Here is a 183,458-nt window from a genome sequence, read left to right on the forward strand (position 1 = left end):
CGATGCTTGTAATGAGCACATCACGGTCCGGACCGTCCAGATAATGGGCTTGGTTCAGTTTGACGGTGATCGCTTCCAATACGGTATTTACCGGTTTTCCCCGGTAGGGAACTCCGTTCAAAATCACCTTGGCCTCATCATTGAGCGGGAGCAGCTTCCGCACCGCATCATGCTTGTCGATTCCAATTTCAAAGCTCGGGTTGACGTCAACCGTCAAATAAGCCACAACAGGATGGGCCATAATCGTTTGCTTGCCGAGCAGCGGAACAATGAACAAAAGCAAAGCTGCGGCTGCGGCAACAATTTTGAACCGGATCGTACGTGTAGTAGGCATGGCTGACGACAGACTGATCTCTTCGCCGATTCGTTCCCCGCCTTTACTGGGAACTTGCTTGAACTGTCCGTCTGGCGTCAGCACAATGACTTTTCGTTTATTGATTTCCACGACTACTCCCCGGTTCATGATCCCACTCCTTCCACACCTTGCTCATGCTGCTCGTCCAACTGAATGTATCGTTTCAAAAACGGGTAATCCCCTTCGATAATCAACGCGATTGCAATAATATATTTACGGTTTCTTTCCACCGTTTTGCGGGAAACTCCGGACATTTCCGCAAGTTCCTTAACCGGAAGCCGTTTCTTCTGCATCAGCATTCCGACCAGCTTCAGATCTGCTGTCAAATTCATCGCAATTCCGATCAGCATCCGCCTTGAGTCCGCATGTTTTGGGGACGTTTCCGCCAATTCGGTAAATGCGATTCCAAATTCCCGGAGCTTAAGCGAATATTCGGCAATGTCCAAACCGCGGTTTTCGGCATCACGGTCGATTTCATACTGAGCCACAGCTTGAACCGTCTCGATCCGGTTATACAGCTGTTGATCCTCGTCCTCGGTATCGAAAGAGCTGTAGGGCACCGTATTCGCCTGCCGCTGCTCTTTGCGCACATGGTCGATCAGACGCCGCCGGATAACCGTTTCCGCAAAACCTAGAAAGGACTTTCCCGCCTCGTGGGAAAACTGATCGATTGCCTCATTAAACGCAATAATGGCAATGCTGAACTCATCGTCTGTTTCAGGATCAATATATCGTTTACAGAAGCGGCTTGTCACTTTTGCAATATAAGGCCTGTAATTGCCGATCAGTTCTTCGCGCAGCGCGCTCTCGCCCTCCCTGATGCGGGCAATGATTTCTTCGGGTGATCTTGGTGTCTTGCCCTTGCTTGTATGCCCGAATTCGGCTTCCTTCTTGCCAAACCACTTTCTGAGTACAATAAGCAGCAACCTTCCACCTCACAATCAGAGCATTCGTTATTTTGTTGCGTCTTTGGGGGGTAGAATCGAATATTATGACGAAAATAAAAAAAGCCTCCACTGGGGGAGGCGTGGTTGTAGTGATTAACAGTAGCCTTCGGAAGTCCGGCGCTGCTTCAGCTTATTGCGCCGCGAATTGAGAACACCCAGACGCTTCTTCAGCTCGGCTTCCCATTCGGGATCTTGAAGCTGTTTGGCGAAACTGAGCAGGTCAAGGGCCATATCAATCTGGCTTGAGACGACATCCATGGGATCTTCATTCTCATGATTGACGCAATTCTCATACATTGACTTGCCTTCCTGCTCCACATATTCCTGGAAGTCGACTTCCGATGCACCGTCCCCGTGCGCATACTCGGCCAAAATTTCATACTCGCTCTCTATCATATAATGAATGTCTATACGATGGCAAACCGGGCAAAACAAAATAGGTACATTATGGATATGAGTCCGGTAATGTTTCAACGTTCCCTTTGTGCCGATCATACTTGCTCCGCAGCAAAAGCTCATGGAAATCTCCCTCCCTTATATGCAAAGATTTAAATAAAACCTGGTTACCATTACCAAAAATTACCCATGGTCCGGAACCGTCAAACCTACCCCTACTTTATTCGCCTTTAGTCCCGGTAATTCCTGCTCCTGCAATTGACCAATTTCTGTTAGGTTAATGGACAAAACCGGACTGTACGACGCCAAAAAACGGCATAAAAAAAGAGCCCGAAGGCTCTTTTTCCGAACACGGGCTTCAATACCCGTCATATGGCGTTTTGCCGGTATTAGGCCAAAACGAGGTTTTTGTCGCCCGGTTTCCAGTTCATCGGGCACAGACCGCCGGATTGCAGTGCTTGCAGCACGCGGAGCGTTTCATCAACGCTGCGGCCTACGTCGTTATGGTTAACGACTTGGTATTTCAGTTCGCCTTCCGGATCGATGATGAACAGGCCGCGCAGCGCGATGCCTTCCTCTTCGATCAGAATGCCGTAGTCTTTAGCGACTTTCTTCGTAAGGTCAGCGGCCAGCGGAAAGTTCAGCTTGCCAAGACCGTTGCTGTCTTGCGGAGTGTTGATCCAAGCTTTGTGGCTGTGGATGCTATCTGTGCTGACGCCAAGAACTTCGGTGTTGAGTTTCGCGAACTCTCCGGCAGCGGCGCTCAAACCGGTAATTTCCGTCGGGCATACAAATGTGAAGTCCAGCGGATAGAAGAACAGTACGAGCCATTTGCCACGGTAATCGGAAAGGGAAACTTTACCAAAGTTTTTGCCTTCCCCGTCGACTGTTTCCATGGTGAAATCCGGTGCCGTACGGCCTACCAAACGTTCTGCCATAATGAAAAAACCTCCTTGACGCATAAGCGTTATTTTATATTGTTCGGGTGTGACCCTTCGAAATAAATGGTAACACTAGACTAGAATAAAGTCAAGATTAAAATTATTATCTATTTATAATTATTATAATAAAATGCAAAAGGAGCGGCACTTTGCCGCTCCCCATCGTGGATTACTTTTTCATTGCCGCGATGATCAGATCTCCCATTTGCGTCGTGCTGACCGCTTTGGACTTGTCTACGGCGATATCGCTCGTGCGGTGTCCGGCGTCAAGAACTTCTTTGACCGCTTTTTCGATCGAATCTGCCGCTTCGGCATAGCCGAATGTCAAACGGAACATAAGCGCAACGGACAAAATCGTTGCAATCGGATTGGAAATGCCTTGACCGGCAATATCCGGAGCGGATCCGTGAACCGGCTCGTACAGGCCGAAGCTGCCCTCGCCCAGCGAAGCGGATGAGAGCATGCCGATGGAGCCGGTCAGCATCGCCGCCTCGTCGCTCAAAATGTCGCCGAACATATTTTCCGTCACGATAACGTCAAAGCTGGACGGACGGCGGAGCAGCTGCATCGCGCAGTTGTCGACCAGAACATGCTCAAGCTCCACTTCCGGATACTCGGGAGCAATCCGGTTTACAACTTCACGCCACAGGCGGGACGTTTCCAGAACGTTCGCTTTGTCCACCGATGCAAGACGTTTGCTGCGGGTCATCGCGATTTCGAATGCTTGGCGAACGATGCGCTCCACTTCCTGCACATTGTACACACAAGTATCGACCGCCTCTTGACCGTTAGCTCCTTCGCGGCGGAATTTCTCGCCGAAGTAGATGCCGCCGGTCAGCTCGCGCACAACGATCAAATCGGTTCCTTCCAGCACCTCCGGTTTCAGCGTGGAAGCTTCCTTCAGGCAGTCAAATACCGTCGCAGGGCGGATATTGGAGAACAGTCCAAGCGCTTTGCGGATTCCGAGCAGACCTGTTTCCGGGCGCAGCTCTTTCGGGTTGTTGTCCCATTTCGGACCGCCTACAGCGCCGAGCAGTACGGCGTCAGCGCTTTTACAAATATCGAGCGTTTCCTGCGGCAGCGGCGTCCCTTTCTCGTCGATGGCGATCCCGCCGAACAGGCCGTGCTCCGTTTCAAATTGATAACCGAACAGTTCCTCGGTTTTCTTGAGTACTTTTAACGCTTCGCCCACAACCTCGGGCCCGATGCCGTCACCGGCGATGACGGCAATTTTTTTCACTTCCGACATGTCCACTAACACTCCTTAGTCCGTTAAATAAAGTTAAATGATCACGGTTCTCAATCAATATCAGTTGTACCATAACCCGGCGCCAAAAACAAAGATATAAAATCTATCATTTCAATAAGATTTGCCTATAACGGCCCATGCTGCAGCCGGCGGCCGGGAAATATCCGGCCGCCGGCTGCTCTTCCCCTTACCCCCGTAAAAGACGGGGTTAAATGAGCGAAGCGGCTTTAACACTCGTCTTTTTATATCAGACTCATTTTATCCCGCCGTCTAGGGGACTTGCGCTTCTCGATCAGGCTGTTGAGCGCATCCACATACGCGCGCGCGCTCGCTTCGAGAATGTCCGTGCTCAGGCCGCGTCCTTGGGCGGACACGTCGTTTTGTTTCAATACGACATGGACCTCGCCGAGCGCGTCTTTGCCATGGGTAACCGATTTAATGGAGTAGTCCTCCAGCTCAACCGTCTCGTCCGTCACTTTGTCGATCGCGTTATAGATCGCATCGACGGAACCGTTTCCTTCCGCCACGCCTTCAACCGTGCCCTTTTCCGCGATGCGGATCGTGACCGTAGCGCTCGGGGTAGACTGGTTGCCGTAATGAACCTCGATCGTTTCAAGCGTAAATACTTCCGGAGTCTCGATCAGCTTCTCTTCGAGCATCGCGCGGATGTCCTCGTCGCTGACGTTCTTTTTGCGGTCGGCCAAGTTTTTGAACTTCGCGAAAGCCGCATTCACCGATTCTTCGTCCAGCTCGTAGCCGAGGTCAATCAGCTTCTCGCGGAACGCATGGCGGCCGGAATGCTTGCCGAGCACAAGCGTCGATTCCTTCAGACCGATCGTTTCGGGAGAGATGATTTCATACGTCGACTTTTCCTTCAGCATGCCGTCCTGATGAATGCCAGACTCATGCGCGAAAGCGTTCGCTCCTACAATCGCTTTATTGCCCGGCACGACCATGCCCGTAAGCTTGCTGACAAGTCGGCTCGTCCTGGCAATTTCTTTCAAGTTAAAGCCCGTCTTCGCTCCGTAAAATTCGGCGCGCGTCTCGAGCGCGAGCGCCACTTCTTCAAGCGCGGTATTGCCGGCTCGTTCGCCGATGCCGTTAATCGTGCCTTCGATCTGATCCGCCCCGTTCAAAATCGCCGCCAGCGCGTTTGCCGTCGCCATGCCGAGGTCGTCATGGCAGTGGGCGCTAAGCTGGATCGTCTCGATACCCGGCACGTTTTCTTTCAGCGTCTTGAAAATATTGCCGTATTCCGAAGGCGTCATGTAACCGACCGTATCCGGAATATTCACGACCGTAGCCCCGGCCTTAATCGCCATTTCCGTCACTTCGCACAGGAAGTCAAGCTCCGTCCGTCCGGCATCCTCAGGCGAAAATTCGATTTTGTTGAAAAACTGCTTCGCATAACGAATCGCCTTTTCCGCTCTCGCCAGCACTTCCTCTTTCTCCATCTTCAGCTTATGCTTGCGGTGGATAGGAGACGTTGCGAGAAACAGGTGTATGCACGGATCGGCCGCATCTTTAAGCGCTTCATAGGCGGCATCGATATCTTTCTCGACGGAGCGGGACAAGCCGACCACTGTCGCATGTTTGACCGCTTTGGCGACGGCATTGACGGCAGCGAGGTCGCCCGGCGAAGCTGCGGGGAACCCGGCTTCAATCCGGTCGACGCCCAGCTTTTCCAGCTGCAATGCGATTTCCACTTTTTCTTTGGTGTTCAGGTTGACGCCCGGGGACTGCTCCCCGTCACGGAGCGTGGTGTCAAAAATATAAATTTTACGCAAGCGCTAGCACCTCCAGGAACAGAATGATCCCGAAAGCACGGACGCCACCGGTGCCCTTCCCAAATCGGGAAAAAGGCGCAGGTGGCCGTGTCGTTCTCGGGATATCGGTACTTATCGTTTATTGATATGCGCAGGCGGTCACGATGCCGCAAGTGCAAAGGTTGTCCGCCTGCCGGGCAAAAGTCTCTTACTTCTTGATCCAGTGCATCAGTTCGCGCAGCTTGGAACCGACTTGCTCGATTCCGTGCTCAGCTTCGCGGCGGCGTGTAGCCGTCATCATTGCAAAGTTGGATTTGTTCTCGAGGATGAAGTCGCGTGCGAAACGGCCCGATTGGATGTCGTCCAGTACCGCTTTCATCGCTTTTTTCGTTTCGTCCGTTACAACGCGCGGGCCAGTTACGTAGTCACCGTATTCAGCCGTATTGGAGATGGAGTCGCGCATCGAAGCCATTCCGCCTTCATACATCATGTCAACGATCAGCTTCAGCTCATGCAGACATTCGAAGTATGCCATTTCAGGAGCGTAGCCCGCTTCAACGAGCGTTTCAAAACCGGCTTTAACGAGTGCAGTCGTACCGCCGCACAGTACAGCTTGTTCGCCGAACAGGTCGGTTTCGGTTTCTTCGCGGAACGACGTTTCGAATACGCCGGCACGCGTACAGCCGATACCTTTGGCATACGCAAGACCGATTGCCGTTGCGTTGCCGGTTGCATCCTGCTCAACTGCGATCAGACCCGGAACGCCGAAGCCTTCAACATATGTGCGGCGAACCATGTGGCCCGGGGATTTCGGAGCGACAAGAAGAACGTCGTTATCTTTGCTCGGCACGATTTGGCCGAAGTGTACGTTGAAGCCGTGGGAGAACATCAGCGCTGCGCCTTTTTTCAGGTTCGGTGCGATTTCTTCGTTATATACGCGAGCCTGCGTTTCGTCCGGCATCAGAATTTGCACAACGTCGGCAGCGCGGGTAGCGTCCGCCACGTTCAGTACTTCGAAGCCGTCGTTGCGGGCTTTATCTGCGGATTTGCCTTCGCGAAGACCGATAATTACTTTCACGCCGCTGTCGCGCAGGTTTTGCGCTTGTGCGTGGCCTTGGCTGCCGTAACCGATAACTGCTACTGTTTTGCCTTGCAGAACGCTGAGGTCTGCATCGTTTTCATAATACAATTTAACTGCCATTTGGAAAAATGCCTCCTTTAAATTAACCCTTTTGAGCGGGTGTTTAGGAACGCAACTTATGAAAGCGGGCAACCGGCTTCCGGTCGTTGCAAGCCTAAACTCCCGCTCAAAGCGGGAATAACTCCATCGTTAACCATGATGACTTCGAACTGCTGATCTTCGGAAGTTTAACCCGCCCGCAAGGCGGGTATATCGTCTTGTTCTACGTTACGCGCGCAAGCTGCTGCGGTTCATCGCAGTCAGCCCCGTCCGTGTCAGCTCCCGGATGCCGTAAGGCTTCAGAAGCTCGATCATCGCGTCGATTTTATCGGAATCGCCGACAACTTGTACAATCATGTTGGCCGGTCCGATATCGACGACAGCTGCGCGGAACGTATCCACGACGCCAAGAATTTCCGGGCGGACCGAAGGGTCCGCGCTCACTTTGATAAGACCGAGCTCGCGCGCCACCATCGGGCTCGAGCTGACATCCACCACTTTAATGACGTCGATCAGCTTGTAGAGCTGCTTCGATACTTGCTCGAGCAGCTTCTCGTCGCCGGTCGTCACGATGACCATCCGCGAAAGTCCGGCTTCCTCGCTGGCGCCGACCGTAATGCTTTCAATATTGAAGCCGCGGCGGCCGAACAAGCCGGACACGCGCTGCAGGACGCCGGGCTGATCGTTTACAAGAACGGCAATTGTGTGCTTAATCATTCCGCATCCCCCATGATCATTACATCAATCGTGTTCCCCTGCGTTACCATCGGGTACACGTTCTCGCCTTTGCGAACGACGAACTCGACAACGGCCGGTCCGGGATGGCGCATCGCTTCTTCCCAAGCCGCCTTCGCCTCTTCCTTGTTCGTGGCGCGGAACCCTTTCACCCCGTAAGCTTCCGCAAGCTTGACGAAGTCGGGGCTTCCCGCCAGGTCGATATGGCTGTAGCGGTTGTCGTAAATGATTTCCTGCCATTGGCGAACCATTCCGAGAACCTGGTTGTTAATAATGGCCACCTTGACCGGAATGTTGTTGATGGCGCAAATCGCCAGCTCCTGCGCGCACATCTGCATGCCGCCGTCGCCGTTGATGGACACGACAAGCCTGTCGGGGTTGGCCATTTGGGCGCCGATTGCCGACGGGAATCCGAAGCCCATCGTCCCTAAGCCGCCGGAGGTGACCCAGGAGCGCGGCTTGTTGAACCGGTAATACTGCGCCGCCCACATCTGATGCTGTCCGACGTCCGTCGTCACGATTGCGTCGCCGCCGGTCGCCTCGTGGATCATGCTGATGACCCATTGCGGCTTCAGCTCGACATCGGAGTCGGTGTAGCGCAGCGGGAACTGCTCTTTCCACTGCTGCGTTTGCTTGCGCCATTCGTCCGCCTTGACGGTGCGCGCCACTTCTTTGTTGATCAGGGCGAGCGTCGTCTTAATGTCGCCTACGATCGGAATGTCCGTCGGCACGTTCTTGCCGATTTCCGCCGGATCGATATCGATATGGACGATTTTCGCGTGCGGCGCGAAGCCTTCCAGCTTCATCGTCACGCGGTCGTCGAAACGGGCGCCGATATTGATCAGAAGGTCGCAGTTCTGAATGGCGATGTTGGATGCGTACGTTCCGTGCATGCCCGGCATGCCGAGCCACAGCTCGTTGCCGCTCGGAAACGCGCCCAAACCGAGCAGCGTCGTCGTCACCGGAATCTCCGTCTTCGTAATAAACTCCAGCAGCTCCTCGTGTCCGCCGGAATAAACGACTCCGCCGCCGGCGAGAACAAGCGGCTTCTCCGCTTCATCAATCGCTCTGACCAGCTTGTCAAGCTGCGGCTTGCGCGGCGTAACCGTCGGATTATACCCGCGGATGCTCACCTCGTTAACCGGCTGGAAGAGCGCTTTAGCTGCCGAAACGTCTTTCGGGATATCGATCAATACGGGGCCTTTACGGCCGGTATTGGCAATATGGAACGCTTCGTGAATGATGCGCGGCAAATCTTCAACGTTCCGGACCAAATAGCTGTGCTTCGTGATCGGCATCGTAATGCCGCAAATGTCCGCTTCCTGGAATGCGTCGGTCCCGATCGCGCTCGTGGCGACGTTGCCCGTTATAACGACAAGCGGTACCGAATCCATATAAGCGGTCGCGATGCCCGTCACCAGGTTCGTCGCTCCCGGACCGGACGTTGCGATACAAACCCCAACCTTGCCGCTCGCTCTTGCATAGCCGTCCGCCGCATGGATCGCCCCTTGCTCATGACGGGTCAGCAGATGGTGGAAATCCGAGAATCCGTGCATCGCATCGTAAATGTAAAGCACGGCGCCGCCGGGATAGCCGAATACGCATTCGACGCCTTCCAGAACCAAGCTGCGCAGCAGCATCTCCGAACCGGTAATGACTTCGGGTTTTTTCAATCTATCCATAATTTCTTGTTTCGACCTTACGGCCGTTTCTTGTGTAGCCATTCCATTTCCTCCTTTCAAAACAACAAAGACAACAAAGACAACAAAAAAACCTTCCGCCCCCAGTCGCTAGAAGCAACCCGGGACGAAAGGTATAACTTTCGTGGTACCACCCAATTTTGTTACGCATCTCGCAATGCATAACCTCAACAGGTAAGAACGGCGTGCACGCAAAACGTTCCTACCTTTGGCACATTAACGCGTGCCTTGCGATTTCCCCTAATAACCGAACTACGCTTTTCAGGGAAACAGCTCCGAGGTGAGCTCGTTGGAAAGGGATTTTGGCGACGGTTGCAGCAGATCCGTCCGCTCTCTGAGCAAAAGAGCCCTTAACACTTCGTCCTCATCATTGCCGATGTCGTATTAGCTTATCACTTATTATATGCTTCGTACATACCGTTCGTCAAGAGTTAGCTTGCTTCTCGTTCTGAAAAGATATGTAAGCTTTTTGACCACATCGGAAAGCTTAAGTTCAAAGTATTAAAGCAAAGTGTACTTCTTTCCGATTGGCGATAAAAACCTCCCCTAAACGCGGTCGCTCATCTTCGAGTGACTCCGATAGGAGTTTTTCTCATAAACAATCTGAGCGGATTCAGCATACATTGGATGCAACCGTCATATACGGAATTATAAACCGGTAAGGAACGATGAGCTTGAACCGAATCCTGATCCGCCTCAGGGCTCCGCGAACGGATGACGGCGCCATCATCTCCTTGATCCGCAAAGAGCTGATTCCGCTCTCCCAAACGGTCCATCCCAGAGACGCCCAGACGCTCCGCACGTTGAAAAAAAGGCTCCGAAACGGCAGTACCATTGTCGCCGCGAAGTCCAAAACGGCCGCCCCCATCGGGTTCATTCATTACGAAATCGTCTCCGGCATCATCCATATCGATCTGCTTGCCGTTCATCCGGATTACCGGGGCTTCTCGATCGGCAGAAGTCTGCTTGCAGCCGCTGAAAACGATGGAAGGCGGAGCGGATGCGTCTTGTCCCGGCTGTTTGTGGATGAAGGAAATGAAAAAGCGCACCGTTTCTATAAACGGTGCGGTTATACGGCAGCAGGCTATCATGCCGGCTTAAAATGTACCGAAATGATCAAGCCTTTTTAGAAGGCAGCGACAGGGGCGCACGGTTCAGTAGAAACCTTTGGGACCGTAACCCGGGTATCCGCCATAGTTGGAATATCCGCCGGCGGGACCCGGTCCGTAAGGTCCGGGCCCGTATGGTCCCGGCTTGCCATAAGGTCCCGGTCCGCATGGACCCGGGTAGGGCCCCGGACAGCCATATCCCCCTCCAAAACCTGCGTAAGGCAGCGTGCCGATCGCAAGCAGATCAAATAAAACGAGCGGCAAAATAAAAGCGCGAGTATGAACTTTTTTGCCGCCGCTTTGCGCGGACACCCGCATATATAACCGGTCCCCTTGCAGCCGCTCCAGCTTGCCCGCGACAACGGAGCCGTCTTTGCGCTGTACGTATACATTCCGTCCGATTAGTTTTTGGACCTGCTCCTTGGAAACATGACGCATCAAACTTTCCTCCTTCCGAATATGCACCATTGTATGCCGGAAAAGAGGATTCGCTTGTATGTATGTCCCTCCCCGTCTCAGATTTTGGGGAGGATCATTCAGCCGTTAAAACCGTCTGTCATCGTGAGTCAGCATCCGCAGCTCCAGCCAGTTTCCTGATCGGGTTTTCACATATAACGATTTTCCAATCCGTTTGCCGTGAACGAACATACTGTCCGCCTCCTTGCCGCTCGGCAGCAAATTGAGATACATGTCATTACCCCGACAACGGATAAAATAACCAAATTTTATGCAATAATAGCCCCAATTGCAAAGGGTTGCGGCAATTCAGGAAGCTCCGGGCGCGAGAGATGAACGCAATAAAGAAGCCCTTCCGCTGCGGAAGGGCTTCTTGCATAAACGCCATTAATTAAGCGTTAATTTTTTGTTTGGCAACGTCGGCCAGCGAGTTGAACGAGTTGATGTCGTTAACCGCCAGATCGGCGAGAACTTTGCGGTTCACTTCAACGCCGGCTTGTTTCAAGCCGAACATGAACTTGCTGTAGGACAGGCCGTTTTGACGGGCAGCCGCGTTGATGCGAACGATCCACAATTTGCGGAAATCGCGCTTCCGTTGACGACGGTCGCGGTATGCGTACAGCAGCGATTTGTATACCTGCTCCTTAGCGGTTTTAAATAAACGGTGTTTGGAACCGAAGTAACCTTTCGCGAGTTTCAAAATCCGTTTACGACGACGAGCGCGGACAAATCCGCCTTTCACTCTTGCCATGTGTGGAAACCTCCTGTGGGTTGAATTTTCTTAAACGTAATGGATAAAACTATTTTTTCAGTTGTGCAAGACCTTGAGCCAGACGGCGAACGTCGCCGGCAGCCATGTTCGGCTGGGTAGCCAGAACGCGTTTTTGACGGTTCGATTTGCCGGAAAGCAGGTGGTTGCGGTAAGCTTTGTAGCGTTTTACTTTGCCGGTACCTGTAATCTTGAAGCGGTCTTTAAGACTGCTGTGCGTTTTCATCTTAGGCATGTCTGAATGTCCTCCTAGGTAATTAATTGTTTTTTGGCGCCAAAATCATGATCATGCTGCGGCCTTCCAGCTTTGGCACACGCTCGACGTTGCACAGATCGGCCACATCTTTGGAAAGCCGGTCCAAAATGCGCTGTCCGATCGACGCATGGGTGATTTCCCGGCCGCGGAAACGGACGGAAGCCTTCACCTTGTCGCCTTCGCCGAGAAACTTCACCACATTGCGGAGCTTCGTCTGATAGTCGTGCTCCTCAATGTTGGCGCGGAACCAAACTTCCTTCAAATCGACGATCTTCTGATTTTTGCGCGCTTCCTTTTCCTTCTTCTGCTGCTCGTAACGGAACTTGCCGTAATCCATGATCCGGCAAACGGGCGGTTTCGCCTGAGGAGCCACGTTGACCAGATCCATGTTCAGATCGGTCGCCATCTGCAACGCTTCCCGCAGCGGCTTAATCCCAATCTGCTCGCCTTCCGCACCGACCAGGCGCACTTCCCTTGCCCGGATTTCGTCATTGATTTGATGTTCTCTGCTAATAATGTTCCACCTCCGAATATTCGTTCCAATTCAAAAAAAATAATGCGAGCCCAAGTGGACCCGCATACGGTTGACGTTACTGAAAACGAGATTGCCGGCATCATCCGGACTAATCCGTTTAGGCGTATCGCTTACCAGCCGACTGGAGTCGGAAACAGGTGAGAAGCGGGTGCTTCTGCTTGTGTGCGAAAATATTCAAAACAACACTTCTAAGACTATATCATACCAGAAAATCGGCTGTCAACTTAAACTTGCTTGCTTTGCACTTCTTCCAAACGAATGACGCGCGTATGCTGCGTATGGCTCCACTGCTTATTGTTCTGCGTGAAGAACGCATAAAACGTAATCGGAAGCCAGGACAGCTGGAATACGATCATCATGATAAGCTGCGCATACAGCTTGGGCGACTTAACCCCTTCCAGCATCATCGCCAGCGGGAACATAACGAGTGAGGCGAAGATGACGACAGCCGATACCCAAAGCGGCATGTAGCCGTAAATGGATACGAACACGTTGTCCGCGGGAATGATATTGTCGATCCAGATTGCCGCCGTGGCCAGAAAGCCGATCAGCGTGCTGTATACCGAAATGGAATAAATGGCCGCATCGAACTTCACAAAGCTGCGTTCCTTAATTCCGCTCCAGAGCAGCGGGAAAAAGTACTGTCTTGCGACCGTAAAGTGTCCCTGCATCCAGCGCAGACGCTGGCGGGCCGACGCCCGGAAGCTGACCGGTTTCTCGTCGTACACCTTTGCATCATAATTCAGCACGGGATAAATGCCGCGCTGCACGCAGCGCATGGAAAACTCCAAATCCTCGACCAGGCTTGTCGCGCCCCAGCCCATTTCCTTCAGCAGCTCCGAATTAAAGCACATGCCGGTACCGCCGAGGTAATTGGCCATGTTCAAGTTTTTGCGGGAGAGCTGCCACAGCCGGTTGCAGTACCAGTAGGTGATGCCGTACGAAGCGGTAACCCAGGAATCGTGCGGATTCTTCGTATCGAGATAACCTTGGATCACCTGATGGCCGTCGCACAGATCGTTATTCATGTGACGCAGAAAATCGGTGTTGACCAGATTGTCCGCATCGAACATGACGATCGCGTCATACTGCCGGGGCATCCCCCACAGCTCCTTCAGCATCCACTCAATGGCATAACCCTTGCCTCTGAGCTGGTTGTTGTGACGTTCGCAGGCGTGAACCCCGAGACTGCGGGCGATCTCCGCCGTTCCGTCCGTACAATTGTCGCAAATGACAAAGATGTCATAGAGCTCCTTCGGATAATCCATCCGTTTCAGATTATCGATGAGCGCCCCGACCACCTTTTCCTCGTTGTGGGCTGCGACGAGAACGGCAAACGATTTTTGCGGAGCATAAGTAACGCGCGTTTTATTTCTGACAAGACCGAAGAGCGCCAAACCGAACTGATAGAAACCGACCAACGCCAAAAAAACCTGCAGTGCAATCATAACTGTATTGACTAACATTGGATACTGCCCCCTTGAGACCCCAATTTTAATATTCTCTCTGTAAATTCTCTATATTGGCGACCATACTGATTTTCCACGGTTCAGGCTTCTTTGTCAAAAGCTCTATCGGTTGTCTATTCGCCTTGTCACTTTGGAAAACCGCATGTAAGCCGGTTTATCGGGTATGATACCCGTTATTACAGCGATTAACCCCCCATTTCACGCTTTTGCAACGTTTTTAATGCTTTCGTCCTTACGTACGAAACCGGAGGAAAAAAAGTTGCTGAAACATGTAAATTGACTTCCACTACATCTTAACCATCCTGTCCGTGTCGTAAAACGCGCCCGAAAATAATTTTGTTGCCGACAAAATTTGCTTTTTTGATCATCCGTTAACGCAAGTGTGATAGGATGTAAAAACAGAAGATCAGCTGCCAGGGAGGGAATTGAAGTGGGACGCATCATTGGCTGGCTACGAATGAAAGAAAGAAGAATACTTCTCTGGGCCAACAGTAAACCGCTTAACAAAACGATAAACCGGTGGGTCTGCAGATGGCTGTCCACCATAACGCATATGGGGGGAGCGACATTTACGCTGTCCACTGCCGCGCTGACGGCGCTGGCCGCGCCAGCGCCCTGGCGTACGACAGGCGTGCAATGCCTCGTCGCCGTCATCGTAAGCCATCTGCCCGTCGCTTTTGTCAAACGCACGATTAAAAGACTGCGCCCTTATCAGGCGCTGCAGGGCGTCCGCACGTACAAAAGCCCGCTGGTGGACTCATCCTTTCCTTCCGGTCATACAACCGCCGTCTTTGCATGGCTGCTGCCGATTTTGCTGACGACCATCCGCGAAGCGCCCGCCGCCCTTCCGGTCGTCGTGCCGGCTTGTCTGGTGATCGGGTTGTCCGTCGCATGGTCCCGAATGTTTCTCGGACTGCACTATCCATCCGACGTGGCTGCAGGAGCGGTGCTCGGATCGCTGACGGCGCTGGCGGCCTGCACGTTCATGCCCCTGCCTTCTTCGTAGAGGGCGGGCAAGGTGAACAAAAGCCGCAATAAAAACCGAATCGGAATGGGACGTTGTCGCAGTCATCGATTCAAAAGACAAAAAAACCGGTGAATCGGGCGCTTTTGCCGCCGATCAACCGGTTTTTCTCATTTTTCACCACAACACTTCAGCCTTCGCCTCCGGGACTCGCGTCCTGCGAACCGGAATCTTCCGATCCGGAACGCTTGCCGGCCGCCGCAATACGCGCCGCTCCTTCCGCTTGCTCAGCCGAAGCTTCGCGCCGCTTGCGCTCCTGCTTCTCGGCGCGGTAGGCGGCGAGCGCCTTTTCGCCGACGATAACCTCGCAGCGGTGAATATTGCCGCCGCGTTCGACAAATTTATGTTCATACTCGGTCATGACCAAATCTTCGCGCATCCCGTCTTTATGAAGGTCGAGTGAGATGCTGCGCATCTGCAGCTCGCAGTCGGCGTAGCTGTTCAGCGAAAATTCAAACAGCAGCCGCGAATCGGTCTTCTGGTGAATTTCGCCCCACTCGTTCAGAATGGTCCGATATTTTTCCAGAAAACGGGGATGGGTCAATCTGCGGCGGTGATGCTTGCTCTTCGGCCAAGGATCGCTGAAGTTCAAATAAATGCGCTCCACCTCGCCGGGCGCAAACATGTCCTCGATGCCTTCGATGTTCGCCCGCAGCAGCGCCAAATTCCGGGGCTCTCCCCCATTGATGTCGGCCCATGCGGCCCGCGCCTTCTCGCTCGCCCGGCGGATCAGCTCGTCGTACATATCAACGCCGATGAAATTAATATCCGGATTGCGCACGCTCATTCCGCTGATGAAGCGTCCTTTGCCCATGCCGAGCTCGACATGAATCGGCCGGTCGTTGCCGAAAAATTCGCGCCAACGCCCTTTCAGCGGCGCCGCATCCAGGACGACCAGCTCAGGCTGAGCTTCCAAATTTTCGCGTATTCCTTTTCTTCCTCTTAAACGCATATCGATAACGTCCTCCACAATCGCCCGCCTGCACAAGTTGATTTGCCGGCCCGGGCTGTAAGCTAGTCCTTATTGTGCCTAAGAACGGACGGATTGTAAAGGGCAACCGTTGCAAATGCTGCGGAATGTTTATCCAATCAAAAAAAAGCCCCGGTTTTCACACCGGAGCGTTCGATAGGCCTAACGACTTTCAGCTCAACAACTGATAAGGAACGGCCGGCTCAATCTCGAACGTTTCCTCCAGTATGTTATTCAGCTTCTTGCGCGCGATTACTTCCAGACGATGGTTTCCGTGGAAGCGAACCCCTGTAAGCGCCATCAATTCTTTTACCGTCAATTCAACCGTGACTTTGTCGTCCCCATGCGGAATTTTAATTGAAGCGTTCATGCACATCACCTCATTAAAAATTTTACATTTCTGCCAACCGGTAACTGCTCTGCGATTCACGGTTACAAGGAAACGTGCGACGTATTTATCGGCTGTTTCCTTGATATTTCGCACTTTTAATTTAACACATGATGTAAGGTATATCAAGCCCAAATTCACTTTTTTCACCTTAATATTTCCAGATAAATTGTGCGAAAAAAAGACGTGATTCGCCTTTCCCGGACACAAGGTTCTTTTGGTCCCTAAACTTACCCTTGCGGTTGTGGTAAAATAGGAACGGCCGGCTGAACGTTTTTCAGGCCTATTAATGAAGCAAAGAAGGAATCGCAAATGGAACGAACAATGAACGGCCCGTTGGCTCCGCAGCCACTTATGTGGGGAGACAAACGGTTTCATACATGGAATTCTGAAATGCGCCGCCAGTTCGGCGGCAAGGTATTTAAAGTTATGCTTGATGCGGGCTTTACATGCCCGAACCGCGACGGAACGATCGCCAAAGGCGGCTGCACCTTTTGCAGCGCGCGCGGTTCCGGCGACTTCGCGGGCAGACGTCGTGACGATCTCGTGACGCAGTTCAACAGCATCCGCGACCGCCAGCATCAGAAGTGGCCGGAAGCCAAATATATCGGCTACTTTCAGGCATACACGAATACGTACGCTCCGGTCGAGGAACTGCGGGAATATTACGAAGTGATTTTGCAGCAGCCCGGCGTCGTCGGCCTATCCATCGCCACGCGCCCGGACTGCCTTCCGGACGATGTCGTGGACTATTTGGCGGAGCTTAACGAGCGCACCTACCTGTGGGTCGAAATGGGGCTGCAGACGGTGCATGAATCCACGTCAGAGCTGATCAACCGCGCCCACGACACGGCCTGCTATCTGGACGCCGTGCGCCGTTTGCGCGAGCGGGGTATCCGGGTATGCGCGCATATCATATACGGCCTGCCGCAGGAAACGCATGAGATGATGCTGGAGACCGGGCGCGCCGTCGCAGCCATGGACGTGCAGGGGATCAAAATTCATCTGCTGCATCTGATGCGCAAGACGCCGATGGTCAAGCAGTACGAGGCCGGCCTGCTCCGGTTTCTGGAGATGGACGAATATGTGAAGCTTGTCGTCGACACGCTTGAATTTTTGCCGCCCGAGATGATCGTCCATCGTTTGACCGGCGACGCGCCGCGCGACCTGCTGATCGGCCCCACCTGGTCACTGCGCAAGTGGGAAGTGCTGAACGCCTTCGATGACGAGCTTGAGCGGCGGGGAACGTGGCAGGGCAAGCTGTGGCGGCCGGAGACCAGCGCAGCAAAGGCATGCCAGCCAAATCATCCATGCAGCGATGCGGCCGTCTCCGGAAGTCCCGAACCCGGCTTGGAACGGACGGCGGCAGCCGGAGCGGGCGGTTCAGAGCAGTTGAGTGCTGCAGCAGCCGGCGGCACTCGGCCGGGCAGCAAGGCGGACGCCGAAGCTGCCGAAGCGCTGCCGGGGCGCAGTTAATGGGCTTCCTGTCGGTGCTCAGCACCGCTCACCGCTGGATTGCCGAGCGCGTCCAGCCCGGCAGCGCCGTCATCGACGCTACGGTCGGTGGCGGCGTGGATGCGCGCTTCCTGGCGGAAACCGTCGGCCCCAAAGGGGTGCTGTACGGTTTCGATATCCAGGCCGAAGCGCTGCTCAGAACCGAGGCGCGTCTTGCTCCGCTGCGGGAACAAAACCTGCTTCCGGAAGTGCACCTGCTGCAAAGCAGCCATTCGGAGATGGAGCGTTCGATTCCCCGGGAGCTGCACGGAACGATTGCCGCGATCATGTTCAATCTCGGGTACTTGCCGGGCGCCGATACGACGCTCGTTACGCTGCCTGAAACGACGCTCGCGGCATTGGACGCTTCCATGCGCCTGCTTGCCCCGGGCGGCATCCTCACCTGCGTGCTCTATCCCGGCCATCCCGGAGGCAGGGAAGAAGCCGACGCCGTGGAAGGATGGGCGGCGGCGCTTCCGTCCGCGCTCGGGCAAGCAGCGCTTTACCGGATGATCCAAAAACCCGCGGCTCCTTACCTCGTAGCCATCGAGAAACGGACATCCATATCTCTCTAGCAGCGCGGCGATTCATTCGCCTCGTTACTATAAATCACTTCAGGAGGAAGGAGGAATCGTTATGCCCGCACGCAAAATCGAACATATCGGCATTATGGCGAAAGACCTGGAAGCATCCATCGAATTTTATTGCCGGGTTATCGGCCTGGAGCACCGTTCCACGCTGACGCACACGGGCGGCGTCATTCAGATGGCATTCCTCTCATTTCCCGGCTCGAATGAAACGGACATCGAACTGATCTCCGGCTACAACGCTTCGCTGCCCGCCGAAGGCAAGGTGCATCACGCCGCCTTCACGGTCGACGATATCGAAGCGGAATTTGACCGCATGAAGCGTTTGAACGTGCCGCTGCTGGAGCAGGAAATTACGACGCTGCCGAACGGAGCGCGTTACTTCTTCTTTTTCGGCCCGGACGGCGAGCACCTGGAAATGTTCCAACCCGGTCAGGCGCCCGCTTGACACTATCACCCCCAGGAGGATGATGCGAGATGATGAGCCAAGTACAACCTTATCCGCTGCAATTCAAACCGGAAATGAAAGAACGAATCTGGGGAGGCCGCGCGCTGGAGCAGTTCGGGCTCGAGCTTCCGGAAGGGTCCATCGGCGAAGGCTGGATGATCGGCGATCACCCCAACGGCACAACGAAGGTCATAAGCGGTCCGCTTGCGGGCCTGGGGCTTGATGAAATTCGCGAGCAGTACGGCAAGGAATGGTTCGGGGCGAAAGGATTTTCCGAGAAAAATGGCCGTTTCCCGCTGCTGATCAAGCTGCTCGACTGCAACGACGATCTCTCGATTCAAGTACATCCCAGCGACGACTATGAAGCGCTGCCCGCCGGTGAGCTGGGGAAAACGGAAATGTGGTACATACTCGACGCCAAGCCGGGCGCCAAAATTATATACGGCCTGAAAGAAGGGGTCGACCGCGCAGCATTGGAGCAAGCGATCAACGAAGGCCGCATTATGGACGGCCTGCAGGAGGTTCCCGTTGAAGCCGGCGATGCGTTCTACATTCCGGCCGGAACGGTTCACGCCCTCTGCGCAGGCGTCGTTGTGGCGGAAATTCAGCAAAACTCCGATACGACTTACCGGCTGTACGATTATAACCGTCCCGGTTTGGACGGCAAGCTGCGCGAGCTGCATATCGAGGATTCGCTAAACGTTATCGCCTATGAAGGCGCAGGAGCTACGCGGATGAAAACATCGGCTGCCTCTCCGGGACAGTGGCTGACGATCGCAGAGTCGCCCTACTTCGTCGTCGATAAAGGCGTCGTCCGTGAGCGCTGGCAGCTGGAGACGAATCCCGCAAGCTTTGTCATTCTCGTGATCGCCGAAGGATCGGGTGAGCTGAAATGGAGCGGAAGCTCGCAAACCGTCAAAGCGGGAGAATGCTTTCTGCTGCCAGCGACGCTCGGGCAGTACGAGCTGGACGGCAGCATGACCGTCATCCGCAGCCTGGTGGCTTAAGACGGTTACGGCAGTTGCTAAAAGCGCGGGCAGTCCTGCTCCTGCAATCATCCCTTCCATCCGCAAGCGCGCAGACTACGGTCCGCGCGCTTGCGTTCGTTATTCGTCCCCGAACTGTGTGAGGTTGGTCTTTTCTCGTGATGTTTTCCCGATTATGAACAGACTTGCCGCATTTCATTCTCCAATCGGATCGGCCCAGGCGTCAACGTATGGTGCCGGGTTTGGGTCCTTTTGGACACTATCCCTTTGGCTCAGGCGAGAATCCGTCGAATACTTTTCTCACAGCCCTGCATAGAAGCCGCTTAAAGCCGCCGTGTTGTCCGTATACCTTTCTGAGTTGATGGGATAGTGCCGTAAAGCAGTCTTAAAGCTGCGAAGTAGCCCGTCGTACCTCTTTCTGAGCGAATGGGATAGTGCCCTAAAAGCCGCTTAAAGCCGCCGTGTTGCCCGTGTACCTTTCTGAGTTGATGGGATAGTGGCGCAAAGCCGCCTGAAGCTGCGAAGTAGCCCGCTCTTTGACTTGCGCTGAAACAGTATGGTTCAAAACGCGTGTGAATCGTTAAGAACACAATAGGCAACCGTATAGCATATGGACTTTAAACGACTACAGATTTGCGGGAGGACACCACCTATGTACAGTGATCTGGAGAACAAAACGGTCGTTATTACCGGCGCCGCTACCGGCATCGGCAAAGCAATCGCCGTCCGTTTCGGGCGCGAGAAGGCCAATGTCGTCCTAAACTATTTCGATGAAAAACAGGAGCCCCAGCGAATTGTAGACGAAATACGCGAAGCCGGCGGAAGAGCGGTGGCCATTCAGGGGGACGTGACAAAAGAAGAAGACGTCAAAGCTCTCATTGAGGGAGGCGTCAAGCACTTTGGTTCCGTCGACGTGATGATCAACAACGCGGGCATCGAAAATGAAGTGCCTTCCCATGAATTGTCGCTGGAGGACTGGAACCGGGTCATCTCCACCAACCTGACCGGTGCATTTCTCGGTTCCCGGGAAGCGATTAAACATATGCTCGAGACGGGAAAGAAAGGGTCCGTTATTAACATGTCCAGCGTCCATGAAGTGATTCCGTGGCCTCATTTCGTTCATTACGCATCAAGCAAGGGCGGCATCAAAATGCTGACCCAAACGTTGGCGCTCGAATATGCCCCGAAAGGGATCCGGGTCAACTCTATCGGTCCCGGCGCGATCGATACGCCGATCAATGCTGAAAAATTTGCGGATCCGGTGCTGAAAAAAGGCGTCACCGATCTCGTTCCGATGGGATATATCGGCAAACCGGAGGAAGTGGCGGCATGCGCCGTATGGCTCGCTTCGTCGGAAGCGTCCTACGTGACCGGCATTACGCTGTTCGTGGACGGAGGCATGACAAAATACCCCGAATTTCAAGCCGGACGGGGGTAATCGCGAAAGCGGTCGCTGCGCGGGCCGAAATCATTCTTCCGATTGCTGTTGTCCCCGGATTCTAAAATAGGATTTCTTAGAGGAAAGAATCCGGGGACAAAGGCGAACGCTAACGCTTCTCCAGAACGATTCGGCCGCTCCGCGACCTTTTTCACCAAATTGGGAAAAAAACAAATTCATCTGGGCAACCTTTCATCATTGGTTCACTGAAAATAGCTCGTAAACAAACGAATGGGCCTATCGGTTGAGCGTGAAGGAATTTAATTCGGCAAGGGTTTGGAGCACATGGTCAATTAAATTGGTGATGTCTCCCATTTGGTCCTCGTTGATTTTACGGTTGAACTTGAGCTCGATCGTGTCCGTGTAAACGGCCGGATCTTGATCGTACACAAAGCTTAACGTTTGAACTGGCGGCAGGTCAGGCTGCCAAATACGGCGCACTATGTCTTCAATTTGCCGGCATTGCGCACAGACATCGTTCCCGATTTGCAGGTAAAAGCGCAAGAGCAGCGCGCAGCCCGGCGTTTCGCCCGACATTTCCAGAATCTCCGCCGCCAAATCGTTCAGGGTGGCCTCTAGCCGAATTTCCGCCGTTACCTCAGTTTGCTCGGCCAAAGTAAATTGAAGCGCGAACTCCCTCGACAGGACGGACATTTCCAGGCGATCGATCCGATTGGTGATGCGGATTCGCGCTGCCAAATTGTCCAAATCGTAAAGCTGATTTTCAAACGCTACTTTTAAGTTTTCGAATACGGTAGGATCAAACATCACTCATTTCCTCGCTTCTTTCTGCTCTGTTTAAACCCGCTTCCGGATGAACCTGTCGCGATTCTTCATCAATTGCCCGCACGACCGCCTCATGTATCTTAACGTCCGCCGTAACCGTTCCAGGCGTTGTCGGGATGATAAGGGTCATAGTCCTAGGGTTCTGGAATTGTACTTTATGCATACCTTTAAAAAACTAGCGGAGAGTCGCCGCGCCGCTTGGCTCGGGAGCAAGCAGCAATGTGAACGGACGGACGCTGCGGCCGCCGGCTGCATCGTCGCCATACACCATAATAAGCAGCGTGCCTGCCGTTTTGTCGATCTCGCCCCGCTCGAGGTAAGCGCCAAGGTCAAACGGAAGCTTTTCGATGACGGCGTGCTTCGTCAGCTCTCTTTCCCCATACCCCAGGGCGGCGAATGCTTCCGATACTTCCGCGGGGTTATCCGCAATGCGGCGCATCCAGCCGCTCCATTCCGCCTTGTCCATCGCAAACTCCCACCATACTTTGCGCGGTTTGTAGTTGTGATTCATGAAATAGTCGTATTTCATCAACCCGAGCGCAACGTCGGTGTCCAGCGTACGATCGGCGGTTGCAGCGGGCACCCTTAACGTATCGTACGTTTCGCCTGCAGTCGGAAGCGATCCCGTGTCTCCCATTCTGCCTGCAGCCGGCTGCGATACCAAGTCGCCCGTTCTTCCTGCAGTCGGCAGCGATAACGTGTCGGCAGTTTCAGCTGTATCAGGGGCCTGCAATTCCGCTTTGCCGAATACTGCGGTTCCCGATGAAAGGAACGCCCACAAACGCGAGAACAGGTCCTCCAGCTGATGGCCGATTTTTTGCCAGCCGCGGCTTTCCCAGAAATCGCCGAACTGCTGGAAAAAATCGAACGGAGACGGGAAGACGCGCTCCACCAAATAAAGCAGCGTCCGGTCCATCCGGTGCGCATTCCAATATTTTTCGAGCACATCCTCGACCCGCTTAATGCGGACGATGTCCGAGAACGACAGCAAGTCGTTGCTGAGCATTTCGTAAGGCGCATGATCCATATAAATGTACCCGTACTTCTCGGCATCCAGCCTGAGTCCGGTTCCGCGCAGCATTTTCAGAAAGCCGAGCTGCAGCTCCTCCGGACGCAGCGCAAACACGTCGTTGAACGTCTTGCGGAACGTATTGTAATCCTCGTGGGGCAGGCCGGCAATCAGGTCCAGATGCTGATCGATCTTGCCGGATTCCCGCACCTTGGTGACCGTGCGCGTCAGCTTGGCAAAATTTTGCCGCCGCTGCACCGCCTCGTTTGTCGGATCGTTCGTCGATTGGACGCCGATTTCAAAGCGGAAGATGCCCGGCGGCGCATGCTCCGCCAAATAATCGAGCACTTCGGGACGCATAATGTCCGCCGTAATTTCGAACTGGAAAACGCAGCCGCGATGATTTTCGATCAAAAACTTAAACATTTCCAGCGCATAGTCCCGTTTAATATTAAACGTCCGGTCGACGAATTTGATCAGCTTCGCTCCGGAATCGATCAAATAAAGGATATCCGCCTTCGTCCGTTCAATGTCGAAGTAGCGGACGCCAACCTCGATGCTGGATAGACAAAATTGGCAGCTGAACGGACAGCCGCGGCTCGTCTCGAAATAGACGACCCGGCTCCCCAGACTCGCCACGTCTTCGGGGAAACGGTACGGCGACGGAAGCTTTGCCAAATTCAGCTTCGGCCGCGGCGGATTGATGCGGATCTCGGTTCCGCTGCCGTCCGCGGCCGGTTTGCGGTAAGCGAGGCCGAACACAAAGTGGAACTTGCCCTCGCCTTCCAGCTCCTGCAGCAGATGGTGGAACGTTTCCTCGCCCTCGCCCACAACGATGAAATCGACGTCCGGCAGCCGTTCCATCCAATATTCGGTGTCGTAGCTGACTTCGGGACCGCCGAGCACGATTTTCAAGGACGGCTTGATTTTGCGCAGCATGTTGACGACGGTTATCGTTTCTTCGATATTCCAAATGTAGCAGGAAAAGCCGACGACATCGGGGTTGCGGCTGAACAGGTCCGACACGATGTTCATGACCGGGTCCTTGATCGTATACTCTGCGATATCGATATGGAAATCGTCCCCGCTGTACGCTTTCAGGCAGCGCAGCGCCAGCGAGGTGTGAATATATTTGGCATTCAGCGTGGCAAGCACGACATTCATGATAGAGCCCTCATTTGTTTGTTCAAAGTTGTCTTCTATTGTAGCGAAAATAAACGCAAAAAAGAAGAGGCCTTGCCGCAGCCAATATCCGGCTCCTCCAGCCTCTTTCAATATAAGAGCGATAAGTTCATGCCGATTCGTGATGGGATGATGTTCTAGTTATGCATCCTTATCAAAATATCGTCCTTCACCTGCACGTCGGCCGCGGCGTAACGAATCCGCCATTTGCCGTCCGGCGTTGCGGTCGCTTCTCCTTCCGCATAACCGCGGGGCTCGAAGCCGACCGTCTTGTCGTAATAAATCGCGAGCTGGATCGTTTCGTCCGGAAGCATCCCGGACAGCTCAGAAGCGGTGTTATACGCCCACATCCAGAAATCTTCTTTCACGGTCGTCTCATAGTAATCGTAAAAATCCGCGTTCAGGTTGGCGTTGAAAACGAGCCACCCTTTCGCGTCGCGCGTCACCGTCCAATCGCTGAACGTCAAGCTACCGTACGACGTCTGCAGCGCGCCGAACTGCTCTTTCATCAGCTTGACGATATCCTCGTTCGAGGCGCCCTTCAAACTTGCGGGCAAGGAAGGCGCCAGAAAAGCAACCTTGCTTTCATCGAACTCTTCGCCAAGCAAAGACATGATATTCGCCACCGATACCGCATAGTTCAAATCGGCGCTCGTGTCGTCTACTCCCGAGGAAGTAATGCCGATCAGTTCCCCGTACTCGTTAAACAACCCGCCGCCGGAGCTGCCATGATCGATCGGGGCGCTTATTTGAAAATACTCCACGCCTTCCTCGGTTCCGATATTGCTGATCAAGCCTTCCGAAACGGTGTTTTGCATGCCGAGCGGGCTCCCGATCGTTACCACCGGATCCCCCTTCTCTACCTCGTAGGACGTGCCCAGCGTGACGGACGGCTCGCTCATCGGCTGTTTCGTCTTGATTAGGACAAGGTCGGAATTGTCGTCATAGACGGCAACCCCTTGAATATCCAGTTTCGTCCCGTTATCGGTTATGACCGTTCCCGACGTTGCATCCTGCATGACGTGAAGGTTCGTCAGCACATAGCTGTCTCCGATCACAACGCCGCTGCCTTGCGAGTTATCCGTCATAATCATGACGACGCTGTCGTCGTTTTGCTGGACGATCTCCCGCGTTGACAGCTTGGCGCTTTCCCGCTCCTTCAAGGCGGCGGCCGCTTCCGCAGTGGCAATGGCGTCCGCCGAGGTGATGCGAACGACCCGCGCAGCGGCGTCCCATTTGACGCTTGCCTCCAGCGCCTCCGCCACAAACCGGACCGGCACCATCGTCACGCCTGACGGCGCCTCCGCCGGAACGTCCAGCTTGACGGATTCGCCGTCCACAACGGCCTTCGACGATCCGATTTGAAGCGTAACGGTGCTGTAACCGTCCGTCGCGGTAATTGTCTTTGTCTTCGCTGCGTAGATCAATTCCGCATTAAGAGCGGCAAAAATATCTTTCATCGGCACCAAAATCGAGCCTTTGCGGATAACAGGCGCTCGCCGGAGCGTCACGTTCATTCCGTCGACCGCAACGCTGATTTCACGTTGAACCGTCTGTTTGCCGATTGCCGGCGAAGCTGCAGCCGCCGCCGGCTGAATCATGCCGGGCAGCGTGAATAATACGGCCCAGGCTACAAAAAAAGTACCGAACAGCAAATAAAACGGTTTGCGTTTATCAATCGTCAAAATTATGTATCCCCCAAGCATCTCCTATTTTTTGTCTCCTGATGATCGTATCATTCGTCTACTTGCTTGTCTATGAAAATAAATTCATAGAGAAATAGTTTCCTTCGACCGTTTCATCAACGAAGATTAAGATTGCTGTGGGGGAACGTCAGCTGTCATGCAAACCGGTAGATTGTTCCGCCTCCCCATGCGGCAACGTACAGCGCCCCTTCTTTATCGAACATCAATCCGACAGGACTGCTTACGTTCTCGATAATATTCACCGCTTGTCCGTCATTGCCGATTTGTTTGACGGAACCGTCTCCATAATCGACAACAAACACTTCATCTTTGCTATTGACCGCAATACCGACTCCGGGCGTTGAGAAAGTCTCGGAAACCGTCTTCGCTTTTCCATCTGCGGAAATAAAGGAGATCCCGCCGGAGTAATTGGAGACATACAGGTTGCCTTTGGAATCCTGTACGACACCGACCGGGGTTTGAAGCCCATTTGCGACTGTCGTTATCTCTCCTTTCGAAGACACCTTTACGATTTCGTCGCTGCTGCGGTTCGCAACAAGCAGCTCCCCCTCTTTCGTCATCGTTAATCCGGTAGGGGTGTGAAGCCCTCTGGCAAACAACGATTTCTGCCCGTTATTCACTTTATAGATCACGTCCTGGGAATAATCGGCAACATACAAATTATTTTGACTGTCCAAAGCCAAACCTGCAGGGGAGCCCATTCCGTCGACATAGGTGCTTTTTTCACCTTTCGGAGTGATTTTCGTCACATTGCCGCCGCTCCAATTCGCAACGTATAAATTCCCTTCGTTGTCGTACACCATGCCGACCGGTGAGCTAAATCCGGAATAGAGGGCCACAAGCTTTCCCTTCTTTTGTTCTCCCGTCTTTTGTTATCCCAACTTTAGACCTCCATTGTCCTGCTGTTGACCGGCTTGCGGTTCCGCCCGTTGAATGTGCCCTGCAGAACAGCCTGTCGAAACGAGCAGCGCTGCGGCCAATAAACCATGAATGAGTCCCATTTGTGTCCCCTCCTGAAATTGGTTTGAAATTTGCTTCCAAGCAGAAGAGTACACTTTAGAGCGCACTCTAAAGCAAGGGGCGGCAGGATAAAGTTTGAAAATCGCCCAAAGCTTGTTGTTTCGGCCGATTATACGAATTATACTTAGGCGTAAGAAACAAGCGCGTACAAGTCACCCGGGAAGGAGAATAAATCCATGATCAGCCCGTTGCAACCTTTCCTGCATTTGGCGGATGCGGTCATCATTACGGACGAGGAGCATTACATACTGGCGGTAAACGAAACTTACGAAAAAATTACAGGGTACTCCTCGCATCAAATCATCGGGAAAAAAGCAAGCGTACTGCGCTCCACCTATACTCCCGAAGAAACCTACATCCATATGAAAAAAGCGCTGCGGTCCGGATCTCCCTGGTCGGGGGTATTTACAAACCGGAGGCAGACGAAACAATTGTGGCACTCTTCCATTACGATTACTCCTTTTACGGTGGAGGGAGCGACGTACTTCATCGGCGTATTCCGGGAGCTGGAGCAGTTAGACCGCGGATATTATTTGGACGAATACCGGGTCGGACGCATTCAGGAATCGTTATTGAAAGTACTTGCCATTTCGTGTGAAATTCGCGATCCCGGAATCGAATCGCACCTGCTGAGAGTGCAGCAAATGACGGAAATGCTCGTAGTCCGCCATAACGAAAGGCTTGACCTGCGTTTGCCGCCGCAAAATCTGTCTCTCATCACTCATTCCAGCATTTTACACGATATCGGAAAATCGTCCATTCCGGAAGGAATTTTGTATAAGCCGGGACCGCTAGCGGATTATGAACGCACCATCATTGAGATGCACACACTGATCGGGGTCGACATCGTCGACAAAATTTACGCCGAATTGGATGATGAGCTGTTTGAAAATGAACTGTCCACTGCGAAAAACATCATTCTGTATCATCACGAGCGATGGGACGGCTTGGGATATCCGCACCGGCTGCAGGGACCGCGCATTCCGCTGGAGGCGCGCATTGTGAGCGTTGTCGATGTGTTTGATGCGTTGACTACCAAAAGGCCGTATAAAGAGAAATGGGACGTTAAGACTGCCGTTCAATATTTGCAGGAACATAAAAATAAGCAGTTTGACCCGGATATCGTCGATTCCTTTGTCTCTCTTTATGAGGATGGAACGCTCGCCGTATCATGCTAATAAGTGCTTATGGGATAATCATTTGTTTTTTCATCGCTGGTTACGGGTACATAAATAGTTGAAATATGCGGTTGTCATTTTTTTGGAATGGAAGTGGAAAAATTAGGGGATATTAGCTCTTGAACTTCTAACCATAAGGGGAAATGACGAATGAAACTTTCACCTGAACAGCGGATCACTTTGCACGGGTTCAATAACTTGACCAAATCGCTCAGCTTCAATATGTACGACATTTGTTACACGAAAACGAAAGAAGAACGCGAAGCGTATTTGCAGTATATCGACGATCAGTACAATGCGGACCGGTTAACGAGCATTTTGCAGACCGTAGCCGAAATAATCGGCGCGCATGTTCTGAACATCGCCAAGCAGGATTATGTCCCGGAAGGCGCAAGCGTTACGGTGCTCGTGTCCGAAGGCCCGGTCGTCGAGGTGCCCACGGAGTCGTATGATGAATCCCCCGGCCCGCTTCCAAGCTCGGCCGTGATCCAGCTGGACAAAAGCCACATTACGGTCCATACGTACCCCGAGTACCACCCCGACGAAGGCATCAGCACGTTCCGGGCGGACATCGATGTGTCCACCTGCGGGGAAATTTCGCCGCTTAAAGCGCTGAACTATTTGATCCACTCGTTCGATACCGATATTATGACCATTGATTACCGGGTCCGCGGCTTCACGAGAGATATTAACGGCCACAAGTTATTTATCGACCACGAGATCAGCTCGATCCAAAACTACATCCCGGATCAGATCAAATCGCTCTTCGATATGATCGATGTCAATGTGTATCAGGAAAATATTTTTCATACGAAATGCAAGCTCAAGCAGTTCGATCTCGACAACTATTTGTTCGGGTATACGAAAGAAAAGCTGGGCGCCGCCGAACAAGTGAAAATAACCGAGCGGTTGAAGATCGAAATGGACGAGATCTATTACGGCAAAAACATGGTACGCGTATAGTCCGGGTCCCGGTCGTTTATGGCCGGGCTTTTTTTGCCTGTATGCGATTCGCTGCATGATCTTTCCCGGTGCGCTTTTTCGCAACCCCGTTTTATAGTAAAATCAGGTGAAACGATAATCTCGCAAAATGAGAGCAAATAGGAGAGAAACTGCGATGGAACAAAAACAATCCCCGCTTGTCAAAGCTTTGGCCATGGAGCCGCATGTGGAAGGCGGCTGGTATAAGGAAACGTGGAAAGCATCTTACACGATTCCCCACGATGTACTCGGAACCCGTTATTCAGGCGCAAGGGCGGCGGCCAGCGCGACGTACTTCCTGCTTCATCCGGGAGAGACGTCCGCATGGCACGTCGTCTTGTCCGACGAGCTGTGGCTCTACCATTCCGGCGGTCCGCTGAAGCTGACGCTGGGCGGAAGCGGCGAGCAGCCGGAAGAAGGAGAATCGTTCATTCTCGGCATGGACGTTGCAAACGGACAAGTTCCGCAGGCGCTCGTTCCCGCAAACGTATGGCAGACGGCTACGCCTCTTGGCGATGAACCGGTATTCGTCACCTGCGTCGTAGCCCCGGCATTCCATTACGATGATTTCAAGCTGGTCGATAAATAGGATAGCTGTCGAACAAAAAGCCCGGCGGAACGATACGGTTCCGCCGGGCTATTTTTCCATCATAACTATTTGAGCTTGTAAACGATCACTCCGACGGCCATGACGCCGATCCCGATCAGCCTGTTTGCGGACAGCGGAATTTTTTCCGTACCGAACAGGCCGAAGCTCTCAAACAGCAGCATGATGACCAGTTGCGAAATGAGCACAATGGCGACCGAGTATGCCGGACCGAGCGACGTAATCGCCTTCATGATCGAAAATACGATAATCACGCCGCAGACGCCGCCCAGCAAATACATTTTGTTGACCGTCTGCAGCTTGTGCGCGCTGCCGTCGCGGATCAGCCAGAAAATGATCAGCGACAGCAAAAAACCGGACCCGTGCACGAATGTATTGGTCAGCCAAAAGCCGGCTTTTTCGCTTACCCGCGTATTAAACACACTTTGTAAACAGATGAAAACTCCGGCCATCACGGAGTACAGCACCCCAAGCATCCCTTCATCTCCCTAAGCGCTAGCTGTACAAGTTGCCGCTAGCCAGTTGTTCAAGCCGGTCCCTCTCTTTAATGACGATCCTCCCCCGCTGCCGCTCTAAAATTCCGGCCGACGCGAGGCCCGTTACCACCCGGTTCAGATGCCTGTAGCTCGTGCCGAGCAGCTCGGCGACTTCCGTCAGCTTCGCCGTTTTCAGTTCCTCGGTTGCCGATTTGTTCCCGGCATCCGCCGTGACGGAAAGCAAATAACTTGCGAATCTCGTCTCAACGGGATATAGAAGATTTAAGCTGGACGCATTGGAAACGGTATACAGCTTATGAGACAGATGCTTCATCATAAACCGCAGAAATACGGGGTCGTCATAAGCCGATTCGCGAAGCGTTTCGTATTTGAGGGTAAGGACAAAGCTTTCAAGTACCGATTCCACGTTGCTTCTAACGGGATATTCCGTCAAAAATTCAATATCTCCCACGACGGCCAGCGGATTATTGAAGCGCAGCAGCACCGATTTCCCGTTCGGCAGCACGGTGTAAATCTTCATTTTGCCGCTGACGAGCAAATAGAGCTGGGACAGAGAGTCGCCCGCCGAGCAGATCGGCTCCCCTTTGTCATAAGCAAACAGCTCCATGGCCGCAATCGTTTGCTCGTCAAAAATACCGCTCAGCCGATGTTCGTTAACATAACGAGCGATCGCTGCCGGATCGTTAATTTTTTTCATCGTAACCTCGCTTATGGAAATGCGCATGCTTTCGGCGCGGTCTCGCCCACTTTATTGTAGTATGAATCGTCGCGGCGCCAAAAGGACATATGTCCTATTAATGGGGTGAAAAAAGAGCGGCTGCAAGGTCGATTCGCTACACCTCTGAACCGGCGGGCATGCAAAAAGCGGCGGTCCGGAACGCGAACGAAGCTCCGGACTGCCGCATTGCATAAAACGATCGATCCTGAGTTGCCAGCTCCCGCCGACGTCAGGCGGGCATGAGCGCGACCAGCCGGCCTTCCCGGACGACGACGTCGTACGGGGCCAATTCTTTGGACGGCACGTTGAGGCAGGCCCCGGTTTGCGTGTCGAACGACCAGCCGTGAAGAGGACAAACAAGCTCGCCGTCCTCCACTTCAACCGTATATCCGGCATGCGGGCAAATGCTCGATACAAGCCGGTACTCCTCCTCTTTTTTCAATAAAAAGTACAGACGGTTTCCAAGCTGAACCTCGGCCGGAAAAGCGGTGAAGGCATCAACGGCTCCGAGCGTAATTTCTTCCATATTTCCACCCCTTTACCCAATTTAAGATGGTTGCCGCTATCCGTTTATCCGTTTGCGGTTATGATGCGCGAGCGAGATCAGGGCGGAATAGAGCGGCTGAAGATTGAATTTTTTGCCGAACTCGAACTTGTAGGCAGCGACCTGAACATTGTTTGCTTTGTAATAGGGCGACGTGATGTAGTGAATCGTCAGTTCGCTGTCGTCGAATCCCGTTCCTCCGGTTTCCATCGTAACCTCGTAGATCGAATCGAGATGAATGGAAGCAACTCTCGTTTTTTTGCCGGTGACCCCTTGGTGGTCAATTAATATCAACCGCTCTTCCGTCAAGATAAACGTATCGCGCACAAGTTTAAAGCCCATTTGGATCTTCTCATCAGGCATGAGATAGCCCCCGTATTGCTGCTTCAGTTCCTCAGCCGTCACTTCCGAATAATTCCCGAACAGACCGCCGAATAAGTTCGCGATAGAAATCCCTCCCGTTGTTTGGTTAAGCGAAAAATAGCGGATGAATTCCGGATTACAGCCGTCGCAGCTCGCGCGGGAAGCTTGTCAGCACCTGCGCCCGGCCGCCCTCGCCGATGTAGATGTCGTCCTCGATCCGGACGCCGCCGATCTCCGGCACGTACACGCCCGGCTCGATGGTGAACAGCATGCCCGGCTCGATCAGCGATTCATTGCCGCCGTGAACGGACGGCTGCTCGTGGATGTCGATGCCCATGCCGTGACCGACGCGGTGATTGAAATAATGGGCGAAGCCGTACTCCGCAATCGTCTCGCGCGCGGCGCGGTCGACGTCGGCAAGCGGTCTGCCGGCTACCGCGGCGGCAACGGCGTTCCGGTTCGCTTTCAGGACGGCCTCGTACACCTTCGCCTGCGCCCCCGATCCTTCCCCGATCAGAAACGTACGCGTAATGTCCGAGCAATAGCCGTCCTTGTAGACGCCCATGTCGATCAGCAAAAAATCGTCCTCCTGCAGCCGGTATTCCCCGGACCGGCCGTGCGGCAGCGCCGAACGCGTTCCGCCGAGCACGCTCGTTTCGAAGGCGGGCTTGTCGCCGCCAAGCACCCGCAGCCGGTATTCGATCTCCGCGTTCAGCTCCAGCTCCGTGACGCCGACGGCCGCTTTGGCCACCGCTTCCTCCAGCACGCGCTCCGCCAGCGTGATCGCAACCCGGACGCGGGCAATCTCCTCCGGCGTCTTGCGCAGCCGCAGCTGCATGACGATCGGATGCGCATCGCGATAGTCCGCCTTCGGAAACAGCGCCGCCAGCCGTTCGTAATCGGCGAACCGCAGATGATTTTTCTCGACTCCGATCACCGACGCCTCGTGCCCCGTTTCCTTGCCCAGCAGCTCCCACGGATCGGCCGTATCGGGAACGGGAACGAGCTTGTTAACGCACGCGCCTTTGCGCGCCGCTTCTTCGTCAAGCGACGGCACAAACAGCGTATAGCCCGATTCGCCCGGTTTGGCGATCAACGCCATAAACCGCTCGTGCGGATCGCTGTAAAATCCGGTCAAATAAAAAATGCTGCCCGGGGACGTAATCATCGCAAAATCGATTCCGGCAGCATCCGTCATTTCGAGAACATGACGCATCCTTGCTTCATAGTGCGCTGACATAACCGACGCCTCCTCATTGCTTCCGTCCTTGCCTGCCTATCAAGAGCCCGCATAACAAATTATTCACATATCATTATTGTATCGGGTGCCTGCAGGAGAAGCAATGAAAAGGCTGTCATCGCGTTAGCGCCCGTTATTTCGAGGCGGCAAAGCCCGGCACGTCGCCGCGCTCCTGGAACACCTTTTTCGCCGCCATTACGGCATTCAGCACGCGCGGAAAACCGGTATACGGGATGCACTGCATGATCGCTTCGACGATCTCATCCGGGGACAAGCCTACATTCAGCGCCGCGTTCAGATGAACGTGAAGCTGCGGCTCGCATCCACCTTGAGTCGTAAGAGAGGCGATTGTGATGAGCTCCCGCTGTTTCAAATCAAGCGCTTCCCGCATATAAATATCGCCGAACGCAAATTCGATGACGTACCTCCCCCAATCGGGAGCGATATCCCCGAGCGATTCGACGACGCGCGATCCGCCTTCCCCGTCGACCTCCATCAGTCTTTTCCAGCCGCGTTCATAACGTTCTTGATCCATCTTGCATCCTCCTTCGAAATTCGGAATTCGTATCTCCGGTTTATATGCTACCGTTTAGAGCGCGCTCTAAAGCAACTCTCAGCCCCGATTTGGTCGACTTTGGTTTAAACCGATTTCGGCATTGAAGGAGCGGCTTCATTCCGGCTACACTTTACCTATCGAACTAACCTAATAATGGAAAATGCAGCATGCGAAGCTTGAATTGATCGAGTTCGAGTGCAGTTAGAGAGCTAAAGGAGGTGCTTCCTTTTATGATACGAACAGAACGGACGGCAGACTACGAACAGGTTTACAGCCTTCATTATGAAGCGTTTGGCAAACGGGAAGACGAGTCCAAACTGGTGGAGCGCATCAGGCAGTCGGATCAGTTTGTGACGGAGCTGTCAATCGTGGCCGATATGGACGGCTCCATTGCCGGCCATATCTTACTAAGCAAAGCTGCAATATTCGGTCACGGTTCCACGGTTGAAGTGATCGTTCTTGCACCGCTTGCCGTTCAGCCCGCCCTGCAAAAGAAAGGCATTGGTAGCGCGCTTATGCAGGAAGGACTGCGCCGGACGAGAGAGCTTGGCTATGGATTGGTTGCCTTAATCGGCCATCCCGGCTACTATCCAAGGTTTGGGTTCGAACCTGCACGACGGCACGGCCTGGAACTGACGCAATATGACGTTCCCGACGACGTGTTTATGATTAACGAACTGATTCAAGGAAGTTTAGACGGAGCAACAGGAGAATTGAAATATCCCCAAGCTTTTTTGCACGTGTGACAAGCAGAAACGGCTATCGCCGTCCGTTATTGGACCGATACGATTCGCAGAGCGCGAAGGCCCGTTTTTCGCCGGGCTAGATTTAACCCGCATACGAGCAGCTTATGGAGCTTTTCTCCCCCCTCCTCTTTGCTTTCCTGTTCAGGAACAAGAATATGGGGGTAACATAGATCATGAGAAAACGATTATTCAGTCGCATGAATTGGCAGTGGAAGCGGAAATCCGCCCGCCTGGAGCATTGGAAAGCGCAAAAATCCGAGTTCGATACGCTTATAACGCAAAATCAGTTTGACTACGTTCAACTATGGATCGATCCGTATTACAGCATCAGCAGCCGCGATCTTCCGCGTTAATGATGGCTTGATGCAAAAAAACTCTCTTTGGAACGCCCGGCGTTGGGCCTGCAAAGAGAGTTTTTCGTTTTCGTTACCTGCTGCTTCTGTATTCCTCGGCCAGTATGCTCATCTTGATGACATCCCAATATTTCCCCGACCGGAAGAGCCTCTGGCGCATCCGGCCTTCTTCCTTGAAGCCGCAGCCGACATAACAGCGGTATGCCCGCTCATTGAACTCGTATACATCCAGCTCGAGCCGGTTCAAGTTCAGCGAATCGAATACGAACCCGGTCAGCAGACCGATGGCCTCGCGGCCGTATCCTTGTCCGAGCAAATCTTTGCGTCCGATAACGATTCCCATACTGGCGAAACGGTTTTTCCAGTCCAGCTTGTGCAGATCGATCTGGCCGATATATTCGAGGGAATCTTTGAAAGCGATAATATACCCTTTGTTGTCCGGATCGCCCTCCACCATCATTTTCAAATAGGATTCGGTATCGTGGGTCGTCTGCGGATACAGAAAAATATCGCTGAGCATGCCGGTAATTTCCGCGTCGTTCGCCCACTTCCGGATATAAGGCAAATCCTCCATTCTGTAATCCCGCAGCACGATTCGCTCCCCGGTTAAATAGGACATGACCGCCGCCTCCCGCCTTCCAGTTGATGGAACTCAATTGAATAATTAGGTAAGATATATCATAGAAGGAGCTGCCGGGCAAGCTGTTTTTAAGCCTGGACCGGCAGTCGGTCATCTGCGGAGGTTCACTTCAGGATTGCTAATGCTGCGTCCGGTTCAGTGTGAACAAATAATTGTATTTGCTCGCATGCTTCAGCTCGTCAAGAATGATACCGTACACGGTATCGCGGTAGACGCCGGCGGGAAGGCCGAACCAGATGCTGCGGTATTTCTCTACGGCGGACAGTTCGCCCATGAGCGCCTTTTGGATCCCACTGTCGTAAGATTCCACGACCTCATAAGGTTCGCTGTCGCCACCTGACACTTCTTGCCCGGTAATCGCTTTGTACATTTGCCTAAACATGCGGTTATGGCTTCGCTCATCGTCACGGATCGAAGCGATGATATCAGCCTGCTCTTTTGACGGCGCCAGCCGAATCAGCTCATCATAAAACAACTCATCGCTGCGTTCGCCTTGTACGGCCTCTTTGATGCGCAGCAAAGCTGTCGGCAAATTCGAGGCCCAAACGGGCTGAAAGCCAGCCCGAATCCACCATGCCGGATAATAATAGGCATACATAACAAATCCCCCATTCCATTACGTGTCGATAAATATGTATATGCCCAAGTGCCCGATCAAGTTACGCTTATAATACGCCTCAGATGTAAATGTAATAGAAAGAATCGATTTGGGGATGTACTGACAGGGTGGCATTACAACCCAAAATGCGGCGAGAGGATTAAATTGCTATGAAAACGAAATTCGGCTCTTTGTTCTGCTTCACGGCGGTCGTCCTTACGTTCTTTGTCTCATTGTCCGCGGAAGCCAATACCTTCCCTGCAGACGAGACTCTCCCAGTTCAGCACCTGATTCAGAAAGGGGGATACACGCTTTATATCCGTCATGGAGAAGCTACCATCGGTCAGGATCGGCCGGACATTTCGTTTATGGACTGCACTACTCAGCGAAATCTCAGCGATGATGGACGAAGACAAGCCCGAGCGGTCGGCGATTTTTTGAGAAAAAATAACATCCCGATCGAATATCCCGTAGGGGCGAGCCCTTACTGCCGGACGATGGAAACGGCTGCAATCGCAGTCGGCAAGGAGAATGTCATTCCCGTGCCGGTACTGGCCAAAGCTGTCCGACTAAACGATGCCGCAACGCCGGCCGAAGAGCGCCGTCAAATCATTTCGGATATTACCAGGCTGTTGGAAGCTATGCCGGTAGCCGGTTCCTCCCTTACTCAAACGTCCTCACCAACAAATATTCATCGGTGTATACGCCGTCCACGATCATGGCATTTTTCTTGATCCCTTCAATAACAAAACCCATTTTTCGATACAGGGCGATTGCCCGTTTGTTATGAACCATAACCGTTAGCTCGAACCGGGTAACCGTATCGGGCCGCCAACGTTCCAGAGCCTCGAACAAACGACGGCCGATGCCTTGCCCGGTGTAAGCCTGGCGGATGCCGGCCACAAGATAAGCGCTGTGACGGATTCTGCGGGCGCTCCCGCCGACGGCCATTACATATCCGATCATTCCTGTTCCGTTTCCGCAATGAGGATCATGGAGTTGTCCGATTCGAGCAGCTTTTGAATGGCAGCTCGCTGCTGTTCCCCGGTTTCCTGCCGTTCATCGGGCTCAAAAAGCATAAACGACGTTTCCTGGTCCAACTGAAGCTTTAACCGGTGCAGCCGGCCGCCGTCTTCTTCCTTTATTTACCTGACGGTGATCATCTAAGATCCCCATTTTCCCCAACTCAGTACTTGGAAATTCGAATCTGCATCGTAATGGGCATGGCCCGGCTTTGGCGCATTTTTGACGCATTTGACGCATCATCGATTAAATCGCCGCCAGCACATCGAGCAGCATTCGTTTGAAGGAGTCCCGGTCCACAGCTTCGCATACGCGCACGTTCGCTTCCCGATCAAGACGGCCGTTCAAATCGACGACACTGTAGCCTCGCGTAAGCTCGCCGGCAGTCTCGACATCAACATAATACAGTCCCGATTTCGTCATGATCGATTCGTCTGCAGCAACGGCCATCAGCAGCGTGTCCGGATGCGTCGTTCCTTTCAATTTATGGACCGTTTTGTTGAACTGCATCACCACCCGGTTGACAGCGGTAAAAAAACGCGATCCCGCCGTGTGCAGAGCAGCGATTTCCTCATGGTCGCCATCGTCCATGACCGAATACTGCGTGCACATTTCCCAGCCGACCATCGTCATCGGAATGCCGGAATGAAGGACGATTTTGGCCGCCTCCGGATCGACGTAGAAATTATACTCGGCCGCAGGGGTAATGTTGCCAAGCGCATTGTTGGTTCCGCCCATGATGTACAGGTGTGCGATTTCGGGAATGATCGTCGGGTCCTTCCGGATCGCCATCGCGATATTCGTGAGCGGAGCGATCGCGAGCAGGCTGATTTCACCCGGATGCGCATGCACCGTTTCAATAATGAAATCGACGGCATGCTTCGTTTCGGGACGCTGCTCTGCCTTCGGGAATCGGGCCCCGCCCATGCCGTCGTCGCCGTGCACATCCTCTACGGTGCGGTGCTGTTTATGCCCAACCGCCATTACCGGTGCTTCATAGCCTTTGAATACCGGCACTCGACCGCCGTGACCCGCCACCTGAACGGTATATAAAGCATTTTCCACCTGCTGGTCGAACTGCACATTTCCGCCTGTAATCGTAATTCCTTCGACTTGAAAATAATGCAAAGCGGTCAAGATGGCGATTGTATCGTCTCCTGCCGTATCGGTATCAATGATGACCCTTTTCAATGGTATAATTCCCCCTTCTTTCATATCGATTGCACCTTTCTGCCCATTAATACCGATGCTTATTCTACTAATTCTAGAAAAAAAAGAGAGACCTGACAACACTGTCGTCAGCTCTCTTTTGCGATTCGAAACGATGCCGGCCATTCAGCCGAAACGTCCGCTAATATAATCTTCCGTCCGTTGATCCACCGCGTTGCAGAACAACCGCTCCGTATCGTCATACTCCACAACTTCCCCGCTTAGGAAAAATGCCGTTTTCTTCGATACCCGCGCCGCTTGGTGCATATTGTGCGTCACCATGACGATCGTATACCTGTCCTTCAGCTCCTGAACGAGCTCCTCGATCTTGAGCGTCGAGAGCGGATCCAGCGCGGACGTCGCTTCGTCCATCAGCAAAATATCCGGATTGACCGACAGCGCCCGGGCAATACAGAGCCGCTGCTGCTGCCCGCCGGACAGGCTGGCGGCCGGTCGCTTCAGGTGATCCTTCACTTCATCCCATACCGCGGCCGCTTTCAGGCTCGTTTCCACAATTTCATCCAGCTGCCGCTTGTTTTTGATGCCGTGAATACGGGGGCCGTACGCGATATTGTCGTAGATCGATTTCGGCAGCGGATTCGGCTGCTGAAACACCATCCCGACTCTCGTCCGCAGCGACTCCACATCGATCCCGCCCTCATAAATATCGGTGCCGGCAATTTCGATGACACCCTCGATCTGCACGCCCGGTATTTGATCGTTCATCCGGTTGAGCGTCCGCAGCAGCGTGGACTTTCCGCAGCCGGAAGGTCCGATGAAAGCGGTTATTTCGTTCGCCGGAATGTCCAGCGATACGTTCTTTAATGCCTGGTAATCGTTATAATACAGATTCAGCTTACGGATATGAATGAGTGCGTTCATCATTGAAAACTCCTTCGAGTATTCATCTCGGACTTTCGGCAGTGCGCCCTATGCAGTGCGTTCTATTCGTTTATCTGCCGGCTTTGCGCCCGTGAAACCAAAGCGGCACGCGGAATAAAAGGTTGATGAGAAGCACGACAATAACGAGCACGGCTGCCGCTTTGTCGGCGATATCGGCCGCATCCGGCACGATCGCCTCCGACTGCACATACCAGAGGTGAACGGCAAGCGTCGCACCCGGGGAAAATAAGCTGAAATCCCACATCTCGCCGGATGTGGAGACGCCGGCCGTCAGAATGATAACGGCGCTCTCGCCGAACGCCCGCCCCGCTACAAGGCAAATGCCGGTAACGATGCCGCTGAGCGCGGCAGGGATGAGCGTGCGCATAATGGTTTGCAGATGCGTCGCCCCAAGCGATAACGATGCGTTTTTATACTCCTTGGGCACCGCCTGCAGCGCTTCCTCCGTCACCCGCGTCAGGACGGGCAGATTCAAGAAAGCGAGACTGACCGCGCCGCCGATAATGGTGAGCCCGATCCCCATCGCTTCGACGAACAAGGCAATACCGAACAGGCCGAAGATAATCGACGGAACGGAAGCGAGCCCTTCGACGCAAGTGCGGATAAACCGGACCCACTTGCGGTCGGGAGCGAATTCGGCCAAATAGATGCCGGCTGCAAGGCCAAGCGGAATCGAAATGATGAGCGAAAGGATCAATACATAGAAAGAGTTGAACAAAGCGGGACCGATGCCGCCGCCCTCCTCGATTTCACTTGGAAGTCCGTACAGAAAGCCCCACGACAGCTTCGGAATCCCTTTTTCCAAAATAAGAAACAGCAGCGCGAAAATAAATAAGATAGAGCAGACGCCAACGATCCACGCCAGCACGGTAAAGCTGCGGTCGAGGATGCGGTTCACGCCTCTGCTCTTGCGAAACGGCGAGCTTGCCGCCTTGGTGTTGATCATGCTCCCCTCGCCCCTTTCCGCTCCAAAAACCGAATCGCGACGATCATCAGAAGCGAGATGAGAAGCAAAATGAAGCCCATCAAATAAAGCGCATTGTTCCAGGTGGAATCGAACTCCACGTTCGGGATTTGCATGACGATGTTGCTTGTGAGCACCGATGTCGGCGTCAGCAGGCTGCTGGCCAGCTGTGGCGTATTGCCGATCACCATGACGACGGCCATCGTTTCTCCGATGGCGCGCGCCATTCCGAGAATGACGGCATACATAATGCCGCTTCTCGCCGCCGGCAGCGTAACTTTGAATATTGTTTGAAACCGGGTCGCTCCAAGCGCGTAGGAAGCCTGAATATATTTGTGCGGGACAGCGGTAATCGCATCGTCGCTCAGCCTGCTGATCGTCGGCAGCACCATAATCGCCAGCACGAGCGCTGCCGCCAGCAGACCGTCGCCCATACTCGTTCCGGTCACCGATCGAATGGCCGGAATGAGCAAAGTGAAGCCTAAATATCCGTATACGACGGACGGAATTCCGACCAGCAGGTCGATGACCGGGCGAAGCATATTTTTGAGCCATTTCGGCGTCAGCTCAGCCAAAAAGATGGCGATGAATATCGAGACCGGCACCGCAATGAGCAGCGTCAGCGCTGTTAACGCGAACGTCCCGAAAATAAAGACAAGCGCGCCAAAGCGGTCTTCTTCCGGCGTCCAGTCCGCCGAAAAGAAAAATTCGAGCGGGGAGACGTCCAGAAACGTCAGCACGCCGGTGCGGAACATAAAGAACAAGATCAGAAACAGCACCAAACAAACAAAGACGGCGCACGCGATACAAAACATTTTGAACGTTTTGTTCGCCCATCTCAGCCTCGCTCTGCGGTCAAATCCCCTGCCGGTGCCGGATTTCAGGGAATGAGTCATTTCGCCTTGTGCGGCCGTTGCACCCGTTGACGAAGTTTCAAGCATACCGTTCGTTTCCTCCAATAAGAAAAGCTTCTGTTCGAAGCTCTCTCCACGTTGAATGAACCTGCGTGATAAAGACAAGCCAGCCTGACGCAGGTGCGCTCCAAGCTGGCCGCTCTTCTTCCGTTATTTCATCGCCGACAGCGGGATGAATTTAAGCTTTTTCAGGGAACCGTTCTGGAACTCCTTACTTTGCACATACTCGATGAACGCTTTGACCGCCCCGGTTGCGGGACCTTTCGTCATGTAGTAGCCGTAGCCCCATACTTTATATTTACCGTTGACCACATTCTCAGTCGTAGCGGCAATGCCGTTGATTTTCAGCGCCGTCATTTTGCTCGTGACGTAAGGGAGGTCGATGTAACCGATCGCGTTCGGCGTCGTTTCTACCGCTGTCTTCATGTCGCCGCTCGACTTCACTTCTTTGTAGTTGTTGCCTTTGGTCATGAAGTCCGTACCCATCAGTGCTTTCATTTGAAAATTGACGCGCGTGCCCGATCCGAAGGCGCGGTTGACGACCACGATATCGGCATTGTCGCCGCCTACGTCTTTCCAGTTCGTCACTTTACCCGAGAAAATGTCCTGCAGCTGCTTCGTTGTCAGGTCGTCCACTTTCACGTTTTTGTTCACGATCGCAGCAAACGGTGTAACCGCCACTTTATGCGCCACCTGGCCGTCAAACTTTTTGAAGCCCGGCACGTCCTGCGTCGCATCCCAGTCAACGGCGCCGATATCGGCAATGCCTTTGCGCACCGATTGCGGACCCGTGATGGAGCCTGCAGCGGAAGCGGAAATTTTTACTTTCGGATTGAGCTTCTTGAATTCGTTGGCTGCCTGCAGCGTCAGCGGCAGCAGCGCGGAGGAACCGTTGATGACGATTTTGCCGCTCAGCTTTTTGCTTGCCGCCTCTGCGGTATTGGAAGCGGAGAAAGAACCGAATACCAGGGTAAGAGCCATCGTTGCAAGTGCAGCGCCTTTAAACCATTTCATTTGTATATAACTCCTCTCGAATAGTTGAATTAGCGGGTTACGGCTTTCCATTTGCCGTTATGATCGACGTAAAGCTTTCCGTCCTGAACGAGCGCAAGCTGCGAATTTGCGGAAACAACAAGATCTGTTACGCTGTCGGACACGGTGAAGAGCTTTTGTTTGCTGCCGTTAGCCGGGTCGATTTCGTAAATATCGTTCGTATCCGTCGCTCCGGATGCGAGCACGTACAGCTTGCCGCTGCTGTATACAGCTTGAAGCACATCCTGTTCCGAGAAAAGCGTGCTTTCCTGCGCGTTTGCCTGAACGGAGATGAGAACGGAGTTGGTGTTCTCGTCACCCGGCTTGATGTAGAACGCTTGCGAAGCGTCAGCCGCCGCGCCGACATACAGCTTGTCTTCCGCGCCGGAGGTGAGCTGCACCGGTTTGGCACCCGCTGCCGAAGAATCGAACGCGTACAGCTGCGGCTCCGTACCTGTCATATCGATTGCCACATCGTCAAGCGAAACGTCCTTGCTGCTGTCGGCCGTTACTTTGCCGCTTTTGCTGACCGTGTAGACGAACTTTTTGCCGCCCTCGGATACGGTCAAATTCGCTTTGTAATCGACCTTGTCGTCGAGAACCGCTGCAATCTTTCCGTCAACCGGGTTCATTTTCGCAATAACCGATCCTCTGTCGCCTTGCAGGAAATAAAGCGTCGAGCCGTCGGCGGACCATTGCAGCTCATTTTTTACGGATGTGTCTTCGCTGATTTTCTTCATTTTATTCGTCCCGAGAACGAGAACATAAACGTTGCCGTTCGAATCGGTGTAAGCGGCTTTCGTGCCGCCGGGTGCCACTGCCAGGTCGGAAGCATCGGCCGCCGCGAACAGCTCCGCATGTTCGCCGGAAACTGCGTTGACAACATTGTCCGCACGCCCCTGATCGGTCAGGCTGGAGACGAGCAGCTGACCCGCCCCAATCCACTTCGCTTGGTCTATGCCCTCGAGAAGCTGGACGGTATCGACCGATACGGCGCCCGATGCGTCTTTCGTATACGTGCCGCCCAGCGCTTCTACGAAACTAGCGGGTTCGATGTAGTTCGCGTGTTTTACGTTCACGACCGCGTGGCTCAGCATTTTCACGGAACCGTCTACGAACGCGCGGTTCGACGATGCTTTCAAAGCGATCGAATGGCCGTTTGCGGCCGCCTTTACCGTACCGTCCTGCGTCAATTCAAGATTGGCCAGCAAAGCAGCCGCCAAATCCCGAACCGAGACAAGCGTAACGCCGTCCGCTACAATCGAACGGATCGTAACGTCGCTGCCGTTTACGACATAAGAAGCCGGCTTCACTTGAAGTACATTTACAGGAGCAGCAGCATACGCGCCGCTAACAGCAGCCGTGCTGATTATTGCAGCCGCCAAAGAAGCGGCCAGCGTTTTTTTCATCGACATTGGCATACGACACCTTTCCTCGTCATGATCTATATGTAGAAGATTTTGAAGCCTGTTGCCGACGGCCCACCCGGCCTTGATGAATAGGCCCGATCCCCCCTTAATAACTGCGTAAGACCGCTTGATGTTGAGGAAACGCTTGTACCAATATTTACATTTGCAATCCTAACAGCATTTTGTTATCGAAATGTTTTGCATTTATGGATTATTTGTAAATGTTGGATATTATCCTGTTATTGGTTATTCAAAACGCGACCTTTGGGGTAAATATAAAAAGGAGTCTGCCATATCAACTTTTCATAGATTTTGCTGCCGTATTCGCTTGACTTCTTCCTGAATTCATATTATTATATGATTCTGTGATACGCGATCTGTTAGCTCAGCTGGGAGAGCACCATCTTGACAGGGTGGGGGTCAGTGGTTCGAGCCCACTACAGATCATACAAAAAAACCCTTGCGCCGCAAGGGTTTTTGCTTGTTCATTTATAGGATGCTTTCGATCCGCAGACGACCGAAATCAAGTTGTCTTTACCTTTATATATAGAACTTCCAAGAAACGCACCAAACGATGAGTCCCGGCTGCCGAACCTACGGTTGACGTTTTTTTCAAAAACCTCCCTCAGCCTTCCGGACGATATCGAGTCAGGCTGATCTCTCGGCTTCATTCACTTTCTCCCGTACCTGATAGTACTTAATAATCAATTCGTCCAATTCCTGGCTCAAATGCAATACTTTACCTGACGTCAATGTTTCAGGGGAACTGCCGGCAAGGTCATTGAGCAGCGCTCGATACAGTTCGATGTTAAACCTGATCATTTCCAGCTCGGTCATAATCTGCATCTCCAATTGATAAGTCATTTACGCTAGCTGCGATGTTCCTCATCAAGTGAAAATTGATCAGCGGTCAGACCTAAAAGGTTGGATTCGTACGTTTTCCTGCTCATGTCCAGATTTCCCGACTTCCATTCCATAAACCGGTCGGCCGCGATCCCCATTTCCTTTACAACCGTTTCAATTTCAATAAAGATCAACTAATCCCACCTCCTAATAACATAAGAATAGCCGATCCCGATTGAAAATAAAGTCGAAAACAGGCGCCTTTCCGAAAAACTGCCGATAAATTCAAACGGTTGAATTTCGATTGACTTTTCCAGCTGTTTTGAGTAAAATATTAACTTTTTTCTGTGAGCTGCTGATCGAGAGCATATCGGCGGTATGGCTACTCGACGCTCGTTAGCCAGTACTCCGCCCCGCTTGCCGATGAAAGATCGACGGTGCTATAGTGGTAGTTAACCATGATTTGGAACTCATTGATTAATATCCGTTAAGATGGAGGGATTTGTGATGAATTTAGGATTGCAGGGCAAAACGGCGCTCATTACGGGCGGAAGCAAAGGAATCGGCTTACATACGGCCATTGTGCTTGCTGAAGAGGGAGCAAACGTCGTCATTTTTGCGCGCGGAGAAGATGAGCTGGGCTGTGCGGCTGTGCAAATCAAAGAGCAGACCGGCAAAGAAGCGCTTGTTGTTATTGGAGACGTTACTTCTGCCGAGGATGTGGAACGCGCCGTTCGCCAAACTGTCGAAACGTTCGGTCGGCTGGACATTCTCGTCAACAACGCGGGAACTTCGGCAGCAGCCCCGTTCCAAAGCGTGGAGCTGGACAAATGGCAGCAGGATCTCGATTTGAAATTGTTCGGCGCGATCCGCTTTTCCCGGGCCGCTCTTCCGTATTTGCGCCAGAGAGGCGGAGCCATCGTCAACGTAACGGCATCGGGCGCCAAGACGCCGGGCGCCTCTTCGCTTCCGACCTCCGTCAGCCGCGCCGCCGGAATGGCCTTAACGAAAGCGATGAGCCGCGACCTGGCCGCGGACGGCATTCGCGTGAATACGGTAGGCATCGGCCTCATCCGCAGTCATCAAATTGAAGCGAAGTGGAAGCAATCGGCGCCGGACAGCAGTTGGGAAACGTTTGCCCGCGACCCCGGGCACCGCATTCCGCTCGGGCGGATCGGCGATGCCGACGAGGCCGCGCGGGTCATCGCGTTTCTCGTTTCCGACGCCGCTTCTTACGTGACCGGCACATCGGTCAATATTGACGGCGGTCTTGCCGCCTCATTGTAGCATTTTCCAGGAATAAACTTTGGTTAACGCAAGCAAATCGGCTGACCGGTACGCGGTTGGCCTGGGCGGTAAGCGCCGAACAACTCGGTGTCCCGCCCCTCCCCACTCGTTATCGATCCGCTCAATCGCCGCTTGTCCGATCATCGTTCACGTTCAAAAAATAATGAATGAACTGCTCGTCTTTAACATAGCCGCTGCGCTCATAAAGACGCTGAGCCCGCTCGTTATCGGCTGCGGTAGACAGCTCCAGCCCTTTTAGCTGTGCATATTTGCGGGCTTCATCGAGCAGAAGCTGGCCGACCCCCGTCTTGCGGTGTTCTTCCAGCACATAGAGATCATTCAAGATCAGCGATCTTTTCATGGAGATCGACGAGAAGACGGGATACAGCTGTGTAAAGCCGACCATACGCTTCATATTCAGGTCCCGAACGTTGAATATAATCGATTCCCGATGTACCATCCGTTCAAACAGAAATTGCCGTGCTTGGTCCAATGCCGAACGCTGTCCGTAAAAAATGCGGTTTGAACCTCCCACCGCCTACGCATTCGCTAAGAGGCGGGGGATTCCTGGGTAATCCCTTCTATCGAAAGGAAATTGACCAGGCGATCCCTGCTGTCCCGGCAGTTCAACTTAATTCATTCCAACAAATGAAGTCCTTCCCGTTCGATGTTGATCGCCGCATTATGGTCACGGTCATGCTGCGCGCCGCACATCGGACACGTCCATTCGCGTACCTTTAAATCTTTCACATCCGGGTTTCGCTGGCCGCATGCCGAGCAGATCTGGCTTGACGGGAAGCTCTTGTTTACCGTGATGACGTTTCTCCCATGCCACGCTGCTTTGTAGGCGATCATTTCGCCGAACCTGGACCATGACGCGTCCGCGATGGACCGCGCCAGCTTATGATTCTTGAGCATGTTTTCCACTTGTAGGTCTTCCAGGCAGATGGTTTGGTTTTCACGAATCAGCCGGGTCGACAGTTTGTGCAGATAATCCTCACGGCAGTTTGCGACTTTCTCATGCAGCCGGGCGATTTTCATTCGGGCCTTGGCACGGTTTTGACCGTCCTTTTGCCGGCGGGATAATCTTCGTTGCCAAAAGGCCAATTTCGTCTCATACTTACGTAAATATTTCGGATTGTAAATCGTTTCACCCGTAGAAAGGATGGCGAAGTGCTTAAGGCCCAGATCGATGCCTACGCTTTTCGTCTTGTCCACCCGCACATAGGGGCAGTACAGCATTTCGCATAACACCGAGACAAAGTATTTACCGCTCGGGTTCCGGCGAACGGTGGCGGATAAGATGCGCCCTTCGATCTCGCGGCTTTTTGCAAATCGCACGAGTCCGAGCTTAGGCAGCTGAATCCGGTTTCCTTCCACGCGAATGGCGTCGTTGTTGTTCTTAGTCGTATAACTCTGCCCGGACGCACGCTTTCGCTTGAACTGCGGATAATCGTTTTGTTTGGTGAAAAAGCGCTTAAACGCATCATCGAGTGACTTTATAGCGCTTTGCAGGGCGGTGGCATCCACTTTCCGCAGCCAGTCGAATCCCGATTCGCGCTTAAGCAGCGTAAGCTTTCGGGAACAAGCTTTGTAGGTTAATGTTTTCCGCTCGTTCTCATACACTTGGGTACGAAGGGCGAGAAAACGGTTATAGATGAACCGGCAGCATCCGAGAGTTTGGTGAATGAGCGTTTGTTGTTCTCGATCGGGATAGATCCGAAACCGGAATGCTTTGTGCAAGAAGAGTCACCACCTTTCACTGGTAGTCACTTCCATTATAGCACATATGTTCGTGTTTGTCGCGGGTTCGGGGCAGCAAATGTCGGGTACACCCGAAGCGGATTCATCCCGCCACCTACGCTTCGCTTAAAGTTGGGGGTCTTCTCCGTTAGAAACAACATGACTTAACAGTCACCACCAAGAATGAAAATGGAAGTATGTTTCAAGACAAAACAAGAAACCCATGCTGTAGATGACAGGTCAGAGGTCGATAAAATTTTGGTGCTCTAGCCCGGGTTAGAAACCGATCAATTGCAGTGACGAGAACCGCCGATTGTGAACACCAAACACGTGTATAAATTTACCTTTTGCTCCACTGCATGACCTGTACAATCAAGTAATGAGGGATCGTTTTATGGATGCAATCTTAGAACGGTGTGCGGGGTTGGACGTACACCAAGAAACCGTTGTCGCTTGCGTATTGTCGGGTCCTCTAGACAGGAAGCCCAGCAAAGAAATCCGCACCTTTGGCACAACGACCAAAGAGTTGCTGAATCTACTGGATTGGTTAACCGAATCCGCATGCACGCACGTTGCCATGGAAAGTACCGGGGTGTATTGGAAAGCGATATGGAACATCCTGGAAGGTCACTTTACACTGCTTTTGGGCAACCCCAGGAAGATCCGAAACCTTCCAGGAAGAAAAACGGACGTGAAAGACGCCGCGTGGATCGCAAGCTTATTGCGATGCGGTCTCGTTGAGCCGAGTTTTGTACCGCCCGTGGATATTCGTGACCTGAGGGATTTGACCCGGTATCGGCGAAAACTTCCAGGACACATGACATCCGAGAAAAACCGGATACACAAAATCCTGCAAGATGCGAATATCAAGCTCACCACGTTTATCTCCGATATCTTTGGCGTATCTGGCATAACGCTGTTGGAAGCACTCGTAAACGGCGAGGTACTGGATAGCCAAAGCGTGATGGGGATGGTTCATCATTCCGTGAGGAAGAAAGTTCCTAGTTTAATTGAAGCCTTGAATGGTCGTGTGCGAGCCCACCATCGATTCATGATCAGGAGGCACTTAGAACACATCGAGCAATTAAAGGAGCATATCGAGACGGTTCAAGTCGAAATCGATCGCCTGCTCCAGCCCTATCGCGAGGAAGTAGAACTCCTGAAAACCATTCCCGGTATTCAAGAAGATGCAGCGGCGAGCATCCTATCGGAGATTGGTACCAATATGTCGGAGTTCCAAACGGAGAAGCACATCGCTTCCTGGGCGTCCGTATGTCCGGGGAATAACGAAAGCGCAGGTAAAAAGAGGAGTTCCAAGAAGAATAAAGGGAACAAGAACTTGAAAGCCGTCTTATGCCAAGTAGCCTGGGCAGCTTCTATGAGCAAAAATACCCGACTTGCCGCCTTTCACGCACGTGTCGTGAAGCGACGAGGACCTAAGAAGGCAGCGATGGCGACAGCACACCTCATATTAAAGATTTGCTATTTCGTCTTAAAGGACAAAAAACCATACGAAGAATTAGGATGGGATTACTTACCCCAAAAAGAAAAAGGACTCGACTATTGGAAGAGAAAGATCGAGTCCATGGGATATTTCATCCAAATACAGGATAACCAATCCGCCTAACTTTTAAAAAATTCTGAAAAGAAATTTTGGGGTAGTGGTTTTTTTGCGCCAAAACGAGGAAACCCGCATTTTCGTATAAAATGATAAATTAAACAGACTGGCCAGCTCGTCCAAATCTTCAAGCGTAGATTGTCCGACGATATAGGCGCTCATCAAGCGATTCACCCTTTCGTTCATTAAGAAGCGATTATTGATCCGCTGCGCGGGATATGAGTTCAAACTCTTAGCTGAACTCAGTTTATGCGCCAGCCGCGGGGCTAAGGAAGTGCTGCTCGGTGTATTCGACGGACTGCCGGGTCTGGACGAGGCATTTCGAGAAACATACCCGAAAGCCGATGTACAGCACTGTATCGTTCACAAAGTGCGCGCCACCTTCCCTAAGATCCGGGTGGAGCATAAGACAGACGTCATCAACGACCTAAAAACAATCTACAACGCGGTCGACCATGACACGGCGCTTGCCGCCTTCGATACGGTCAAAGCGAAGTGGGGCAAGCTCTATCCGAAAGAAATGAAGTCTTGGGAAAGCCAGCTGTCGACCCTGCTTACGTTCTACAAGTATCCAGCCATGATTAAGAAAGCGATCCACACTTCTAATGCAATTGAGCGCATGAATAAGGAATTTCGCAAGCGACTCAAGCCAATGAACAGTTTGACGAACATGGATGCTGCCGAGAAGGTCGTGTACCTCCAAAGTATCGAGTACAACGAGATGTATGCGGAACGTGTCATACCGGGATTCGGTGTTCAGGAGGTCAAAAAGGCACTAAACGAGATGTTCGATGCACGCTATCCGTCGTGTGCCGATTAACCAATAATTTCCGACCCGGATGGGAGGAACCCCCATCCGCAACATCGTCAGAACATTCAAACAGAAATGCTGTCCACTTTCCCAGATGGTATATCCTACCGCCTTACACAAACTTCTTGACGCTACCGGGTTCCACATACTATTCATGAATAATATGTGGAACCTTTTATGTTTAACTATCGTTCGTAGCCGAAAGTATATAAATTTTAGTTCTTGAGCCAAAATTGCACTTCATGATTACTGAATTCATTCATTATCAAAGTAGAAAATATCTGCTCATTTTTAACCTCAAGAATGTACTCCTTATACACATAATCTCTACCGCCATTTTTTTCATACCATTTATTTATTCGATCGATGTGTTCACTGTCTCCCCTAACCATCGTTTCTATTTCCTTGTACTTCTCATAACTGTCGTACTCCCAAATAGCGAATATTTCAGTCGTCGATTTATTACTCGGTATCATCCATCTTCCAACTAATCGAGCTCCATGTTTAATTTGGTTAGGCAAATTAGTTTCATTAAAATGTGCATTAAAAATATCAACAAACTCATTTTTTACGATGTAAAACTTCCTTCTATAAAACAAAATCGCCACATCCTTTCTAAAGTCTAAAAAATAATTACTTTGTGTTTTTCAGTCATTTTCCCTCTAGCTGAGCCACGATCACCTTTACGCCAAGTGCTTGAATTCGGTCGATTGCCTCTGGGTCTGCATCCTCATCTGTAATTAACAGATCTAAATCTTCAATCCGGCCAGCTTTCGCAAATCCTTCGTTGCCAAGGGAATGGTGCGTGGCAATTCCGATGCGGCGGCGAGATGCAGCAGATACGGCCCGACCGAATGCCCCTACTTCAGGAGTGGCCACAAAAATCCCTTCCTCCGAGATGCCGCCCCCAGTGACGAAGCTGACATCAAACTTAAACAGGCGGATGAATTCTGTCGCTAGTACGTCGGTAATATTTCCTGACGGCTTTACCCGACCACCAATTAGGAAGGTTTCAATCCACTGTCGTTCCCTTAAAGCATCGGCTACCCGCATGCTGTTTGTAACGATTGTAATTGGCAGTTGTTCAGGCAGATGCTTCAATAGCACATAAGATAAAGATCCGCTGCCAATAAATACAGTATCGCTTTCCCGAATATACGATACAGCTAGTTTAGCAATCGCATTACCTTGCGGAGTTCCTTCACCGTATCGTATTTCTGGTGGGGGTGGGGCTTGTCGAACCTTCGTGGATGGAATCGCACCGCCGTGGGTTTTCTTGAGCAATCCCTGATCCTCCATAATGGAGAGGTCACGCCTGATTGAATCGATGGAAACCTTGAACTTTTCCGCCAAGTCTTTGACCATTACGCGTTTTTCTTCATTCAATAATGCTAGGATTTTTTCCCGACGCTCTTCAGCAAACATCCCCGCGTCTTCCTTTTGCACGCATTATTCCTCCTTAATATTCACTTTCACTCCTACAATAACTCGATTATATTCGTTAATATGCTGTTTTGTAAATATTTTCTGCAATATTCATCTTTAAAATACTGTTTTATGCATCTTTTTCGGCTTACAGTTCTGCTGTGCAATCAACTACTCTGCTGCCCGTTATAGCTTAATGAGTGAGTTAAAATTTATCGTAAACCTGAGCATAAGCCTTTTTCATTTGCTCTCGCAGCACTTTGTTTTCATTCTCCAATGCCTTGATTTTGCGTTTTTTGGCATCATTCGTTTCACGCTTTACTTGCTTTGGTGTAAGGGCCTGGGATTGTTGATTCATGTTGGGCACCAATCAACTTGAAACAATAGAGCATTAAAAATGTGGTGAAAAAGTATTCGAATTCGCAGTACCAAGTCCCAATCCATGGAAAACTAATAGGAACAAATCCAAGCTGTAAATTTTAGACAATATGAGTCTCACAATTCCCGATGTTCCATTTACATAAAAAAATTCGGAACTTCTTATTTTATTAAAGAGGTATCAAGCTACCCCGAAAATTACTATTAGCTCAGACCCAAAAATGGCAGCACGAAACTAAGCCCAGCTTTTATGGTTTTTAAAAACTGTGCTTCTTCGCAATTTTGAGACATTGAAACGCTAAGAGGCCTCCGAATTAAAGAGGGCTACCTGAAAACCAAGATTCTCAAGCTTTCGTACGGCTTGTCTCACGATCGCTTCTTGTTGTCGCTGTTCAAAATAATGACTTCCTAAATCTTTGTAATCTTCTTTTCGTGTAAGAACGTAATAAACAATGGTCATGATGGAGTGCGCGACGGCTACGGCTGCTCGGTGTCTGCCTTTTCGGGCGGCAATGCGTCTGTACTGTGCTCCTAGGTAGTTGTCGGATCTGCATACGGAATGGGCGACTTCAATCAGTGCCGCTCGGAGATATTTGTTGCCTTTGCGAGTTTTTGAGGATTTTCGTTTTCCGGCACTTTCATTCTGCCCTGGAACTAGGCCCGCCCATGAACAGAGATTAGGGGCGGATGGGAAGCGCGAACCGACATCAGTCCCAACTTCGGCAAGGATTTGTTCTGCGGTTCGTCGGCCGATCCCTGGAATGGTATCTAGACGTTCAATGTCTTGCTGAAAAGGGTCGAGCCGTTTGGCTACCTCCGTATCCAGTTCGAGAATCTGCTCATTCAGAAAATCGACGTGTGTGAGCATCGTTTTCAGCATGATCCGTTGGTGGGCACTCATGTTGCCGCGTAAGGCCAATTCCAACTCTTCCTTCTTTTTCTTCAGTGTTCGTCGCGCGAAAGCTGCCAGCTTTTCGGGATCTTCTTCTCCCTCGATCATGGCCCCCATCATATCGCGGCTGCTCACGCCCATAATGTCGGAGACAACAGCAGCGAGCTTAATGTTGGCGCCTTCAAGGACCTTCTGAACCCGGTTATGTTCACGAGAGCGTTCCTGAATCAGGCTGCGACGGTAACGGACTAATTCGCGGAGTTCGCGTTGGTTACGGTCCGGAATGTAGCTGGGTTTGAGCAGTCCATGACGCAGAAGGTTACAGATCCACTCGGCATCTTTTACATCCGTCTTCCTGCCGGGAACAGCTTTAATGTGCTGTGCGTTTACGACGAGGAATTGAATCTCCTCGGCTTCAAGCAGGTTGACGATTGGTTTCCAGTAAACACCGGTACTCTCCATGTCCACGTGCGTACAGCGATGCTGCTTGATCCAGTCGATTAAATCCAGCAGGAACACCGTATGCGTACGAAAGGTCTTAATCTCCTTTCCTTCGGGAGTCATGACGCAAGCGGTAATGGACTTCTTGTGAACATCCAAACCGCAAGCGCGCTCGATGAGGACATCCATAACATTCACCTTTCTACGGCAATTGAAATTGAGGACTGGTGCAACAACCAGAAAGGATTACTCTACCCCGCGTGCTTCCCAAAAGGAGCGACATACCGTGGTGCACCGTGATCGTCGTAGTCAGACTAACGGATGGGTTCGCGACACCATAGCTTAACGACCTTCCTCACCAGCCGTAAGAATAGTATAGAACGCCGCACCAAAATTTTCATTACTCTGTGGTGCCCCGAGAGGGGCATGGATGGCTAACGGGCAGGATAGTGAAAATGTAAAATCCGTGTCAGAGCAAACACTATTGACAAAACCATCTACTGCGTGATACTTTATAGCTGTAGTAAGTAATACTCCATACCAGTCATACAGAATAGCTAGGAGTGATTGTGCTGGAAAACCTAACGGAAATGCTCAAAGGCGTGCTTGAGGGCTGCGTCCTTGACATTATAAGCCGCAAAGAAACCTACGGCTACGAAATCACGCGGCGGCTGAACGCTCTCGGCTTCACAGATGTTGTGGAGGGTACCGTATACACCATCCTGATCAGACTTGAAAAAAACAAGTTGGTGGAGATCACCAAGAAGCCCTCCGACATGGGACCGCCGCGAAAGTTTTTCACGATCAACGACGCGGGGCGTGAGGAGCTGCGGAGGTTCTGGGAAAAATGGGAGTTCGTCTCATCAAAAATTAACGATTTAAAGGAGAAAAAACAATGAATTTTTGGGAAAAAATCACCGGCAGCGACATGACTAAAGAATTGAAAACTTTTGAATCGCGAGCCAAAAAGCTGCCGGCTGATTATCAAGCGGCATGGGAAAAAATTAATGCCAATCTTTGGCCGCACTCAGATTTCACCGGTCGCAACCTCATGCCAATTCTTGACGGTGTGCTTGGCCTGCTCGAAGAAACGGCGGCGGACGGTCAGAGTGTCCAAGAGGTTTTGGGTGACGATATCAAAGGCTTCTGTTCAGCGCTGGCCGGCGAAGCAGGGGCAAAGTCTTTTCGCGACAAGTGGCGCGAGCAACTCAACAATAATATCGCTAAAAAATTAGGTAAATAGGAGGATAAAATGAGAATACGAGATATCATCGAAGGCAAAAAAGAGTGGCGAGCGCACGTGGCGCGTGTCAAAGCGCTCCCGCAGGATTATCAGATTGTTTATAAAGAGATTCAAAAATATCTCTTTAAGGTCGGCCCTGTTGAGCTAACCGACGGGACGGGTTTGCTCTCGGGGATTATCGATCTTTTTGAAGAGGGCGCGGCCTTGGGGAAAGGCGTGCTCGAAGTGACAGGCAGTGACGTAGCGGCTTTCTGCGACGATCTAATCAAAGATTCAAAAACTTACGCTGACATCTATCAAGAATCTGTTGACCAAGAAGTTAACAAGGCCATGAAAAAGGTTACGGATAAAACAAAGTAAAAGGGGATATCGGGATGGAAAAAGTAATTGAAGTGAAAGGTCTGCGAAAGTCTTTCAAGGACACAGAAGTCCTAAAGGGCATCGATTTTGAAGTGAAGCGAGGTGAGATTTTCGCCCTGCTCGGCTCCAACGGCGCGGGCAAGACGACGTTTGTCAGAATCCTCACCACGCTGCTCAAACAGGACGGAGGCACCGCCACCGTAAACGGATTTGACGTCGCTTCAAAACCCGAGAATGTGCGGCATGCGATCAGTCTGACCGGGCAATTTGCCGCCGTGGACGAGATATTGACCGGGCGGGAAAATCTTATCATGATCGCCAAACTGCGACACCTTAAACATCCGCGCCATGTCGCGGATGATTTACTGAATCGCTTCGGCTTGAACGACGCCGCCGACCGCAGGGTGTCCACCTATTCGGGCGGTATGCGCCGCAGGCTCGACATTGCCATGAGCCTGATCGGAAAACCGCAGCTCATTTTCCTCGACGAGCCGACCACAGGTCTTGACCCCGAGGCACGCATTGAGGCTTGGAAGATTGTCAAGGAGCTTGCCGACGATGGCACAACGGTATTCCTGACCACTCAGTATTTGGATGAGGCTGAACAACTTGCCGATAGAATTGCCATTTTGCATAAGGGGAGGATTATTGCCAATGGCACGCTTGAGGAACTGAAAAAGCTGTTCCCGCCCACAAAGACGGAGTACGTGGAAAAACAACCTTCATTGGAGGAGATATTCCTCGCAATCATTGGTAAAAAGGAGGGAGAGTAACAATGAATGAGCATTTTTTCAGCGACATGAGCGTGATGCTTGGACGTTCCATGCGCCATATTTTGCGAAGCATGGACACCATCTTCACGGTTTGCATCACTCCGATTGCAATGATGCTACTGTTCGTCTATGTGTTTGGCGGCGCAATCCAAAGCGGTATGGATAACTATGTGAACTACCTGTTGCCCGGTATCCTGCTGATTGCGATTGCAAGTGGTATATCCTATACGGCTTACCGCCTGTTTTTGGATAAGCAACGGGGGATAATTGAGCGGTTCCACTCCATGCCGATTTCGCGTTCCGCCGTGCTGTGGGGGCACGTGCTGACCTCGTTGGTATCCAACGCCATATCGGTTGTCGTCATCATTCTCGTAGCACTCATTATGGGCTTTCGCTCGTCGGCGGGGGGACTGTCTTGGCTTGCCGTAGCCGGCATACTCGTGCTGTTTACGCTGGCTTTGACTTGGGTCGCGGCGATTGCAGGACTGTCCGCGAAATCGGTGGAAGGTGCTAGCGTGTTTTCCTATCCGCTTATCTTTCTGCCGTTTATCAGTTCGGCCTTTGTGCCGACCGAAACGATGCCGTCAGTCGTACGCGCCTTTGCCGAAAACCAGCCGGTGACCTCTATCGTAGAAACCATCCGTGCATTATTGTCAAGTCAACCGGTAGGCAATGATATCTGGGTCGCTCTTGCGTGGTGCTTAGGGATACTGATCGTCGCATATTTATTTGCGGTGCGCGCATACAAACGGAAAGCTGCTTAATGTTTGCAGGCAATAAAATAATGATAGTGGTCAACAAAAACATCAAGTAAACGCCCCACCACCAGCGACGGCGTTACTTATTTGTCAAAGCGCTCGCTTCACCAGTTTTGCTCGTTGAGATTGATGCCGTCGCAGCGAAGTGATGTTCTATTACTCCTTTTATGTCAAGTAATGGGGAATAAAGATAACCAGGGAGCAGAATGCCACGGATGCCTGTTCCCTTTTTTTATTGAAGTAGGCGTCAAATCGTGGATGCCGTTAAGCTAACGGATAACGATAGCACAAAGCAGCGGCAGTCTAAGGCCTTATTTTCGAGTCCTAGTCCGCCGCTGTTTCTTTTTTTAGTGTCTGTCTAATACTCATTTTTAGAGGGTTACCGATTTACGTTTAATAACCGCATTAAATCAAGAATTCTAGTCAAAAAATTTATTTTCACTGGACAGCAGCACGTTGCAGGTCATCTCCGGACAAGCGGTTTGGAAACATAAGTTCAATACAGCCGGGCGGCAGATGAACTGCCGGCCTTCAACAACTACGTTCGGAAAATGATACGTTTTATGCCTCGTCCGATAAACTTGCCTTATAGTTGGTCCCGATCACTTCCGTAATCATTTCATGAAGCTTGACTACCGCATAATCGATAAATTCGCGGCCTTTCGCAGCACTTGCGAGTGTCGGCGCTCCGATGACGCCGTGTTTGGAAACGTCCTGCGTTTTCCACCCCGGCACGATCGGTCCTTTAATTGAAACGTGGCGGTTGTCGGTGAGCTGCGGCGACGGAAATTCGTCGGCCGCTTTCGCCATATCGACCAGGTCCGGGCGGAAAACAAGCATCAATGACGTTTCCAGCTCGCACGCGTGGAACACCCCATACTCGCCCGATTGCTGCACTTTAGCGAGAATGTCGCTCCAGAACGAGGTGAACCACCAGTCGAACACATACACTTCCATATCGTGCTTGATCCGCAGATCGCGGCTGAGCACATTCAGCAGATCGGTGTTGCCGCCGTGGCTGTTCATGAGCAGCACTTTGCCGAATCCGTGCGCGCGGATCGATCCGCACAAGTCGTCCACCATATTGTACATCGTCGTCGTCGAGAAGGTCAGCGTGCCCGGGAAATCGAGATGTTCGTTGCTTTTGCCGACAGGAATAAGGGGCGTAAGCAGCACTTCATGACTTGGAAACGTTACCCGCTGCTCCAATTCGCCGAGCAGGCTTCCCAAAATGATGGAATCCGTTCCGACCGGAAGATGCGCCCCGTGCTGTTCGGTGGCGCCAATCGGGACGATGACGAGCGAGCGCTCTTTGTCAATCGCAGCAATTTCCTTTGTCGTACAGTTGCTCCATTGGCGGATCATGCCATCAGCTCCTTTAAGTGGATTGAATGTCGGCGCCGGAATGACGCCCATGCTTTCATACCGTGCGAGCTCACTTGCCCGCCTTTACATTACCCGCTTTTCCTTCTTGGACAGCTTGCCTGCCTTACGAGATACATTATAAGAGTAAATGACCAAGCCGAGAACCGTTGCCACGTAAGGAACGGTGGAAATAAGCTCCGCCGGTATTTTCAGCAGCTGCAGCGCATTGGAGAGCGCTTCGGCGAAGCCGAACAGGAACGAGGTGATCGTCGTTCCGACCGTCGTGCTTCTGCCCATCGATTCCGCGGCAAGCGCGATCCAACCCCTGCCGGCCGTCATGTTCCGGGTGAACAGCGAAAGGTAACCCATCGACATATAAGCACCGCCAAGACTTGCGAACAGGCCGCTGAGCAGCAGCGCGATATATTGAATCTTCTTCACTTTAATGCCGACCGATTCGGCCGCGTGCCGGTTTTCGCCGACGGCCCTTATTTGCAGGCCGAGCGGCGTGCGGCTCAGCATATAATAGACAGCTGCGGCCAGCAGAATCGAGACGTAAGTGAGCACATGATGTCCCGACACGATCGGTCCGATGACGGGAATTTTTTCAACGAGCGGAATATGAATGGATGGGAGCACCTTGCTTGCCAGCGAGGAGGAAGTTCCTTTGTCCCCGGTCAGCATGAACAGCACGAATACCGTTCCCCCGATGCAAACGCGTTAATCGCAATCCCGCCCAGGATGAGGTGCGTCTTGAACTGGAGCGTGAAAAAAGCGAGAATGCCCGCCAGCAGCACGCCCGAGACCGCTGCGCACAGCAGCCCGAGCCACGCGCTTCCCGTATAAGCGCTTAAGAGCACTCCCGTCAGCGCGGATGTGAGCATGATGCCTTCCAATCCGATATTCACAATGCCCGCCCGGCTGGAAATGAGCGCCCCCAAAGCCGCAAGCAGAATCGGCGTCGTAACCCGGAGAACGGAAAAAGCAAAGTCGGTCGTCAGGATGACCGCGAGAAAATCATGCATGCTTTTGCGCCTCCTTGAGCAGCATTCTGTTTTTCCAGAACTTGAGGAACTGATCGGCTGAGACGAGCAGCAGAATGACTGCCTGCACGATCGAGATCATTTCGGCGGGAACGTCGGAGTACCGGGACATCATGTCCGCTCCGACCCGTATGTACGCAAGAAAAAGCGCCGATCCGATGACGCCGAGCGGATTGTTCTTCGCCAGCATGGCGACGAGCGCTCCGTCCAGGCCGTAACCCGGCAGCGCATTCCATTGAAACCGGTTGTACATCCCGAGCACTTCAACCGATCCTCCAATACCGGCAGCGAGGCCCGCAAGCAGATGCACAAAGATGATCACTTTGGCGGTTTTGATTCCCGAGTATTCGGCGAACTCCCGGTTCGCTCCGGTCATGCGCAGTTCATAACCCCACCGGGTTTTGTACATAAAGTAATGACCCGCGACGATGCAGCCGAGCGCGATAATAAGGCCGGTATGAATCCGGGTTCCGGGGACGATCCTGCTCAGCAGCGCGGTCGGATCGAACTTGAATGAAGCGGTCTGAAACGCGGCCGCATCCCGAAGCTTGTAATTGAGCAAATATTGGCCGACGCCGTAAAGAATGCTGTTGAACATGAGCGACGTAACCAGCTCGTTCGCATTCCATTTTGCTTTCAGAAAACCGGTAACCGCCGATATTAAAGCCCCGACGATTCCTCCCAGCACGATCGCGGCGACCGGATGAAGGAAGCCGCCCAGACTGAAATGAATGGCAACGGCGGCCGCCGTCAATCCCGAGAAGTAAAAGATGCCTTCCGCGCCCAGGTTGAACATGTTCATCTTAAACAGCAGCGACAGAGCAAGGCCCGTAAACATGAGCGGAATGGCCATCTCGACGATGTTTCCCGCATGCGACATGGAAGACAGAGGTTCATATAAAAAAATAAAAATGGTTTCCAGTGGCTTGCTGCTCACAAAGGAAATCATAATAAACGTAAGAAGCAGCGCAATCAATACGACTGCGGCAGTCCGTACGAATTCGAAATGTTTGGACTTAATCATTGACGGCCCCCCTGACCTCGTCCTGTCTCTTGATGCCGAGCATATAAAGTCCCAGCTCCTGTTCCGTTATTTCGGACGGTTTGTCGAAATGGGCAACGATCTCGCCTTCATACATCACGAGCAAGCTGTCGCTCAGCTCCAAAATTTCATTCAAATCGGCGGAAATGAGCAAAATCGCACATCCGCTGCTCCTCAGCTCCAGCAGCTTGCGGTGAATGAGCTGCGCCGCCCCGACATCGACGCCCCGCGTCGGCTGCTCGGCGATGAGCAGCTGCGGGTCGGTCGAGCTTTCCCTGGCGACGACGACTTTCTGCATGTTGCCGCCGGACAGCATGCCGATTTCCTGGGTTGGACCCGACGTTTTAATTTGGAAATCGGCAATTTGCGATTCCGTCAGCCTCATCATCTTCGTCCGTTTCAGCCAGCCGAATCGGCTCCATTCTTTATGCTTGTACCGGGTCGAAATCAGATTGTCGAGTATGCTCGCCTCGCGTGCCGTTCCCTGCCTCATCCGGTCTTCGGGAATGTACGAGACGCCAAGGCCGCGGATCGCTTCAATATCGAGCTTGCCGACCGCAGTCCCGTTCACCTCAACGGTGCCGCTGTCGCCCTCAAGCCGGCCCGTAACGGCTTCCACCAGCTGTGATTGTCCGTTGCCTTCGACGCCGGCAATGCCGACGATTTCTCCTTTGCGGATCGACAGCCGGATGCGGCTTAAGATCGGCTTGCCCTGTTTGGTGCTGCAGGTGAAGTCGTCGATCTGCAGCACTTTTTCTCCCGGCTGCCGGCTGGTCTTCTCGTATTTCAGCACGACGTCGCGTCCGACCATCAACCTGGAAATCTCCTGCTCGGACACTTCACTGATGTCGAATATGCCTTCCGTTCTGCCGCTGCGCATAATCGTGATGCGATCGCAAATCGCCTTCACTTCTTTCAGCTTGTGGGAAATAAATACAACCGTATGGCCGCTTTCCTTCAGCAGCTTCAGCTGTCCGAACAGCTCCTCGGTTTCCTGGGGAGTGAGCACGGCCGTCGGCTCGTCGAGAATAAGAATGCGGGCGCCTCTTACGAGCGCCTTCAAAATTTCAACCTTTTGCTTCATCCCGACCGACAGATTTTCCACCTTCTCCGCAGGATCGACCTGCAGGTTGTACTTGGCGGAATACTCCTTGGTCAGCCTGACGGCTTCGCGATAATCGATCGCAATCCCTTTCTTCGGCTCCATCCCCAGCACCATGTTCTCCGCAACGGTAAACGAGTTGACAAGCATGAAATGCTGATGCACCATGCCGATGCCGAGCGCGATCGCATCCTGCGGGGTGTGCAGCTTGACTTTATTGCCTCTGAGATAAATGTCGCCCTCGCTCGGCTCTTCCATGCCGAACATCATCTTCATCAAGGTCGATTTGCCGGCGCCGTTCTCCCCGGCAACGGCATGAATTTCCCCGTCGTACAACGAAAAATGAACATTCTGGTTCGCAACGACTCCATTCGGGTACACCTTCGTAATATTCCGCATTTCAAGCAAAGCGTCTGCCATTGTGAAGCCATCCCCCCCTTATGCCGGTACCAAACGGAAAGATTTGACGGAAAAAAGGAAATTCCGAAGAATCTCCTCTTTTCGTCAAATCTTGCGGACGTTACGGTTTAACGGAATTGCGGATTTGCTCGATCGCGGAAGTTTCCATGCTGTTCGCATCGTCGACGGTAATTTCTTTGTTCAGCAGCTTTTGCTTAATTTCGTCGATTTTTCCTTTCATTTCCGGCGTCATCAGCTTGTTGTAAATGTCATTCTCCGCGATGCCCGTACCGCCTTCGGCAAAGCCGAGAACTTCACGTTTGCCATACGTGAGCGTTCCATCCTGGAAGCTCTTGACCGCTTTTAGAATCGACTGGTCGATATTTTTCATGGAAGAGGTAAGAATCAGGTTCGCCTTGTCGCTGTCCGTATCCTTGAACAGCAGCGCCTGGTCGGAATCGACGCCGACCGCGTACTTCTTCTGCTCTTTCGCCGCGTCGAAGATGCCGAGCCCCGTTCCGCCCGCAGCGCCGAAAATAACGTCCGCGCCGGATTTGTATTGCACGAGCGAAAGCTCTTTGCCCTTCGCCGGGTTGCTGAAATCGCCCGCATAGGAAGTCACCACTTTAATGTCGGGGTCGATGTACTTGGCTCCTTCGATGTAACCGACAAGGAAGGCGTTGATGCCGGGTACGTCCAAGCCTCCGAGGAAGCCGATTTTTTTGTCCGGATTCATGCCCGGCAGGCTGGATGAGGTGGCTAGTGCCGCTACGGCGCCGGCGAGGAAAGAAGCGTCGTTCACTTTGTAGCTCATGGCGTACATGTTGTCCGGAATATCGTCGAAATCGGTGTCGAAGTCGAGGAATTTTTTGTCCGGATGCTCTGCCGCTACGGCATGGTAAATTTCCGATGCCGTCGAGTTGCCGGAAATGATGAGGTCCCAATCCTGGTTTGCGATATCTTCATAGATCGGCTGCCATTTCGTCTGGTCCGTCCCCATCTCGATCACTTTCGTCTCCGCTCCGAGTTCGCTGCGAACGAGATCGAGGCCGCGGTTAGCCGAGTCGTGGAAGGACTTGTCGCCCAGGTTGCCGGCAATAAGCAGCACAACCTTCAGCTTTTTGCCGTCTGCTCCGGCGCCGGATGAGCTGCTTGCCGAACCGCTTGCCGTTTCGGAAGCCGTGCCGGCTGCCTGGTTTGCGTTATTGCCGGGTTTCGAACATGCGGACAGAACAAGCACAAGAGCTGCAAGCAGAACGAGTACCTTTTTCATTTCACTCATCACATTCCTTCTATTTAAATTTTTGGTGCTGCCCCCTGAAGGATTTCACTTTCTCCATAAAAGCTTTCACACGGACAGGATCGACCAGATTGTCGAATTTGCCGTCGACCTTAAAGGTCGTGCCGACAACCGCTCCGTCGGCAATCGAAAGCTGCCGCTCGATCGTCTCCAGCCTGCAGCCGGTATTGCAGAACACCGCCGTTTCGGGAACGGCCTGCTTCACTCGGGTCAGAACGCCGCTGTCCGTCTCGGCCCCGGCCGTGAGTCCCGAGACGCACAGTGCATCCGGCCGGTTGTTGAACACGGTCGATTTGGCGATGTCGACAATATCCCGGTCCGCCAAATATTTCGAAGCCTCCGGCACGATGTTGAACAGCATCTTCAAATCCTTGGCGCCAAGTTCCATTTTGTGCCGGACCGTCTCGCCGACGTTTGTGTTCCACAGCCCGAAATCGCTGGCGTACACGCCGGTCATAATTTCACGGATAAACTTCGCTCCCGTCGCGACGGCCAAATCGATGGAAGCGATCGGATCCCAAAGCACATTGACGCCGAACGGAATTTTGATTTCGCTCCTCAGCTCGCCGATGACTCTGGCCATCGATGCGACCGTTTCGGGTCTCACCTTCGTCAAGTAAGGCAAACTGAATTCGTTGGAGAACATCACCGCATCCACTCCGCCGTCCTGCAGCCCGTGAAGGTCCTGCCTCGCCAACTCGACAACCTTGTCCATCCCTCCGCCTAGGTCAAAATACGGATCGCCGGGCAACGCGCGAAGATGGCACATCGCGATAATCGGTTTGTACGACCCAAACGTTTCTTTAATCCACTGCATGGCTGCTGCCTCCAACATCTGATGTTTTCATATTCCGGCATCGTGAAAGTGCCGGCACTTATTTTCTTGATTGTTTATGATAGATTATATAACGCAATCTATCATGTAATTTAACATGATTATAGCGGCGCTTGCGCAAAACCGTCAAGATCATTTATGATTTTTTATTTTCTTTTTATTTATTATTTGATCAATTCCGATTGGGAAACAGAAAAAAGCCTTGCGGCATCCAGACTGCCTCAAGCTGCGCATCCGCGAGCTCATGGTTGTCTGCATACCGCAAGACCTCTTTACATACCGATTCATTGCAGGCGCCTTATTCGGCTACGAGCACTTCCACCCCTTTTTTCTCCAGCTCTCTCTTATACGTATCGTCGATCTCATTAATAATCAGCTTGTCGATTTCGGAAATATCGCATAGGTGACAAAATACTTTTTTGTTCAGCTTGCTGCTGTCCGTGACCATGATCACTTCTTCGGCCGCTTCGATCATCGCTTTCTTTGTTTCGACTTCCTGCATCGTCCGGTTCGAAATGCCGAAGTTCAAATCGATCGCGTCGCAGCCCAGAAACGTCTTGTTGACGTGAACCTTTTTGAAAAAATCGACGGTTTGATCGCCTGCGAGCGTGTACACGGATTCGTTCAGAATCCCGCCGGATACCATCAGCTTGACGTTGCGCTTATGCGCCATTTCCATCGATATTTTGATATCGTTGGTCAGCACGGTCAGTTTCTGCTGCTTGATGTTTTTGGACACTTCCAGCGTCGTGGAGCCGGAATCGAAAATGACGATATCGCCGTCCTCGATCATGCCGGCAGCCATGGCGCCGATTTTTCGTTTCGCTTCCATATTCGCTTCCAATTTGCTCGCCGAAGGGATCTCGTACGAAAATTTGTTCATAATCGACATGACCCCGCCGTGGATTTTCACGACAAGCCCTTTCTCCGCAAGCTCGTCGAGATCCCGCCGGATCGTAACCTTCGACACGTCAAAGGCCGTGCTTAATTCATTTATGTTTGCCTTCTTTTTTTTGTTAATGTATTGCAGTATTTTCTCCTGGCGTTCGATCTGGAACACGTTACCACAACCTCTGCATTCGAATAACTTAGCTTAGACATTTTAATTCCTTGCAGCAGCGCCAATTCCTGCTTTACCCTATTATGAACGATTGTAAGCGCGAACAAAACATGCTTTCACAAAGTCTAAATAACCGGAGCCAAGAAAGGGCCCGGCCTGGGGCCGAGCCTCCATTCTCTGCTTCCGAGCTCTTACCGTTTCGATCAAGCGCTTCAATCAAGTATATCGATCAGGCGTTCAAATAGACATCTGTCGTTTCGTGCATCCAATCTTTGAAATTCGGATAAATTTTGCGGTACTGGCCGAAAATTTGCCGGTACTTCAGATGATTGCCGTAATCGGGTTTGATCACTTTATCGAACCTCACCATCGCCCTGACCGCTTCTTCCAGACTCGGGTAGATCCCGGCCGCAGCGGCCGCGCTGATCGCGGCGCCCAGACACGGAGCTTGCGGCTCCGAAGGGACGTTGACGACGACATTGCTGACGTCGGCATGAATTTGCAGGAACAAATCGGACTGGGTCGTACCGCCGGCGATATTGATCTCATGAACCGGGAATCCGTTCTCGCGGAATTGGGCGAGCAGATTTTCCGTGCCGAACGCGATGCCTTCCATCAGCGCGCGGTACATATGCGCTCTCGTATGATGGAGCGACAGCCCGTAAAACATGCCCCTCACTTTCGAATCGAGATAAGGGTGCCGGTTGCCCTGCCAATAATCGAGCACGACCAAACCGTCCGAACCGATCGGCAGCTCTTTCGCTTCGCGGTTCAGAATATCGTAGGCGCTTTCCTCGCCGCCTTCCAAATCTTTGCATAGCTCCCGTTTGAACCAGCTCAAAATTGAACCGGAAGAAACCTGTCCCCGGTATGCCGTATAGTAGCCTTTGATCAAATTGTCCGGTCCGGTGTTGATGCCGCCTTCGTTAAACATCGCTTCCTCCGTCAGCGCCATCGCGAGGTTGGAGGAGCCGGTAATAAGCGCGATTTTCCCCGGTTCGTACACCCCCATGCCGAGAACGCCGATCGAAGCATCGATTCCGCCCTGCGCCACCAGTGTGTCATATCCGAGACCAAGCTCGTCGGCCGCTTCCTTCGTAATCGTCCCGATCGCATCTCCGACCGCGAACACGCGCTGCTTCGGGAATTTCGCGACCGCTTCCTCCATCTCCAGCCGCCGGTAAAAATCTTCCGCGAAGCCGCCCTCCCGAGCATTGTATCCCCAGTTGCAGGAATTGTTGATGTTGATCGACCACATTCCCGTCAGCCGATAGGTCAGCCAATCCTGGTATTCGCAAAATATTTCCGCTTTGTCGTAATGCTCCCGCTCGTTTCTCTTCAGCCACAACAGCTTGCCCGGCATCCATTCGGCCGACAGCCTCGAGCCGGTCAGCTCGGCAATATCGATCACTTCCTGCGCGGCCCGCACGTCCATCCAGATCAGACTGTCCCGCACCGGGGTGCCGTCTTCTATGCACAGCACGACGCTGCAGCTGGTCGTCGCCGAGCTGATCGCGGCGATTCTCTCCTTGGCGATTCCCGTCGCCGCAAGGCCCTTCCTTACACTCTCCTTCAGCGCCGCCCACCAATCGTCCGGCGACTGCTCCGCCCAGCCGGGATGCAAATGCTTCGTTTCGTATTCGGTGGCGGAGAAGCCAAGCGGATTGCCCTGCAGATCGTAGAAGCCGACCCTTACGCTTCCGGTGCCGCCGTCGATTCCCATCAGCACGTCCCGTTCCAATCCCATCCTCCCTTTCTGTCGCGTTATCCGCCCGGTTTAATACCGGTTCAAATTAAAATTCCGGTCGACGGAGGCAAGAAATCCGGCAACCAGCAGCCCGACCTGCTCCAAATCCCGCAAATCGCACGTTTCCATCGGGGAATGGCTGTAACGGTCCGGCATGCCCATATCGAGACAAGGGATTCCGTCATTTTCCAGCTGCAAATAAGCCGTATCCGTCAGCGCCCCGCGCGCCGCGCTTCGCTGCAGCGGAATGTCCAGCTCCTGCGCCGTCTTTTTGAGCAATTGGTACATGCCCTGGTGCGCAATGTTGCCGTTCAACGTTCCTTTCCCATGAAAATTGAACATCGTCACCGCAGGACCTCCGCCCAGGACGACATTGTTCACGCCCCGCTGATCCGGCGTATCGCCGGCGCCCGGCCCGAGCAAACAGATCGCCATATCCGTCTTCACCGATCTTGCCGCCATCATCGCCCCTCTTGCGTTAAACTCCTCCATCACCGTTCCGACGAGATGAACCGTACAACGCGGCCGTTGATCCGAGATGATTGACGCGATCTGAACGAGATTGGTCAATCCGGCGGCATCGTCGATATAGGCCCCTGCCACGCGGCTGTCCAGCATCTCGACATAATGAGGGGCAAACGTAACCGGACAGCCGACGTAAATGCCCAGCTCGTTCACCTGCTTCTCGCTCTTGGCGCCGATATCGACAAATAGCGAGGAGAACGGGTCGACTTTCGCTTTGTCCTCCGGCGATTGAATGTGATACGCTTTCGCCCCGATCATGCCCGGAAAATATTGTCCGTTCTCGCTGCCGACCATAACGGCGATTCCTTGCACGATCTTCTCGGAGATGCCCCCGACCCGCTCGATGCGCAGAAACCCGTCCGGCTCGATCCGGCTAATAACGAACCCGATCACATCCATATGCGCAAACACCATCACATTCGGAGCCTCCGGATCGGTCCCTTCGATGGTGCCGATGACATTGCCTATTTTATCGATCTTCACCCGGTCCGCGTACCGGGACAAATCCTCTTTGAACTTGTAAGCCATACGCGATTCGTAGCCGGAAAGGCGGATTGTGCCCATGTAATCTTTCAACGTCGATTTCAGTTCGTCTGGCTGCAGCAACGGCAAAAGCTCCTTCCGCGAAAAGAAACAGTTTTGCGTCTTTTCGTGATTCTTTTTGTTCTAAAATGATCCTTTATGATTATATTTTTCTTTTTATTATATAAAACAACTCAATCTCTTGTAAAGTTTACTTACATGTAGTCATTGAATTACAGCCAAGTCCCCGATCATTTTAACTAAAGAAACGACCCCAAACACGATCAAAACGATTCCCGATAACCGGTTTATCCATCGCATCGCGTTTGCGTTTAGCATTTGTCTGACGGTTCCGGTAACAATGCTTAAAAATAACCACCATATCATGGAGCCGATAAATATCCCGATTACCATCTGAAATGAACTTAATGTCATCGTTCCGCTCGTTCCGATCCCGGCAAAAACGCCGAGAAAAGATAAAATGGTCAACGGATTGGTCATCGTCAAAAAGAACGTCGTCACATAGGCCGCCGTTAAACGATCCATCCTTTTTACGTCACCGCTGTCATTCGTCTTCGTATTCGTCTTCATCGCTTGATAGCCCAAATAACAGAGAAAAAGTCCGCCGAACAGTCGAATCCACATCTGCTGTCCGATCAATAGTTCCGTAATGACATTAAAACCGACAGCGGCAATCAAGCCGTAAAGAGCGTCTGCCGAAGCGGCGCCTAACCCGGAAACGAATCCGAATAGTCTCCCCTGGTTTAACGTCCTTTTGATGCACAAAACACCAATGGGTCCGACAGGCGCGGCAATCGATAATCCGATCAGAATCCCCTTCAATAAGATCAGCATCGTCGTCGTGTCCTTTCGCGAACAACCTTTCCGTTATCATAGCACCCCTATCCGTTTTCTGGAAACAAAATGTTCATTTTTCGCCAATAAAGTCCGAGTTTTTTTTGCTTTTTTGGATAAATTAATGATGTTGTTCGACAAAAATGGCGGCTTAAAGCGTTAACACCGGCTGTTTCAGGGTAAGAACCGGATAAGAGGTGATGACATAATGGATATACTTCGGCGTTTTTTTCTGTTTATCGGCGGTTTTATGTATCCGGCCATTCTGCTGACGGTTGTCCTGCTCGTGCTGCTGATTCTTTGGGCGAGAAAAAAAGACAGAACGCACAAAAGCTTTCTTTACCGCGATACGTCGGACAAACTGGATGCTGCACAGCCGGAGGACGAAAGCGGAAAACACCGCAAGTCTCCTCATAAAGTATAATGAGGATGCCGGATGAAGCTGCGGCCTCGACACCAGGCTCGTTCCCCGTTCCCCGCATGTAATCGGTATTTGGAGTTACCCATACCCGGGTTATTGGAGAATTCGGTCGTTCACGCCGAAATGTCTCCAGCAGCCCGGGTTTTCATGTTTTTTGCTTACATATATCAATGTTGATTTCAACGGAAGGTTGGAGTAACGTAATTTTTAAGATGATTTGAAGAATGCTGATTGTGCAAAGTCATTTTAAATATTGAGATGGAGGACACAACGAATGATTCGCTTAAAAACACCTGAGCAGATCGAACGGATGCGTCTCGCCGGAAGCATCGTTGCCGGCTGCCACCGCGAGATCGCAGGCATGATCAAACCGGGGATTACGACTCTTGAAATTGACGCATTCGTAGAGGATATGATTCGCAAGCAGGGCGCGATTCCCTATACGGTCGGCTACAATGGTTATCCTTTCGCCACTTGCGCTTCCGTCAACGATGTTATTGCGCACGGCTTTCCAAACGCCACCCCGCTTCAAGAAGGGGATATCGTGACAATCGATATTGTAGTCGAGGCGGGCGGTTATTTGGGCGATTCGGCATGGACCTATGCGGTCGGCGAAATCTCCGAATCGTCGCGCAAGCTGATGAACGTCACCCGCGAATGTCTCGACATCGGAATCGAAAAAGCGGTCGCAGGCAACCGGATCGGCGATGTCATGCACGCTTTGCAGCAGCATGCCGAGAGCAGCGGATTTTCCGTCGTGCGCGATTTGCTTGGACACGGCATCGGCACGGAGCTGCACGAGGAACCGAACATCTCCCATGTCGGCAAGCCGGGCAAAGGCTTCCGTTTAAAAGAAGGGATGGTGTTTACAATCGAGCCGATGATTAACGAAGGCACCTTTTATATGCAAATCGATCGCGACGGATGGACCTGCCGCACGGCGGACGGCAAGCGCTCGGCCCAATATGAGCACACCATCGCCATAACCGCAGACGGACCGCTCATATTGACCGATCAGAACGGATAGGCCGGCAGTATTCCGAGAAATCTTCCAAAACCTGCATGCGGCCGGATGGCGGATCGCGCGGATGCAGCCCAACTCTACCGGTTCCGCAGCAGCTTGAGTCCGGCGGCCTGCTGCGGGTCCTCCTCCGCCAGCTTGGAGCGCAGACGCTCCATTAAACGGTAAGCCGTTTTGTCGGTAAGCTCGCCGTCTACGGTCAATCCTTCGGCTTGCTGAAAATGCTGCAATGCCGTTACGGTTGATTCATTGAAAATTCCGGGCGAATCCCCGGTCTTGTAGCCGAGCGCTACCAGCATGGACTGCAGTGTTTTGACGTTATCTCCGTAATCGTTCCTTTTCAGATGAATTCCGGTCGGAATTGCCGGCAGCGATGCGTAAGAGGGAGGCTCAACTTTTTCGTCCGGATCGACACCCCTCTTATGGATCCATTCGCCGTTCGGCGTTTTCCACTGCGCTTCCGTCAGCTTCAAAACGGAGCGATCGCGGAATTGGCCGAACGTTTGCACAATCCCTTTCCCGAACGTCGTCGTCCCGACAACCGTCGCCCCCGCCGATTCCTTCAGCGCGGCGGTCAGCACTTCGGCTGCGCTTGCCGTCTGGCCGTCAACCAGTACGACGATTGGCAGCTGAATCGGTTTTTGCTGCTTGGAACGGTAGGTTTGGACTTTCTTCTTGTCTTTATGGTCTACCTCCAGAACGAGCTTGCCCTTCGGCACGAGCCGGTTGGCGATTTCGATCGTCGGTACGAGCAGACCGCCCGGGTTGGAGCGCATGTCCAGCAGCAGCGATTTCATCCCTTTCTTCTGAAGCGAATCAAACGCTTTGTTGAATTCATCGGCCGTTGACTGCGCAAAGCGGGAAATCGTTATTTTTCCGATTCCGTCATTTTTCATCTCCGAGGATACGGTCGTAACCGGAATTTGCGCACGGGTCAATTCCGTCACGATCTGCTTGCCCGTTCCCGGACGCAACAGCGTCACCTTAACCTTCGTCCCTTCTTTTCCGCGCAGCAGGCCGACTAGCTCGGCCATCGATTTGCCGCTGACAGCCGTACCGTCCACCTTCGCCAGCAGATCGCCCGCCATCAGACCGTTCTTCTCGGCCGGCGTTCCTTTAATGACGGAGTCAATGATATAGTTTCCGTCCTCAATCCTTACCTCGACTCCGATTCCGACAAACTCAGGCTGGTAGCTCTTCATATAATCTTCGCCTTGTTCGCCGGGCAAATAGACGGAATACGGGTCTTCCAATGAGGCGACCATCCCTTTCACGGCACCGTTTATAAGCTGACCGGGCTTTACCCCGAATAAATAATCGTTCTTGATTTCCTGATACGATTTGCTCAAATTGCCGAACGCTTTCTCCGAAAGAATCGGATACTGCAGCGTCATCGACAACCGTCCGATCATAAACCCGACCAGCAAAAATATAAACGCCGCCAAAATGCCGAAAGTCGAATAACGCCTTCTTCCGTCCCTGTTTTTGACCCATTGCATCTTCATCGCTCCGTTCCAAATAACTGTATCTTTTACTTTATCCTATTCCGGCATTCGGTTCAAACCGCCGTATCTTCAGGGGGGTTCAGCAAGCCGCCATCAGCACCGCAACGCCGGCCCGGAGTGAAAGCCCGATTAGGATCCCCAATCAGTGTTACCACAGAGAAAGGCCGATGCTTCTTGAACGAACCTGAAATTTGGGCTACAATCAACCTAGCTTACCGAGTGATGAGAGGAGCAGGAGAGAAAAATGTACAAATTAATAGCCATTGATGTGGACGATACACTGCTGACCGACGATCTGCAAGTGACGGACGCCACTCTCCAGGCGCTGGAGCAGGCGATCGCGCAAGGCGTCACCGTAACGCTGGCAACGGGCAGAATGTTTGCTTCCGCCCGAAAAATTGCCGATCAAATCCGGTTAAACGTGCCGATCATTACGTACCAAGGGTCGATGGTCAAGACGCTGCTGGACGGAAAAGTGCTCTATGAACGCAGTGTTCCGGAAGACGCGGCCAAACAGCTGTACGATTTCTGCGAGGAGAAAGGGCTGCACCTCCAGCTGTATATCGACGATGTGCTCTATGTCAAAGAAGAAAATGAAAAGGCGCGTCTTTATTCCCAGCTGTCAAAAATCCCTTATGTCGTCGAACCCGATTACGACACTCTCCTTACGAAGCCTTCTACCAAAATGCTGATCATCGATGATCCCGACGTGCTGGACGAAATCGCCCTCCAGCTGCAGCCGATCATTGGAGACCGTGTTCACATTACGAAGTCAAAAGCGCATTACTTGGAGTTTTTGCATAAAGAAGGAACGAAAGGCCATGCTCTGCGTTTTATGGCCGAGCATATCGGCTGCACCATGGAGGAAACGATCGCGATCGGCGATTCCTGGAACGACCGTGAAATGCTGATGGAAGCGGGGCTTGGCGTGGCCATGGACAACGCCCTTCCCGCGCTCAAAGAAATCGCCGGCTTCGTCACGAAGTCCAACAACGATGAAGGGGTCAAGCACGTTATCGATACGTTTATTTTGAATGCTGCGAAGTAAATTTTTTTCTGCTTTGTAAACCAGCTGAAAAAACCGTTTCTTCCAAAATGAATGGAATTCCATTCATTTGAAGAAACGGTTTTTTCTTTACTCCCCACAAAAGACTGGCGGAGATGTTTTTAGCCGGAAAAGCGGGCGAGTGATTAGCATGGAAGCGAGATACGCAGCCGACGCTTGTCCCGGGTTCATAGAGTGAAAAGCAAGCGGAGCGGCTGACTCGTGACTGGAGAAGCGAAGCGTTCGCCTTTGTAGACGGATCGTAACCCTGCTAGGGTTATATTCAATACGATCCGGCTACAAGAGCGATCGGAAGCACGAGTCAGCCGCGCAGCGGCCGTTTTTCACCTACGAACCTGGGGATGCGCGCGATCGCAGCCCCATCCCAACCGACCGAAGGCTTTTTCGTCTATATCCCCGCCAGTACCTGATACCAAATTCCGCGCTTCGAATAAAGCGTCTTCTTCACTTCATCCCATCCGCCCAAATATTCAATATCGAACAGTCCTTGCGGTACGGTGAACCGGTCCTTGTAAGCGGCCTCCACCTCCGCATTTACCGGGCGGAAGCCGTTCTCCGCTAATGCGGTCTGCGCTTCCTTGCCGCGCAGAAAGTCCATGAACGCTTCCGCTACCTCGCGGGTTCCGTGCTTGTCCGCGTTGCGGTCGACGACGGTGCCGGGATTCTCAATCAGCATCGTATCGCGCGGAATGACGATATCGTAGGGCACTCCTTTTTGGATGCGGGCGATCAACTCATTCTCATACGTGACGATGGCATCCCCGACGCCGTATTCAAAAGCTGCCATCGAAGCCCGGCCGCTTTTGTCCAGCGACTCGATATTGGCATGGATCCGCTCCAGGTACGCTTTGCCGTACGCCGGGTCTTTTTTGCCCGTTTCCGCCTCGGACTTCTTGAGGCCCGCTCCGTACATCGCGTTGATGTCCCACTGGGCGCCGCCGGACGTCTGCGGGTTCGGATAAAGCACTTTGACCCTGCTCCCCATCAGATCTTCCCAGCCGGCAATATGAAGCGGATTGCCCTTGCGGACGCCGATGACGGCGATCGAACGGGTAATCATCCCGCCGTCCGGCTCCTTGGACCAATCATGCGTAATCAGTCCCGCATCCTTGATCTTCTGCAGGTCGCCGTCCAGCGACAGCAGCGCCACATCGGCTTCGAAGCCGCCGACAATGGCGCGCGCCTGCGTTCCGGAAGCTTCGTACGACTCCTGAAACGTCACGGTCTGACCCGTTTTCTGTTTCCAGTACGTCTGAAATTCAGGCAAAATCGTTTGCATCACATCGCGCAGAGTCGAATATGCGCCGATGACGAGCGTGACGTCGCCTTTTGCAGGGGCTGCCGTCTTGCTTTCGCCGTCCGCCGTTTGCCCGCCGCTTCCTGCGCAGCCGGAGACGAGCACGGATAGAGCTAATAGGATAAGGGCCCCCCAACGCAGGGAAGGCCTCATTAGATGAGCTTTATCGATCATAATGTTTCACACAACGCTTTCTGCGATTTAAATAATGACCGGCATCGGATCTTCCTTCAGCTTGTTTTCCATAATCCAGCTGTCGTCGTTATTGAAAAGGTACGCGCGGTGCACAAGCACGTCAACGGCCTCACCGGGTTGCAGCACTTCTTTTTCCAAAGACCGGTAAGTGATGAGCTTGGTTCCTCCGATCTCGATTTCCACCATCCACTCGCTTCCGCGGAAATGCAGATGCTTCACCGTACCGCGAATGGCGGCCGATGCCAGCGTAATTTCTCCCGGCTTGCCGATCTCGATATACTCGGGGCGAATAAGCCCCTTCGTACCCGGCCAAACGGCAGCATCGCTGAAGCCCTTGATTTGCGCAATATCTTCCACAAAAGTGGATTCGCCGATGAAGCTGGCCACGAATTGCGTTTCCGGCTTTTTATAAATATCCCACGGGGTCCCTTTTTGCTCCAGACGCCCCTTGTTGATGATCATAATTTCGTCCGCCACTTCGATCGCTTCGTCCTGGTCGTGCGTAACGAAGATCGAGGTGATGCCGACGCGCTCGATCATTTCCTTAAGCCAAGTGCGCAGCTCGGTGCGGATTTTGGCGTCGATCGCCGCGAACGGCTCGTCGAGCAGCAGCAGCTGCGGTTCGGGCGCAAGCGCCCGGGCAAACGCGACACGCTGGCGCTGGCCGCCGGACAGCTGCTGCGGATAGCGGTGCTCGAAGCCTTTAAGACCCGTAAGTTCCACAAGCGACATGACACGTTCGCGAATTTGCTCTTTCTTCTGCTTTTTCACCTTCAGACCGAAAGCGATATTGTCAAACACTGTCATATGCTTGAACAGAGCGTAGTTTTGAAAAACGAAGCCGATGCCCCGCTCCTGCGGAGGCAGGTCGTTCACCCGCTTGCCGTGAAAAATAATATCGCCGGAGGTTGGGGATTCCAGACCGGCCAGCATGCGCAGAATCGACGTCTTGCCGCCGCCGCTCGGTCCGAGCAGGCCGATCAGATGACCCTTCTCGATTTCGAAGCTAACGTCTCTGACCGCATGAAAATCGCCGAATTGTTTGTTTAATCCCTTAACCTCGATATGCATGTCAATGCACTTCCTTTCGCTTTTTGGCCCATTCCATTATAAGAAGCAGTCCGACCGAGAAGGCGGCAAGGACAAGCGCTACCACATTCGCGGCTGTGACATTAAAATTTTCAACATCCTGGTAAACAAGCGTCGTGGCGGTTTGCGTCAGGTTGATGATGTTGCCCGATACGACGAGCACCGCGCCGAATTCGCCGAGCGTCCGCGCCACGGTGAGCACGATGCCGTAAATGACGCCCCAGCGGATCGACGGCCACGTCACCTTCCAGAAGGTGTACCATGAATATGCGCCGAGCGTCGAAGCCGCCTCTTCCTGCTGCGCGCCGATTTCCTGCAATACCGGCATAATCTCGCGCACCATCAGCGGAAACGTAACGAACAGCGTCGCAATGATCATCCCCGGCAAAGCGTAGACGATTTTGACGCCGGCATCTTCGAGCAGCGCGCCTGCCGCACTTTCCGGTCCGAGCAGCAGCACGATCATGAGACCGCCGATAACCGGCGATACCGCATAAGGCAAATCGACGATGCTGTTCAAAAGCCCTTTAAGGCGCGGACCGAGCCACGAAGCGCGAACGAGATAAAGCGCAAGCATGACGCCGAACAACGTGTTAATTGCCGTAACCGTAACGACGAGTATGCCGGTCATCATCAGCGCATGTCCCGCTTCCGGACGGGCAAGCGCGGATACGAAGCCGCTCCAGCCTTGATCGAACGAGCCGGTAAAAATCTTTATGAGCGGGATAATAATGAGTACGATAAATACGAGATAGGTAAGCGTGATCCACAGCCGTCTCATCAGCTCTGCCTCCTTGTCTGGACGATGTTGATGCCCCAAAGGATCAGAAACGAAAGCGTCAGCAGCAGCACTGAAACCGCCGCAGCCCCTTGCGGATCGTCGCTTTCGATTTCGCCGAATATATAGACGGATGCGATCAATGTTTTGCCGGGAATGTTGCCGGCAACGAGCACGACAGCGCCGAATTCCGCAAGCGCCCTGGAAAAGGCAAGCATCGCGCCGCTTACGATTCCCGGCAGCATCGTCGGCAGAATCACTTTGAAGAAGGTCAGCTGTTTGGAAGCGCCCATCGTATAGGCCGCCTCCTCTTCCGACGGCTCCATCTCCTCCAGCAGCGGCTGCACGGCCCGGATCACGAACGGAAAGGTGACGAATACCATCGCAATGACGATCGCGGGCGAATGATAAACGATGTCATAGCCGAGCTTGGCCGCCGCCGCCCCGACCCAGCTGCGCGGGCCGAGCAGCAGCAAAATCATCAGCCCGCCGACTGCGGTCGGCAGCGCAAAGGGCAAATCGACGAAGCTGTTGAGCAGCCGTCTGCCCGGAAAGCGGTAGCGGATCAGCACCCAGCCGATCATCGTGCCCAGCAGTACGTTTATAAGCGTGGATATTACAGCGAGCCGTATCGTAAGCAGCACTGCTTTCCAGGCAAGCGGATCGGCAATGCTTTCCCAGAACGGCCCCCATCCATCGGAAAATGACTGGATATAAATGCCCGCAATGGGCAGAACAATTAAGAGTACAAAATAGAGCATGACGGTGCTTCGAAATCCGAAGCTCCACCAGCGGCTGCGCATCATGGTGTTCACTTTCCCGATTACCCTCCTAAGCTCGAGCTCTTGAAGCGGTCTGATAGCATCATTAGTTCATTTTATTGTCAATTCCTATTAATTTACTAGGTATTAATAATGTAGCAGAACGAGACCCGTCCCGTCAATGCTTATATTTAGAAAACTGATAAGAATGATGAGGTTCCCTAATATATGATCCCACATCCATCCCAAAAAAAATCCCGGCCGCTGAATACGGCCGGGATTATTATTGCTTGCCCCTCACAGGGCAAAGTCGAACTTCGTGCTTTAGGGAGCGGAAAGGGCGGAATCGTTCTGGAGAAGCGCCAGCGTTCGCCTAAAGGCTTTCTGCAAGAAAGCCACTTCGGAAGCATACGCTTTGTCCCCGGATTTCGACCGCAGTCGCGGTTTAAATCAAAGAAATCTGGGGACAACAGCGATCGGAAGAATGATCCGCCCGTGCAGCGGGCATTAAATCACCGCCAGTAGACATTGCCTTTACTCCACCGGTTCGTCGATATAAAGCGGCTCGCCCATCGTCACAACGGACTGTCCTTGGGTGAAATCGGTCATCCAGGCGATAAAGCGGTCCGCCTCTTCATCAAGCGGCAGGCAGGCAACCGTTACCTTGTCGGTAAAATCGGCCCCCTGCACCTTATAGCCGCGGGCATGCAGCTCGTTTTCCAGCTTGCCGTACCACGTATAGTCAACCTCAACCTTCACTTCGCGGTACAGCACCTTCATGACGGGCTGCCCGGCCTCGATAGCGGCTACCGCTCCGTCCGTATAAGCCCGGATCAGTCCGCCGGCGCCGAGCAAAATGCCGCCGAAGTAACGGGTCACGACGATTGCGACATTTTTCAGCTGCTGGTGCTTGATGACTTCCAGGATCGGCTTGCCGGCCGTGCCGCTTGGCTCCCCGTCGTCCGACTGCCGCTGGCATTCGTCGCGCTCGCCGACCACATACGCGGAACAGTTGTGCGTTGCGTTCCAGTGAAGCTTCTTGATCTCCTCGATGAAGGCGATCGCCTCTTCCTCCGATTCGACCGGCTTCGCGTGCCCGATGAAACGCGATTTGCGGATGACGATTTCTTTGCTGTCCTGACGGGTCAGCGTTTTATAGCGGGACAACATAAAACTTGTCCCCCTTAAATGCCATATTTATTTTACAAGCGCGCTTCGAGAGCGGCTTTTTCTTCTTCGAAGCCCGGTTTGCCCAGCAAAGCGAACATGTTCTTTTTGTACGCTTCAACACCCGGCTGGTCGAACGGATTGACGCCGGACAGATATCCGCTGACGCCGCACGCGATTTCGAAGAAATAAACAAGGTAGCCGAACGTGTACGGGGTCATGTCGGCGATGTTCACGATCAAGTTCGGAACTTGGCCGTCCGTATGGGCAAGCAGCGTTCCTTCGAACGCTTTTTTGTTGACAAAATCCATCGTTTTGCCGCTCAGAAAGTTCAGGCCGTCCAGATCGTCCGGGTCGCTGCCGATCGTAATTTGCTCCGGCGCTTCGCCGACTTGAATGACGGTTTCGAACAGGTTGCGGTTGCCTTCCTGGATAAATTGGCCCATGGAGTGCAGGTCCGTGGAGAAATCGACCGATGCCGGGTAGATGCCTTTATGGTCTTTCCCTTCGCTCTCGCCGTACAGCTGCTTCCACCACTCCGACACGAAGTGCAGGGACGGCTCATAGTTGACGAGAATTTCCGTTACTTTGCCTTTGCGGTACAGGGCGTTGCGGGCAGCCGCGTATTGATACGCTTCGTTCTCCGCTACGTTAGGATTGTTGTATTCTTTGGACGCGTCAGCCGCGCCTTTCATGATCGATTCGATGTCGATGCCGGCAGCGGCGATCGGCAGCAGGCCTACAGCCGTCAGTACGGAGTAGCGTCCGCCTACGTCGTCCGGAATGATGAAAGACTCGTAGCCTTCTTCGGTCGCCAGTTTTTTGAGCGCGCCTCTTGCTTTGTCGGTTGTGGCATAAATCCGTTTACGCGCTTCTTCTTTGCCGTATTTTTTCTCCAGTTCTTCGCGGAAAATGCGGAATGCGAGCGCAGGCTCGGTCGTCGTGCCGGATTTGGAGATGACGTTGATCGACCAGTTGCGGCCTTCCAGCACTTGCAGCAGATGCGTTACATAAGTGGAGCTGATGTTGTTGCCGGCAAAAAAGATTTGCGGCGTTTTGCGTTGTCCATCCGGAAGAATGTTATAGAACGAATGCGAGAGCATTTCGATTGCGGCGCGGGCGCCCAAATACGAACCGCCGATGCCGATAACGACGAGCGCGTCCGAATCGGATTGAATTTTCTTTGCCGCGCTTTGGATGCGGGCGAATTCTTCTTTGTCGTATGCCGTCGGGAGGTCGATCCAACCGAGGTAATCGGAGCCCGCACCCGTACCGTTGTGCAGCTGCTCGTGGGCGAGGCGGATCGGTTCCGCGAAATTGTCGATTTCATTCTGACCGACAAAAGTCAGCGCTTTGCTGTAGTCGAATTGAATGGTCTTGCTCATGAAAATCGTTCCCTCCTTAGGTTTTAACCGCATGTTCACCGGTGCTTGTCCGGACTTATCGCCTATTGGCCTTAATTTAGCATACTGGATTTGGGAATTGAAAACAAGCAATCAAACGGGACCTTCATGGAAGCTTCACGTTATTTCGACATCTTGCGGCGGTGCGTTAGCGAATACTGTCCAATAGTCCGCACGCCCAACCTTGTGATAAAATGGAATTGACAGGGTTAAAATTCGTCAGAAAGGCCGGTGGAGAATATGAGTTCAATCGCATTTATCGGACTTGGCGCGATGGGCGCCCCCATGACGGAGAATCTGCTGAAAAAAGGATTTTCCGTTACCGTCTACAACCGCACGCGCAGCAAAGCGGAGGAGTTGGCTGCATTTGGAGCAAAAGTAGCTTCCACCCCTGCCGAGGCGGCTGCGGAAGCCGATACGGTTATTACGATGCTGAGCAACGACGATGTTGTCCGTGAAATCTATGAAGGCGAAGACGGCGTGTTCAGCGTCGTACGCCCGGGGATGATCTTGATGGACAGCAGCACGATCTCGCCCTCGCTTGCGCGCGAGCTGGCGGTTAAGGCCGGCAAGCTGGGCGCTTCGTTTCTGGATGCGCCCGTAACCGGAAGCAAGCCGGGAGCGGTAAACGGCACCTTGCTCTTCATGATCGGCGGCGAAGCCGACGTATTGAAGCGGGCGGAGCCGGTCATCAGCGCGATGGGCACGAAAATCATCCATATGGGCCCGAGCGGAAGCGGAGCTGTCGCCAAACTGTCCCACAACGCGATTGTCGGCATCAGCAATGTCGCTCTGGCGGAAGGGCTGATTATCGCGGCGAGCGGCGGGCTCGATTTGAACAAGTTCACGCAAATCGTCAACGGCGGAGTGGCCGGAAGCAAAACATCCGAGCTGAAGACACCGAAGCTGCTCGGCGCCGATTACAGCGTGCAGTTCGGATTGTCGCTCATGCTGAAAGATCTGCGTCTCGCTTCGGTCCTCTCGGACGGTCTGAAGGTGCCGACGCCGATGCTCGAAGCGGCCAAAACGCTGTTTCAGGCCGCTGAGGCGGACGGTCACGGCGAACTGGATCTTTGCGCGGTTGCCAAAGTATACGAGCAGTGGGCCGGTACGAAGCTGAACAGCGGCGAGCCGGTTTACAAGTAAACAGACAGAAACCTTTGATCGCCATCTTTATAGGCGATCAAAGGTTTCGCGATGAAAGATAAGATAAATATCACGCATTCGATTACTTTTTCGCAACCGGTATCCATATTTCGCTTCTAAACGTTGGCGAGGTTACATCTTTATTCTCATTCCACAGGATTTCCGGACCTTCTATTTGCTCATAGTTCGAGGAAGGAAACCATTCGGAATAAATGCGTCCCCATACATCTTGCAGCGTATCGGGAAAAGGTCCGATTGCTTCGAATACAGCCCATATTGAGGCAGGAACTTCAAGTTGTACCAGATTATCCGGACACTCCATTGTTGTTGCCACGCCAATAAAGTGATCAAGCTCCCCTTTTTCCTCCATTCTGCCTTCTGAAAAGTTCGTGGATGCACTAAGCAGTCCCAAAGGCTCGACATTAGAAAGCTTTTTAAGTTTATTGATCGTTTCACCGTCTAAACTTTCCCACATCGAGGCAATCTCCGGATTAACACCGTTGAAAATGATCGGAACTCTTTTCTTAATGCCAATAATGCGAAAAGCCCCTTTTTCTTCAAAACGATAGTTCATTTCACTTCCTCCTTTAATCGATAACTGGAAGGTCATTCGAGGGTACGCTTTAAGTGATTGACCATTATTTCTTGCTTCTGACGGCGTTATACCATGCAGATTTTGAAAAGCCCTTGCAAAAGAATCCGGTGAGTTGTACCCGTATTTTATCGCAATGTCAATGACCTTTACGCTGCTGTCTTGAAGCTCAAATGCTGCAAGAGTTAGGCGTCTGCGACGGATATATTCCGATAGCGAAATGCCGGCAAGGAAGGAAAACATCCTCTTAAAATGGTATTCGGAGCAAAATGCGAGCCTAGCCGCTGCTTTGAAGTCAATATCGTTCGTAAGGTTATCTTCAATATACTTAATCGCTCCGTTCATCTTTTGCAGCAAATCCAATGAAACAACCTCCTTTATCAATAGAATAGCAGGAGTTGAATGTACCCATCCGACATTTCGTGCACAATTATGCCGTGTTGAATATCCGATTCATCGAAAGAAAAACTTCTGTCGGAGTCATTCGAAGATGAGCGACCGCATTGTTGGGTAAGCTCCAAAGAGGCATACCCCGAGGCAGTCCGCGCAGACGAGTCTTTCTAAGCCTGCGAATGTGCAGGTATTACCGACCGAAATCGCATGTTGAGAGGAAATTCCTGCGATCGCGCAGGTATTCAAGGCTTTTATTGCCTGAACATGTGCTTGGACCGAAAAAAATGTATTTTGGTAGGAATTTTACGACGTGGATAATTAGACAAGAAAAAAGATGTACGAACGCATGTTTTTCTTTATCATAAAAAAACCGGACGTTGCAGCCTGCAGGCGCGCAACGTCCGGTTTCCATTAATGGACTCTCTGTTATGATACGTTACCTGAAGCTATAATTTGGCGACAGCCCCGAGGATCAGGTCCCAAAACTTCCCGAAATCCAGTTCAAACGCCACATTGACGTTCGCTTCCTTGCCGGTCACCCCCGTTTGGTCAATGACCGTCATTCCGTAACTGAATTCTCCCTTCGTTTCGATATCCACATGCAGCTTCCGGCATTCAAATATCGTCGGATCGATACAATAAGCGACGCAGCATACGTCATGAACCGGCGGATCGGTAAAACCGAACACATCGCGGTAAGCCTCGCGGAAATATACGATCAGCTCCCCAACAAATGCTGCGGCCGGTGTTCCGATCGCTGCGAAGCCGGCGCTTATTGCCGGCGTCACCAGCGCCTGGTGCGTGACATCGAGTCCCATCATCGTCAGCGGAACGCCGCTCTCGAAGACGACCTTGGCTGCTTCGGCATCGGCATAAATATTAAACTCGGCCGCCGGTGTCCAGTTGCCGAACGTGCCGCCTCCCATCAGTACGATTTCCTTAATCTTAGGCAAAATGGCCGGTTCCCGTCTCATCGCCATCGCTATATTGGTCAGTGGTCCCGTAGGCACGAGCGTAATGTCGCCATCCGACTCCAGCAGCTTGCGAATGATCAGATCGACGGCATGTTCTTCTGCCGGCTTCAGCCGGGGTTCCGGCAGCTTGGGACCGTCCATACCGGTATCGCCGTGGATGCTCGGCGCCGTTTCCCGCATGCGCACCAGCGGCTGACCGGCTCCTTGAGCGACGGCAACGTCAAGGATTCCGGCCATCTCGCACACTTGCAGCGCGTTTCGCGTCGTCTTCCCGATTTCCGCATTGCCCGCCACCGTTGTAATGGCTGCCAATTCGATGCTCTCGCGGGCGCCGGCTGCCAACAAAATCGCAATGGCGTCGTCATGTCCCGGATCGCAGTCTATTATGATTTTTCGTTTCGTACCCTTAATCATGAGCGGCCTTCCTTTATTCCAAAATTCGCTGTCTGCTCACCGTCAATGCCAGCAGCCTTCAACTTTGCGTCCTGCCATTCCGCCGTAACGCTCCGTTTCGGTTTAACCTTTGACGGCTCCCGACGTCATCCCTTCCGTTAAATGCTTTTGCAGCAGCACATAAAATAAAATCGTCGGAATAAGGACAATGGTGACGGCCGCCATCTGCAACGTATAGTTGTTGGCGTGCTGTCCCGAGAGATTGGCCAGTCCGAGCGGCAGCGTTTTTAATTCATCTTCATTAATGAGGACGAGGGCGAACGAAAGCTCATTCCAGTTATTCAGAAACGTAAGAATAAACGCCGTCACAAGCGCCGGACGAAGCATCGGAAAAATAACTTTGCCGAATATCGTCATCACGCCGCTGCCGTCCATGATGGCCGCTTCTTCAAGGTCTTTCGGGAACGGATTCATAAAGCTGACCAGCAGATAAATGACAAGCGGCAAATTGAAGGCCACATAAGGGAACAGCAGCGTAAACCGCGTATTAAGCAGATGCAGCTGCTTCATTTCAATAAACAACGGCACAAGCGTCGCATGAATCGGAATGAGCATCCCGAGCACAAACAACCCAAACACAAACGATTTTGCTTTAAATTCAAATCGGCTTAGAAAAAAAGCGGCCAACGCCCCTATAACAAGCGTTACGAGTACAGCGGCCACGCTGATGACCAGACTATTGAAAAAATAAAGTCCAAGATTAGCCGTCTCCCACGCCTTCGAGTAGTTGCTCCATAACAGCTGCTCCGGCAGACGGAACGGGTGCACATTCAACTCTTTATCGGTTCGAAACGAATTAAGGATAATCCATACAATGGGATAAATATTGAGGAGCAGCAGCAGTAAAAACAACAGCTGCATCAGTCTGTGGGTTGCGGGTATCCTCTTTGTCGTCACCATGTTCATCACCTCTGAAGCTTCCGGATTGCCATCCGGCTAATGACAATTAACAAAAAGCTTACGATAAAAATCGCGGTTGAGATCGTGCTTCCATACCCGTATCTGCCTGCAGAGAACGTGCTCTGAAACATATAGGTTGCCATCACTTCCGTCGCATGGTTCGGACCGCCTTTGGTCATGACATAAATAATGTCGAACGTTCGCAGGCTGCCGCTTATACATAACGCTATTGATGTAAAAATCGTATCGGAAAGCATCGGCAGCGTGACGCTCCACACTTTGCGGAGTCCGGACGCACCGTCAATATCGGCCGCTTCCAGCACTTCACTCGAAATATTTTGCAACGCCGCCAAAAAAATGATCATGTAAAATCCGCTGTACTGCCAAATGATCATGATGCAGATCATAAAGATCGAAAACCGCGGTTCGCCCAGCCAGTTTTGCACCCACGAATCCATCCCGACGATGCGGAAAAAACTGTTGATCAGACCGACCTGGTAATTGTACATCATGCTCCAGAATAAAGAGATGACGACCGTGGAAAGAACAACCGGCATGAAAAAAACCGTTTTGAAAAGCGCCCTTCCTTTCAAAATCCGGCCGTTTAGAATAATCGCAAAAAACAGTCCCGCCGGGATTTGCAGCAAAATGGAAGTGACAACGATATAGACGTTGTTTCTCAGCGAGTTCCAGAACACGCTGTCGCGAATCAATTCCGCATAGTTGCCAAGGCCCAGCCAATGCATCTGAGTGAAGCCGTCCCATTTAAAGAAAGAATAATAGAACGAATTGACAATGGGATAGAGGGCAAACACAACGTAAAAGAATAAGGCCGGGAACAGCCCGGCAGCTATTAGCCATTTCCGGCGATACAGGATATGCATAGAGTTTCTCCTTTAGCAAAGTAGAAGGAGGCGAACCAACCTTCGATTCGCCCCCTCCGCCTGAATGAAGAATGACTTATTGACTCTAAGCGTTAAGGTAGCAGCTTTTGTCCGTCAGCCGCCAGTTTTTCCGGAGCGACGCTTCCCAGTATCAGACCTTGCAGCCCGGTGTCGATCGTCGTACCGACATCTTTAGGCATAACGCCGTCAAAGGAGCTCGAAATGCTCGTTACTTGCTTCGTAAGCTTGATCATCTCCTGGAAATCCGGATCGAGATCGCTCGGAAGGTCTACGTTCCCCGTCACGAGGGCGCCGCCTTTCAGCAGGCTTTGGAACAGTTCGTCGCCGTACATGAACTTAACGAACGTCTGGGCCGCTTCCTTCTTCTTGCCATCCAGCTTGGCGTTGAGGCCGATCCCTTGGTTGGTGCCCGCAGGCAGCGACATCGGGTCTCCTTTCCCTCCGTCAATGGAAGGGAAGAAGGCAAAGCCAAGCTCGAAGTCACTGGATTTGCTTGCAATAATCGGCTTAATCGCCCAGCTTCCGTCAATATACATCACCGATTGTCCCGCCACAAAACGATCCGTCGCCTGGTTGTTGTCGATATTGTTCGCGTCCGGATTGAATGCTTTTTTGTCAGCCAGCTCTTTGATAATGTTCAGAGAGGAGACAAATTCAGGATCTGTGAGCTTTTTCGTTTTGGCAACTACCTGTTCGTTGAAGTCGCCGCCGGCAATACGGTTCGTAATGACCGACAGGTAGGAAGCCGGTACAACCATCGTCGTTTTGTTGCCAAGGGAGATCGGCGTAATTTTTTTATCGTTAGCGGCTTTAATTAAAGCCAGCAAATCGGAGTAGGTTTTCGGGAATTCATTGTAACCGAGCTCCGCCAATAGCTTTTTGTTATAGAAAATCATGCTCGTATAGTTAACCTCAGCCGGAATCGCATATTGCTTGCCGTCAACCGCAAATTCCTTCAGCAGTCCTGCCGGAATCTTCTTGTCCTTCCACTCGCCTACGATGTCGTCGATCGGCATCAGCAGCCCGGCGCGGGCAATCGGCTCCAGAAACGTTCCGCCGATAATAAGCTGCATCATATCGGGGAGCTGGCCTCCCGCTGCCTGCGTTTGCAATTTGACGTTGTATTCGCCGTAAGGAATGAATTCCATTTTAATCTTAATGTTCGGATAAGCGGCTTTGAACTGCTCCATCCGCTCAAAATATTGCATCGAATACGGATCATCTTTCGCCCAGTCCGTCCAAAGCGAAAGTTCGACGGTTTCCTCGCTGTCTTTGGCGTTGCCCGAGCCCTCCGAGCCGCTCGTTGACTCCGATTTGCCGCCGCATGCCGCCAATGTAACCATCAAAACGAATGCAAGAACTGCAACGCTCAATCTTTTCGCTTTATTCATCGATTAGACCCCCATAACGGAATATTGTTCTCCTAAAGCCTGTTCCAGCTGCATTGATAATCACAAGTAACGAATGACTAATGCTCGATTCGCTTGTTCACACCCCCCTCTCTCATGATGTCAGGTAATTTGTTTATTGATTCAATAATTTTGCTTAATTATAAATTTAAACGCAGAAAATGTAAATAAATATGACATAAAAAATTATCGGTCAAAAAAACAGATGAGAAACCGCATACATTGACGGATGCGGTTGTGTATTATCATTATTTATTAACAAATGATCCAAATATTGAATGTCACATCGATGTTCCCTTTTAACCCGTTTTTGCACAAACGAGCCCCGCAAGCTCGGCGTATATGCGGCCGGCTCCGCTGTTTAATTCAAACACCGATTGCGGCTTGTCCGCGTCAGCCGAAGGCTGAAGCGGAATTTGCGCAAGCAGCTCCGTGTTAAGATCCCGGGAAAGAGCCTCGCCGCCTCCGCGTCCGAAGATGTAGCTTTTTTGCCCGGCTTCATCCGTCAAGTACGACATATTCTCGATGACGCCGACGATTTCGTGCTTCGTCTGAATCGCCATCGTGCCGGCGCGCGCCGCGACATGAGCCGCCGTCTTGTGCGGCGTCGTGACGATGATTTCCTTCGCCTGCGGAAGCCACTGATGGATATCAAGTGCCACATCACCCGTTCCAGGGGGCAGATCGAGCAGCAAATAATCAAGCTTTCCCCAATCCACATCGAACAAGAAGCTCTTCAGCATCCTCCCGAGCATCGGCCCCCGCCAAATGACCGGTGAATTGTCCTCAACGAAAAAGCCCATCGAGATCAATTTGATGCCGTCCCGCTCCAGCGGTACCACCTTCTGGCCGCGCACCTGCGGCCGCTGATTGAGACCGAGCATATCCGGAATACTGAATCCGTAAATGTCGGCATCGATAATGCCGACCCTTTTCCCGGACCGGGCAAGCGCATAGGCCAGGTTCAAGGTGACCGTCGACTTGCCGACGCCGCCCTTCCCGCTCGTTACGGCAATGTAGCATACATCCGCTTGAGGCGGAGCCGTCCGATCAGGCTCGTCCACAGCGGAAGCCGGTTGATCCCCCTCGGACATCATCCGCTCCCATTCCGTACCGCCGAGCGCTTTGGAGCGGATATGAACTTCATCCGCCCCGCACTCGCGAACTCGCCGGTCTACGGTCTCTTTAAGACCGGACGACGAATCGCGATCCTGCGCATTAATAAGCAGCGTAAGGTATACCGCCTTGTTTTTTACGACGACATCCCGTATAAGACGAGACGCCTGAGGAATATCTGAAAGCGAAGCGATAATTTCATCTTTTGTCATGTAGCCTACCTGCCTTCACACTCATGTCCCGCTATCAAGCGTTCAACTGCTTAAAAAAATGAACGATAAAAGTCGATACGTATTTTCGCGCATCCGCCGTCAGCAGGCGCAGCTCCTCATACTCGCCGTCGGTCCCTTTCCGCTTAAACTTCACATCCGTGCCGTCCAGCTCTTCCCGGATGCCGACGATGGAAAAACCGCGCTGCAGCAAATCGTCGATTTGTTCTTTTTCCTTCAAATACTCATCTGCTGCCGACATTGGACAACCCCCTTAACTTATTTGCCGGCGCAAGCGCGGCTTGATTGAAACGCGAACGCCGCAAGTATTGTCCCGCGCCCGGCTTGCCGACGAACTGCTTGTCGTGAATGACAAACTCGCCGCGGCTCAAGACCGATACCGGTTCTCCGGTGACGCTCATGCCTTCGAATGCGTTGTAATCCACTTTCATATGATGGGTTTCAGCCGACATGACCCGCTGGGCAGTCGGATCGAAGATGACCAGGTCGGCGTCGCTGCCGACGGCGATCGTGCCTTTCTTCGGAAACAGCCCGAACAGCTTGGCGCTGGACGTCGAGACGATATCGACGAATTGGTTAATCGAGATCCTCCCTTTGGCCACGCCTTCGGAATACAGAATGCTGAAGCGGTCTTCAATCGTCGGTCCGCCGTTCGGTATTTTCGAGAAGTCCGAGATGCCCAGATCCTTCTGCCCCTTAAAGTCAAACGAGCATTGGTCCGATCCGAGCGTCTGCAGCTGCCCGCTGCGCAGCGCGTTCCACAGCTTCTCCTGATGCCACTGCTCCCGGAGCGGCGGCGACCATACATATTTCGCGCCTTCGAAATCCGGCTTCTCGAGCGCGGTTACATCAAGCGTCAAGTACTGCGGACACGTTTCGCCGTAAACATTCAGCCCACGCTTTCGCGCTTCGGCGATTTTTTCAGCCGCTTCGGCGCACGTGACGTGCACGACGTACAGCTGGGAATCGGCAAGCTCGGTGAGCGTGATCGCCCTCCCCGTCGCTTCGCCTTCCAGCTCGGAAGGACGGGTCAGCGCATGATAGATCGGGTCCGTATTGCCCGCCGCCAGCGCTTCGGCGATCAGAATATCGATGACATCGCCGTTCTCGGCATGCACCATGACAAGCGCTCCGTGCTCTTTGGCTACTTTAAGCGTCCGGTATAGCGTTCCGTCATCGGCTTGGAACACATTTTTATACGCCATAAACACTTTAAACGACGTGATGCCTTCGTCCGCAATAATGGCGGGCAGCTGGCTCAGCGTTTCGTCGTTGATCTCGGAAATCATCAGGTGAAAGCCGTAGTCGATGACGGCTTTCCCTTCCGATTTGGCATGCCAGGTCTCAATCGCGGAACGGAGCGGAACGCCTTTGGAGGTTAAGCAGAAGTCAATGACCGTTGTCGTGCCTCCGAAAGCGGCCGCGATCGTACCCGACTCAAAATCATCCTTCGTTACGGTTCCGCCAAACGGCATATCCAGATGCGTATGCGGGTCGATTCCTCCCGGGAATACATAACAGCCCGAAGCGTCGATCACTTCGGCCCCTTCCGCGTTCAGACCGGTTCCGATGGCGGACACGATTCCGCCATCGATTAAAATATCAGCTTCGTAGATGTCCGTTGCGGTTGCGACAATGCCGTTTTTGATCAGTTTTTTCATCGGTTTAGCCCACCTCCACCTCAGTGGATTGCGCGTTCAGCGCGGCAATTGCGCTCTGTCTTTCATTCCAGGTCATCGGCGGCTGATCGCTCGGCAGCTCCACCATGTCGATCGCGCCGTCAACCGGGCATACGATCGAACAGAGGTTGCAGCCTACGCAGTCGTCTTCCCGAACCTGCAAATAATTTTTGCCGTCTTCGTTCGTAAGCATATCGATACATTGGTGGGAAGTGTCTTCGCAGGCGATATGACACTTGTTGCAGTTAATGCACGTGTCTGTATTAATCCGCGCCACAACTCTGTAGTTGAGGTCGAGGTCCCCCCAGTTCGAATATTTCTCGACGCTTTTGCCGGTCAGCTCCGTGACGGATTTAAGCCCTTTCTCGTCGAGATAGTTGTTCAATCCGTCAATCATTTCCTCGACGATCCGGAAGCCGTGGTGCATCGCGGCCGTACAAACCTGAATGCCAGTTGCGCCCATCAGCAAAAACTCCACGACATCCTGCCACGTCGAGATGCCGCCGATACCGGAAATCGGAACGTTTACTTCCGAATCGCGGGCGCATTCGGCCAGCATGCTGAGGGCAATCGGCTTCACGGCCGGGCCGCAATAACCGCCATGGGCGCCTTTGCCGCCAACGTGCGGAATCGTATTCCACGTATGGATGTCGACGCCGGCAAGGCTGTTGATCGTATTGATCAGGCTGATCGCGTCGCCGCCGCCTTTGACGGCATGGCGCGCCGTTACGGTGATATCGGTAATGTTTGGGGTCAGCTTGACGATAACCGGCGTTTGCGCCACTTCTTTAACCCAGTACGTTTGCATTTCCACCAGGTCGGGCTGCTGGCCGGATGCCGCGCCCATTCCGCGTTCCGCCATCCCGTGCGGACAGCCGAAGTTGAGCTCCAGTCCGTCGACGCCGATCGCCTCTACCCGTTTGACGATTTCGTGCCATTTTTCACGTTTCGGCTCGACCATAAGGGAGGCAATAATCGCATGGTTCGGGAATCTCTTTTTCGTTTCATAGATTTCCTTCAAGTTCACTTCGAGCGGACGATCGGTAATGAGCTCGATGTTGTTGAAGCCCGCTACGCGCTGGCCGTTGAAATTGACGGCTGCAAATCGGGAGGACGTATTGATGATCGGATCCCCAAGCGTCTTCCAAACCGCTCCGCCCCAGCCCGCTTCGAATGCGCGCTGCACCTGATAGCCCGTATTCGTAGGCGGCGCCGACGCCAGCCAAAACGGATTGGGAGATTCAATTCCGGCAAGATTGATCTTTAAATCGGCCATGTATAATTCCTCCTTCGTATTCGATCAGATGATGACGTGATTTTGCGGAGCAAACTTCCCGATAATCGCTTTCGCCGCCTGCTTTCCTTGCTCGGCCGCCGATACGACCATCGCTTCCCCGCCTCCGGCGCCAAATACAATATCGCCCGCCGCATATACTTTCGGATCCGACGTTTGCTTCGTAACGTCATCCACGATAACGACACCCCGGTCATGCCGGAGCCCGAACGCTTCGATCAAGGCGTTGTGCCGTGTCTGTCCGATCGCCAAAATGACCGCGTCGACCGGCATCAGAAACTCGGAGCCTTCGACCGGAACCGGGACAGGTCTTCCATCCTTGCCCCCATTACCGGACAATACCATGCGCACGCATTCCAGATGCGTAACTTTGCCTTCGCTGTCGCCGATAATACGCTTCGGTGCCGTCAGCCAGCTGAATTCCACTCCGTCCTGCTTGGCGAAATCGTACTCGAAATCGTAAGCCGTCATCTCGTCCTTCGTCCGTCTGTAAACGATCTTGACGTTGTCCGCACCGAGCCGCACCGAGCAGGTAGCGGCGTCGATGGCGGTATTGCCGGCACCGATAACAGCTACCCGCGCTCCACTCAGCTTAATGGAAGCCGCATTCGCCATCGTCTTGGTGCTCTCGACGAACTGGATCGCGTCGTACACGCCGGAAAGGTTTTCGCCTTCAATGCCAAGCGAAGGCACATTGCCCATGCCGGCCGCCAATACGACGGCATCGTTGTCGCTAATAAGCTGCTCGGCGGAAATGTCTTTGCCGACCGTAATTCCCGTCTGGATGTCGACGCCGAGATTCGCTACCTGCTCCGCTTCCCAAAGCGCTACCGATTGCGGAAGACGGAAAGAGACGATGCCGTGCGTGTTCAAACCGCCCGCAAGCGGCTTGGAGTCGTATACCTTCACCGCAAAGCCGTCCCGCGCGAGCTCTCGGGCCGCAGACAGCCCGGCCGGACCGGCGCCGATGACGGCTACCTTTTTCCCGTTGGACGGTCCCGGTTCAAACAGCGGCTTGCCGCTTTCCATCGCCCAGTCGGTTGCATAGCGCTGCAGCAGGCCGATTGCGATCGGCTCCGAAGCGTCGTTCAGCACGCACGCCCCTTCGCACAGCTCCTCCGTCGGACAAACGCGCGCGCAGCTTGCGCCGACCGGATTGGATTCCATAATCGTCTTCGCGGCGCCTTTCACGTTCCCGGTTGCGATTCGTTTAATAAAAGAAGGGATATTAATGCTCGTCGGGCAAGCTTTGATGCAGGGGGCGTCATAGCAGTATAAACACCGGTTCGACTCTTCCATCGCCGCTTTCGGCGTCAGCCCCGGCTGCACCTCGGCAAAATTTTGTTGAAGCTTTTCCGGCGCAAGCGTTCCTAAACGAAATTGATTGTCCATACTCGGTCCTCCCAGGAAGTAAAGTTCATTGGAAATTCTTTGAACATGTCAACTTTTCTGCCGCGTCTGAATCCCTATTAATTCATTTGCTATAAACGATTTATATTCGCAGCCCAACTTAAAATGACGTTATATGTCACATTTTTTAACGAAGTGCTGCTAAAGAATCCGATATCATTGCATTTTTCGGTAAGATCGGTTCCCTTTCGCATGATGTAATTCAATTATACAGTTCTCCCGCCGCTAGTAAACATACTATTTGTAGTATGCGATCCTTATTTTTTTGTGCATTTTGTCAAATAGAATGAAAAGCAATGTCCGTTTCGTTCACAAAATTAAGTTACATATACGTTAATTTATATCACTGGCGTTCGAGAAGAAGATCAGGGAAATCAAGGAGAGCGGCGCGCGGCGATCGGCATCGACTTGGACATCAGCTTCGGCATCGCCATGCGCCGGGTAACGAAACGGCGGCATTTAAACAAAAATCCGGAACTTAACGTTCAAATTCCGGAAATGTAATAAACGGCTGTATTTAATTGAGGGATGCAGATTGTCTGCCCTTTCGTCAGGGCGGTTATCTATCGGCGGAACATACGCAAGCGTTAAACGGGAATCGAATTTTCCAGTACCGTTTCAACCGGCGTATAGACATAACCGTGCGCGCCCGCGACCGGCTTATAGGTCACTTTTCCGTTAACGGTGTTAATTCCTTTTGCGAGCGCCTTGTTGCGGAGAGCGGCCTGTTGATAGCCGTAATCGGCGATTTGCAGCGCATAAGGCAGCGTGACGTTCGTGAGCCCGACGGTAGAGGTGCGCGCGACGGCACCGGGGATGTTCGCTACGGCATAGTGAACGACACCGTATTTTTCATAGGTCGGATTCGAATGGGTCGTAATGCGGTCGACTGTTTCAATAGAACCGCCCTGATCGATCGCCACGTCGACGATGACCGATCCCGGCTTCATCCCCTGCACCATTTCTTTGGTCACAAGGCGCGGAGCGCGGGCTCCCGGAATGAGAACGGCGCCGATCAGCAGATCGGACTTGGCTACCGCTTCCTGCAGGTTGTAGGCGTTGGACATTAACGTCTTCAGCCGTCCTTGGAACATATCGTCCAGCTGGCGCAGTCGATCCGGGTTAATATCGAGCAGCGTCACGCTCGCACCCATGCCGATGGCGATTTTCGCCGCGTTCGTACCGACGATCCCGCCGCCGACGATGACAACCTCGGCAGGAGCGACGCCCGGAATGCCGCCAAGCAGCACCCCTTTGCCGCCCTCCGTTTTTTGCAAAAATTGCGCGCCCAGCTGCACCGACATCCGGCCGGCAACCTCGCTCATCGGCGCCAGCAGCGGCAGCGACCCGTTCTCGAGCTGAATCGTCTCATAGGCGATTCCGACGACTTTGCTGTCCACCAGCGCTTTCGTCAGTTCCGGCTCGGGAGCCAGATGCAAGTAAGTGAACAACACGAGATTTTCCCGGAAAAAGCCGTACTCCTCCGCCAGCGGCTCCTTCACTTTCACGACCATATCGCCGGACCACGCTTCCTTCGCGGTCGATACGATCGTCGCGCCCGCCCCCGCGTAAGCCTCGTCCGTAAATCCGCTGCCGAGGCCCGCCCCGGCCTCGATCAGCACCTCGTGCCCGTTCGCTTTGAGCGCCGTCACACCGGCCGGGGTCATCCCCACACGGTTTTCATTGTTTTTGATTTCCTTCGGAACTCCGATTTTCATAACGAAAACGCCTCCCGATTTTCCTTAAATGACGCCTCGCTTACCAGCGGGCGGTGACCATCTTTTTGCGCGTGTAAAACTCGACGCCGTCCGGTCCGTTCGCATGCAGGTCGCCGTAAAACGATTTTTTGGAGCCTGAGAACGGGAAAAACGCCATCGGCGCGGGAACCCCGAGATTAACGCCGAGCATGCCGGCATCGATATTGTCGCGGAACGTTCTCACATGGCTGCCGTTTTGCGTAAAAATACACGCCCCGTTCGCGTATTCCGACCGGTTGGCCACCTCGATCGCTTCGTCGAGCGAAGCCGCACGAACGACCGACAGTACCGGCGCAAAAATCTCGTCTTTCCAGATCGTCATCCCGGTCGTCACGTGGTCGAACAGCGTCGGACCGACGTAATAGCCTTCTTCCGAAAATTTAGCATCGTTGCGGCCATCACGCACCAGGTGAGCCCCTTCATTTACGCCCGTCTCGATATACTTTACCGTTCGCGACTTGTGCGCATCGCGGATGACCGGTCCGAGGAAAACGCCTTTGTCCATTCCGTTGCCGATCGTAATGTCGTCGGCAGCCTGCGCGAGCCGGCTGATAAGCGGCTGCGCAACGTCGCCAACCGCCACCACGACCGACGCCGCCATGCACCGCTCGCCGGCGGAGCCGTATGCAGCGTTGATGATCTGCTGAACGGTCAGATCCAAATCGGCATCCGGCATGACGATGGAGTGGTTCTTCGCGCCGGCCAGCGCCTGGACGCGTTTGCCGTGTGCCGCCGCGGTCGTGTACACGTGTCTCGCAACCGGCTCGGAACCGACGAACGAAATCGCTTTGACGTCCGGATGCTCCAGCAGCCCGTTCACCACCTCGTGCGAGCCGTGCACCAGATTAAGCACGCCGGGCGGCAGTCCCGCTGCCGTAAACAGCTCGGCGAGCTTGTTCGCAAGCAGCGGCGTCCGCTCGGACGGCTTCAGCACAAACGTATTGCCGCATGCGATCGCGAGCGGGAACATCCAGCACGGAACCATCATCGGAAAGTTGAACGGCGAGATGCCGCCGATGACGCCGAGCGGATAGCGGTACATGCCCGATTCGAGGTTTGATGCAATATCCGGCAGCTGCCTGCCCATCATCAAGGTCGGCGCCCCGGCGGCGAACTCGACGCATTCGATTCCGCGCTGCACTTCGCCGTACGCCTCGTCGTAGCTCTTGCCGTTCTCCGTCGTTATGATTTGCGCCAGCTCTTCCCAATGCTCGACCAGCAGCTGCTGATATTTGAACAGCAGGCGCGCCCGCTTCGGCACCGGCGTCTTCGACCAGCTTCCAAACGCTTTCTTGGCGGCGGCGACCGCCTGATTCAGCTCATTCCGGTCGGATAGCGGCACGTAGGCCAGCAGTTCTTCCGTCGCCGGATTGACGACCGCCTCATGCTTGCCGGAGTGCGTTTCCAGCCAGCGGCCGCCGATGTAGTTTTTCAAAATTTGCACACCTGTTATCATGCCCATAATGGTGCCCCTTTCCATAAATAAACATTCGCTTTCCTGATGCAATGCGGCACCTATTTGAACCGGTTACGCCCCTTCTGCCGGGACCAGCAGTCCGGCTAACGCCTCCCCAAGCGTGAGGACGATAAAATCGAGCTCTTCTTCCGTCGTAACGAATGGAGGACTCAGCGTCAAAACGTTGTTGAACCCGGGAACGGTGTCCCCGTTTTTGCCGATCAGCAGGCCGCGCTTTTTGCACTCGGAAATGACATGCGCCAGTTTGTCCGGCGCTGCGGGCGCTTTGCTTTGTTTGTCTTCCACCAGCTCGATGCCGGCAATCAGTCCGAACGTGCGGATGTCGCCCACGAGCGGATGATCCTTGAGCGCTTCAAGCTTGCCGCGCAAACTTTCGCCCAGGCTTGCCGAGCGCTCCACAAGCTGCTCCCGCTCCAAAATCTCGATGTTTTTCAGCGCAACGGCACACGATGCCGGATTGCCGCCGAACGTGTTGACGTGACGGAAATGCGAATCGCCGCCTTTTTTGAACACCTCGTACATATCTTCGCGGACCGCCGTCGCCGACAGAGGGGAGTATGCGCTCGTGATGCCTTTGGCCATCGTGACGATATCCGGCCTCACGCCGAAATTTTGATGCCCGAACCGCTGCCCGGAGCGTCCGAAGCCGCAGATTACTTCATCGACGATCATCAGAACACCGTATTTGTCGCAAATTTCGCGGACGCGCTTCATGTAATTTTCCGGCGGGACAATGACGCCGCCCCCCGTAATAACCGGCTCCATGATGACCGCGGCGACCGTCTCCGCTCCTTCCCAGTTGATGACGTCCTCGTACGCCTCGGCGCACTGCATCCGGCAGTCGCCTTCCTTCTGCCCGAACGGGCAGCGGTAACAGTACGGGGGCGCGATATGCTGAAAGCCGGTGCCCAGCGGCTCGTACTTCGTTTTGCGGTTGGCCTGGCCCGTGGCGCCCAGAGCTCCCATGGAATTGCCGTGATAAGCCCGGTGGCGGGAGATGAATTTGAAGCGGGTCGGCTCGCCGTTCTGGTGATGGTATTGGCGGGCGATTTTGAATGCGACCTCATTGGCGTCGGAGCCGGAATTGGAGAAAAAGATGCGGTAACCGCCTTCCAGCCACTCGTTCACCTTCTCCGCCAGCCGGATTCCCGGCACGTGGCTGTGATACGGCGGAAAATAAGCGAGCGTCTTCATCTGCTCCGCCGCCGCCTGCGCGATCTCTTCCCGGCCGTGGCCGACGTTGACGCACCACAGACCCGACATGCCGTCGAAATAGCGGTTGCCGTCGATATCGGTAAGCCAGCTTCCTTCGCCCGATACGCCGATCATCGGATTCGGATTGTGCGGCGTAATATGATGCCACAAATATTGCCGGTCTTTTTCGAGCAGCGTTTCTTTATCCCATTCCACCCCGCTGCCAGCTTCGGACGTACCTGTCATTTTTTCGCTCATCCAGCACCCCTGCCTTTAACCGATTTTAGTTCATCCATTTTCTTACCCGAATGAGTCACGGCATAAAATCTATCAAGCTGTTGGATAGCCGTGTCATATCTTCTGTCGTTCCCTGTAACCCTACTCAAAATGGTAGCCCGAATTGACACACATTTCATCGTACATTGTGCTTGATGTTCATCCTCTTTCACGTTACACTCTGTAAAAAAACGCTCTGCAGTACCGTTTATTTGTTTTTCAGTTTCATCCATTTCGTTTTTGTGCTATTCTGGTCCATTATCGGAGCAAACAGAATCATGTTTGGAGGTACGCCATGGAAATCGAACAGCAGCTCTCCGTGAAAGACATTTTGCAGCGTCCTTTGTTTCTCGAAGCGAAGCTTGTTGCCGGAGCAGGCGGCATGAACCGCAAAGTCGGCTGGATTCATATTTTGGAACTTTCGACCGCCAACCCGTTTACGAACAAAAACGACCTCGTACTGACAACGGGGCTTGGCTTTCATAAATATGCGGAGGATCGGCTGACCTATTTGCAAAAATTGATCGATCAGCAAGCGACGGGGCTCTGTATCGAGATGGGACCTTACTTCCCCGCCGTTCCGGACGACATGACGGAATTGGCGAACCGCAACAACTTCCCCATTATCATATTCGAAAACCCGGTCCGTTTTGTCGATATTACCCAGGATATCCACGCACTGCTTATCAACAGGCAATACAATATTTTAAAAGATCTGGAATCGTTCTCGCGCAAGCTGCAGCAGTTAACGCTGGAATCGACTAACATTCAATCCATATTACGTCTGCTGCATGAGCATACTTCCTCGCAAATATTCCATTTTTCGTTAATCGAGAAGCATTTGTTCGCTCCTCCCCTGTCCCCTAAACAAGGACAAGATTTGATTGCCCAATACCGGGCCAAGCTGGAAAGCAACTCTTCTTATTCGCTGGAAAGCTCGAACATGAGTTTAAATGACGGATCGGTCATTCTATCGCAGCCCGTCATCTGTTTGGGGCAAACGCTCTCCTACGTCGGGATTGTGCTGAAAGATCAATTGCCTTCGGAATATACGATTCTGCTGCTCGATCACGCCTGCAAGGCGGTGGCGCACATTCTGCTGCGAAAGCTGTTTCTGGAGCAAAAAACGTCCGAAAACCATACTCAGCTCATCAACGACATTCTTCAGCAGAGGGTCCTGAAGGAAGAAGACGCGCTCGCCCGGATCGGACTGCGCCCCTTAAGCGGCGGCCGTTATTTATTCATCGCGGGAACCTTCGAAATCGAGCATAAGCTGATGATCGACGAGGACGGGGAAATTGAAGCGAGAAATCAGGACATTCTCGTGCTGCTGCGCTCCCTGCTGTCCAAAAACGGCGTGTACAGCCTGCTGCTCGCCCGCAATAACCAAATTTATGTACTCGGCGTCCGCGAGTCGTATGCCGAGACGGTCCAGCCCGATGTGCTTAAGGAGCCTTTGAAAAAACTGCTCGAGGCGCTGGAGCATTCCATTCAGCAAAAATCGTGGAGCAATACGAGGGTATTGACGGGATTCGGCTGCGTAAAGACGAAGCTGACGGAAGTTTATTACAGCTTTAAGGAAGCATCCGACGCGCTGTCCATCTCCCGCACGCTCGCTCACAAATCGGTCGTTCACTTTTACGAGGAGCTCGGCATTTACCGGATCTTTAAGGAGATGAGCGACGAGCGGACGCTTGCATCGTTTGTGGAATTCCATCTTGGAGCCGTACTGGAGTACGATAAGGAAAATAAATCCAATTTGCTGAAAACGCTCGATCATTTGCTGTCCAGCATGGGCTCGAAGCAGGAAACGGCGGAGAAGCTGTTTATTCACCGGCAGACGCTCTATCACCGGCTGGAGAAGCTGGAGGAGCTGCTGGGGGAAGATTATTTGCAGCCGGAGAAACGGATTTGCCTGGAGGTTGCGATGCGCGCCCACGAGCTTTCCGGAAATCCGGCCTAAGCGGATATAATAAAAAAAGCATCCCGGCGCCCGCCTGCATGAGGCGGGCTGTTCGGGATGCTTTCGGAGTCGTTACTCGGCAATGTAAGAGCAGCAGTAGTCCGTAACGGCGTCGATTTGCAGCTTGAACTTGGAATTCGCGGGAACGGTAAACTCCCCTTCTCCCACGATGTGCAGCCACTCCGTTTCCCCCGGCAGCAGAACTTTCAGGTCGCCGGCGAGAATTTCCATAATTTCTTTGGCATCGGTGCCGAATTCATATTCGCCCGGCAGCATAATGCCGAGCGTTTTTTTCGTGCCGTCGGGAAAGAGCACCGTGCGGCTCGTCACTTTGCCGTCAAAATAAATATTGGCCTTTTTGACGGCCGTCACATTTTCGAATTGAGACATGATCGTAAGATTCCCCTCTGCGTATAAACAAGCTGAAACGGCTGCCGCCCGTCTTAACGGGCGATCATACGTTTCGCGGTGAAATAGAAGAACGTATAAGCGTGAAACTTTATACGTTCTTCTATTTTGAAAAAAGGGCGAGGCAGCCGCGCCCTCATCTTGTATCGGTAAATGCCGGCGCAGTTGTCTGCACCCATAAAACGGCTTACAGCAGCGCTTTTACTTTTGCCACGACATTTTCGACCGTGAAGCCGTATTCCTTAATGACGCGGTCGCCAGGCGCGGATGCCCCGAACGTGTTGATGCCGAGTACTGCGCCTTTATCGCCTACGAAGCGGTCCCATCCGAACGGATGCGCCATTTCAACGGCGAGGCGGGCTTTGACGTCCGGCAATAGAACGGAATCTTTATACGCCTGATCCTGCTTGTCGAACAGATCCCAGCTCGGCATGCTGATGACGCGAACCGCAATTCCTTCTTCTGCAAGCGCTTTTTGAGCCTGAACTGCCAGCTGAACTTCGGAGCCGGTCGCAATAATTTGCGCCTGCGCTTTGCCGTCGGCTGCGTCGGCGACAACATACGCGCCGCGTTTAATGCCTTCGCGCGCTTTGTCGGCCGTGCCTTCGAGAATCGGCAGGTTTTGACGGGTCAGCACGAGCGCAACCGGGTTCTTCGTGTTTTCGGTCGTATATGCCCAAGCGGCCGAAGTTTCATTGCCGTCCGCCGGACGGATAACGGTCAGGTTCGGGATGACGCGGATCGAAGCAAGCTGCTCGATCGGTTCGTGCGTCGGGCCGTCTTCGCCAACCGCGATGCTGTCATGCGTCAGTACGTACGTAACCGGCAGACCCATAAGAGCAGCCAAACGGACTGCAGGACGCAGGTAGTCGGTAAAGACAAAGAACGTGCCGCCGAACGGCTTCACGCCGCCATGAAGGCTCATGCCGTTCATCGCCGCCGCCATGCCGAATTCGCGGATACCGTAGTAGACGTTCCGTCCGCTGTAATCCGTCGCATGGAAGGTCGGGATATTTTTCAGGTGGGTCATCGTCGAACTTTCCAGGTCGGCAGAACCGCCGATCAGAGCCGGAACGTTCTTCGCCAGTCCGTTCAGCGCGTTGCCGGAAGCGACGCGGGTCGATACCGGTTTGTCCTCCGTGGAGTATACCGGCAGATCTTTATCCCAGCCTTGCGGCAGCTCGCCTTTGACAGCCAGCTCGAACTGCTGAGCAAGCTCCGGATTCGCTTGTTTGTAAGCGGCGAACATGTCGTTCCATTCCGCGTTCGCTTTCTCGCCTTTTTGCTTCACAGCGGCAAAGTTCACGCGCACTTCATCCGGCACGTGGAACGGCTCTTCGGATACCCACTCGTAGAACTGTTTCGTGAGCAGTGTTTCTTCAACGCCAAGCGGAGATCCGTGAGGGCCTGCATGGCCGCCTTTGCCGCCTTTGTTCGGGCTGCCGTAACCGATGACCGTTTTGACTTCGATCAGGGTCGGTTTGTTTTTCTCGGCTTTCGCTTGCTGAATGGCGCTTGCCAGCGCGGGCAGGTCGTTGCCGTCCTCGACGCGCAGCACTTGCCAGCCGTAAGCTTCGAAACGTTTCTGCACGTTTTCCGAGAAGGACAGATTCAGTTCGCCGTCAAGCGAAATATCGTTGGAATCGTACAGCATAATCAGCTTGCCGAGCTGCAGATGGCCGGCCATGGAAGCCGATTCGTTCGAAATGCCCTCCGACAGGTCGCCGTCGCCGCAAATCGCGTACGTATAGTGATCGATAACGTTGTAGCCTTCTTTGTTATATGTCGCAGCAAGGTGAGCTTCGGCAAGTGCCATACCGACTGCCATGCCGATCCCTTGACCGAGCGGACCGGTCGTTGCGTCAACGCCCGCCGTATGGCCGAATTCCGGATGTCCCGGAGTTTTGGAGCCCCATTGACGGAACTGCTTGATTTCCTCGAGCGGCAGATCGTAGCCCGACAGATGAAGCAGGCTGTAAAGGAGCATGGAGCCGTGTCCCGCAGACAGAACGAACCGGTCACGGTTGATCCACGTCGGATTGGACGGGTTATGAACCATATCTTTTGCAAAAAGCTGGTAGCCCATCGGCGCGGCACCCATCGGCATGCCCGGGTGGCCCGATTTTGCCTTTTCGATCGCATCGATGCTGAGCGTACGGATGGTCGTGACGGAAAGCTGGTCAATCGTTTGTTGCGTAACTGACATTTTAATAACGCCTCCTGATTCAAAATTGCTGCTTCAGGTTCCTTAAGCAAACGAACCCGGTTCAAAGCGACATCAAAATATTACCCTCAGAACGTCTATTTAATTTATGAACTGTCCAATATTGTACCACTCCATCTGCTGCAATTCCAATCGCGGAGCATAACAATTTGGATGAATATTTAATGAAACGTTCGGATTTAGTTAAAGACGACCGTCTTATTTTGATGGACGAGAATCCGGTCCTCGGTATGCCATTTAACCGCGCGGGCCAGCACAACGCGTTCGATCGTACGGCCGATGCGCTTCAAATTATCCACGTTGTCGCGGTGGCTCACCCGCTGCACATCCTGCTCGATGATTGGACCGCCGTCAAGCTCTTCGGTTACGTAGTGAGCGGTGGCGCCGATAATTTTTACGCCGCGGTTATACGCTTGTGCGTACGGTTTGCCGCCGACGAAAGCCGGCAGAAACGAATGGTGGATGTTAATGATGCGATTCGGGAACTGCTCGATGAATTTAGGCGAAATAATTTGCATGTAACGGGCCAGCACGATCAGGTCGGCTTTATCGGCCACCGTTTCCAGCTGCTTGCGCTCCGCTTCCGCCTTCGTATCCGGAGTAACCGGAATGTGATGGTACGGAATGCCGAACGACTCCACCAGCTCGCGCATGTCGGGATGATTGCTGATCACCATGGCGATTTCCGCATTCAGATCGCCCGCCTGCCACTGCCAAAGCAGCTCAAGCAGACAATGGTCCTCTTTGGATACAAAGATGGCAAGGCGTTTCTTGCGGCTGGCGCGGAACGTATGCCATTTCATTTCGAAGCGGTCGGCTACGCGCGTAAAATCTTCCTGCAGCACCGGCAGTTCTTTTTCCATATCGTTCAAGTCAAATTCAAAGCGTATAAAAAACATGCCGCCTTCCGGGTCCATCGTGTACTGGTCGGATTGAACGATATTGGCTCCGTGCTCATACAAAAAATGGGAAACGGCAGCTACAATGCCCGGGCGGTCCGGACAGGAGATGAGCATGCGCGCCCTGTTGTTCGAAATTATCGGATTGTGAAGTGCATGTTGAGGTTTGGATTGCATAAAAAAGTTTCTTCCTTCCATCAATTTTAATAAAGCCGCGTGCGTCCTGCGCGAATTACGCGTTAACGAGCAGCTGCTTTCCTGCAAACCAGCCGGTAATCCGCTGGTTGATTTCTTCCTCGGTCAGATCGGGAAGAACCTGATGCTCCATGACCAAATCGTACAGGCGGTCCATCGGCTCGCGCGGGTCGGCTTTTTTCGCTTTGGCGTCGTTTTTAAGCACATCCCATACCGACAGCACAAACGTGCGCGGGTCAATGTCCTGTTTTCCGAAAAAGTGGTGCAGACGTTCGATCCCGTCAAAAAATTGATCGCCGAACCGATCCATCGCGTCGCCGCGCAGCAGCGCGATCTCCGCTTCATACATCGGACGCTGATTTTTAGCGTCTTTGCCGATCCACGGCGTTTCCAGAATGAACGGCCGTCCTGCCAGCGCTTCGTGATGCACGACCGCGTTGATCGTCTCAAAGCCGAGCCAGCCCGCTCCTACCGGCGCATGGCGGTCTTTGGCGGCGCCGCGCGGATTTTTCGTATCGTTGATATGGACGACCGCGACGCGATCAAGGCCGACGATCCGGTCGAACTGCTCGAGCACCCCGTCCAGGTCGCCGATCAGATCGTAGCCGGCGTCGTTCATGTGACACGTATCCATGCAGACGGTCAGCCGCTCGTTTTTGTGCACCTTGTCCATAATGACGGCAATCTCTTCGAAGGTGCGACCGATTTCCGTCCCTTTGCCCGCCATCGTTTCCAGCGCGATGTTCACGTCCGTTTCGCCGACGCCGTCCAGCACCTCGTTAAGCCCTTCGGCAATCCGGTTAATGCCGAACTCCGCGTCTTTTTCCGTATAGGCGCCGGGATGCAGCACGATGTTTCGTACCCCGATCGCATGCGTGCGGCGGATTTCCTCCTGCAAAAATCGGACCGCCAGTTCATAGGTATCTTCTTTATAAGAACCGAGGTTGATAATATAAGGCGCGTGAACGACGATTTCGTCGATGCCCGCTTGTACCATCAATTCCCGGCCTTCTTCGATATATAAGGTTTCCACCGGCTTGCGGCGGGTATTTTGCGGCGCGCCGGTATAGATCATGAATGAGCTGGAGCCGTATGAGACCGCCTCCTTCGCCGCCGTAAGCAGCCCTTTATCGCTGAAAGATACGTGAGAGCCGATTTTTAACATGGCTTATCGCCCCTTCCTGATTATCACTCCTATTTTACAGGGAATGTTCAAATAAATCTAGGAATGGACTATAATTTACATTGATAAGGTTACCAATAATCAAGAGGTGAAGACGCGATGGCCTCCAATTGGTTTATGTATTTCATCCTGTTTTGGGCGATTGTGCTTGCAGGCTTCATGGCGATCGGCGGATTTTTCATGTTCCGCAAGTTTTTGAAAGTGCTTCCCAAGAAGGACGGCAAGTCGAAGCTCGATTGGCAAAACTATTGGGTGGAAGAGAGCCGCAGCTTGTGGACGGATGAATCCAGACGATTCTTAAGTTTGCTCGTCTCGCCGGTACCGGGACCGTTCCGCGACATCGCCAAACATTCCATCGCAGCCCGGATCGGCCAGATCGCCATCGAAAGCGGGGCTTCGGAAGTAACGCGGGAGCACTGCATCGAAGGGTACATTAAAGCGACGCCCAAACGGGACTATCGCAGCCTCATTCATTTTTTGGAGAAACAAGGGATCGACTACTCGCCGTATAAAAATATTTTAAAAAAGTAGCATGCTCTCTGAGACTCGGGAAATACCGGACGAGTTTCGTCTTTCAACTTCATCAATACGCCTTATTCGAGTTAACCGTTCGCCTGCCGGGCGGGATTGAACGGAAACCTTCGCGGGTAAACTTTCGTTATAGTAAGCGGAGGTGGTTTTCATGAAGACCAAACATATCATTTCATTTAATAGCAACGAATCAAGCAGAACCCGCCTGAGGTGGCCGGCTTTCGTCGCCGCTGCAGTGCTTGCCGCTTCGTTGCTTCTCTCAGGATGCAGTTCCGGCAACGATTCCGCTTCCAGCGGCAATGCCGATCCTGCTCCAAGCACAAACAATTCCAGTGCTCCCGGCAGCGGCAATACGTCCGAACCGGGTTCGGGCAATACGCCGGGTTCGGATAATCAGTCCGATTCAGGCGGCAATCAGGGGACAGGTACGGACGAGCCGGACAAATCCGGCACGAATCCACCGGAGCAATCGTCCGAAATGACCGGAAAAGGGACGTTTCATGGGCTGGCGGACAGTCACTCCGTTGAGCTGGAAACGGCGAACGGAACGGAAGTTTTCCAGTTCGATGAAACACTTGCCGATCAGTTGAACGGTATTACGGAAGGATCTTCTATTACTTACACCTATATTACGAAAAATGTGGACGCCGGCGAAGGCAAAACAATCCGGCAGCTATGGCTGACCGGCGTTGACGCTTCAAGTAAATAAGCGGTTAATTAAGTTCTGAATGAACACGATCTGCAATTAGCTGAGTTTGAACTGTAATGAGCCGGGTAGTTTATCATTGCGTCGAGTTCGCTCTGTAATCAGTCGATTTTCAATGTGTCGGGCATTGGTGTTGCGAATAGTAGGAGCGTGAAGCCGTATATGAAAATTGCTGTGGCAGGCGGTACCGGTTTTGTAGGAAAAGCTCTGGTCAGCGCTTTGACTGACCGCGGCGACGAAGTGTGGGTTATTTCCAGAAAGGAACAACGGCAGTCCGAAGCTGCCGCAGCGGTGCGGCGGATCACCTGGGAGCAGCTGGAATCGGATCCCTTGCTGCTAAAAGGAATTGACGGCATTGTAAATCTGGCAGGCGAAACGATTAACCAGCGCTGGACGGACGGCGCCAAGCAGCGGATTCTGCATTCGCGTCTGACGGCCGCCCAGCGGTTAGCCCGTATGGCCGATGCGCTTCCCGAACCGCCGCAGGTACTTGTCAATGCATCGGCGACAGCGCTGTACGGCAATTCGCTGTCGGAAACTTTCGATGAGGACAGTCCCGTCTCGGACGGAGACGGGGATTTTCTTTCCTCGGTTGTAAGGCAGTGGGAACAGGCCGCAATGTCCATCCGCGCCCGCCGCAGCGTGCTGCTGCGGGTCGGAATCGTAGTCGGAATGAACGGCGGCGCTCTCCCCCAAATGCTGCTTCCATTCCGACTATTTGCCGGAGGCCCCGTCGGCAGCGGCAAGCAGTGGATGTCCTGGATTCATCTCGATGATATGGTGCGGCTCCTATTGTTCAGTCTGGACAACAGCAGCATAAGCGGACCGGTTAACGCCACTTCGCCCGATCCCGTCCGAAACGAAGATTTCGGGCGGGCGATTGCAGCATCGCTCGGAAAGCCGTTTTGGCTGCCTGTTCCAGCCTTTATGCTGAAGCTGTTGTTCGGCGAACTCGCCGTACTGCTGCTGGAAGGTCAGCGTGCAGTACCGAAAAAAGCGCTGGCCGCAGGTTTTACTTACCGTTACGGAACCATCCAAGCCGCAATGGACCATCTGCTCCGCTCCCATTAAGCGCTAGATAACTGTAAATTCATAGGCGACTAATGTATCACTGCCATTGCAAATTTCAAACAACTTGTTTGGGAAATCAGAAAAAAAGCTATCTTGATATTCCAGTGATATTCTGTAAAATAGAGTTATGTCTCTAGGAGACAAACGGTAGCCCCTTCAAGCTAATAAATTATTATTAGTTTTGCAAGATTGGTTTTCAAAAACCTTCTTAAGTGAGAACTTATTTTTAAGTGGTTGGCATCCGTGAAATTCCCGCTGTGTCAGCGGGAATTTTGTTTTAGGGGGAAACTATATGTTAGAAAAAGTCCTGACGCAAATGATTGAACATGAATGTAATAAGCTAGCGGAGAGATATCACAATTATCATAACGGGGTCGAATTTGAACATCAAAGGAATAAAAGACGGATAAAGAACCCGCCTAAAAAAGAAATCAATGTCCCTGAGTACTGGAATCAAGATAAGAAGTTTAACCCTTTTTATGTGAAAAAGCATAGTACTCAAATTGCAAAATCATTAGCAAAAAAACTTGAAAATGGTACATACGAGCCTTTTCCGCCTTATGTAATGTTTGTCGATAAAAAAGATGGTGGAAAGCGTGAGATTGTAGTATATCAAATACCTGACGCCGTAGTATCAACGTATATATACCAGAGACTAATGGCTAAGAACAAACATCGTTTTAGCCCCACGTCATACGCTTATAGAAATGATAGAAATGTCCACTTTGCCATTCAAGACATTGCAATTGAACTAAAAAACCATCCGCGGGTTTTCGTTGCAGAATTTGATTTTAGAAATTTTTTTGGTTCGATATCTCACGAGTATTTGTATGAGCAACTTGACAAAAACGGATTTTTGGTTAACTCATTTGAAAGAAATGTCATCAGCAAATTCGTACAACAAAATGAAGAAGGTGTACCGCAGGGCACATCAATTTCTCTATTTTTGGCTAATCTAGCTTGCTGGAGATTAGACAGAATGTTGGAAGATGCGGGTCTCAGATTCGCCAGATATGCGGATGATACAGTAATATGGTCAAACAGTTACGAGAAAATAAATAAGTCATATGAAATAATATATAAATTCTCAGTAGATACAGGGATAGAAATTAACTTTAATAAATCTGATGGAATAAGTCTACTTTGCCATGAGGGTATGCCAGCCGAGTTTGGGAAAACAAAAAATCATATCGAGTTTTTGGGGTACAAACTCTCTGGAAATAAAACAAGCATAAAAGAAGCGTCTACCTTAAAAATTAAACAACAGATAAGTTATTTATTATATCGAAATTTGCTGCAACCGATAAAACCAACTGTTCTAAAAGCCGTAACAATCCCTAACAATAATGAAGATCCAGCATTTGTCACAGCCATAATGCAAATCAGAAGGTATCTTTATGGGAAACTTAATGATCAAATGCTTAGATTATTTTTAACTGGTCACTACAAACGCTTAACTTTTAAAGGGATCATGAGTTTCTATCCACTCATTAATGATGAAGAACAGTTAAAACAGTTAGATGGATGGTTAGTAGCAACAATTCTGAACACATTAAAGTTGAGAGAGAAAATATTGGTTTCTAGAGGATATAATGTATCGGGACAATTTCCTTTTAATATGAACAAAGATAACCTTGTAGAAGTATGTAGAAAAGCTAGTGTTAAGGGAAAAGTAGGGTTGATACAAATACCGAGTTTTATGAGGATTTACAAAGCTATGCAGCAAGGTATTGAAAATGATGGTATTGAATTCACCATGAATCCCAAATCAAATACCTACAACTATTAACAAGGAATAATTAAGAAAACCATCCATAAATCCGACCATTTTTAAGTCGTTTTCTGGATGGTTTTTTTCATTTTATTATTATTTCAAACACTGCGCTCTGAAAAAACCTCTACCAAGTGTCGATTAGGAAAAAGAGGAGTGCCTCTTGTAGTCCTCCTCCCGCTTTCTGCAATCATATAAAGATTATTTTTGGCTCTTGATGAAATGACATAGAGCAGCTTTTTTGAGACTTCATTTTCATCAATATTGGAACTAAATATTTCATTCCAATGAGGAAGATAACCCCACAACATCCCAAATGCGATAACTGAATGATATTCTAGTCCTTTGCATTTGTAAGTACTTATGAACGAAACACCACCAGCTTTCGCAAAGCCGCTTTTGTAAACTGAAATGGAATCACCAGTACCATTTCGCGCTTGTTTCTTCAAACATTTTCTCTCAAATTCCTCAAGACTATCCTTAAATACTAGAGAAGTACTAAAGTCAACGCCAATCTTACTTCCGAAGAAGTTAAATCCTTCTTTCAAGAATTCTATCCCAACTTGATTGTTCGATTTAAAGCTGTTAATAACCTTCAATATGCTTTTATTATTGAAGCTACTCTCAAAACTATTTGGTAATCGTTCAACAAGTAAATCAAAAAGGATTTGGGCCCATTTCAACCGTACTAATATTTGATCAGGAGATGGCGATGATAATAATAAACGTGATAGGTGAAAAAAAATGTTATTATCGTCTCTACACAAAGGTGAAAGCCCCATTGCATTTAAGGGAACATCTGGTTCTATTTGCTTTATCCGTCTAGCAACATTAATTAAATCAAACCATCTTGGTGCAATTACTGCTATTTCACTGTAAGGCACTCTCTTGTTATGAATCTCCATTATGACTTTCAGAATGTGTTCTGGTAAAGACTCGACCGATATATCCGATCTAAATGATATTTCAGAGGGATTGTTTTTATTACTACCTCTGGCAATAATATTCTCCCCGAATAATTGAAAATCTCTATACTTATCTATTATTTCTTGTGTGGTCCTATAATTTCCATTAAGACTTTTTTCTTCAATGTTATAACCACCTATAGAACTTTCGAGTTCATGCTTTGTTTTTGCGACCCCACCTAACGTATTATAAATACCTTGGTTCGGATCCCCGACAAATAAAATTTTGGTATGATTATTTCTTGCCTTTATAATTTCACCAATTATGAGGTATTGTAACTCCTGCGTATCTTGGTATTCGTCGACTAGTATCCATTTAAATATTTGAGATAAGTTTCTCGCTACAGACTTTCTCTCTAATAGAATTTTGAATGAATAAAATAATACCAAATCAAAATCAATTAGTTTAGCTTCCTTTAGTCTATTGTCATACTCCTTTAACACTCCTTCAGACCCTGTAGTAATTTCCACGAAGTTTCCGTCTGCCCCACGACGAGTGTTCACATTTTCTCGAAAGTTATGCTTCTGCTTTATCTCGTCTAATATTTCCATTGCATCATCTTCATCAATCAATTTGTATCCAAATCGTAACTCATCAATAAATAAAGAGAAAGGTTTTAGTATCCAATTTGTACAAAGAGAATGGATTGTACCTCCCCAATAAAAACTATCATCAAAACAGTTTTCATTTACACGTAGTCCTATTTCGTCCGCGGCCAGATTGGTATAGGTAATAGCTGCAATCTTTTCATTTTTCTTTAACTTTGCACCCTCATAAATTAACTTTGCTACCAGGGTTCGTGTTTTGCCACTACCAGGACAAGCTATAACAAGAGAATTATTTTCATATTCAACAATTTCTCTCTGCTCACTATTTAAAAATTCAATCAGAATTCTCACCTCGCTTTTTTATTAGTGTTGTTATTACCGTTTCTGGGTGTAAGGAACAAAAAGATTCAATAATATCATTATCTGTTGGATCTCCATTGAACGCATGATTTACAGTATGGATAAAGTTCTCATATTCACTTTCTAAATTGTGTTTGATCATTGATATTAGGTGATTACTACGGAGTCCTGATACAAAACACAGAGCATCAAGGATATAGTCCGGTATGAAGGCATGTTTATCGAGTCTAGATGATATTGCTAATGCCAACCATCCCTTTCCTTCTTTTTCAGCCAACCGTAAAATCTCTTTCCCAAATACGCTAAGTTCTAAACTATTGATCTTTTCGATAGAACTGATTTGATCATGCTTTCTGCTATAAATTTCGTTGCAGATTACGTCTATTACATATGATTTGTTACCGTGTTTAATAAATTCAACCTCAAATGTGTTTTCTGCATAAAATGCTGTAACGAACTCGTTATCGTTGCAATAAGAATCGAGTTTTACTTTTCGTGCCTCACCAGATGTTTGTGAGTCTATACATTTCTTTTGGTATTCCACATCGTCGTAAGCACCTGTTTCTACAGGTACAATAGATAGATCATTATCAGTTATTATTGCACATCTTCTCTTAATTCTATCAGTTGAAAAAAGATTTGCGATATTTGTGAATTGTGTGCTGCCAACATTAATGAGACTAACTCCTATCTCATCTAACGTGATCCCCAAGACCTTCTTCACCAATTCAGGGATTATAATCATTTCAGCATCACCTTCAACTAAGATGACTGAACGTGCAAACAAAAGTGTAGATCTCGTTGCGTCTAAATAACGCTCAATTTTTGTTATCTCTCCAGGTGACATACCAGTACTCGGCTGGGCTACTTCACTGCTGATATTGTCAATGTATAAGATGTTAACTGCATTAAGCGCACATGAAGACGAAATATGGCTTGAATGAGTGGTCAAAATAATTTGTGTATTTTCGTGGTTGTGATATTTTTGAAACAATGTTTTTTGAATATGATTATGTAGATGTGCTTCCGGTTCCTCAATCAATAGGAAATGTGCTGCCTTATTTCTAGCATGATCAAGCCTATTATATTCTTCAAGCTTTAAAGCTAGATAAAGTAAGTTTGCACCCCCTAAACTTAATTCATACAGATCTCCCAAGTATGCTTCACCTGATACCTCGCTGGCACGAATGGTTAAAGCTCGCAATGTTTGATTAAAATCGTCTGATAAATTGGAATTGATCTCGATACGTGGAGCATATGTGTGCCCGACGGTCTTGTGTAACGATTGAGTTACGCCTGTTGCTAACTCTCTTATTTCTTGTAGATTGGTTATATGAGAATTGAGGTCTTTAATTGTATTACTTACTGTTTCAGAAGTCGACTCATTAATATTAAGATTTTGTAGTAATCTTAGTAAAGGCGATTTCCGCGTATTCTTCAAATCACCTATAACGTCACGCAGTGCCTTAGCGTAGGTGCATGCAAAATCATTCTTGAATACATACTGATTTGCCAAAGTGCCTAGAACACTGCTGTCGTCAAGATCAGGATCCGGGAACATCCCACCTACAAAATCCCCTACAATACTCGTATAAATAAAATCGTCACAAATATTCCCATTACCACGACCATATAGAACAGCCTCGTATAGGTTGATCTTTATGGTTTCCAGGAAAGTTTGTATTGCTTGCATTCGCTGTGGATTACTCGGATCACTTAGTTCAAATAATCTTTTTCGCACCTCATACTTGGGTCTAAAGAACAATGTTAAGGAGCCTTTTTCTGAATCAGAATGAGTTCCCTGGTATATTAGTGCTTGAGAAGAATCATCGTCTGATAAGCCACCGAAATGTAGACTGATAATAATCCAATGCCCCTGCCATCTAGTAAGTCCACGGTTAAAATCTGTCTCACTTAAGTTTACGGATGATCTTGGGAGGTTTTCATCTATCAATAAACGAATGGCGTACAATGCGTTTGTTTTTCCTGTACCATTAGCACCAATTATTGTGTTAACACCTTCATTAAATTTAAAATTAGCTTTTTGAAAATTTCGGAAGTTCCTTAATTTAAGACTCGAAATATACATAGAACCCTTTCCTCTCTTTTGCAGAACTGGTTTGTTACAATTATATTTAATTCGAAGCTGTAAATAAACAAGAAGTTTCTATCTTCGACCTTAGGATTATTGCGAGGAACAAATAGAATGGGTTTTTATACACTTCCAAATTATTGAAAAGAGCAGCTTTTTTCGCTGCTCGATTAAATGTTTAGTATTTACTTGTTGGTTAATTTATCGATATGTGTATTTTTCTGATGAATATAAACTCTTCATCTATGTCATCTTGATATTCCACGATTTGAAAAAGATCATCATATTCTAGATTAATGTCAAATGTTAATAGTTGATCAATTATATCTCTAGAAAGATTGATGATATCACCTATATTTATACTTATAGAATATCTTCCCACTCTTATGAACGTCATCCTCCCCATCTTTTCATCCTCAAATATTATAGTTTTATTTTTCGGATTATTCGTTATTAACATTGAACCTCCACCTTTACACTAGAATAAGTTATCATAAAATTCAATCTAACTTTTTTTTAATCCCACAAATAACTATAACCAACTAATAAAAATATTGTATTTGGCTCGAACCAGATACCGGAGATAATCGGCTGCTTCTGCAGATACGAGCCGAAAGCAATCGTCATCGCCGGACCTTTAAGCGCCATTGGCTGAAGCAATACATGCACCATCGACCCGTCCAACAGGCGGGCGTCGACGATCGGAGTCGACTTGTTCTCAACCCGGTTCACGTTGGCAACGACGGACTGGTTTAAATCTTCAAGCCGCTCACGGCTTTCAAACATCGTCGCAAGAAGCCAGGTCATTCTGCCTTCGCGTTCGTTGAACTTCCCACCACCTACGCATTCACTTAGAGGCGGGGGGATTCCTGGGTAATCCCTTCTATCGAAAGGAAGTTGACCAGGCGATCCCTGCCGTCCCGGCAGTTCAACTTCCTTCATTCCAACAAACGAAGTCCTTCCCGTTCGATGTTGATCGCCGCGTTGTGGTCGCGGTTATGTTGGGTGCCGCACATGGGACACATCCACTCGCGCACCTTTAAATCTTTCACATCCCGGTTTCGCTCGCCGCATACCGAGCATAACTGGCTTGACGGGAAGCTCTTGTTTACGGTGATGACGTTCCGGCCATGCCACGCGGCCTTGTATGTAATCATGTCGCCAAACCTGGACCACGCCGCGTCCGAAATCGACTTCGCGAGTTTATGATTCTTCATCATGTTCTTCACTTGCAGGTTCTCCAGGCAGATCGTTTGGTTTTCACGAATCAGCCGGATCGACAGTTTGTGCAGGAAATCCTCGCGGCAGTTTGCGATTTTCTCATGTAGCCGCGCGATCTTCATTCGGGCCTTGGCACGGTTTTTACCGTCCTTTTGCCGGCGGGATAATCTTCGTTGCCATAAGGCCAGTTTCGTCTCATACCCCCGTAAATAATTCGGATTGTCAATGGTTTCACCCGTAGAAAGGATGGCAAAGTGCTTAAGGCCCAGATCGATGCCCACGCTTTTCGTTTTGTCCACCCGAACATAGGGGCAGTAGAGCATTTTGCATAACACCGAGACAAAGTATTTGCCGCTCGGGTTCCGGCGAACGGTGGCGGATAATATGCGGCCTTCGATCTCACGGCTTTTTGCAAAACGCACAAGACCGAGCTTGGGCAGTTGAATCCTGTTTCCTTGAATACGAATAGCGTTCTTATTGTTCTTGGTCGTATAGCTCTGTTCGGACGAACGCTTTCGCTTGAACTGCGGATAATGATTCTGTTTGGTAAAAAACCGCTTAAACGCATCTTCGAGTGACTCTAGCGCGCTTTGAAGGGCGGTGGCATCCACTTCCCGTAGCCACTCGAATCCCGATTCGCGCTTCAGCAGCGTAAGCTTTCGGGAACAAGCGCTAAAGGTTAATGTCTTCCGCTCATTCTCGTACACTTGGGTTCGAAGGGCGAGAAAACGGTTATAGACGAATCGGCTGCATCCGAGTGTTTGGTTAATGAGCGTTTGTTGCTCCCGATCGGGATAGATCCGAAACCGGAATGCTTTGTGCAAGAAGAGTCACCGCCTCTCACTGGTATTCACTTCCATTATAGCACATATGTTCGTGTTTGTCGCGGGTTCGGAGTAGCAAATGTCGGACCACACCCGAAGCTGATTCATTCCTCCATCTACGCTTCGCCTAGAGCTGGGGGTCTTCTCCATTACTTATGATAAAAATTAAATCATGGTTGTTTAATAACCGTCGGATCATCCATCAGCGGCTGCAGCACGTCCAATCCGCGAAAAGAGTGGAATAATCTGCGGACGAGCCGGACTTTCTGCAAAGAAGTCAGTTCGGCTCCGCCCTTCCAATCCATAAACGTCTGTTCGACCGTACGCATCAGCGTTTCATCCGAAACGGACCCGCCCAAATTGATGCGGGAGCGTATCAAATCCCTAAGCTCATGCACCGTATCCTCCCCGTACATAGCCGCTTCCCTCCTTCCTGCCGAGCGCTTCGAGCAGCTGTTCGACCGCTCCCCGGTAGTGGGGAGCCGCCGACCAAATGTCCTGCTTCGGCGCGCCGCTCCATTCGTCCACTTCCGGCAGCGTGGCTGTAATCTTCTTCAGCAGCGGACTGCCGGCCTGCTGCTCGTTAGAATGCCGGGAGGAGCAGCGATTGCTGACAAAACGGATTTTGCGCTCGGCTTGATGAAATTTATCTGTCCATTTACGTCTGGCATAGTCAAGCGCCAGCTCAGTCTTGCGGCAAACCGTCCCCGACGGCGTTACCAGCCATACGACGGCGTCGCTGACTCCAAACACGGCAAGCGCCAAAGGATTGAGCCGGCTGTCCATATCCGCGATGACCAGATCGTAATCCCCCGAGCCGGCCAACAGCCCGATCAGCTTTACCGCTTCATCCGGTCCCATCGACATTCTTTCTTCCGGATTGACGCCGGGCGTAAAGTAGTCGGCTTTCATCCGGACACAATGCTTCCTTAGTTCTCCGAGTTTTGAGACCGCGGCATCCGGCTGAGTATGAAGCAGATAGAGCACGTCCGCCATCGCCGTGCCGCAGTCTCCGTCAAGAAGCAGGTTCGTCGCATTCCACAGCTCCAGATTCAAATAAAAAACCCGTTCGCCGCGCAATCCGGCCTGCCGTGCCAAATGCAGCGCAAGCGTCGTTTTGCCCAGCCCTCCAATGGCGTCGAATACGGTGATGACTGCGGCTCCATCCCCCCTGCTGACTCCCGCTTCCGCCAACAGCCTGCCCGCGCCGCCGTATACGGCGAGAAGCGATTGCAGCAAAGCGGGCAGCGGCTGAAACTGCGCCACTTCCCCTTCCGCTTTAGCCGGGCCGGAAACGAGGCGGGGCGACTGGAGCATCCAGCCGGCAATCACCGATATCGGCAAGCATTTCAGGCCCGGCCGCGACCAAATCGGCCGGATAGCCTCCCTTAAAATACTGGCGGAGCGCTTGCGGATTCGTAAACGCCGTTACCCGCCAGCTTTCGCCCAACGCGTGATCCCGTACATAATCGGCCAGCCTCCTCGCATATTCCGCTTCTTTGACCGCGAGAATCAAATCAAGCTTGCGCAATTCCCCACCTCCCAAGCACAAAAAAGCACCGTGAACCGACCAGCTTCGCTGTTCGTTCACGGTGCTTCCGTGTATACTGTTATAAGATTTGAGAAAAATATAGCATGTTATTCCATAAACCGTCAACATAAACGTTCCCTTTACCGATAATTCAAATTAGAGGAGCTTCTATCTGCATATGAATCCAACCGCAACGAAGATGTAGACGTAATTAGAAGGGATCGTTCCGGACGTCACCCGGTGCGTAATTAGCGGCAAGGCGGAACCGCTGCCTGAGCTCTGCACGCCGGTATAGCTTCCGATCGACCCAAGCGGATGGGAGCGAAGAGCAAAAGAACGTTTTCCGCTTGGGCAGTCCGTTATGCGGTTTCGATTCCAGTTTCAGATGAAAGGCGGTGAGCGGACATAAAACCGGCTCAACAATATTCTTTCCCGAAAGGCTGTCTATGGGGGCTTCTTGTGTCGCTCCCGCTCTGGCTGATCATTGCGGCTTTATTGATTTGGCTCAGATGAGAAAAATCTTCCTGTCGGAAACGGCTTCCGTCGTCTTAAAGCGGCGGCCATACGTTTCGCGATGAGAAATAAGAAAGTGTTAAGCGCGAAACGTTATACTTTCTTATGTGGTAAAAAAGGAGCGCCGGCGAAACCATTTCGCCGGCGCTCCTTTTTTATTTTTGAACGATTATTTCACAGCTTCCGTTACTTTTTTCGGCATTTTTTCCCAGTCTGCCAGGAAACGCTCGATGCCGATATCGGTCAGCGGGTGTTTCCAGAGCGTCGGCAGCAGCGAACCCGGAATTGTAGCGATATGCGCGCCGGCTACGGCAGCCAGCTTCACATGCTCCAGATTGCGCACGCTTGCGACGATAATTTCCGTGGAGTAGTTGTAGTTGCGGATGATTTGGCTCAGATCTTGGATCAGCTCGATCCCGTCCATGCCGATATCGTCAAGGCGACCTACGAATGGGCTGATGTAAGTTGCTCCCGCTTTAGCGGCCATCAAACCTTGGGCGGCGCTGAATACGAGCGTTACGTTCGTTTTGATGCCTTTTTGGGACAGGGCATGCGTTGCATACAGACCGTCTTCGGTCAACGGCAGCTTGATGACGACGTTCGGTGCCCACTCGGCAATTTCCAGAGCTTCTTTCAGCATTTCATCGGCTTTCAGGCTGATAACTTCCGCGCTGACAGGACCCGGAACGATGCTGCAAATTTCTTGTACAACTTCTTTAAAATCGCGGCCTTCTTTGGCAACAAGCGTCGGGTTGGTCGTTACTCCGTCTACAAGGCCAAGCTTGGCAATACGTTTGATTTCTTCAACATTAGCAGTGTCCAAGAAAAATTTCATTTTTGGTTCCCTCCAGAAATTATATATTTATATGCAATTTTCATTACATATCAATGTTGAACACGGTCCTTGCGGCGGCAACAGAACTGGGTCCCGCGACTTTTGCGATTTCTCGCGGCAAAGGGCCGTGAGCGCATGGGGCAGCGTCCGCGCATTGAAGCGCAGATCATACGCCACAGGCAAATAAAGACAGCATATATATTATTAACCGAAAACCGCTTTTTGCGAAACGTCACTTTTGCTAATTATTTGTTAAGCAGCGGTTTGTTCGGGAGATAGTGCGAAGAACGAATATAACGGATGGTGCGCGTTTTGGCCCGCATCACCATCGAATGGGTTTCGGCGCGTTGATCAGGCAGATATCGAACGCCTCCGAGAAATTCGCCGGGCGTTACGCCGGTAGCCGAAAAAATGACGTCGTCCGTCCCGACCATATCGTCAATGTAGAGCAGCTTGCGCGGATCGGTCAGTCCCATCGCGATGCAGCGCTCGGTCTGCTCATCGTTTTCGGGCATCAGCCGTCCTTGAATTTCGCCGCCCAGACATTTCAGCGCCGCAGCAGCCAACACCCCTTCGGGCGCGCCGCCCGAGCCGACGTACATATCAATGCCGGCTTCCGGAAAAGATGGCGCCATCGCTCCGGCAACATCGCCGTCGGAAAGCAGCTTGATCCGGACTCCCGTTTCCCTGAGCTCGCGGATGATATCTTTATGGCGCTCCCGGTCGAGCACCATGACGGTCAAATCGCGAATCGGCTTGCCCAGCGCCAGCGAAGCTTTTTCCACCGTCGTGCGGACGGGGTCATTTAAGCTGAGCTTACCGGCCAGAGCAGGACCGACCGCCAGCTTCTCCATGTACATATCCGGCGCATGCAGCAGCTGCCCCTTGCCGGCAACAGCGAGCACCGCCAAGGCGTTGTTCAGTCCTTTTGCGACAATTTCGGTGCCTTCCAGCGGGTCTACAGCAACGTCCACTTCGGGCCCCTGCATACTGCCGACCTGCTCGCCGATATACAGCATCGGAGCTTCGTCCATCTCGCCCTCACCGATGACGACCGTCCCCCGGATTGAGACGGAGTCAAACATGGAGCGCATCGCCTCGGTCGCCGCCCCGTCGGCGCTGTTCTTGTCTCCTCTTCCCATCCACGGCGCAGCTGCAAGCGCTGCCAGCTCCGTTACGCGTGCCAATTCCAAAGCGAGTTCGCGTTCCATTTTGCATCTCCCCCATCCATTGTATTCTTTTGCGCACAATCAGCTATTTTCATTCAGCTTTTCTATAATAATGCCCGCTGTTTCTTCAATTGCCCGTTCCGTTACGTCGATGACCGGACAACCAAGCGTATCCATCACTTCCGCCGCATAGTTCAGTTCCTGCCGGATGCGCTCCACCGAAGCATATTTCGCTTCAAAAGGAAGTCCAAGCGCCTTCAGCCGTTCGGTGCGGACGCGCAGAAGATGGTGGGGGTTCATGGTCAGTCCGATTACAAGCCGGCACTTGTTCGTCAGCAGCTCTTCCGGCAGCTTAACCTCCGGCATGAGCGGCAAATTGGCGACCTTAATGCCTTTGTGCGACAAAAATACGCTCAGCGGCGTTTTGGAGGTGCGCGAGACGCCGACTAAGACGACCTGGGCAAGCGCCAATCCTCTGACGTCTTTTCCATCGTCGTATTTGACCGCAAACTCGATTGCTTCCATGCGTCGAAAATAGTTGTCGTCCATCGAATGGCCGGGTTCATGCTTGGGATAGCTTCCGAATGTATCGACATAGGCCTGCATCATCGGTCCGAGCAAATCGACCGCACGCACGCCGCGCCTGCGGGCTTCTTCCACCATCATCTCATGAAGCTCGGGCTGCACGAGCGTAAAGGCGATAAAGCCGCCCGTTGCGGCCGCTTCCTGCACGATAGCTTGTACTTCGTCCTCGTGTCTCAAATTGCCGTACCGCTTCATTTGAACTCCATCCGGTTCAAACTGGCGCAGCGTAGCTTTGGCGACCGTCTCCGCCGTATCCCCGTTTGCGTCGGAGCACAAATAAATCACTTTCTTGCGCTTCATAAATCGACAACCGCCTCCTATTCCGCTCCCGCGAACAAATCCGATATCAGGCGAAGGATGCCCGATTTGGTCACCCATCCCGTCAATTCCGGCTCCTTGCCCCCGCCCGGCTCCAGCACAGGCAGGCAGTCCACCTGATGGGAAATCATTTTGTGGATGGCGTCGGTAACGGAATCTTCGCTTTCGGCAGTTACGATGTTCGGATAACGCGTCATGACCATGCTGACCGGGATCGTACCGGCAGCGGCATTGCCGAGCGTTACTTTGAGCAGATCCTTCGGCGTTACGATACCCAGAAATCGGTTCGCTTCGTTCACCACCAGCAGCGTTTCGGCATTTTCCAAATACAAGGTCACAACCGCATCATGGATGGACAGCGTATCCGTGACGTTGACGGGAATGCCGATCATCTCCCGCACCTTCATGCGTTTGAATTGCTGCAGCGAGGCATTTCCGAACCCGTAACCATTTCCGGGGAAATAACCGACCTTGGGCTTCGCATCCAACAATCCCAGCATGACAAGCAGCGACAAGTCCGAGCGCAGCGTCGGCCGGCTCAGCCCAAGCATCTCCGCCAATTGCTCGCCGGTTATTGGAGCGTGCTGCTTGACCAGATTCAATAATTCCATCTGACGTTGGGAAAGATTGATGCCTGCCACCTCCATACTACAAATACTGCATATCAATCAACATATAGTACGTATTATTTAGTCTTTTCGAGAAGTAATATATCATAATGAAGGATCAATATACAATAATAAAGCAGAAATGCTCATCTATTTTTCATGCAAAAAACCGCACCCCTCCGAGGTGCGGCGATCAAATTATTGCGTCATTTCCAGAAACTGCCCGATATCTGCCGTCGTGATGGCGACAGCTTCCCGCCAAAAGCCGGGTTCTTCCAGCTTCACGCCAAGATGCTTCGATGCCAGCTCCTCCACCGTCATCCGGCCCGTATCCCGCAGCAGCTCGACATATTTGGGGGCAAAGGAAGCGCCCTCCCGGATCGAGCGCGCATACAGTCCGGCGCTGAATAAATACCCGAACGTGTATGGGAAATTGTAAAACGGTACATCGGTCAAGTAAAAATGGAGTTTGGACGCCCAAAAGTGCGGATGAGCTTCACCAAGCGTATTGCAGAAAGCTTCCCGCTGCGCTTCCTCCATCAGCCGGCACAGCTCCTGCCGCGTAACCGTCCCTTGGCGCCGCAGCTCGTAAAACCTTGTCTCGAACAGAAAACGGGCATGAATATTCATGAAAAAAGAGACCGCACTCTGAATCTTGTCTTCCAGTAGCGCCAGCTTCTCCTCTGCGTCCGCAGCAGCCTTCAGCGCCGAATCGGCTACGATCATTTCCGCAAACGTGGAAGCCGTTTCGGCCACATTCATCGCGTATTCCTGGGCAAAAGGCGGCAGATCGTTCATCACATGCTGGTGATACCCGTGGCCGAGCTCATGCGCGAGCGTCGACACGTTGCTGGCTGTGCCGGAATACGTCATGAAGATGCGCGTCTCCCCGCTTTTCGGAAACGAGGTGCAGAATCCGCCGGGACGTTTGCCCGCTCTGTCCTCGGCTTCAATCCAGCCTTCCGTAAACGCCGTCTCCGTGAACGCCGCCAGATCGGGACTGAATTCCCGGAACCGCTCGCGGATAAAAGCGGCCGCCTCGTCGTACCCGACGGTGCGCGCAGCAGAACTGATCGGCGCTTCGACATCGTGCCAATCGAGCTTGTCCAGGCCGAGCAGCTCCGCTTTGCGTTCCAAATATTTGACGAGCAGCGGCTTGCCTTCTTCAATCGCGCTCCACATTGCTTGCAGCGTCGCCTCGCTCATCCGGTTGATCGCAAGCGGTTCCTTCAGTACGGAGCTCCAGCCGCGCTGCTCGTACAGCTTGAGCCGGAAACCGGCGATCCGGTTGAGCGTATCGGCGCACAGATCGGCATGCTCCGACCATTCCCGCTCCCACTCGCTGAAAGCTTCGGCGCGGACGCTGCGCTCCCCGCCCGAAAGACGGTTATTCATTTGTCCGGCGGAAAGCACCTTCGTCTCCCCGTTTTCTCCCGGGACGTTGAATTTGGCCCGAGACACGATCGTGTTGTAATGGTCTCCCCATCCGTGGTATCCGTCAACCGCGAGCTGTCCGGCCAGCGCTTCCAGCTCCGGAGCCATTTTGTCGCGCGCCGCTTCCCGTCTTTCCTGCAAATAAAACGAAGCGGGAGCCGCCTCGGCGGATTGCAGCCACGCTTCCCACTGCTCGTCTGGAGTATTGCTCATCCGGTCGTCGTAGCGGGTCATTGCGCTTAAAAATGACGCCATCACCGTCTGCACTCGCCCGTTCAGAACGCCCGCAGCCGCATCTTTCACATTTTCCGCCATTAGGCAACCGACAAACGACTCGGCCTGACGCAGCCGCTGCAGGATCGATTGGGCCGCCGACGTCCACTCGCTCAGCTGTTCCGCCGTTCCGCCCTTGGACCCGGGCGCTTCGTCCGCAGGGCCGGCAGCGCTTTGAAGCGACTGCACCAGCTTTGCCGTGTCGGCCTCAAGCCCTTTCAGCTCCGCTTCGAATGCGGCCGAGGCGGATCCGCCTTTGTAGAGCGAATCCAGGTTCCATTTCATCGGATACGTCGTTTGCATCGTTTTTCACCCTCCAATCTAAAATCTGCACCCAGTTCATTCGCATGTTCAATGGTGGTGCCGCATTACTTCGGGCGCCCGTGTCAGTTTGCACTGCTTCTGCTCTTCGGTGTATAACTAGATTATATCGGAATCGTTACCCGTTTTGCCAATATCATACAGGAACGAAGGTTAGGAAGCTTTCGAAGTGTTTTTGCTTACGCAAAAACTAAGCTTATGCTTTCGAAGTGTTTTTGCTTACGCAAAAACTAAGCTTATGCTTTCGAAGTGTTTTTGCTTACGCAAAAACTAAGCTTATGCTTTCGAAGTGTTTTTGCTTACGCAAAAACTTAAGGAGGTCAAAAAAAATGTCCAAGCCGCTGCAAATTTCTCCCGAAACCGCCCTGATGCTGTCCAAACGGCTGAATGTGCCGCTGGAGCATCTGATGCATATGCCGAAACATATTTTGTTGCAAAAAATGGCGGAGCTCGCCCGTTCGGAAAATGCCGGCAGCGACCAATCGACGCAAGGCGCCGGCTTGCCGCAAGAACCGGCTGCTGGAAACGGTTCTTCAGCTACCGGCGATAGCGATTCTCAAACGGCCGAAACGGATGATGATACACCCGAGGGGAATCGGGGCACATGATTCCGTTCGAGCGCGCATGGCCTTATGACGTTATGATGAAAGATGTTTTTGCTTCCTGCCCCTTTTGCGGCACGGATAATGTGCTGCTTCCATTAAAACCCCGCGAAATTAAAGAAATTTCGCAGGGTAAAAAGAAGCTGCTCGTCTTCCCGTGCTGTCACGGCAAGCTGACGGTGGTAGACGCCGATCAAGATTATTTGCTCACCGATACGGCGGTGCGCCGGCGGGGATAACGCCCGGGCTGGCATTTATTTCAAAAAATTACCCCTGCGTGCAGCGCGATAAAAATGAACGAACCGGCCAAGGATAGCCCCTTGATCGGTTCGTTTAAGAAAAGGAATTTTCAATATCGGCTCATTCATTAGCCGGGCATCGCTTCGAGATAAGAGGCGTCCTCCAGCCCCGCCATCTCTGCCCGGATAAGCTGCCACTGGTCCCTCGAGGCGCGGATCATCGTTGCATCCATAATGCGCTTGTCGTTTACGACGCGCGAGAACCAGCGAACCGCCTCGCTGTTTTCGCCCAGACGGCGGTGAAGCTCTCCGATCAGGTACATCAGTTTCGCATTGTTGAGCTCGGTACCCTCCGTCTCATAAGTGAGAAGATAGGCCTCCAATGCAAACCGCAAAAAGCGGTTCTCCTGCTCACGGTTGCCGCCGTACCGGTTAAGCCAGGCGATATGATGAAGCAGGCCCGCGATGACGCGCGCTTTCTCTCCCACCGCCTGCGCACTCAGCAGCGCCAACTTGTAGCAATCCATCGCTTTGGCAAGCGTCCTCTCGCCGCCATAGCTGCGGCCGTTCCAATGCCTGCCGATGATGCGATAATAGTCGGCTTTCTTTTTTTCGTTCAGAAAGGTCTGGCTGTTCTCTGTAAAAGCAAATCCGCATACCGGACAAACCTTGACGACATAAAAGTCCGGATTCGCGTTATTATAATAGCCGCAAAAATCAGTGTCGGTTGCAATGACGCGTTTAAAACTGGGCCGTACACGGGAAGTGACAAACTCCGTTTCACAGCAGATGCATTGCACTTTCGTCTGATAAAGCGGCTCCATGTCGGTTCACGTCTCCTCGGAAGGTTGATTGACAAAATGATGGGCGGGCCCCGACAACCTTTCGATCACAATTCCCCTCAATTCATCCGGCATGCCGATGTCCACAAGCGCGGAGCGCATGCAGCCCAGCCACGCTTCGGCGCGCTCAGGCGTAATGGGAAAAGGAAGGTGTCTCGCCCGCATCATGGGATGCCCATGCTGGTCGGAATAAAGGGCGGGTCCGCCAAAAAACTGGGTCAAAAATTGGTACTGCTTCTCCATTACCGCCGTGATATCTCCTTTGAACAGCGGTCCGATCAGCTCGTCACGTTGAACTTTCGGATAAAAACTTTCCACGATTTTCCTGATCGTCGGTGCACCGCCAATCAGTTCATATAGGCTATTATACCTGTTTAATGACATTTTGTCCTCCTATTTTTGGGTATTTTGAATTAAATAATTATCGGTATTTACGAACTATTGTCCTATTTATTGTTCATTTCAAACCGATGACTTAGGAAAAAGGGATCAACAAAAGCGATAAATGGTTCGCTTTGTCTCTTGGGACTTAAGTTTACATCGTTTCCTTCGGATTCAAAAGAGCGGAACGGCTTTCCTCTCCTCGCATGATAGCGCGTTCACAAAAAAAATGCCCGCTAATACGGGCATTTGTCATGGAATAAGTATAAAACATTAGCTTTCGTAATCCTCTTCTCCGGGGGCCATTAACGACTCGCGGATCACATAAACAAAGGCGCAGACCAGAATGCCGGCGATAATACTCATATCCAATCACTCCAAGCATGTCGAGGTGATTCTATTGTACCATAAACAGGACAGAAATACACCCCTTTTTGCAAGCGTTTTCTTTTAATCGTAAAAAATTTTTTTCTATTCGAATAATTCCGGACATGTCTTTCTCTTTCCTCCGGTTCATATATTGATAGAGCACAGGCATGTCTAGTTTCCGACATCGATTATTTACCCGTTGATTTGCAGGGAGGGATCGGTTTGCTGCGTTATCTCATTCGGCCGGCCTCCATGATCGCCTGGAGCTCCGCTTTCTTCGTTTTGTTAATGGCGGTATATCCCGGTTCGGCACTATCCTCTTCCGTTCGCGGTCTTGCGATCTGGTGGGAGGTGCTGTTTCCTTCACTGTTCCCCTTTTTCGTTATTTCCGAGCTGATGCTCGGGTTTGGGGTCGTTCATTTTATGGGCAAGCTGCTCGATCCTCTCATGCGCCCGCTGTTCCGGCTGCCGGGAATCGGAGGATTCGTCGTGGCAATGGGGTATGTGTCGGGTTATCCGGTAGGCGCGCGGCTGACCGCCCAGTTATGGGAGCAGCGGCTGATCAACCGCTCCGAGGGAGAGCGGCTGGTCGCATTCACCACCTCCTCCGATCCGATCTTTCTGATCGGCGCCGTTTCAGTCGGTTTTTTTCAAAATGCGGCGGTAGCCCCCGTTCTGGCTGCCGCGCATTACGGCGGGGCGCTGCTGATCGGTTTTCTGATGCGGTTTCATGACGCCGGCCAAATGTCGGACGAATCCGCATCAGCTTCCGGGCGTCTTCCCGCTTCAGCCGGCAACAGAACTGCACAAAGGAGAGCTTCACCAAGGCCCTTCAGAGAGGTGCCTGCAAGACGAAGAAGCCGGATCCGCGAGGCGTTCCGGGCGATGCATGAAGCGCGGCTGCTCGACGGGCGCAATATGGGCGAGCTGCTGAGGGACGCCGTGCAATCGGGACTGCGGCTGATGATCGTCGTCGGCGGCCTGGTCGTCTTTTTTTCGGTCATTATGGAAGTGCTTCGCCAAACCGGGTTTGTCGGGGCGATAGCTGGAGCGGTTCGCTATCTGCTCAAGCTGATCAGCCTGCCGCAGGCGCTCACCGACCCGATTGTGAACGGGCTGTTCGAAGTGACGCTCGGCTCCAAATCCGCCGGTGAAGCCGATACCGGACTGATGCACCGGACGGCTGCCGCCGCATGGGTCTTATCGTGGGCGGGATTATCGGTCCATGCGCAAATTGCCAGTTTGCTCAGCCGGACCGATCTCCGCTACAAGCCGTTTTTGACCGCCAGATTGATTCACGGCCTGATCGCCTCCGCTCTCGTTTATTTGCTGTGGCGCTGGCTGGGACCGTGACCGTTTGAAATTCGGGAGGCTCCGACATTGTTTTCATTTCTGTTTTCAGCTATCATCAAAGATATAACCGAGAGCGGAAGGAGCTTCCACCCTTGAACTACGTAGTTTTAAGCAGAGGCGACAAATATTCCAACGAACTGACCGAGAAATTCCACCTTTTGGCCGCCGAACGAGGTTTTACACGAAACGACAAGGAGCCGGATATCGTTGTTTCCATTGGCGGAGACGGTACGATGCTGCATGCTTTTCATACGTACTTGGAACGGGTTGACGAAGTCGCTTTTGTCGGTATCCATACCGGGCACCTCGGTTTTTATGCGGATTGGAAAGCAGACGAACTCGAGGAGCTGATCCGGATGATGGCTGAAACGCGGCCGCGAATCGTCCGGTATCCGCTGGCGGAGATTTTGCTGGAGACGCCGGAAGGCGTGACGGGATATATCTCATTGAACGAATTTACCCTTAAAGGCGTAGACGGCACACTCGTCGTGCAAGTGAACATTAATGACGAGCAGCTCGAGACATTCCGGGGGGACGGGCTTGTCATCTCAACACCATCCGGAAGTACGGCCTATAATAAAAGCTTGAACGGAGCGGTCATTCACCCCTCCATTCCTTCCATCCAGCTTGCGGAGATTGCTTCGATTAACAACCGGGTGTACCGGACGCTCGGAACATCCATTATTTTGCCGCAGCATCATCACTGCGACATTATTTCCAAGAAAGATCAGCGTCTGCTGCTGACGATCGACCACTTGAGCATCCAGCGCAACGATATCCGTTCCATCCGCTGCAGCGTGGCGCCCCGCAAAATCAGTTTTGCGCGCTATCGGCCGTTTCCGTTCTGGAACCGGGTCCGCGATGCGTTCATCGATTATACCGAGCTCGATTAACGATACCGAACAAGCGCATCATCGTTTGGCTGCTAAATAAGCTGTCCCCTCTTCGTTTCATGAGTGGGAGCAGCTTATTTTCTGCTTATGAAGCAGGCGGAAGACCGCACAAACAAACGAACCGGTCAAGGGCAGCCCTTTGACCGGTTCATCTTTAAAACAACCAAAGAAAACGTTACTCCTGCCTGGAGCTTGCGCGGTTCGAATGGAAAACTTCCTGCGAGGATTGCTTGTCCCCGCCCTGCTGTTGGCGCCGTTCGCCTGCATAAGGCGGTTTGCGCTTGCCTCCCGATGAAACCGGTACACCGCCGCTATTGTCCCGACGCTCCGCCGATGCGGCGGATTCTTTGCGGTTGCCCCCCAGCAATTGCTCCTTACGGTCTCCGCCCGCTGGATTGGATCGTTTAGGCGATCCGTTGTTCCCGTCCTTCTTCCGCTCGGAAGGCGGCTGGCTCGCCTTCCGGCCGCCGTTTGCGCCTTTTGCCGCCCCATCCTTGCCGCCTGCGCCAGCCGAATCTTTAACCGGAAGCGAAGGAGCAGCCGAAGCATCCTTCCTCCGCTCTCTGTCACCATTGGAACGGTACTCACGCCGGACCGGTTCGATCCGTTCGTCTGAACCGACAGTCTGCCGTTCTTCCCGCCTGCTTTCTCCAAGTCCTTCCCCAAGGCCAGGGTCAAGCTCTAAGCCGTCCGGATCCCCAAAGACGGTATCCTTCTGACCCTGGACGTGGCCGGTTTTTTCCAAAACAAAGTAAGCACAGCCGAAATTACAATACTCATTCACATATTCCATAATTGCTGAATAAGCGGAGTCCTTGGTTGCTTTCGGATGATTGTCCCGGAAAAAACCTTTCAGCCGCAGCTGATTGTATCCCCAGTCGCCAATGATGAAGTCATACCGGTCCAGCACTTCGCTGTACCGCTCTCGAAACACTTCGGGGTTCCAGGCATTTTTATGTTCATGCACCAATTCATAGGATTTGCCGCCGATCAGAATCAACGATTTTCCAACTCCTTAAGGTTTGCGGAAAGCAAAACCACTTCGTAAGCTACTTTTGAACAAATCGTGCCGCAGCGCTTCATCCTCTTGCGATTATACTTGAGATGCAGCCGCCGACTGTACCTGCTCATGCGCATGATACGAACTCCGGACCATCGGACCGGACTCGACATGACTGAATCCGCGCCTCAGCCCTTCCTCTTTCAGTTGCTTGAATTCATCGGGATGCACATACCGCTCCACTTCCAGATGATTCGGCGTCGGCTGCAAATATTGACCGAGCGTCAAAATATTGCAGTCCACCGCGCGCAGATCTTCCATCGCTTTAATAATTTCGTCCCATTCTTCGCCGACCCCGAGCATAATGCTCGACTTCGTCGGGATGTTCGGTTTCATCGCCTTGGCCTGCTTCAGCAGCTCGATTGAACGGTTGTATTTGGCCTTTGCGCGCACGCGGTCCGACAAGCGTTCCACCGTCTCGATATTATGATTCAAAATATCGGGATTCGCATCCATTACGATTTGCAACGCTTCCCAGTTACCCATAAAATCGGGAATGAGCACTTCCACGCTGCAAAGCGGAAGGCGTCTGCGGATCGCCCGGATCGTTTCCGCGAATATTGAAGCGCCTCCGTCTTTAAGATCGTCGCGGGCAACGGAGGTGACGACACAGTGACGCAGACCCATCTGTTCCGCCGCTTCGGCAACGCGCTCGGGCTCCTGCAAATCAAGCTCGGTCGGAAGACCGGTCTTGACGGCGCAGAAACGGCAAGCGCGCGTGCAGATATCGCCCAAAATCATGAAGGTGGCGGTACGGTTCGCCCAGCATTCATAAATATTGGGGCAGCGCGCCTCTTCGCATACGCTGTGTAAAGTCTTGGAACGCATCATATCTTTAATTTCGGCATAATTGCCGTCAGTGGTCAATTTTATTCGAAGCCAGTCCGGTTTACGGGCCTTATCGGTCGTTTTACTCATCCGTTCCCCTTCTTTCGTCTCGTAGATACGGTTGTTCATGCTTTCCGTCTTTGCTTATTATAGCATGTTTCGGATAAAAACCAATGATTTGCGGATCATAACAGCATACTCAGGAGGTGAAACAAGCTTATGCTGCGGAAATATCCGGCTGCCGCCGCCCTGCTCTCGGTAACCGTTTCATGGCTCGTCTTCTCCGCTGCCGGCGGTGCGGCGATCGCGCAAGCATCCGGTGCCGAGTCCGGCACAAAATCCCAGACCCACGGGACGGAAGACGGCGGACTGCACGAACGCAGGCTTGAATACGACCGAATGGCACTGCTTACCGGATTTGCCTGGTACCAGCTGGCCGCCATCGATCAATATGAGCGCACGCTCTCCGATGCCAAACCGAAAGAGAGGCCTAAGCTGGGACAATGGGCCGGCGTTTATATAAGCGAAGAAAAGTGGGCCGGCGAGCTCAACCCCGACAAAGGCGACAGCAACCCGAAGTCGATCCGCGTATTTAACGGAATCGGCCGGGATGGGGATGGCGACGGCAAAGCCGAACGAACCAACGATGCCGACCTGCTTTATTCCGAAGCTGCGGCGCTTCTTCGTTACGGCAGTTCACAGGAAGATTTTGCAATCGGCTTATGGGAGTACTACCACAACATACGCTCCGTTCAACGGGTGAAGCAGTTTGCCAAATTGTATGAAACGTTTGACAGGCTGGATTTATTTCAAGGTTCCTTTCCGCTGCCCGTAAAGAGCCAATACTCATACCGCAGCACTTGGGGAACCGCCCGCAGCTGGGGCGGATACCGCATTCACGAAGGAACCGATATTTTCGCCCATCACGGGCTCCCGGTCCGCAGTACAGTGTACGGAATTGTCGAAATTAAAGGATGGAACGCTTACGGCGGCTGGCGAATCGGCATCCGTGACCTCAACAACCGATATCATTATTACGCCCACCTGTCAGGGTTTGAAAAAAAGCTTGAAGCAGGCGACGTCGTCACTCCCGGACAGACGATCGGGTGGGTCGGAAGCTCCGGCTACGGCAAACCGGGTACTCAGGGCAAATTTCCACCCCATCTGCATTACGGCATCTATCGGGACCGCGGCTGGGTAGAATGGGCTTTCGACCCTTATCCGCTGCTGCACCGCTGGGAACGCGAAGAGCTGCAGCGGCTCCGGTCCGCCAAACGCAATCCATAACCCTACTGCGTTTCGCCCGCCGCAGACCCTGCGGCTCCTGGATTTGTTCCTGCGGAGGCGGGTGTATCCCCTCCGCTTTTTTTAGCTTCCGGCTGAATTTCTCCGCTGCCTTCCATGGAAGCGGGAGGCAATGTAAGCGCCGGAGCCCCTGCGGCGGAATCGCCGACGGGATTCCCTTTGCCGTCATAGTAATACATCGGCACATCGCCCACGACAAGCAGATACGAAATCGGAATCTCCGATTCCACTTCCTCCGGTTCGGTGTCAAACGGAATGATGATCGCGACCTCGGCTTTAATATGAATATAGACTTCGACCAAAATCATATTGATTCCGGCATCTTTCTGCCTTGTATTCAGCTCCACCTGCACGCTTCCGAGCGGTTCGAACTTAACGGGCATACGCGGCCCGAACGAAGCCAGAATCGCGCTGTCGAGCGCCTGGCCGACCGGAACATGCTCCGTTATTTCCTTCATGTTCACGAGCGTTGACTGTACCGTATCAATAGTCTGCGTCGTAATCTTCATATGCTCGGCGTAGTTCAGCATAAAGCCCGAAACTTTACCCTCGTTATTCGTTTTCCAATCGATCAGTTTTTCAAAATCGGACTCGGTGGCCACCTGATCGGTGATCGCTTTGTTGATGGACTGCGTGGCGATTTGCTTCACGCGCAGCTTGGCTACCTGCATGAGCGGCGGCCTCAGGTTGCGCTCTACAAAAATGAACGATTCCACCGCACCGGCCAGAAACAGCAGCATAATGATAATGATCCATCGCTTGCGCCTGCTTCCCGGCTTCGATGCCCTCCTGCCTGCAGTCCAGCTTCCTCCGCTGCGAAGCGGCCGCGATTGCCAGCGCCGGGTTTGTTTCGCCGGCGTCCGCAGAGGACGCCTGCCGGAGAGCCTCATTTTTCGTACCGGCCGGATCGGAAACGCGAACCAGCTTCTTCGCCCCCATTTTGCCAAGCGGCACACCCCCTTTTCCTTTCATCCTGGGATCTGCATCACTATGACAATATGCAAGGCCGGGACAAAACAGAAGGGCAAGCCGGGGCGGGAGGATATGAAAAAAGCGGCTGTCGCCATTCAAGGCTGAACGGCCGGAAGAACGTGTCTCCTGCTTCTACAAGCTCTCATTCCTCCCCCAGAGATCAGTGATACCGCACGTATAAGCTCCGTTCGATTCAGCCCGGTTCGATTCATTCCGGATGAGGGAGTCGATGGATGGCAGGTTATTTCCTAACGGCTGCCATTGCCGCTATTTTAATGAAAATGACCCCTTTGAAATTCTAACGGAGATGGGCGCAGCTATTGGTTGCAATAATCGCCCTGTTTGAGCGGAAACGATCAAATAAGGTCTTTCGCAGCAGTTACATTTTGCAAAAGGGCATTTTGAACACAATAAGGTCTTTGCGCGCCGTTAGTTTTCGAAGGTCGCAGGCGCAGTTCCCCGCGCGAGGTGCGACGGGCGAACCTGCGACCCTAGCGCTGCCAGCGATGCGCTTTATCCACGATTCTTAGATTCGCATAATTTCATAACAATGAGAAAACCTCTATCGAGGCCTCTCAGAGATGAGCGACCGCGTTTAAAGGTAGGTTTTATCGCCAAGATAGAATTTGATTTTCGCAACTGCGAAATTTATAAATTCTATCTGTGGTGAAAAAGCGGCAGACCGGGAAGTCAGCCGCTTTCGTCCTTATTACGGACCGGCGTATCTAAGCTTTGCTGCGCCGTCCGAATATCAATGAAATGACGAACAAAATCAGAAATACGAAGAACAATACTTTCGCTACGCCCACCGCTGCGGAGACGATGCCGAAGAAACCGAAAATCCCGGCTACGATCGCTACAACAAGAAACAGTAAGGCCCATCCTAACATCGTTGTCACCTTGCTTTCCAAGTTAGTTTTCAGCGCTTGTGTTCTTTTAACCCCGTAAATGGGCATTCAAACTTCTTTCATGCTCGTCCCATCCCAATCGATTCCGGAGAACCGAGCTGACCTTATTATGACCGGATCAAATCCAAATTATGAGAAAAGCTCCTTTCGGAGCCATTCGAAGATGAGAGACCGCGTTTAGCGACCCCGACTTGATCAAACCGTCTGCCGGATGCGGCGGAACACATCATAGCTTCGCTGCGCGCATTCCGAAATGCGGATCGGGTGAAAACCGACTACTTCGGCATACAACGTATCGTTTAGCTTGCTCGTCCAGCTCTGCGGCAATTGTTGCGCCCCGAGCATAGCTCCCATTACCGATCCGACGGTCGCTCCGTTGCAATCCGTATCCCAGCCGCCAAGGACGCTCGTCGTCACGGCGGTTTCGAAATCGCCTTTGGCAAAAATAAGGGATGCCGCCACGAGCGCGGCATTATTGTTCGTATGAACCGGGTTATAGCGGTTGAACGCTTCCCAAATTTGCCTCACGAGATCGATCTGATCTTTCGCTTTCCGGGCGATATCGACGGCCCGGTGAATATCGCTCGACAGCCTGCAGCCGGCTGGAATCTCGCTCAGCCCGATTTCCACCAGCTTTTCGGCGTCGGATTCCGCGAAAGCCGCCGCGATCATAGCAGCTACAAACATTTCGCCGTATATCCCGTTCTTCACGTGCGAGAAAGAAGCGTCCCGCCAGGCAAATTCCGCCGCCAATTCCGGGTGTCCCGCCGCTCCGTACGCGAAGCCGTCCGCTCGGATTTGGGCGCCGATCCATTCACGGTACGGATTGAGATGCGTCCGCACCCAGTTATTTTTCACGGCCCAATCCGCCGGTTCCTCCTGTTCAAAAAAGCTCGTCACCTGGGCGAAATTCAAGTAAGCTTGCGTTTCGGCCGTACACACCTGACCGTAAGTTAAATTGTTGTGCCAAAGCTTGCCGATATCCCACGAATCCCAATCCGCTCCCTTTTGCTCCAGCAGCATCAAACCAAGAACGGTGTAACGGATGTCGTCGTCGCTTTCCATAAAGCGGATTTGTTCACGTTCGCTTTTTTTGCCATACGGCGCAAGCTGCAGTCCGTATTGCTCCGCCGCACGGGATCGTCCGGGCGTATACCCGCGAATCGGCCAGGCGTCCGCGCCTTCGAACCATAGCTTAATATTTTCCCAGCCGGCCCTGTTATCCGAACCTTCCATGAAGCAGAGAGCTTCCAGCGGTTTCCCCAGCGCGCAGCCAACCGCCCGGCCGAGCCACGCTCCGTAAAACCGGTCCAGCCATTGCTCGTCCGTCAGCTCCGCATGTAAATTTCTCGGACCTGAAGGCCGCTGCTTCCGAATTTCGTCCAATTCCGAAGGCTCATCGTAAGGAAAAGACGGATCGACGGGGAGTACGGCGATCTCCTCGTACAGCTCCATCAATTTCTCCTCATCGTCCCCAGCCTGCGACAGCTTTTCCGTAAACCCATCGACATTGCAGCCTTCTTCCCCGCGTTGAATCATTTCGAATTGCACCAAATATTTCAACGAATCCCAGCCAGCCATCCGATCCCGCTCCTATCCGGTTATTTTAGCTTCATTATAGGTTCGGTGCTGTGCATTGTCTTCTCGATATCGATCTCCATCTTCTCAAAAAGGGCTATTCTCGATTCGCGCTTCCGGTATTCCGCAGGAGAAACGCCGGTATGCTTTTTGAATGCACGGTAGAAAGGGGCCGTCGTTTCATAGCCGCATTCATAGAGGATATCCGAAATGGGCAGATTCGTGCCGGCGAGCATTCTTTTCGCTTCCCCAATCCGCAGCCGCGTCACATATTCCTTAAATCCTTCACCCATTTTCTCTTTGAAAAAATGCCGCGCCCGCGAAGGGCTAATATTCATGACGCCCGCCACGTCACTCAGCGTAATCGGTTCGCGGAAACGGGATTTGATGAAGTCCAGCGCCCGGATCAGCCGGTAATAATCGTGCAAAGCATGCTGCCATTCCTTGCCTGATGTGTGTCGGCCGTAATGACGCATAAGCAGGCCGCTAATCTGGATCAACTGGCCGAGCATCACCCCTTTGTGCCCCTCTTGTCCCGCTGTATATTCCTGCCACATTTCCCGAATGAGAGACCCGATTTGAACGGCCGCAGGTTCACCCGCAGCAATTTTATACGTAAAATGACCCGGCCTGTAAATAAACGGCTGAAGCAGCTCGGAATCGACCGCTTCAATGATGCGGGGATCAAAGAATACGAAGTAAAAGTTGCTTGGATTTATCGGATCGGACGCGGCCGCATGCCGTTCCAGGTTGTTCACGACAAACACATCCCCGGGTCCGACGCTGTACGATTTTTCGCCAAAATAAAAGCTTCCCGAACCCGATATGCAGTACCCGAGTTCCAAATGATTGTGGGAATGAAAACGGTCGGTTTCCGTTTTCGGTGACCATTCAAATATATATACCGGCTTGTCCGCAGCCAACGCCATCTCCCCAATCTGCACGAAATCATTTATTTTATCCATACTATACAACGCTTGCGAACGTATTTCACTTGTACATTATGGAGAGGATCTTCCGATTTTCAACGCACGAAAGTGCAAAAAAAAAGCCCTACGGAGCAAGGCTTTTTCGATCATTCGTTTCTTCTTAAACATCCGCATCCACAGCCGTATGCGCAAAAGATTTAACATGGAACAATCCCAAATCGGTTAATTTCAACTCCGGAATTACGGGGAGCGCCAGAAAAGACAACGTCAAAAACGGGTTGTAATCTCCTTTGAATCCGATCGTCCGAAGCGCGTCGTTCAAATGGTCCAGACCGGAATAGACTGCTTCATAATCCCGGTCCGACATAAGCCCGCCGATCGGCAGCGGAAGGGAGGACAATATATTTCCATTTTCCACGACTACGATACCGCCCTTCATCGCTGCAATCGTATTAATGGCCAGCAGCAGATCCGCGTCATTCGTTCCCGCCGCTACGATATTGTGCGAGTCATGAGCGACCGTTGAGGCGATCGCCCCCGATGCAAGACCGAGACCTTTTACGATACCTAGCCCAACGTTACCCGTTGCATGATGCCTTTCCGCCACAACCAGCTTCAGCTGATCCTTAATCGTTGAAATCTGAAAATACCGTCTCTCGTCCAAATTAACCTTCTCAACAAGATGATCGGTATGAATGCTGTTCGGGATAATCCCGATGACGTTGGCCATTGCCGAGTCGTGGTGGATGCGGATGCTCAGGTTGTCGGCGAAGAGCGTGTTGATATGAACGGTATCCATTAGACTCGAAGGCGTTTCTGCCGTTGAACGTTCTTCATGTATAAAGGTACCGTTCGAAGCTATCAGCTTGCCCGCTTTATAAACGCCTGAAATCGCCACAGTATCCAAGTCATCCAGGATGACGATATCGGCGTCGTACCCGGGAGCGATGGCTCCTTTACGTTCCAGCCGGAAGCATTCCGCCGCATTAATCGTTGCCATCTGGATGGCCAATACAGGATCGACGCCGCAGCGGATCGCCAGGCGGACATTATGGTCAATACTTCCTTCGCGAATGAGGTCGTCCAGATGCTTGTCATCCGTAACGAACAGAAACCGCCTTGCATTTTGCGGATTGACCGCTTGAATGAGCTTCTGCAAATCGCGGGCGGCGGAGCCTTCGCGCAGCATCACATACATGCCGCGCTGTACACGCTCCAACGCTTCAGCAGCCGTCGTGCATTCATGGTCGGTCCGGATGCCCGCCGTCATATAGGCGTTAATGGCATCGGCGTCCAAACCGGCCGCATGGCCGTCGATTAATTTGCCTAGAGCGGCGGCGGAGGCCAGCTTGCTTAGCATCGCGGCGTCCCCGTTCAACACGGCCGGCGCATTCATGACCTCGCCCAATCCGAGCACCCGGCGATGCTTGTACAACGGTTCCAAATGCTCCGCTTCAAGCCGATGCTCAGTGGCTGTGGCAGGAGCTAATCCGGAAGCCGGAGCTGTTCGAAGAAATGAAAGAGCGGCTTTGCAGCGTTTTCGGTACGCTGCGGCAAGCGCAGTATTGCGCCGCCGCCTATATCAGGCTCGAACAGACAAGCGAAGCCCGGCGGCAGCCATCCCGAACGTCGGCCAATGCGGCGTTTATTTCAGCCTGCAACCGGACGCTGTCCGCAAGCGGGCAAGGAATCGCGTTGCGGCATTGGAACGACGCATCCTTCGTCCTTCTGTATATGTGGAGCGAATCCGCGAACCTGCACTCACATCTGAAGCAATTTGCGCTGGAGACGGCTCATTCGCTGCAGGCAACGCCGAGCATCGGGATCAGTTCGGCATGTTCTTTTCCGAAACATTTGCGGAAATGCGGCGTTGAAGCCCATCAGGCGTTAAATGGCATCAACCTGCTGCATCGCACCGCCAACGCTGCCGTTTATGACGAAGATGCGCTGCCCGCGGCGGTGCGTCTCCACTTTTATGATTTTGAAGACGACTTCCGGATCGCGCTGCTTTCCGGCTCGGAATTATCGGTCCGTGAAACGGTCGGCAGATGGTTCGACGAGATGCGCAAGCTGCCGGGAATCTCGCTCGGCCAGCTGGAAATATGGAACAGCGAAATCCGTCTTATGCTGCTGCGCTGGACCGAGAAATACGGCATTAAAGACGGCGCGGATATCCGCTATGAACTGGAAGAGGCGATTGCTGCCGTCCCTTTCGACGAGCAGGGCTTCTTTTCGATCGAGGCCTGGCAGCGAAATTTGGGCGAAATCGTTCTGAGCATTATTAAACAGCTGAACGTCAACGAAGTGCGCTCGAAAAGCATCGTTTATGAAATGGCGCGCTACATCGATCACAATTACAACGATGACTTAAGCGTACAGGAGATCGCGAAGCATTTTCATTTGAGCCGCGAATACGCGTCACGCCTTTTTAAAAAGGAGACCGGCGAGAATTTAAACGACTATATTCAAAAAATTCACATGACAAAAGCGCAGCAGCTCCTTGCCGGCGGCACATTAAAAATTAATGAGATCGCCCAAATGATCGGCTATAACGACGAGAAATATTTCAGCAAAGTGTTCAAAAAACAGTTTGGCGTCTCTCCGAACCGGTTCAGAAAGCTGCCGCCAACTTAAGATGAAAATCGCAAATATTACTTGATTTCGATGGTAACGCCAGTTGACGGCCTGCGGCTCTTGCGTCTACCACCTAATTTAAATACAACGATGCCGCCGACGATAACCAGCACACCTACCAATTGCTTGAAAGTAAAAGGGACTTTAGCCAGACCTAACCAGCCTAGCGAGTCCCACAATAAAGCAAATCCGAGCTGTGATGTCAGCACGATAGCAATCGCATAGGTAGGACCTAACAGCTTTATCCCCTGCACGAGACAGGTGACCACCCCTACTCCGATCAAACCGCTGATCCAGTACCAGGGCTGCATATGCTGCAAAGTAAACAGATGGTTCCCTTCAAAGATGAGTCCGATCGTCAATGAAGTCAGAAATCCCAGACCTAATACGAGCGTCGTCGTTGCCCAAGACCCTGCGCGTTCGTTCACATTACTGTTGAAAATATTTTGCAAACCGACCAGCGAACCTGCGATAAACGCCATTGTTAGTCCCAGAATCATAGCCTTCACCCCACTTTGCTCATTTATTCGAATGCGTAAAGTTGGTTACCCTTGCTTGGCTGCAGCATAAGTGAACATTCTATTCGTAAATATTAAGACTTGCCAGCGCACTTAACCCCTCCCTGTCCTTAACAAGGATGAATCCTTTGGTACGCTCAATCAGGCCCTCGGTGCAAAGCTGCCGGATGACCCGGTTCAGATGTCTATAGCTGGTTCCGATCAAGTTTGCCGCATCCCTCAAATTGGCTGTACTAAGCTGCCCCATAAATTGAGAATCGGATGCATCAAAGGAGACAGACAACAGGTAACTTGCCGTTCGCACTTCCACCGGATGCATCAAATTAAAGCTGAGAGAGTTCGATTTGATGTAAAACTTTTGCGTGACGATTTCCAGTAAAAATTGCAGCAACGGTGAATGGTCTCTGCCGTATTTCTTCAACCAACGATGATGAACACCGATCATGCAGACCGATGATACGGCCTCAACTGTATTCATAATAGGAGTCCCTTGCACGTATTCAATATCCCCGATCACCTCAAGCGGTGTTTTGAAAGAGAGAATCAGTGTTTTGCCTTCCGCCGAGGCGGTATAGATTTTAACCTTCCCTTTCACAAGGATGTACAGATACTGTGGAGCTTCTCCTTGGGAACAAATGACCTCACCTTGATTAAAAGCGTACAGCGACAAATGCGGTACCAATTGTTCATTAAATATCGATTCGATTCGATGGGCACGCAAATATTGCTCTAATTGCCCGCGTTCTTTAATTTCTTGCATGACTCGGCTTCGCCTCCAGATTAAACCAATCCCATTCTGGAATCATGATACAATCAAAACGTTAGGATCACCACCCCTGCGATCATCATCCCGATGCCGATGACCTGCGGCAGCTTCATCTTCATCTTCACCACGCCGAACCAACCGTTTCGATCGGTCAAAAAGGTCAGGCTCAGCTGGGCGATCAGCAGGATAGATATCGTAAGGGTAACCCCGATCCGCTGAATAGCCGTAACATTGCTGAAAATAATGACCGCCGCAAAGGTGCCGCCAGTCAAATACAACGGTTTCACTTCCTTAAGCTTTCGCCATTGTCCATCCCGGAAGTAAATCAAAATAAGCAAAGCCGCCAGGAATCCGGTTAACTGGGTCATCGCCGCCGCCTGCCAAGTACCGATATCTTCACTAATCCGTGAATTGGCAACTCCTTGCAAAGTGATAAAAGCCCCTGCTAAAAACGCAAATAAGCTCCCTCTCATGTTTTCGCTCCCAAATTCAGACTTCTCTATTATTAAAGGATGTGGCCGGCTATTTTGGGAAGGACATATGTCCCGGGCTCCTCCATTGCGGTTGGCTGCTGCATCTTGCCCATATATCTTCATCTCCCGCGCCCTGTCCCTTGCCAACAAAAAAAAAGGCCGATGTTATCGGCCTTTCGTAAGCTTTGTTCTAAGACGCAGAGTAGCGCCTTCCTCGAGATCAAGATTGTTCCCCGTTCGAGTCGTATCCTGCTTTACCTTCCCATTCCGCGTAGAAATGTTCCAAGTAATGAAGCATAAACTGATGGCGTTCAGCGGCCACGACCCTGCCATAATTCGTATTCATAAGATCTTTAAGCTTGAGCAGTTTTTCATAAAAATGATTGATTGCCGTATCGTTGCCGCTCCGATATTCTTCTTCCGTCATCCGGTCGCGGAGCTTAACCGCAGGGTCATGCATCGGGCGTCCTTTCGCCCCCGAGTAGGTGAAGACGCGCGCAATTCCAATCGCTCCGATGGCGTCAAGACGATCCGCGTCCTGAACCACTTTGCCCTCCAGCGTCCGCATCGGGGCTTTACCCCCACCTTTAAAAGACATGGTGGAAATAATTTCGAGCACGTGCTCCGCATCTTCCATCCCCACCCCATTGCTGTTCAGCCAATCCGCTACCTTCTTCAGCCCGATCTCCTCGGAAGGATTAAGCTTCGCATCCGCAATGTCGTGAAGAAGGGCGGCAAGCTCGCAAATGAACAGGTCTGCTCCCTCTTCCCTCGCTATCGTTTTTGCCGTTTCGGTAACCCTGTAAATATGGAACCAATCGTGCCCGGTACTTTCATGCTCAAGAGTTGAGCGGACAAAGTCTTTCGCTTGGTTAATAATATCTTCCGGACTATTTTTCATTTATGACTCCTTTAAGTTGAAAATAGCAATAAAGCTTAGTTCTATATTTTCTATCATAATTCATAAGCTTCGAGAAGTCCTTTCACTTTTTTAAAGTGCTTGGATTCGCAACGAATTCAGGATGTTCACCTTTCAAAAGGTTTAATACATTGTGAACGACGGTCGTAGACGTAATATAGTTACATTCCATAGTCGTCCCGCCCACATGAGGAGTGACGATGATATTCGGCAATTTTAACAGAGGATGATCTGGTGGAGGCGGCTCAACTTCAAATACATCCAATGCAGCTCCGGCGATCTTGTGATTCGATAATACATAATAAAGATCATCGGAATGGAGCACCGCTCCCCGGGCCGTATTGATTAGAAATGCCGACGGTTTCATTAATGACAATAAACCGCGATCAATCGAATGCTTCGTTTTTTCGTTTAAAGGAATATGAATGGATACAAAGTCAGATCCCGTAAAGATCCGCCGAATATCCGTTGTGATCTCAACGCCTAATTGTTCGGATATGCCATGTTTAACAGCATCATATTCCCTTACCCAGGCGGAAACTTTCATCTCGAAGCCGAATATTACTCTCTTGGCTACCTCTTGTGCGATATTTCCAAATCCGATTAGACCGACTTTTTTTCCTCTTAACTCATAGGTCGGAATCGAATTTCTTGAATCGTAGTTTCCTTGCTTCATTTCGGTATGAAAAGGAATGATTGATTTACTTAAAGCCATAATAAACATCACGGCATGTTCGGCGGTTGAAACTTTATTTACAGACGGTGCATGCAATACCGGAATCCCTTTTTTGGTCGCGTATGCAACGTCAATATTATCAAGCCCCACCCCCGCTCCGGAAATAACTTGTAAGTGCGGATTGGCGTCGATAACTTCTTTGGGGATTCGAGCCGGAGCCCTTAAAATGATCCCTTCAACGTCTTTCACTAAATGACACAGGTTTGCCAGACTATAATCATCCGTTCGAATGACATCCGCTTCTTTTTGCAATATTTGTTCCGCTTCTTCATGGTACATGGATAATATCTGCAATATCTTTGGCTTATCCAAGTATGCAAGCTCCTCTCATGATTGATAAAATCACACAAACGGACATATCTATCACACAGATGGCTTTCCGATCTCGCTCAATGCGGACTCCATGATTTGGGTATCAATATAAAGCTGGTCCTCCACGATTTTCCCCCACTTGATCCGAAGGAATTGTACGCCTTCATTGTACATTTCCCGTCCATCGGGAAGCGGGATCGTATCCCGAAAACGGGTCATCGCTATCGTATTCCATGGAGCTCCTTCCACCAAAATATCGAGAATCTCAAACTGAATTCCTTTTAGCGTGGATAGAAATTTCTCGAACCAGTTACGAACGTCGGGAAGGCTTGACAGATTCGCCGCCAAGGAATGTTGTCCCGGAAAACGAAAACGGATATCCGGAGAAAACATGGCAAGCACCTTTTCGTAATCGCCCTTATTTAAATGATCGAATGCGGCACGAATATTCCTTTTTACAATCGAATGGTACACGGTCTCCTCACTCCTTTAGACATTTGTACACAAAAAACCCCTTTCCGTTGTTCGGAGAGGAGAAAGGCATACCAGCAAAAAAGGCGATGATTCTGTGAAAAAGAGGTCTCATTTTCATTGCTTATTATTGACATTATCATACACCTTGCATGGAATCAATCTGCCAATTCGATTAACTCTGAATCGGAAATTAATCTGATCACTGTCATAAATCCATAGAAAAAAACAATCTCTTTTTATGATTAATAAGATCATTTTTATTTATTTTTATTAATGAATTCTACTCCTTATAATAAAAACATCACATACAACTTGTAATTGGAAGTGTGATAAAAATCAATTAGGAGGTAAAAAGATGGCGCTAACAAGGGTTTCTTTACTAAAGGGAAAGTCAACTGAGTACAAGCAAGCAATCCTCAAAAATCTTTATATTGCCATGAATGAGACATTTAACCTGGCGGAGGATAACGACTTCATGGTCATTCATGAACATGAGTCCGATGGGTTTGTTTATGGGAAGAATTACTTAAATATCCCCCGTACCGATGATTTGGTCATTATCCAAATCACAGCAAACAATACGCGAACACTTGAGGAGAAAAAAGCCCTCTATGCTCGAATTGCAGAACTATTAAATCAAGATCTGGGCGTCCGCAAGGAGGATGTGTTCATAAGTCTCCTTGAAGTCAAAAAGGAAGCCTGGTCACTTGGATGTGGCTTAGCGCAGTATGCTTAATAATATGAATGCCTAGCTTAAGGGGCTGTCCTAAGTCATCTAAGATGATTTAGGGCAGCCCCTTAAAAGCAGACCATAAACCTGAAAATCAAATGAACCGATCGGGGATAACTCCTTGATCGGTTCATTTAGGTTTATAAACGAAGAGCGGGATTAGAGACTCCTAGGTATTTCTGTCTTTCCCTGTCGGTATTAAGCCTGGCAGTAAAATAAAGATTAGTATTGTAGCCGCGATTAATAGAGTTGAAACGACTGCAATTGTCGGATCAACTTGAAAATTCATGCTATCCCACATCATGATCGGAAGAGTTTTGGTCCTGGCCCCGGAGATAAAAATGCTCACAACAGCTTCGTCCAGAGAAGTAATGAAAGCAAATAAAGCACTTGCCGTTATTGCGGAACGCATGATAGGCAACGTAATTTTAAAAAAAGCTCCTATCGGTGTAGAACCCAAACTGAGAGCGGCCAATTCCAAATTTTTATCGGTACCTTTGAGACTCGCCAAAACAGTAACAAAAACAAACGGTAACGCTAAAATCGTATGTGCGAGTACAAGTCCCGACACTTTATCCGTTAGCTTGTAAGCAGAAAACGAATGATATAACGCAATCCCTACAACGATGACCGGAAAGATCATGGGCCCAAGTATTAAATTCATGAATAGCTTTTTTCCCGGAAAATCCAGGCGATTTGCGGAAAAAGCCGCCATGATGCCTAATATAGTGGAAAGAATGGAAGTGAAAATGGCAACAGAAACGCTGCGTCTTAGTCCTGCGATCCATTCATCATCAGCGAAAAACTTTTGATACCATTTGAACGAATAACTCTCCGGCGGCAAATGAAAGGCAACTTCTGAACTGAAGGACAACGGAATAATGACTAATATGGGCAGAACCATCAACACCAGGATGATCCCAACTGCGATTCGGAGCCCCATCGACTAATCATCCCCTTTCAATACCGGCGAAAATCTCGAAATCCAAAAACCAACGAATAGGATCACGAGTTTCGTAACGATTAAGAGTAATGAAAGCGAGGCAACCAAATGCCAATTTAATGTTTTGTGAAAATTATCATGAATTAATTTGGCTATCATTACATTCCCCTGTCCGCCCAGGAGCGCAGGAGTGATAAAAAAGCCTAAACCCATGACAAACACAATCAAAGATCCCGATATCACTCCCGGTAAAGATAACGGAAAGAATATTTTTGTAAAAGCACTCCATGGACGTGATCCCATACCTTGTGCAGCTTGAACGAGGCGTAGATCGATTCCCTCCATCACCGAATACAAATTCAATATCATGTAAGGAAGCAAAACATGTGTCATCCCGATTACTACACTGGTTGAGTTATAAAGAAGCTGGACCGGTTCATGGATCACGCCAATAGAAAGCAAAAATTCATTAATGATACCATGATCTTGCAAAATAACGGTCCAAGAAAACGTACGCACCAGCAAGCTGATCCAGAGGGTAATCATGACGATTCCAAGAATCACTTTTTTCCATCTGACAGATTGAATCAGAATTAACAAGTAAGCAACAGGATAAGCCAGCAGCAGGCATAATGCCGTTACTATAGTTGCCGTCCTTACCGTGAGCCAAAGTACCTTCAGATAAAACGTATCCGTCAATACTTCCTGTATATACTGCAATGTAAATCCGCTTTCATTGGAAACACTTAACTTCAGAAAGCTGAACAATGAGTAATAGAGTAAAAAAGCCATATAAACAAGCGGAATGAAGGGCAAAAGCCATTTCAACCCCGGCAGCCTCATAACTTGATACAGGAAGGGCACCCTTGCGGGTACCTGAACCTCTATCTCCACACTTTTCATAGAATTGTCCCCTTACAAAACTATTTTTAACAACCCACCCTATTTTAATAACCACTTATTGAATTGATCATATACGCTGTCATAATTTTCGGACCAATACTTCACATCCATAATGACAGTTTCATTCTTGCTTTGTTCACTTCGTCCCAACCGTTGTTTCAGATCCTCCGGCAGCAGCTCCAGAGCTTTCTTGTTGGAGGGCGCATAATCGATCAGCTTGGAGAATGCCGCTTGCTGTTCCGGCTCCGATGCATATGCGATGAACTTCATGGCTAAATCTTTATGGGGCGCGTTCTTGGGGACAACCCAGGATAGGAACACTTCGATGGCTTGGTTAAATTCATTGTCGATCTTAGAGCCTTGCGCTTTGGCAGCAGAAACGCGGCCATTCCAGACTGCAGCTGCTGTAAGCTCTTTTGTTGACAATAATTGCGGCGGCTGAGCTCCTGACTCCCACCATACTTTTACGTTTTTCTTTATTTTATCCAAACTATTAAATGCCCGGGCGATATCAAGAGGATACAATTTATCGGGAGCTACACCATCGGCGAGAAGCGCCATCTCCAGCGTTCCTTCCGGTCCTTTCCACAGGCCGCGAGCGCCCGGAAATGCTGCTGTATCCCAAAACTCAGACCACGTTCGAGGATGATTACCGTCTTGATAAATGTCACTGTTGTAAGCAATGTTCCAGAAATAGGAGTAACGGGCGATGGAATAATCGCTAACCATGTACGGATAGATGTCTGTTCTATCAATAATGCTATAATCCAATTTCTCGAGCAGCCCTTCTTTTTCGAAACGCGGCACAAAGTGAGGAAAGACAGAAACAACATCCCATTCCACATTTCCGCTTTCTACCATCGCCTTTAATTTTCCTTCATCAGGGGGTGAAACAACTGTAATTTTCGCATTATATTCCTTTTCGAACGGTTCATAGAGCGCTTTTTTTGCCGCTTCAGAGGAAACTCCGCCAAAGTCGACAATCGTTAACTGCTGCTCAGCGGAGGCTGAATCAGTTTTCGAGCCGCAAGCAGTCAAAGAAAATCCCAACATCATTGCCAGCAAAGCAATTCTCCATTTTCTAACCATTTCATTTCCTCCCTTGTGATGAGATTACTTGACGGGGGGCGAAAGGAATTACGGTGGAGTCCGCACTGTTCCAACCGAGACAAATTGGGCGGCCGATTTGTAACTCTTCTGATAAGTGCGTTGGCAATTTGACCACCAGTTCTTCTCCGAATGAGGTTTTGGTTTTTACCTTTAAGGCATTTCCCACATAAATTTTTTCGCATATGGTGACTTGAATCGTATTTTCATAATCGCTCGCTTTATGAACAAGATGAAGATTTTCAGGCCGCAAAGCGATATAGACTTTATTCTCTTTGATATCAGCCCGTTCTTCCGCATAGAATGACAAAGTTGAATCGCCGAATAATTGGATAATTAATTTGGTATGTTCAGTTGATACGACTTCACCGCCCAAAAGATTGATTTCACCTATGAATTCCGCAACAAATTTATTGTCCGGTCGTTGATAAATTCCTTGCGGAGTAGAAACTTGCTCGATTCTTCCCTTATTCATCACACAGACGCGATCGGACATCGTTAAAGCCTCTTCCTGGTCATGCGTCACGCTAATTGTTGTGATACCTACTTTTTCCTGTATGTGTTTGATTTCCAGCTGCATCATCTCCCGGAGATTTTTATCCAGAGCGCCTAAAGGCTCGTCCAATAATAAGAGCGGCGGGTTAAAAACAATTGCCCGTGCGAGAGCGACACGCTGCTGCTGTCCCCCGCTTAATTTATTCGGATAGCGGTCGCCATACTCACTGAGACGGACGAGATCCAGCATGTTTTTCACTTTTTCACGTATTTCTTTTTTCTCCATGTTCCGAATATGCAACGGATATGCGATGTTTTCGACTACCGTCATATGCGGGAAAAGGGCATAGTTTTGGAATAGCATACCGATATTGCGCTCATACGGCTTTTTATTCGTAATATTCCGTCTATTTAACGTGATAGAACCCTCGGTTGCTTCCTCGAAACCTGCTATCAGCTTGAGCAGAGTAGTCTTACCCGATCCCGATGGCCCCAGAATGGTTAAAAATTCACCTTTTTTCACCTCAAGATTCACATTGTCGACCGCTTTGACTTTTTTATACGATTTCATAACATCTTTAATGGCAAGATGCGTTATGCTCATCCGGTGTTCATTCCTTTCTCATTTGATTGCAGTCTATTAACGCTTAAATATGGACATCTTGATAAGGCGGATCATCCAAATGCCTCCAAACTTTCGGGAATCGTTTGTCCGCCATCTACAATAACGGTTTGTCCTGTTATAAACCCCGCTTCTTTCGAAGAAAGAAACAGAGCGGCGTGAGCAATATCTTCTACGCTTCCGAGCCTCTTGAGCGGAATGGAGGCAGCCATACCTTGCAAATATCCCTCGCCTAAATTGTCCAATCCCTCTGTCCTAATATTGCCCGGCATTACAGCATTGATTGTAATCTGGTATTTCGCCAATTCGAGTGCTGCGCTGCGCATGAATCCGAGCTGTGCGGCCTTGCTCGCCCCATAATGAGCCCAACCGGCATAACCGGTAACGGGTCCTGTAATGGAAGAAGTAACAATGATCCGTCCGAATTCGGCCTGCTTTAAATAGGGCAGACATGCTTGCAAGGTGAACAAGGTGCCTTTCGCATTCGTATTCATGACGGCGTCCCATTCATTACCTGTCATCGTTTCAAGCGACGCATTAGGGAAAATGCCGGCATTGGCGCAAAGGATGTCAATGCCTCCGAAAGCATCGGCCACATCAAAGGCCAAACGATTCATCGAAGACAAATCAGATACATCCCCTTGGAAAGCTTTAGCTTTTCCACCGCTATTTCTGATTTCTCCTGCACATTGTTCTGCATCTCTTTCACGACGTGCGACAACCGCCACGTACGCGCCTTGTTCAGCAAAACCTTTCGCAATTCCTTTTCCAATCCCTTTGCTTCCACCGGTTACGAGAACCGATTTTCCTTCTAACGATGACCACATGAAGCCTACCCCCTGTTAATTTAATCTCCTATCAAGCAAGTATTGCTCTGCTAGTTCCACGGTTTTATGCGTGAATTCCGCTCCAAGCTCCTGAGCTGTTTCACTATCGGAATGGCTTCCGACCCAGGCCACCAAAGTTAATCTTCGAAGCATAATAAAGGTGGGAATCTCCTCTTTTTCTTCATCCGAGATTGTACGAACGGTTTCATACCCTTTCAACCAGGCTCGAATCAAATTCGGCACGCAATCTTTATGCTCCATAAAACTTAATGCGGAAGCGAGATCGTAGAGAAACCAGCTGAACCCGCAATCATCGAAATCAATAACTTTGATTTGTTCATCTTCCACCAGCAAATTGGCAAGGCGCAAATCGGCGTGAACAAGACCGAATCGATCCGGAGTCTTCCCGAACCGGGAAAGTCTCTGGGATACATTCCCCGCTGCTTGTTTCAGCACCTCCACTCGTTCAGGGGTCATATCCAAGCCGTCCTGCCACCTTCCCCATTTGGGTTTGCTTCCCAACATTGTTTCGTAATCCCAAGTAGGACGGCTTAATTGGCCTGAATCTTTCCACATAGAAGTGTGATTGTGCAAATGTGCCGTTATCTCGCCCAGCTTTGCAAATTGAATTTCCAACCGACTTTCGTTTTCTTCGTCTGGAGCCGAACCGGCTAAAAAGGTGAACATGACGCAATGATAAGGATCCTGTCCATCATGGCCGGCAGAAACAAGTTGGACCAACTCCCCATTGCTGCCTGTTATCGGTTCAGGAACAACGATCGAGGAGTGGCTTCGGATTGCTTCCATCCAGATCAGCTCCGCTTCCAACTCTTCCTTAATGTGATAGCCCGGTCGATTAATCCTTAATATAGCGCGGTCACCGGTCTCCGTATCTTCGATGAGGTATGTCGCATTCTCTGAATAATTCAACAATCGGATTGTTGAACGGGAAGAGACAGGATACAGAAGCATCGCTCGCTGCGCAATCTGGTTTAAAAAGTCCAAAGGATCACTTATTACCTGATTAGTAATCTTCATAACGCACCTCGATTCAGTCATATTAATCCTTGCCGTTTGTAGAGCGGGCATGCATTTATATCATGATTGTTGAAGCCTGGGCGATACTTGTTTCTACCCGGGACAGCAATTCGTCGCAATACGACTTGTCGCAGAGAAGACCGGGCTTAAACTGCAAGACACGCGGATCAAGCATGGAGTAAATGGCCCATACGCCGTTTTCGTACAAGGAGCGCATGACATGCTTGGCTCCTTCCGGATGGCCGAAAACCAGACCCATCACAACACCCAGCTGACGGATATCCACGAAAAAATCGGGGTACTGACGCCGGATCGTTTCCAGACCCTCCCGCAGGTAACCGGCAACGAAATTCACGTTTTGCCGGACTTCTTCCCTCTGTGTAATTTCCATTACTTTCATTGCAACAATACATCCCAGCTCAGACCCGCCAAATGTCGACATATGGGCAAACCCGTCCTCATGCATCCACTGGCCGGCCTGCTCGCTGACCAACGTGGCGGCAATCGGATAAATGCCTCCGCCGAATCCTTTGGATGTCACGAGAATATCCGGTTTAACGTCATAATGTTCGATGCCCCACAATTTGCCGGTGCGCAGCAAACCGGTTTGTACTTCGTCGGCAATATAAAGTGTCCCATACTGTTCGCACATGCTTTTTACCGAAGACAAATAAGTTGCTTCCGGCATTGGAAAACCATAAGTCGCCGGTACGGTTTCCACAATGACGCATGCGGTATCTCCTTTCGATAATGCGGATTTCATCGCCTCCAGATCGTTAAATGGAACTTGAACAAACTCATTCGGATCCCCGTCACTTAGAAAAGGAAGGGAGTAACGAGGGTTGCCCAGAGAAACTGCCAAGCCAGTGTGACCATGGTATCCATTTTGAATGGAAATGATCTTTTTCCGTTTCGTCGCGTACCTGGCGCATTTTAGGGCAATATCAATTGCCTCACTACCGCCGCTTGAAAAAATGGAATACTTCAACGTGTCTGGAGCTGCTTTAGCCATAATCTCCGCTAGTTGGGCACGTGCAACGGACGGAAAGTGATGGTTGCCCATATCAAATTCCTTCATTCCTTCCTGTAATGCTTCGATGATTTCCGGATTTCGATGCCCGAGGTTATAAGTGCCTCCATTCAGGTGTACATCCATTAACTTTTTGCCGCTCAAATCGTAAAAGTAATACCCCTCACGCTTCCCCATCACCAGATCTACGCCATCTGTTTGCCACTGCTTTGTTTTACCTGGATTCCACCATTGGATTGATTTCGCAAGCGCTGTTTCTTTGGTTATCTCGTTGACGGTAAACATATTCCAATCCCCACCTATCTGTTATTAACATGCGATTTAGCTAACTTTTCCCGAGAGGAAATCTGACTCACATCTTTCATTTGAGCGGTAATTTTATTATAAGGAGTTGACAATATTATTAAAATTAAATAAAAATGATTAATATAATCATTAATAGAGATGGTGATTGCTTTGGATTTACGACAGTTGACCATTTTTCGAGCGGTAGCTACAATGCTGAGTTTTACTAAGGCGGCTGTTAGCTTAAACTATGTCCAGTCGAATGTCACAACTCAGATTCAAGCGCTGGAGAATAATTTAGGTGTCCCATTGTTCGACCGATTAGGAGGAAAACAAGTCGTCCTGACGGATGCAGGTCGCCAATTATTGCAATACGCAGAGCAATTGCTGGATCTTGCAGAAGAAGCCCAGGCCGCTGTTTCATTGGGAGAAGAACCGCAAGGAACATTGAGAATTGGGGCAGCGGAATCACTCTGTATCTATCGCCTTCCATCGCTCCTACGTTCATTTCGAACGAGGTACCCGCGTGTTAAAATTGTTTTTCGTCCAAGTCCAGTAGCAGAGCTTAGGAATCTCGTTCATTCCGGGAGTATTGATGTGGCTTTTGTTTTTGAGGAGCTTGACCGCGAGGGAGGTCCCGGCGATGAAATACTCGCAATTGAACCCGTTTGGGTTGTCGCTGCACCGGACCATCCCCTCGTTGGAAATGAGGTCGTTGTTCCATCCGATTTTACTGGGGTCGACTTGCTTTTGACAGAATCAGGCTGCTGTTATCGCGGTCACTTCGAGAGAATATTGAGCCGCGCAAATGTCTATCCAAAAACAATTCTCGAATTTAATAGTATCGAGGCCGTCAAACAATGTGTGATCTCTGGGCTGGGAGTAACGCTTTTATCATCCGTTTCCGTATCCTCTGAAATAACGAGTGGTCAACTGGTCAAGCTACCTTGGGAAGGCCCTGATCTTTCAGTTGTTACGCATCTGGTATGGCACAAAGACAAATGGCTTTCCCCTTCTCTTGCTGCCTTCTTAACCCATGCGCGTGAAATGTTAACCATTAAATGACAATGCGATCAATAATGAAGTACTTGGACAATCGAGAGAAAATCAAAAAAGACTGGAGAAAGATTCGGAGGAAGATCCGACCGTTCTCCAGTCTTTAGTGTGTCAGGAAAATAATTATTATTCCTTGACACTTAAGGTGGTGGATGGGAGTTATAAGATCAATTGAGGCCAAGAAGGCCGTAAACGAGGGGGCAATATCGTTTTACCCCGTATACGTGATTTGAAAGCTGCTATTTCCATAATTTTCGGTAACAACCCATCCTTCGGGGATCGGTGAATTCGCTATGATATCCATCGTGTCTCCATAACTGGCTCCAACCGTATACGTGATTCGATAGCCGCCATTTCCATCCGCATAGGTAAGAACCCATCCTGCAGGGATCGGTGAATTCGCTATGATATCCATCGTGTCTCTATAACTGGCTCCACCCGTATACATGATTCGATAGCCGCCATTTCCATTTGCATAGATGAGAACCCATCCTGCGGGGATCGGTGAATTCGCTATGATATCTATCGTGTCTCTATAACCGGCTCCAACCGTATACATGATTCGATAGCCGCCACTTCCATTTGCATAGGTAAGAATCCATCCTTCGGGGATCGGTGAATTCGCTATGATATCTATCGTGTCTCTATAACCGGCTCCAACCGTATACATGATTCGATAGCCGCCATTTCCATTTGCATAGGTAAGAACCCATCCTGCGGGGATCGTTGAATTAGCAATGATATCTATCGTGTCTCTATAACTGGCTCCACCCGTATACGTGATTACATAGGTGTCATTATAACTATTATAATAGATACGAACCCATCCTGCAGGGACCGGTGATTCACTCACGATCGTCATCGTTTCTCTATAACTGGCTTCTCCAACCATATACGTGATTCGATAGCTATTTCCATAATCAGTAGTAGTCACCCATCCTGCGGGGATCGGTGAATTAGCCAGGATATCTATCGTGTCTCTATAACCGGCCCCAACCGTATACATGATTCGATAGCCGCCATTTCCATAAGCATCGGTAAGAACCCATCCTTCGGGGATCTCTGAATTAGCCAGGATATCTATCGTAGATCTATAACTGGCTCCACCCGTATACGTGATTTCATAGCCGTCATTTATTCCATTAGCATAGGTAAGAACCCATCCTGCGGGGATCGGTGAATTAGCCTCGATATTAAACGTGTCTCTATAACTGGCTCCAACCGTATATGTGAGTCTATAGATGATTCCATCATAATAAGTAATTACCCATCCTTCGGGGATATTTGTACCTGAGGTGACTGTTACAGTGGTCCCATAGGTGGGGTCCGTTGGAATAGCGTCTGCGGACACCCGAGCAGGAAGCGCTAACAACATGGAAAAGAATAATACACACAGTGCTGAAACGATGCTTTTCTTTTTCACAATCAAACCTCCAATAACCTATTATTTTAATTATGAGCCGTATTAAAAATACCATTAAAATTCATTTTTGTTAATATTTTTAACATTTTTAGTGCTATTGATCTACATCGTAAGGAGGTAGGACATACATCGGGGTAAAAAGAAATAGCAGTCGGCCTATATCAAGGATTCTCTCCCCCTGGTGAGCAGAAAAAAAGCCGGATGAATCACGATCATCCGGCAGCTTTAATATCAGTCATTTATTTAAATAAATAGCGGCTGCTGCGGCCAAGGAGGCTGCTTGCCGATGGGACATGCAAAATATCGTTTTACCCAATATACGTGATTCTGTGGCTGAGCCATCCAAGAAAGGTAATAATCCATCCTTCGGGGAGCGGTGATTCCCTCGTGATCGATATCGTGTCTCCGTAACTGGCTCCAACCGTATAAGTGAGTTCATAGCGGTTATGATAACTATCATATCCGGTCTTAGCCCATCCTTCAGGGACCGGTGATTCAGCCACGATCGATATCGTGTCTAGATACTCGGCTCCAACCGTATAAGTGAGTTCATAGGTGTTACCATAACTATAATAGCCGGTGCGAACCCATCCTGTTGGGAGCGGTGATTCAGGCAAGACCCCCGATACCATGTCATTATAATCAGCTCCACCTACATAAGTGATTTCATAATTGTGAGACCACGAATCATAACCGGTATAAACCCATTCTGCGGGGACCCTTGATTCAGTCGCGATCCATTCCGTGTCTCCAAAACTAGCTCCACCCACATAAACGGCATCCCACTTGTAATGATAGCTATCATAATTGACAAGAACCCAATCTGCGGGAAGCGGTGATTCCGTGAGGATCGATATCCTGTCTCCATAACTAGCTCCACCCACATACATCATTGTAAAGTTGCCGGTAAGAACCCATCCTGGGGGAATGGGATCATATAGGCCGACTGTTACAGTTTCCCCATAGTAAGGGTCCGTTGGAATAGCGTCTGCGGACACCTGAGCAGGAAGAGCTAGTAACATAGAAATCAGTAATACAAACAGTGCTGAAACGATGCTTTTCTTTTTCACAATCAAACCTCCATTAACCGATTATTTTAATCATGAGCCACATTAAAAATACCATTACTAATCAATTTTGTAAACATTAGTATTTATTAATATTTTAAGTTCCCAATGGATGAATGGATTTTCTATTAAAGCAAGATACGTACTCGAAAGCCGATCATCTGGTATGACGCTTCTGGTAATGTGCCGATGCGTACTGACGGACTTGATTCAGTGGTCTAAAAGCCCTGGATCTGGCCGCTGACGGTCATATATTAATTATTTCGGCAGAGTAGGTTTTAATTTCAAGGCCGCAAGATCAAAAGAATGGAGCGAAGGATATTCCAATATTTATGTCCAGGCAAGTCTCATATCTTGATTGGTTTTGAAAAAGAAATAAATACATTCCAGAGATAATAATTAATGTCCCCAAGAGCTAGGAAAATAAAGGGAACAGGCTGGTCGTGAGGGCTTAAAAATCGATTTAGAACGGGAGTCAAAAACTTGAAGAAATGCTTACCTCTTTTCCCCATTGTATCTGTCGCGACATGAGAAAAAGACTGGAGTTTGATCGGAGGAATATCCGATTCGCTTCCAGTCTTGAGTGAGTTGGTGGACAGTTATTTTTATGCCTGGACACTTATTGGGTGGGGAGGTCAGGAGTTTTTATTTATGTAAAACTCCGCTGCCGCAGCGCCTCGTAAAGCAGCACCGTTGCGGCCATCGCCACATTGAGCGATTCCGCTTTGCCGCGCATCGGGATGATGACGTTCAGATCGAGAAGATCCGATGCCGCGGCGGACAGCCCGTCGGATTCGCTGCCGAACAGCAGCCACACCGGTCCCTTCCAGTCGCAGTGGAAGCAGTCGCGCTCCGCCTGCAGACTCGTGCCGGCGAGGCGGATTCCTTTCGCTTTCGCTTCCGGCAACAGCACGCAGAGATCGCCTTCCACCACGGGCAGATGGAACAGAGAGCCCATCGTGGAACGAACGGTCTTCGGGTTGTAGAGGTCAACGCAGCCTTTGCCTAACACAACGGCGTCCGCACCGACCGCGTCCGCGCTGCGGATAATCGTGCCGACGTTGCCGGGATCGCGCACGCCGTCCAATACGACGACGAGCGAATCGGTGCGGTACAGAAACGAAGAGTCGGCATGCGGTTTATTCACGACAGCGAAGACGGGCGGAGGCGTATCCGTTCCGGTGCATTTGGCGATAACGGCTCGAGTTGCCGCGACGATTATGCCGTCCGCTTCTGCCAGCAGCGGCTGAAGCTCTGCCGGAATGCCGCGTTCCGCGTCATAAACGATCGTCCCGATCGACGCGCCGCTAAGCAGCGCCTCTTTCACCAAATGTACGCCTTCCACCAGAAACTGGCCGCTCCGATCGCGGTTTTTTTTATCAAGCAGCCCTGCCCAAGCTTTAACCTTCGGATTTTGCGCAGAGCTCAAAGACGTTTCGTTCATCGTTCCCCTACCTTCAAGCCTGCAGAATAAGCCGTTTCAAGCCTCGTTAAATCCTGGTTCCGGCCTACAACGACGAGGATGTCACCGGACCGGATCGAGTCGTTGGCATTCGGCGAAATGTTCATCCGGCCGTTGTTTTTGATGCCCATGACGTTGCAGCCGTATTTGGCCCGGATATCCAGCTCTTTGAGGCTGTGGCCAATCATTGCCTCCGGAGCCTTGAGCTCAACGATTCCGTGCTCTTCCGACAGCTCGATGAAATCGATAATATTAGGCATGATAAGATGGTGGGCGACACGCATCCCCATATCCCGTTCCGGATAAACGACCTTGTCCGCCCCGATTTTGTGCAGCACCTTCCCGTGCAGCTCGTCCTGGGCTTTGACGATCACGTGCCGAACACCCAATTCCTTAACCACTAACGTCGTCAAAATACTGGCCTGGATGTCCTCCCCGATCGCGACGACAACAACGTCGAAATTGCCGATCCCGAGCGCGCGCATCGCGTCATCATCGGTGGAGTCGGCGGTAACGGCAAACGTAACTTCATTGGACAAATCCTGAACTCTCTGTTCATGGGAATCAATGGCGAGCACTTCAAAGCCCATATCAGACAGCGACCTCGCAACGCTGGATCCGAATCTTCCCAACCCGATAACGGCAAATTGTTTTTTGCGCAACGTGTCTTTCTTCCCTTCCCCGTAAATTCTAATGCCATTATAGCATACCGGCGTGGCCCGCCCAAACGGATTGCCCTTCGGAGCAGTGGAATGAATTTCACCCTTGGCGGACATATTAAACCGGGGTACAGACGAATGGGAGGTCATTTGCACATGCAAAATTTCAATTTGCGTCAAGCGATTATTATGCGTGTTCAGGACAAATCCAGCGAGGAATTGACCGATATTATCGACAGCTCGATCAACAGCGACGAAAAAACGCTTCCCGGACTCGGGGTCCTGTTCGAAATGATCTGGCAGAATAGTGAAAAAAGGGAGCAAAACCGCATGGTGCAATGTCTCCATAATCATCTTCATCCGCAAAGCTAATCAAGCGGTAACGGCTGTCTCGATATTGCTTGGCAACCACAAGGTCCACGGAAACGATCTTTCTTAAATTGAAAAACCCCGCAAAATGCGGGGTTTGCCGGCTATCAGCTGTTATCAGCCATTATCAACGTTAATAGTCGTTTAGCGTCTATGCGGATCGTTAGGATCCCGCTGTCTGCTTTAACTGCGCCACCGGTACCTTTCGCTTCGGCTCGCGCTACTGATCACAAGCAGGAGCCCGGTAATGATGTGCATAATCATGCCGACAAAAGGAATATAAGCAATAAACGAAGTTACAATTCCGACGATGCTGCCATGAATCTCGCTCCGGGCACGAACGCACACGACGAGTGTCAAAATATGAAGGATGAGCATAAAAGTAAGCGGGATATATCCGGTGCCGATAATGATCAGCCCGCCGATAACCGGTATTCCGAGAATGAGCTCGCACACCCCGGTAATGAGACGCATCAACCGTGGAAGAGCCATCAGTTTTCCCTCGTTTCCATGACTTTTGATATGGTGGATACAATCCAACATTCCACCTTATTATAGTTCCAATGGCTTATGGAAGCAATGAGGACCGACGCGGATTTTATTCCGGCCGCTGTGCTGCTGCCGCATGTGAAGAAACGGCGCTGCGGTTTTCTTCTCCCCAAACTTTCATTTGCAAAATGATCGGCGCCAGCGTTTCCCCGAGCGGGGTAAGCGAATATTCCACTTTGGGCGGCACTTGTTGATACACTTCGCGGTGAATAATGCCGTCCTGTTCCATTTCACGAAGCTGCAGCGTAAGCATCCGCTGCGTGATGGCGGGACAAATGCGCCTGAACTCGTTAAACCGCTTCTTCCCGTCAATGAGATGATAGAGAAGGATGCCTTTCCATTTGCCGCCGATAACCCCAAGCGTGAACTCGACCGGACATCCTTGATTGTTCGGACACGTCCCGAACCGTTCATTACTCTTCTCCATCATTCCGCCTCCCTAAGTATATAAATAGATGCTATATTCTTTGAACGCGTGTACCTTGTTTTTTTTACTATACATGAAATGACTGGAAACGGAAAGAGCCGGCGCTATTTTAAATGTGAGCAGCAAAAAACCTTCTTCATTAAGAGCCGCGGCTCTTTGAAGAAGGTTATTCGCCTCCCAGGCGCGGTTTGCCTAAGGAGCCATCTCCAGAAACTTGGAGGTCGGATTTTTATCCATTGCCGTACGCATCGCATACTCGTTCTCGAACAGAGCGACGTAGTTGCCCTTTTTATCCTTGACGAGCGTGGAATTAATGCGGAATTTGGACGGATCGATTTTATCGTCGACGATCCAGCGCGCGAACTGGAAGCTCATCCGGTGCAGCTGAATTTCCACTCCGTATTCGGCACGCATCCGGTATTCGAACACCTCGAACTGGAGCTGCCCGACGACGCCGAGAATCGTTTCGTCGAAGCTGCCGGTCGTTTGGAACACCTGAATGGTGCCTTCCTCCGTCAGCTGGTCGATCCCTTTTTGATACTGCTTATGCTTAAGTGCATTCTTAACCGTAACTTTGGCAAAAATCTCCGGCGAAAAAGTCGGCAGCTCGTCGAATTCAACGCTCGCTCCCTGCGAAAGCGAATCACCGATGCGGAAAATGCCCGGGTCGAACAGACCGATAATATCGCCGGGATATGCCGTCTCCACGATGTCGCGGTCCTGCGCAAGAAACTGCTGCGGCTGGGACAGCTTAATGTCTTTGCCTGCGCGCACATGCTTGACGCTCATGCCCCGTTCGAACCGGCCGGAGCAAATGCGCAGGAAAGCGATCCGGTCGCGGTGGGCGGGATTCATGTTCGCCTGAATTTTGAAAATATAGCCGGAAAACTTTTCGTCGGTCGGCTCGACCGGACCGCTCGTGCTCATCCGGGAAGCCGGCTTCGGCGCAAGCTGCAGGAAGTTCTCCAGAAACGTCTGTACGCCGAAATTGTTGACGGCGCTGCCGAAGAACACCGGCGTCAGCTCGCCCGCGCGAACTTTCTCGAAATCAAACGGGTCGCCCGCAACATCGAGCAGCTCCAGCTCCTGCTCAAGCTGGTCCGCCAAATAGTCGCCCGCCATTTCGCGGATGACGGGGTCATGGTAATCGGCAACTTTGCGAACGCTGATCGTTTCGTGGTCGTCGCCCTGAAACAGCTCGACTTGATCCTTCATCCGGTCGTAAACGCCGCACAGCTCGCGGCCCATCCCGATCGGCCAATTCATCGGCACCGAGCGGATGCCGAGCACGCGCTCCAGCTCTTCCATCAGGTCGAAAGGGCTCTGCCCTTCGCGGTCGAGCTTGTTGATGAACGTGAAGATCGGAATGCCGCGCTTGCGGCACACCTGAAACAGCTTGATCGTCTGCGCCTCGACGCCTTTGGCGACGTCGATCAGCATGACGGCACTGTCCGCCGCCGTCAGCGTGCGGTACGTATCCTCACTGAAATCCTGGTGACCCGGCGTATCGAGAATGTTGACGCGATGGCCGTTATAGTCGAACTGCATCACGCTCGATGTAACGGAGATTCCGCGCTGCTTCTCAATCTCCATCCAGTCGGATGTTGCATGCCGGCTCGCTTTCCGCGCTTTAACGGAACCGGCAAGACGAATAGCCCCCCCAAACAGGAGGAGCTTTTCCGTCAATGTTGTTTTCCCTGCATCAGGGTGAGAGATGATCGCGAATGTGCGCCGTTTCTCCACTTCCTGATTAATCTCACTGCTTAATGTTTTGCTCATTTACAGAGTATCCCTTCATCTTAAATCCTCAAACGTGTAACTATTATAACAGGATTCAATCCGTATGAGCCAGCCTCTCTCGCCGACTTTAGCATATGCGGTACAAATTCAAGCTGTGCCTGTCGGTTCGGACCCGGCATTTATATTGATTCCGCAGCATTATGGTTAGCTTTTGCTGCCCTTGACCCAGATGACGTTATCCTCCTCTTGACCGTTCACCGGCCACCAGTGGAAGCCTTCGTCGGCAAGCAGCCTTTTCGAACGCTCCGGTCCCCACGAACCGGCCGGATAAAATTGGAGATCGTTCGGATTTTCTCTCCACGCCTGCGCAATCCGGTCGACGAACGACCAGGCCTGCGCCACTTCGTCCCAACGCGTGAAATAGGTGGAATCGCCGCGCGCCGCATCGTAAATGAGCAGCTCGTAAGCTTCCGGCGTATTGATGCCAACTTGGCAGCTTTGGCAAAACTCCATCGCTACCGGCTGGACTTCATTGTCGGAACCCGGCCTTTTGGCGTTGATTTTGATATAGATGCCTTCCATCGGATTGACGCGAATGACGAGCAGGTTCGGTCCAAGATCATGACGCTTTGCAAACAGCACGTTTTCCGGCACGTTCTTGAACTCGATCACAACCTCCGTCGTCTTGACCGGCAGACGTTTACCCGTTCGGATAAAGAACGGCACTCCGGCCCAGCGGAAGTTGTCCACCATCACCTTCGCGGCAAAATAAGTTTCCGTCATCGAGTCGGCCGGAACGCTTTCTTCCTGACGGTATGCCGGCAGCGGTTTGCCGCCTTGGTTGCCTTCGGCATATTGAGCGCGCACGACGTTTTGGCGAACTTCGTCGCTGGAATTGTATTTGCGCAGCGAGCGCAGCACTTTCACCTTCTCATCGCGGAGGCCCTCCGGGTGAAGTCGGCTCGGCGGTTCCATCGCAATCATGGTAAGCATCTGCAGCATATGGTTCTGTCCCATGTCGCGAAGCGCGCCGGAATTGTCGTAATAACCGCCGCGTTCTTCGACCCCGACCGTTTCCGACAGCGTAATCTGCACATTCGCGATATGCTGGTTGTTCCAAAGCGGCTCGAAGAACGCGTTCGCGAAGCGGAGAACCTGGATATTCTGCACCATTTCTTTGCCAAGATAGTGGTCAATCCGGTAAATCTCTTCTTCATTGAACACTTGGCTGAGCTGCTCGTTCAGCTTGCGCGCGGAATCCAAATCGTAGCCGAACGGCTTCTCGATTACAAGGCGGTGCCATCCGGGCGATTCAAGAAGCCCGCCGCCCTTCAGGTTGAACGACACCGGTCCGAACAGCTCCGGCGCAAGCGCGAGATAAAACAGGCGGTTGCCCTTAATATCGAATTTCTTATCCAACTCGCCGGACAAGCGGTCAAGCTCGCGGAACCCATCCACGTTGTGGATGTCCAGCGGCATATAGACAAAATGCTGCGCGAACCGGTTCCACATATCAGCGTCCTTCGCTTTATAGCGGCAAAATTCATTGATCGATTCATACACGTCCTCACGGAACTGCTCATTCGTGCGCGGACGGCGGGCAAGTCCAACGACAGCGAACTGTTCGCCAAGCTTGCCTTCTTTATATAGACTGAACAGCGCCGGAAAGAGCTTTCTCCGGGCCAAATCTCCGGTTGCTCCGAACAGATAAAAGACCGCGCCTTCTGCGGCCACTGCTTCCTGTGTGTTTGCGTAGTTCATCGTCCTCAGTCTCTCTTCCATCTTTGGATTAAAAACGGGGTTATTTATGGTATGTAGTTTACCATATTCCCCTATTACCCGCCATTGTTCTCATTCAATCTTCATTCAAGCGGGCCGCTGCTGCGGCGGCTGACCGCCATCCTAATCCGCTTTCGAATAATCGCCGGAAATGAGCGGCACCCCTGCTGTCAGCTCGATCCGCTTGCTTTCCGTATCGTCGTGGACAGCCAGCTGCAGATTGCCTTTCTTTCCGCCGCCCAGTGAAACCGATGCCGTCAGCAGCGGGGTAAAATAGGTCGCGCTCACCGTAGCCCCGTCCTTGTATGTATCCCGAGAGTCAGCCTGTGCGATATCGGCAAGCCGGCGCATACTGTTGCTGCGGATCGCATACCCATGCACGTTCAAGTTCATTTTGGCATGGAGCCCCGTTTCCGCCGCCGCGCTGAGCACCGCGTTTGCCTGTGCCAGCAGTGCGTCAAGCGACGCTTTTTGGCCGAGCTCATAGCGGATGACGAGATCCGCTGCCCTGCCTGAGCTTCCGGTCCTTTTTGCCCATAATGATAACGCTCCCCCTCCCCGGACGACCTCTCCCTGCCATAGGTTACCCTCCAGACCATCCGTTTCATCCAGCGCTCCGGCAGTAACGGCAAGCGGCTTGATTCCGAGCAGCTCAGCCATCCTTTTCACTTCATCGACCGAAGCGTCGGCATCGAACCGCAGCTGCCACGAGCCGCCGGGGGCGCCCCCCTGGAGCTCGCCATCGGTCCATTCCCACAGCCGCTTCACGTCGCCTGTTGTCGCGCCCTCCGAGCCGGCGGCCGTAACATTCGTTCCTTTGCTTTGATTGGCCTGATAGATCATGACGAGAGCGGCGGCGGCAAGCAGAAGCATGACAAGCGCCATCCCGCGCAGCGCGGACCGCCGCGAATTTCCTTCCATGCTGGAACCACTTCCTTTCAGAGGCGGCATTAGCTTGCACATATCTGTGAAAATCGGGAATCTGGGTGAATGACCATACACATCCGCCCTTGGGTGAATAAACTGGTTAGCAGCACATGATAATGGGAGGAGACAAAAATGGAACCGATCTTGCCGCTCCATGAAGAGCGGATTCAACAATTTTGCGGAAATATGGTTTGCGTCGTTCTGAAAGACGGAAGGCGTCATATCGGCGTGCTCAGCTCCTGCAAGAACGGCCGGGTTCATCTGAACGATTTTCCTGACAGCCCCAAAACGCATCATTTGCCAACGATCGCGCAGAGCGAACCGGTCAAACCGGGGAAAAAGAAAACCCGCAAACCGAAAACGAAATCCGGCTCCGTTTCGACGGAACTTTCGGATGCTCAGACGAAAGCGTATGCGCCTTACGGCCCGGGGTTTCGCCCCTATCCGTACAGGTATCCGTACTACCCTTTCGGAGCTTTTGTCGCGTTTGAGCTGGCGGCGATCGCTTTTCTGCTGCTGATTCTGTAGATAAGTCAGCGGTGCCGGATCAATCATAACGCGACGTCATCCAGAGCAAATAAGCAGATCCCTGACATTCAGGCGATCTGCTTGTTTATGCGGGAGAGGATACCGGTCAAAAAGATTCCGGATGCCGGCGGATTATTCCGCAATTTGGTGCTTGTGCGCATAAATGGCGGCCTGGGTCCGGTCCTCCACGCACAGTTTGTTTAATATGTTCGTTACATGAAACTTGACCGTTTTTATCCCGATAAACAGCTGATCGGCGATTTCCTGATTGGACAACCCCTTCGCAACGAGCTTCAGCACATCCATCTCCCGCTCCGTCAATTCTTCATGAAGCTGTTTTTGGGAAGCGGAACGGGGCCCGCGGAAGCGATTCATCATTTTCGCCGCAACCTGGGATTCCAGCACCGACTGGCCCCTTGAAGCCGCGCGGATCGCATCGGCAATTTCCGTCGCGCGCGATGTTTTCAGCAAATAGCTGAACGCTCCGGCTTCAATTACCGGGTACAGCTTGCTGTCATCCAAGTAGCTCGTCAACACGACAACTTTGCAGTCGGGGCACTGCTCAAGCAGCTTGCCCGTCGTTTCTACGCCGTCCATTCCTTCCATGACGAGATCCATCAGCACGACGTCCGGTTTATACGCCTGGGCGAGCCGGATTCCGTCCTGTCCGTTGCTTGCTTCCCCAACGACCTCGATTCCCGCCTCCGTATCAAGTACCGCCGCAAGTCCGATCCTTACCATCTCATGATCGTCGACAAGCAGCACTTTGATCGGCTCAGCCGTAAGTCCGGTATTCATCAATTCCTGTTCCATCTTCCAACCCGCTCCCCTTTCCTTCTTCCCCGATCGGCACCCACAGGTCGATCGTCGTCCCTTCGCCCGGGGCGGTATAGATTTCAAGCGCTCCGCCCAGCTCATTGATCCGTTCATCCATCGTCAGCAAACCGTAGGAAGCCTGCTTCTTCTCTTCCAAATCGAAGCCAACACCATTGTCGCGCAGCGTCAGTCTGGCCTGGTTGCCGTACCGCAGCAGCCTAATGTCCATCTGATCGGCTTTGGCATGGCGCAGCGTATTGGACATCGCCTCTTGCGCGATCCGGAACAGATGGTCTTCGGTTTGCGGATTGAGGTTGATCGACGTATCGACGTCAATGGCAATCTGAACCGGCACTTTAACTTTCAGCTCATCTACGAGCGCAGTCAGCGCCTGGGCCAAATTTTTGCCGTCCAAATGGACGGGCCGCAAATGAAGCAGCAGCGCTCTCATCTCCGATTGGGCGACGGCGGCCATTTCCTCGATCAGCTGCACTTGCCTCCGCGCCCGTTCCCAATCCTTCTCAATCGTGCGGCTGACGGCGGTCGCCGTCATCGAGATAGCAAACAGCTGCTGGCTTACCGCATCGTGCAGCTCTCTTGCCAGCCGCTGGCGTTCTTCAATAACGGCTGAAAATTTAACTTTCTCCGTCCATTCTTTATCCGCCTCCGTTTCTTCATCCGATGAAAAATCCGTCTGTTCGTCCGATGGGAGGGTAATATGATTTCGTCTGCGCTGCTGCTGATTGAGTCGCTGAAGCGCCTCCTTCAGCCTCGATGTCTGCAGGTAGCTGCTCAGCGCCGTCCCGGCCAGCGCAACGGCGATAACCCCCAGGCCGATCACGGCCGCTTTTCCCTGAATCGCAAACAATTCGACCGAGCCGAGCCCGTGAAGTACGATAAATAGCAGGCCTAGTATAACGAGCAGCCATAGAATGGTTTCCATCACATTTCGACGGCCCGCTTCCGGGTATTTGCCCACAGGTTTCTTTTTGGCCACTTTGCATTCTCCTTCAGGTTTTGCCGGAGGCAAAACCAACTTCGTAAGCATCCACTTAGGTTTTGCTGGAAGCAAAACCTATTCGTAAGCATCGTTACTCTTATTATACAATTGAGGTTCCAGCTAATGGAAGCCCTAGAAGTAAACAGGCTGAAAGAAGCTCCGGACAGGACCCTGAATATCGGCACGTTCCGGAGCTTGCTTATGTCACTATTATTCGGAAGATGCGGACGGGTTCAATTTATTTTTCAAAGCTTGCAGCTGCTCTTCGACTTTCAGCTGTTTTTCGGCATCAACCGGTTTGTAAGCGGTGCTGTTTGTGAACCCGTACGGGGAACGGAGCACATCGGCTTCCGCTTCCATCTGTATAATTTTTTCTTCCATGCGGGAAAATCCGCGAGCGGCGCCGCCGCTGTCGATACGGTGTGTGGACGTCGCCTGGGCCATTTGCTTTTGCGCTTTGGCCATTTGCGCGCGGGCAGCCAGCTCATTGCGCTTGTTGCGCAGCTGATAGAACTCGTCTTTCATTCCGTGCAGCTGCTGCTTCAGCTCCTCCGCCTGGATTTTCGCCTGCGAGTACAGGTCGCTGAATTCTGCCGTCTTCTGGTCGAAATACAGCTTCTCCTCCAGCAGCTTGCGGGCAAGATCCTCTTGTCCGGCACGGAGCGCTGTCTCCGCTTTGCTCTCACGGTCGATAACGCTGCGGGCAGCCTCATCGTAACGCTGTTTCATGCGGCGCTCGTTCGCCATTTGCTTCGCTACCGTTACCTCGGCCTGATGAATTTCGGCCTCCATGTCGCGCAAATATTGGTTCAGCATTACGACCGGATCTTCCACTTTATCAAGCAGCTCATGCACCGACGCTTTCGTCATATCCTTCATCCGTTTGAAAATTCCCATCATTAAAACTCTCCCTTCTCGTACTTGGCAAGTTTGCTTTTCAGTTCTTCGATTTCTTTGCGCAGCGCTTTTTTCTCCAGATCGTCCATCATCGCGTCGAGATCGGAAGCTTCTTGTTTCGGTTTCCACTGCTCGCTGCCCGGCTGCGGCGGATTGGCGTATGGTCCGCCTTTATATGAGCCGTAGCCGCCGGAAGTACCTTCATTGCGATATGGATCGCGTCCCGCATCATAGCGGTCGTTATAGTTGCCGTAGCCTCCCCCGAAGCCGGGAGGAAATCCGTTCGGACCGTATCCGTGGGGCGGATAATACGGTTCTTTCGGGATGACAAGCGCGGCCAGAATGTAGATCAAAATGATCGCGCCGCTGGTGAACACCGCCACCACGATGAATAATATCCGGAGCAAATTGGCATCGACATTCAGCATCTCCGCCAGACCGCCGCAGAGCCCGAACAGTTTTTTATTTCGTCTGGAACGATACAATTGCCTCATGGCTTAACGTCAGCCTCCTTTTTCAAGCTTTCTCTTCAATGCCTCAAGCTCGCGCTCCACAACGGAAGAGATTTGAGAGCCGGCCTCATTGAACAATTGCTGCCCCATCCGCCGCAAATCCCGCAAACTTTTGCTTTCCAGCTCCAAATCGCTGATCCGCTCTTCCAGTCTCCGGAACATGCCTTCGGGCTGCAAACCCGAGGCGCCTGTGCCATTCATGCCGCCGGCATACCGGGCGTTCATCCGCTGCTGAAGCCGCAGCGATTCCATCCGGGCCGCATAATACTCGCGCTTATCGTATACTTGCTGGTACTCCATGCGCAGCTCGCGCAAGTTGTCTTCCAGCTCGGAGATGCTTGCCCGGCTTTGCTCATACAGGTCACGGTACTGGATAGAGCGCTCCTCCGCGCTCGCTTTCTCATGGAGAGCGATTCTCGCGAGCTGCTCCTCGCCTGCCTTAAGCGCCGTCAGCGCTTGCTGCTCGCGTTTCTCCTTCTGCTGCTCCGCCTGCAGCCACTGCATTTTCAAATTGTTGCTGTGTGCGGAGTACTGCGCGTAAATCCGCTCCGCTTGTATAATTTCTTCCCGGGTTGACCATAGAAACTGGTCGATCAGCCGTACGGGATCTTCCGCTTTCTCCAATCGTTCATTTAATGTGGCGACCGTAATGTCGCGCACACGCCGCATAATGCTCACTTGCGTACCCTCCCTTGGTTCAAATGGTGCCGTATCTCGCTGCAGTTCCAATCTATTTTAGTAAGTACGGCGTTGTCCTTTAATTTTGGAAACACCCCATACGATCAATCCGACTGCGAGCAGAAGCATAATCAGTCCCGACAGTTTGGCAAGCAGCATGAGGGCACCGATTACCGCCAGCACGGTCCCGATTACTTTGCTGCCGTTTCTCCAGCCGACAACGCCAAGCCCGATCAGGATAACAGGGAAGAGCAGACCGAAGATCCAGCCGAAAAGATGCCCCAGACCGAGAAATTTCATCGCGATCAATGCACCTACGACAATTAACAATGCGCCAAATCCTGTATTACGATTCATAAATGATAGTCACCGCCTTTCTTGCATCTTGGTTAAGTATCGCTTGCTTATGTACTTATTGTAGGTGTTTTAGCCTTTCTTCAAAACGGACTTGCGGCGGTTTTGCAAACTGGACTCAGGTCGGGGACGATGCCCCGCCGGAGGCGGACGGCGTTTGCAGCGGCATCCGCGGCAACGAAACAAGGGGCAAAGCGTAAACGAACCGATCAAGGGACTAATCTTGGCCGGTTCGTTCGTTTTTACCACATAGGAAAGTTTAATTTCGATAAAGCATGAAGTCGAAATGAACTTTCCTATTGGCGAATAAACCTACATTTAAACGCGGTCGCACATCTTCGAAAGACCTCGATAAAGGTTTATCTCATCGCTCTGCACGAAGAGGGTATTTTTGAAAATCCTGCGTTCATACATCTTTTTTCTCTTTAGTTTTCGGCTGCGTGAAAATTCCTGCAAATATACATTTATTTCCGATCCAATCTCTCGTTCAGGCGATAAAAGCCGGGAATTCCTGTACCAGCGCAGGTTTTTCCTCCATACATGCGATTTCGAGCGATAATACCTGCACAATCGCAGGTTTAGCGAGGAAAGGACCTCCAACTCCGCTTTGCCAGCGGAACTGGAGGTCCTCTTGTGTCCTATTTTGGACTGGCTCATTCATGTGAACACTTATGAAACAGCCTCTTACAGGTAGTATTCAGTTGCTGGGCAGACTCTATAAGTGCCTCATAACAATCTTTCGAGACCGTTACACAACTCTGCTTAAAAAGTGTTCCAGGAAGCGGTCCGCGTCCACTTCCATGCATACGTCCATATTCGGCGGGTTCGCCGGTTTATCGCGCAGGTCGGCAACGGTTCGGGCCAGCGAGTGAATGCCGTGCAGGTCAACCTGCACGTGCATCGGGACCGTCTTGACAAAGCTCGGGTCAATCGCAACGCCGACCGCGAGCGGATCGTGCAGGCCGCAGCCGCCGACGCCCGGATACAGCTGGCTGTACGCCTTAATATAATACTCGGTCATATCCGCGAAAAAATGGCCGAGCTCGGTATCTTTATTCCGCCACAGCTGCAGCTTCTCGTACGGCAGCAGCGTCTGCATCGTGACGTCAAGCCCGACGAGCGTAATCGGGATGCCGGAGCGGAATACATATTCGGCCGCTTCCGGGTCCGCGTAGATGTTCGCTTCCGCTACCGGCGTCACATTCCCCCACCGTTTGACGGCTCCGCCCATCACAATAACATTTTCGACCAAGTGAACGATCTCGGGATCCTGCATAATGGCGAGCGCAAGATTGGTCATCGCGCCCACCGTTATGATCGTCACCTTGCCCGGATTCTTTCTGGCTTGTTCGATCATGAAATGCGGCGCATAGCCAGCCGCCGCTTCCCGCTTCGGCTCTCTCGCAAGCGCATTGCCGAGTCCGTCTTCGCCGTGAATGAACGTTTCTTTTTCTTTCTCGCGATGGCGGAACAAAGGCTTGTCCGCACCGGCGATGACGGGCACGTCGCTGTCATGATAGTCAAGGACCACCAGCGTATTGCGGGTTGCTTCCGCAACCGTTACGTTTCCGAAGCATGTGGTCACACCCAGGATTTGCAGCTCCGGAGAGCGGACCGCATAGGAAATGGCAAGAGCGTCGTCGATTCCGGTATCTACATCCAAAATAATCGGTTTCATCAGGTGTCCTCCGCTAACTGCTCAATACGTTCATAAAGTATTCCACAAACCGCTCACTGTCGACTTCCGTACAGAGGGAAGCGTTCGTCCGCTCGGGAGGCCTTCTGAAATCGGCGATCGTTGCCCCGTAGGACAATTCTCCCTTCGTCTCGATGCGTATATAAACCTCCTCCGTCTGCACAAGAGAAGGATCGACCGCAACCGCAACCGCCAGCGGATCATGAAGGGGAGATCCGTAAAAGCCGTCCTGCTTCAAATAAGCTTCAAAGTAATAAGACAGGATTCCCCCAATAAATTGCGGCCTGCGTGCGGATGCCGTGCCAGCTGCGAGCCGGTCCAAATGCGACTTGCCGATGATCGTTTTCATCGTTACATCGAGCCCGACCATCGTAATCGGCATGCCGGATTCGAACACGCGGTGGGCCGCCTCCGGATCGCTGTGTATGTTCGCTTCCACGACCGGAGTGACGTTCCCGGGAACCTTCACCGCTCCCCCCATCAGCACAAGACGCTTCACTTTGGAAGCGATCGACGGGTCTTTCGCAAGCGCGATGGCCAAATTCGTCAGCGGTCCGACAAAAACGAGCGTCAGCGCGTCCGGGTTCTCATTGACCTTGCGTACAATAAAGTCGGCGGCCTTCTCATCGAGCGGCTCCTGCTCCGGCCACGGCAGCTCGCAATTGCCGATGCCGTTGTCGCCGTGAATATGGACAACCGGACCGCCCCATTCGCCAAAGAGCGGGCCGGCGGCCCCCTTCGCGACCGGAACCTCGTACGGCGCATCTGCGAGCCCGATCACCTGCAGCGTGTTGCGGGTGGCCTGCTCCACACTCGTATTGCCGAACACGGTCGTAATTCCTTCGACGACGACATGTTCCGTTTTTAAAGCAAGCAGAATCGCAAGTGAATCATCAATTCCGGTATCGACATCAAGAATCATCCGGATGGCTTCCAACTTTCCACATCCCTTCCAACTACACCATTAAATCGAATCTTATCCCTTTTCGGCCCCGGCCGTCAATCCGTCCACGAGGAAACGCTGCATCAGGATGAACAAAACGGTGATCGGTACCGCGACGAGCACGCAGCCGGCGGCAAAGGTGGTGAACTCGGTCGAGAACGGGTCGGTGATCATATCGAACAGCCCGACGGCGAGCGTCTTCTTCTCCGGCGTGCGCAGCACGAGCTTGGCGAAAATAAAGTCGGTGAACGCGCCGGTAAACGTCATAAGCGACGTGAACACGATCAGCGGCGTCGACAGCGGCATAATGATCCGGAAGAAAATGGTCAGATGCCCCGCTCCGTCAATGCGCGCCGCCTCGACCAGGCTTTTCGGAATCGTGTCGAAGTAGCTCTTCGAGAACAGGAAAAACAGCGGCGCCCCGGCGGCATACACGATAATGATCGCCAAATGCGTATTGAGCAGGTTCATTTGGTTGAGCAAAATATAGATGGCGATCATGCTCATAAAGCCGGGAAAGAGACCGAGCACGAGCAGCAGGCTCATCAGATTTTTGCGGCCTGCAAAGCGGAACATCGAGAAGGCGTATCCGGTCAGCAGCGTCAGAACCGTGCCGATGATCATGCTGGCAACCGAAATTTTCAGCGTATTGACGTACCACCCGGCGAACAGATATTTGTCGAACAGATTCGTGTAGTGCTCCAGCGTCAAGGCGGACGGAATGATCGTATCGCTGTAGAGCGCGTCGCCGACGCGCAGCGAGGACATCGTCACCCACAGCGCAGGGTAAACGCAGAACACTCCGATAATCGCGAGCAGCACGTAACTGAACGACAGCCACAGCGTCGTTTTGGCTTTGCGGGTCATCATTAAGCATCCTCCTCTTTGAACGCTTTCGTACGGCGCACGTTCCAGATCGCGAAGACGGACAGCACGATAAAGATAAAGATTCCGATAACCGAAGCGAAGTTGTATTGCCCCTGCTCCATCGACAGCTTGAACAGCCACGTAATCAGAATGTCCGTGTCTCCCGCGAATTGGAAATCCCCGTTAACCGGTTTGCCGTTGGTCAGCAGGTAAACAATGTTGAAGTTGTTGATGTTGCCGACAAACTGCATAATGACGAGCGGAGCCATCGCATGCATGACCGACGGGAATGTGATCAGGGCAATTTTTTGGAAGGCGCTTGCGCCGTCGATGTCCGCCGCTTCGTACATATCTTTCGGGATCGTCGTCAAGATCCCGATAATCATCAGCATCGAAACCGGGAAGGTTAACCAGAAGTTCGCCAGCACGAGCGTAAATTTCGCCCACATCGGATCGGTCAGCCACGGCATCTTATCGAAGCCGAGCAGGCTCAAATATTGGTTGACCGGCCCGAACTGCCCGTTGAAGATGTTGCGCAGGATGAGCGTCGACACAAACATCGGGATCGCAAACGGCAAAATGAACAGCGTCCGCCAAAACGATTTGAACCGGATTCCTTTCTGCTGCACGAGCAGCGCAACGGCAAATCCGCCGAAATAACCGGTCAGCGTCGCCAGTACGGCCCAAACGAACGTCCACAAGGTGACGCTGTAGAAGGTGTGGCTCCACGCTTTAATACGGAAAATATCCCGGAACGTCTCGAAGCCGTGCCAATCGATCAAATGCGCCGGTGGCATGTTCTCCCGGGTGAAGTTCGTAAAGGCAACCAAAATCATAAAGACGATCGGCATAACCGTAAAGAAAAAGACGCCGATCATCGGAATCGTCAGCACGATATGCGGGAAGCGGTACGAAGCGACGAAGCTCAACGTCTGGCGGAACGTATTCGGCGTCCCGCCTTCTTCCCGCAGCTTGCCGGTATGGTAGGCGTCTTTAACGGCGATGACGTACAGCCAGACGAACACGATCATAATAAAGACGGTAATCAGGCCTTCGATAAGCAAAAAGATGGAATGGTCCCCCATCACCTGCTTGTACAATTTGCCGACCTTTCTCAGCTTCGTTTCTGTTTCCCCCAGCGTCACGATGCCCCAAAGCGCATGAGGCAACCGGGTAACGGCCGTATAGATCCCGAAGCCGTAAAAGGCGAGCATCAGTAGCCCTTTCATATATTGCCGGTTGTACAGTTGGCCCAGTCCCATCGCCAGCACCGACAGCAGGGCGGCTGTCCGGCTGTAACGTTTCGAATCGGGCGATCCGCTTCTCTCCATTGCGAGCTGCTGCATCACTCTCCACTCCTTTTCAATGAAATGCGATCACCCGCTTGGGTGATCGCCTGTTTATTGATGATTCGTCTTGTTGTTACTTCTGATTTTCAATGCTCGACTTCATGCCGGCCGCCGCTTTGTCGAGCGTCGTCTTGACATCGGCGCCTTCCCAAACCGCGGTGAATGCCGGATCCAGGTATTGACCGAAATATTTCATTTCAGGAAGATTGGACCACATGCGGCTGTTTGCCAGCTGTTTTTGGAAGCCCTGCGGAATCTCATCCGTACGGTTGTCGACTCCTTCGGCAGCCGGGAATTCGCCGGTAACCTCAACCGCTTTCGCCTGATTTTCCTTCGACGTAAGGAAGTTTGCGAACAGCTTCGCCGCGTTCGGGTATTTCGAATACGCGCTTACATAGTACGAGGTCGTTCCGGCGAGTGTGACCGGAGCTTTGTCTCCCGGCATAGGAGGCATCGGAATGACGGTTACGTTAAACGGAAGCTTGCTGAATTTCGCCATATTCCAGCTGCCGTCCATATTGATGGCAAGCTTGCCCGATTCAAACAGCCCCGTCTTGATGTCCACGTTCATATCGGAAAATTTAAGCGGCAAAATTTCTTTCAGCGACTGAATGAATTGCATTCCTTTTACCGCGCCTTCATTATTAATGCCGATATCTTTCGGATCGGTTTCGTTGTTGCCGAATACGTAACCGCCGTAACCTGCCAGATAGCTGAAGAGGAAGAAGGAACCCGTGTCAAACATGTAAGCGTATTTGTTGTTCTTTTCGTCATTGAATTTCTTCGCGAAAGTAATAATATCGTCCCATGTATCCAGTTTGACGTCCTTTACGAGATCTTTGTTGACATATAACGCGTACGTATAGACGGAGCGTGGATAACCGTACAGAACGCCTTCAAATGTCGACGCATCGATAGCATCCTTGCGGGTAATGCTCTTTGTTTCTTCTTCAAAGTAGTCGTTCGGCAGTACAAGGCCGGAGCCCACGGCTCCTCCAAGAAAATCGTTCGTCATCCCGAACACGTCGGCGCCCATGCCGGCCGGGCCGTCCGTCGCCAAACGTGCCGGGCTGTCCCAGAAAGTAACGTCTTCCGTCGTGACTTTGATGTTGTACTTCTGTTCAAATTCTTTTGCCGCATTTTCGGTAAAGTCGTCCTTGATCGTCCATAACTTCAGTTCCGCTCCCGGTTCCGGCTTCAGCTCCTCGTTTGCCGCCGCTTCGTTTTGCTGGCCGGTTCCATTGGTTGCTTCATTGCCTGTATTCGCGGAGTTCGTTTTGCCGCCGCAAGCGGCCAGAGTGAACGTCATGACAGCGGAAAGTGCGAGCAGACCCAGTTTCTTTTTCATCGATTCTTTACCCCTTTGTTCGATAATATGGATTGAATATGGATTGCAAAATCGTATTGGTGCTGCATTCTGGCTGTATGAGCGGCTGTCGATACACAGAAATTCAGCCTTTGACGGTCATGCAACTCCCCCTTACGATAATTTCATGCGGAAGAAGTTTTACTTCCGGAACGTAATCTTCTTTTTCCCGGATTTGCTTAAGCAGCATTTGCGCCGCCTGAACCCCGAGTTCATAGACCGGCTGGCGGACCGTCGTAATGCCGGGGCGGTATGCTTTCGCAATCGGTATATCGTCGAATCCCATCACCGAAATGTCTTCCGGCACCCGCAGTCCGCTGTCATCCGCCGCCCGAATGGCTCCAATTGCGACCATGTCGCTTACGCAGCAGATGGCCGTAGGCCTGTCCTCCTGCCTGAACAGCTTCATCCCGCTCTCATAGCCGGACTCAATATCGTAATCCTGTTCATAAATCAGCTTCTCATCATACTCAATTCCGTAATCGGCCAGCGCCTGCTTATATCCTGCCAGCCGCCTTACAATCTGAACGTACACCCTGGGCCCGCCGAAAAAAGCGATTTTTCGATGTCCCAGTTGAATCAGATACCGGGTTGCATCGTACGTAGCCTGGTAATCATCAATATTGATGCATGAGAACCGGCCCTCTTGATCGGTATGGCTGGCAAAAACAACCGGAACGGCATGATTCTCGAAAAATTGGATTTGCTTCGGTTTGGGAGCCGAAGTCAACAGCACGACGCCATCCACATACTTTTCTTTCAACAGTTTTAAATAATGAAGCTCCACATCCAGATCGCGGTTCGTATTGCAGAGCAGCGTCGTATAATTATGCTTGAACAGCTCCTCTTCAATCGCTTGCACAAAAATCGAAATAAACATATTTTCGATACCGGGAATGAGAACGCCGATCAGTCTGCTTTCCTTCATAATGAGCGTGCGTGCGACAGGGTTTGGATTAAAACCAAGCTCCTCCACGACTTCCAGCACTCGTTCCCGCACGGCCTTGCTGACCGGCTTGCTTTGGTTAAGTACGCGCGAAACGGTGGCGATCGATACATTTGCCTTCAAAGCCACATCTTTTATCGTAATATCCATTCCCACACTTCCTCTTCCATCATTAGGAAAACCTTTTCCGCCATCGAAAAACTGCTATAATTACCCAATGTGTGTGAGTCGATACGTATAAGCCGCAAATGAATCGTTATGGAAAAGCCAGGAGTGAAATCGTTACGTGTATATCCGATGTTGTTCCGTTTACTAATATTAGGAAAACCTTTTCCCAACCAGTGAAAAAAAATGTGCCTGCCTGCCGCTTCCTCAACGTCTCAACGGTTCTTAATTAACTGTTCTGATCATACTATCGCGATGTTTCGATGTCAATATAGTTGACATCATTTTTTTTTATAAGGCTATGTTAAACTCAACTGTTGATATTTGCAGTTTACGAACATTTGTTCTATAATTAGGTTGATCATATAGTTTGGAGCTGATTACTGTATGATACGCCCCTTCAGCGGACACCCTCTAGCAAGGAGTATGAAAACACATTGTCGAATAAGTGACAGAAAATATTGGAGTAATTGAGAATGATCATTCTTGACTATCAGCTGTTCGAAATATTGAAGGGGAGTGTTCCTTGATGACAAATAGTAGTATGAATCCTAAAGTTGATGAGTTTTTAAGTAAGGCTAGAAAGTGGAAGGAAGAATATGAGAAGTTGAGAAATATCGTTCTTGACTGTGAGCTGACCGAAGAATTTAAGTGGATGCATCCTTGTTACACGTTTCAGAATAAAAACATAGTCTTAATACATGGGTTTAAAGAATACTGTGCGCTTCTGTTTCACAAAGGCGCCTTGTTAAAAGATGCCCATGGTATCCTAATCCAACAAACGGAGAATGTACAGGCGGCGCGCCAGATTCGGTTCACCGATGTTCGAGAAATAGTTGAGATGGAAACCATCTTGAAAGCCTATATTCATGAAGCCATTGAAGTTGAAAAAGCCGGTTTGGAAGTGAGTTTTAAAAAGACTACAGAATTCATAATTCCTGAAGAATTTCAAAATAAACTCAATGAAATACCTACCTTGAAAACTGCTTTTGAAGCATTGACGCCGGGACGGCAAAGAGCATACATTCTTTATTTTTCTGAACCCAAACAATCCAAAACTCGAGAGTCAAGGGTTGAAAAATGCATACAGCAAATTTTGGGTGGTAAGGGATTAAATGATTAGTATATTCGATGAGCAGAGCAATGGTAAATCCCCGCCGGTTTGCTGGGCAAGCGCACGGATATAAGCGAACTTCTCCGTATCGCCGTCGCCGTAACGGTCAACGTTTGCGGATTCGTTCTGTCCCAAAAAACTAACATCATTAGTATTCCCTCGGAAGCGGGCCTCCCTTCCGGCTGCCGCACCCGGCAGCCGGTTGAAATAGCGGGTTTCATCATCGTTGTTGCGGCTTTGTTCATCTCATGCTTTTTTGTCCGTTAATCGAACGAATGCCTGCCAGAAATGTGTCGATAAGAACGCGAAAGCTTTCGTTCAGATCAAGCGGCATATTAAATCCTCCCTGTTGTTCGATCGACGCGAAGCCGTGCAGCAAGCTTCGGAGGCCCCTTATAATATGAATCGCTGTATCCTTATCCAAATCATAAGCATCCAGCACACGAATAATTATTTCAACGACTTCTCCAGCTGCACGCCGATGATTTTCGTCGTTCGATTCAAGAAATCGATGGGTAACCTCGTATAAACCGGGATGCCTGCGTACAAACTCAATATAAGCCTCTGCAATTGCTTTTACCGCATCATCCCCGGATTTTCCGATCGCGGCCCGAGTCATCGAGTCTCTCATTTGGCTCAATCCGTAAGTAACAAGCTTATTACGCAAACCGGGCAATCCTTCCACGTGATTGTACAAAGAAGGGGAACGAATGCCCAGCTTTTGAGCCAACGTTGCGAGACTTAACTCTTCGACTCCTTTCGTGTCGGCCAATTCGGCAGCAGCCATCAACACGGTCAACAGGTCTAATCCGGCTCTTGCCATGATGTCATCTCCTTTAAACGACTTGCTTCTTCTTTTGCAAATTTTTTTCGGCATTTTGAATGGCTTGATCTATGATGGCGGCCGGAGACTCGATCATCCTGCCGTGTCCTGTCGCCAGCAGCGAGGGACTCAGCTCTCTTAATTTGCGGGCGCTTTCCAGTGCCAGCTCTTTGTTCCAAGTCGCCATCGCGGGGAAAGGAAACAGCGGCTTCAGCTGGCCGGTAACGGCCACGCCTCCGCGCGTTTGAAAAGCGTCTCCGGCAATTAACGCCCCGTTGCGCGTATCGAAGAAAGCCATCGAGCCCGGCGTATGTCCGGGTACGGACAGGGCAAGCAGCGAGCCGATCTGCTCACCGTCCCGGAGCAAGACATCGGGCTTTGTTTTTACTTTCGTCGGCACACCTCCGCGGATAGGCGTCTGCGGTTCACCAGGTTGTAAAGTGCGTTCACCAGCAAGCAGAATGGAGTCCCGGAACGAAATATAAACTTTGACTGCGGGAAGCTCCTGCTTCAACCGATCAAGCGATCCGACATGATCGTCATGGGCATGGGTCAGAACGATGCGCGTAATCGGCTTCCCGATCTTCTGCGCCGCATCAATGATGGAGCTCGCGCTTGAAGGCAGAGCTGCATCTATCAATGTTAATCCTTCAACTTCTTCGACGAAATAACAATTTACCGGGAATACATTGGGCAAAAATGCGAGCTGCGATACTGTCAAATGTTTCGTTATTTTCATGGCAGCGGCCTCCCTTAATTATTATACACCTGTACCGAAAAAATCGGTTACCAGCGAAAGGATTAGCAACAGCGCCATAACGCCGCTCGCGATCCAGACCTTCGTTTTATTTCCGATATTGCCGCTTCTCCGCTGCAAGGAACGGGCATACATGACAAATCCGATAACAAGGATCAACAATTCGGCAATGACGCTTGCAAACGGCCATTTCCACATTCCCAGCCCGAGTAACGGCAAATCAAAAGCATTTCCGGGAAAAATGGGCAGATCGGCGCGATGAACGAGCAAATCGAGAATCCAATGGCTGAACACAACGGAGGAGATCACCCAAGCACCTTGCTTGCCCCAGGCCAAGCTTGCGGCAAGTCCGGCAAGAACTGCGATCAGCAGCGCCCCGACCAAGGAATGAGTATAATCGGCATGGATGATCGCATTGCCATATCCTCCTCCCGCGATCGTTTCAATCGGTTCGATTCCTTTGATAAAAAGTGGAACAAATGCAATGTCGAGCAGCTGCGTACTCGTCATGATGGCCCAAAGCGGTACTTTAGGAGCTTTCGCTTTGACTGCGGCCGCAAGTCCGAAATGTCCTGCAAACATGTTAACGCACTTCCTTTCCCGGTTTAATAGAAGCATCCAGCCATCCGCATACGACGACAAACAGTAAAACAAAAATGATAAAGTTCATGCTGTATTCCTCCCAATTGCTTAACTAATAATCTTAGTTTTATTATAACTAATGTTATTAGTTTGTCAACGACTTTTTGTGTTCATCAAATTTAGGATCAAATTTTGGATCAAAGCTAAACACTGTTTACAATTAATTTTTTTAAAATTTTCTCCAGCATGGTTTGACATTCTAAATATCCGGTTACAATTGAACAGGTTTGCACCGGATGATAAGCGATGTCATGGAATGCATGTCATGGAATGCATGTCATGGAATGCATGTCATGATTCTCCGGAAAAGATACCTTCATCCAATCTGAAAAGGAGCGTTTGACGATGTCCGATTTCGTAAAGCTCGAACCAGAAGCTCAAAAATTTGTAGAGGCTACAGCCAATCCGCCGTATTTATTTGATCTCGGCCCCGAGAAAGGCCGTGCAGCGGTCGATGAAGCGCAATCCGGCGAAATCGAGAAGCCCGCTGTCGACGTGGAAGACCGAATCGTCGAAGGCGGTCCAAGCGGCCGGGTATCCGTGAAGATTATTCGCCCGAAGAACGCGCCTGCGGTATTACCGGTGATCATTTATACCCACGGAGCGGGCTGGGTGTTCGGCAACGCCCATACGCATGACCGGCTCGTTCGCGAATTGGCGGAAGGTGCTCAGTCCGCTGTTGTATTCCCTAATTACAGCCTGTCTCCGGAAGCAAAATATCCTACGGCCATCGAGGAAGTTTATGCCGTACTTGAATGGGTTGCGGAGCATGGGCGCGAATACGGATTGAATGCAGAGCGCCTGACGATGGCGGGCGACAGCGTCGGGGGCAATATGACGGCAGCCGTTACGTTAATGGCCAAAGAGCGCAAAGGCCCACAAATTCAAAAGCAGCTGCTGTTCTATCCCGTAACGGATGCCTCTTTTGATACGGAGTCGTACCGCCTGTTCGCGGAAGGCTATTTCCTTCGCCGCGACGCAATGATGTGGTTTTGGGATCAGTACACAACCGATCCGAAGCAACGCGCGGAAGTTACCGCCTCTCCTCTGCGCGCAACGACAGATCAGCTGCGCGACCTGCCGCAAGCGCTTGTCATTACGGCAGAAGCCGACGTGCTTCGCGATGAGGGCGAAGCCTATGCGAATAACCTCCGTGAAGCAGGAGTACGGGTAACGGCAGCACGCTTCCAGGGAATCATTCACGACTTCGTAATGTTGAACGATCTGGCTCACACAGCGGCGGCACGCGGTGCGTTGGCGCTTGCGATCTCGTGGCTGCGTCATTCATAATCATCGGCAAACGGTCAAGCATGAGTGAAGAAAGAAGCAGGTAATATACCGTAACAACAAGCGAACCGGCCAAGGTTAGCCCTTGACCGGTTTCGTTTGTTGTATTAGAGCTGTAGAAGGCTGGCTTGGCTTAGGTTGCAAATATGCCTTAAGAGGCAGCCCTGCGGTAAGCGGGTCAGATTATGACGTTACCCCGTAAATCTCATACAGCTGGTCAAGCAGCAGGGTTGCCGCTTTAATACCGCCCGCAGTGTTCCAAATCGCATCATCCACTTTGTAGACATGACCTTCTTTGACGGCCCCCAGGTTTTTCCACAGCGCATCGCCCGTCCATTCCTGTTCGGTCTCGCTCCCTTTGCCATCGCCCGTATCGTACGTGAAATAGAACAGGCGGTCGGCATCCGCTTCCGGCAGCCGTTCCTTCGTAATTTCATCGACAAACGTATCTTTGGCGTTCTTGGTCATCTCCGTACGGGCAAGACCGATTTGACCAAAAATAATTCCCGAGAATGTATTCGTGTGATAAACACGCGTTTTGCCGGCCATGAAACGAACGACGGAGACTGTCTCTTTCACTTTGTCGCCGGCTTTCGTCTTGAAATCTTCAATCCGTTTGTCGAACGCCGCCAGCAGCTCCCCGCCTTCGGCCGATTTGCCGAGCGCTTCCGCATACAGTTTAAAGTTGTTCTTCCAATTACCGCGCAAATCTTCGGACATAACGGTCGGAGCGATCGCTTTCAGCTGCTCGTATACTTTTTCCTGACGCATTTTGTTGCCGATGATAAGGTCCGGCTTCAAGCCGGCGATCAGCTCCAGGTTCGGCTGGCTTTCTTCGCCGACAACGGTAACGCCTTCCATATCTTGTTTAATATGATCGTACCAAGGGTCGCCTGTCCATGATTTAACCGCGCCTGCCGGTTTCACACCGAGCGCCAAGACAGCTTCGGTTCCTTCATTCGTCAGCACCACTACTCTCTGCGGCGTTCCTTTGATTTCCGTCTCCCCCATAGCATGCTTTACAACGCGAGCCTGTCCGTCATTGTTTGTGGCAGCTGCCGCGTCTTCTGCCGGCTTGGAATTCGTCTGCTCCGCATTATTGGAACCTGCTTTGCTTCCGCATCCCGCTAGAGCAAGTGCCGCGATTATAGTCATTATAATCAGCAAAGCCGCACGGCTGCGTTTTGTCGTTACCCATTTTGCCATCATCTGTTCTTCCCCCTGAAAATGAGTTGGATTTCGTTTATATGATAATGATAATCAATTACAATAAAAAACTATAAATTGATCTTTCTGTTTTGTCAACTTTAAAATTGAGAATGATTATCAAATTCGTTGACAGCCGATCTTACTTCCTCTAAAATTCAAACTACGTATGTCTAAACGATTCGTTTTCTATAAAGATAAAATATTGAAAGAATGTGGTATTGATGAAAATTGCGGGGCTCGTCGTTTCGCTGTTCGCGCTGGCCGCCGCCATCCTATGCAGCATCGCTTTCGGCGTAACGGATATTCCGCTCCGGGTCGTTTGGGATTCGTTCACTCATCCGAATGCGAGTAATGAGCATTTGATTATTCGTACAACCCGGGTGCCGCGCGCGCTCATCGCTGCCTCCGCAGGCGCCGCTCTGGCCGTTGCCGGTGCGGTGATGCAGGTCATGACCCGCAATCCGATCGCTTCTCCGAGCACGCTTGGCGTTAACTCCGGCGCCGCTTTTTTTGTTATTTTGGCAGCGGGATGGCTTGGCGTGTCCGGGCTGCATTCATTGACATGGGCGGCAATGATCGGTGCAGCGGTCAGCGGGGCCATTGTTTTTCTGCTTGGCAGTATCGGAAGAGACGGCATGTCACCGGTTAAAATTACGCTGGCTGGAGCCTCAATGGCCGCTTTTTTTTACTCGTTGACCCAAGGATTGATGCTCTCCGACGGCAAAATGTTCGACCAAGTGCTTGTATGGCTGGTCGGATCGGTCGCAGGACGCGACATGAACCAGCTTAGTTTCGCATGGCCGTATTTGGGTACAGGAATGCTACTTGCGCTGCTGCTTTCAAGGCATTTGAATGTACTGGCTATGGGCGAGGATATTGCGCAGGGACTCGGCCAGCGCACCGCCCATATTAAAATTTTGGCGGCTGCGGCGGTCATTCTGCTCGCTGGAAGTTCGGTCGCGGTGGCAGGCCCGATCGCTTTTGTCGGCATCATTATCCCCCATGTAGTGCGCTATGCGGTCGGTAACGATTACCGCTGGATTTTGCCGTTCAGCGCGGTACTTGGCGGGATACTGCTCGTTACGGCCGATTTAGGCTCCCGCTACATCGCAATGCCGAAGGAAGTGCCTGTCGGTGTGATGACCGCGATTATCGGCGTACCGTTCTTCGTATACATCGCCAGGAAAGGCAGACGAACTTAAATATGGGCAAATATAGAAACATTCGATCTAAACGGTATCAATTTTCCTTTTTAGTGGAGCAAAGAGCTGTCTGGACGACGGTCTTATTATTGCTGCTTTGTATCGCCGTTATGATCGTCAGTACCGGTATCGGCAGTCAATATATTTCCCCTCTTGCCGTGCTTAAAGCGCTGTTCGGGAAAGCTGATCCGCTGCAGCAGGTGATCGTGGAAAAGCTGCGCCTGCCGCGGATCGTCATTGCGGTCCTTGTCGGCGCATCGCTCGCTGCAGCCGGCGCCATTGTACAGAGCATCATTCGAAACCCGCTCGCTTCGCCCGATGTGACGGGAATTACGGAAGGCGCCTCGTTCGGCGCCGTGTTGTTTATTTTTCTGTTCACGGATACCATATCCGTATTTTGGCTTCCGCTGGCCGCCATCTGCGGGGCATTCGCCGTCACGGCATTGCTGTACGTGCTCGCCTGGAAACGGGGGATATCCCCATTGCGGCTCGTTCTGATCGGAATCGGCGTTTCGGCGGCTGTAAAGTCCGTTTCGTATATGTTCATTATTTCCGGACCGCTGCAGCTGGCCGACCGATCGCTCACCTTTATGACCGGAAGCATTTACGGTTCATCATGGGACAAAGATGTGCTGACGCTGCTCCCTTGGACGGCCGTGCTGCTCCTTATTACGTGGCTGCATACCCGCAACGTCAACATTCAGGCGCTTGGCGACGATGTCGCAAGCAGCGCCGGTTCCCCCGTGCAGAAGCATCGGCTGCTGCTGCTTTCGCTCAGCGTGGCCCTAGCCGGCGCAGCCGTTGCAATCGGCGGGGCGATCAGCTTTATCGGGCTAATGGCGCCGCATATGGCGCGCAGGCTTGTAGGTTCGTCCTTTGGCAGCCTGCTGCCGGTAAGCGCTCTGATCGGCGCGCTTATTTTGTTGCTGGCGGATTTGACGGCACGAACCGCTTTTTTGCCCCGAGATGTGCCGGCCGGCGTATTTACCGCGGCTATCGGTGCTCCATTTTTCATGTATTTGCTGTACCGGAACCGAAACCGATTCTAGATCAGGAGGCTGACGCGATCATGAGTACGCTGGAGGCACGAGGGTTAGGCTTGTCCTACGGAGACACCTTTATTTTCAAAGACTTGAACCTGACGATACCGGAAGGAAAAATAACCGTGTTTATCGGAAGCAACGGCTGCGGCAAATCGACGCTGCTGCGCTCTATGGCGAGGCTGATGAAACCTCAGCACGGATCGGTCGTACTAAGCGGCGGCGATATCGCAAGCATGTCAACAAAAGAAGTGGCCCGCAAGCTGGCCATTCTCCCTCAAGGCCCGACGGCGCCGGAAGGGCTGACGGTGCTGCAGTTAGTTAAGCAGGGGAGATATCCGTATCAGAGCTGGTTAAAGCAATGGTCCGCTGAAGATGAAGAAGCTGTCAGCTCGGCGCTGGAGGCGACAGGGCTCAGCGATCTGGCGGAGCGTGCCGTCGATTCGCTATCCGGCGGCCAGCGGCAGCGCGCTTGGATTGCGATGACGCTGGCGCAGCAGACGCCGGTCATTTTGCTGGATGAGCCGACCACCTACTTGGATTTGACGCATCAGATTGAAGTGCTTGATCTACTCTACGAAATGAACGACCGCGAGCGGCGCACGATCGTCATGGTTCTCCACGATCTAAACCTTGCCTGCCGGTATGCAGATCACATTGTTGCGATACGGCAAGGCAAAATTCAAGCTCAAGGCCGGCCGGATGAGGTTGTGACTACCGAGCTCATTGAGGCCGTCTTCCAGCTCAAATGCGAAATTATCGCCGATCCGCTGTACGGAACTCCGCTTTGTATTCCGCACGATAAAAGCCGGCTGCGCGCCGCTCGGGCCGCGCATCAATCGGCGGCGGGAATATCCCGCTAAAAGGGGTAAGTGGCAAGGGTGCAAGCCCAGACTACAAAGCTGTACAACGTTTATGAAGAAAGATGTTCTTAAGTCCCGGCAATATAGGAGCCTCTCCATATTGCCGGGATTTTATGCTTAAGCAGCCGAAAGTTCACACCATATCGGAGATGACATTCGGAGTGACAGCGCCCAGCAGCTTGGAAGCGGAAGCTTGATCATAAGCGAATAAATTTCATAGTTCACTAGAACGCAAAAACGCTGATTGAACAAATGTTCAATCAGCGTTTATCATTTTCCATCGTTATAAAAAATGGTGCCGGTGAGAGGACTCGAACCTCCACGGTTTCCCTCACGATTTTGAGTCGCGCGCGTCTGCCATTCCGCCACACCGGCAATTGAGTGGCGTGCCCTAAGAGATTCGAACTCCTGACCTTTTGATTCGTAGTCAAACGCTCTATCCAGCTGAGCTAAGGGCACATATGAAGTTGATATGGAGGCGCCACCCAGACTCGAACTGGGGGTAAAGCTTTTGCAGAGCTCTGCCTTACCACTTGGCTATGGCGCCGTATTAAGATGGAGCGGAAGACGGGAATCGAACCCGCGACCCTCGCCTTGGCAAGGCGATGCTCTACCGCTGAGCCACTTCCGCATATAAATGGCTGGGGATCTAGGGATCGAACCTAGGAATGACGGAGTCAAAGTCCGTTGCCTTACCGCTTGGCTAATCCCCAACAGGGTTAAATATGGGGCGATCGAGGGGAATCGAACCCCCGAATCTCGGAGCCACAATCCGATGCGTTAACCACTTCGCCACGACCGCCATATTAAAGTTTGATTGGCAGGGGCAGCAGGAATTGAACCCACACTAACGGTTTTGGAGACCGCTGTTCTACCTTTAAACTATGCCCCTATAATAACTGGTGGAGGATGATGGATTCGAACCACCGAACTCGTCAGAGAACAGATTTACAGTCTGCTGCGTTTGGCCACTTCGCTAATCCTCCAAGGGTGGTGCCGTCGAGAGGACTTGAACCCCCAACCTACTGATTACAAGTCAGTTGCTCTACCAATTGAGCTACAACGGCATGTGCATGTAAATGGTGGCTCGGGACGGAATCGAACCGCCGACACGAGGATTTTCAGTCCTCTGCTCTACCAACTGAGCTACCGAGCCCTATAATTTCATAGGTGGCGGAGCTGACGGGATTCGAACCCGCGGTCTCCTGCGTGACAGGCAGGCATGTTAGGCCTCTACACCACAGCTCCACATTATTGTTCCCGGTGATCTCGAAAGGTAAAGTTGGTTGCGGGGGCAGGATTTGAACCTGCGGCCTTCGGGTTATGAGCCCGACGAGCTACCGGACTGCTCCACCCCGCGATAACATCATGGTGGACGCTGACGGGATCGAACCGCCGACCCTCTGCTTGTAAGGCAGATGCTCTCCCAGCTGAGCTAAGCGTCCGTATTGAAACGACTTTTATACTATACCTTAAATGCCTATCCTTTTTCAAGCCTTTTGTAACATTTAGTATAAATGGTGACCCGTAGGGGATTCGAACCCCTGTTACCTCCGTGAAAGGGAGGTGTCTTAACCCCTTGACCAACGGGCCGCAATTAGATGGCGGAGAGCGAGGGATTCGAACCCTCGATACGCGGTTAACGTATACACGATTTCCAATCGTGCTCCTTCGACCACTCGGACAGCTCTCCATATGGCTCCCCGAACAGGACTCGAACCTGTGACAACTCGATTAACAGTCGAGTGCTCTACCAACTGAGCTATCAGGGAACATCAGTATGAAATTCAAGGTTTACACCTTGAAAACTAGATGCGAAAGATTGCTTGTGTTTCCTTAGCTGAATCATATGCCTTGCGGTTTTCCTCACTCGGAAAACCCATTAGGATAAGCCCTCGACCGATTAGTATTCGTCAGCTGCACACGTTGCCGCGCTTCCACCTCGAACCTATCAACCTGGTCGTCTTCCAGGGGTCTTACATACTGGGAAATCTCATCTTGAGGGGGGCTTCACGCTTAGATGCTTTCAGCGCTTATCCCGTCCGTACTTGGCTACCCAGCGGTGCTCCTGGCGGAACAACTGGTACACCAGCGGTACGTCCATCCCGGTCCTCTCGTACTAAGGACAGCTCCTCTCAAATTTCCTACGCCCACGACAGATAGGGACCGAACTGTCTCACGACGTTCTGAACCCAGCTCGCGTACCGCTTTAATGGGCGAACAGCCCAACCCTTGGGACCTACTTCAGCCCCAGGATGCGATGAGCCGACATCGAGGTGCCAAACCTCCCCGTCGATGTGGACTCTTGGGGGAGATAAGCCTGTTATCCCCAGGGTAGCTTTTATCCGTTGAGCGATGGCCCTTCCATTCGGTACCACCGGATCACTAAGCCCGACTTTCGTCCCTGCTCGACTTGTAGGTCTCGCAGTCAAGCTCCCTTATGCCTTTGCACTCTGCGAATGATTTCCAACCATTCTGAGGGAACCTTGGGGCGCCTCCGTTACATTTTAGGAGGCGACCGCCCCAGTCAAACTGCCCGCCTGACACGGTCCCCCTACCGGTTTCACGGTAGCGGGTTAGAACTCAAGTACGATCAGGGTGGTATCCCAACGGCGCCTCCACCGAAGCTGGCGCTCCGGCTTCTTAGGCTCCCACCTATCCTGTACAGATCGTACCCAAGTCCAATATCAAGCTGCAGTAAAGCTCCATGGGGTCTTTCCGTCTTGTCGCGGGTAACCTGCATCTTCACAGGTATTAAAATTTCACCGGATCTCTCGTTGAGACAGCGCCCAAGTCGTTACGCCATTCGTGCGGGTCAGAATTTACCTGACAAGGAATTTCGCTACCTTAGGACCGTTATAGTTACGGCCGCCGTTTACTGGGGCTTCGGTTCACAGCTTCGGATTGCTCCTAACCGCTCCCCTTAACCTTCCAGCACCGGGCAGGCGTCAGCCCGTATACTTCGCCTTACGGCTTCGCACAGACCTGTGTTTTTGCTAAACAGTCGCTTGGGCCTTTTCACTGCGGCCCCCTCGGGCTATTCACCCTACCGAGGCACCCCTTCTCCCGAAGTTACGGGGTCATTTTGCCGAGTTCCTTAACGAGAGTTACTCCGCGCGCCTTAGCATGCTCTGCTCGCCTACCTGTGTCGGTTTGCGGTACGGGCACCTTCTCCTGGCTAGAGGCTTTTCTCGGCAGCCGGAGCACATGACCTTCGGTACTGTAATTTTCCCTCCCCATCACAGCCCAGCTTTAACGGTTGACGGATTTTACCTATCAACCAGCCTCACTGCTTGGACGAGCTATTCCATCAGCTCGCGTCACTACCCTTCTGCGTCACCCCATCGCTCATAGCGGATTACGGTGGTACAGGAATATCAACCTGTTGTCCTTCGACTACGCCTTTCGGCCTCGCCTTAGGTCCCGACTTACCCTGAGAGGACGAGCCTTCCTCAGGAACCCTTAGGCTTTCGGCGGATGGGATTCTCACCCATCTTTTCGTTACTCATACCGGCATTCTCACTTGAATGCAGTCCACCAGTCCTTCCGGTCTGACTTCAACCCGCATTCAACGCTCCCCTACCCAAGTACCAAATGGTACATGCCATAGCTTCGGTGGTGTGTTTAGCCCCGTTACATTTTCGGCGCAGAGTCACTCGACCAGTGAGCTATTAC

General features: G+C 51.5%; 182 protein-coding genes, 17 tRNA genes, 1 rRNA gene and 4 pseudogenes (2 of these 204 only partly in view). 46 read left to right on the forward strand and 158 right to left on the reverse strand.

What is annotated here, in order from left to right; all coding sequences use genetic code 11:
• From VN24_RS02365 to ilvB, 9 genes are all read right to left on the reverse strand, one after another.
• Nucleotides 1–463 carry the 5' portion of an anti-sigma-I factor RsgI family protein gene (locus tag VN24_RS02365; RefSeq protein ID WP_045669120.1) on the reverse strand. Its footprint begins 1,163 nt before the window's first position, so only the first 463 of its 1,626 coding nucleotides appear in the window; the start codon lies at nt 461–463; its stop codon lies off the left edge, out of view.
• Complete coding sequence (gene sigI, locus VN24_RS02370) at nt 460–1,281, reverse strand: RNA polymerase sigma factor SigI (RefSeq protein WP_045669121.1); 822 nt, start codon at nt 1,279–1,281, stop codon at nt 460–462. The genes VN24_RS02365 and sigI overlap by 4 nt, the downstream gene beginning before the upstream one ends.
• Nucleotides 1,282–1,395: 114 nt before the next feature.
• The gene (locus tag VN24_RS02375; RefSeq protein WP_045669122.1) at nt 1,396–1,821 is read right to left on the reverse strand and encodes a hypothetical protein; all 426 of its coding nucleotides are present in this window, start codon (nt 1,819–1,821) and stop codon (nt 1,396–1,398) included.
• Nucleotides 1,822–2,087: 266 nt separating this feature from the next.
• Nucleotides 2,088–2,636 carry a peroxiredoxin gene (locus tag VN24_RS02380; protein WP_045669123.1) on the reverse strand — a complete coding sequence of 183 codons (549 nt, stop codon included), beginning with the start codon at nt 2,634–2,636 and terminating at the stop codon, nt 2,088–2,090.
• A gap of 172 nt (nt 2,637–2,808) precedes the next feature.
• Nucleotides 2,809–3,888 (reverse strand): 3-isopropylmalate dehydrogenase, encoded by a 1,080-nt coding sequence (gene leuB / locus VN24_RS02385; RefSeq protein WP_045669124.1) that lies wholly within the window; start codon nt 3,886–3,888, stop codon nt 2,809–2,811.
• 242 nt (nt 3,889–4,130) lie between these two features.
• Nucleotides 4,131–5,675, reverse strand: a complete 1,545-nt coding sequence (locus VN24_RS02390) for a 2-isopropylmalate synthase (protein ID WP_045669125.1) — start codon at nt 5,673–5,675, stop codon at nt 4,131–4,133.
• A gap of 187 nt (nt 5,676–5,862) precedes the next feature.
• Nucleotides 5,863–6,855, reverse strand: coding sequence for a ketol-acid reductoisomerase (gene ilvC / locus VN24_RS02395; RefSeq protein ID WP_045669126.1), 993 nt, complete (start codon nt 6,853–6,855; stop codon nt 5,863–5,865).
• Between the two features lie 207 nt (nt 6,856–7,062).
• Nucleotides 7,063–7,551 (reverse strand): acetolactate synthase small subunit, encoded by a 489-nt coding sequence (gene ilvN / locus VN24_RS02400; RefSeq protein ID WP_045669127.1) that lies wholly within the window; start codon nt 7,549–7,551, stop codon nt 7,063–7,065.
• Entirely contained in the window at nt 7,548–9,293 is a 1,746-nt protein-coding gene (gene ilvB / locus VN24_RS02405) for a biosynthetic-type acetolactate synthase large subunit (RefSeq protein WP_045669128.1), read from the reverse strand. Before ilvB ends, ilvN begins: the two co-directional genes overlap by 4 nt.
• Nucleotides 9,294–9,943: 650 nt before the next feature.
• Here ilvB and VN24_RS02410 point away from each other — a divergent pair.
• The gene (locus VN24_RS02410) at nt 9,944–10,399 is read left to right on the forward strand and encodes a GNAT family N-acetyltransferase (protein WP_052702743.1); all 456 of its coding nucleotides are present in this window, start codon (nt 9,944–9,946) and stop codon (nt 10,397–10,399) included.
• Nucleotides 10,400–10,423: 24 nt separating this feature from the next.
• On the opposite strand, the gene VN24_RS02415 is transcribed toward VN24_RS02410, so the two are convergent.
• The 6 genes from VN24_RS02415 to VN24_RS02435 form a co-directional block, all read right to left on the reverse strand.
• Complete coding sequence (locus tag VN24_RS02415) at nt 10,424–10,819, reverse strand: hypothetical protein (RefSeq protein ID WP_045669129.1); 396 nt, start codon at nt 10,817–10,819, stop codon at nt 10,424–10,426.
• A gap of 102 nt (nt 10,820–10,921) precedes the next feature.
• Nucleotides 10,922–11,068 (reverse strand): hypothetical protein, encoded by a 147-nt coding sequence (locus VN24_RS27565; RefSeq protein ID WP_158453635.1) that lies wholly within the window; start codon nt 11,066–11,068, stop codon nt 10,922–10,924.
• A gap of 157 nt (nt 11,069–11,225) precedes the next feature.
• Nucleotides 11,226–11,585 carry a 50S ribosomal protein L20 gene (rplT, locus tag VN24_RS02420; protein ID WP_045669130.1) on the reverse strand — a complete coding sequence of 120 codons (360 nt, stop codon included), beginning with the start codon at nt 11,583–11,585 and terminating at the stop codon, nt 11,226–11,228.
• Between the two features lie 49 nt (nt 11,586–11,634).
• A complete protein-coding gene (gene rpmI / locus VN24_RS02425) occupies nt 11,635–11,838 on the reverse strand; it encodes a 50S ribosomal protein L35 (RefSeq protein ID WP_045669131.1) in 204 nt (67 codons plus the stop codon).
• Between the two features lie 22 nt (nt 11,839–11,860).
• Nucleotides 11,861–12,355 (reverse strand): translation initiation factor IF-3, encoded by a 495-nt coding sequence (infC, locus tag VN24_RS02430; RefSeq protein ID WP_045669132.1) that lies wholly within the window; start codon nt 12,353–12,355, stop codon nt 11,861–11,863.
• Nucleotides 12,356–12,618: 263 nt separating this feature from the next.
• A complete protein-coding gene (locus tag VN24_RS02435) occupies nt 12,619–13,860 on the reverse strand; it encodes a glycosyltransferase family 2 protein (protein WP_045669133.1) in 1,242 nt (413 codons plus the stop codon).
• 433 nt (nt 13,861–14,293) lie between these two features.
• Between VN24_RS02435 and VN24_RS02440 the strand changes: the two genes are divergently transcribed.
• Entirely contained in the window at nt 14,294–14,869 is a 576-nt protein-coding gene (locus VN24_RS02440; protein ID WP_045669134.1) for a phosphatase PAP2 family protein, read from the forward strand.
• A gap of 148 nt (nt 14,870–15,017) precedes the next feature.
• On the opposite strand, the gene trmB is transcribed toward VN24_RS02440, so the two are convergent.
• Together trmB and VN24_RS02450 are read right to left on the reverse strand one after the other, a co-directional pair.
• Nucleotides 15,018–15,839, reverse strand: a complete 822-nt coding sequence (trmB, locus tag VN24_RS02445; protein WP_045672887.1) for a tRNA (guanosine(46)-N7)-methyltransferase TrmB — start codon at nt 15,837–15,839, stop codon at nt 15,018–15,020.
• A 190-nt stretch (nt 15,840–16,029) separates the two neighbouring features.
• Complete coding sequence (locus VN24_RS02450) at nt 16,030–16,227, reverse strand: hypothetical protein (RefSeq protein WP_045669135.1); 198 nt, start codon at nt 16,225–16,227, stop codon at nt 16,030–16,032.
• 342 nt (nt 16,228–16,569) lie between these two features.
• On the opposite strand from VN24_RS02450, the gene mnmL reads away from it, so the two are divergent.
• The 5 genes from mnmL (at nt 16,570) to VN24_RS02475 (ending at nt 21,198) form a co-directional block, all read left to right on the forward strand.
• Complete coding sequence (mnmL, locus tag VN24_RS02455) at nt 16,570–17,721, forward strand: tRNA modification radical SAM protein MnmL/YtqA (protein WP_420798620.1); 1,152 nt, start codon at nt 16,570–16,572, stop codon at nt 17,719–17,721.
• Complete coding sequence (mnmM, locus tag VN24_RS02460; RefSeq protein WP_045669136.1) at nt 17,721–18,314, forward strand: tRNA 5-(aminomethyl)-2-thiouridylate-methyltransferase MnmM; 594 nt, start codon at nt 17,721–17,723, stop codon at nt 18,312–18,314. The genes mnmL and mnmM overlap by 1 nt, the downstream gene beginning before the upstream one ends.
• 61 nt (nt 18,315–18,375) lie before the next feature.
• Nucleotides 18,376–18,774: a VOC family protein gene (locus VN24_RS02465; RefSeq protein ID WP_045669137.1), complete on the forward strand. Its 399-nt coding sequence runs from the start codon at nt 18,376–18,378 to the stop codon at nt 18,772–18,774.
• A 29-nt stretch (nt 18,775–18,803) separates the two neighbouring features.
• Nucleotides 18,804–19,781 carry a mannose-6-phosphate isomerase, class I gene (gene manA / locus VN24_RS02470; protein WP_238590806.1) on the forward strand — a complete coding sequence of 326 codons (978 nt, stop codon included), beginning with the start codon at nt 18,804–18,806 and terminating at the stop codon, nt 19,779–19,781.
• A gap of 631 nt (nt 19,782–20,412) precedes the next feature.
• Nucleotides 20,413–21,198 (forward strand): glucose 1-dehydrogenase, encoded by a 786-nt coding sequence (locus VN24_RS02475; protein ID WP_045669138.1) that lies wholly within the window; start codon nt 20,413–20,415, stop codon nt 21,196–21,198.
• Between the two features lie 237 nt (nt 21,199–21,435).
• On the opposite strand, the gene VN24_RS02480 is transcribed toward VN24_RS02475, so the two are convergent.
• The 5 genes from VN24_RS02480 to VN24_RS28385 all read right to left on the reverse strand — a co-directional run bounded on the left by VN24_RS02480 (nt 21,436) and on the right by VN24_RS28385 (nt 26,882).
• Nucleotides 21,436–21,966 carry a hypothetical protein gene (locus tag VN24_RS02480; protein WP_045669139.1) on the reverse strand — a complete coding sequence of 177 codons (531 nt, stop codon included), beginning with the start codon at nt 21,964–21,966 and terminating at the stop codon, nt 21,436–21,438.
• Nucleotides 21,967–22,159: 193 nt separating this feature from the next.
• On the reverse strand, nt 22,160–24,157 hold the full coding sequence (locus VN24_RS02485; RefSeq protein WP_082083584.1) for a B12-binding domain-containing radical SAM protein: 1,998 nt from the start codon (nt 24,155–24,157) through the stop codon (nt 22,160–22,162).
• Between the two features lie 155 nt (nt 24,158–24,312).
• A complete protein-coding gene (locus tag VN24_RS26120) occupies nt 24,313–25,860 on the reverse strand; it encodes a stalk domain-containing protein (RefSeq protein WP_158453636.1) in 1,548 nt (515 codons plus the stop codon).
• Nucleotides 25,861–26,015: 155 nt separating this feature from the next.
• On the reverse strand, nt 26,016–26,720 hold the full coding sequence (locus VN24_RS02495; RefSeq protein ID WP_045669140.1) for an NHL repeat-containing protein: 705 nt from the start codon (nt 26,718–26,720) through the stop codon (nt 26,016–26,018).
• Nucleotides 26,721–26,753: 33 nt separating this feature from the next.
• Complete coding sequence (locus tag VN24_RS28385; RefSeq protein ID WP_274520410.1) at nt 26,754–26,882, reverse strand: hypothetical protein; 129 nt, start codon at nt 26,880–26,882, stop codon at nt 26,754–26,756.
• A 195-nt stretch (nt 26,883–27,077) separates the two neighbouring features.
• Here VN24_RS28385 and VN24_RS02500 point away from each other — a divergent pair, with 195 nt between their 5' ends.
• The 3 genes from VN24_RS02500 to VN24_RS02510 all read left to right on the forward strand — a co-directional run bounded on the left by VN24_RS02500 (nt 27,078) and on the right by VN24_RS02510 (nt 29,649).
• Entirely contained in the window at nt 27,078–28,079 is a 1,002-nt protein-coding gene (locus VN24_RS02500) for an HD domain-containing phosphohydrolase (protein WP_045669141.1), read from the forward strand.
• Between the two features lie 150 nt (nt 28,080–28,229).
• On the forward strand, nt 28,230–29,042 hold the full coding sequence (gene speD, locus VN24_RS02505) for an adenosylmethionine decarboxylase (protein ID WP_045669142.1): 813 nt from the start codon (nt 28,230–28,232) through the stop codon (nt 29,040–29,042).
• A gap of 154 nt (nt 29,043–29,196) precedes the next feature.
• Nucleotides 29,197–29,649, forward strand: coding sequence for a cupin domain-containing protein (locus VN24_RS02510; RefSeq protein WP_045669143.1), 453 nt, complete (start codon nt 29,197–29,199; stop codon nt 29,647–29,649).
• A gap of 65 nt (nt 29,650–29,714) precedes the next feature.
• Here the strand turns inward: VN24_RS02510 and VN24_RS02515 are convergent, their stop codons facing one another.
• From VN24_RS02515 to VN24_RS02540, 6 genes are all read right to left on the reverse strand, one after another.
• Nucleotides 29,715–30,143 (reverse strand): DMT family transporter, encoded by a 429-nt coding sequence (locus VN24_RS02515; RefSeq protein WP_045669144.1) that lies wholly within the window; start codon nt 30,141–30,143, stop codon nt 29,715–29,717.
• A 19-nt stretch (nt 30,144–30,162) separates the two neighbouring features.
• Complete coding sequence (locus VN24_RS02520; protein ID WP_045672892.1) at nt 30,163–30,861, reverse strand: cyclic nucleotide-binding domain-containing protein; 699 nt, start codon at nt 30,859–30,861, stop codon at nt 30,163–30,165.
• Between the two features lie 250 nt (nt 30,862–31,111).
• Nucleotides 31,112–31,408: a Rieske (2Fe-2S) protein gene (locus VN24_RS02525; protein ID WP_045669145.1), complete on the reverse strand. Its 297-nt coding sequence runs from the start codon at nt 31,406–31,408 to the stop codon at nt 31,112–31,114.
• A gap of 36 nt (nt 31,409–31,444) precedes the next feature.
• Nucleotides 31,445–31,915, reverse strand: coding sequence for a PH domain-containing protein (locus tag VN24_RS02530; protein WP_338012236.1), 471 nt, complete (start codon nt 31,913–31,915; stop codon nt 31,445–31,447).
• Nucleotides 31,916–31,925: 10 nt separating this feature from the next.
• Nucleotides 31,926–33,029: a M24 family metallopeptidase gene (locus VN24_RS02535; RefSeq protein ID WP_052702745.1), complete on the reverse strand. Its 1,104-nt coding sequence runs from the start codon at nt 33,027–33,029 to the stop codon at nt 31,926–31,928.
• A 133-nt stretch (nt 33,030–33,162) separates the two neighbouring features.
• The gene (locus VN24_RS02540; RefSeq protein ID WP_045669147.1) at nt 33,163–33,564 is read right to left on the reverse strand and encodes a carboxymuconolactone decarboxylase family protein; all 402 of its coding nucleotides are present in this window, start codon (nt 33,562–33,564) and stop codon (nt 33,163–33,165) included.
• A gap of 251 nt (nt 33,565–33,815) precedes the next feature.
• Here VN24_RS02540 and VN24_RS02545 point away from each other — a divergent pair, with 251 nt between their 5' ends.
• Nucleotides 33,816–34,331 (forward strand): GNAT family N-acetyltransferase, encoded by a 516-nt coding sequence (locus tag VN24_RS02545; protein WP_045669148.1) that lies wholly within the window; start codon nt 33,816–33,818, stop codon nt 34,329–34,331.
• A 173-nt stretch (nt 34,332–34,504) separates the two neighbouring features.
• A complete protein-coding gene (locus VN24_RS02550; RefSeq protein ID WP_045669149.1) occupies nt 34,505–34,684 on the forward strand; it encodes a hypothetical protein in 180 nt (59 codons plus the stop codon).
• 73 nt (nt 34,685–34,757) lie between these two features.
• Here the strand turns inward: VN24_RS02550 and VN24_RS02555 are convergent, their stop codons facing one another.
• Both VN24_RS02555 and VN24_RS02560 read right to left on the reverse strand, forming a co-directional pair.
• Entirely contained in the window at nt 34,758–35,303 is a 546-nt protein-coding gene (locus tag VN24_RS02555; protein ID WP_045669150.1) for a GNAT family N-acetyltransferase, read from the reverse strand.
• Nucleotides 35,304–35,442: 139 nt separating this feature from the next.
• On the reverse strand, nt 35,443–35,922 hold the full coding sequence (locus VN24_RS02560; RefSeq protein ID WP_045669151.1) for a ferritin family protein: 480 nt from the start codon (nt 35,920–35,922) through the stop codon (nt 35,443–35,445).
• Between the two features lie 170 nt (nt 35,923–36,092).
• Here VN24_RS02560 and VN24_RS28655 point away from each other — a divergent pair, with 170 nt between their 5' ends.
• The gene (locus tag VN24_RS28655; RefSeq protein WP_082083585.1) at nt 36,093–36,656 is read left to right on the forward strand and encodes a histidine phosphatase family protein; all 564 of its coding nucleotides are present in this window, start codon (nt 36,093–36,095) and stop codon (nt 36,654–36,656) included.
• On the opposite strand, the gene VN24_RS26750 is transcribed toward VN24_RS28655, so the two are convergent.
• The 7 genes from VN24_RS26750 to VN24_RS02595 form a co-directional block, all read right to left on the reverse strand.
• Nucleotides 36,586–36,888, reverse strand: a complete 303-nt coding sequence (locus VN24_RS26750) for a GNAT family N-acetyltransferase (RefSeq protein ID WP_052702746.1) — start codon at nt 36,886–36,888, stop codon at nt 36,586–36,588. The genes VN24_RS28655 and VN24_RS26750 overlap by 71 nt on opposite strands.
• A 303-nt stretch (nt 36,889–37,191) precedes the next feature.
• On the reverse strand, nt 37,192–38,160 hold the full coding sequence (locus VN24_RS02570) for a nucleoside hydrolase (protein ID WP_045669152.1): 969 nt from the start codon (nt 38,158–38,160) through the stop codon (nt 37,192–37,194).
• A 120-nt stretch (nt 38,161–38,280) separates the two neighbouring features.
• Nucleotides 38,281–39,036, reverse strand: coding sequence for a phosphate ABC transporter ATP-binding protein PstB (gene pstB / locus VN24_RS02575; RefSeq protein ID WP_045669153.1), 756 nt, complete (start codon nt 39,034–39,036; stop codon nt 38,281–38,283).
• A 70-nt stretch (nt 39,037–39,106) separates the two neighbouring features.
• Complete coding sequence (gene pstA, locus VN24_RS02580) at nt 39,107–40,003, reverse strand: phosphate ABC transporter permease PstA (RefSeq protein ID WP_045669154.1); 897 nt, start codon at nt 40,001–40,003, stop codon at nt 39,107–39,109.
• Nucleotides 40,000–40,962, reverse strand: coding sequence for a phosphate ABC transporter permease subunit PstC (gene pstC, locus VN24_RS02585; RefSeq protein ID WP_052702747.1), 963 nt, complete (start codon nt 40,960–40,962; stop codon nt 40,000–40,002). Before pstC ends, pstA begins: the two co-directional genes overlap by 4 nt.
• A 123-nt stretch (nt 40,963–41,085) precedes the next feature.
• Nucleotides 41,086–41,949 carry a phosphate ABC transporter substrate-binding protein gene (locus VN24_RS02590; RefSeq protein ID WP_045669155.1) on the reverse strand — a complete coding sequence of 288 codons (864 nt, stop codon included), beginning with the start codon at nt 41,947–41,949 and terminating at the stop codon, nt 41,086–41,088.
• A gap of 29 nt (nt 41,950–41,978) precedes the next feature.
• Nucleotides 41,979–43,382 carry a TolB family protein gene (locus VN24_RS02595; protein WP_045669156.1) on the reverse strand — a complete coding sequence of 468 codons (1,404 nt, stop codon included), beginning with the start codon at nt 43,380–43,382 and terminating at the stop codon, nt 41,979–41,981.
• Between the two features lie 368 nt (nt 43,383–43,750).
• On the opposite strand from VN24_RS02595, the gene VN24_RS02600 reads away from it, so the two are divergent.
• Nucleotides 43,751–43,823, forward strand: a tRNA-Val gene (locus VN24_RS02600).
• A gap of 201 nt (nt 43,824–44,024) precedes the next feature.
• Here the strand turns inward: VN24_RS02600 and VN24_RS02605 are convergent.
• Together VN24_RS02605 and VN24_RS27570 are read right to left on the reverse strand one after the other, a co-directional pair.
• Nucleotides 44,025–44,213, reverse strand: coding sequence for an aspartyl-phosphate phosphatase Spo0E family protein (locus VN24_RS02605; protein WP_045669157.1), 189 nt, complete (start codon nt 44,211–44,213; stop codon nt 44,025–44,027).
• A 32-nt stretch (nt 44,214–44,245) separates the two neighbouring features.
• Nucleotides 44,246–44,413: a hypothetical protein gene (locus VN24_RS27570; protein WP_158453637.1), complete on the reverse strand. Its 168-nt coding sequence runs from the start codon at nt 44,411–44,413 to the stop codon at nt 44,246–44,248.
• A 313-nt stretch (nt 44,414–44,726) separates the two neighbouring features.
• On the opposite strand from VN24_RS27570, the gene VN24_RS02610 reads away from it, so the two are divergent.
• Nucleotides 44,727–45,506 carry an SDR family NAD(P)-dependent oxidoreductase gene (locus tag VN24_RS02610; protein ID WP_045669158.1) on the forward strand — a complete coding sequence of 260 codons (780 nt, stop codon included), beginning with the start codon at nt 44,727–44,729 and terminating at the stop codon, nt 45,504–45,506.
• A gap of 121 nt (nt 45,507–45,627) precedes the next feature.
• Here the strand turns inward: VN24_RS02610 and VN24_RS02615 are convergent, their stop codons facing one another.
• Both VN24_RS02615 and tnpB (VN24_RS02620) read right to left on the reverse strand, forming a co-directional pair.
• Entirely contained in the window at nt 45,628–45,999 is a 372-nt protein-coding gene (locus tag VN24_RS02615; protein WP_238590808.1) for a GNAT family N-acetyltransferase, read from the reverse strand.
• 143 nt (nt 46,000–46,142) lie between these two features.
• On the reverse strand, nt 46,143–47,249 hold the full coding sequence (tnpB, locus tag VN24_RS02620; RefSeq protein ID WP_045669160.1) for an IS200/IS605 family element RNA-guided endonuclease TnpB: 1,107 nt from the start codon (nt 47,247–47,249) through the stop codon (nt 46,143–46,145).
• Nucleotides 47,250–47,643: 394 nt separating this feature from the next.
• On the opposite strand from tnpB (VN24_RS02620), the gene VN24_RS02625 reads away from it, so the two are divergent.
• Together VN24_RS02625 and VN24_RS02630 are read left to right on the forward strand one after the other, a co-directional pair.
• Nucleotides 47,644–48,876, forward strand: coding sequence for an IS110 family RNA-guided transposase (locus VN24_RS02625; RefSeq protein ID WP_045669161.1), 1,233 nt, complete (start codon nt 47,644–47,646; stop codon nt 48,874–48,876).
• Nucleotides 48,877–49,126: 250 nt separating this feature from the next.
• Nucleotides 49,127–49,687, forward strand: a pseudogene (locus tag VN24_RS02630) (IS256 family transposase); the annotation flags it as partial.
• A gap of 206 nt (nt 49,688–49,893) precedes the next feature.
• Here the strand turns inward: VN24_RS02630 and VN24_RS02635 are convergent.
• The 4 genes and pseudogenes from VN24_RS02635 to VN24_RS02650 all read right to left on the reverse strand — a co-directional run bounded on the left by VN24_RS02635 (nt 49,894) and on the right by VN24_RS02650 (nt 53,003).
• Nucleotides 49,894–50,277 (reverse strand): NIPSNAP family protein, encoded by a 384-nt coding sequence (locus VN24_RS02635; protein WP_045669162.1) that lies wholly within the window; start codon nt 50,275–50,277, stop codon nt 49,894–49,896.
• Nucleotides 50,278–50,329: 52 nt separating this feature from the next.
• On the reverse strand, nt 50,330–51,103 hold the full coding sequence (locus VN24_RS02640; protein WP_045672896.1) for a DeoR/GlpR family DNA-binding transcription regulator: 774 nt from the start codon (nt 51,101–51,103) through the stop codon (nt 50,330–50,332).
• Nucleotides 51,104–51,308: 205 nt separating this feature from the next.
• Nucleotides 51,309–51,455, reverse strand: a pseudogene (locus VN24_RS26755) (DUF6262 family protein); the annotation flags it as partial.
• Nucleotides 51,456–51,779: 324 nt separating this feature from the next.
• A complete protein-coding gene (locus tag VN24_RS02650; RefSeq protein ID WP_045669163.1) occupies nt 51,780–53,003 on the reverse strand; it encodes an IS110 family RNA-guided transposase in 1,224 nt (407 codons plus the stop codon).
• 401 nt (nt 53,004–53,404) lie between these two features.
• On the opposite strand from VN24_RS02650, the gene VN24_RS02655 reads away from it, so the two are divergent.
• Genes VN24_RS02655 through VN24_RS02675 form a run of 5 tightly spaced genes read left to right on the forward strand, consistent with a single transcriptional unit; the run spans nt 53,405 to nt 55,954 of the window.
• Complete coding sequence (locus VN24_RS02655) at nt 53,405–53,713, forward strand: PadR family transcriptional regulator (protein WP_274520439.1); 309 nt, start codon at nt 53,405–53,407, stop codon at nt 53,711–53,713.
• The gene (locus VN24_RS02660; RefSeq protein ID WP_045669165.1) at nt 53,710–54,057 is read left to right on the forward strand and encodes a DUF1048 domain-containing protein; all 348 of its coding nucleotides are present in this window, start codon (nt 53,710–53,712) and stop codon (nt 54,055–54,057) included. Before VN24_RS02655 ends, VN24_RS02660 begins: the two co-directional genes overlap by 4 nt.
• A gap of 9 nt (nt 54,058–54,066) precedes the next feature.
• Nucleotides 54,067–54,417 (forward strand): DUF1048 domain-containing protein, encoded by a 351-nt coding sequence (locus tag VN24_RS02665; protein WP_045669166.1) that lies wholly within the window; start codon nt 54,067–54,069, stop codon nt 54,415–54,417.
• Nucleotides 54,418–54,431: 14 nt separating this feature from the next.
• Nucleotides 54,432–55,190: an ABC transporter ATP-binding protein gene (locus VN24_RS02670; protein ID WP_045669167.1), complete on the forward strand. Its 759-nt coding sequence runs from the start codon at nt 54,432–54,434 to the stop codon at nt 55,188–55,190.
• A gap of 2 nt (nt 55,191–55,192) precedes the next feature.
• A complete protein-coding gene (locus VN24_RS02675) occupies nt 55,193–55,954 on the forward strand; it encodes an ABC transporter permease (protein WP_045669168.1) in 762 nt (253 codons plus the stop codon).
• A gap of 555 nt (nt 55,955–56,509) precedes the next feature.
• On the opposite strand, the gene VN24_RS02680 is transcribed toward VN24_RS02675, so the two are convergent.
• From VN24_RS02680 to VN24_RS02725, 11 genes are all read right to left on the reverse strand, one after another.
• On the reverse strand, nt 56,510–57,313 hold the full coding sequence (locus tag VN24_RS02680; protein ID WP_045669169.1) for a creatininase family protein: 804 nt from the start codon (nt 57,311–57,313) through the stop codon (nt 56,510–56,512).
• Between the two features lie 84 nt (nt 57,314–57,397).
• Nucleotides 57,398–57,997, reverse strand: a complete 600-nt coding sequence (locus tag VN24_RS28390) for an ABC transporter permease (RefSeq protein ID WP_274520440.1) — start codon at nt 57,995–57,997, stop codon at nt 57,398–57,400.
• Nucleotides 57,991–58,338, reverse strand: coding sequence for an ABC transporter permease subunit (locus VN24_RS28395; RefSeq protein WP_274520412.1), 348 nt, complete (start codon nt 58,336–58,338; stop codon nt 57,991–57,993). The genes VN24_RS28390 and VN24_RS28395 overlap by 7 nt, the downstream gene beginning before the upstream one ends.
• Nucleotides 58,331–59,380, reverse strand: a complete 1,050-nt coding sequence (locus VN24_RS02690) for an ABC transporter permease (RefSeq protein ID WP_045669170.1) — start codon at nt 59,378–59,380, stop codon at nt 58,331–58,333. The genes VN24_RS28395 and VN24_RS02690 overlap by 8 nt, the downstream gene beginning before the upstream one ends.
• On the reverse strand, nt 59,373–60,920 hold the full coding sequence (locus VN24_RS02695) for an ABC transporter ATP-binding protein (RefSeq protein WP_045669171.1): 1,548 nt from the start codon (nt 60,918–60,920) through the stop codon (nt 59,373–59,375). The genes VN24_RS02690 and VN24_RS02695 overlap by 8 nt, the downstream gene beginning before the upstream one ends.
• Before the next feature lie 100 nt (nt 60,921–61,020).
• Nucleotides 61,021–62,181, reverse strand: coding sequence for a BMP family ABC transporter substrate-binding protein (locus VN24_RS02700; RefSeq protein WP_238590810.1), 1,161 nt, complete (start codon nt 62,179–62,181; stop codon nt 61,021–61,023).
• Between the two features lie 10 nt (nt 62,182–62,191).
• Complete coding sequence (locus VN24_RS02705) at nt 62,192–63,016, reverse strand: BtpA/SgcQ family protein (RefSeq protein ID WP_045669172.1); 825 nt, start codon at nt 63,014–63,016, stop codon at nt 62,192–62,194.
• Between the two features lie 316 nt (nt 63,017–63,332).
• Nucleotides 63,333–64,094 (reverse strand): DeoR/GlpR family DNA-binding transcription regulator, encoded by a 762-nt coding sequence (locus tag VN24_RS02710; RefSeq protein WP_045669173.1) that lies wholly within the window; start codon nt 64,092–64,094, stop codon nt 63,333–63,335.
• Nucleotides 64,095–64,323: 229 nt separating this feature from the next.
• Nucleotides 64,324–65,835 carry an FGGY-family carbohydrate kinase gene (locus VN24_RS02715; protein WP_052702748.1) on the reverse strand — a complete coding sequence of 504 codons (1,512 nt, stop codon included), beginning with the start codon at nt 65,833–65,835 and terminating at the stop codon, nt 64,324–64,326.
• Nucleotides 65,836–65,871: 36 nt separating this feature from the next.
• The gene (locus VN24_RS02720; protein WP_052702749.1) at nt 65,872–66,972 is read right to left on the reverse strand and encodes a M20/M25/M40 family metallo-hydrolase; all 1,101 of its coding nucleotides are present in this window, start codon (nt 66,970–66,972) and stop codon (nt 65,872–65,874) included.
• A gap of 141 nt (nt 66,973–67,113) precedes the next feature.
• Nucleotides 67,114–67,743, reverse strand: coding sequence for a LysE family translocator (locus tag VN24_RS02725; protein WP_045669175.1), 630 nt, complete (start codon nt 67,741–67,743; stop codon nt 67,114–67,116).
• Nucleotides 67,744–67,951: 208 nt separating this feature from the next.
• Here VN24_RS02725 and VN24_RS02730 point away from each other — a divergent pair, with 208 nt between their 5' ends.
• Entirely contained in the window at nt 67,952–68,167 is a 216-nt protein-coding gene (locus VN24_RS02730; RefSeq protein WP_045669176.1) for a hypothetical protein, read from the forward strand.
• Nucleotides 68,168–68,438: 271 nt separating this feature from the next.
• Nucleotides 68,439–69,191, forward strand: coding sequence for a type I methionyl aminopeptidase (gene map, locus VN24_RS02735; protein WP_045669177.1), 753 nt, complete (start codon nt 68,439–68,441; stop codon nt 69,189–69,191).
• A gap of 74 nt (nt 69,192–69,265) precedes the next feature.
• Here map and VN24_RS02740 read toward each other — a convergent pair whose 3' ends face one another.
• A complete protein-coding gene (locus VN24_RS02740) occupies nt 69,266–70,684 on the reverse strand; it encodes a S41 family peptidase (protein ID WP_052702750.1) in 1,419 nt (472 codons plus the stop codon).
• Nucleotides 70,685–70,934: 250 nt separating this feature from the next.
• Between VN24_RS02740 and VN24_RS02745 the strand changes: the two genes are divergently transcribed.
• On the forward strand, nt 70,935–71,738 hold the full coding sequence (locus VN24_RS02745) for a Cof-type HAD-IIB family hydrolase (RefSeq protein WP_045669178.1): 804 nt from the start codon (nt 70,935–70,937) through the stop codon (nt 71,736–71,738).
• Between the two features lie 406 nt (nt 71,739–72,144).
• Here the strand turns inward: VN24_RS02745 and VN24_RS02750 are convergent, their stop codons facing one another.
• The 6 genes from VN24_RS02750 to VN24_RS02780 all read right to left on the reverse strand — a co-directional run bounded on the left by VN24_RS02750 (nt 72,145) and on the right by VN24_RS02780 (nt 78,428).
• Nucleotides 72,145–73,227, reverse strand: coding sequence for a sulfate ABC transporter substrate-binding protein (locus tag VN24_RS02750; protein ID WP_238590811.1), 1,083 nt, complete (start codon nt 73,225–73,227; stop codon nt 72,145–72,147).
• Nucleotides 73,228–73,254: 27 nt separating this feature from the next.
• On the reverse strand, nt 73,255–74,319 hold the full coding sequence (locus tag VN24_RS02755; protein ID WP_045669179.1) for a sulfate/molybdate ABC transporter ATP-binding protein: 1,065 nt from the start codon (nt 74,317–74,319) through the stop codon (nt 73,255–73,257).
• Between the two features lies 1 nt (nt 74,320).
• Complete coding sequence (locus tag VN24_RS02760; protein WP_045669180.1) at nt 74,321–75,118, reverse strand: sulfate ABC transporter permease subunit; 798 nt, start codon at nt 75,116–75,118, stop codon at nt 74,321–74,323.
• On the reverse strand, nt 75,118–75,921 hold the full coding sequence (gene cysT / locus VN24_RS02765) for a sulfate ABC transporter permease subunit CysT (RefSeq protein ID WP_420798622.1): 804 nt from the start codon (nt 75,919–75,921) through the stop codon (nt 75,118–75,120). The genes VN24_RS02760 and cysT overlap by 1 nt, the downstream gene beginning before the upstream one ends.
• 489 nt (nt 75,922–76,410) lie before the next feature.
• Nucleotides 76,411–77,046, reverse strand: coding sequence for a YigZ family protein (locus VN24_RS02775; RefSeq protein WP_045669183.1), 636 nt, complete (start codon nt 77,044–77,046; stop codon nt 76,411–76,413).
• 32 nt (nt 77,047–77,078) lie between these two features.
• Nucleotides 77,079–78,428 carry a glucose-6-phosphate isomerase gene (locus VN24_RS02780; protein ID WP_045669184.1) on the reverse strand — a complete coding sequence of 450 codons (1,350 nt, stop codon included), beginning with the start codon at nt 78,426–78,428 and terminating at the stop codon, nt 77,079–77,081.
• 258 nt (nt 78,429–78,686) lie between these two features.
• Here VN24_RS02780 and VN24_RS02785 point away from each other — a divergent pair, with 258 nt between their 5' ends.
• Nucleotides 78,687–79,592: an NAD(P)-dependent oxidoreductase gene (locus VN24_RS02785; RefSeq protein ID WP_045669185.1), complete on the forward strand. Its 906-nt coding sequence runs from the start codon at nt 78,687–78,689 to the stop codon at nt 79,590–79,592.
• Nucleotides 79,593–79,674: 82 nt separating this feature from the next.
• Here VN24_RS02785 and VN24_RS02790 read toward each other — a convergent pair whose 3' ends face one another.
• The 14 genes from VN24_RS02790 to VN24_RS02850 form a co-directional block, all read right to left on the reverse strand.
• Nucleotides 79,675–80,547 carry an AraC family transcriptional regulator gene (locus VN24_RS02790; protein WP_045669186.1) on the reverse strand — a complete coding sequence of 291 codons (873 nt, stop codon included), beginning with the start codon at nt 80,545–80,547 and terminating at the stop codon, nt 79,675–79,677.
• Nucleotides 80,548–81,023: 476 nt separating this feature from the next.
• A complete protein-coding gene (locus VN24_RS02795) occupies nt 81,024–81,965 on the reverse strand; it encodes a nucleoside hydrolase (RefSeq protein ID WP_045669187.1) in 942 nt (313 codons plus the stop codon).
• A 102-nt stretch (nt 81,966–82,067) separates the two neighbouring features.
• On the reverse strand, nt 82,068–82,910 hold the full coding sequence (locus VN24_RS02800; RefSeq protein ID WP_238590904.1) for a carbohydrate ABC transporter permease: 843 nt from the start codon (nt 82,908–82,910) through the stop codon (nt 82,068–82,070).
• The gene (locus VN24_RS02805; protein ID WP_045669189.1) at nt 82,910–83,788 is read right to left on the reverse strand and encodes a carbohydrate ABC transporter permease; all 879 of its coding nucleotides are present in this window, start codon (nt 83,786–83,788) and stop codon (nt 82,910–82,912) included. Before VN24_RS02805 ends, VN24_RS02800 begins: the two co-directional genes overlap by 1 nt.
• A 92-nt stretch (nt 83,789–83,880) precedes the next feature.
• Entirely contained in the window at nt 83,881–85,200 is a 1,320-nt protein-coding gene (locus VN24_RS02810) for an ABC transporter substrate-binding protein (protein ID WP_045669190.1), read from the reverse strand.
• Between the two features lie 317 nt (nt 85,201–85,517).
• Nucleotides 85,518–86,546, reverse strand: a complete 1,029-nt coding sequence (locus tag VN24_RS02815) for an Mrp/NBP35 family ATP-binding protein (protein WP_045669191.1) — start codon at nt 86,544–86,546, stop codon at nt 85,518–85,520.
• A gap of 34 nt (nt 86,547–86,580) precedes the next feature.
• A complete protein-coding gene (locus VN24_RS02820; RefSeq protein WP_045669192.1) occupies nt 86,581–86,805 on the reverse strand; it encodes a hypothetical protein in 225 nt (74 codons plus the stop codon).
• Nucleotides 86,789–88,225, reverse strand: a complete 1,437-nt coding sequence (gene hydA / locus VN24_RS02825) for a dihydropyrimidinase (protein WP_045669193.1) — start codon at nt 88,223–88,225, stop codon at nt 86,789–86,791. The genes VN24_RS02820 and hydA overlap by 17 nt, the downstream gene beginning before the upstream one ends.
• 4 nt (nt 88,226–88,229) lie before the next feature.
• Nucleotides 88,230–89,519, reverse strand: coding sequence for an NAD-dependent dihydropyrimidine dehydrogenase subunit PreA (gene preA, locus VN24_RS02830; protein WP_045669194.1), 1,290 nt, complete (start codon nt 89,517–89,519; stop codon nt 88,230–88,232).
• 24 nt (nt 89,520–89,543) lie between these two features.
• On the reverse strand, nt 89,544–90,929 hold the full coding sequence (locus VN24_RS02835; protein WP_045669195.1) for an NAD(P)-dependent oxidoreductase: 1,386 nt from the start codon (nt 90,927–90,929) through the stop codon (nt 89,544–89,546).
• 351 nt (nt 90,930–91,280) lie between these two features.
• Nucleotides 91,281–91,406: a hypothetical protein gene (locus tag VN24_RS28400; protein ID WP_274520414.1), complete on the reverse strand. Its 126-nt coding sequence runs from the start codon at nt 91,404–91,406 to the stop codon at nt 91,281–91,283.
• 128 nt (nt 91,407–91,534) lie between these two features.
• On the reverse strand, nt 91,535–92,665 hold the full coding sequence (ald, locus tag VN24_RS02840; protein WP_045669196.1) for an alanine dehydrogenase: 1,131 nt from the start codon (nt 92,663–92,665) through the stop codon (nt 91,535–91,537).
• Between the two features lie 40 nt (nt 92,666–92,705).
• Complete coding sequence (locus VN24_RS02845) at nt 92,706–94,166, reverse strand: CoA-acylating methylmalonate-semialdehyde dehydrogenase (protein ID WP_045669197.1); 1,461 nt, start codon at nt 94,164–94,166, stop codon at nt 92,706–92,708.
• 66 nt (nt 94,167–94,232) lie between these two features.
• Nucleotides 94,233–95,633 (reverse strand): aspartate aminotransferase family protein, encoded by a 1,401-nt coding sequence (locus tag VN24_RS02850; protein WP_082083589.1) that lies wholly within the window; start codon nt 95,631–95,633, stop codon nt 94,233–94,235.
• Nucleotides 95,634–95,946: 313 nt separating this feature from the next.
• Between VN24_RS02850 and VN24_RS02855 the strand changes: the two genes are divergently transcribed.
• Nucleotides 95,947–97,614: a PucR family transcriptional regulator gene (locus VN24_RS02855; RefSeq protein ID WP_045669198.1), complete on the forward strand. Its 1,668-nt coding sequence runs from the start codon at nt 95,947–95,949 to the stop codon at nt 97,612–97,614.
• A 72-nt stretch (nt 97,615–97,686) separates the two neighbouring features.
• On the opposite strand, the gene ppnP is transcribed toward VN24_RS02855, so the two are convergent.
• The 4 genes from ppnP to VN24_RS02875 all read right to left on the reverse strand — a co-directional run bounded on the left by ppnP (nt 97,687) and on the right by VN24_RS02875 (nt 102,505).
• On the reverse strand, nt 97,687–98,004 hold the full coding sequence (gene ppnP / locus VN24_RS02860) for a pyrimidine/purine nucleoside phosphorylase (RefSeq protein WP_045669199.1): 318 nt from the start codon (nt 98,002–98,004) through the stop codon (nt 97,687–97,689).
• Between the two features lie 205 nt (nt 98,005–98,209).
• The gene (gene tkt, locus VN24_RS02865; protein WP_045669200.1) at nt 98,210–100,228 is read right to left on the reverse strand and encodes a transketolase; all 2,019 of its coding nucleotides are present in this window, start codon (nt 100,226–100,228) and stop codon (nt 98,210–98,212) included.
• Nucleotides 100,229–100,425: 197 nt separating this feature from the next.
• The gene (gene purU / locus VN24_RS02870) at nt 100,426–101,322 is read right to left on the reverse strand and encodes a formyltetrahydrofolate deformylase (protein ID WP_045669201.1); all 897 of its coding nucleotides are present in this window, start codon (nt 101,320–101,322) and stop codon (nt 100,426–100,428) included.
• Nucleotides 101,323–101,377: 55 nt separating this feature from the next.
• The gene (locus VN24_RS02875; RefSeq protein WP_045669202.1) at nt 101,378–102,505 is read right to left on the reverse strand and encodes a deoxyribonuclease IV; all 1,128 of its coding nucleotides are present in this window, start codon (nt 102,503–102,505) and stop codon (nt 101,378–101,380) included.
• 117 nt (nt 102,506–102,622) lie between these two features.
• Here VN24_RS02875 and VN24_RS02880 point away from each other — a divergent pair, with 117 nt between their 5' ends.
• The 4 genes from VN24_RS02880 (at nt 102,623) to VN24_RS02895 (ending at nt 106,620) form a co-directional block, all read left to right on the forward strand.
• A complete protein-coding gene (locus VN24_RS02880) occupies nt 102,623–103,054 on the forward strand; it encodes a DUF2621 domain-containing protein (RefSeq protein ID WP_045669203.1) in 432 nt (143 codons plus the stop codon).
• Nucleotides 103,055–103,205: 151 nt separating this feature from the next.
• Nucleotides 103,206–103,763: a hypothetical protein gene (locus VN24_RS02885; RefSeq protein WP_045669204.1), complete on the forward strand. Its 558-nt coding sequence runs from the start codon at nt 103,206–103,208 to the stop codon at nt 103,761–103,763.
• 159 nt (nt 103,764–103,922) lie between these two features.
• Nucleotides 103,923–104,831: a TIGR01777 family oxidoreductase gene (locus VN24_RS02890; RefSeq protein ID WP_045669205.1), complete on the forward strand. Its 909-nt coding sequence runs from the start codon at nt 103,923–103,925 to the stop codon at nt 104,829–104,831.
• A gap of 292 nt (nt 104,832–105,123) precedes the next feature.
• A complete protein-coding gene (locus VN24_RS02895; protein WP_045669206.1) occupies nt 105,124–106,620 on the forward strand; it encodes a reverse transcriptase domain-containing protein in 1,497 nt (498 codons plus the stop codon).
• 83 nt (nt 106,621–106,703) lie between these two features.
• Here the strand turns inward: VN24_RS02895 and VN24_RS02900 are convergent, their stop codons facing one another.
• From VN24_RS02900 to VN24_RS02960, 12 genes are all read right to left on the reverse strand, one after another.
• Nucleotides 106,704–108,467, reverse strand: coding sequence for an ATP-dependent helicase (locus VN24_RS02900; RefSeq protein ID WP_052702751.1), 1,764 nt, complete (start codon nt 108,465–108,467; stop codon nt 106,704–106,706).
• The gene (locus VN24_RS02905) at nt 108,451–110,565 is read right to left on the reverse strand and encodes an ATP-dependent nuclease (protein ID WP_045669207.1); all 2,115 of its coding nucleotides are present in this window, start codon (nt 110,563–110,565) and stop codon (nt 108,451–108,453) included. Before VN24_RS02905 ends, VN24_RS02900 begins: the two co-directional genes overlap by 17 nt.
• A 519-nt stretch (nt 110,566–111,084) precedes the next feature.
• A complete protein-coding gene (locus tag VN24_RS28660; RefSeq protein ID WP_193790095.1) occupies nt 111,085–111,510 on the reverse strand; it encodes a hypothetical protein in 426 nt (141 codons plus the stop codon).
• Nucleotides 111,507–112,613 carry an IS200/IS605 family element RNA-guided endonuclease TnpB gene (tnpB, locus tag VN24_RS02920; protein WP_045669210.1) on the reverse strand — a complete coding sequence of 369 codons (1,107 nt, stop codon included), beginning with the start codon at nt 112,611–112,613 and terminating at the stop codon, nt 111,507–111,509. Before tnpB (VN24_RS02920) ends, VN24_RS28660 begins: the two co-directional genes overlap by 4 nt.
• Before the next feature lie 170 nt (nt 112,614–112,783).
• Nucleotides 112,784–113,029 (reverse strand): hypothetical protein, encoded by a 246-nt coding sequence (locus tag VN24_RS02925; protein ID WP_045669211.1) that lies wholly within the window; start codon nt 113,027–113,029, stop codon nt 112,784–112,786.
• Nucleotides 113,004–113,957: a CpaE/TadZ family protein gene (locus tag VN24_RS02930; RefSeq protein WP_158453638.1), complete on the reverse strand. Its 954-nt coding sequence runs from the start codon at nt 113,955–113,957 to the stop codon at nt 113,004–113,006. The genes VN24_RS02925 and VN24_RS02930 overlap by 26 nt, the downstream gene beginning before the upstream one ends.
• Complete coding sequence (locus tag VN24_RS02935) at nt 113,893–114,144, reverse strand: hypothetical protein (RefSeq protein ID WP_045669213.1); 252 nt, start codon at nt 114,142–114,144, stop codon at nt 113,893–113,895. The genes VN24_RS02930 and VN24_RS02935 overlap by 65 nt, the downstream gene beginning before the upstream one ends.
• Nucleotides 114,145–114,826: 682 nt before the next feature.
• Entirely contained in the window at nt 114,827–115,492 is a 666-nt protein-coding gene (gene fsa / locus VN24_RS02940) for a fructose-6-phosphate aldolase (protein ID WP_045669214.1), read from the reverse strand.
• A gap of 245 nt (nt 115,493–115,737) precedes the next feature.
• Nucleotides 115,738–116,703 (reverse strand): class II fructose-bisphosphatase, encoded by a 966-nt coding sequence (gene glpX, locus VN24_RS02945; protein ID WP_045669215.1) that lies wholly within the window; start codon nt 116,701–116,703, stop codon nt 115,738–115,740.
• A 39-nt stretch (nt 116,704–116,742) separates the two neighbouring features.
• Entirely contained in the window at nt 116,743–117,546 is an 804-nt protein-coding gene (locus VN24_RS02950) for a pyruvate, water dikinase regulatory protein (protein ID WP_045669216.1), read from the reverse strand.
• Nucleotides 117,547–117,563: 17 nt separating this feature from the next.
• Nucleotides 117,564–118,211, reverse strand: a complete 648-nt coding sequence (locus VN24_RS02955) for a CBS domain-containing protein (RefSeq protein WP_238590812.1) — start codon at nt 118,209–118,211, stop codon at nt 117,564–117,566.
• Nucleotides 118,212–118,370: 159 nt separating this feature from the next.
• Nucleotides 118,371–120,182, reverse strand: a complete 1,812-nt coding sequence (locus VN24_RS02960) for a M3 family oligoendopeptidase (protein WP_045669218.1) — start codon at nt 120,180–120,182, stop codon at nt 118,371–118,373.
• Between the two features lie 347 nt (nt 120,183–120,529).
• Here VN24_RS02960 and VN24_RS28020 point away from each other — a divergent pair.
• Nucleotides 120,530–120,670 (forward strand): annotated as a pseudogene (locus VN24_RS28020) (YycC family protein); the annotation flags it as partial.
• A 134-nt stretch (nt 120,671–120,804) separates the two neighbouring features.
• Nucleotides 120,805–121,041, forward strand: coding sequence for a hypothetical protein (locus tag VN24_RS02970; protein ID WP_045669219.1), 237 nt, complete (start codon nt 120,805–120,807; stop codon nt 121,039–121,041).
• Between the two features lie 128 nt (nt 121,042–121,169).
• Here the strand turns inward: VN24_RS02970 and VN24_RS02975 are convergent, their stop codons facing one another.
• The gene (locus VN24_RS02975; protein WP_045669220.1) at nt 121,170–121,865 is read right to left on the reverse strand and encodes a DUF2225 domain-containing protein; all 696 of its coding nucleotides are present in this window, start codon (nt 121,863–121,865) and stop codon (nt 121,170–121,172) included.
• A gap of 6 nt (nt 121,866–121,871) precedes the next feature.
• Nucleotides 121,872–122,267, reverse strand: a complete 396-nt coding sequence (locus tag VN24_RS02980; protein WP_045669221.1) for a globin domain-containing protein — start codon at nt 122,265–122,267, stop codon at nt 121,872–121,874.
• Between the two features lie 618 nt (nt 122,268–122,885).
• On the opposite strand from VN24_RS02980, the gene ylbJ reads away from it, so the two are divergent.
• Together ylbJ and VN24_RS02990 are read left to right on the forward strand one after the other, a co-directional pair.
• Nucleotides 122,886–123,986 (forward strand): sporulation integral membrane protein YlbJ, encoded by a 1,101-nt coding sequence (ylbJ, locus tag VN24_RS02985; RefSeq protein ID WP_045672905.1) that lies wholly within the window; start codon nt 122,886–122,888, stop codon nt 123,984–123,986.
• 92 nt (nt 123,987–124,078) lie between these two features.
• Entirely contained in the window at nt 124,079–124,879 is an 801-nt protein-coding gene (locus VN24_RS02990; protein WP_045669222.1) for an NAD kinase, read from the forward strand.
• A gap of 175 nt (nt 124,880–125,054) precedes the next feature.
• On the opposite strand, the gene VN24_RS26760 is transcribed toward VN24_RS02990, so the two are convergent.
• Together VN24_RS26760 and lipA are read right to left on the reverse strand one after the other, a co-directional pair.
• A complete protein-coding gene (locus VN24_RS26760; protein ID WP_082083591.1) occupies nt 125,055–125,879 on the reverse strand; it encodes a YutD family protein in 825 nt (274 codons plus the stop codon).
• 93 nt (nt 125,880–125,972) lie between these two features.
• Entirely contained in the window at nt 125,973–126,896 is a 924-nt protein-coding gene (lipA, locus tag VN24_RS03000; RefSeq protein WP_082083592.1) for a lipoyl synthase, read from the reverse strand.
• A 90-nt stretch (nt 126,897–126,986) separates the two neighbouring features.
• Between lipA and VN24_RS03005 the strand changes: the two genes are divergently transcribed.
• Nucleotides 126,987–128,054 carry a M23 family metallopeptidase gene (locus VN24_RS03005; protein WP_045669223.1) on the forward strand — a complete coding sequence of 356 codons (1,068 nt, stop codon included), beginning with the start codon at nt 126,987–126,989 and terminating at the stop codon, nt 128,052–128,054.
• Nucleotides 128,055–128,056: 2 nt separating this feature from the next.
• Here the strand turns inward: VN24_RS03005 and yunB are convergent, their stop codons facing one another.
• From yunB to VN24_RS28550, 6 genes and pseudogenes are all read right to left on the reverse strand, one after another.
• On the reverse strand, nt 128,057–129,028 hold the full coding sequence (yunB, locus tag VN24_RS03010; RefSeq protein ID WP_420798594.1) for a sporulation protein YunB: 972 nt from the start codon (nt 129,026–129,028) through the stop codon (nt 128,057–128,059).
• A gap of 741 nt (nt 129,029–129,769) precedes the next feature.
• On the reverse strand, nt 129,770–129,934 hold the full coding sequence (locus tag VN24_RS03015; RefSeq protein WP_045672909.1) for a DUF1328 domain-containing protein: 165 nt from the start codon (nt 129,932–129,934) through the stop codon (nt 129,770–129,772).
• A gap of 213 nt (nt 129,935–130,147) precedes the next feature.
• Nucleotides 130,148–131,533 (reverse strand): ADP-ribosylglycohydrolase family protein, encoded by a 1,386-nt coding sequence (locus VN24_RS03020; RefSeq protein WP_045669224.1) that lies wholly within the window; start codon nt 131,531–131,533, stop codon nt 130,148–130,150.
• Nucleotides 131,534–131,553: 20 nt separating this feature from the next.
• Nucleotides 131,554–132,495: an AraC family transcriptional regulator gene (locus VN24_RS03025; RefSeq protein ID WP_238590813.1), complete on the reverse strand. Its 942-nt coding sequence runs from the start codon at nt 132,493–132,495 to the stop codon at nt 131,554–131,556.
• Nucleotides 132,496–132,619: 124 nt separating this feature from the next.
• Nucleotides 132,620–133,258: an adenine deaminase C-terminal domain-containing protein gene (locus VN24_RS28545; RefSeq protein WP_338012237.1), complete on the reverse strand. Its 639-nt coding sequence runs from the start codon at nt 133,256–133,258 to the stop codon at nt 132,620–132,622.
• A 75-nt stretch (nt 133,259–133,333) separates the two neighbouring features.
• Nucleotides 133,334–133,909 (reverse strand): annotated as a pseudogene (locus VN24_RS28550) (amidohydrolase family protein); the annotation flags it as partial.
• A 65-nt stretch (nt 133,910–133,974) separates the two neighbouring features.
• Here VN24_RS28550 and VN24_RS26130 point away from each other — a divergent pair.
• Entirely contained in the window at nt 133,975–135,093 is a 1,119-nt protein-coding gene (locus VN24_RS26130; protein ID WP_052702756.1) for an AraC family transcriptional regulator, read from the forward strand.
• A gap of 17 nt (nt 135,094–135,110) precedes the next feature.
• Here the strand turns inward: VN24_RS26130 and VN24_RS03040 are convergent, their stop codons facing one another.
• The 6 genes from VN24_RS03040 to VN24_RS03065 all read right to left on the reverse strand — a co-directional run bounded on the left by VN24_RS03040 (nt 135,111) and on the right by VN24_RS03065 (nt 139,291).
• Nucleotides 135,111–135,593, reverse strand: a complete 483-nt coding sequence (locus tag VN24_RS03040; RefSeq protein ID WP_045669225.1) for a DMT family transporter — start codon at nt 135,591–135,593, stop codon at nt 135,111–135,113.
• Nucleotides 135,594–135,672: 79 nt separating this feature from the next.
• Nucleotides 135,673–136,371: a Crp/Fnr family transcriptional regulator gene (locus tag VN24_RS03045; protein WP_045669226.1), complete on the reverse strand. Its 699-nt coding sequence runs from the start codon at nt 136,369–136,371 to the stop codon at nt 135,673–135,675.
• 53 nt (nt 136,372–136,424) lie between these two features.
• Nucleotides 136,425–136,850: a DMT family transporter gene (locus VN24_RS03050; RefSeq protein ID WP_045669227.1), complete on the reverse strand. Its 426-nt coding sequence runs from the start codon at nt 136,848–136,850 to the stop codon at nt 136,425–136,427.
• 220 nt (nt 136,851–137,070) lie between these two features.
• Complete coding sequence (locus VN24_RS03055) at nt 137,071–137,751, reverse strand: HD domain-containing protein (protein ID WP_045669228.1); 681 nt, start codon at nt 137,749–137,751, stop codon at nt 137,071–137,073.
• 82 nt (nt 137,752–137,833) lie between these two features.
• On the reverse strand, nt 137,834–138,817 hold the full coding sequence (locus VN24_RS03060; protein ID WP_045669229.1) for a hydroxyacid dehydrogenase: 984 nt from the start codon (nt 138,815–138,817) through the stop codon (nt 137,834–137,836).
• Nucleotides 138,818–138,868: 51 nt separating this feature from the next.
• Nucleotides 138,869–139,291, reverse strand: coding sequence for a nuclear transport factor 2 family protein (locus tag VN24_RS03065; protein ID WP_045669230.1), 423 nt, complete (start codon nt 139,289–139,291; stop codon nt 138,869–138,871).
• A gap of 355 nt (nt 139,292–139,646) precedes the next feature.
• Here VN24_RS03065 and VN24_RS03070 point away from each other — a divergent pair, with 355 nt between their 5' ends.
• Nucleotides 139,647–140,027, forward strand: a complete 381-nt coding sequence (locus tag VN24_RS03070) for a tautomerase family protein (protein ID WP_045669231.1) — start codon at nt 139,647–139,649, stop codon at nt 140,025–140,027.
• A 163-nt stretch (nt 140,028–140,190) separates the two neighbouring features.
• On the opposite strand, the gene VN24_RS03075 is transcribed toward VN24_RS03070, so the two are convergent.
• The 7 genes from VN24_RS03075 to VN24_RS03105 all read right to left on the reverse strand — a co-directional run bounded on the left by VN24_RS03075 (nt 140,191) and on the right by VN24_RS03105 (nt 147,271).
• The gene (locus tag VN24_RS03075) at nt 140,191–140,964 is read right to left on the reverse strand and encodes an ABC transporter permease (protein ID WP_045669232.1); all 774 of its coding nucleotides are present in this window, start codon (nt 140,962–140,964) and stop codon (nt 140,191–140,193) included.
• Nucleotides 140,965–140,967: 3 nt separating this feature from the next.
• Nucleotides 140,968–141,867 carry an ABC transporter permease gene (locus VN24_RS03080; protein WP_045669233.1) on the reverse strand — a complete coding sequence of 300 codons (900 nt, stop codon included), beginning with the start codon at nt 141,865–141,867 and terminating at the stop codon, nt 140,968–140,970.
• Between the two features lie 39 nt (nt 141,868–141,906).
• Nucleotides 141,907–142,956, reverse strand: coding sequence for an ABC transporter substrate-binding protein (locus VN24_RS03085; RefSeq protein WP_045669234.1), 1,050 nt, complete (start codon nt 142,954–142,956; stop codon nt 141,907–141,909).
• A gap of 1 nt (nt 142,957) precedes the next feature.
• Nucleotides 142,958–144,073, reverse strand: a complete 1,116-nt coding sequence (locus tag VN24_RS03090) for an ABC transporter ATP-binding protein (protein WP_045669235.1) — start codon at nt 144,071–144,073, stop codon at nt 142,958–142,960.
• A 71-nt stretch (nt 144,074–144,144) separates the two neighbouring features.
• Nucleotides 144,145–144,918: a 3-oxoacyl-ACP reductase FabG gene (gene fabG / locus VN24_RS03095; RefSeq protein ID WP_045669236.1), complete on the reverse strand. Its 774-nt coding sequence runs from the start codon at nt 144,916–144,918 to the stop codon at nt 144,145–144,147.
• A 15-nt stretch (nt 144,919–144,933) separates the two neighbouring features.
• A complete protein-coding gene (locus VN24_RS03100; RefSeq protein WP_052702757.1) occupies nt 144,934–145,956 on the reverse strand; it encodes a phosphotransferase enzyme family protein in 1,023 nt (340 codons plus the stop codon).
• Between the two features lie 55 nt (nt 145,957–146,011).
• Entirely contained in the window at nt 146,012–147,271 is a 1,260-nt protein-coding gene (locus tag VN24_RS03105) for a class-III pyridoxal-phosphate-dependent aminotransferase (RefSeq protein WP_045669237.1), read from the reverse strand.
• Nucleotides 147,272–147,442: 171 nt separating this feature from the next.
• Between VN24_RS03105 and VN24_RS03110 the strand changes: the two genes are divergently transcribed.
• On the forward strand, nt 147,443–148,336 hold the full coding sequence (locus VN24_RS03110) for a LysR family transcriptional regulator (protein ID WP_045669238.1): 894 nt from the start codon (nt 147,443–147,445) through the stop codon (nt 148,334–148,336).
• Nucleotides 148,337–148,538: 202 nt separating this feature from the next.
• On the opposite strand, the gene VN24_RS03115 is transcribed toward VN24_RS03110, so the two are convergent.
• From VN24_RS03115 to VN24_RS03130, 4 genes are all read right to left on the reverse strand, one after another.
• Complete coding sequence (locus VN24_RS03115) at nt 148,539–149,750, reverse strand: hypothetical protein (protein ID WP_045669239.1); 1,212 nt, start codon at nt 149,748–149,750, stop codon at nt 148,539–148,541.
• Between the two features lie 308 nt (nt 149,751–150,058).
• Nucleotides 150,059–150,820: a hypothetical protein gene (locus tag VN24_RS03120; RefSeq protein ID WP_045669240.1), complete on the reverse strand. Its 762-nt coding sequence runs from the start codon at nt 150,818–150,820 to the stop codon at nt 150,059–150,061.
• A 646-nt stretch (nt 150,821–151,466) separates the two neighbouring features.
• Nucleotides 151,467–152,261, reverse strand: coding sequence for a TrmH family RNA methyltransferase (locus VN24_RS03125; protein WP_045669241.1), 795 nt, complete (start codon nt 152,259–152,261; stop codon nt 151,467–151,469).
• Entirely contained in the window at nt 152,258–152,941 is a 684-nt protein-coding gene (locus VN24_RS03130) for a potassium channel family protein (protein WP_045669242.1), read from the reverse strand. Before VN24_RS03130 ends, VN24_RS03125 begins: the two co-directional genes overlap by 4 nt.
• A 153-nt stretch (nt 152,942–153,094) precedes the next feature.
• Here VN24_RS03130 and sspI point away from each other — a divergent pair, with 153 nt between their 5' ends.
• Entirely contained in the window at nt 153,095–153,310 is a 216-nt protein-coding gene (sspI, locus tag VN24_RS03135; RefSeq protein WP_045669243.1) for a small acid-soluble spore protein SspI, read from the forward strand.
• Between the two features lie 180 nt (nt 153,311–153,490).
• Here the strand turns inward: sspI and VN24_RS03140 are convergent, their stop codons facing one another.
• From VN24_RS03140 to VN24_RS27575, 5 genes are all read right to left on the reverse strand, one after another.
• A complete protein-coding gene (locus VN24_RS03140; RefSeq protein ID WP_045669244.1) occupies nt 153,491–153,799 on the reverse strand; it encodes a hypothetical protein in 309 nt (102 codons plus the stop codon).
• 106 nt (nt 153,800–153,905) lie between these two features.
• Nucleotides 153,906–154,283 (reverse strand): winged helix-turn-helix transcriptional regulator, encoded by a 378-nt coding sequence (locus VN24_RS03145; RefSeq protein WP_148505186.1) that lies wholly within the window; start codon nt 154,281–154,283, stop codon nt 153,906–153,908.
• Between the two features lie 192 nt (nt 154,284–154,475).
• The gene (locus tag VN24_RS03150) at nt 154,476–156,062 is read right to left on the reverse strand and encodes a peptide chain release factor 3 (RefSeq protein ID WP_045669246.1); all 1,587 of its coding nucleotides are present in this window, start codon (nt 156,060–156,062) and stop codon (nt 154,476–154,478) included.
• Between the two features lie 165 nt (nt 156,063–156,227).
• A complete protein-coding gene (gene zwf, locus VN24_RS03155) occupies nt 156,228–157,784 on the reverse strand; it encodes a glucose-6-phosphate dehydrogenase (RefSeq protein WP_045669247.1) in 1,557 nt (518 codons plus the stop codon).
• Between the two features lie 141 nt (nt 157,785–157,925).
• Complete coding sequence (locus tag VN24_RS27575; protein ID WP_045669248.1) at nt 157,926–158,723, reverse strand: YwmB family TATA-box binding protein; 798 nt, start codon at nt 158,721–158,723, stop codon at nt 157,926–157,928.
• Between the two features lie 138 nt (nt 158,724–158,861).
• On the opposite strand from VN24_RS27575, the gene VN24_RS27580 reads away from it, so the two are divergent.
• Nucleotides 158,862–159,257, forward strand: a complete 396-nt coding sequence (locus VN24_RS27580) for a hypothetical protein (RefSeq protein ID WP_045669249.1) — start codon at nt 158,862–158,864, stop codon at nt 159,255–159,257.
• A gap of 132 nt (nt 159,258–159,389) precedes the next feature.
• Here VN24_RS27580 and VN24_RS03170 read toward each other — a convergent pair whose 3' ends face one another.
• From VN24_RS03170 to VN24_RS03225, 12 genes are all read right to left on the reverse strand, one after another.
• Nucleotides 159,390–160,070 (reverse strand): response regulator, encoded by a 681-nt coding sequence (locus VN24_RS03170; RefSeq protein ID WP_045669250.1) that lies wholly within the window; start codon nt 160,068–160,070, stop codon nt 159,390–159,392.
• A complete protein-coding gene (locus VN24_RS03175) occupies nt 160,033–161,070 on the reverse strand; it encodes a sensor histidine kinase (protein ID WP_238590814.1) in 1,038 nt (345 codons plus the stop codon). Before VN24_RS03175 ends, VN24_RS03170 begins: the two co-directional genes overlap by 38 nt.
• A gap of 213 nt (nt 161,071–161,283) precedes the next feature.
• Nucleotides 161,284–161,970, reverse strand: coding sequence for a PspA/IM30 family protein (locus tag VN24_RS03180; protein WP_045669251.1), 687 nt, complete (start codon nt 161,968–161,970; stop codon nt 161,284–161,286).
• Between the two features lie 2 nt (nt 161,971–161,972).
• Entirely contained in the window at nt 161,973–162,464 is a 492-nt protein-coding gene (locus VN24_RS03185) for a PspC domain-containing protein (RefSeq protein WP_045669252.1), read from the reverse strand.
• Between the two features lie 9 nt (nt 162,465–162,473).
• On the reverse strand, nt 162,474–163,160 hold the full coding sequence (locus tag VN24_RS03190) for a PspA/IM30 family protein (RefSeq protein WP_045669253.1): 687 nt from the start codon (nt 163,158–163,160) through the stop codon (nt 162,474–162,476).
• Nucleotides 163,161–163,217: 57 nt separating this feature from the next.
• A complete protein-coding gene (locus tag VN24_RS03195) occupies nt 163,218–163,517 on the reverse strand; it encodes a LiaF transmembrane domain-containing protein (protein ID WP_045669254.1) in 300 nt (99 codons plus the stop codon).
• 745 nt (nt 163,518–164,262) lie between these two features.
• On the reverse strand, nt 164,263–165,192 hold the full coding sequence (locus tag VN24_RS03200) for a nucleoside hydrolase (RefSeq protein ID WP_045669255.1): 930 nt from the start codon (nt 165,190–165,192) through the stop codon (nt 164,263–164,265).
• Between the two features lie 13 nt (nt 165,193–165,205).
• Entirely contained in the window at nt 165,206–166,147 is a 942-nt protein-coding gene (locus VN24_RS03205; protein ID WP_238590815.1) for a nucleoside hydrolase, read from the reverse strand.
• A 39-nt stretch (nt 166,148–166,186) separates the two neighbouring features.
• A complete protein-coding gene (locus VN24_RS03210; RefSeq protein WP_420798595.1) occupies nt 166,187–167,023 on the reverse strand; it encodes a sugar ABC transporter permease in 837 nt (278 codons plus the stop codon).
• On the reverse strand, nt 167,023–168,366 hold the full coding sequence (locus VN24_RS03215; RefSeq protein WP_082083595.1) for a carbohydrate ABC transporter permease: 1,344 nt from the start codon (nt 168,364–168,366) through the stop codon (nt 167,023–167,025). The genes VN24_RS03210 and VN24_RS03215 overlap by 1 nt, the downstream gene beginning before the upstream one ends.
• Before the next feature lie 76 nt (nt 168,367–168,442).
• The gene (locus tag VN24_RS03220; protein ID WP_045669256.1) at nt 168,443–169,717 is read right to left on the reverse strand and encodes a sugar ABC transporter substrate-binding protein; all 1,275 of its coding nucleotides are present in this window, start codon (nt 169,715–169,717) and stop codon (nt 168,443–168,445) included.
• A 103-nt stretch (nt 169,718–169,820) separates the two neighbouring features.
• The gene (locus VN24_RS03225; protein WP_045669257.1) at nt 169,821–170,831 is read right to left on the reverse strand and encodes a LacI family DNA-binding transcriptional regulator; all 1,011 of its coding nucleotides are present in this window, start codon (nt 170,829–170,831) and stop codon (nt 169,821–169,823) included.
• Nucleotides 170,832–171,375: 544 nt separating this feature from the next.
• On the opposite strand from VN24_RS03225, the gene VN24_RS03230 reads away from it, so the two are divergent.
• Complete coding sequence (locus VN24_RS03230) at nt 171,376–171,969, forward strand: YdeI/OmpD-associated family protein (RefSeq protein ID WP_045669258.1); 594 nt, start codon at nt 171,376–171,378, stop codon at nt 171,967–171,969.
• Between the two features lie 232 nt (nt 171,970–172,201).
• Here the strand turns inward: VN24_RS03230 and VN24_RS03235 are convergent, their stop codons facing one another.
• The 3 genes from VN24_RS03235 to VN24_RS03245 are packed head-to-tail and all read right to left on the reverse strand — an operon-like array spanning nt 172,202 to nt 174,122.
• Complete coding sequence (locus tag VN24_RS03235) at nt 172,202–172,783, reverse strand: TetR/AcrR family transcriptional regulator (protein ID WP_045669259.1); 582 nt, start codon at nt 172,781–172,783, stop codon at nt 172,202–172,204.
• A gap of 13 nt (nt 172,784–172,796) precedes the next feature.
• On the reverse strand, nt 172,797–173,522 hold the full coding sequence (locus VN24_RS03240; protein ID WP_045669260.1) for an MBL fold metallo-hydrolase: 726 nt from the start codon (nt 173,520–173,522) through the stop codon (nt 172,797–172,799).
• Nucleotides 173,523–173,543: 21 nt separating this feature from the next.
• Nucleotides 173,544–174,122, reverse strand: coding sequence for a hypothetical protein (locus VN24_RS03245; protein WP_045669261.1), 579 nt, complete (start codon nt 174,120–174,122; stop codon nt 173,544–173,546).
• Nucleotides 174,123–174,527: 405 nt separating this feature from the next.
• Between VN24_RS03245 and VN24_RS03250 the strand changes: the two genes are divergently transcribed.
• Entirely contained in the window at nt 174,528–175,472 is a 945-nt protein-coding gene (locus VN24_RS03250; RefSeq protein WP_045669262.1) for an alpha/beta hydrolase, read from the forward strand.
• Between the two features lie 180 nt (nt 175,473–175,652).
• Here VN24_RS03250 and VN24_RS03255 read toward each other — a convergent pair whose 3' ends face one another.
• The gene (locus VN24_RS03255; RefSeq protein ID WP_420798596.1) at nt 175,653–176,678 is read right to left on the reverse strand and encodes an ABC transporter substrate-binding protein; all 1,026 of its coding nucleotides are present in this window, start codon (nt 176,676–176,678) and stop codon (nt 175,653–175,655) included.
• Between the two features lie 221 nt (nt 176,679–176,899).
• On the opposite strand from VN24_RS03255, the gene VN24_RS03260 reads away from it, so the two are divergent.
• The 3 genes from VN24_RS03260 to VN24_RS03270 are packed head-to-tail and all read left to right on the forward strand — an operon-like array spanning nt 176,900 to nt 179,783.
• The gene (locus VN24_RS03260) at nt 176,900–177,880 is read left to right on the forward strand and encodes a FecCD family ABC transporter permease (RefSeq protein WP_045669263.1); all 981 of its coding nucleotides are present in this window, start codon (nt 176,900–176,902) and stop codon (nt 177,878–177,880) included.
• A gap of 2 nt (nt 177,881–177,882) precedes the next feature.
• Nucleotides 177,883–178,929, forward strand: coding sequence for a FecCD family ABC transporter permease (locus VN24_RS03265; protein ID WP_045669264.1), 1,047 nt, complete (start codon nt 177,883–177,885; stop codon nt 178,927–178,929).
• Nucleotides 178,930–178,949: 20 nt separating this feature from the next.
• Nucleotides 178,950–179,783 carry an ABC transporter ATP-binding protein gene (locus VN24_RS03270; RefSeq protein WP_045669265.1) on the forward strand — a complete coding sequence of 278 codons (834 nt, stop codon included), beginning with the start codon at nt 178,950–178,952 and terminating at the stop codon, nt 179,781–179,783.
• 293 nt (nt 179,784–180,076) lie between these two features.
• Here VN24_RS03270 and VN24_RS03275 read toward each other — a convergent pair.
• The 17 genes from VN24_RS03275 to VN24_RS03355 form a co-directional block, all read right to left on the reverse strand.
• A tRNA-Leu gene (locus VN24_RS03275) sits at nt 180,077–180,158 on the reverse strand.
• A 7-nt stretch (nt 180,159–180,165) separates the two neighbouring features.
• Nucleotides 180,166–180,242: transfer RNA gene (locus VN24_RS03280), tRNA-Arg, on the reverse strand.
• Between the two features lie 14 nt (nt 180,243–180,256).
• Nucleotides 180,257–180,330, reverse strand: a tRNA-Cys gene (locus VN24_RS03285).
• A 9-nt stretch (nt 180,331–180,339) separates the two neighbouring features.
• Nucleotides 180,340–180,414: transfer RNA gene (locus VN24_RS03290), tRNA-Gly, on the reverse strand.
• Between the two features lie 7 nt (nt 180,415–180,421).
• Nucleotides 180,422–180,496, reverse strand: a tRNA-Gln gene (locus VN24_RS03295).
• A gap of 13 nt (nt 180,497–180,509) precedes the next feature.
• A tRNA-His gene (locus tag VN24_RS03300) sits at nt 180,510–180,585 on the reverse strand.
• 16 nt (nt 180,586–180,601) lie between these two features.
• Nucleotides 180,602–180,675, reverse strand: a tRNA-Trp gene (locus VN24_RS03305).
• A gap of 8 nt (nt 180,676–180,683) precedes the next feature.
• A tRNA-Tyr gene (locus VN24_RS03310) sits at nt 180,684–180,769 on the reverse strand.
• A 5-nt stretch (nt 180,770–180,774) separates the two neighbouring features.
• Nucleotides 180,775–180,850 (reverse strand) — tRNA-Thr (locus VN24_RS03315).
• Nucleotides 180,851–180,863: 13 nt separating this feature from the next.
• Nucleotides 180,864–180,939 (reverse strand) — tRNA-Phe (locus tag VN24_RS03320).
• A gap of 15 nt (nt 180,940–180,954) precedes the next feature.
• Nucleotides 180,955–181,031 (reverse strand) — tRNA-Asp (locus VN24_RS03325).
• Nucleotides 181,032–181,066: 35 nt separating this feature from the next.
• Nucleotides 181,067–181,143 (reverse strand) — tRNA-Met (locus VN24_RS03330).
• 9 nt (nt 181,144–181,152) lie between these two features.
• Nucleotides 181,153–181,228 (reverse strand) — tRNA-Val (locus VN24_RS03335).
• Between the two features lie 73 nt (nt 181,229–181,301).
• Nucleotides 181,302–181,376: transfer RNA gene (locus VN24_RS03340), tRNA-Glu, on the reverse strand.
• Between the two features lie 9 nt (nt 181,377–181,385).
• A tRNA-Ser gene (locus tag VN24_RS03345) sits at nt 181,386–181,476 on the reverse strand.
• Between the two features lie 3 nt (nt 181,477–181,479).
• Nucleotides 181,480–181,555 (reverse strand) — tRNA-Asn (locus VN24_RS03350).
• 111 nt (nt 181,556–181,666) lie between these two features.
• Nucleotides 181,667–183,458 (reverse strand): 23S ribosomal RNA (locus VN24_RS03355) (it continues 1,141 nt past the right edge of the window).

The sequence above is a fragment of the Paenibacillus beijingensis genome (assembly GCF_000961095.1).
GTDB lineage: Bacteria > Bacillota > Bacilli > Paenibacillales > Paenibacillaceae > Paenibacillus_O > Paenibacillus_O beijingensis.

Coding starts and splice junctions, on each gene's coding strand:
- VN24_RS02785 (WP_045669185.1), top strand. CDS start 78,687: ATGAGTTCAATCGCATTTATCGGACTTGGCGCGATGGGCGCCCCCATG.
- VN24_RS03245 (WP_045669261.1), bottom strand. CDS start 174,122: ATGTTTGCAGGACATTTCGGACTTGCGGCCGCAGTCAAAGCGAAAGCT.
- VN24_RS02525 (WP_045669145.1), bottom strand. CDS start 31,408: ATGGAAGAAATTACGCTCGGAGCCGTTGATGCCTTCACCGCTTTTCCG.
- VN24_RS02880 (WP_045669203.1), top strand. CDS start 102,623: ATGGCCTCCAATTGGTTTATGTATTTCATCCTGTTTTGGGCGATTGTG.
- VN24_RS03265 (WP_045669264.1), top strand. CDS start 177,883: ATGGGCAAATATAGAAACATTCGATCTAAACGGTATCAATTTTCCTTT.
- VN24_RS02925 (WP_045669211.1), bottom strand. CDS start 113,029: ATGTACGGGGAGGATACGGTGCATGAGCTTAGGGATTTGATACGCTCC.
- VN24_RS02895 (WP_045669206.1), top strand. CDS start 105,124: ATGTTAGAAAAAGTCCTGACGCAAATGATTGAACATGAATGTAATAAG.
- VN24_RS02875 (WP_045669202.1), bottom strand. CDS start 102,505: ATGTTAAAAATCGGCTCTCACGTATCTTTCAGCGATAAAGGGCTGCTT.
- VN24_RS27575 (WP_045669248.1), bottom strand. CDS start 158,723: ATGGAAGGAAATTCGCGGCGGTCCGCGCTGCGCGGGATGGCGCTTGTC.
- VN24_RS03055 (WP_045669228.1), bottom strand. CDS start 137,751: ATGAAAAATAGTCCGGAAGATATTATTAACCAAGCGAAAGACTTTGTC.
- VN24_RS02955 (WP_238590812.1), bottom strand. CDS start 118,211: ATGGAGGTGGCAGGCATCAATCTTTCCCAACGTCAGATGGAATTATTG.
- cysT (WP_420798622.1), bottom strand. CDS start 75,921: ATGATGCGCAGCCGCTGGTGGAGCTTCGGATTTCGAAGCACCGTCATG.
- VN24_RS02700 (WP_238590810.1), bottom strand. CDS start 62,181: ATGAGTGAAATGAAAAAGGTACTCGTTCTGCTTGCAGCTCTTGTGCTT.
- ald (WP_045669196.1), bottom strand. CDS start 92,665: ATGAAAATCGGAGTTCCGAAGGAAATCAAAAACAATGAAAACCGTGTG.
- VN24_RS02730 (WP_045669176.1), top strand. CDS start 67,952: ATGGATATACTTCGGCGTTTTTTTCTGTTTATCGGCGGTTTTATGTAT.
- VN24_RS27565 (WP_158453635.1), bottom strand. CDS start 11,068: ATGTATCTCAATTTGCTGCCGAGCGGCAAGGAGGCGGACAGTATGTTC.
- VN24_RS02665 (WP_045669166.1), top strand. CDS start 54,067: ATGAGAATACGAGATATCATCGAAGGCAAAAAAGAGTGGCGAGCGCAC.
- VN24_RS02845 (WP_045669197.1), bottom strand. CDS start 94,166: ATGGGCATGATAACAGGTGTGCAAATTTTGAAAAACTACATCGGCGGC.
- VN24_RS02960 (WP_045669218.1), bottom strand. CDS start 120,182: ATGCAAACGACGTATCCGATGAAATGGAACCTGGATTCGCTCTACAAA.
- rplT (WP_045669130.1), bottom strand. CDS start 11,585: ATGGCAAGAGTGAAAGGCGGATTTGTCCGCGCTCGTCGTCGTAAACGG.
- VN24_RS02610 (WP_045669158.1), top strand. CDS start 44,727: ATGAATTTAGGATTGCAGGGCAAAACGGCGCTCATTACGGGCGGAAGC.
- pstA (WP_045669154.1), bottom strand. CDS start 40,003: ATGATCAACACCAAGGCGGCAAGCTCGCCGTTTCGCAAGAGCAGAGGC.
- VN24_RS03180 (WP_045669251.1), bottom strand. CDS start 161,970: ATGGGAATTTTCAAACGGATGAAGGATATGACGAAAGCGTCGGTGCAT.
- ilvC (WP_045669126.1), bottom strand. CDS start 6,855: ATGGCAGTTAAATTGTATTATGAAAACGATGCAGACCTCAGCGTTCTG.
- lipA (WP_082083592.1), bottom strand. CDS start 126,896: ATGAACAACCGTATCTACGAGACGAAAGAAGGGGAACGGATGAGTAAA.
- VN24_RS02835 (WP_045669195.1), bottom strand. CDS start 90,929: ATGGACAATCAATTTCGTTTAGGAACGCTTGCGCCGGAAAAGCTTCAA.
- VN24_RS02500 (WP_045669141.1), top strand. CDS start 27,078: ATGATCAGCCCGTTGCAACCTTTCCTGCATTTGGCGGATGCGGTCATC.
- VN24_RS02625 (WP_045669161.1), top strand. CDS start 47,644: ATGGATGCAATCTTAGAACGGTGTGCGGGGTTGGACGTACACCAAGAA.
- VN24_RS03200 (WP_045669255.1), bottom strand. CDS start 165,192: ATGAAACCGATTATTTTGGATGTAGATACCGGAATCGACGACGCTCTT.
- VN24_RS02515 (WP_045669144.1), bottom strand. CDS start 30,143: ATGCTTGGGGTGCTGTACTCCGTGATGGCCGGAGTTTTCATCTGTTTA.
- VN24_RS02555 (WP_045669150.1), bottom strand. CDS start 35,303: ATGTCCTATTTAACCGGGGAGCGAATCGTGCTGCGGGATTACAGAATG.
- VN24_RS02540 (WP_045669147.1), bottom strand. CDS start 33,564: ATGGATCAAGAACGTTATGAACGCGGCTGGAAAAGACTGATGGAGGTC.
- VN24_RS02885 (WP_045669204.1), top strand. CDS start 103,206: ATGAAGACCAAACATATCATTTCATTTAATAGCAACGAATCAAGCAGA.
- purU (WP_045669201.1), bottom strand. CDS start 101,322: ATGCAATCCAAACCTCAACATGCACTTCACAATCCGATAATTTCGAAC.
- VN24_RS02850 (WP_082083589.1), bottom strand. CDS start 95,633: ATGAGCGAAAAAATGACAGGTACGTCCGAAGCTGGCAGCGGGGTGGAA.
- VN24_RS02780 (WP_045669184.1), bottom strand. CDS start 78,428: ATGAGCAAGACCATTCAATTCGACTACAGCAAAGCGCTGACTTTTGTC.
- tkt (WP_045669200.1), bottom strand. CDS start 100,228: ATGTCAGTTACGCAACAAACGATTGACCAGCTTTCCGTCACGACCATC.
- VN24_RS02560 (WP_045669151.1), bottom strand. CDS start 35,922: ATGTATGCCTATTATTATCCGGCATGGTGGATTCGGGCTGGCTTTCAG.
- VN24_RS28660 (WP_193790095.1), bottom strand. CDS start 111,510: ATGAAGGAAGTTGAACTGCCGGGACGGCAGGGATCGCCTGGTCAACTT.
- VN24_RS02435 (WP_045669133.1), bottom strand. CDS start 13,860: ATGTTAGTCAATACAGTTATGATTGCACTGCAGGTTTTTTTGGCGTTG.
- VN24_RS02805 (WP_045669189.1), bottom strand. CDS start 83,788: ATGCATATCCTGTATCGCCGGAAATGGCTAATAGCTGCCGGGCTGTTC.
- VN24_RS02510 (WP_045669143.1), top strand. CDS start 29,197: ATGGAACAAAAACAATCCCCGCTTGTCAAAGCTTTGGCCATGGAGCCG.
- speD (WP_045669142.1), top strand. CDS start 28,230: ATGAAACTTTCACCTGAACAGCGGATCACTTTGCACGGGTTCAATAAC.
- VN24_RS02980 (WP_045669221.1), bottom strand. CDS start 122,267: ATGTCATTAAACAGGTATAATAGCCTATATGAACTGATTGGCGGTGCA.
- zwf (WP_045669247.1), bottom strand. CDS start 157,784: ATGAACTACGCAAACACACAGGAAGCAGTGGCCGCAGAAGGCGCGGTC.
- VN24_RS26750 (WP_052702746.1), bottom strand. CDS start 36,888: ATGATCGGATATGTAATGGCCGTCGGCGGGAGCGCCCGCAGAATCCGT.
- VN24_RS02545 (WP_045669148.1), top strand. CDS start 33,816: ATGATACGAACAGAACGGACGGCAGACTACGAACAGGTTTACAGCCTT.
- VN24_RS03005 (WP_045669223.1), top strand. CDS start 126,987: ATGCTGCGGAAATATCCGGCTGCCGCCGCCCTGCTCTCGGTAACCGTT.
- sspI (WP_045669243.1), top strand. CDS start 153,095: ATGCAAAATTTCAATTTGCGTCAAGCGATTATTATGCGTGTTCAGGAC.
- VN24_RS02670 (WP_045669167.1), top strand. CDS start 54,432: ATGGAAAAAGTAATTGAAGTGAAAGGTCTGCGAAAGTCTTTCAAGGAC.
- VN24_RS03150 (WP_045669246.1), bottom strand. CDS start 156,062: ATGAGCAAAACATTAAGCAGTGAGATTAATCAGGAAGTGGAGAAACGG.
- VN24_RS28545 (WP_338012237.1), bottom strand. CDS start 133,258: ATGGATACCGTTCATATCAACACGCTCTTCGCCGACAACCTGAGCATC.
- pstC (WP_052702747.1), bottom strand. CDS start 40,962: ATGCTTGAAACTTCGTCAACGGGTGCAACGGCCGCACAAGGCGAAATG.
- VN24_RS02820 (WP_045669192.1), bottom strand. CDS start 86,805: ATGTCGGCAGCAGATGAGTATTTGAAGGAAAAAGAACAAATCGACGAT.
- mnmM (WP_045669136.1), top strand. CDS start 17,721: ATGGGCTTCCTGTCGGTGCTCAGCACCGCTCACCGCTGGATTGCCGAG.
- VN24_RS02550 (WP_045669149.1), top strand. CDS start 34,505: ATGAGAAAACGATTATTCAGTCGCATGAATTGGCAGTGGAAGCGGAAA.
- VN24_RS02675 (WP_045669168.1), top strand. CDS start 55,193: ATGAATGAGCATTTTTTCAGCGACATGAGCGTGATGCTTGGACGTTCC.
- VN24_RS28655 (WP_082083585.1), top strand. CDS start 36,093: ATGAAAACGAAATTCGGCTCTTTGTTCTGCTTCACGGCGGTCGTCCTT.
- VN24_RS02815 (WP_045669191.1), bottom strand. CDS start 86,546: ATGACAAAAGATGAAATTATCGCTTCGCTTTCAGATATTCCTCAGGCG.
- VN24_RS02605 (WP_045669157.1), bottom strand. CDS start 44,213: ATGACCGAGCTGGAAATGATCAGGTTTAACATCGAACTGTATCGAGCG.
- map (WP_045669177.1), top strand. CDS start 68,439: ATGATTCGCTTAAAAACACCTGAGCAGATCGAACGGATGCGTCTCGCC.
- rpmI (WP_045669131.1), bottom strand. CDS start 11,838: ATGCCTAAGATGAAAACGCACAGCAGTCTTAAAGACCGCTTCAAGATT.
- VN24_RS26130 (WP_052702756.1), top strand. CDS start 133,975: ATGAAAGAGCGGCTTTGCAGCGTTTTCGGTACGCTGCGGCAAGCGCAG.
- VN24_RS03125 (WP_045669241.1), bottom strand. CDS start 152,261: ATGAACGAAACGTCTTTGAGCTCTGCGCAAAATCCGAAGGTTAAAGCT.
- VN24_RS03270 (WP_045669265.1), top strand. CDS start 178,950: ATGAGTACGCTGGAGGCACGAGGGTTAGGCTTGTCCTACGGAGACACC.
- VN24_RS03090 (WP_045669235.1), bottom strand. CDS start 144,073: ATGAGCATAACGCATCTTGCCATTAAAGATGTTATGAAATCGTATAAA.
- VN24_RS03230 (WP_045669258.1), top strand. CDS start 171,376: ATGACAAATAGTAGTATGAATCCTAAAGTTGATGAGTTTTTAAGTAAG.
- VN24_RS02905 (WP_045669207.1), bottom strand. CDS start 110,565: ATGTATATTTCGAGTCTTAAATTAAGGAACTTCCGAAATTTTCAAAAA.
- ilvN (WP_045669127.1), bottom strand. CDS start 7,551: ATGATTAAGCACACAATTGCCGTTCTTGTAAACGATCAGCCCGGCGTC.
- VN24_RS02475 (WP_045669138.1), top strand. CDS start 20,413: ATGTACAGTGATCTGGAGAACAAAACGGTCGTTATTACCGGCGCCGCT.
- fsa (WP_045669214.1), bottom strand. CDS start 115,492: ATGAAATTTTTCTTGGACACTGCTAATGTTGAAGAAATCAAACGTATT.
- VN24_RS02690 (WP_045669170.1), bottom strand. CDS start 59,380: ATGATTAAGTCCAAACATTTCGAATTCGTACGGACTGCCGCAGTCGTA.
- VN24_RS02855 (WP_045669198.1), top strand. CDS start 95,947: ATGGAAATCGAACAGCAGCTCTCCGTGAAAGACATTTTGCAGCGTCCT.
- VN24_RS02380 (WP_045669123.1), bottom strand. CDS start 2,636: ATGGCAGAACGTTTGGTAGGCCGTACGGCACCGGATTTCACCATGGAA.
- VN24_RS03140 (WP_045669244.1), bottom strand. CDS start 153,799: ATGGCTCTTCCACGGTTGATGCGTCTCATTACCGGGGTGTGCGAGCTC.
- ilvB (WP_045669128.1), bottom strand. CDS start 9,293: ATGGCTACACAAGAAACGGCCGTAAGGTCGAAACAAGAAATTATGGAT.
- VN24_RS02485 (WP_082083584.1), bottom strand. CDS start 24,157: ATGAATGTCGTGCTTGCCACGCTGAATGCCAAATATATTCACACCTCG.
- VN24_RS03240 (WP_045669260.1), bottom strand. CDS start 173,522: ATGAAAATAACGAAACATTTGACAGTATCGCAGCTCGCATTTTTGCCC.
- VN24_RS03185 (WP_045669252.1), bottom strand. CDS start 162,464: ATGAGGCAATTGTATCGTTCCAGACGAAATAAAAAACTGTTCGGGCTC.
- VN24_RS02795 (WP_045669187.1), bottom strand. CDS start 81,965: ATGATTAAGGGTACGAAACGAAAAATCATAATAGACTGCGATCCGGGA.
- mnmL (WP_420798620.1), top strand. CDS start 16,570: ATGAACGGCCCGTTGGCTCCGCAGCCACTTATGTGGGGAGACAAACGG.
- trmB (WP_045672887.1), bottom strand. CDS start 15,839: ATGCGTTTAAGAGGAAGAAAAGGAATACGCGAAAATTTGGAAGCTCAG.
- VN24_RS03170 (WP_045669250.1), bottom strand. CDS start 160,070: ATGGAACAGGAATTGATGAATACCGGACTTACGGCTGAGCCGATCAAA.
- hydA (WP_045669193.1), bottom strand. CDS start 88,225: ATGAAAAAACTGATCAAAAACGGCATTGTCGCAACCGCAACGGACATC.
- VN24_RS02775 (WP_045669183.1), bottom strand. CDS start 77,046: ATGTTGTCCCGCTATAAAACGCTGACCCGTCAGGACAGCAAAGAAATC.
- VN24_RS03250 (WP_045669262.1), top strand. CDS start 174,528: ATGTCCGATTTCGTAAAGCTCGAACCAGAAGCTCAAAAATTTGTAGAG.
- VN24_RS02660 (WP_045669165.1), top strand. CDS start 53,710: ATGAATTTTTGGGAAAAAATCACCGGCAGCGACATGACTAAAGAATTG.
- VN24_RS02695 (WP_045669171.1), bottom strand. CDS start 60,920: ATGGCAGACGCTTTGCTTGAAATGCGGAATATTACGAAGGTGTACCCG.
- VN24_RS27580 (WP_045669249.1), top strand. CDS start 158,862: ATGGAACCGATCTTGCCGCTCCATGAAGAGCGGATTCAACAATTTTGC.
- VN24_RS02570 (WP_045669152.1), bottom strand. CDS start 38,160: ATGAAAGAAGGGGGAATTATACCATTGAAAAGGGTCATCATTGATACC.
- ylbJ (WP_045672905.1), top strand. CDS start 122,886: ATGATCGCCTGGAGCTCCGCTTTCTTCGTTTTGTTAATGGCGGTATAT.
- VN24_RS02480 (WP_045669139.1), bottom strand. CDS start 21,966: ATGTTTGATCCTACCGTATTCGAAAACTTAAAAGTAGCGTTTGAAAAT.
- VN24_RS03080 (WP_045669233.1), bottom strand. CDS start 141,867: ATGAAAAGTGTGGAGATAGAGGTTCAGGTACCCGCAAGGGTGCCCTTC.
- VN24_RS03085 (WP_045669234.1), bottom strand. CDS start 142,956: ATGGTTAGAAAATGGAGAATTGCTTTGCTGGCAATGATGTTGGGATTT.
- VN24_RS03260 (WP_045669263.1), top strand. CDS start 176,900: ATGAAAATTGCGGGGCTCGTCGTTTCGCTGTTCGCGCTGGCCGCCGCC.
- VN24_RS03225 (WP_045669257.1), bottom strand. CDS start 170,831: ATGGATATTACGATAAAAGATGTGGCTTTGAAGGCAAATGTATCGATC.
- VN24_RS02590 (WP_045669155.1), bottom strand. CDS start 41,949: ATGAAATGGTTTAAAGGCGCTGCACTTGCAACGATGGCTCTTACCCTG.
- VN24_RS02650 (WP_045669163.1), bottom strand. CDS start 53,003: ATGGATGTCCTCATCGAGCGCGCTTGCGGTTTGGATGTTCACAAGAAG.
- VN24_RS02465 (WP_045669137.1), top strand. CDS start 18,376: ATGCCCGCACGCAAAATCGAACATATCGGCATTATGGCGAAAGACCTG.
- VN24_RS02520 (WP_045672892.1), bottom strand. CDS start 30,861: ATGAAAAAAATTAACGATCCGGCAGCGATCGCTCGTTATGTTAACGAA.
- VN24_RS02950 (WP_045669216.1), bottom strand. CDS start 117,546: ATGAAGCGCAAGAAAGTGATTTATTTGTGCTCCGACGCAAACGGGGAT.
- VN24_RS02755 (WP_045669179.1), bottom strand. CDS start 74,319: ATGCATATCGAGGTTAAGGGATTAAACAAACAATTCGGCGATTTTCAT.
- VN24_RS28385 (WP_274520410.1), bottom strand. CDS start 26,882: ATGGGACTCATTCATGGTTTATTGGCCGCAGCGCTGCTCGTTTCGACA.
- VN24_RS03210 (WP_420798595.1), bottom strand. CDS start 167,023: ATGATGACCCGCAAAGCCAAAACGACGCTGTGGCTGTCGTTCAGTTAC.
- pstB (WP_045669153.1), bottom strand. CDS start 39,036: ATGAACGCACTCATTCATATCCGTAAGCTGAATCTGTATTATAACGAT.
- VN24_RS02740 (WP_052702750.1), bottom strand. CDS start 70,684: ATGCAATGGGTCAAAAACAGGGACGGAAGAAGGCGTTATTCGACTTTC.
- VN24_RS02760 (WP_045669180.1), bottom strand. CDS start 75,118: ATGAGACGGCTGTGGATCACGCTTACCTATCTCGTATTTATCGTACTC.
- VN24_RS03020 (WP_045669224.1), bottom strand. CDS start 131,533: ATGGCTGGCTGGGATTCGTTGAAATATTTGGTGCAATTCGAAATGATT.
- VN24_RS02680 (WP_045669169.1), bottom strand. CDS start 57,313: ATGATCCGCCAATGGAGCAACTGTACGACAAAGGAAATTGCTGCGATT.
- VN24_RS03100 (WP_052702757.1), bottom strand. CDS start 145,956: ATGAAGATTACTAATCAGGTAATAAGTGATCCTTTGGACTTTTTAAAC.
- VN24_RS02535 (WP_052702745.1), bottom strand. CDS start 33,029: ATGTCAGCGCACTATGAAGCAAGGATGCGTCATGTTCTCGAAATGACG.
- VN24_RS03015 (WP_045672909.1), bottom strand. CDS start 129,934: ATGTTAGGATGGGCCTTACTGTTTCTTGTTGTAGCGATCGTAGCCGGG.
- VN24_RS28400 (WP_274520414.1), bottom strand. CDS start 91,406: ATGCCGCCGTTTCGTTACCCGGCGCATGGCGATGCCGAAGCTGATGTC.
- VN24_RS02640 (WP_045672896.1), bottom strand. CDS start 51,103: ATGTTTGCTGAAGAGCGTCGGGAAAAAATCCTAGCATTATTGAATGAA.
- VN24_RS02655 (WP_274520439.1), top strand. CDS start 53,405: ATGCTCAAAGGCGTGCTTGAGGGCTGCGTCCTTGACATTATAAGCCGC.
- VN24_RS03040 (WP_045669225.1), bottom strand. CDS start 135,593: ATGATTCTGGGACTAACAATGGCGTTTATCGCAGGTTCGCTGGTCGGT.
- VN24_RS03050 (WP_045669227.1), bottom strand. CDS start 136,850: ATGAGAGGGAGCTTATTTGCGTTTTTAGCAGGGGCTTTTATCACTTTG.
- VN24_RS03105 (WP_045669237.1), bottom strand. CDS start 147,271: ATGTTTACCGTCAACGAGATAACCAAAGAAACAGCGCTTGCGAAATCA.
- preA (WP_045669194.1), bottom strand. CDS start 89,519: ATGGCCGATTTAAAGATCAATCTTGCCGGAATTGAATCTCCCAATCCG.
- VN24_RS03075 (WP_045669232.1), bottom strand. CDS start 140,964: ATGGGGCTCCGAATCGCAGTTGGGATCATCCTGGTGTTGATGGTTCTG.
- VN24_RS03235 (WP_045669259.1), bottom strand. CDS start 172,783: ATGGCAAGAGCCGGATTAGACCTGTTGACCGTGTTGATGGCTGCTGCC.
- VN24_RS02975 (WP_045669220.1), bottom strand. CDS start 121,865: ATGGAGCCGCTTTATCAGACGAAAGTGCAATGCATCTGCTGTGAAACG.
- VN24_RS03220 (WP_045669256.1), bottom strand. CDS start 169,717: ATGAAAAAGAAACTGGGTCTGCTCGCACTTTCCGCTGTCATGACGTTC.
- VN24_RS02800 (WP_238590904.1), bottom strand. CDS start 82,910: ATGAACATGGTGACGACAAAGAGGATACCCGCAACCCACAGACTGATG.
- VN24_RS02745 (WP_045669178.1), top strand. CDS start 70,935: ATGTACAAATTAATAGCCATTGATGTGGACGATACACTGCTGACCGAC.
- VN24_RS03195 (WP_045669254.1), bottom strand. CDS start 163,517: ATGAATCGTAATACAGGATTTGGCGCATTGTTAATTGTCGTAGGTGCA.
- VN24_RS02970 (WP_045669219.1), top strand. CDS start 120,805: ATGATTCCGTTCGAGCGCGCATGGCCTTATGACGTTATGATGAAAGAT.
- VN24_RS02750 (WP_238590811.1), bottom strand. CDS start 73,227: ATGATCGATAAAGCTCATCTAATGAGGCCTTCCCTGCGTTGGGGGGCC.
- VN24_RS02375 (WP_045669122.1), bottom strand. CDS start 1,821: ATGAGCTTTTGCTGCGGAGCAAGTATGATCGGCACAAAGGGAACGTTG.
- VN24_RS02450 (WP_045669135.1), bottom strand. CDS start 16,227: ATGAACGCTTCAATTAAAATTCCGCATGGGGACGACAAAGTCACGGTT.
- ppnP (WP_045669199.1), bottom strand. CDS start 98,004: ATGTCTCAATTCGAAAATGTGACGGCCGTCAAAAAGGCCAATATTTAT.
- VN24_RS02725 (WP_045669175.1), bottom strand. CDS start 67,743: ATGCTGATCTTATTGAAGGGGATTCTGATCGGATTATCGATTGCCGCG.
- VN24_RS02810 (WP_045669190.1), bottom strand. CDS start 85,200: ATGAATAAAGCGAAAAGATTGAGCGTTGCAGTTCTTGCATTCGTTTTG.
- VN24_RS03070 (WP_045669231.1), top strand. CDS start 139,647: ATGGCGCTAACAAGGGTTTCTTTACTAAAGGGAAAGTCAACTGAGTAC.
- VN24_RS02595 (WP_045669156.1), bottom strand. CDS start 43,382: ATGTCGATGAAAAAAACGCTGGCCGCTTCTTTGGCGGCTGCAATAATC.
- VN24_RS28390 (WP_274520440.1), bottom strand. CDS start 57,997: ATGCTGACCGGGGACAAAGGAACTTCCTCCTCGCTGGCAAGCAAGGTG.
- VN24_RS03045 (WP_045669226.1), bottom strand. CDS start 136,371: ATGCAAGAAATTAAAGAACGCGGGCAATTAGAGCAATATTTGCGTGCC.
- VN24_RS03255 (WP_420798596.1), bottom strand. CDS start 176,678: ATGATGGCAAAATGGGTAACGACAAAACGCAGCCGTGCGGCTTTGCTG.
- manA (WP_238590806.1), top strand. CDS start 18,804: ATGATGAGCCAAGTACAACCTTATCCGCTGCAATTCAAACCGGAAATG.
- VN24_RS03145 (WP_148505186.1), bottom strand. CDS start 154,283: ATGGAGAAGAGTAATGAACGGTTCGGGACGTGTCCGAACAATCAAGGA.
- VN24_RS03025 (WP_238590813.1), bottom strand. CDS start 132,495: ATGGATAAAATAAATGATTTCGTGCAGATTGGGGAGATGGCGTTGGCT.
- VN24_RS03215 (WP_082083595.1), bottom strand. CDS start 168,366: ATGCAGCAGCTCGCAATGGAGAGAAGCGGATCGCCCGATTCGAAACGT.
- VN24_RS02890 (WP_045669205.1), top strand. CDS start 103,923: ATGAAAATTGCTGTGGCAGGCGGTACCGGTTTTGTAGGAAAAGCTCTG.
- VN24_RS02705 (WP_045669172.1), bottom strand. CDS start 63,016: ATGCAGTGGATTAAAGAAACGTTTGGGTCGTACAAACCGATTATCGCG.
- glpX (WP_045669215.1), bottom strand. CDS start 116,703: ATGGAACGCGAACTCGCTTTGGAATTGGCACGCGTAACGGAGCTGGCA.
- fabG (WP_045669236.1), bottom strand. CDS start 144,918: ATGTGGTCATCGTTAGAAGGAAAATCGGTTCTCGTAACCGGTGGAAGC.
- VN24_RS28395 (WP_274520412.1), bottom strand. CDS start 58,338: ATGCATGATTTTCTCGCGGTCATCCTGACGACCGACTTTGCTTTTTCC.
- leuB (WP_045669124.1), bottom strand. CDS start 3,888: ATGTCGGAAGTGAAAAAAATTGCCGTCATCGCCGGTGACGGCATCGGG.